The following is a 221,216-nucleotide window of genomic DNA, read 5'->3' as shown; positions in this document are numbered from 1 at the left end:
CGTGGCGCTCGTCGAGCCGCGCGAAGCCTTCGGCCATTTGTGTGACAATTTCAGCAAAGGGCGCGTTGAGCGCCCCCCGCCGGGCGACAAACACGTAGTCGCGGCCAGGCCGCGCGCCAAGGGCTCCGCTTACGCGCAGCGCCTCTTTCAGACGGCGTCGGATGCGATTGCGCCCCACGGCCCCCGCAACCTTCTTGGTGACGGTGAATCCGAAACGGGCGTCCGCCGCCTCTTCCGGCGCGCTTTGCCCGGCCATCTGGACGGTGAACAGGCGCGCGGAAAAGCGCGCGCCGGTTTTCGACGCACGCACAAAATCCTGCCGCCGACGCAGGCGCGCCGACTTTTTATTGGCTCTCGGCTGTTCGGCGGGGGCGTCCGTCGTCATGGGGGCGTCCGCCTTGTCCGTCGAATCGCGAGAAGCCGCCTTAGGCCGAAAGGCGCTTGCGGCCGCGGGCGCGGCGCGCCGCGATCACGTTGCGGCCGCCGACCGTGGCCATGCGGGCGCGGAAGCCGTGACGACGCTTGCGCACGATTTTCGAGGGCTGATAAGTTCTTTTCACCGTTCTTCTCCGCGCGACGTCGGCGCAAAGGCCGCGGCCGCTCTTCTTTTCAATTATTTGCCGCGGCTTGCGCCTTGGCGGGAAAGGGGACGGCGCTCCGGCGTCCGCCGAAGGGGCCGCCACAAAGCATTCGCCGCCCCAAAAGGAGCGGCGCCGGTCGCAGGCATATAGGAGAAAGCCGCGGCTCAAGTCAATGTTATGGGCCGGGGGTTTTCGGCCGAAGGGCTGGAAAAGGCCCTCGCCTGGCGACGCCCCATGGACGGGCGGGGAGCGCTCAGCTTGACCTTTGCCTTTTGACGCTTTCTTCACTCGAAACGCCTTCAATGGGCGAATGCGTATATTCTTTCCGACCCAGATTGCGGCCGCTGCTCTTTGTCTACTCCTTGAGGGAGAATCCCTGGCGGACCCTAAACCGCCACAGGCGCAGTTTCCGGCGCGACGAACCGACGCCTCCTTCAGCGAATTCCTTTTGCACAAGAAGGAATATTTTGCGCGATACCATGCGGGCGTCCCGATGGCGTTCAAGGACGGAGCCTACCAGCCGGTCGAAATCGACCCAACCCTCGCCGAGCACGACGCGGAGGGGCGTCCCTTCTGGTGGGACGGTAGCGCCCTCGATGCGCTCGAGGAACTCCCAAGCCTACTCTTCGTGACGGAGAAATTCGACGATCTCGACAGGCTTCTCGACGACTGGACGAAGCAGGAGGCGCGGGCCGCCGACGGTAGATGGCTGCTCACGACCTTTCCGAAAGCTCTCGACGCCCAATTCAAATGGCGCGACGGCTGGGCGCGCGAGCTCGACCGCATCAATCGCTGGAAAGCGAAGTCTCCCAAGTCCGTCGGCGCCGCGCTCGCCGAGGCGGAGTATTGGTTGGACTACAGCTTGAATGCCCGGGGCGCAGGCTACAGCGACAGCGTCGATAAGGACGGCTGGCGCCTTTTCCACGAGCGGGCGCAAAAAGCGCAGCAGGCCCTGCTCGCGTCAGAGTCCTACGCCTCCGACAATCCGTTATGGGGCCTCATTTACCTTCAGGCGTCGCCTGGACTCGGCTGGTCCCATGCGGAGCAGATGCGGCTCTATCGAAAGCTGATCGCGAAGCACAAGAATTTTTACGGCTATTACTTTGCTATGGCGCAATATTTTCTTCCGCGATGGGGAGGCGACTGGCGCCTCGTGGAGCTGATTGCCCGAGAAGCCGAAGAGAACAACAAAGACCGCGAGGGCGCCGGGATGTATGCGCGCGTCTATTGGCGCGCCAGCGTTTACGGAGGCCTTGACGTCAACGTCTTCCGGGACACGCCCGCAGATTGGACGCATATGCGGGAAGGCTTCGAGAAGATAATGTCGGACTTTCCCTACAGCGCCTGGAACTTGAACGCCTACGCCATGTTCGCCTGCAGAGCCGGGGACAGGCCGACATTCGCGCGTTTGCGCAAACGAATCGGCGACGCGACGGAACCGGACGCCTGGCCGACATCGCTGTCCCTCGATCTATGCGAACACAAGTTCCCGGTCGGCAAACAGGCCTCGCCGGTCGAGCCGACCGACGGCCCGATCGACGGAAGGGAACCCGCCCCGCAGAGGCGCGGTCCATGATCGCGCCGAGGATTATCTATCCCGCGCTGAGACGCCCCTGCCCCCTCACCGCGTCACCACCGCCTTCTGCTTCTTCTCATCCGGCCGCTGAGCCATGACCTCCACCGGCTGCGCGCCGCGCGAGCCCAGCACCACCACCCGGGCGCCGGGCTGGGCCTTATTATAAAGGTCGATCGCGTCCTGATTGATCATGCGGATGCAGCCGGAGGATTCGCTGTGGCCGATGGTCCAGGGCTCGTTGGTGCCGTGGATGCGGAACAGCGTGTCCTTGTCGCCCTGCCAGAGATACATGGCGCGGGCGCCGAGCGGGTTCGACGGGCCGCCATGCATGCCCTCGCCGCTTTGCAGCTTCACCATCTTGCCCTGAAGGTCCGGGCGGCGCGCGACCATCTCCTTGGGCGGATACCAGTCCGGCCATTCCTGCTTGTTCTTGATCGTGGCGTCGCCCGACCAGACGAAGCCTTCGCGCCCGACCCCGACGCCGTAGCGCGTCGCCCGGCCGCCGCCCTCGATGAAATAAAGAAAGTGGTTTGCCGGATCGACCACGACCGTGCCCGGCGGCTCCTTGGTGGCGTAGGCCACGTTCTTGCGCAGGAATTGCGGGCTGATCTGGCTGAGCTTCACCGCCGGGACGACATGCTCGCCGTCTCGCATCTCACCGTAAACGGAGCCGTATCGCGGCTCGACGGCATCCGAGCCGAGCGAGGCGCTCCGGGAAGGCGGCTCCAGCGGCGTCGTCTCGACGGGCGCGCGTCCGACGGGGTCGGGCTCCGGCTCGACCATCGGCGGCGCAATCGGCTGGCGCTCGGGCGGCGCGGCGAGCGCCACGACATTCTGAACGTTCTGCGTGGTGTTGCATCCGGCAAGGCCGGCGGCGAGGCAGGCCAGAACCAGCGGCCTGCTGAGAGTCCGAAAATCCATGGTCAACCCGTCTTCGCAAAGGAGCGGCTTCGCCCCTTTTTACGGGAAAAGCGCGCTGGGATACAGGCTCGCAAATGCAAGAACGCCCATCGTCAGATGACGAAGCACTGTGGCGGGAAGAAGTCTCCGCGAGCTTGGGCGGCCGGAGCGCTGCGTGCGCCGAACGAGACTTGCGGCGAATCAGAAAATTCGCGCGCTCAAAAGGACCGAAACAATCCTAATTGCATCATTTTTTTGCCAAATTTGCGAACCGGCCGCGACCAGCCGCTCGCGCGCCTTTTTTTTCATGCGGCGCGGCGGATCGCGGCTACGCGCGAACGCAACTCAAATTTGCGTTCGATTGCAAATTTTTGGCTTTGCGCCCTGGAGTCGCGAAATCGTATAGATTGGGAAAGGCGCGTGATTCGCGTGCACAAGTCTCTACGCCTTCTGATGTTGCGTCGCGCGTTCCCGCTCCAGCCCGAATTAAGATTTTGGGCCGCATTGCGGGCGCAAGTGAAGGTTTATTAACCAATTCCGCTTACCGTCGAAACTAGACGGGAAGAGTCGCGGGACCAGCGAGGGTTCGCGGCGGATGCGAGCCGATGCGGCGCGCGTCGTCCTACGGATGATTCGATGGAGCTCGGTGGGGAACCAACATGCGCGTTTTATTGATCGAAGACGACAGCGCGACGGCTCAGAGCATCGAGCTCATGCTCAAATCCGAGAATTTCAACGTCTATACGACGGATCTCGGCGAGGAAGGCATCGACCTCGGCAAGCTCTATGACTACGACATCATCCTTCTCGACCTAAACCTCCCCGACATGTCGGGCTATGAGGTGCTGCGCACGCTGCGCGTCGCGAAGGTCAAGACACCGATCCTCATTCTCTCGGGCCTCGCCGGCATCGAAGACAAGGTGAAGGGCCTCGGCTTCGGCGCCGACGATTATCTGACGAAGCCCTTCCACAAGGACGAGCTCGTCGCCCGCATCCACGCCATCGTCCGCCGCTCCAAGGGCCATGCGCAGTCGGTCATCACCACCGGCGATCTCGTCGTCAATCTCGACCAGAAGACGGTCGAAGTCGGCGGCGTTCGCGTGCATCTGACCGGCAAGGAATATCAGATGCTGGAGCTGCTCTCCCTGCGCAAGGGCACGACGCTCACCAAGGAGATGTTCCTCAACCATCTCTATGGCGGCATGGACGAGCCCGAACTCAAGATCATCGACGTCTTCATCTGCAAGCTGCGCAAGAAGCTCGCCAACGCCAGCGACGGCCGCAACTATATCGAGACGGTCTGGGGCCGCGGCTATGTGCTGCGCGAGCCCAACGAAGCCGACGAGCGCATCACGGCGTAAGGACGCTTCAAAGACCTACGAAAAAGGCCACGTCCGAGCGACGTGGCCTTTTCTTTTTGTCCGCTTCGGCGTTGCAAAAAACGAAGCGACGAAGCAATCCAGCGGCGATGCTGCAGCTTCGGATTGCTTCTCGTAATCGCATTTACGCGAGCCGCAACTGTGGCGCCGTGCGGCGGCGGGCGCGCCACACGCCATCCTGCGTCACCTGCGTAAAATGCGCGTTGGCCTCGTTGGTGGGCTCCGCGGCGCCGAGGAAGAGATAGCCGCTATCGTTCAGCGCCTGGCTCAGACGCGCCAGGACGGCGCGCTTCATCTCCGGCTCGAAATACATCAGCACGTTCCGGCAGAAAATGACGTCGAAGGTCCCGAGCTCGGTGTAGTCCGAGAGCAGATTGAAGTCGCGGAAATCGATGCGCGCGCGCAAGTGTTCGTTGACGCGCCAGCTTTCGTCCTCGCGGTGGAAATAGCGCAGAAGCTGGCTCGTCGAGAGACCGCGCTGCACTTCGAACTGGCTGTAGCTGCCGGAGCGGGCCGCCTCGACCGCCGCCGTCGACAGATCGGTGGCGAGCACTTCGAGCGTCCAGCCGCGAAGCGCGACGGCGTCCTGATCGAGCGTCATCGCGAGCGAATAAGCCTCCTGCCCCGTCGAGCAGGCGGCGCACCAGAAGCGCAGGCGGCGCTCATTGGCGCGCGAGGCGATCAAATCCGGCAGGATCTGCTTGCGGAAATTTTCGAAAGGCGTCCGATCACGGAAAAAGAGCGTCTCATTGGTCGTCATGGCGTCGATTGCGTCCCGCACCAGGGTTGAATTTTCCTGACGCTCGAAAGCGTCGACGAGTTCGGCAAGATCCGCGAGGCCGTGCGCGCGCATCACGGGCGCAAGCCGGCTCTCGGCGAGATAAAGTTTGTCGGCGTCGAGCGCGATGCCCGTCAGGGCCGCGAGCTGGCGACGAAAACGCGCGAATATGAAATTCATTCGCCCGTCCTCCCGGTGGAAGAACGCGGCGCCTGACGTGACGGACCGATCCGCCGCGACGCGAATGACTGACTCATGCACAAACGCCTTCTAAAACAGGGCGTCGACTCGAAACGCGCTCCCCGCGGGGAGACCGGCCTCAGACGAGGCCGATTTCCTCGAACTTGGAGCGAACGATGTTCTGGTCGAAGGGCTTCATGATGTATTCGTCCGCGCCGGCGTGCATGGCGCGAGCGATGTGGCCGACCTCGTTCTCGGTCGTGCAGAAAACGACCTTCGGCGCGGCGCCGCCCGGCATTCTGCGCAGCGCGCACAGGAATTCGAAACCATCCATCTCCGGCATGTTCCAGTCGAGCAGAATGGCGTCGGGCATGCCCTTCTCGCATTCGGCCAGCGCGGCCTTGCCGTCCGGCGCCTCGCTGGTGCGGAAGTGCAGGCCTTCCAGAATGCGGCGCGCAACCTTGCGGATCACGGCCGAGTCGTCGACGACGAGAACCTGTTTCATGAGCTTGCTCCTCTATTAGAATTGCTCGATCTTCCGTCGCGCAGCGACGCATCGCTCAGCCGCCCGACGCGCCTCAACATCGCGTCGACGTCGAGAATGGACAGAAATCCGTCATCGTATCGATAACAACCGGCCATGAGCTCGGAGAGATGCGGGTCGATATGGCCCGGACAGGGGACGCGGTCATGCTCGTTGCAGGCGACGACGTCCTGCGTCTCGTCGACGAGCAGCGCATATTCCTCGCCGCCATGCTCGATGCCGACCGCGAGCCCGTGCGCGCGGGACGCCGCCTCGTCGAGCCAAAGACACCTGTCGAGATAGAGGGCCGTCACGATGCGTCCCCGCAGATTGGTCAGGCCCGCGACCTCCCGCGGCGCCAGCGGCACGCGCGTCAGATTGTCGAGATGGAAGATCGTCTTCACGCAATCGACCGGAATGCCGATCGTCTGGCCGCGCACCTTGATGGTGAAATGGCGGCTCTGCTCGACGGCGGCCGGCGCGCGCTTGCGACTGTAGCTGTAATCGGCGATGTCAAAGGTCATGCGGCGATCTCCGACATGATGCGCCGCTCGATGTCGTCGCCCGACGGCGAGACGTCCTTGAGCAGATCCCCGACCGCTTCGACGAGAGCGCGCCGATCGAATTTGCCGACGACCGCGCGCACGCCGCAAAGAGCGGCCGCTTCCATGGCGCTCGCGGTCCGTTGCGGGGCGAGCGCGACGACCGGCAGACCTTCGAGCCCCGGCGCCTGTCTCAGTGCGCGCGCCAGCGCGTAACCGTCCATGTCCGGCATGTCGATGTCGGTCACGGCGAGATGAATGCGCAGGCCGCGCTCCAGGAGCGAGAGCGCCTCCCGGCCCGAGACGGCCGTCGTCACCTCATAGCCCGCCGCGAGAAGAACCGGGGCCAGCATGTCGCGGAAAAACTGCTTGTCGTCGACGAGCAGAATGCGCGGACGCTGGTTGACGCCGCGCGTCACCACGCTCGGGTCGACGCTTTCGATGAAATAGGCGATGTCGAGAATGTCGACGATCTGCTCGGCGATATTGACCGTGCCGAGAACGCTCGGGTCGTCGCTCTTCTTCTGGAAGACGAGCGCTTCCTCCGCGACGTCGACGATCTCCTCCGCGATCAGCGCGATCGCCTGGCCCGCGCCGGCGAGAATGAGGATGGGATAAGAGGCCCGCTCCAGACGCATGTCCCGCGCGGCGGGAATGATGGGCATCAGCCTGCCCTCATGCAGCATCAGGAAACTATCGCCCGATGGCGAGAAGGCCGCGGCCTCCGCTTCCTCGATCCGCATGATCAGCGACAGCGGCAGGGCCTTCAGCGGCCCCGGCCCCGCGCGCATCAGAACGACGCGCGTCTTCTCGCGCTCGGGCGTCGTCGCAGCCGCCTGCGCGACCGGCCGCTGCAGCTCGGCGAAATTGTCGATCCCGGCGCGCTCGGCGATCGCTGCGGGGTCGAGGATCAGCACCACGCCGCCGTCGCCGAGAATGGTCTGGCCCGAAAAGACGCCGATGCGCGTCAGCGGCGCCACGAGCGGCTCGATCACGACTTCCTGAACGTCGGCGATGGTTTCGACAAGCAGGCCGAAGCGCACGCCGCCGACGCGCAGAATGACGGCGTAGCCGTCGCGCAAGGGCGCATCGTCCGGCTTTTCGAGGTCGAGCGACTCGCAAAGATCGACGAGGGACAAAGCGTCGCCGCGAAGGCGGAGCACCGGGGCGTCGTGGATGAGCTGGATGTGATGGTCGAACCCCTCGCCCACGCCGACGACCTCAACCACCGCCATTTGTGGAATGGCGAAGCGCGCGCCGCCGCTCGACAGGATCAAGGCCGGGGCGATGGCGAGGGTGAGCGGAATGCGGAGCGTGACCGTCGTGCCCTTGCCGGGCTTGGAGTTGAGCGAGACGGTGCCGCCGATGGACTGAATATTTTCGCGCACGACGTCCATGCCGACTCCGCGGCCGGAAACTCTCGTGACGCTCGGCGCCGTGGAGAAGCCGGGCAGCATCACGAAGTGGAAGATTTCCACGTCGCTCATGCGCGCGAGCGCTTCTTCCGTCGCGAGGCCGCGCGCAACAGCCTTCGCCTTGATGCCGGCGAGATCGAGCCCCCGCCCGTCGTCCTTCACGTCGATCGTGATCTGGCCGGCGTCATAAGTGGCGCTGACTCGGATGATTCCGGCCTCCGGCTTTCCCAGCGCGAGACGTTCGGGAACCGTCTCGAGCCCATGGTCGGCGGCGTTGCGGATGATATGGGTGAGCGGCGCGCGGATGAGCTCGATCACCTGCCGGTCGAGCTCGGTCTCCGCGCCGAAGGTCACGAGCTCGATCTTCTTGCCGAGATCGATCGAGAGATCGCGCACCAGACGCGGCAGAGTCGCGAAGAGCCGATCGACGGGCTGCATGCGCACGCGCATCACGGCGTCCTGAAGATCGCTCGTGACGCTTGAGAGATTCTGGACAGACGCCTTAACCGTCTCGTCGCCCACGGCGCTGGAAATCTCGAGCAGCTGGTTGCGCGTGAGCACCAGCTCGGAGACGATCCCCATAAGTCGGTCGAGCACGCCGACCGAGACGCGCACGGTCTCGCCCATGCGCGCGCCCGGCGCGTGGACATGCTCGGGCAGCGTGGCGAGATGCGAATTATTGAGCGGCGGGGGCGCTTCGGCGGGGTCCACGGCAGGCGCCGGGCTGGGCTCGGGAGGCGCCGCGCGCAGGCTTGCGGCGCCGAGCTCCAACTCCCGCAGCAGGGCGGAGTCGTCGCCCTCCGGCTCGGCCTCGTTGCAGGCGATGTCGATGAGCAGCGCCGAGAGGCGGTCGACGGCGGCGAGAATCAGCGACACATGGGCCGGGGTCGCCCGCGCGCCGTCGCGCAAGCGGCCGATCAACGTCTCGGTCGCGTGGGTCAGGCGCGCGACGCGCGGGAGGCTGAGAAAGCCGCTCGACCCTTTGATGGTGTGAATGTGCCGGAAAAGGCTGGCGATCAGCGCGGGATCGGCCTGGTCCTTCTCGAAGCGCAACAGCTCCACCGACGTCGCGTCGATGTGCTCTGTCGCCTCCTGAAGAAATTCCTTGAGCAGATCGTCCATGCCGCGCCCCTCGCCACAAAAAGCGGCGAACGCGCGGATTATGGGCAAGACGGGTTAAAAGAAGCGAAATCCCATCTCGCCAGCTTTAAGCCTGATGCGTTATTGGGCGCTTCAGGCCACTGCGCTTTGCGGCTCGTCGACAGGCGCGGCGGCGGCGGCTTCCGCGGGCTTGGCTTCGATCGTCACGAGCTCCGGCTCCGCCGTCACGGTGACGTCGAGGCCGCAAGCCTTGGCGACGAGGCCGGCGTAATAAGGCTGGATGGCGCGGGCGTCCATCGAGGCGTCCTCGGCCTCGCCGGCGAGCAGCGCCGGGATGGTCGCGGCGATGCGGGCGTTGGTGCCCTTCGCCTCGATCTTGAAGGCGATCTTCTCGTCTTCGCCAGTCGAGGACACCGAGATCACGCCGCCGCGCGGGATGGTGGCGTCGGCGAGCAGGCAAAGATTGAGCAGCAGCTTCACCTTGTTCTTCGACATCAGCACGCGCGGCACGCTCCAATTGAGCTGCGTGCGTTCGTCGGCGAGAAGCTGGCGCGTGACGAGCTCCGCGTCGCCCGTGTCGATCGACGCGCCCTTCGAGCCGGCGGCACCGAAAGCCAGGCGGCAGAACTGCAGACGGGCCGACGCCTCATTGGCGCTGGATTTGATGAGCGCCAGCGCGTGGCCGCGCATCTCCGCGTCCTTCTCCTCCTCCAGCACCTCGAGGCCGTTGACGATCGCGCCGACCGGAGAGATGACGTCGTGACAAACTCGCGACGACAGCAGGGCCGCGAGATCGAGTGCGTCGAGCGAGAACTGGGTCATGATGCAATCCCGGTGGCGCGCGATGGCGCGATCTGGTTAGGAGGCGCGTCGGTTATTCGCTAGTCAAACGCAAACTCGCGGACGCGGCGCGCGAATCACTGCACTTAGTCAGTGCGAAAGGTAACCGCGACTGTGCGGATTGCAAATTAAGCGCCCATTAGTCGTAAACAAAACCTAAAGGACCGTTTCATGACCGCCACGCAAGCTGAGCCTCTACATGCGGGATCCGACCGACAGGAACTCGCGCGGCTTTTCGGCGATCTTGTTGTTCGCGCAGGCGCCCTGGCGATGGAGGTGCTGGCGCGGCCGCAGATCGAGACGCAGCTCAAAAATGATAAATCGCCCGTCACCGAAGCCGACGAGCGCGTGGAGGAATATCTGTTCGAGGCGCTCGCGCGCGAGCTTCCCGGCGTGCCGATCATCGCCGAGGAGGCGGCGTCGCGCGGCGTGACGGCGCCGCATGGCGCGGCGTTCCTGCTCATCGATCCCATCGACGGCACGCGCGAATTCCTTGCGCGCAGCCCGGAGTTCACTGTCAATCTCGCGCTTATCATCGGCGAGACGCCGGTCGCCGGCGCGATCTCGGCGCCCGCGATGGGCCGCGTCTGGTTCGGCGCGACCGAAAGCTTCATGGCCGACGCGGCCCCGGGCGGCCCCCTGCCCGCCCCGCAGGATTGCCGCCTCTTGCGCACGCGCAAGGCTCCGGCCCACGGCATGACGGCGCTCGTCTCCAAATCCCATCTCGACGAAGCGACCGCCGCCTTCGTCGCGCGTCTCAACATCGCGGAGCGCATCTCGGCCGGGTCGTCGCTGAAATTCTGCGCCATCGCGGAAGGACGCGCCGACGTCTATCCGCGCTTCGGACCCACCATGGAGTGGGACACGGCGGCGGGCGACGCCATTTTGCGCGCGGCGGGCGGCGTCGTGCTCGACCCGAAGGGCGCGCCGTTCCGCTACAACAAGGCCGCGCAGAACTATAAGAACGGCGCCTTCGTCGCCTGGGGCGACCCCTCATCGGCAACGGTTTCTTAACGACGTCGCGCGACTCTTACGCAATGTGACAACGCCGCCGCAACCATGACGCGGCGGCGCCGCGCGGCGGCCGCAATCGAGACCGAACCGTCGCATGTCGTCAGTTTGCGTTTTGGAGTTCGTGCGTCATGAGCGCTTCGCATCTTTCCTCTCGCCGCGATCTCTTTCGTCTCGCAGCCGGCGCGGCGGCGAGCGTCGCTTTGCCCGGCGCGGCCCACGCCGCCCGTCCCGAGGCCTATTCGAGCGGCGAGATCGTCGAGAACGGCCATCGCTTCTTCGGCTCCATTTCGCGCGGACTCGCGGAAGGGCTGGAGAAGGCCAACAAGCAGTGGGGGCGTCCCAACGCCTATATTCTCGGCCAGGAGGCGGGCGGCGCCTTTGTCGGCGGCGTGCGTTACGGCGAGGGCTCGATGTACACCCGCAACGCCGGCCAGAAGCGCATTTTCTGGCAGGGCCCGTCGATCGGTCTCGACGCGGGCGCCGACGGCGACCGCACCATGATGCTCGTCTACAACCTGCCCGACGTCGAGGCGATCTACCGTCGCTTCGCGGGCGTCAACGGCTCGGCCTATCTCGTGGGCGGCCTCGGCTTCACGGCCCTCAACAATGAGGAAGTCGTGGTGATGCCTGTGCGCTCGGGCCTCGGCGCCCGCCTCGGCCTCGCGCTCGGCTATCTGAAGTTCACGCCGGATTCGACCTGGAATCCTTTCTGACAAGCTCTCGCTCGCGGCCGCGTCATTTTTGATTTCGGTCGGCGAACGTGGCACTCTCTCGCCCATTCCGCCCGAAAAATCCCTTGGCGGCGCGAGGTTGGCGTCTTGATCGAACAGGCGATGTATTTCGCGCTCGGCGTTCTCGTCGCCGGGCTCGTTACGCTTCTGTTTTTGCCCGCTTTCTGGCGGCGCGCGCTGCGGCTCTCCATGCGGCGGCTGCAAATGCTCGCGCCCATGTCCATGGAGGAGGTCATCGCCGAGCGCGACCTGCTGCGCGCGGAATTCGCCGTGCGCGAGCGGCGGCTCGAGCAGGAGATGGAGGCGGTGAAGGCCTCCAAGGCCTATGATCTCGCCGCGATCGGGCGCCACGCCGCGCGCGTCGCGGAAGCGGAAACGCGGCTCAAGAAGGCCGAGGCCGACAATCGCGACATGGAGCTCGCGCTGCGCGAGAGCCAGAAGACCCTCGCGGAGCGCACCGATCTCTTGCGCTCCACCGAGCTCGCGCTTCACGAAATGACCGAGCGCGCCGACCGCGACGTCGAGCGCCTGCGCCTGCTCGAATCCGACAAGGAAGAGCTCGGGCGGGAGAAGGAGGCGCAATATAGCCGCGTCGTCGCGCATGAAGCCAAGATCGGCGCCCTGCACGAGCAGAACACGCAGCTCCAGCGAGAGCTGGAGGAGCTGAAGGAAAAATTCGCGCACGCCTCGACGGAGGCCGCCAAGGTGCCCGGGCTCATCAAGGACTATAACGAGACCTTCGAGAAGCTTCAGCGCGCGCTCGAGCATGAGCGGGAGGCGGCGAACGACCGGGACGAGACGCGCGCCGCTCTCTCGGCCGAACAGGAGCGCCGTCGCAACGAGGTCGATCATCTCGAAAATGCGCTGCGCAACGCCCGGGCGGAGGCGCGCGACAACGCCGACAAGCTGGAAGTCGCGCGCGCCGACAACTCGATGCTGCATGGCGCGGTGGAAGTCCTGCGCGCCGAACGCGCGAACCGGCGCCGCGAGGGCGCAGGGGCGGCCGCGGCCGATACGTCGCCGGCGGATGTCGACGCCTTACGCCAGACGCTGATCGATTTCGGCGAGCGCGTGACGCGGCTGGCGGAGCCCGCACGCGCTGAATGACGAGCGCTTGACCCTGCGCCCACGCTTTGGGAAAAGTGCGCATCTTCAATTCATTCCATGAGGGTGCAAGCGTGTTTTTCGTCGCTCTTTGTTTCGACAAACCTGGTCAGGTCGATCTGCGCATGGCCACCCGCGCCGACCATCTCGCCTTCCTCGAGGAGCATGCGTCGAAAGTAAAACTCGGCGGCCCGTTCCTCGACGGCGAGAAGCCCGTGGGCTCCATGCTCATCCTCGATTGCGCCGATTACGCCGAGGCGCGCGATCTTCTCGCGCAAGACCCCTACGCCAAGGCCGGCCTGTTCGAGCGGGTGGAGCTGCGCGCCTGGAAGCGCGTTGTCGGAGCGGACATCTGATGGCCCATTGGCTCCTGAAAAGCGAACCCTCGACATGGTCCTGGGACCAGCAGGTCGCCGCGGGGGCCAAGGGCACGTTCTGGAACGGCGTGCGCAACCATCTCGCCAAGAAGCATCTGATGGCGATGAAGAAAGGCGAGCGCGGCTTCTTCTACCACTCGAACGAAGAGCGCGCGATCGTCGGCGTCGTCGAGATCATCAAGGAATATTACCCCGACCACACGGACGAGACCGGCAAATTCGGCATGGTCGACGTGAAGGCGGTGAAGGCTTTGAAAAAGGCGGTGACGCTCGCCGACATCAAGGCCGAGCCGCGCCTGGCGGAGATGGTGCTCGTGAATAATTCGCGGCTGTCCGTGCAGCCGGTGTCGGACGAGGAATGGGCGGTTGTGATGGCGATGGCGGGGGAGAAATAAAAAAGCTCCCGCTCACATGCCCGCCATCTTGCGTCGCAGCGCCAACTGCCCTTCCGCCTGCGCGAGGTTCTTCGCGACAGTCTCGTGATCGTGCGGCGCCGCCTCGGGCGTAAACACCTCGAGCGCGCGCCGGAAGTCCGCAACGGCGTCGGCAAGGCGCGTAACAGCCTCGCGGTGGTCGATCGCCTTGTCGCCCATCTCCCGATAGACGAGGCCCATGCCATTCTGCACGGCGGCCCACATCATTGGCTCCCGCTCGTGAGAAAACTCTTTGAGCGCCTCGTTGAACGCCGCGAGGCTCTGCTGCAGTTTTGCCGGATCGACCGTCCGCTTGCCGAAGACGAAATACGCATCGCCGAGATTGAACTGCGTCTGCGCCCATTTGAGGGGCGCCGTTTCGCGGGTGCGATCGGCAAAGGCCAGCAACGAATTGGCTGCGTTGTTCGTGACGCGCCCGTATTCGACCGGATTTTTCTCGCGCGTGATTTCCTTCAGCGCCTCGACATAGGCCAGCACCGAGTCACGGAACGCCGCCACGCCGTCCTTGCGCTCGCCAAGCTTGCCGAAAGCGGCGCCGAGATCGGCCTGCACCTCGGCCCAACGCTCGGGATTGCGCTTGCGCGTCCAATATTCAAGAGCGGCTCGATAGGCGGAAACCGCCTCCTCCAGTTCGGCCGTTCCCGACTTCGACACGGAAAGCCGGACGAGCGCCGCTCCGAGCGCCTGCTCGAACATTGCCCAAAGCTGCGGGCTCTGCGCCCGCATCCCCTTGATCTCCTTGAGACCGACGCGAAGCGTCTGCGCGGCGAGCGAGAGATCGGTCTCCGGCGCATTGGGCGTCGCCATCGCAATGATGGCGGCGTCCTTCATGGTCATGCCCTTGGCCGGGTCTTCACGAGCGGGCGCCGGCTTGGGAGCGACCCGCGCATAAGCGGGGCCGCTGACGCAAATAAGGGAAGTCGCCGCAAGGGCGGCCGCCAACCATCTCGTCAATGCGGAGGACAGGCGCGGGTTCTGATGCGACGGCATGTTTCCCTCATTCTCAAACGCCAAGCGAAGCGCCCGACGAGGGAAATTTGGCGCCGCAAGAGTCGCGGCGCTGTGCTGCGGAACACGAAGGGCGCTGAGCGCGTGGCGGACGCGCCAATCGGCCCCTTCCGCGGTCAGCCCCCGGTCCGCGTCGTATCCCCCGCCACCGCCGGCTGGTCCTTCATGCCGTTCTTGATCTTGTCGAGGATCTTCGGCAGGTCTTCCGGGTCGGGGTTCAAGTCGCGCGCATGGTTCCACTGGAACTGCGCTTCGAGCTTGCGGCCGACGCGCCAATAGGCGTCTCCGAGATGGTCGTTGATGACGGGATCGGAAGGCTTCAGGTCGATCGCCTTCTCCAGCTCCCGCACGGCGTCATCATAACGGCCAAGGCGGTAATAGGCCCAGCCGAGACTGTCGACCACATAGCCGTCACGCTGGCGCAGATCGACCGCGCGGCGAAGCATCTTGAAAGCCTCGTCGAGATTGGTCCCCTGATCGACCCAGCTATAGCCGAGATAATTGAGTACGAGCGGCTGGTCGGGATTGAGCTCCAGCGCCTTTTTGAGGTCGGCCTCCGCGGCCTTCCAATCCTTGCGGCGCTCATTGGCGATGCCGCGATAGTAATAGAGCAGCCACTGGGCCTTTTCGGGCTTGGGCTGCAGCTCGATCACGCGCGAATAGGTCGCAGCCGCGTCGGAGAAGAGCTTGCGCGAGCGCTGGAGATTACCCAGCGCCGTGAGCGCTTCCTGATTTTTGGGATTGGCCGAAACCACCGCCGCGAGATGCTCGGTCGCTTCCTTCGACTTGCCGAGCGTCTCCAGCAGCAGCGCCGCCTGCACGTCGGCGTTGACGCGCAGCGGGCTGTCCTTCGGCACGCTGTCATAGAGGTCGATCGCCGTCGCCTCCTGCTTCATGCGCTCATAGACGTCGCCCAGCGTGATGATCGCGAGCGCGTTTTCCGGCGCGAGCGCGAGGGAGAGGCGCAGATAAATGAGCGATGCGAGTTCGTCGCCCTGCCGGCCGCCCACGGCGCCAAGGCCGTAGAGCACCTCGGCCGCGCCCTCGTCGGGCGTGCGCACGAAAGGCGGCAGCGGCTTGCCTTCGTCCAGCGCCGTAATGCCGGCGACGATGATCGGATGGCCGGGCGCCACCTCGTCGAAGCCCTGATAGAGCTTCTTAGCCTCGTCGCGCTGCCCCTTGCTCGCAAGGAAGCGGGCGTAGGCGTCGACGAGACGCAGCGTGTTCTTTTCGGCGGCGTAGGCGGATTTGAAGCGCTTCTCCGCTTCGGCCTTGTCGCCGCCCATATCCGCGATCAACGCCGCGTGATAGTCGCGGAAGACGACGAAGGCCTCGTCATTGAGCTGGTCGAGCGTCGCAAGCGCCTTGCGCGTGTCCTTCGCGCCCGCATAGGTCCAGGCGACGAGCAGCGTCGAGGTGATGTCGCGGCGCTTGTCGCCGCCGCCCTTGGCGAGTTCGGCGCGCGCGGCGGCCCAGCGACGGTTCTTGATGAAGTCGACGCCCTTGGTCAGATGGGCGAGGCCGTTGCCCTTGTCGTGCGCGATGACGCGCGGGGCGAGCGAGACGGCCTCGGGCATGTTGCCGTTGGCGAGCGCGGCGACGAAAGCGCGGTCGACGAGGTCCTGATTATTGGGATCGTCGCGCAGCGCCTCGCGGAAGAAGGTCGAGGCCGCGAGCGTGTCGCGCTCCGCGCCCGCAACGATCGCGGCGAGATAATTGCCCGAGAGGCTCGAGCCGACCTCGAAAGGCCGCGCAACCGAGAGATTGCCCTCGCGGGCCAGCGCATAGCTCGCGCTCGGAAAACCTCCGAGCGCGGCGAAAGCGAGACCGCCACGCAGCAAAAGGCGAAACACCGGGGCGAGCGGGCGGGCGAGATGGGGCACAGGCGCTTTCCTAGACGAGAGGCGGAGCACCTATGCGCGGTACGCAGCGGATCCGCCGGAACGAGTGGCCGGAATGTTCAGATTCGCGCGTAAAGATGGCCGTTTTGGGAGCGGGTTGCAAGGCGAAAGGGACCGCCTCGCCTTATCCCCCGCAGACGTCCTCGAGTTCGCTCGCGAGGTCGCGCCCGCAGAGGTCGGCGCCTTCGATAAAAGGCGTCGCGGGCGAGAGCGCGACGCCGCATGGCAACACCATCCAGCTCCGCGCCCGCCAGGCGCCGTCCTTCCCCTTCTTGAACTGCGAACAGGCGAGGCCGCTTGTCGATTCGAGCTCTTGCGCCTGCAAGAGGGCGGCGGTCGAGAGCAGGATCAAGGCGGCGATGGAGAGACGGCGCATGGAATGTCTCCTGAAGCCAAACGAATCTGCATGCTTCAGAAGCCTAGACCGAAAAGCTTGGCGGCAGGCAAAAGCGCGCCATGCAGTTTGAATAAAAAAGGCGGCGGATCGCTCCGCCGCCCGATTTTCCAGCAAACCGGCTCGATCAGCTGATCGCCTTGACGATCTTCTGCGCCGCGTCGTCGAGATCGTCGGCGGGGATGACGTTCAGGCCGGATTCGCTGAGGATCTTCTTGCCGAGATCGACATTCGTGCCTTCGAGACGCACGACCAGCGGCACCTTGAGGCCGACTTCCTTCACGGCCTGGATCACGCCTTCCGCGATGGTGTCGCAGCGCATGATGCCGCCGAAGATGTTGACCAGAATGCCCTTCACATTCGGGTCGGCGGTAATGATCTTGAAGGCCGCCGTGACCTTCTCGGCCGCGCCGCCGCCGACGTCGAGGAAGTTCGCCGGGAAGGCGCCGTAGAGCTTGATGATATCCATCGTCGCCATGGCGAGGCCGGCGCCGTTGACCATGCAGCCAATATTGCCGTCGAGCGAGATGTAGGCGAGGTCGTATTTCGACGCCTCGATCTCCTTCTCGTCCTCTTCAGAGAGGTCGCGCAGCTCCATGAGCTCCGGATGACGGTAGAGGGCGTTGTTCTCGAAGCTCACCTTGGCGTCGAGGCAGCGCAGCTGGCCGTCCTTGGTCGTGATCAGCGGGTTGATCTCGAGCATCTCCATGTCCTTCGCGACGAAGGCCAGGTAGAGCTTCTCGGCGAGAGCGCCCGCCTGCTTGGCGAGATCGCCCTTCAGCTTCAGCGCGTCGGCGACGCGGCGGCCGTGATGCGGCTGGAAGCCGGTGGCCGGATCGACCGAGAAGGTGACGATCTTCTCGGGGGTCGAATGGGCGACTTCCTCAATGTCCATGCCGCCTTCCGTCGAGACGACATAGGAGATGCGCGACGTGGCGCGGTCGATCAGCATCGACAGGTAGAATTCCTTGTCGATGGCGGCGCCGTCCTCGATGTAGAGGCGGTTGACCTGCTTGCCGGGCGCGCCCGTCTGGATCGTGACGAGCGTATTGCCGAGCATCTGCTTGGCGAAGGCCTGCGCCTCCTCGATCGACTTGGCGATGCGGACGCCGCCCTGCGGGCCGGCCGCCTCTTCCTTGAACTTGCCCTTGCCGCGGCCGCCGGCATGGATCTGCGCCTTCACCACATAGACCGGGCCCGGGAGCTTCTTGGCGGCCTCGGCGGCCTCCTCGGCCTTCAGGACCGGAAAGCCAAGGGCGACCGGCGCGCCGAATTCGCGCAGAATGGCTTTGGCCTGGTATTCATGGATGTTCATGCGGTGGGCTCTCCCTCGAAGCAAAAAGCGCGCTTTTAAGGCTTGGCGCTTATTGGCCATGCCGGGGCGGCGGCGTCAAGCGGACGGGAGGTCGCGGGGGAGCGGCAATGCAGGCTTCAAGACCAACGCGTCGGGTGATCGGCGACCGATTTCCCGCTCATGGCGCGACGCAGTCCCCGCACGACGCGGAAGGATTCCCAAAGGAATAGAAGGGGGAGCGTCGCAAGCATGATGACGACGACGCCGACCCCAAAGCCGATCGCCCCGATATTGGGGACCATCAGCAGCATGAGACACAGGGAGACGGAGACGGCGAAGCCCGCGACCATGATCCAGAATGTCCGGATCGCCGAGGTCGCGTGCGTTTCGAAGGGCGTGCCGGCGACGTCGCGGCATTTGCGATAAGCGAAGATCACGCCGGCGATCTGGGCGATGATGATGGTGAAGATCGGACCGAAGATCATCAGATCGGACGGCATGTCCGTCCACCAGCCCTGGCTGGCGGCAAGGAGCTCGACCCCGAAGGACAGAAGCCACAGAAAGTAGACGATGGGGCCGATGGACATGATCCGCCAGATGACGATCGCCGACCGCTGCGGGCTGGCTCCGCTTTCCTGAAATTCGTAGGTCATGAGGTTTCTCCACGGTGACTGATCGCGGTTTTGGCTCGCGAACGTCCCCACATTAGGCCGCGTCATCGCCGGTGTTTGTGCGCCGCCACGCACGCGTTGATCGGCCGCCGGCCTCGGCCCCAACCACCCTCCCCTGGAGGGGGAGAGTCGAAGCGCATTGCGCTTCTGGGTGGGGTGGCCCCGCGCCGACAGGCGCGAAACGAGAAAAGCGGCTTCCCCCGGCATTTGTTCGGGCTGCTCCACCCCACCCCGGCGCTTCGCGCCGACCCTCCCCCTCAAGGGGAGGGTGGGAGTCCGGGCCTTCATCGAGATTTATCCCCGCCTCCAACCCGCGCCGGTATCTGGCGACGGGGTCTCTGTGTCCTGCCTGCTGGCGCACGGCGGGATCGGCGCCCGTCAATCTGCTTATCTTGCCCCCAGCCACATGCTATGCAGTTGCGCCGCGACGGGATGCACTTCCAGGTTGCGTTTCGCGCGACGCTGTCTGGCCCAGGAACGCTTCATGACCCTCAAACTCATCCGGCCGCTCATCGCCCTCGCCGTCGTCTGGCTCGCCAGCCTCGCGCCCGCGAGCGCCGAAACGAAGCCCGGCGCAAAGCCCCACATCGTCTACATCGTCGCCGACGATCTCGGCTGGAAAGACGTCGGCTTTCACGGCTCCGACATCAAGACGCCGAATATCGACGCGCTCGCCGCCAAGGGGACGCGGTTCGAACAGTTCTACGCGCAGCCCATGTGCACGCCGACGCGCGCGGCGCTGATGACGGGGCGCTATCCCTTCCGTTACGGGTTGCAGACGGCGGTCATCGCCTCCAATCACACATACGGATTGCCGACCGACGAATGGCTGCTGCCGCAGGCGCTGAAAGAGGCCGGCTACAAGACGGCGATCGTCGGCAAATGGCATCTCGGCCACGCCGATCCGAAATATTGGCCCCGCCAGCGCGGCTTCGATTATCAATACGGCCCGCTGATCGGGGAGATCGATTATTTCACCCATCAGCAGCACCATGTCATCGACTGGTATCGCAACAACAAGCGTTTGAAGGAAAAGGGCTACTCGACGACGCTGATCGGCAATGAAGCCGTGAAGCAGATCGAAACCCACGATCCGGCGACGCCGCTTTATCTCTATCTGACCTTCAACGCGCCGCACACGCCCTATGAGGCGCCCAAGGCCTATCTCGACAAATACAAGGACATCGCAGACCCGTCGCGCCGCGCCTATGCGGGATCGATCACGGCGATGGACGACGAGATCGGCCGCGTCGTCGCCGCGCTCGAAAAGAAGGGCATGCGCGAGAACACGCTGATCGTATTCCAGAGCGACAATGGCGGCACGAACAATCCCATGTTCGCCGGCGAAGGCGACATGTCGAAGCTGAAGATTCCCTGCGACAACGGTCCCTATCGCGAGGGCAAGGGCACGCTCTATGAAGGCGGCGCGCGCGTCGTCGCGCTCGCCAACTGGCCGGGGCATGTCCGCGAAGGAAAGACGGTGGACGGCATGATGCATGTCGTCGACATATATCCGACGCTCGCCGGTCTCGCGGGCGCGCACGCAAAGCCCGAGAAGCCGCTCGACGGCATGGATGTGTGGGGAACGATCGCGGAAGGCAAGCCGTCGCCGCGCAACGAGGTCGTCTACAACATCGAGACCTTCCGCGCCGGCGTAAGGCAGGGCGACTGGAAGCTCATCTGGCGCACGCCCCTGCCCGATGCGCTCGAACTTTATAATATTCCCCAGGATCCGTCGGAGAAGCATAATCTCGCGGCCGAACATCCGGAAAAGGTGGCGGCGCTGCAGAAGCGCGCCAACGAACTGGCGGCGACGATGGCGAAACCTTTGTTTGTGGAGACCGAGTTCAAGGCGATGAGAGACCGCCTCAAGCTCCCGCCGTCCCTGCCGGCGGATACGCGCATCTTCAACGACGAGCAGTAATGAAAAACATGCGGCGGCGGGGCTTTACGAGCCCTCCGCCTCATGCCCCGCGCGACCGTCGATGAGCACGTCGATCTTGCCGGTCTCCACGCGGTAAAGCCAGCCGTGAATGCGCGGCAGCGGGCCGGCGGCGTGCATGTTGCGGATCAGCGCGAGGCTGCGCAAATGCTTGATCTGCAGTTTCACATTCTCCGCCGTCAGCACTTCGAGCTTTTCCTCCCGCGAGAGCTTTTTCTCCTTGGCGATCTTGTCCGCCTTTTCCTTCGCGCCGGACGCGATGCACAGCCAGTCGGCGATGTAATTTTCATGCACGCCGTCCTCGATCGCGGCGATGCCGCCGCAGCGCGTATGGCCGCAGACGATGATGTCCTCGATCTTGAGATGCACGACGCCATATTCGATGATCGAGGCGACGTTGACGTCGTTGAACGCGATGATGTTCGCGACGTTGCGATGCACGAACATGGTGCCGGGCCTGGAGCCGGTGATCACGTCCTCGCTCACGCGCGAATCGGAGCAACCGACCCACAGGACTTTGGGAGACTGTCGTTTGGCGATGGTCTGGTAGTATGCGGCATGGGATTGAAACTCCTCGGCCACGAATTGCGAATTGCCGCTTAGAAGGTGGTCGATCGTGTGCTTGGACATGTAGAATCAATCCTGATGTTCGCCGCTCATTCAAATTTTCAGCAAAGTCCGGACCAGATCAAGAATTTCGGCAACTTAAGAGCGAGACGCTTGGGCGACCTTCGTTGTCAGAAAATCGAGCGCCTCTTTCGATGCGCGCTCGACGGGCAGAGCGACGAAATGGTTGGTGGCGGTAATCAGAAGCCAGACCCGCTCGCCGGGCCACACTGCGGCGATCGACTTCCATGGCAGGAGCGGCGCGGCGCCGCCGGCGTCGATCACGACGCCCTCGTCAAAGAGCGTCGCGCTGGAAAGATGGCCCCGCGCCCGCTCGACCTTCTCGCGCATCATGCGCTGCTGCATGCGCCAGCCGCCGGCGACAAAAATGGCGAGCAGCGCGGTCGCGCCGATGAAAAGCATCATGGCGTCCTCGCCGTCGCCCGCAACAGCGAGCCCTGCGCAAGAGAGCGCGATGAGCGCAAGCGGCAGAAGCGCCCGCAATGGCTTGTCGCGAAACAGCGCGCGCCAGACGAACGCATTGACGGCCGCGCGCATGTCAGCGTCTTCATAGCGGATGGGAAAGGAAAAACGCTCGCGCATCTGCGGCTCCCTGAAGGACGGCCGCTCAGATATAAGCGCGCAAGCCCGGCCCGGAAGGGCTCAGGCGAAATCGGCGTTGAGCTTCTTCGCCGCGTCGATCAACGTCTTCACGCTGTTGACCGACTTGTCGAACATGGCCTGCTCGGCGGGGTCAAGCTTGATTTCCATAACCTTTTCGACGCCATTGGCCCCGATGATGGTCGGCACGCCGACATAGAGTCCCCTCACCCTATATTCGCCGTCGAGATAGGCGGCGCAGGGCAGAACGCGGCGCTTGTCCTTGAGATAGCTCTCCGCCATGGCGATGGCCGAGGCGGCCGGAGCGTAATAGGCCGAACCGGTCTTGAGCAGGCTGACGATCTCGCCGCCGCCCTTGCGGGTCCGCTCGACAATGGCGTCGATGCGCTCCTGCGTGGTCCAGCCCATGGCGATGAGGTCGGGCAGCGGCACGCCGCCGACCGTCGAGTAGCGCACGGACGGCACCATGTCGTCGCCATGGCCGCCCAGCACGAAGGCGGAGACGTCCTCGACCGAAACGTTGAACTCCTCAGAGAGGAAATAACGGAAGCGGGCCGAATCCAGCACGCCGGCCATGCCGACGACGCGGTTAGCGGGGAGGCCGCTCGCCTTCTGCAGCGCCCAGACCATGACGTCGAGCGGATTGGTGATGCAGATGACGAAGGCGTTCGGCGCATATTGCTTGATGCCCGCGCCAACCTTGGCGACCACGCCCAGATTGACAGTGAGCAGATCGTCGCGGCTCATGCCCGGCTGGCGCGGCACGCCCGCCGTGACGATAACGACGTCAGCGCCGGCGATGGCGGCGTAGTCGGACGCGCCCGAAATATCGGCGTCGAAGCCCGAGACGGGCGAGGACTGGGCGATGTCGAGCGCCTTGCCCTGGGGCACGCCGTCGACGATGTCGAAAAGCACGATGTCGCCAAGTTCCTTCAGGCCGGCAAGATGGGCAAGGGTTCCGCCGATATTGCCGGCGCCGACCAGAGCGATTTTATTTCGCGACATAATCAATCTCGTGCTGGGATCTTCCCTCAAACTGCTAGCGCGGTTTCGCGCGAGATGGAAGACGCGGCGACCGCTTTTTCGCGCTTCGAAAGCCCAGCAGGATCAAAGCGCGCCGCTTCGCGCCAAATCGCTCAAATCACTGGCGCCACGGGCGGGCGCCTCAATGCCGCGCATATCGCTTTGTTATCCGGGCCGGGCGGAATTGTCGCAGGGGTTGCAGGCGACGGCGGCGCTTCCCACCTGCCAAGCGAAGCGCCGCTTTGGCGTCTTGAAAGGGCAAGAAATGGGCAAATCGATTTCGCGCGCGCTCGCCTTTTTGGCCGTGGCGGCGACCGCTGGCCCCGCGCTCGCGGCGCAGGACGCCGACGAGGCCGCGCTGCTGCAAAACTTCAACAAAGTGGACGTCTGGCATTTCCCCGTCGACACGACTGTCCGCTACAACAACCAGGACGCCATCGTGACGCGCGAGCTGGTCTTCCAGCCCGAGCCGCCCAAGGGCGAGCTCTGTTACGTACGTTTCGACCTCGTAAAGGGCGAAGGCGACTACGGCTACGGCTTCAAGCCCGGGACCAAGCCGCAGGATGGGAGAGCCGTCTGGGGCACGAACGTGCTGAAGCGCGGCGATATCCTCAATCAGTGGTATTCGGCGCTCAAGCTCAACGTCGTCTATTTCTTCGTCGAGGGGCCCAAGTCGGCGACCGCGAAGGAGATCTGCGCGCAAAAGCAGTCCGCGCCCACGCCCGAAGCGGGTAATGCCTATAAGGGCCCATGGAGCGACCTCGTGACGAAGGCCAAGGCGATCCACGGCTGGCCGGCGCAAAAATAGGCCGGCTTTCCTCGCCGCGACAAAAATTTGGCGCCAAATGCAGATCGGCGCTGGACAGGGGGGCGGGCATTTGTTATTCGCTCCCCCGTTCCGAGGGCGCTGCGGCGTCCACCGGACGGGCGCATAGCTCAGTTGGTAGAGCAGCTGACTCTTAATCAGCGGGTCCAAGGTTCGAGCCCTTGTGCGCCCACCATCCCCTAAGAACAATGTGAAGGTCGCCGCCAAGCGCTTCGGCGCGCGGCCGGCGTTCATTCTCGGAGACGCTTCTCGCCGAGAACAACCGAGGCGCCCAGCCCAAATGGCCGAGCGCTTCGAGTCTCGGGCTTACAGCCGCGCCGCCCTCAATCGAGCGACAATTGCGTCAGCGTCCCGCCCACGACATTCCGCCCATTGTCCGAAATAGCGTTATTCTTGTTGGAATAGATCGCGCCGCTCGACATCGTCGCCCCCGTTCCATTGCCGAGAATCAGGGATTTGGACAGACGGATATTTCCGCGATTCGCGATCAGGCCCGTGCCGGCGCCGCTGACCCGGACGCTGTCGAGAGCGAGAGTGGGCGTGGCGGCGCCTGCGATTGAGGTCGAGAGGAAGCCGGTCGTGACGCCGGAGGCCATGCTGTCCGTAACCAGGCTATATATCGGCGAGCCTGCGGGCGCGGCGCGACCGGACAATTCAAAGGCGTTTTGCAAGTTGCTGAACCGCAGTTGCTGAAACGACCCGGCGAAACCGCCCGTGGGGTTGATGGTCACGCCATTGCCCCCAATGTCCGACACGGACACGTTGGTCATGACGAGCTTTCCCCACGCCGGGGGAGTCGCAAAGAGGCCGTTGCCCTTGAAGCGCCGCACGACGCAGTCGACCACCTGAAGCGAACCGGCCGACTGGAAATACACCCCGGTCGCCGCCGCCCATTCGCCATCGATTTCCAGGCCCCTCAAAACGACGACGTCTCCGGCGCCCGCCTTGATCCAAATGGCGCTGGCGCTCGCCTTAGGCTGCGTGACGCTCGCGACGCCCGATTTCTGGTTGGCGACGGTAACGGCCTTGGTGATGGTCAGCGGCCCATATTCGCCCGTGTTCACAATGTCGATTTCGCCGCCCGCGTTGATGATGTTGTCATGGGCGTATTGGAGCGTCCTGCAGGGGGCGGTCACCGCGCCGCAGGTCCCGGAATCGGCGCCGCCGGACGAGACGAAGGCGCGGTTGACGAGCGCCGATGCAGGCGTCGCGTTGACGAGGGCGCCGACGAGAGCGGCAAAAACGGAAAGACGCACAATCATGGCCACGGCGACGCTAACTCCAACTCGCCGCGCAGAAGGCGCGCAGCAAGACGGAAGCTAAACCATTGTTCTTGCGCAAAAGGTAAAGGCCGATAGGTTACAACGAGCAAGCGCCGGATCGGCTCGAAAAAAGGACCCGGGCGAGAGCCCGGGCCAAGTTGATGAAGGGAGGTTCCTGAAACCGACTATCTCCCGGATTTTGGCAAGCCGACAGTCCCGGCGCAGCCATTCGCCCCGCATTTCCCGCCACGCGTCACGAGGTTCATGAGACCGCCAAGATGACCTATTCGCTGATGATCCATGGCGGCGCGGGCGCGATCCGCGCGCCGGAGCGCTTCTCCGAGTCGCTGAGGCGCATCGTCGAGGCTGGCGCCGGGATGCTCGCCTGCGGCGCCGCGGCGCTCGATGTCGTCGCCCGCTGCGTCTCCATGCTCGAGGACGATCCGCTCTACAACGCCGGCCGCGGCGCCGTGCTGAACGCGGACGGCGCAGCCTTTTGCGACGCCTCGATCATGGACGGGCGGGATCTCTCCGCGGGAGCTGTCGCCGGCGTGCGCGGGCCCCGCAATCCCGTGCTGCTCGCGCGCCTGGTTATGGAGAAGACGCCTCATGTCCTTGTGATCGGCGAAGGCGCCGAGAGCCTCGGGCGCGCGCACGGCCTCGTCTTCGAGGACGAGGCGTATTTTGTCACGCCCGAGCGGCTGGCGCAGCTCGCCCGCGCCAAGGCGCGCCATGAGACCTCGCTCGATCACGCCCCGAACGCGCATGGCAAACTCGGGACCGTCGGCGCCGTCGCGCGGGATCAGTCGGGAAATCTCGCAGCGGCGACCTCGACGGGCGGGCTCGTCAACCAGATGAGCGGGCGCGTCGGCGACTCCCCGGTGATCGGCGCGGGCGTCTATGCCGACAACGCCTCCTGCGCGATCTCCTGCACGGGCGTCGGCGAGCAATTCCTGCGCACCTCGCTCGCCCGCACCGCCGCGTTCTTCGTCGAATCGCAGGGGTTGACCGCGGAAGCCGCGGCCCAGGAAGCGATCGCTTACCTCGTCCGCAAAGTGAACGGCTCGGGCGGCCTGATCGTCGTCGACCGGAACGGACGCTGCGGCGCCGCGCGCTCCACCCCGGGCCTGCTCATGGCGTCGGCGCAGGACGGGCGCATCATCGTCGGCACGGAGGGCGAGTCGATCTCCTGACGGTTGCCCCCGTCGGCTCAATGCGCGAAAAGGACTGGGATTTTTTCTTTTCGGAGGCTCCCGTGGATCAGTGGATTGCTCATATCGCGAACTCGGTTGGGACGGAGCCCGCGGTGGCGCGACTTGCAGTCGGGCATGTCTTCGGCTTCCTTCAGAAGCGCCATCCGGGACCCGCGGACGAGCTGATCGACAAGATTCCCGGCTCCCGGCAGGCGATCGCGGACGCTGCGGCGGCCCCTCGCAAGAAAAGCGTTCTCCGCGGCTTGTTGGGCGGCGTTGGCGGCATGATGGGCGGGGCCAAGGGCGACATGCTCGCGCTGACCTCGGAGCTGACGGCGCTGGGGCTGTCGGCGGATCAGCTGAAGCGCCTCGCGCACGAAATCTTCGGCGGCGCCGAACTCGTCATCGGCAAAGAGAAACTGCGCGTCATGACGGACCCGATTCCGGGCCTCTCCGGCTTCTTGTGGCCGCACGGCTGAGATGAAAAAGAGGCCGCGGAGTTTCCGCGGCCCACTCGTTTTCAGTAATTGTAATAGGCGACACAGACGCGCTGGCCGTAATAATCCCAGCCCCATTTCGCGCAACGTTGCGGCGGAGCCGTCGCGGCGCCCACGACAGCGCCCGTCGCCGCGCCGACCGCGGCGCCCGCCAGCGTGCCGCCCGCGCGCCCGCCCGAAGCCAGAGCGCCGATGCCCGCGCCGCCCAGGCCGCCAATGACGGCGCCGCCCGCCGCGCGTTCGCCGGGCGAGTTGCACCCCGCCAACGGCGCCGCAATGGCCGCCGCCGCCGTCAGCAGCAGAATCTTTTTCATGCCGTGTCTCCTCCTTCTTGGGGATGACGTTTCAATCGCGCGCTCACGCAAGGCCGGAACCCGTTGCGCGGCCGGCTGACGCGCGCGCGCGCCGGCGCGAGGATTTGCGCCGTATAGCGCCCCTGGCGTCGCCGCGAAGCTTAATGAAAGCGCCGCCCGCTCGCTGTCTCAAAAATACAACAACAGAAAGGTTTGCCCCGGTCGCTCGCCGCGAAACCGCCGAAATTCGCCGTGGCGGCGCAAGCTTTGCGTCACCGCCGCTCTCGCGGGGTCCAGGCCTTGGGCTTTGTGGCCAAATTTGCTAGCAGCGAAGCGTTCAATGCTCTTGGAGAAGGAATCGCTGATGGACGCCGCCGCCCGCGCCGAGGAGTTTCGCCGCCGCCTGGATGCGGCCGCCGACGCGACGGAGTCCGCGCTCGACGCCCTGCTCGCGCCGGCCGCCCTGCCCGGCGAAATCGTCCGCCCCGCCCGGCTGCTCGAAGCCATGCGCTATTCGACGCTGGGCGGCGGCAAGCGGCTGCGGCCCTTCCTCGTCATCGAAAGCGCGCGCCTCTTTGGCGTCGAGGGCGCGAGCGCCATCCGCACGGCCTGCGCGCTGGAGATGATCCATTGCTATTCGCTCGTCCATGACGATCTGCCGGCGATGGACGACGACGATCTGCGCCGCGGCCGCCCGACCGCGCACAAGGCCTTCGACGAGGCGACGGCCATTCTCTCCGGCGACGGCCTTCTGACCTACGCTTTCGACGTGATCGCCGATCCTGCGACGCATCCCGACGGCGGTCTGCGCGCGGCGCTCGTCCTCGCGCTCGCCCGCGCCGCGGGCCTTGGCGGCATGGTCGGCGGGCAGGCGCTCGATCTCGCGGCGGAGACCGCCGGGACGCCGCTGACCATCGACGAGACGCTTCAGATGCAGGCGATGAAGACCGGGGCGCTGCTGCGTTTCGCGGTCGACGCGGGCGGCATTCTCGGCGGCGCGACGCCTGCTCAGGCGGATGCGCTGCTGCGTTACGGCAAGGCGCTCGGCGCGGCCTTCCAGGTCGCGGACGACATTCTCGACGCAGAAGGCGACACGGCCGCTCTCGGCAAGCGCGCGGGCAAGGACGCCGAACGCGGCAAGGCGACGCTCGTCGGACTTCTGGGGCTGGCCGGCGCCAAGGCGCGCTGCGAGGCGCTCGTAGAGGAGGCCACGACCGCGCTGCTGGAGACGGGGCTGGGCGAAAAGACCGAGATCCTCGCGGAAGCGGCGCGTTTCGTCGCCGCGAGACGGAGCTAGTCGACCCGCATGTCGAGGGAGCGCCAACCCGACCAGACGCGGTCGCCGCTCCTCGCCCCTTTGCGGGTCCTGCGCGCTCATTACCGCCTGATCGTCTGCGGCGCCATCGGCGCGGTCATTGGCCTGGCCCTGCCCGCGGCGATGGAGCGGAACGCTCTCATCGCGGGGTGGCTGCACGGGGAATTGAGCGCGGTCACGCGCGGGCTCGTCGGCTGGAACGTCGCCGTGCTGCTCTATTTTTACGCGGCGACGCGGACCATCCTCGTATCGACGCACGAATCCATTCGCCGGCGTGCGCTGAAGAGCGACGAAGGCCGCACGACTGTCCTGTTTCTCACCGCGACGGCGACCTGCGTCGCGATCGGCGCCATCATCGCGGAGCTTGGCCAGTCGAAGGCGCTTTATGAGGACGAGCAAGCCGTCCACATCGCCCTCGCGATCATCACGGTCTTTACCTCATGGGCGTTCATGCACCTTATTTTCGCGTTCCATTACGCCCACGAATATTACAGCGAGGAAGCGCGCGCGCCGCATGACGCGACGACGGCGCGCGGCGGTCTGAGGTTCCCGAACACGCAGACGCCGCAATATATCGATTTTCTCTATTTCTCTTACGTGATCGGCGTCGCCTTCCAGACCGCCGACGTCGAAATCTGGTCGCGAGGCATGCGCAAGGTAGCCTTGGTGCACGGCGTCATCGCCTTCTTCTTCAACACGACGATATTGGCGCTGATGGTCAATATTTCGAGCGGGCTCGTTTGATGCGCGATAGCGCGGCGGCTCTCTTCGACGAGCGCGCCCGCATACGCGCGATACTTGTCGGCTCGATCGGCAATCTCGTCGAATGGTACGATTTCTACGTCTATTCGGCCTTCTCCCTTTATTTCGCCGACGCTTTCTTCCCCGGCGACGATCCGGTGGCGCAGATGCTGTCGGCGTCGGGCGTCTTCGCGCTCGGTTTCTTCATGCGGCCCATCGGCGCCTATGTCTTCGGCCGCCTCGGCGACGGGCGCGGGCGGCGCGCGGCGCTGATGCTCTCCGTACTGCTGATGTGCGCTGGCTCGCTCCTCATCGCCGTCGTTCCGACATATGCGACGATCGGCGCCGCCGCCCCTGCCCTGCTGCTCCTCGCGCGGTTGCTGCAGGGCGCGAGCCTCGGCGGCGAATATGGATCGAGCGCAACCTATCTCGCGGATCGCCTGGCTGAGCTTGCGCAGCGCCTTCGCCTCGATCTGGCGAATGCGCTCGCGCGTCACCGAGAACTGCTGGCCGACTTCTTCCAGCGTGTGGTCGGTGTTCATGCCGATGCCGAAGCGCATGCGCATTGCTGGCCGACTCCGCGTGTGGTCGGTGTTCGCGCGGCGCATGCGCAGCACGCGCTCCTCGCGCGGCGTGAGCGAGGCCAAAACGCGGGTCGTCGTCTCGCGCAGATTCGACTGGATCGCCGCCTCGATCGGCAGGACGGCGTTCTTGTCCTCGATGAAATCGCCGAGATGCGATCTTCCTCGTCGCCGATCGGCGTTTCGAGCGAGATCGGCTCCTTGGCGATCTTGAGCACCTTGCGCACCTTTTCGAGCGGCATGGCGAGCTTTTCGGCCAGCTCCTCCGGCGTCGGCTCGCGGCCGATCTCGTGCAGCATCTGGCGCGAGGTGCGGACGATCTTGTTGATCGTCTCGATCATGTGCACCGGGATGCGGATCGTTCTCGCCTGGTCCGCGATCGAGCGCGTGATCGCCTGCCGGATCCACCAGGTGGCGTAGGTCGAGAATTTGTAGCCGCGGCGATATTCGAACTTATCGACCGCCTTCATCAGGCCGATGTTGCCTTCCTGGATGAGGTCGAGGAACTGCAGGCCGCGGTTGGTGTATTTCTTGGCGATCGAGATGACGAGGCGCAGGTTGGCCTCGACCATTTCCTTCTTGGCCTGCCGGGCCTCGCGCTCGCCCTTCTGCACCATGTGCACGATCTTGCGGAACTCGGAAATTTCCAGCCCGTCTCGGTGGCGAGCGCATGGATCTCCGCGCGCAGATCCTTGATGCGGTCCTTCTCGTCGGCGACGAACTCCTTCCAGCCCTTCGACTTGAGCTGCGCGACGCGCATCACCCATTTCGGATCGAGCTCGGAGCCGTGGAACTTGTCAATGAAGTCCTCGCGCGCGACGCCGTAGCTGTCGGCAAGCCGCAAGAGCTTCGTCTCATAGCCGATCAGGCGCTTGTTGATGTCGTAGAGCTGCTCGACCAGCGCCTCGATGCGGTTCTGGTTCAGAGACAGCGACTTGACGTCGGTGACGATCTCTTTCTTGAGCGTGCTTGTATTTGCGCTCCTGCGCGGCGTCAGCGTCTCGTTCTTGAGCTTGTTCTCGACATTCTGGATCCTGCAGGCGCGCAGCTTCTTGTAGGCGTCGGCGACGCGCGCGAAGGTTTCGAGAACCTTCGGCTTCAGCTCGGCCTCCATCGCCGAGAGCGACAGCGAGTTCTCCATGTCGTCGTCGTCCTCGAAGCTCTTCCGCCCGGCGGGCGCGTCTCGGCGATGCCGGCCGGCGGGGTGCGCGGCGCGGTGGCGGGAGCCATCTCCGCCTCGCCCTCCTCGGCCGGCGCCTTGCCGGCGGCCTTGCCGTCGGGGCCCGGCGTAGGTGGCTTCGAGATCGATGATGTCGCGCAGCAGGACCTTTCCGGCCTCGAGCTCCTCGCGCCAGATGATGATGGCCTGGAAAGTCAGCGGGCTTTCGCAGAGACCGGCGATCATCGCCTCGCGGCCGGCCTCGATGCGCTTGGCGATGGCGATTTCGCCCTCGCGCGACAGAAGCTCGACCGAACCCATCTCGCGCAGATACATGCGCACGGGGTCGTCGGTGCGGTCGGCGGGCTCGGAGGTGCGCGTCGCGACGGCGCTCGACCGCGGACTCTCGACGAGTTCTCCGCCCTCGGCCTCCTCCTCCTCGGCGGCCTGCTCTTCCTCGACGTCGTCGGGATCGTCTCCCTCTGACACGGTGATGCCCATTTCGGAGAGCATCGCATAGACGTCCTCGATCTGGTCGGACGAAACTTCCTCCGACGGCAGAACGGCGTTCAATTCGGCATAGGTGACGAAGCCGCGCTTTTTGGCGAGCTTGATCATCCGCTTGACGGCGGCGTCGTTGAGATCGAGAAGCGGCCCGTCGGCGGCGTCTACCGTCGCGGCGCCTTCATTATCGACCTTGTCTTCGTCTTTCTTCGCCATACACAGCTCCACACGGTCCCCGGCGCGGCGCCTCACGGGGCTGCTGAACCGGACCTCGTATCTGTCGACAGTCTTCCGGAGACAGCCAACTCCGGCCCCTCCCCCAGTTCGGCGCGAACGTCAGTCCGGCGCCGATTCTCGTCCCCAACATTCTCCGCGGGGTCTTAACGCCCCGCTAACCACACTCAAATTGCGCGGTAAGGCCAGAAAGTCAAAGCGAACGCGTCGAACGCCCGGAAGAGGCCCCAAACCCTTCCAAGGCGGCTTCTGCGCCATCTAGCGCGGTCAGCTGCGTTTGAATATCCCTCAGTCGCGCCAAATCTTGCTCGCTGGAGCTTTCGGCCAGACGAGCTTCGATGGTGCGGAGTTCCCTATTTAACGCCCAAGAGCGACGATGCAAGACTAAAGCCTGACGAAGGCTTTCCGCCGCGTCGGACGGAGCCGCCTCCGGACGGACGCTCCAAAGGGCGGCATGGGCCACCATTCCCTCCAGGCGGGAGGCGACGCCGCCGAGCCCCGACGCCTCCAGCGTTTGCTGGAGATCGCCGCGCTCGCCTCCGCCAGCCTCCGTCCAGCGAACCAGGGCGTCGCGCAGCGCGGCGGCCTCGCTCGAGGCGAAGTCGAGTCCGGCCACCTCCTCCACCTGTTCCGCGAGCACCTCGGGGTGGTTCATGAGGATCAATAAAATCAAGGCGTCGCGCGGCGCGAAGGGCGGCTTGACGCCGCGAAAGAGCGGCGAATTGGCGAGCGCGGGGCTGATCCGCACCGGCCCGGCCTCGGGCGCGCCGCGGCGAAACGGCGCCCGGCGCCTCGGAACGAAGTCGCGGCCACGGCCGGGGGCCGACGGGGCGCGGCCGAAAAGTCCCGCGAGCCGGTCGCTCAACTCCTGCGCGTAGTAGCGCCGCAGCGTCTCGTCGGCGATTTGTGCGGCGATTTCGCGCAGACGGCGTTCGAGCCCCGCCCGACGCTCGGGCGTATCGAGAACGGCGTTCTGGGTCTCCCGCATCCAAAGCAGATCGACGAGCGGCAAGGTCTGCGCCAGCGCCTCAGTCACGGCGCCCGGGCCGCCGGCGCGGAGCAGTTCGTCCGGGTCCTGTCCGTCCGGCAGCAGAACAAAGCGCAAGGTCTTGCCCGCCCCGATGAGGGGCAGCGCCGTATCCACCGCCCGGAAGGCGGCCTTGAGGCCCGCCTTGTCGCCGTCGAAACAGAGGATCGGCTCCTCGGCCATGCGCCAGAGCAGGCCGCATTGGTCCGGCGTCAGGGCCGTGCCGAGCGGCGCGACCGCGTGTGGCAGCCCCGCCGCCGTGAGCGCGATCACGTCCATATAGCCTTCGACCGCGATGACGGTCCCGGCGTCATGGGCGGCCTTGCGGGCATTGTGAAGATTGTAGAGCGTCGCGCCCTTGTGGAAGAGCGGCGTCTCGGGCGAATTGAGATATTTCGCCTGCGCGTCCGCCTCCATGGCGCGCCCCCCAAAGGCGATGACCCGGCCAGCGCGGTCGCAGATCGGGAACATGACGCGGTTGCGGAAGCGGTCATAGGGGACGGGGATATCCTCGCCATGGATGAGGAGCCCCGCCTCGATCATGGTCTCGACCGTCGCGCCCTTGGCGGCGAGGTAATCGCGTAGCGCGTGGCGCTCGGGGGGCGCGTAACCGAGGCGGAATTTTTCACGGGAGGCGGCGGAAACCTGCCGGCGGTCGAGATAGGCTCGCGCCTCGCGGCCGGCGGGAGCGGCGAGCTGCTTTTGAAAGAACGCGGCCGCCCATTCCAGCGCGTCCCCAAGCGTCGCGCGGCGCTGGTCCTCCTCGCGCTGCTCCCGCGTCTCGACCGGCATCGACAAGCCGGCGAGCGCCGCCAGCCGTTCGACGGCCTCGGGGAAGCTCAGACCTTCCGTCTCCATGAGAAAGGCGAAGCCGTCGCCATGCTTCCCCGACGAGAAATCGTGGAAGAAGCCCTTCTGGTCGTTGACATAGAAGGAGGGGGTCTTCTCGGCGTTGAAGGGAGAGAGGCCGCGCCATTCGCGGCCCTCCTTCTTGAGCTTCACCTTCTGGCGCACGACCTCGGAGACCGGCACGCGGGCGCGGATTTCGTCGAGGAAGGAGGGGGAGAAGCGCATGGGGCGGTTCTAGCAACTGCCTTACCAGAGTCAAAAGTGGCGGCTCGCGGCCGCCGTTCCAACCGACTGTGGCGTAAAAGATACAGATATGCGGAAACGTATCAATAATCATACCGAGGGGTTGCCCGCCGTATGGAAAATCGATGACAAATCATGGGTCGGTATCAGGCTTGCCAGGCGGGTGTGCAATGTCTTCGAATTGGAACAGAACAGTTTCCGTCGCCGCGCTCATGGCGTCGGTCTTCGCCAGCGAAGCCTCTGCACAAACTACGCTGCCGACGATCAATGTTGGCCATACCCACCTCGTCACGCATTCGCATGGCGGCAAGAAGCATACCCACGAGGTTTACCACGTCCACGCCGTGCCCGCGCCCCGCAGCGCGAGCCCCATCGTCACGCCGGTCGTCGTCGCGGAGGCCAATGACGGCTTCGACTCGTCCGCGCAGCAGAACACGGCTCTGGGGCCGAAGATCGATTATCCGGCGCCGCCGAAGGACATGCCTTCCTCGAGCCAGCGCTTTTTCACGGGTGGGCAGGTCAACACGATCCCGGCCTTCCGGCCCGGCGAAGCGCTCGAAATCGTCCCCGGCCTCGCAGTCACCCAGCACAGCGGCGAAGGCAAGGCGAACCAGTATTACCTCCGCGGCTTCGATCTCGACCACGGCACCGACCTCGCGCTTTATCTCGACGGCATGCCGCTCAACATGCGCACGCATGGTCACGGGCAGGGTTACGCCGACGCGAATTTCGTCATCCCCGAAATGCTCGCCTATATCGACGCCCGAAAGGGCCCCTACAATGTCGAGGACGGCGACTTTTCCAACGCCGGCACGATCCGCATGCAGTATTTGCGGAAAGTTCCTCAGGGCGTGTTCTCCACGACCGGCGGCATCTTCAATTATGGCCGCGTCTTCGGCATGAAATCATGGGAATTCGCGGGCGGCGACATTTTCGGCGGCGGCGAAATCACGACCTATGACGGCCCCTGGCTGGTTCCAAACAACGCGCGCAAGATCAACGCAGTGCTGCGTTGGTCGCAGGGCGAAGAAAACAACGGCATGTCGATCACCGGCATGGCCTTCGCGAACCGCTGGAATTCGACGGATCAGATTCCCACGCGCATCATGGACACCGGCTTTTTCTCGCGCTGGGGATCTCTCAGCCCGACGGACGGCGGGAACTTTACGCGATTCAGCCTCTCGGGCCGCTGGGCGCAAGAGACCGCGGATTACTGGTCGAAGGTCGAAGCCTTCGCCATGCATTCGACTCTCAATCTCTACAACAACTTCACCTATTTCCTCTCTCACCCGGTCATTGGCGATCAATTCCGTCAATTCGATCGGCGCACCATGATCGGCGGCAACGCCTATCACGCGATCAAGTTCAACCTCCTCGGCGACAAGGAGAGCGAGTGGCGGTTCGGCTTCCAATCGCGCTACGACGACATCCGCGTGGGGCTGCAGGACACGGTACAGCGCACGCCCTACGCAACCACTCGCAACGACCACGTCAGCGAGGGCAGCATCGCTCTGCTGACCGACGTCAAGACGAAATGGTCGCCCTGGCTGCGGACGGTCGTGGGCGCGCGGTGGGATTATTACTGGGGAAGCAATCAGGGCTTGCAGGCCTATTGGGATTCGCCTTTGTCGCCGGGGCTCGACAGTCCCGGTTTCGATCCGACCAATCCGGTCCGCATCTGGACCGGGCCGCTCAACAGCGGAACCTATAACGCGCAGTTGATCAGCCCGAAGGCGTCGGTCATCATCAATCCGTGGGATGACAAGACGGACTTTTATCTGAACTTCGGCCGCGGCTTCCACTCGAACGATTTCCGCGCGACGACGCAACGCTTCGCGGCCACGGAGCTGGACGATAATGGCGGCTACGCCAGCGTGCCGCATAACGGCCTGCTCTCGCCCTCGACCGGCGCCGAGGTCGGCGTGAAGACGCGGGTGATCGACAAGCTCGAGAGCGCCGCGACCCTGTTCTTCATTCAGACCGCGCAGGAAAACATCTTCGAAGGCGACAGCGGCAACACCGTCATTGCGCGCGGGGCCAATCGCATCGGCGTCGAGCTCTCGAACCACTACCGGCCGCTTTCCTGGCTCGCCTTTGAGGGCGACGTTACGGCGACGCATGCGCGCTTCAGAGGTTTCAACTGGGAACAGGCGAACTTCTACAACGAGCTGCTGCAGCCCGACGCTTTCCCGTGGTTCTCCTGGCAAGGCAACGCCCCAGGTAACTATTTGGTGAACGCCACGCCAATCGTCGCGACAGGCGTTATCGAATTGGGCGAGGCCACGGGCTACTTCGCCAATTTCAAATATCGCTACATCGCCCCCCGCGCGCTGACGGAAGACGGCTTCTACAAGAGCCCGGCGATCGGCACGGTGAATGCGCGCGTCGGCTATCGCTGGAAGGAGGGCTGGAAGCTTCAGCTCGACGTCTTCAACATGTTCAACTCGCGGTCCCAGCAGATCGCCTACGGATATGGCTCCTTCCTCGCGACCGATCCGCTGTTCCAGGCCTGCGCCGGCGCCATCCCTGTCCCGACGACCGCCGCAGTTTGCGGGCTAGGCCAAATGGGCGTCGTCGGCCATCCGATCGAGCGGACGTCCTGGCGCGTGACCTTTGGCGGCCCGCTCGACTTCGATCCGCGCTCGACGACTAAAGCGCCGGACCTGACAGAGCCGTTCCAGTTCTTGAAGGCCTGGAATTAGGGACCGCTCATCAACGAGGCAGGCGCGCGGCCGGGCGTCGCGGAGATGATCCGCGCCGAGCCGCTCCGCTTGTTCGGGCGGCTACCGACGCGCAGACCCCGCCCTTGAAGGGAGCCGCTAATCGTGCGGATGCGCGTGGCGATGAGCGCCGCCGTGTCCATGGGCTTTTTCGGCCTCTTCTGGCTCCGCCGGAACGACGACGAGCTGCCCGTAGCGCACGCCGCGCTCGCCGATGAGGTGGCTGGCGAAATGCTCGACCTCCGTTTTGGGGCCTTTCAGAAGGGACACTTCCAGACAGCTTACTTCGTCAAGATGCACATGCAGCGTCGCAATCGACATATCCGCATGGGTGTGATGATCGTGCACGAGTTTTCTGGAAAGCTGCCGCGTTTCATGGTCGTAGACATAGACCAGCGCGGCGACGCAGTTGCGCGCCCCGTCATCGGCCTTCGGCTCCTTCAGCAGCCCCGCCCGCACGAGGTCGCGCACGGCTTCCGACCGGTTTTGATGGCCGCCCGCCTCCATGTATCGATCGAGCGCGGCCATCAGCTCATCGTCGATCGTCACCGTTACGCGCTGCATTTGATCCCGCCCGGCTTTCTGGCCGCATCCGCTCCGCCTTCTTAGCTGCGCCGTGCCCCCCTCGCAATGTTCCGGCGGCCCTCTTTGCGGGCTCCCCCCGAGATCTCCGCTTGGCCTTGTCCGCGGGCCATGCCTTTGGCATGGTGCGCGCCAACCAAAACAAAAGGAAACGCCGAAGATGACCGGGTTCTGGAGGAGACTGGCCGCCTTACTGTCCTTGAGCGTGGGGCTCGCCCTCGCCGCGCCCGCTCTGGCGCATACGCCCGACATATCGACCGGCAAGGTCGCCCCGCAGGCGAACCGCGTCTACCTCGTCGACGTCGGCTTCCTCGCGACCGACCTCGAGCGCATGTTCCAGGAGACGATGGACGAGCGTTCGAGCGTCGACCTCTCCCCGCCCGGCGTGCTGGAGGAGGAGATTGGCAAATTCGTCAGCCGGCGCGTCGCCATGCGCGACGAGAGCGGCCGCGCCTGCATGGCGAAGGTCGAGAAATCGGGCGAAGACCCGACGAACCAGGACAGCGCCCTCGTCGTCATGCGCTTCGATTGCTCGGGGACGAACGGCAAGGTTTTCTACGACGCGACGAAGCTCCTCGCCGCGCAGGGCTCGAAGGGCAAACATCTCGTCACCCTGCTCGGCGAGAACGCCGGCGAGACGATGCTCTATCCGCAGAATCCGCCGCTCGACCTCTCCCAGCCCATGGAGACGACCGCCCAGCTCATGAAGAAATTCTTCGAGGCGGGCATCGAGCACATCGTCACGGGCTACGACCATCTCTGCTTCCTCTTCGCGCTCATTCTCTGGGCGACGCGCGTCTGGCCGGTGGTGAAGATCGTCACCGCCTTCACGATCTCGCATTCGATCACGCTGTCGCTCGCGGCGTTGAACATCTTCGCCCTTCCGTCCGCGCTCACCGAGTTTCTGATCGCCGCCTCGATCGTCTTCGTCGCCGTGGAGAACTATTTCTCGCGCGACGTCGACAATCGCTGGCGCAACACCTTCCTCTTCGGCTTCATCCATGGCTTCGGCTTCGCCTCGGCGCTGACGGAGATGGGCGTGCCGCAGGGGGGCGTGGTCCCGGCGCTCGCCGCCTTCAACATCGGCGTCGAATTCGGACAGATCGCGATCGTGATGGCGGTGATGCCGATCCTGTTCTTCATCGACAGGCAGACGGGCGGAAAACGCAGCGAGAAGCTCGTTTACGCCGTCTCGGGGCTGATCGCCCTGGCCGGCGCCTGGTGGATGTTCGAGCGCCTGCCGAGCGTCATGCAGATGTTCAAGGGCGCCAAGTAACGCCCGGAAAAGGGGGAGGGATAACGGGGGTCCTTGTCGATGCCCCTCCCCTCCCCTAATTGCCGCCGCTTAAAGGAGCGACGGCCATGAACGCGCTGAAGACGGACGATTTCCGAGTGGAGCGACAAGACGGCGAGTGGGTCGTAACCTTCACGCCAACCGGCGCGCGTTTCTTTTTCGGCGCCGACGGCATGGAGACGCGGGCGAGCGAATCCGACGTGCCGCCGGAAGATCTGCCGATGGATTTTGATCCGCTTGAAGTCGAGCGCATGGCCGCGCGGCTGGCTTATCTCGCCCAAGGCCACGCGCAGTAGATCAACCCTTCACCCGCACATATTCGCCGGGCGCGTCGCAGATCGGCTTGAGCTTGCCGCCTGGCTCGCGCGCAGGAACCTTTCTCGGCGCCTGGGCCGTAACCCATTCCAGCCAATGCGGCCACCAGGAGCCCTTGTGCTCCTCGCCCTTCGCCACCCACTCCTCGAAGGTTCCCGTCAGCGGGCCGCCGGTCATATAGCCATATTTGCCCTTGGCAGGCGGATTGATGATGCCGGCGATATGGCCGGAGCCGCCGAGCACATAGGTCACGTCGCCGCCGAAAAACTTGTCGCCCCGGAAAACCGAGCGCGCCGGCGCGATGTGATCCTCTTTCGTCGCGATCGAGTAGATCGGAATCTTCACGAGACGCAGATTGATCGGCACGCCGCTCATCACCATCTCGCCGCGCGTGATGCGGTTCTCGATGTAGCAGCTGCGCATGTAGAAAGAGTGGTTCGCGCGCGGGATGCGCGTTGAGTCGGAATTCCAGTACAGCAGGTCGAAAGCCGCCGGCTCGACGCCCTTCATGTAATTGTTGACGACGTAGTTCCAGATCAGCTCATTCGGGCGCAGCATGTTGAAGGCGTTAGCCATCTTCACGCCTTCGAGATAGCCGGTCTTGGCCATGGCCTCGTCGAGCGCCGCCATTTTCTCCTCGTCGATGAGGATCTGCAGATCGCCCGCCTCGCTGAAATCGACCTGCGTGGCGAAGAAGGTGACGCTCTCGATCCGGTCGTCGCCCTTCGACGCCATGTAAGCGAGCGTGAGCGCAAGCAGCGTGCCGCCCACGCAATAGCCCGCCGCCGTGACCCTGCGCTCGCCCGTCGCCTTCTCGATCACGTCGAGGGCCGTGAGAATGCCCTCGTGCATATAGGCCTCGAAGCCCTTCTCAGCCTTGCTCTCGTCTGGATTGACCCAGGAGATGATGAAGACCGTGAAGCCCTGCTCCACGGCCCAGCGCACGAAGCTCTTCTCCCTGTTGAGGTCGAGCACGTAGAATTTATTGATCCAGGGCGGCGTCAGCAGCAGCGGCCGCGCATAGACCTCCTCGGTCGTCGGCGTATACTGGATCAGCTCCATAACGTCATTGCGCCAGACGACCTTGCCGGGCGTGTTGGCGAGGTCGATCCCTAGGCGAAACTTGCTGTCGTCCACCTGGCGAATCTTCAGCACCCCGCCGCCGGCGCTGAGATCCTCGGCGAACATCTTCATGCCGCGAATGAGGTTCTCGCCCTTGTTCTCGATCGTCGCGCGCAGCAGCTCGGGATTCGTCGCGATGAAGTTGGATGGGGATACGGCGCTCGAAATGAGGCGCGTGTAGAACAGCGCCTTGGCGCGCGTCTGCGGGTCGAGCCCTTCGGCCTTGTCGACCATGTCGCCGGCCCAACGCGCCGCATAGAGATAGGATTGGCGCAGCCAGTCGAAGAAGGGATTTTGCTCCCATTCGGGCGAGGAGAAGCGCTTGTCGCTCGGATCCTGCGCCACGATGGGCGGAACCTGCTCGCCGGTGTAGCGTCGCATCGTCTGGCGCCAGATTTCGCTCAGGCCGCCATAGAGCTCGGCTTGCGCCACGGCGGCCTTCTCCGGCTTGGCGAGCCAATATTCGGCGACCGTGCCGAGCGTCTTGGTGGCGTCGGCGACATTGGCGGCGAGTTCGCTGCGCGCGCCCCCGGCATCGACACTGCCAATGGCCGCAGCGAGCGCCTTACGGCCTTGATCGACGAGTTGAGCCATGTTCTCGGCGAAAGTCTCGACATCGACCGCCGGCAAGGGCGTCGGGCTCTGCGGCGCTTCCGCCCGCTTTTTCGGCCCGGCGACGGGCTCGGCCTCGGCGGTTTCGATCGCCAGGATTTTAACCGGCTCCTTAGCCTTGGCTTTCTTGCCGGCCTTCTTCTCGGGCTTGCTCTTTTTCCGGGACTTTTCCGCGCGCTCCGAAACCGCCTCGATCTCCTGCGTCGCCTTGCGCCGTTTGATCGAATGCTCTTCGTCGCGCCCCATTGTCATGCTCTATCCTGTTCCCGTCCCGGCCCGCCTAGCGGTTTCGGCAATTTGCGCAGTATGACCGTACAAAACCGGCGCGTCCCGGTTTATCGACCTTCGCGCCCAGAAAAGCGCGCCCACCGGGCGCGGTCAAAATCTAGCACCGATATATTACAGCCCGATAGGGATGGGAAAGCGCCGCCGCCCGGCCATTATGTCGCGGCGCCGGCGCCCCCGAAGGCTTCGCGCCAGCGTCTCCGCTCAATAAGAAACAGGCCGGCGCGGCGCCGGCGGAGCGGAGACAGGCATGTTGCGGCGCGAAACAGCTTCGTTTGCGATTCTCGTCATTTGCGGACTTTCCGCCTGCGCGAGGAGCCACGGCGAGATCGCGCCCGCCCCGGTGCCGCCGAACGCGTTCTCAGCGGCGGATTGCCGACAGCTCTCGCTGATGCGCGCAAAGGCCGAGCGGTCGCTCGTCCTTTCCGAGATTGCGCAGGATCACCGCCACGCTGAAGACCGTACGCGAACTTTCGGCGTTCCGACGCCTATGGCGACAATCTTCGACGGAGACCATGAAGCCGAGGTCGCCCGCCTGAAAGGCGAAGCCTATGCGCTCGCGGCCCAGCTCGAGCGCGCAGGCTGCGTCGCCCGGGAGGGCTGACCCCGGCATTGCGCGAGACTTGCGGCGAAGCGCGCAGCGCCGCGCGTGGAAATTCTTTGTTTAGGCGCGGCGCTCAGGCTTCGCGCGATAACTGCGTAACGGAGAGGGTTCATGAGCGTAGCGCATGGCGTGTCGATGACCGGAATGACGATCGAAGAATGCCAAAGCCTGGACACGCCGCTGCGTCAGGATCTTGAAGTCCTCGATTACGAAATTCGCAGCCTCGTGGCGCGCATCCGCAAGGAAGCGGGCGACGCCGGCGCCGACGATACAATTTTCATCAAGGCCTCCTCGACCGTGCTCCTGTCCATAGCGGCAAGCCTCATGGCGCGCGCGGCGCAAGACAAGAGCGCCGCATTTGACGCTCTCGATTTCGCCGCAAACGCAAGTAACGCCGCGAGATGGGCGCAGGAGCGACGGCTGAGATATTTCCTCGGCGGCGAGGCGTGACTTTAGATCGCATAATATCTGCTTTTCATGCGACGCGCGGCCTGCGCCTTTCCTGGCGATGCGCTTGGCGACAGACGGCAACCGATTTCGACCCCGCGCCGCCACACGATTTGGGCCGAGTAGATCTCGCCGCTGTCCTCGTCGAAGAGTTGGAAGAGCGACGGCAAAACCACATGGCGCGCAAGGCGCAGCCGAGCGCCGTCTTTCGCACGGTCCGCAATCACGCAGTCGCACAGAAAGCAATCCGCGCGATCGAGCGCCTTTCCCCATTTCAGCCGTGAAATGCGACGCTCCGCGCCACGTCGTTCGACATGCGCATCCGCGAGACGTCGATAGGTTGGCGCACTCCATCGGCTCGCCCGCCAGCGCGCGAGGAAGGATACGCTTCCTGCAAACGCATCGCGTCCAGGACTTCATCGTCGCCGCCGGCCATGCGCCTCGCTCCCCGCTTCCAAAACGTAAGGAATTGTTAAGCGAGGAGCCGACCGGCGCGCAACCGACCGCGACGTTCGGCCAGCTTCGGACAAGGCCGCGAGGCTTTACTCTCGTCGGATCATTCTATCCGGATCAGATCATGAGCAGCACGTTCGGTTTATTCAACACTTCCGTCATGGGCATGTCCGCGCAGGCCGACGCGCTCGCCAACATCTCCGAGAACATCGCCAATTCGAGCACCGTGGGCTACAAGCGCGCGACGACGCACTTCCTTACGGTGCTCAACGGATTTCAGGGCGCCGATCAGTTCGGCGGCGGCGTTTACACGCGAAGCCGCTACGATGTCACGAGCGAGGGCGCTGACGCATACCGGCAATTCCACGGACCTCGCGTGGGAATGGCTTCTTCGTCGTGTCCGACAGCTCCAGCGCCACCTTCCTCACCCGTGCGGGATCCTTCGTGCCCGATACGGGACGTCTCGTCAACGCCGCCGGCTATTACCTGATGGGCTTTCCCAGCGGCGCGCAGACGGAAGCGCTCACCAATATGGAGGTCGTGCGCATTCGCAACGACCGCCTCTACGCGACGCCGACGACGCAGCGCGTTTCCGCCAATCTCCCGTCAGGGCATCCGACGATCGCCGCGGCGGACCTTCCGTCAACCAACGCCGCCTCGGCGAAAATACAGCGCAAAGTCCTCGCTCACCGTTTACGACAATCTGGGTAAACCGGTCGTGCTCGATACCCTATTACGCGAAAACGGGCCCGAACGCCTGGAACTGACGCTCTGATTCCGCTGGCGCGACCAATGGCGGCTTCCCCTACGCCTCGGGCCGATCGCGACACAGGCAACGGCTCGATTCTGAGCGGCGCGGCGCTGAACTTCACGCCTCCCGGCGGCGCGGCGATTGCACTCGATATGAGCAATACGACGCAGCTTGGCGCGCCTTTCGTCGTCAAAAGCGTCACCGTCAACGGAAACGCAGCAGCAGCGATTCAGGCAGTCCAGATCTCCGCAAATGGCGATGTCAATTATCTTCTCGACAATGGACAACTCGCTTCGGCCTATCGCATCGGCGTAGCGGATGTCGCGGCGCCGACGGCGCTCTCCAACTACACGGGCAACGTCTATGCCGCGAACGGCGACTCCGGCCCGATTTTCGTCGGCGCCGCCGGCGCAGGCGGACGCGGGGAAATCGCGTCCGCGACGCTCGAAGCCTCTACGGTGGACCTTGCGACCGAACGTTCGACCATGATCGTCGCGCAGCGTTCCTACACGGCGAACACACAGTCTTTTCAGGTCGCCTCCGAAATCCTGCAAGTCCTCAACAATCTCAAATAAGCGAGCAGCCCAATGTCCCTCTCCTCGGCAGGAAGCCGTCGCGACCAAATCGCTCGGCGTGATCTCCAATGAGATCAGCGTCGCGTCCCGCAACATCAGCGCCGCCGGCGTGGCTGGCGCCAGCCTCAAACATGCGCGAGTCTCGACAGGCGACGATGGCGTCGAATTTCTGGGCGTAAGACGCGCCGCAAACGGCGCGCTGTTTCGCAACCTCGTTTCGTCCACCGCTGCGCAGGCGACGCAAACCACCATTTCGGACTTTCTCGCACGGATCGACCAGTCTCTCGACCTCGACGATCCGGCCAATAGCCGCGCGCCAGCGACAATGATCGCAAGACTGACCAGCGCGCTCCAGAGCTATAGCGCGTCGCCCGCAAATCAGACCGCCGCGCAAGTGGCGCTCAACGCGGCCCAGGACGTCGTCGGCTCCCTGAGGGACGCGACGGCCGCGATACAGGACGAAAGGCGGCAGGCGGATGTCAGCGTCGGCTCCGCGGTCAAGGAGATCAACGACTTCCTGGCGCAATTCGCGGATCTCAACGCCGAAGTGGTCGCCGGTTCGATCGCTGGCGCCGACGTCACCGACGCGATGGACCGCCGCGACGGCGTTCTCCTGCAACTTTCCAAATCGATCGGCCTGACGACGATCGCGCGGGCGAACAACGACATGGTCATTTACACGGACAGCGGCGTCACGCTGTTCGAAGCCACGCCGCGCCTCGTGACGTTCAAGGAGACGCCCAACCTCTCCCCAGGCGTCGCAGGCGCCGCGGTATATGTCGACGGCGTTCAAATTACTGGCGCAGGCGCAACTCTGCCGCTTCGCTCTGGAGCCATCCAGGCCTTCACCAAATTACGCGATGAAACAGCGTCGCAATTCCAGAGGCAACTGGACGAGATCGCACGCGGCCTCGTCGTCGCTTTCGCGGAGAAGGACCAAAGCGAGGCCGGCGGCCCGCCCTTGCCTGGCCTTTTCACCTATGCCGGCGCCACGCAAGCGCCCGGCGCCGCTCTGATCGACGGTCTCGCGGGCCAGATCGAGGTGAACGCGAATGTCGATCCTGGGCGCGGGGGAAACCTCATGCGCCTGCGAGACGGCGGGATCTCCGGCGAGGCCGCCTATGTCTACAACGCGTCAGGCGCCGCAGGATATGCGGGCCGACTTATAGAAGTCGTCAACGCCGCAGCGGCTCCTCAATCCTTCGACGCGCAAGCCGCTCTGACCGGGACGAACTCCCTGAATGCATTTGCGTCGGCGTCGATCGGCTGGCTCGGCTCGCAGCGCAAGCAGAGCGAAAGCGCCAAGATCTATATCGACGCCGTCGTCTCCCAAACCATGCAGGCGCTCTCCAACGCGACAGGCGTCAACCTCGACGACCAGATGTCCCGAATGCTGGCGCTGGAAAACTCCTATCAGGCCTCCGCGAAGCTTCTCGCAACCGTCAATTCTATGTTCGACGCCCTCTTCTCGGCCGTACGTGCGTGAGTTTCTCCATGTTCTACATCACCTCGACCTATACGATGACGGCGTCACTGCGCAGCGTCATCGCCAATCTGCAGACGGATCTCGCGCGCAGCCAGAAAGAAATGACGACCGGCGTTCACGCCGATCTTGGGGCGACGCTCGGCGTGCGCGCCAGCAGGAGCTTTTCGCTCGCTGGGACACAAGAGGCGATCGAAGCCTTGCGCAACACCAACAAGCTCGTCAATGCGCGGCTGGACGCATCCCAATCCGCGCTCGACAGCCTCCTCGCCGACGCGCGCAACATGCGGGCGACGCTCCTTGCGGCCCAGAATGACGGCGGCCAGAAAGAAGCCATCATCGCGCAGGCTCGTCAGGGGCTTGCGACTTTGATCGCAAAGCTGAACAACGGCGATGGAGAGGGCTTCCTCTTTGGCGGGATCGCGAGCGACCAGCCGCCTGTCGCGAATTATTTCGCAAGCCCTCCCGCTTCCAACAAGCTGGCGCTGGACGCGGCGTTCGCCTCGGCGTTCGGCTTCGGTCAGAGCGATCCCGCAGTTTCCGGCATTACGCAGGCGCAGCTCGACGGCTTTCTCTCCAGCGGCTTTCAAAACCTCTTCTCGGATGCGGGCTGGCGCGCGACCTGGTCCCGCGCCTCCGACCAGCCGCTCCAGAGCCAGATCGCGCTTTCACGCGTCATCGACAGCTCCATCACCGCGAATGAGCCCGCCCTGCAAAAGCTCGCCGCGGCATATGCGATGATCGGCGACCTTGGCGCGGAACACATGAATGGACAAGCCTACAAAGCTCTATTGAGGAGCGCCACGACGACCGTCGACGCCGCAATCGGCCTTTTGACGAAAGTGCAGGCGCGCGTCGGCGTCATGCAGGGCGACGTGCGGAACGCCAGCGAGACGATGAGCGTGCAGTCCAACACGATCCTGCTCCAGCTCCAGGATATTGAGGGCGTCGATCAGACCGAGGCGGCGGCGCGAGTGAGCGGTCTTATGACCCAGATCGAGGCCGCCTATACGCTGACTTCGCGCATCAGCCAGCTCAGCCTGACAAAGTATCTCTAAGAGCGGAAACGGAGCGCGATGTATCAGCAACGCTACGCCGAAGTCGCCAGCGACTCTTCCAGGAGCGCGCGAGAAAGAGAGAAGGCGGCGCTGCACACCGCCAACGCCAAGCTCGCCGTCGCCAAAGCACGCGGCGCGCTTACGCCCGAGGCGTTCGAGGCGACGGATTTCGTCAAGCGGCTCTGGACTGCTTTCATTGCGGATCTGAGCAATGAAGAGAACGGGCTGCCCCCGGATCTGCGCGCGTCGCTGATCTCGATCGGTCTTTGGATCCGCCGCGAAGCGGATCTCATCGATCAGGGCAAATCGAGCAATTTCGAGGGCATCATGGACATCAATCAACTCATCGCCGACGGACTGACCTGACATGAACATTTCCCTCCGCCGAGGCGAACGTATTTTCATCAACGGCGCGGTTCTACGGGTCGACCGCAAGGTCTGCATCGAACTGCTCAACGACGTGACTTTCCTCCTGGAAAATCACGTGATGCAGGCCGAGCAGGCCTCGACGCCGCTGAAGCGGCTGTATTTCGTCATCCAGACGATGATCATGACGCCTAATGACTGCGAGGCCGCGATCCAGCTCAGTCGCGAGATGCTCGTCTCCCTCAACAGCACCGCGCGGGACCAGCGTATTGTCGCCGGCCTTTCGGCGGCGGTTCGACATATCGAAGACAGGAGGCCGTTCGAGGCCCTCAAATCTGTCCGGGCGCTCTTTCCCATCGAGGCGGAACTTTCCGTCCCGGACAAAAAAAACCGACGCGATGTCGCATGAAAGGAAATGGAATGACGGTCTCAAACATCCCGAGCATTTTTCCGGCCTCGTCAAGGGCCGCCGCCAATGCCGACGCATCGAAAGCCGCGGGCGACTTTAACGCCTTCCTCCAGGTGCTCGTCACCCAAATCAAGAACCAGGATCCTACAAAACCGTTGGACCCAACGCAGACCGTGACGCAACTTGCAACGTTCTCATCGGTTGAGCAAGCTGTGAAGACCAACGCGCTCCTCGGACAGCTCGCAGACTCCTCGACGCTGTCCCAAGCCTCCAGCCTCATCGGACGAATAGCCTCCTCTGCCGACGGCTCCTTGAGCGGCGTCGTGACGTCCGTCACCATGGTGGATGGCGGCGTGGTCGCCAATCTCAAGGACGGTCGCAGCCTTCTTCTCGGACCCGGCGTATCGATCAGCTAATCATGAATGAAGCAGACGCGTTGGAAATCGTCCATCGAACGATCGTCACCATCCTTGTCGTATCCGGCCCGCTTGTAAGCGCGGCGATGGTCGTCGGCGTCCTGGTCGCGCTGCTGCAGGCATTGACCCAGGTCCAGGAAATGACGCTGACCTTCGTACTAAAATCATCGCGATGATCGCCGTTCTTGGTCTATCGGCGCCCTTCATTGGCTCGAAGATCAACACGCTTGCGCAATTCGTCTATGCGCGCATCGAAAAAGGCTATTGAACGGCGCCCGGCGCCAAAAGCAGGAGCGCGGTCATGAGCGACGTCGTCAATGTGAAGACGCCCGCGCAAGGTGAAGGCAGTTCGCGGGACATCGGCTTCGCCATGTCCATCGTCTTCATCCTCTGCGTCTTTTTTCTCCCAATCCCGCCATTCCTTCTCGACGCCGGCCTCGCCTTCTCGATCGGGCTGTCGGTGCTCATCCTGATGGTTGCGCTCTGGATCCAGAAGCCGCTCGACTTCTCGTCCTTCCCAACGGTCTTGCTGGTTGCGACGATTCTACGGCTGTCGCTCAATATTGCAACGACACGCCTAATTCTGTCCAACGGATCCGAGGGCTCTACCGCCGCGGGCTATATCATCAGCGGCTTTTCCCGCCTTGTGATGAGCGGCGACTTCGTCATCGGACTCACCGTCTTCGCGATCATCGTCACGGTCAATTTTCTGGTCATCACCAAGGGGGCCACACGCATCGCCGAGGTCGGGGCACGCTTCACGCTCGACGCCATTCCCGGAAAGCAGATGGCGATTGACGCAGACCTTTCGGCCGGGCTGATCGACGAGCGCGAGGCTCAGGTCCGCCGCCGCGAACTCGAAGAGGAAAGCGCGTTTTTCGGCTCGATGGACGGCGCCTCGAAATTCGTCCGCGGCGACGCGATCGCCGGCCTCATCATTCTGGCCGTGAATATTTTCGGCGGCGTCATCATCGGCGTCACCCGCCACGGCATGAGCCTCGCTTCGGCGGCGGATGTCTACACCAAGCTATCGGTCGGCGACGGCCTCGTCTCCCAGATTCCAGCCCTGATCGTTTCTCTCTCTGCAGGCCTTCTCGTCTCAAAGGGCGGAACGAGAGGCTCGGCCGAGCAAAACATCCTTCGGCAACTTGGCATGTATCCGCGCGCGCTTTTCGTCGCCGCGCTGCTGATGTTCGTGCTCGCGCTCATTCCCGGTCTGCCCCTCGCCCCTTTCGGCGCGCTCGGCGGCGTCATGGCCTTCGTCGCCTATCTCATCCCAAAACAGGCGGAAAGGACTCGCCTGCTCGAAGACGCGGCGCAGCGCGCGATCGAGATGCAATCCCAACAGGAAACGAAAGACTCGGCCCGCAACCTTCTTCGGGTCGCGCCGGTCGAGCTGCTGCTCGGCAAGCAACTATGGGCGGGCCTCCTGTCGTCTCAGGCCGAGCTCGGCCGGCGCGTTCTCAAGATGCGGCGCAACTTCGCCCGTGATTACGGCTTCATCTTCCCCGAGATCAAGCTCTCCGACGATATCGACATTCGCTCGAAGCAATATCACATCCGCATACAGGGCGCCCTCGCTTCGGCCGGCGAGTTACGACTGGGACATCATCTCGTCGTCATTGGCCACGGGCCTGCGCCCGATCTCCCAGGCGACGAGACGACTGATCCCGCTTTCGGCATCCGCGCAATGTGGATCGCCGACGCCATGGTTGAAGAAGCGAAGCGTCAGGGTTTTTCGCCAATCGACCCCGTTTCCGTGCTGCTGACGCATGTGTCCGAGACGCTTCGCAGCAATCTCGCGCAGCTTCTCACCTACAGGGACCTGCGCATCCTTATCGATCGTCTCGAGCCCGAATATAAGCGTCTTGTCGACGACATGACTCCGAGCCTCGTCACGCATTCGACACTTCAGGGCGTTCTCAAGCTGCTCCTCTCGGAACGCGTTTCGATCCGCAATCTCGAACTGATCCTTGAAGCCGTCGCCGAGGTCGCGCCATTCGTCAGACGCGCTGAACCGATCGTTGAACACGTCCGCGCTCGGCTCGCATCGCAAATCTGCAGCGATCTCTCGGTCGATGGCGCGCTCGGCGTCCTGAGGCTCGGACCGAGATGGGATCTTTTTTTCCATGAGCATTTGAAGCGCGACGCCAAGGGTGAAATCCTGGGCTTTGACGCCGACCCGTCGCTCGTCGAGAAATTTTCGCTCGAAGCCGGCGCGGCTATTCGAGACCGCATAGAAAGAGGCGAGACATTCATCGTTCTGACGGCGCCCGAGGCGCGGCCTTATGTTCGACTGCTGCTCAGTCGCCCTTTTCCATCGCAGGCCATTCTCTCTCATCTCGAAATCGCCGGCGGCGTTCAGATCAGGTCGCTTGGGACGATCTCGTGATCGCCAGCCCTGTTCTTCCGACCTTTATCCTGTTTTGCCGCGTGGGGGGATGCTTGATGACGGCTCCCGGATTTTCGAGCGACCGGATCCCTGTACGAACCCGCCTCTCTATTGCGCTCGCAATCTCATTCGCGTTGACGCCGGCTCTGATGGATCAGGCCGATCATATCGCTCTGGATCGCACCCCCGCGACGTTCGTCGCTATCCTCTTCTCGGAGCTCCTGATCGGCGTGACGCTCGGCTTGTTGTCTCGCTTCTATTTCCTCGCGCTCGAAATGCTCACAACGAGCGTTGCAATGACCTTCGGTCTGGGCAACATTTTCGGCGTCGCGATCACGGAGTCGGAAGCGGCCCCGGCCTTGACTTCTTTAGTCATGACAAGCGCCGTGACGCTGCTTTTCGCCACAGACCTGCATTTGGAGCTCATACGCGGCCTGTATCTTTCCTACGACGCAGCCCCGATCCAGGATGGCCCCTCCGTGTTCATTCTTCTCCGGGAGATCATGAGCGTGCTTTCCCAGTCCCATTCACTCGCGCTACGTATATGCAGCCCATTCCTGCTATTCGGGTTCATCGTCAATGTCGCGTTGGGGCTCGTCGCTCGCCTTGCGCCGCAGGTTCAGATTTACTTCCTCTCGGGTCCTCTCACGATCTTCATCGGGGTTTACGCCCTTTCCATCCTGGCGCCCGATTTCTTCTCGACATTCACGTCGGGATTCGCCGCGTGGCTTATATCTCCATGAAGCAACGCCGCGACCGGTTGGAAAGGACAGCGCATATTGCGCAAACGCTCTGGCGCCTCCAGAAAATGAGGCAGGCGCAGAAAGAGGCTGAACTTGGAGAGCTACGAAAGGCTACGGCCGCTGCTCTAGAAAGCCTGGAAGCATCGGAGCCAGCGCTTGCCACTCAACGCCTCGCCTTTCTGTCCCAGCGGCGCGCCGAGACAGAACAGGCTATCGCTTTGATGCGAGAACGCGCTCGGGATTACGGGGCGCGTGCCAAGCTCGCTGAAAAGGCTCATCGAAATGCAGACCAGGCATTGCGACGAGACGAAGCAGATGCGGAACGCCGGAGGCTAGCTGACGTCAGCGCGCCGAAAGGCGACTGAGCTAGTTATATCTTGGCAGCTTGAGGAGGAGCCGTGTCTATTTTTCCCGCTACGGACATCGTTTCCGACGTCGCGCGCGCTGCGGATCCGCGACGGGTTAGAACCGCCATGCAACGATTGGAGAGGGCGGCCGCACCCCTTGAAGCCCCACCGACAAAATTCGAAGCGCCGCGCTTTGCAACTCGACTTGGCGCGAAAGCTCTTCCTTCGTCGCGACTCATGAGAGCGCGCCACCAACGGAGCGACGACCCGAATCGCCTGGCCAAAAGTTCGAAGCCTTCCTTTTGGGGAGTTGGCTGGAGATGCTTTTGCCAAAGGAAGAAAGCGGAGTCTTCGGCATGGGGGCCGCTGGAGACGTTTGGCGCTCCCTCATGGCGGAGCAACTCGGGGCGCAGCTCTCGCGATCCGGAGGGATCGGCGTGCAGAAGCTCATCGATCAGAGCTACGCACCGTCTACCGACACGCGCGCTTGAGCACTCCATGACGCAGGAAGCTTCCCCATCCGTCGGGAGTGAAGGCGACGCCACCCCCGCCCTGGCTCTCGCACTTTGCATCGAAAGGCTCGAAGCCATTATTCTAGCGGAAACAAACTTGCTCAAGCAGGGCGGCAATCTTGATTTCGAAGCGCTAAACGCCCGCAAGACTCATGCTTTGATGGAGTTCATTCAGGCGTCGAAGGGCGCACGACTGCGCGATGCCGACGGCGTGATCGACGGCGCGGAACGCTTGCGAGAGCTTCTCGCCGTGAACGCGGAAATTCTGGACCGGCATCTGCAGGCCACGCAGGAGATCGCCATGCTCATGATCACCAGCATCCGTCGCGACGACTCAGATGGCACCTATTCCGCGCGCCGGCACGGAGCGCGGTGATGGGAAAGACCTTTCTCATCGGAGTCTGGGCATGCTGCGTGACCCTCGCCGCGACTTTTGGCGCCGCCTATTGGCGCGCAACGCCAGCGAAGGGCGCGCAGGGTCAGCATGAGGAGGCGACGCAGACGCGGCTGTTGAAGCCCGTCACTGTGCCGGTGATCATCGATGGCGCGCTGAAAGGTTACGTCTCCGCGGAATTCAATATTGTCATGGTCGGCCACGATGCTCACGGCGGCGGCGTCGATCCTGAAAGCTTCTTCATCGACGAGGCGTTCCGCCTGATCTATGCCGACGCGAAGACTGATTTCGCGCATCTCCAAAAGGCGGATCTTGCGGCGCTGACGAAACAGCTCACAGCCAACATCAACCAGCGCCTGGGCAAGGCTGTCGTGAAGGAAACACTTGTAAAAAGTGTGACGTTCGTTGCTCGGGAAGATATACCGCGTTAGATGCGCGCGGCCCAATGGCCGCGCGCATTAATTTTCAAGCGACGCGGTGCACCGGCAGATAGGCGGCGTTCTTTACAATGGTCGGACCCGCTTCGCCACGCAAATGGCTTTCGATCGCCTGGGCGATCTTCCTGTTCGAATCCTCGCCGTCGTCCGCCTCCCCTCCCTCCGCCGGAGTTTCGTAGATCGCCGAAAGCTCCGCGATGAATCGCTCCATGGATTTGAGCGCGCGATACTGCGGTATTTGCGTGAGCTCCTCCGCCATCTGCCGCCGGAGCTGTTCGAGTTGGGACATCGGATGCATCGAAGCCTCTTTTCTGCTTGCAATTGCTTCAGCCTAAAGTCCGTAGCTTTCTCGGAACTTGCCGAGTTTAACGAATTCTTACTGCGACCGTTAGGATCTTCAGTTTCAGGCCAACCGCCGCGCGTAGATTTGCGACCGTGAATTTGGAGGCCTTCATGCGTTCGAACCGGTATGAGAGATTGATTTCCTCCGACTTTATGCTTCGCGGCGCGGGCGTAGCGCTGGCCGCGGGAAGCCTCGCCTTCGCGGCCCAGCAACTTTCTCGACCCACGCAGCCACAGATCGCCGGACTCGAGCATCTCGCCATTTACGCCAGACCTGCGAGCCGCGTCGCACAACCTCTCCGACGCGAGCGCGCTATCGATTACACGCCGATCGGATCCACCCATAGCCACGTGTCCGGCGCCTTGATCGGCGCTTATGAAATTGTGGAGGCGTCAGGCGATTCCGCTCTCATGCGGCTGCCAGAAGGACGCATTCAGCGCGTCGCGCCTGGTAGTCGCATCGCCGGGCTCGGATCTGTCACCGGGATTCGTCGATCGGCGCAAGGATGGATTGTGATCACGCAAAGCGGCGTTATTCGACAGAACTAACGTCGCAGCGTTCAAGCGCCGCGTCGATTGCGTCATTGCATTGCGCGAGAGTGAGATCAGACGAGAAGCCGCTTTCGACGCGGCGGTCGGGATGCAACAGCCACGCCATCTCGCGCCGCAACGCGCGCAATGTCGCTCTGGATCCTCTGGCGCGAACGAGTTTTTCGTTGAATTCGGTCGCGGAGAGCGGCGCGCGGTCCCAACTGACAGGATGCGCAGCTCCATTTTGGAACTGCGCGTATGCGTTGAGCGCACATGCCTTCGAGCGGCGCCAAACGGTGAGCGCCTGCAATTCTAACGCGATTCCGCGACACTTGAGGTATGGAGCGCTCTCGGCGAGAGCGATCCTCTGGCTCTCCAGCGCGTTCAAAACTCGTGAAAACTCGGACACCCTTCGCCCCGCTGGTCGGCGAGGCGAAACCTATCTCGAAAACGCTAAGGCCCTCTTATCCGGCAGCGCGCAAACTGTTTCCCTGCGTCTGCAACGCAGGTTGCGTGACGAGCAGATAGCCGAGGAAGCGTTGCGAATCGATGGGATCATAGCCGAGGCGCGCGCGCAATTTCTTGCGCAGCTTGCTGATATGGCTTTCGATGACATTCTCTTCCACGTCGTCGTCGAATAGGCCATAAACGGCATTGAAGATTTGCGCCTTCGTTAGACGGCGCCCGCGATTGACGAGAAGATATTCGAGGATCCGACGCTCACGCCGCGGCAGCGAAAGAGTCTCACCGTTCACAATCGGATCGCCGCCGTTGAAAAACACCTGAATGCCCCCGACGATGGCGCAATCCGGCCGCGTTTCGGCGCGGCGACGGATCGCGTGCACGCGCGCCAGGATTTCGCGGACATGCACGGGCTTGCGGACCACATCGTCGACGCCGGCGCTGAAGAGGCCGAGCGTCTGCTCGAGCGAGGGCGCATCGTTCATCGCGATCACCGGCGCCTGCGACCTTCTGCGGATGATGCGCGGAATGTCTTCGCGCTCTGGGCAGTCGCCGATAAGAAAAGCCTCGACCGCCTGCATGTCGCCATCGCCGACGCTCGCCACCCAGTCTCTGAACTGGCCCGGGCGAAACCCCGTGGAAGCGATGCCCTCCTGACCAAATCGACAGGCGTATCCATTCGTTACAAGGTCACGCTCGTCGACGATGATGAACATGCTGGGGCTCCTCGTTCAAGAATTTCAGGGGCCGCTTCGAATCGGCCGATGAGCCCAGTTAAGTTCCGCCAAACCTTCCGGTCAACAGAATACTGATAGTAAACAACAAACCGGCATCCGCATCATTGCTTGATGCGAACAGTTGAATGTCAACTTTTAGTACTGTATTAACCAAACAAAACGTCGTCCATCTGCGTCAGCGGCAAGTCATGCGCTGCGGCCACTGGCTCCGAGACGACGCGGCCGCCAGTAATTTCGAGCCCGGCGCGAAGATGCGCATCCTCCATTAGCGCGCGAGGCCAACCCTTGTTCGCGAGCGCGAGCACGAAGGGCAAGGTCGCGTTGTTGAGCGCGAAGGTCGATGTGCGGGGCACGACGCCCGGCATGTTGGTGACGCAGTAATGGACAACGCCATCGACGACATAAATCGGGTCGGCGTGACTGGTGGGGCGCGACGTTTCGCAACATCCGCCCTGATCGATGGCGACGTCGACAATCACAGAGCCGCGTTTCATTGTTTTGAGCATGTTGCGGGTGACGAGGATGGGCGCTCTGGCGCCAGCCGTGAGTGCGGCGCAGATGACAAGATCGGCGCGCTTGATAGACTCCGCCACGGCCGCCCGCGTCGAATAGATGGTGCGCGCGGCGAAGCCCAATCTCGCTTCGGCGCGGCGCAGGGCGTCGACGCTGCGATCGGCGATCAGCACATTTGCGCCCATGCCGAGCGCAATGGTCGCGGCGTGAAGCCCAACGCTTCCTGCGCCGAGGATGAGCACATCCGCCGGCGGCACGCCGGGCGCCCCTCCGAGCAGAACGCCGCGTCCCCCCGTGAGCTTTTCGAGAAAGCGCGCGCCCATCTGCGGCGCAAGACGCCCGGCGATTTCCGACATGGGGGCGAGGAGAGGCAATCCGCCGCCGGGCGCGGTCACCGTTTCATAGGCGATGCAATGCGCGCCGCTCCGCATCAAGCCTTCTGTCAACGCGCGATCGGCCGCGAGATGGAGATAGGTGAAGAGAAGCTGACCCGGCGTAAGCAGCGCGATTTCCGAAGACAGCGGCTCCTTGACCTTAACGATGAGGTCGGCCCCCGCAAATATTTCCGCTCTATCGACGAGCGAGGCGCCCGCGGCGACATATTCCTCGTCGGCCAGGCCCGCTCCTTCTCCCGCGCCGCTCTCGATCAGCACCGCATGTCCGGCATGCGCGAGTTCGGCGACGGAAGAAGGCGTCAGTCCGACGCGATATTCGTTGTTCTTGATTTCTTTCGGCGCGCCGACACGCATGTGCAGCTCCAAACGGATGGGCAAAAGATGGTCGCACTGAATATATGAAAATAGCGGGGCTCAACGGCAAGGGCCGTGGTCAAGCCATCAAAGCCAAGGGGAAGCTTCATGCCGACCATCAACACCGACAAGGTCTGCTATGTCGTTGTCAAAGCTCGCGAGCTGGAGAGCGAAGATGAAGGCGTCGACGCCGACGCTTCGAACCCGACGGACGACAAATTCGTGAGCGTGCTCACGGAAGAGGCCTACGATTCCGTGCGCGACGAGGTCGCCGCTTATATCGACGCCATGGATGTGGACGAACAAACGGAGCTCGTCGCGCTGGCCTGGATTGGCCGTGGGGAATATGGCGCGGAAGACTGGGACGAAGCGGTTCGCCTGGCTCGAGAGCGACATGAGGGATCGACCTCCGCCTACCTTCTCGGCATGCCGCTGCTCGCCTCCCATCTGGAAAATGGACTCGGCGAATTCGGAGAAAGCTGCGCGCTCTTTGCGGCAGATCGACAGTGAGCCGATGCGACAGGCTCGGTCGAAGCCCATTGGAATCGGTCAACGGCGCACCATATCTGCGAGGCGGATATAATTTGAGGAGCCTACGATGAACCGCAGAGTTTTCGCTGTCGCGCTTTCCCTCGCCCTCGGTTTGGCGTTCGCGCCGCGAATAGCGCTTGCCGAGAGCCATCACCTCGCTGAAGCCGTCAAGCATACGAAAGAAGCGATCGATCATGGCAAGATGGGCCATGCAGACGTTCTCGTGACGCATGCGGAAGCCGCTCTCAAGCACGCCCAGCAGGCGGAAGCAGAAAAGGCGAACCCGCATACCAAGGAGGGCATTACCCACCTCGAAGCCGCCATCGACACCGGCAAGAAGAAAGACGCGCCGGGCGCCACGAAGCATGCCGAAGAAGCGCTGACGCACCTGGAAGCAGCGCAAAAGTAAGAGCGCCAAGGTTGAAAAGAGCGGCTCCCCAGCCGCTCTTTTGCCATACATGACAGCGGACACGCGATCGCTTATGTGAAGCCCAAGCAAGGGAGGGCCGGGCATGAGCTTTCGCGAATTCACGCGCGCCAAGTCCATCGAGCTTTTGCGCGCCGAGGGCGGCGACGGCAAAGGCTTCAACCGCGTGCTCGATATCTGGCAGCTCACCAGCATCGGTCTCGGCGGCATTATCGGCGTCGGCATCTTCATGCTGACGGGCGTGGTTGCGGCGACGCAGGCCGGACCGGGGGTCGCGCTTTCCTTTCTGATCGCTGGCATTGCGAGCGGCGCCGCGGCGTTGTCCTACGCGGAGTTCGCCGGGCTCATCCCCGTCGCCGGCAGCGCCTACACCTATGCTTACGCCGTGCTTGGCGAGCTCGTCGCCTGGATCATCGGCTGGGACCTTCTCCTCGAATATGCGCTCGTCGTCGCCGTCGTCTCCATAGGCTGGTCCGGCTATTTGCAGGCGCTTCTGGCGCAGCTCGGCCTGCCCCTTCCCGCCTGGGCCGCTGGCGCGGTCGGCACGGGGCCAGGCCATGTCGTCGATCTGATGGCCGCTGTCGGGGCGCTTGGCGTCGCCGGCCTTCTGACGCTGCGCATCGAGCTCGGCGCGCGGTTCAACGAGGCTATGGTGATCCTTAAGATCGCGGCCGTCATATTCGTCATCGCTGTCGGCCTGCCTTATGTGCGCGTCGAAAACTGGACGCCCTTCATGCCCTTCGGCTTCTCGGGGGTCGCGGAGGGCGCCGCCGTCGTGTTCTTCGCCGTCTTTGGCTACGACACGCTCACAACCGCAGCCGAGGAAGCGCGCGATCCTCAACGCGATCTGCCGCGCGCGGTGCTGCTGTCGCTCGCCGTGTCGCTCACCCTTTATGTTGCGATGGCGCTCGTGCTGACGGGTATTGCGCCCTACCGCACGCTCGACAATGCGGCCCCCGTCGTCACCGCCTTCGAAACGATCGGCCTGCCCTGGGTCGCCTTCATCGTCTCGGTCGCAGCGGTGGCGGGCATCACCAGCGTCATGCTCGCCTTCCTCCTCGGCTGCGCGCGAATCTGGTTCGCCATGAGCCGCGACGGGTTGCTGCCAGGCTGGTTTGCGGTTCTCCATCCGCGCTTTCGCACGCCGCATCGCCCCACGCTCATCGCAGGCGCGCTGACGGCGGCCGTCGCGGCGGTCTATCCCATCAAGGAAGTCGCGGAGCTCGTGAATATCGGCACGCTCTCGGCCTTCGTCGTCATCTGCGTCGCCATTATCGTGCTGCGCAAGACGCGACCCGACGCGCCGAGGACGTTTCGCACGCCCTTCGTGCCCTTCACGCCGCTCGTCGGCGTGGCCTTCTCAATATGGCTGCTGTCTCGGCTTCCGCTGATCGCCTGGGAGCGGTTTCTGATCTGGCTGGCGATCGGATTGGCGATTTATTTTCTGTATGGCCGGCGGCACAGCAAGCTAGCCTCTCCGCCGTCTCCCTGATCCCTCGTCATTGCGACGAGCGAAGCGACGAGGCAATCCAAAAGGGAATATGTCGCCCTGGATCGCTTCGCTTCGCTCGCGATGACGGCTGCGTTAGCTCGTTAAAGACGCGCCACCGACTCCTTGATACGCTTCACATAAGCAGCGTTGGCCGCCTGCTGCAGGGCGATCAGGTCGTTGAACTCCTTGCAGATGACGCCGCGACGATCCGCGATCTGCACGAGGCCGAAATCCGGCGTCTCATTGGCCTCGACGATCACCGGTCCGTCATCCGTCGCCGCCATGTCCCAGCCGATAATGCCGAAATGGCGCAGCACCTTCGCGCCCTCGACGGCCGTGGCCTTCATCTTCGCCCAGTCCGGCACGGCGAGGCCAATCAGCTCGGCGCCCGTATCCGGATGATGCGTCACGTCTTTCATCTCGAAGCCGACGCCGCTCGTGACGCGCTCGACTCGGCCCGTCTCGAAATCGAGCCCCGCGAGCATATTGCCCGAGCGCCAGAAATTGTCTGCGACATTGCCGGCGGCCGGAATCTTCCAGCCCGCCCGGAAAGCCTTGGGGCCATCCGGCGTCGCGATGGTGAGGATGCGCACCGTCGCGAGACGCTCTCCGATTTTTGGGATCAGGTCGCGATGCGGCTTGACCATCTTCTGGAAGAGATAGCCGGCGCCGTAATGCTTCTCGATGTCGTCGAGCGTCTCGTCGACCTTGAGGCGCTTGTCGCCGACGGCGATGAGCTCGCCGCTCGCCGGGTCGCAGCCAAGGAGCGCCAACGCGCCGAGGCTTTGGAAGCTTTCGACCGGCTTGCCAAAGATGGGGTAATGGCGCTCGTCGAGCAGGAAGGCGCGCAGCTCCGCGCGCGAGCGCAGGAGCTTGTCGGACGCGATCGTCATGCCGGAGGCATAGATTGCGAGCGGCGCGATCGTCGGCAGGCCGTAGGTCGCAAGATAGCTCATCGAGACGAGCTTGTTCGTCAAAAGGCCGTGCCAGTCATGGCGGTAATTGATCTCGATCACGAGGTCGCGGTTACGACGCGCGCCGATGAAATCCGCCTTCTCGGCGCCGTTCAGCCAGGCGTCGTCGAAAAGGCGGTATTTCACGTAATCTTCGAAGGAGACCTTGCCCGGGCCGAACGCGAGGCGCGAATATTCGCGCGTCAATTGCATGGGCGGCGCGCCCGTCTGCTGCGCCGCGCGCTGCATGCATTCGGCCATGGACATTTGCGGTCCGCCATGGGCCGTGTCGAAGCTCGCGGCCTCGGCCGGCGCTTCGGTCTTCTGCTTGCGGCTCAAAAAGGAAAAGGCCACGGACGTTCCCCCGGTCTGTTTGCTCGACGCTGGCGTCGCGCGAACCTCAGCTATTGGATGCGGCGAGCGTCAGCCCGCCATTCACGCCGATACGCTTGGCGAGCGCGCCCCATTTGCGGAACAAAAGCTCCATGTCGCGTCGCAGCGGCAGGAAGGCGGCGTCGACATCGAGCCCCGTCGCCATGCGCTCGGCGACGAAATTTGCGTGCGGCATGCTGAAGCACAGGCGCAGCGCCGCGCGGCCGGCGATGACGACGGGCTGCCCGACATGGCAGACGCGCGCATATTCCGGGCAATCGAAGACGCCGGTCGACGCGCGCAGCGAATCGTAGATCAGACGCGTCTGGCCGGATCGCCGCGATGGGTGAGGATCGGAAAGATCGTCGAGGGCTTTCCCCCCAGCCGCCAGCATTCTGCGTCGAGAAAGTCGAGGTCCGGATTGCCGGCGACGCAGCGCCGCGCCGACTCGGCGAACAGCATCGCGATTTCCTCGCGCAGGCGCGCAGGAATGTTGAAGTAAGCCTCGATCTCCGCAAGCGCCGCCGTCCAGCGCAGACCCATGCCGAGATTGGCGGGCGCGAAGTCGGCGGCTTCGAAGGCGCCTTCGAAGCTCTTCGGCCAATCGCATCGCGCCGTATAGGCGGCGAGCCCCGCCGGCAGGCGCATGCCGCGCAGCTTCTCGGCCTTGTCCGGCGGGATCAGCAGCGCGCCGCAGAACGGCGGACCGCCAGCGAATTTAGAGCCGGTGATCATGACCAGAAAGCCGTCGGCGAGGTCGGCTCTTATCTGCTCGGCCGAGCTGCGTAATTGGCAGGCGTCCACGAGGACCAGCGCGCGGCCGGCGGCGTTCGCCGAAATCTCGCGCGCGAAGGCGCGCCCGGGTCCGTTGCGCCCCGTCTTGGAGGAATCGAGAAGATGCAGCAGCGCGCCGCGGCCAGTGCGCAGCGCGTCGGCGACCGCGAGGCCAGCGCTGCGGTCGATTTCGGCGGGGGGACGCAGGCGGCCGCCGGCGTCGCGGATCTCGACGCGGCGCATGACCACGTCATCCTTCTCCCAACCGGCGAGGGGGGCGCCCTTCTCGACATTCGGCTCGAAGGCGGCCGTCGCCGCGAAATGCGCGCCGGTCGCCGCGAGCGCCACGCCGCTGCCGGTCTCGTCCGGCGCGACGACGATATTGGCGATGGGGCGGCCGAGCAGCGCCTTGGCGACGGCGAGCGCGGCAAGCTCGGCTTCCGTGCCCGACGCAGTGAGAACCGCTTCGACCCCGGGCGCGCCGAATTGCGCGACGATGCGTGCGCGGATGTCGTCGAACCAACCGGCGAGATCGCCGCTCTCCTCAGAGAGCGCGTCGAAAGCTTCGCACGCCGCCTGATAGCCACGCTCGGTGATGGCGCTCGCGGTGGAAGATGAAAACCAGACTTCGTCGGGCGCGGGCGGCGTCGGCGTCCCATAGCGGTTTCGGCGCGAGGTCGGATCCGGCCAGATGCGCTCGTCGCCGCCGGAGGCCAGCATCATCTCCAGACGCGACCGGGAGGACGAAACCTTCAGCCGCTCGACGGCGTGAGCAGCCGTGACGCTTGCGAAGGCCTGGTCGCTCAAAAGTCGCTTCGCTGCGTCGCTCATCACCGCTCGTCGAATCATGGGTCGCGCATATGTTCACGCGCGGCCCATGATGTCGTCGAAGCGTTAATAAAGGTTAAGGATGATGGCGGAAGCGGGCGCTTTCGCCATCAATGCGGCGAAGGATGCGGACGATCCGGCCGGTGATACCCGGGATGATAGGGGTTGAGATGCTTGCGCTCGTGATGCGGGCATGGATTGCGCCAATGACGAACGCCCTTGGTGTGATGCTGTGGCGACGTCGTGACGAAGCAGCCCGTGTGATGGGACGATCCATGATGGCCGTCGTGGAGGAAAGCCAAAGCGGGGGCCGGCGCGACGACGATCAAAGCGGCAAGCGCTACATGAACGAAACTCTTCATGGTCCTTTCCCTTGTGTGCGATCGATGAAATACGATCCTTCACCAAAGGTAGAGACTGTCGCGGTTCGCAGCATGAGGCCACAGACAGATTTTTCAATGGTGTCAGGCGCCCGCTAACCCCAATTTCAAGACGCCGCATCACCCGCTCGAGCAAGGTCAAAAAAAGAAGCGCCAGCGTTCCTTCCCTTCGCGACCGCCCGCCACAGCTTTGAATTGCGCGCGCCGCATCTAAGGGCTCGTCAATGGCTAACGGCGTTGAATCCGAACTCAAATTCGTCTTTTCTCCACACGCCCTGCCTGCCGTAAAGGCGGCGCTGGGTCGCGAAAACACCAGCTCGACCGAGCGCCACCATCTTGTCTCGCACTACTTCGATACGGCGGACAACTTTCTATGGCGTCGCGGCGCGACCCTGCGCGTGCGCGGCGAGGGCCCCGAAAGCAAGCAGACGATCAAGCGGGAACAGCCCTCGACGCTTGAAAGAGACGAATATGAAACCGAGGCGGATGGGGCTACGCCAAACGTCGGCGCATTCGACGCCACGCCTCTGGCGCATCTTGTCAGGAAGCCAAAGGTACGCAGGCGTCTCAAGCAGAATTTCGAGGTGGAGGTCGAGCGGGAGGCTACGACTCTGGATTTCAACGGAAGTGAGATCGAAGCGGCCGTCGATCTCGGCGAGGTCAGATGCAAAGGCGCGCTCGCGCCTTTCGTCGAGCTGGAACTCGAACTGAAGAGCGGGGAGAAGAAAGAGCTTTTCGAATTGGCCCGCCGCTTGTGCGCGGCTGCGCCGATCGCTCTCAATCTCATCAGCAAGGCGGAGCGAGGCCATCTCTTGGTCGATGGCGCTTGGGGACGCGCGTTCAAGGGACGCCCGCCTGAGTTCTCCAGGCGGATGAATTGCGCCGAGGCGTTCCAACTCGTCTGCCATAGCTGCCTGCATGATTTCATCGTGAATCTGCAGGCCCTCGAACGCCCGGATCGGGTTGAGGCGGTGCATCAGGGTCGCGTCGCCTTGCGGCGCTTGAGAGCCGCCCTTCAATTGTTCAAGCCGGTTGTTGGCGGCGAGGATTTCCAGCGCATCGACGACGAGCTGAAATGGATTTCCCATGTCTTTGGCGAGGCGCGGGATCTGGATGTCTTCCAGGACAACGCCTTTGAACCGGCGGCGAAAAGCGGCGACAATCCCGGCGCAGCGGCGCTCGCAAGGCGCACGGGAGCCAAAAGGAATCAGGGGCACGACGCGGTGAACGCCGCCGTGGCGTCCCTGCGCCTGCGGCGGCTGTTAATCGATATTTCCGCCTGGATCGAGGAAGGCGGCTGGCGGCGGGGCGAGAGCGCGCAGGAGCCTCTCGGTCCATTTGCGCGGCGCAGGCTCAAAGAGGAGCTTCGCAAATTCGTGAAGCGCGCCCGCGACCTGGCGGAACTCGATCCGGCCGAGCGCCACAAGGTTCGCATCAAGGCGAAAAAGCTACGATATATGGCGGGCTTTTTTAAAACCGCGCCCAACCTTGTCTCCGGGCGCAAGGCCCTGCGCCGGCTGCTTGATCGCCTGGAGCGCATGCAGGACTGCCTTGGAGAGTTACATGACGAGCAAACGAGGGCTGAATTTCTCGCTGAGGAGATACGCAGTCTGCCAGCCGGAGCCGATCCGCTGATCGGATTTGCGGCAGGCCGGCTCGCGCAGCCTGACGGCGACCCGGAAAGCAAGCTCTCGGCTGCCTTGGACGCCTACCGCGACGTCGCGCGATCGAGGCCCTTCTGAAACGCTTGGTGCGGGCGGCCGGAATCGAACCGGCACAGGCCTTTCGGCCCTACGGATTTTCTTACCCGCCACGGCTTTCGCCGCCCCGCTGCTGCGAGTTTGGGGTCTGGACTATCCCTTCGCCTTAGCGACAAAACGCCTTAGGCGCCGCCCGTCTAGTCTCTACACCTTCCCGCCAAAGAGGCGGGCTTGGCTCGGGATCGCCACTTTCGAGGGTTCCCCGACTTTGAGCGGTTCTACTCGCGCGGTTTCCCGGCATGAGCACTCAAATTGTTCAAGTCCGTTGCGTCTACCAGTTTCGCCACGCCCGCAATGCATGGATCACGCGACGACCTTATAGGGCGGGCTCATCGACGGCGCCAAGCTTTGTTTTAGCCCCGCCGGGTCGCGCGCTGCGTCTTGCGGATCGGCGCCTGGAAGGTGAGCGCCGTGTCCCAGGGGAAGTAAATCCAGGTGTCCTGCGAGACCTCGGTGACGAAAGTATCCACCATCGGCAGGCCCTGCGGCTTGGCGTAAACGGTGGCGAAATGGGCCTTGGGCAGCATTTCCCGCACGGCCTTCGCGGTCGCGCCCGTATCGACGAGGTCGTCGATGATGAGCACCTCCTCGCTTGGCCGCGCGAGGATCGTGTCCGTCAGGGGCTTCAAAACCTCGATCGTGTCGCGCTCGGTCTCCTCGTGGTAGCTCGCGACGCAGACCGTCTCGATCACGCGGATGCCAAGCTCGCGCGCGACGATGCCCGCCGGCACGAGGCCGCCGCGCGTGACCGCGACAATGGCCGAGAAGCCCCCGATGGTCGCGAGGCGCCACGCCAGCGCGCGGGCGTCGCGGTGGAACATGTCCCAGGAGACGGGAAAAGTCTTGTCCGGGCTGATAATCTGCATGTCGCCCTCGCCCATTCTTCTCATGACGCCTGCGCAGACAATTCCGCGAGGAGCGCCCGAACCGCCTGCCCCGCCACGGCGAGGCGCGCCGCGTCCCGGCTGCGCAGCACGATCTGGTTGCGAATGCCGGCCGCCGAAAAATGCGGGTATGAACCGATGCTCACGCCCTCATGCGCACGGGCGATCTCCTCGAGCTTCATCGCATAGCTGCCCTCCGGAATCGACCCCGCATCGACGGTTTCGACCTGAACGCGCGCGCCCGACCTGAGCTGTGGACCCACCGTGTCCATCATCGACTGCATGATGGTCGGCACGCCCGCCATGACGATGACATTGCCGATCCAGAAACCCGGCGCCTTGGAGGCGCCGTTGCGGACAAGCTCGGCGCCGTCGGGGATGCGCGCCATGCGCCGCCGGGCCGGGTTGAGTTCCTCCTCGGTGAAGCGTTCGCGCAGCATGGCGATGGCGCGGGGGTCCTCCCCGATCCCGACCCCGAAGGCCGCGGCCACCGCGTCTGCGGTGATGTCGTCATGCGTCGGGCCGATGCCGCCCGTCGTGAAAACATAAGTGTAGCGGGCGCGCAGGGCGTTCAGCGCCACGACGATTTCCTCGGCCTCGTCGGGCACGACGCGCGCCTCGCGCAGGTCGACGCCGATCTCGGCGAGATATCTGGCGATGTAGTGGGTGTTGGCGTCCTGCGTGCGCCCCGACAGGATCTCGTCGCCAATGACGAGAACCGCCGCTGTCGCCGGCCCCTCGCCCGTTCCGGGTTCTTTCATGTCCGCCCGCCTCCCTGGAGGCGTGATTATGGCGATCCAGGAGGGCGCCGCCAAGCCTCGCTAGGCTTCGCGGGCCGCGCTTCGCCGCGTCCCGACGACCGTTCTCGCGAAAGCCGGCCCGGCTCGGTCGAAAAGACCGGCGAGGCCGTATAGCAGCAGAAGCGCCGCGCCCACATAGATGACGTCGAAGACCGGCGAGGCCAAATCCGAGTCCGCAAGAATTTGTCCGAGGGCGCTGATCAGGCTTCCCGCACAAAAAATAGGCAAAGGATTCCGGCCCAGCTGCGCAAAGAACTCGAAGACAGCCGTTTCGCGGACGCTCCAATTCAGCCGGGAGAAATAGACCGTGTAGGCAAGCGCGACGAAATCGACGATCCTCGCGACGCCGAGTTGGCTCTTGTCCCAGTCGAGATAACGCCCCGCCTCGTCGACAAGGCCCGGCGCCAGTCCGAAAACATTCGAAACGACGAGCGCCGAGGCGACCGTAAACGCCTGCGAAACCCTTAGCGCGCCAAGATTGAAGGGCACCCCCTCCCCGCGCAGCGCCCCACCGCAGAAAATGCCGAGCGCGAACATGAATTGCCAGGCGAAGGGATTGAAATACCAGCCCCCCGCTTCCGGCCACGAAGGGAGATTGACCCCGGCTATTCGCGCTCCCGCATAAACGGCGGCCGACGCCGCGAGCATCTCGAAGCGGCCGCGCAAGGCGAGGGCGAGCAGCAGAGGCGCCGTCGCCAGGAGGACGATATAGAGCGGCAAGATGTTGAAATAGGCGACCTGATGGCTGAGCGCCAAAATGCCAAGAACGCCTCTCACCGGGTCGAGAAAAGGCGTCGCGCGCCCAAATTCCGCCCCGAGGAGGTCGTTTGGCGTGAAATGGTTGGCGCCCCAGAACAAGGCGAGGCCCACGGCCGTCAGCGCCAGATGGGCTCCATAGAGCTTTGCTGCGCGGCGCGCCATGGCGACGGCCGCGGCGGAGCCGCGCCTGAACCTCGCTTCGCCATAGGCCAGATAGACGGAAACGCCGGAGAGGAAGACAAACTGCTCCGCCGAGTCGGAAAAGCCGAAATTACGCGGCGTGATCGCCCCCAGGACGTTGCCGGGGATGTGATTGACCAGGATCGCAACCAGCGCGACCCCGCGCCAGAAGTCGATCGAATCGATACGTTTTTGTTGCAAGGCCGGCGTTCGCTCGATTTTCTTCATCGAAGCCCCGCGGATGGGCCTCGTTTGCTACCGCCGCTCGCAACATACAAATCCGGCGCCGAGACCACGAAGCGCCGAATGGTCCCCGGGGTCGTCGTCCTTGCTTTGGCCGCGCAAATCACTACCTTGTCGATAATCCCCAACCCTCAGGAACCAGACGAGCGCGTATGACCTTCATCGAGTCCCACCTCGCCCCCGCCGGCCGCAAGAGCGGGCAGATCAAGTTGCACGGGCCCGAGGATTTCGAAGGCATGCGAAAGGCCGGCCGCCTCACCGCCGAAGCGCTCGACATGCTGGTCCCGCACGTCAAGCCGGGCGTGACGACGCAGCAGCTCGACGACCTCGTCTTCGACTTCGCCATCGCCAACGGCGCCTATCCGGCCCCCCTCGACTATCGCGGCTATCGCAAGTCGATCTGCACCTCGATCAACCATGTCGTTTGCCACGGCGTGCCGGACAACAAGGCGCTGCGCGAGGGCGACATCGTCAATATCGACGTGACCTTCATCGTGGATGGATGGCATGGCGATGCGAGCCGCATGTTCGGCGTCGGGGAAATTCCCCGGAAGGCGCAGCGCCTGATCGACGTGACCTATGAGTCGCTTCTGCGCGGCATCGCCGCGGTGAAGCCGGGCGCCACGACGGGCGACATCGGCGCGGCGATCCAGCAATTCGCGGAAGGCGAACGCTGCTCGGTCGTGCGCGACTTCTGCGGCCATGGCCTCGGCCGCGTCTTCCACGACGAGCCGAACATCCTGCATTACGGCGTGAAGGGACAGGGCGTGGAGCTGCGCCCCGGCATGTTCTTCACCATCGAGCCCATGATCAATCTGGGCAAGTCGTCGGTCAAGATTCTCGGGGACGGATGGACGGCCGTGACCCGAGACCGCTCGCTCTCGGCGCAGTTCGAGCATTCGATCGGCGTCACGGAAACGGGCGTTGAAATATTCACGGCTTCGCCCAAGGGTCTCGACAATCCCTCCGGCTCGCCGTCAGGCTCGGCCAGCGCCGCCGCATGACGCCGCCCAAGGGCGACGCCGCGCCGGGCATGGAAGACGCCCCGGTTCCGCATTATCACGGCCATCGCCAGCGCTTGCGCGACCGCTTCATGGAGGCGGGCGAGAGCGCGCTGGCGGATTACGAGCTGATGGAGCTGCTGCTCTTTCGCGTCATTCCGCGACGCGACGTGAAGCCGCTGGCCAAGGCGCTGATCGACCGCTTCGGCTCCTTCGCCGAAGCCTTAGCTGCGCGCCCGGAGCGCCTCAAAGAAGTGCCGGGCCTACCGGAAGCCGCTATCGTCGAGTTCAAGGTGACGGAAGCGGCGGCCCGACGCCTTGCGCGCGGCGCGCTGGAAAAGCGCAAGGTGCTCTCCTCCTTCTCGGCCGTGACGGACTATTGCCGCACAGCCATGGCCTATGCGGAGCGCGAGGAGTTTCGAATCCTCTTCCTCGACAAGCGCAATGCGCTCATCGCCGATGAGGTGCAGGGCGTCGGCACGGTCGATCACACGCCCGTCTATCCGCGCGAGGTGGTGCGGCGCGCGCTGGAGCTCGGCGCGAGCGCGCTGATCCTCGCCCATAACCACCCGTCCGGCGACCCGACGCCTTCCACGGCGGACATCCGCATGACCAAGGACATCATCGCCATCGCGCAGCCCTTCGGCATCTCGGTTCACGACCATCTCATCGTCGGCCGCAACGGACAGTCGAGCTTCAGAGGGCTGAAGCTGATATGACGCGCGCGGCCGATGCAAATCCCGTCATTACCAGCGAAGCCAAGCAATCCAGCGTCCCGTCGCCGCCCTGGATCGCTTCGTCGCTTTGCTCCTCGCAATGACGGGAGCCGAGGCTTTTGCCCTCCTTTTTCATCACGCCGCTCATCGTCGCGACGGCGCTCTTCATGGAGAATCTAGACGGCACGGTGCTCGCCACCGCCCTGCCCGCCATGGCGGCCGATCTCCATGAAGACCCAGTTGCGCTGAAACTCGCCCTGACCGCCTATCTTCTCTCGCTTGCCGTCTTCATACCGCTCTCCGGCTGGGCCGCCGACAAATTCGGGGCGCGCCGGGTCTTTCGCGCGGCGATTGGCGTTTTCACCTTCGGCTCGATCCTCTGTGGCTTCTCCCACTCGCTCGCAACGATCGTCGCGTCGCGCGTTATCCAGGGGCTCGGCGGCGCCATGATGGTGCCCGTGGGGCGGCTCGTCCTGCTGCGCACGGCCCCGCGTCACGAGCTGGTGCGCGCCATGGCCTGGCTGACCATCCCGGCGCTCATCGGCCCGCTGATCGGCCCGCCGCTTGGCGGCTTTCTCGCGACTTATTTCAACTGGCGCTATATTTTCTGGATAAACGTGCCGATCGGCCTGCTCGGCGCTGCGCTGACCACGCGCTTCATTCCCAACCTTCGCGAGGAAAGCGTCCCGCCGCTCGACGTCAAGGGCGCGGCGCTTTCCGGCTTTGGCCTCTCCTTCATCGTGTTCGGCTTCACGATCCTGGGACGCGGCTTCGCGCCGGCGCCCCTCGTCGCCCTGATCATCGGCCTCGGGGCAGTGGCGCTCTTCGCCTATCTCTCCCATGCGCGGGAAACAAAATATCCGATCATCGACCTCGCTTTGCTGCGCATCCCGACCTTCCGCGCGGCGATCTATGGCGGCTTTCTCTTCCGCATCGGACTTGGCGCCGTGCCGTTTCTGCTCCCGCTGCTTCTCCAGGTCGGCTTCAATCTCAGCGCCTATGAATCCGGCCTTCTCACCTTCGTTACGGCGGCGGGCGCCATGGTGATGAAGACGACGGCGCAGCCGATCCTGAAGCGTTTCGGCTTCCGCCGCGTGCTCATCGCCAATGCGCTGATCTCTACGGCCTTCCTGCTCGCCAACGCCTTTTTCACGCAGGCGACGCCGCACGGGATCATCATGGTCGTGCTGCTCGTCGGCGGCTTCTTCCGCTCGCTCGAATTCACGGCGCTCAACGCCATCTGCTACGCCGACATCCCGCAGGAATCGATGAGCAACGCCACGAGCTTCGCGGCGGTCGGGCAGCAATTGTCGCTCTCGACCGGCGTAGCGATCGGGGCTGCGTCCCTGGAAACCATTCGCGGGCTGCATGGCGGCGGGGCGCTGCAAGCGGCTGATTTCGCGCCCGCCTTCTATGTCGTCGCCGCCATCTCGGCGCTCTCCGTGTCGAGTTTCCTCCGTCTTGCGCCGAATGCGGGCGACGAGCTGACGGGGCGACGCGCTTAGTTTTAGGGCCGGAATTGACGGCCGCGAAACGCCTTTCCGGCAAGCATGGCCGCGCCATCTAACTTCGTGGAAAGATGTGAAAGCGCCATGGACGAATTTATTGCCGGACTGCCGAAGGCGGAGCTTCACCTGCACATAGAGGGGACGCTGGAGCCGGAGATGGTTTTCGCGCTCGCCGAGCGCAACGGCGTGAAACTGCCCTACGCCTCTGTGGAAGCCCTGCGACGCGCCTATGATTTCCGCGATCTTCAGAACTTTCTCGATCTCTATTATCAGGCGACGCAGGTCCTCGTCACTGAACAGGATTTCTACGGCCTCGCGCGCGCCTATCTCGCGCGCGCCCGCGACGAAAACATCCGTCACGCCGAAATCTTCTTCGACCCGCAGGCTCATACGCGCCGCGGCGTCTCGTTAGGGGCCGTCGTCGAGGGATTGAGCGCGGCGATGAAGGACGCCGCTCGCGAAGGCGGACCGACCTCGCGGCTCATCATGTGTTTCCTGCGCGATCTTCCCGCCGAAGACGCGATGGCGACGCTCGACGCCGCAAGCCATTGGCTCGATCGCATGAGCGGCGTCGGGCTCGACTCCGCTGAAGCCGGCAATCCCCCCGGCAAATTCACGGAAGTCTTTGAACGCGCCCGGTCGCTTGGCCTGCGTGCCGTCGCGCATGCGGGAGAGGAAGGGCCCTCCGCTTATGTGGCCGAGGCGCTGGACCGCTTGCAGATCGAACGCGTCGATCACGGCGTCCACGCCATCGACGATCGAGCGCTTGTCGCGCGGCTGGCGGGGGAGCGTATTCCGCTGACGATCTGCCCGCTCTCCAACATTCGCCTGCGCGTCTATCCGGACATGCGCGCACATCCGCTGAAGCGATTGATGGATGCGGGCGTCGTCGTCACCGTCAATTCCGACGATCCGGCCTATTTCGGCGGCTATGTGAACGCCAATTACCGCGTGGTTCAGGAAGCGTTTGCGCTTGGCCGCGGCGAACTCGGCCAGCTTGCGAAAAATAGCTTCGCGGCCTCGTTCCTATCGGAGCAGGGCAAGCCGGACAGGATCGCAGAAATCGACGCCTACGTGAAAACGCAGCAAGCGGCTTAAGCTTCCACCTGCTCCTGCCGCTTCCCGCGAAACCCCGTCGCCAAAACGTAAAGCTCCGCCGAATCCGCCCGGCTCGCCGCCGGCTTCACATGGCGCACGGTTGCGAAATCGCGCTTCAGCCGCGCAAGCAATTGCCCCTCCGTGCCGCCCTGCAGGACCTTGGCGACGAAGAAGCCGCCCGGCGCCAGCACGTCCATCGCGAATTCGGCTGCAAGCTCGGCGAGCGCGACGATGCGAAGATGGTCTGTCTGTTTGTGGCCCGTGGCGTTCGCTGCCATGTCGGACATGACGCCATCGGCCTCGCCCCCTAACATGCCCTTGATGAAGTCCGGCGCGTCGTCGTCGTTGAAGTCCTTCACGGCGAAGGAGACGCCAGCGATGGGCTCCATGTCGAGCAGGTCGACGCCGACGACCTTGCCCTTGCCGTCCTTGGCCTTCACGCGGTCGGCGGCGATCTGCGACCAGCCGCCGGGCGCGGCGCCGAGATCGACGATGCGGCCTCCGGGCTTCAGGAGATGGTAGCGGTCATCCATCTCGATGAGCTTGTAGGCGGCGCGCGAGCGATAGCCCTCGCGCTTCGCGCGCGCGACGTAAGGGTCGTTGAGCTGGCGCTCGAGCCAGAGGGTGGAAGACAGCGAGCGCTTGCGCGCCGTCTTTACCCTTGTCTTGAGCGAGCGTCCGCCCTCGCGACCGGATCCGGTCTTGCCCTCGCTCACGCCATCACCCTGTCGCGGGGCACGAACAACCCGTCGGCGCCCGGCTCCATCACGATCTGGCGGTCGTGATAGTCGTGCAGCGTCGAGCGATGGCCGATCGAGACGATTGTCGTCTTGGGCAGGCGCTCACGCAGCATCGCATAAATCTCGCCCTCGAGCTTCTCGTCGAGCGCCGAGGTCGACTCGTCGAGGAAGAGCCAATCAGGCTTCGCGAGAAGCGCGCGGGCGATGGCCACGCGCTGCTGCTCGCCGCCCGAAAGCCGCTGGCCCCAATTATTATCTTCGTCGAGCCGCTCGACAAAAGGCGCGAGCCGGGCGGCGCGCAGCGCTTCCTCGATGTCGGCGCGGGAGTAATCGTCGGCGTTGCCGGGATAGACCACCGCCTGGGCGAGCGTTCCCATCGGAATGTATGGGCGCTGCGGCGCAAGCATGACGCTCGCGCCCTGAGGCAGGACGATCTCGCCCGAGACATGCGGCCAGATGCCGGCGATGGCGCGAAAGAGCGTCGACTTCCCCGAACCCGAAGGGCCGGTGAGCAGCGCCGACTGGCCTGGCTCCAAAGCAAGCGCGTCCACATTGACGATGCGCCGTCCATCGGGAAGCGCGAGCGTCAGATCGCGCAGCGCGAGATCGCGGGCGGCGCCGCGCGAGACGACCCGGCCCTGCTCCTGCTGCGTCCGCGCGGCGTCGATGGCGCGGTCGAAGGAACTCAGGCGGTCGAGCACGGCTTTGAAGCTCGCGAGGAAGGTATAGTAATTGATGAAGAAGGTGAGCGCGCCCTCGACGCGGCCGAAGGCGCTCGCCGTCTGCGTCATCACGCCGAGCTGGATCTTCCCCGCGAAATAGAAGGGCGCCGTGATCAGATAGGGAATGATCGGCGAAAGCTGCCCATAAGCGGCCGTGAAGCCCATCAGTTCCTTTCGCTTCCGCACGATAGCCAGATAGTTGCCGAAGACGCGCTGGAAGCGCCGCAGCAGCGAACCCTCCTCTTCGTGCTCGCCCGAGAGCAGCGCGATCTGCTCGCTATATTCGCGCAAGCGCGCGAGGGAGAAGCGGAAGTCGGCTTCGCGCTTCTGCTGCTCGAAGAAGAGCCGCGTGAGCGAGCGACCGATGAGATGCGTCACGATGGTGCCGAGCGAGGCGTAGATCAGCGCGACCCAGAACAGGAAGCCCGGGATGTAGATATTCGTGCCCGGCAGCGCATAATTGCCCGAGAGCTCCCACAGCACGAAGGAGAAGGAGACGAGCGAACTGAGCGTCGAGATCAGCAGGATCGAGTAGGAGTAGATGCCGTAGCCTTCCTCGCCGCCGTCGATAAAGCGGTTGACGTCCTCGGCGATGCGCTGGTCCGGGTTATCCGCGTCGCCGCCCGCGAGCGTCATGCCGTAATGCGTATGTGCGCCGAGCCAGCGGCGGACGTAATGCTCGGTCAACCAACGCCGCCAACGGATGGTGAGCATCGACTTCAGCACATATTCGACCACGGCCGTGGTGACGTAGATGAAGGCCCAGGGCGTGAAGACATAAAGAAGCTGGCGCCAGAACTCTTGGGCGTTCTTCTCCTGGATCGCGTTGAACCAGTCGCGGTTGAAGAAGGACAGGCGCACGGAAATGCCGACCTGCCCCTGATTGATGAGCACCAGCACGACGATCATCGCGATGGCGATCGCCCTCTCGCGCGCGGTGAAGCGCGGGAACGGCCAGACGCGCGCTTCGCCCCGGTCGGGGGCGTTGAAGTAGAGGTCGGCGATGCGCGTCATCTCCTGCACCACGGGGATGCGGGAAATCGCGTAGACCATGATGGAGAAGACCGCGACGGTGACCGACATGCTCTCCGGCGGCGCGTAACTGGCGAGGCTCTGAGGCCAGGCCCCTTCCGCTTGCAGCAGCCGGACGAAGCCGAAGACGATCGTCTCCGTCGAGAAGATCGTTGCAAAGATCTTCATGAAGCTCGACATCTCGGCGCCGCGCCAGGTGGTGTAGGCGCAAAGCCCGGCGGCGACAGCGATCACGAACAGATCTGTGTCCTTGCTATGCGCGCCGATCAGCGCGGCAAGAACGGCGAAGGCGGCGACGGCCGCGCTCAACTTTCGCATCTTTGGCCCTTTGAAGGATGGCGTCGCCCGCACTCCGCTGCGGACGCTCTGGCGCTCCCCTCACCTTTGCACGGCCGGCGCTTGTTTCTCAATCATCCTCTATCGGGATGATGGCGTCGCCATTGACATGCGCAACGAGCACGGGAGACGCCTTGAAGGTGAGGACGCGACGCGGCGTAATTGTGGCTTCGACCCCTGTCTTGGGATTGCGGCCGATGCGCTCGCGCTTGGAACGAACGTTGAAAGTGCCGAATGAACGCAGTTTGACGCACTCGCCCCGCAGCAAGGCCTCGCTGATCTCGTCGAAGGTCGAGTCAAGGATCTTGCGGGCTTCCGCGCGCGACAGCGTCGGACAGCAGCCATAGACCGCTTCCCGCAGAGCGGCGCGCGTCAAAGTGTTTCCTTGCTCGCTCTTTCTTACCATGCTGGATGGTCACAGACCGGCGCGTCTGCCGCGTTCGTGCTGATAAGCGTTGCCACGCTGTTCCCCAGACTATCGAGTAACGCGACGAAACTGATTATTGTTCGCAAGCAATAAGCTTACGAGCGACATAGTACGCATAAATCATAGAGATGCAAGCCGTGGCGCCGCTTCGCCACAGACATGACGATGCGGCGCCGCAACATGATAAGCTCAAGCTTGTTAGACCGCCAGCTTAACCCTGTGCTGCGACACCGGGATCATGGCGCGCACCTTCCGGATGCGGTCGATATCCACATAGGACGAGACGAGGCCGGGCCCGTCAGACGCCTTGGCCACGACATGTCCCCAAGGGTCCGCGATCAGAGAATTGCCGTAGGTGAAACGCGTCTCGTGACCTGCCTTGTGGGCGCCGGTCTGCGCGGGCGCGCAGAGATAGGCCTGCATCTCGATCGCGCGGGCGCGGCAGAGCACTTCCCAGTGATCCTTGCCGGTGACGAGGGTGAAGGCCGCCGGCAGCGCGACAATGTCCGCGCCCTTCTCGGCAAGGGCCTGGAAAAGATAGGAGAAACGCAGATCGTAGCAGATCGCGCAGCCGATCGTCACGCCCTCGCAGTCATAGGTCACGACCTCGTCGCCCGGCTTGAAGGCGGCGCTTTCGTGATACTTCGCGCCATCCGGCGCGGTGATGTCGAACATGTGAATCTTGCGGTAGCGCGCCACTTCCTTGCCGTCGCGGTTGAACGCGACGCTGGTGTTGTGGAGACGCTCCTCGCCCGGAATCTTTTCGAGAATCGAGCCGGCATGGATGAAAACCTTGTGCTCGCGGGCGAGCGCGCTGCACATTTCATAGGCCGGGCCGCCGGGCAGTTCCTCCGCCGCGGCCATCTTCTCGGCGCGCGAGCCGCCGATGAAGTCGAACACTTCCGGCAGGCAGATCCAATCCGGCTTTTCCTGGGAGACGGCCCGTTCGATCAGGGCTTTGGCGTTGGCGAGATTGACGGCCTTGTCGCCGATCGAATTCATCTGAACCAGTGTGACCTTCATAACCGCTCTGCTGTTTTCTGGCGCGCACAAGCGCGGCTCGTCCTTCCGGGCGGTCATTCTACACAGGCGCGGCGGGCGGCGTATAGCCCAATCCTGGCCTTGGGGGATTTGGCTAGCGCGAGACGCCCGCGCGAAGCGCCGCGAGGCAAAACTCGACCATCTGCTCGCTCGTGGGCTCCGGACGGTCGGCGCATTCCACCATCAGGCGGGGATGGCAGAAGCGGACGACCGCCATGTTCACGAGTTTTGCGGCCAGCCGGGCGTCGCCCTTGGCGAACTCGCCGCTCTCCATGCCCGCGGCGATGACGCCCTGCAGAATGGCGTCGATCCGGTCGATATGCTCGTCGATGATCGGCCAATGCTCATCGAGCGCCACTTCAACCATGTCGTGCATCTTGCGGTCGGCGAGGTAGCGATCGGCGTTCATCGTTTCGTTGCCGAGCACCAGGGCGCGCAGCCGCTCGCTCGCCGTCCCGCGGCCGGAAGCGATCCTCTCAGCGGCAGCCTCGACTTCGCCCATCAATTGCCGGGCGACGGCGACATGGATCTCCGACTTGGAGCCGAAAAAGCGATAGACATTCGCCGGCGACATCCGCAGCTCGCGCGCAATGTCCGCGACGGTCGTCTTCTGGAAGCCGATCTCGCGGAAGAGTCGCTCCGCCGTGGCGACAATGCGGGCGCGCTGCTCTGCCTCGCGGGTGCTGGGGGCGTCCGTTATCGCGCTCATTCCGCCGCCTCCCCTGCGAGTTCTGACGACAATGCGACGTCGCGGGGCGACGTCTCCGCTATGCCCTCGTTGAGGTGCCGACGGAACCATGTCGCGTAAAGCGCGGGCAGGAAAAGGACCGTCAGAAAGGTCGCCACGAACAGACCGCCCATGATGGTGAGCGCCATCGGGCCCCAGAAGGCCGAGCGCGACAGCGGAACCATCGCCAGAATGGCCGCGAGCGCCGTCAGCGCCACCGGTCGCACGCGGCGCACGGTCGCCCCGATGATCGCCTCGCGATAGCTGTCGCCTGCTTCTAGATCCTGCCGAACCTGGTCAACGAGGATGATGGAGTTACGCATGTCCATGCCCGAAAGCGCGATGAGGCCCAGCAGCGCGACGAAGCCGAAGGGCGCATGAGCGACATTGAGTGCAAACGAGGCGCCGATGAGGCCGAGCGGCGCGCTCATCATGACGAGCGCGACGCGCGTGAAATCCTGAAGCTGGAACATCACAATCGTCAGCATGACGAGGCCGACGATCGGAAAGACGGCGAAGATGGAATTATTGCCCTTGGCGGATTCCTCGACCGCGCCGCCCATCTCGATGCGATAGCCAGGCGGAAGCTGCTCGCGGATCTCGGCGAGCTTCGGCCAAAGCCGCGTCGAAACGTCGGGGGCCTGCACGCCGTCCTTGACGCCGGAGCGGACGGTGATCGTCATGTCGCGGTTGCGCCGCCAGAAGATCGGCTCCTCATGCTCGTAGGAAATCTTGGCGACCTGCGAGACCGTCACAGGCTTGCCGTCCCGAGAATAGACAACGATGTCTCCCAGCCGTCCCAAATCGCCACGCTCGCCGGGCACGGCGCGGGCGACGACGTCGATCTGGTCGATGCCGTCCCGAAGCGTTGTGACCGTGACGCCCGAAATCACCATGCGCAGGCGGTTTGAAACGTCCTGCGGCGTGACGCCGAGGAGGCGCGCGCGGTCCTGATCGATGACAAGACGCACGCTCGGGGTCAGCTCGTTCCATGAGAGATGCGGATCGTCGACGCCCTCGTCGGTCGCCATGACTTCCCGCACCCGATAGGCGATCGCGCGCACCTTCTGCGGATCGTCGCCAATCACGCGGAACTGCACGGCGAAACCGGTCGGAGGACCATAGCTGAAACGATCGACGCGGGCGCGGGCCTGCGGCACGGCGCCATTCGCGATGGCGTCGTCGAGCTTCCTCTTGAGCCTCTCGCGCGCCTCGATGTCCTTCGCGACGAGGACGATCTCGGAATAGGCCTCATTGGGCAGTTGCGGATTGAGCCCGAGCCAGAAGCGCGGCGGCCCCTGCCCCACATAGGTCGTGTAGTAGGCCGCGTCGGGATCGTCCTTGATCAGCGCCTCCGCCTGCTGCGCCGCTTTGAGCGAAGCGCCGATGGACGACCCCTCTGGCAGCCGCATCTGCAGGAAGAGCTCAAGCCGTTCCGCATAGGGGAAGAACTGCTTCTGCACGACGATCATGCCGAGTACGGCGAGCAGAAAGACGCCGACCGTCGAGCCGATGACGAGCAGCCGGTTGTCGACGGCCCATGTGATGACCTCCCGCAGCTTCCTGTATGAAGGCGTCTGGTAGATCTCGTCGGGATCGTGATGGGGATGCAGTTTGCCGAAATCCGGCAGGAGCTTCACCCCGAGAAAAGGCGTGAACATCACCGCCACGAACCAGGAGGCGATGAGCGCGATCAGCAGCACCCAGAACATCGAGCCTGTATATTCGCCGACCGCCGAATTGGCGAAGCCGACCGGCAGGAAGCCCGCCGCCGTGATCAGCGTGCCCGTGAGCATCGGGAAGGCGGTCGAATCCCAGGCGAAGGTCGCCGCTTTGATGCGGTCGTAGCCCTGCTCCATCTTCACCATCATCATCTCGACCGCGATGATCGCGTCGTCGACGAGGAGGCCGAGGGCGATGATCAGCGCGCCAAGCGAAATGCGCTGGAGGTCGATGCCCATCAGATTCATGAAAATGAAGACGAAGGCGAGGACGAGCGGCACGGAGAGCGCGACCACGACGCCGGTGCGGAAGCCCAGCGAGACGAAGCTCACGCCAAGCACGATCACCAGCGCTTCAATGAAGGAGCGGGTGAATTCGCCCACCGCCTCCTCGACGACCTTCGGCTGATCCGCGATCTGGTCGATGTCGATGCCGATGGGCGTCTTGGCGCGAATCTCGTCCACGGCCGCGCCGACCGATTTGCCGAAATTGAAGACGTTGCCGCCTTTCGCCATGACAGCGCCCACGACGATCGCGGGCTGGCCCTTGTAGCGGATGAGGAAGGATGGCGGGTCTTCGAACCCGGCATAGACATTGGCGATGTCTCCAAGGCGGATCACCTTGCCGTTCGCAGGCACCGGTATCGAGGCGATGGCGTCGGGGCCTTTCAGCTCCTCTGTGACCTGAACGCGTATGCGGTTCGACGACGTTTCGAAAGCGCCGGCGTCGTTGATCGCGTTCTGCTTGGCGAGCGAGTCGAAGATCGCGTGCGGTTCGACGCCGAGATTTGCCAGCTTGGCTTCGCTGAACTCGACATAAATGCGGCGCATCTGCTCGCCATAGACGTCGACCTTCATCACCTCCGGCGTTTCGATCAGCCGCTGCCGCAGCGCTTCCTGAACCTTGTCGAGGAGGTTATAATCCGCGCCGTCCCCCGTGATCGCATAAAGCACCGCATCGACGTCGCCATATTCATCGTTGACGGCGGGACCGCGCACGCCGGCCGGAACATCGCCCTTGATGTCGTTGAGCTTCTTTCGCAGCTGATAGAAAAGAAGCGGTATTTCCTTTGGCGGCGTATTGTCCTTGAAAGTGACCTGCATCGCCAGGAAGCCCGGCTTCGTATAGGTCTCGATCTTGTCGAGATAAGGCAGCGTCTGGAGCTTCTTCTCATAGAGATCGGCGACCTGGTCGCGCATCTCGCTCGCCGTCGCGCCCGGCCAAGTCGCGGTGATGTTCGCGACCTTGATCGTGAAGGATGGATCTTCCGCGCGCCCGAGCCGCAGATAGGAGAACAGACCCGCGACGCCGATGGCGATCATCAGGAAGAGCATCAGCGCCGGCCGCGACACCGACCATCTGGAGAGATTGAAGCCCATGGTCGGCGCTACCCTCTGGTCATCACACGCACCTTGCGGCCCGCTTCGAGCTTATGGACGCCCAGCACGACGATCTGGTCGCGCGCCGTCAGCGAACCGGAGACGAGCGCGGCGTCCGAATCATATCGAACGAGCTTCACCGGCGTGAGCTTCAGGCGCCCGTCCGCATCCACCTTCCAGACGGCGGGACCGTCGCCCTGATTGTAGAGCGCCGAGAGCGGCACGCTCATCACCTGCTCGGCCCCCGGCGCCGCGATGCTGAGCGTCGCGCTCATGCCAAGGGAAATGGAGGCGTCCGGATCGAGGATCGAATAGCGGGCGGCGAATGTACGCGTCGCGGCGTCGGCCGAGGGGCTGAGTTCGCGCAGCTTCGCGCGATAGGTTTTGCCCTTATTGGCCCAGAGCGTCAGGGTGGCGGCGCCCTTGTCGGCGCGCGTCGCGAAGTCCTCGGGGAGCGCCACCGCCGCCTCCAGTTCACCGGAATGGGCGAGCCGTATCGCCGTCTGGCCGGCCGCGACCACCTGCCCGGGCTCCACGAGCGTCTGAGTGATGACCCCGTCGCCATCGGCGCGAAGCGTCGCGTAGTCCAGTGAGTTGCGCGCCATTTCCAGGGCTCGCTCGGCGCGCTGCTGGCGCCCGCGCGCCTCCTGGGCGGCGGCTTTGATTCGGTCGAGCGTGGCGTCGGTCGTCCAGCCGTTCTTGCGCAAGGCGAGCGCCCGCTTCTCGTCGCCCTGCGTCTGCGCCATCGCCATTTTGGCCGCCGACAATTCGGCCTCGATGGCAAAAGATATTCGATCGGCCGGATCGTCGCCGCGAATTCGCGCCTCGGCTTGGACCGAGAACCGGCCGGTCGAGCGGCGCGTCGTGTCTGTCGCCGTCATGGACGGCGGTAAAGACGCAACTCAGCAGCAAGAGATTGAAAGCTTTGGTCATCGGGCCGTTTGGCGCCTCCGCGCCCGGGCGGGCGTGACGTGTGACGATTTTCAATATTTACCGTCATCCACCGTCCATCGTTCGTAAGTCTTATCGAGACCTGGAGCCGACGATGAACGCCTGCCCTCGTCGGTCTGCCGGCCAAGCGCCATGGGCCGCTGTCACGAACCCCAGACGAAAGGAACCATTTTCGGCATCGATCAAGCGCCTGATCGCGCGCGCCGCTCGTCGACGACGACGGCGAGCGCCTCGTCGGCCACGGAAGGACAAGACCTTCTTCGCCATCAAGCGCCTGATCTCGTCCCGTACAAGATCGTGAAGGCCAACAATGGCGACGCCTGGGTCGAAGCCGCCGGCAAGCAGTATTCGCCCTCGCAGATCTCGGCCTTCATCCTGCAGAAGATGAAGGAGACGGCGAAGCCAATCTCGGCGAGACCGTCACGCAGGCGGTCATCACCGTTCCCGCCTACTTCAACGACGCCCAGCGCCAGGCGACCAAGGACGCCGGCAAGATCGCGGGCCTCGAGGTTCTGCGCATCATCAACGAGCCGACGGCCGCGGCGCTCGCCTATGGCCTCGACAAGAAGCGGAGTCCGGCACGATCGCGGTCTACGACCTCGGCGGCGGCACCTTCGACGTTTCCATCCTCGAGATCGGCGACGGCGTCTTCGAGGTGAAGTCGACGAACGGCGACACCTTCCTGGGCGGCGAGGACTTCGACAACCGCGCTCGTCGAATATCTCGCCGACGAGTTCAAGAAGGAGCAGGGCATCGACCTGACGAAGGACAAGCTCGCCCTGCAGCGCCTGAAGGAAGCGGCTGAAAAGGCGAAGATCGAGCTGTCTTCGCGCGCCTTCGACCGAGATCAACCTGCCCTACATCACCGCCGACGCGACCGGCCCGAAGCATCTGACGATGAAGCTGACGCGCGCCAAGTTCGAAGCTCTGGTCGACGATCTGATCCAGCGCACGTCGAGCCCTGCCGCAAGGCGCTCTGAAGGACGCGGGCCTCACCGCGGCCGAGATCGACGAAGTCGTTCTCGTCGGCGGCATGACGCGCATGCCGAAGGTGCAGGAAGTCGTGAAGCAGTTCTTCGGCAAGGAGCCGCACAAGGGCGTCAACCCGGACGAGGTCGTCGCCATCGGCGCCGCGATCCAGGCGGGCGTTCTGCAGGGCGACGTGAAGGACGTGCTGCTGCTCGACGTGACCCCGCTGTCGCTCGGCATCGAGACGCTCGGCGGCGTGTTCACCGCGCCTCATCGACCGCAACACGACGATCCCGACCGAAGAAGAGCCAGGTGTTCTCGACCGCCGAAGACAACCAGAACGCCGTCACCATCCGCGTCTTCCAGGGCGAGCGCGAAATGGCGCAGGACAACAAGCTGCTCGGCCAGTTCGACCTGATGGGCATTCCGCCGGCCCCGCGCGGCATGCCGCAGATCGAAGTGACCTTCGACATCGACGCCAACGGCATCGTCAACGTCTCGGCGAAGGACAAGGCCACCGGCAAGGAGCAGCAGATCCGCATCCAGGCTTCCGGCGGTCTTTCCGACGCCGACATCGACAAGATGGTCAAGGACGCCGAGCTGCACGCCGCCGAAGACAAGGCGCGCCGCGAGCTGGTCGACGCCAAGAACCACGGCGAAGCCGCGATCCACACGGCCGAAAAGGCCGTCGCGGATTACGGCGACAAGGTCTCCGGCGCCGACAAGAGCGCGATCGAGGCGGCCATCGCGTCGCTGAAGACCGCGCTCGAGGGCGACAATGTCGAGACCATCAAGGCCAAGACCAACGAACTGGCCCAGGCTTCGATGAAGCTCGGCGAGGCGATGTACAAGGCCCAGCAGGCCGACGCCGGAGCCGCCGGCGCCAGCGAGGCCCCCAAGGACGACGTGATCGACGCCGAGTTCAAGGACGTCGGCGACGACAAGAAGTAAGCGCGGGCTGGCCTTGAGCGGCCGAATGCGGTAGCGAACGGAAGCCCGGCGTCAAAAGCGCCGGGTTTCGTTGCGTTCGGGCCGTCGGGAGACGATCGACAAGCCATGACGCGTCTTTGGCTCGGTGCTGCATGGCGAGGATACCGAGGACAGCGACATCGACATCCTGGTCGATGCGTTGCCGGGTCTGACACTATTCCAACTAGGCGGCTTACAAATCGAACTTGAAGAGCTGCTCGGCGTGAAAGTTGACCTTTTGACGCCCAAGGAGCTCCCGCAGCGCATTCGAGCGCGCGTTCTCGCGGAGGCGACTGCGATATGAAGGAGGAGCGTATCCACACGCTTCTCGATCAGGTCGAAAAGGCCTTGTGCTTGTGCGCGTCTTACCTCGATGGCCTGAGCAGGGACGATTTTCTGAAGGATAACCGGACGCAGCAAGCAGTCGCGATGAACTTGATCATCCTCGGAGAGGCGGTTTCCCGACTAGAGGCCCGTTTCCCAGAATTTCTGGCGCGGTTTCCGGGTATGCCATGGCAAAGCATGAGAGGCATGCGCAATCGCATCGCGCATGGCTATTTCGAACTCGATATGGAGATTGTCTTCGACACGGCGCGGATGGACCTGCCTGAGCTTCAGAAAAGCCTGTCAGCGCTACGCGCCGCTGTGGACGAGAACAACTAAAAACGGCCGACCATGTCCAAGCGCGATTACTACGAAGTCCTCGGCGTCTCTAAGACCGCCACCGAAGTCGAGATGAAAATCGCCTTCCGCAAGATGGCGATGCAGTGCCATCCCGACCGGCATCCCGGCGACGCGGAAGCGGAGGCGCGTTTCAAGGAGCTCAACGAGGCCTATCAGTGCCTCTGCGACCCGCAGAAGCGCTCGGCCTATGATCGCTTCGGCCATGCGGCCTTCGAGCAGGGCGGCGGCATGGGCGGCTTCTCCTCCTCGGAGGGCTTCGGCGCTTCCATGGCCGATATTTTCGAGGATCTCTTCGGCGACGTCATGGGCCGGCGCGGCCGCTCGGGCGGGCGCGAGCGCGGCTCGGACCTGCGCTACAATATGGAGATCACTCTGGAGGAGGCCTATCACGGCAAGACGGCCTCGCTTAAAATCCCGACCTCGGCGACCTGCGAAGCCTGCTCCGGCACCGGCGCCAAGAAGGGTTCGAAGCCGAAGACCTGCACCACCTGCGCCGGCCATGGCCGCGTGCGCGCACAGCAGGGCTTCTTCGCCATCGAGCGCACCTGCCCGTCCTGTCAGGGACGCGGCGAGATGATCGACAATCCCTGCCCGTCCTGCTCGGGCTCCGGCCGCAAGACGGTGGAGCGCTCGCTCTCGGTCAACGTGCCGCCGGGCGTCGAGGACGGCACCCGCATCCGTCTCGCCGGCGAGGGCGAAGCGGGCGTGCGCGGCGGACCGCCGGGCGATCTCTACATCTTCCTCTCGGTGAAGCCGCACCCCTTCTTCCAGCGCGACGGGGCGGACCTTTACTGCCGCGTGCCGATCTCCATGGTCCGCGCCGCGCTCGGCGGCGAAATCCAGGTTCACGCCCTCGACGGCTCGGAGATCAAGCTGAAGGTCCCCGAGGGGTCGCAATCCGGCAAGCAGCTCAAGGCCAAGGGCAAGGGCATGCCGGTGCTGCGCGGTCGCGACAACGGAGACCTGCACGTGCAGCTTTCCGTAGAGACGCCGCAAAAGCTCACCAAGCGGCAGAAAGAGCTCTTGGCGGAGTTCGAGAAGGAATCTTCTCATGAGACCCATCCCGAGGAGCACGGCTTCTTCGCGCGGATGAAGGATCTATTCGGGGGATAAAGGGCGGCTCGTGCGAAAGGACGACGCTCTGATAATCGCGTTGGACGCCGGGCCGTCTGCGCCTGAGACATGCCCCCTTTGCGCGCGCCCCTTGGGCAAAATCCGCGTTACCGAGCACCATCTCATTCCGCGCCGCTACAAGGGCAAGGAGACGCGGATGATGCACGCGATCTGCCATCGAAAGATCCACGCGACCTTCACCGACCAGGAGCTGCGCGACCATTATCACAGCTTCGAGCGGCTGCTGGCGCATGACGACATCCGCACCTTCGTCGATTGGGTGCGCAAGAAACCGCCGGAATTTTACGCCGGCACGAAGATGAGCGGCCGCCGCAAATAGCTCGCGCGTTGTCTTTGTCACACGGCTCCCCTATTCTCGCGCCCACGGCCCCGGCAGCGGGGCCGTTCGCACGACAATGGCCGATAGAAGCCGATTTAGGGAAGCCGCCTTGCAGAACGCCAAAAGCTCGCTCGCCGACAGCGCCCGCTTCATCAAGCAGTGGATCGAAAACCCGCGGCTCATCGGCGCGGTGCAGCCCTCCGGCCCGGCGCTCGCCAAATGCATGGCCGGCTTCGTTGACCTTTCGCGCGAAGGGCCGATCGTGGAGCTGGGACCCGGCACCGGCCCGGTCACCAAGGCGCTGCTCGCCCGCGGCATTCCCGCCGAACGTCTCGTCCTCGTCGAATATGAGGCTCGCTTCTGTCACATGCTCGCGGAGCGCTATCCCGGCGTTAACATCGTGCAGGGCGACGCCTATGGACTCAAGAAGACGCTGGCCGGCAAGATCGACGGCGGCGTGGCGACGGTCGTCTCCAGCCTGCCGCTCCTCGTGCGCCCCGAGCGCGACCGCGTCGAGCTGCTGCATCAAGCCTTCGAACTGATGGGCGACGACGGGCTCTTCATCCAGTTCACCTACGGGCTCACCAAGTCGCCCATGCCGCTCCATGCGCACGGCGTCTCCGGCTCCTATACGGGCAAGGGCTCGGCGCCCATCGTCATGAACATCCCGCCGGCGCGCGTCTGGCGCTACCGCAAGGCCGGCCACGGCGGCAAACCGTGACGGAAGCCCGCGGCCGCCTGATCGTCGCGCTCGACGTCGAAAGCGTCGAGGCGGCGCGCGCGCTCGTTTCGACGCTCGGCGACGCCGTCTCCTTCTACAAGATCGGGATGGAGCTCGCCTATGGCGGCGGGCTCGAATTGGCGCGCGAGCTGAAAGACCAGGGCAAGCGCGTCTTCATAGATCTCAAACTTCACGACATCGGCGCGACGGTCGAGCGCGCGACGCGGCAGATCGCGCGGATGGGCATGGATTTCCTCACCATCCACGCCTATCCCCAGACCATGGCGGCCGCCCGCGCCGGCGCGGGCGACCTCAGGCTCCTCGCCGTCACGGTGATGACCTCTTATGACGACGCGGACCTCAAGGAAGCGGGTTACGCCTGCTCCGTCGCGGACCTCGTCGCGCGCCGCGCTGGGCAAGCGAAGGCGGCGGGGATAGACGGCCTGATCCTCTCGCCGCTCGAGCTATCGGCCATCCGCCCCATCGTCGGCCCCGACATGCTGCTGGTGACGCCCGGCGTGCGACCCGCCGGCGCCGACGCAGGGGACCAGAAGCGGATCATGACTCCGGCCCAGGCCATCGCGGCGAGCGCCAACCACATCGTCGTCGGCCGGCCCGTCACCCGCGCGGCCGATCCGCGCGCGGCGGCCGAGGCGATCGTCGCCGAGATTGCGGGCGCTTAGGCGACCACGATCCAGAGCAAGAGCACGAATGTCTGGCTCGCCGCCGCGCCCAGAGTCACGAATTTCATAAGCGTCGCCCGCTTCAGCCCGAGGATTTCGGCGGGCGTCGCCCGGCCGGCCGCGATGAGCCGAAGAAGCAAGCGGTCCTCCATAAAATCTGACAAGCTGAACGCGAGCGGCGACAGAGCCAGAACCCATCTGCCTTCCGCCGGAAAATGGAGCAGCTCGGACGCCGCTAGCGATACGGCCGCGAGCGCCGCGCCGAGCGAAACGAGCAAGGCGAAATCATAGGGCGCGAGGACCCGGGCATAGCCCGAGAGCGAGGGCGCGCCGCTCGTCAACCAGCCGATCAACTCGTCGTCCCTGTAGAAAACCGAGGTCTCCCAGCGCCGCGCCGCGACCATATCACCGTGCTTCTCCGCCTCGTTTTTCGACGCCAGATGCGCGGCGAGAGCGAAAAGCGAAAGAAACATCGCAAGCCAAACCATTTGACGCATCTCCCTGTGCCGAGGGCGGAGCCGCGCGAGCAGGCGGAACTCCGATGGGGCCAATCTTGTTCTTTACGAGGATCAAAAACAATCCACCTGAGTGTCGATGCCCTACGAAACCAACGCCGATCTTCCCGAAAATCTGCAGCGGCTCCTCCCGCCTCACGCGCAGGACATCTACCGGGCGGCCTTCAACCACGCCTTTTTCGACCATGAGGGCGACCCCCGGCAGGAGGAGGCCGCGCATCGAATCGCCTGGGCGGCCGTGAAGCGCAGCTATGTCCGCACGCAAGAAGGCTGGCGGCGGCGGGAGTGACGCGCCGCTCTGGCCAGCCCGGCGAACTTGCTCTAAACGGGCGCGATGGTCTCGCTCCTCATCGCCCTCGCAGCCTTGGCCGCCTGGCTTTACCTGCTGATTTTCAACTCGGGCTTCTGGCGGCTGACCGAGCACGACCGGAGATTCGCGCCGCCGGGCGCTTCCGTTCCGCAAGGGACGCATGTCATCGCCATCGTCCCGGCGCGAGACGAGGCCGAGGTCATCGCGACGAGCGTCGCCTCACTGCTTTCCCAGGATTTCCCGGGCCGATTCGAGGTCGTGCTGGTCGATGACGAGAGCGCGGACGGCACCGGAGAAGTCGCCCGCGCCACAGCCGCCGAACTCGGCGCCGCCGAGCGGCTGACGGTCCTGCGCTCGGACGGCCCGGCTGACGGCTGGACTGGCAAGATCGCGGCCATGCATCGCGGCTTCAACCATGTGCTCGGGCTGGAGAAGCAGCCGGATTTCGTCCTGTTCTGCGACGCCGACATCGCCTTCGCGCCATCGGTGCTCGCCCGTCTCGTCGCCGGCGCGACGGCGCGCGGGACAGTCCTGTCGTCGCTGATGGTGAAACTGCGCTGCGAGAGCCGGGCCGAGAAATGGTTCATCCCTGCCTTCATCTTCTTCTTCCAGAAGCTTTACCCCTTCCGCGCCGTGAATAATCCCGAAAGCGATGTCGCGGGCGCGGCGGGCGGCGTCATGCTGGTGCGGCCCGAGTCGCTCGCGGAGGCCGGCGGGCTCCCGGCGATTCGCGGCGCGCTGATCGACGACTGCGCGCTCGGGGCGCTGATGAAAAAGCAGGGGCCGATCTGGCTCGGCCTCACCGACGACGTCTTCAGCCTGCGGCCCTATCCGCGTCTCGTCGATATCGAGCGCATGGTGACGCGCTCGGCCTACGCCCAGCTCGATTATTCGCCGGCAAAGCTGGCCTGGGCGGTGACCGGCATGGTCGTCGTCTACCTCGTGCCGCCTTTCCTCGCCGTAATCGGCGAATCGCCGGCCCGCGAGACCGCGCTCGTCACATGGCTGATCATGGCGCAGGCCTATATGCCGAGCTTGCGCTTCTACGGCATCTCCCCACTGCGCGCCTTGGCTTTGCCGGGGGTCGCGGCATGCTATACGTGGTTTACCGCCGTTTCGGCCTGGCGGCACATGCGCGGCCGCGGCGGCGAGTGGAAGGGCCGCTATCAGGCGCCCGCCTGAGACCGAGGCATTCATGATCGACATCGCCGAAACAAGTTCGGGCAAGGGGCATCGCGACGAGAACTTTCCCGTCGCGTCGATCCTCATCGCCCCGCAATATCGCGCGCCGATCATGGCCTTCTATGATTTCGTGCGCGCTGCGGACGACATTTCGGACCATGCGACGCTCAAAGCCCAGGAGAAGCTCGACCTTCTCGAGCGGCTCGACAACGCGCTGATGGAGCGCGGCCCCGACGAGCCCGTCGCGGCGCGGCTGCGGGAAGAATGCAAGGCGCGCAAGCTCGATCCGCAACATGCGCGCGACCTCATCACCGCCTTCATGCGCGACGTGACCTATCTGCGCTATCGCGATTGGGACGATCTCATCGATTACTGCCGCTATTCCGCGATGCCGGTCGGCCGTTTCGTCTGCGACGTGCATGGCGAGGACCCCGCCCGCGTATGGGAAGCCAATGACGCGCTCTGCGCCGCCTTGCAGGTGATCAACCATCTGCAGGATTGCGGGAAGGATTATCGCGATCTCGACCGCGTCTATGTCACCGCCGAGTCGCTCGCGGCGCATGGCGGCGCGGTGGAGATGCTCGGCGAGGCGCGCGCCCCGGCGCCGTTGCTCGCCGCGATCCGCGACCTCAACGAAAGGACCGCGGGTCTCCTCGATCAGTCCCGCGCCTTCGCGGATCTCATCGACGATACGCGGCTCGCGATGGAAGTCGGGGCCATTCAGGCGCTCGCCGAGAAGCTCGTCGCGCGCCTGAAAGTCGCCGACCCGCTCTGCGACAAGGTTCACGCCGGCAAGCTCGGCTTCGCCCTCGCGGGCGCGCAGGGCGCGATGGGCGCGCTGCTGCGCCGTTTCACCCGCCCCCGCCGCAAAATCGCGGACGCAACGCAATGACCATGGAAACCGTCACCGACTCCGCGCCGCTCAAGACGCAGACCGTCGCCGTCAAAAGCTCCTTCTATCTCGCCATGCGGATTCTGGAGCCTGCGCGCCGCGACGCGATGTACGCCATCTACGCCTTCTGCCGCGCCGTGGACGACATCGCCGACGACGAAGGCGACAGATCGCAGCGGCGCGAAGCGCTCGACCAGTGGCGCTACGATCTCGATGAACTCTATGCTGGCCGCATCCGGCCGCGTAGCGCCTTCCTCGCAGAGCCCGTGCGACGCTTCCGACTCGACCGCGCGGACTTCGAGGCGATCATCGACGGCATGGCGATGGACGTCGAGGAAGACATCTGCGCGCCCGATTGGGAGAAGCTCGAACTCTATTGCGACCGCGTCGCGAGCGCCGTCGGCCGCCTCTCGGTGCGCGCCTTCGGCCTTGCCGAGGATGGCGAGAGGGAGCTGCCCACGGCGCCGAAGCTTCTCGCCTATCATCTCGGCCGCGCGCTTCAGCTGACCAATATTCTGCGCGACCTCGACGAGGACGCCGCCCGCGGCCGTCTCTATCTCCCCCGCGAGGCGCTGGAGGAGGCCGGCGTTTTCAACCATGCGCCGCACGCGGTTCTGTCGAACCCGGCCCTCGACCAGGTCTGCGGGCCGGTCATGGGCCGCGCGCGCGAACATTTCGAACAGGCCGATCTCGTCATGTCGGGTCTGCCGAAAAACGCGGTGAAGGCGCCCTATCTCATGGCCGCGGGCTATCGCTCCATTCTCGACGGACTCACCACGCGCGGCTTCGCGCCGCCGCGCGCGCCGGTGCGCATGTCGCGCATGAAGCTCATCGGCGCCCTGCTGCGGCACGCCTTCCTGTGAGCGGAACGGTTCACATTGTCGGCGCGGGGCTCGCCGGCCTCTCCTGCGCCGTGAAGCTCGCGGACGAAGGCCAGCGCGTCGCGCTCTATGAGGCCGCCCGCATGGCGGGCGGGCGCTGCCGCTCCTATTTCGACGCGACGCTCGACCTGACCATCGACAATGGCAACCATCTGCTTCTCTCAGGCAACACCGCCGCGCGCGACTATGGCGCGCGCATCGGCGCGAGCGATGCGCTGGTGGGCCCGGACGAGTGCGAATTCGATTTTCTCGACTACGAGACCAGCCGCCGCTGGAAGCTCAGGCCCAACGCCTCGAAGCTCCCCTGGTGGGTCTTCTTCGCGGATCGGCGCGTTCCCGGCACGGGGCCGCTCGATTATCTCGACGCCGGCAAGCTGCTCTTCGCGAGGCAAGGCGCGACCATCGGCGAGACGATGCGTTGCGAGGGGTTGCTTTGGGACAAGCTCTGGCGCCCGGTGATGCTCTCGGCGCTCAATATCGAGCCCGCCATCGCCTCGGCGACGCTCGCCGGCGCTGTGCTGCGCGAAACGCTCGCCGCGGGCGGCGACGCCTGCCGACCGCTCGTCGCCAAGGGCGGACTCGGCCACGCCTTCATCGAGCCGGCTTTGCGCAAGCTGCAATCTCAGGGGATCGAACCGCGCTTCGGCGCGCGGCTGAAAGAAGTCGTCTTCGACGGCGCGCGCGTCTCCGGCCTGCGCTTCGGCGACGAGGAATTCGCCATCCGCCCGGAAGATCGAATTGTCCTCGCCGTACCCGCCTGGAGCGCGCAGGAGCTGATCCCCGGCCTCGTGACGCCCGACGATCACCGCGCCATTCTCAACGTGCATTTCAAGATCGCGCCGCCGCCCGGCCAGCCTCTGCTGCTCGGAATGGTTGGCTCGCTCTCAGAATGGCTCTTCGCCTTCGACGACCGTCTCTCCGTGACGATCTCCGGCGCGGATCGACTCATGGACGCGCCGCGCGAGGAACTGGCGGCGAAGATTTGGGCCGAGGTCGCGACCGCGACGGGCCTCGCTTGCGACATGCCGCCATGGCAGATCGTGAAGGAGAAACGCGCGACCTTCGCAGCGACGCCCGCTCAGGAAGCGCGGCGGCCAAGCGCGCAGACGCAGTGGCGCAATCTTTTCCTCGCGGGCGACTGGACCGCGACGGGACTGCCGGCGACGATCGAGGGGTCGATCCGCTCTGGCTATAAAGCAGCCAGTTTGGCGACGCGTCCCATTTGACCCGAAGGCGTCACCGTCGAGCTGGCGCAAGCGGTGTGACGTGAGAGAGCCGGCAGCGGCTTTGCAGCCTGCCGGCTCTTTGAGACTTACGCAGCCTTCTTGGTCAGATCGGCGATCAACGCCGTCGCCTTCTCGATGAGCGCCGCCGCCTGCTTCTGTGCGACCGGCAGATATTCCTGCGCCTTGCCGAGAGCGGCCTGAAGCTCGCGCAGCGCCTTTTCCGTCACCGGATGCGACGTGAACTTCTTCCATTCCGCTTGCAGATCGAGATTCGCAAGGCGCGCCTGAGCGGTCTGCGCCAATGGATAGGATTTCGCCTTCTCGAACTCGGCCTTGTAATCGATGGACGAGAGCCAGGCGAACGCCTTCTTGATCAGCGCGACCGCGTAGCGACTGGCAGCGACGAGAAAGTCGCGCAGCAGCAGCGCACAGCGTTTCCCTTCGCGCATCGCCGTCTCCGTCAGCGCATTCGCCTTCACCAGCGCATGCACCCGCGCATTCACTTTGCGCAATTCGCCTTCGAGACGCGCAATCGTATATTCCTGCTGGCGGAGCATGTTGGCGGCGCTTTCCTGCACGCTCGTCGCAGTCGCGAAGTCGCGTTCGAGCGTTGCGACATGGTTTTTGATCGTCTCGACCATGCGGAAGGAAAATTTGCCGGCCTCGAGATCGGCCAGCGCGAGTTCGATATCCGTTTTGACAGTCATGCTCACTTCTCCAAGATCGCTCGCAAAACCATCGCGGGCAGATGGTTAAAACTTCCTTTCAAAGCGGCGGAAGAAAGGCGTTTCTCCTTCTTTTACATAGGCTTGACAATAGGAAGGATGCTTTGCGCGGAGGCGAAAAGCGAAGCTGAGCAGCAACGCGACTCACTCGCGCGCGCTATGCTCTGCGCGAAAGCGAACGCAAGAATCCTGCCATGTCGTCGCTCAAATCCTGCTCGAGCGCAGGCGCCATCTTCAGCAGCACGTTCGCGACAAAAGCCTGATCGTTGCGCGTTTCCGCGAGACATTGCTTCAGTTCGGGCACGCTATCCTCGATATGCGCCAGAAAAGCGACGCCCTTCTCCAGTGTCTCGCTCCATTTCGCGCGCGTCCACACCGCGAGCGGAAAGATGATCTCCTGCGCGAAATTGGATTGCCGCGCTTTCTCGAAGAAGCGCAGTCCCGCATTCCAATTCTCCCGCGCGCGCATGGGCGGCGGCGCAATGTCGCCAGCGAGCATCTTATAGGCGGCGGCGCCGACGTGATCTTCAAGGCTGAGCGGCGAATCGTTCGCCGAGTGGAACGGCCAGAAGGCCACTGAGCCCGGAAAATCCGGCCCAAGTTTTTCCGTCAGCCCCTTCTCGACTTTCTCCACCGCCACCTTGTCGCCCTTCAGCGCCGCCGTCATGCAGAAGGCGAAGACGGCGTCGGCGCCATATTTGGCGGCGACGCCGCCCTTCATCTGCTGTGCGGCCAATTGCGGCGTCACGCCGTCGGCCGGGGCTTGGACGTCGCCTGAACGCACCGCCGTGATGAAGGTCGTGATTTCGAGCCAGCCGACATAGCTGGCGATAAAGGCGTCGGGATCGACGAAGACGATCGCCTCGTTGATGAGTTTCTTGCGCCGTTGCAGCTCGGCCATATCCGTCATGAAGGCCTCCTACTCGTCCGCAAGCATCACGCCGGTGACGCAGACGTCGCCGTCGTCGATGACGAGCTTGATCGGCGTGAGATGCGCGCCCTGGCAGGGGCCGATGAAACATTCGCCCGTATCGATGTCGAACTGCGCGCGATGCCGGCCGCATTCGAGGAAATTGCCCTCCTCGTCCATGAAGACGCCGGGATCCTTGTCGAGCCGCAGCCCCTCATGCGGGCAAGCGTTCTCGAAACCGAAGAAATTATTGCCCTTGCGCGTGATGATGATGGGCCAGGGCGTCGCTTCGCCGCTCTCCTCCGCCTTCATCAGGACGAAGCCGTGCGCCTGCGCGTCGTCGATCTCGACTGTCCGACAAATCACAAAAAGCTCGTCCATCCGGCTGCCCCTTTCGAACAATGTCGAGCGCCTCGGGTCGAAAGAGGCGGGTTGGAGTTCGGGTAGCAAGCGATGCGCCAGAGGCGGGCTTGACCATATGGTTAAATCACTATATCCGAAACGCCGTTCGGCCTCCGAGTCGGAAAAAACCCGAAAAGGCGATGAGCGCAGAGCTTTCATCCCCGCGAGCGCCAAGCGCCGAGGACTGCCTCCTCAAGGCGCAGCTCGTTCAGAAAATCGACGCGCTGTTGAAGGAGCGCGGCCTGAAGCAGGTCGAGGCCGCGCAACTTTTTGGCGTAAAGCAACCCGACGTCTCGAAGATGCTGCATGGCGACTTCAGGCAGTTTTCGGTGGAGCGGCTCCTGCGTTTCCTCGTCGCGCTCGGACAGGATGTGGAGATCGTCGTGAAACCGCATCGCCCGGACGAAGCCGCGACGCTCCGCATCGCTTGATTGGAAAACAAGGAATCTCTTATGACCGCAGTCGCGCGCATTGAGAATTTCGCCCCCATCGTCCCGGAAGCGCTGGAGGCCAGCATCCAGAGCGCCAAGCGCGCGCTGCTGGCGGACGGCAAGGCGGACGGCCATTGGTGCTTCGAGCTCGAAGCCGACACGACAATCCCGGCCGAATATGTGCTGATGCGCCATTTCCGCGCCGAGCCGGTCGACGCCGAACTCGAGCGCAAGATCGCCGTCTATCTGCGCCGGTCGCAAGGCGAGCATGGCGGCTGGCCGCTCTTCCAGGACGGCGCCTTCAACATCTCGGCGAGCGTGAAGGCTTACTTCGCGCTCAAGATGATCGGCGACGATATCGATGCGCCCCACATGAAGCGCGCGCGCGAGGCGATCCACGCCCATGGCGGCGCAGCGACCTCCAACGTTTTTACGCGCTCGCTGCTCGCGCTCTATGGCGAAATCCCGTGGCGCGGCGTGCCGGTCATGCCGGTCGAGATCATGCTGCTGCCGAGATGGTTCCCCTTCCATCTCGACAAGATCTCCTATTGGGGCCGCACGGTGCTCGTGCCGCTGCTTGTGCTGATGACCTACAAGCCGCAGGCCAAGAATCCCAAGGGCGTGCGCATTCAGGAACTCTTCACGACGCCGCCGGAAGAAGTGAAGGTGTGGCCGAAGGGCGAGCACCAGACCTGGCCCTGGGCGCATATCTTCGGCGAGATCGACAAGCTGCTGCGCCTGATCGAGCCGCATATGCCGAAGCGTTCGCGCGAATACAGCGTTCAGCTTGCGGAGCGCTGGACGACGGAGCGCCTCAACGGCGTCGATGGCCTCGGCGCCATCTTCCCGGCCATGGTCAACAGCCTGCTGATGTATGATGTGCTCGGCATCCCGGAGACCGACCAGCGCGTGAAGGACGCGCGCGAATCGATCGAGCGTCTTCTCGTCGTCAACGAGACCGAGGCCTATTGCCAGCCCTGCGTCTCGCCGGTTTGGGACACTTCGCTCGTCGCGCACGCTCTGCTGGAAACGGGCGACGAAGACGCGCGCGAGCGTGCCCGCGCCGCCTGCGACTGGCTGGCGCCCTTGCAGGTGCTCGACGTGAAGGGCGACTGGGCGGCGCAGCGGCCGGATGTGCGTCCGGGCGGCTGGGCCTTCCAATACGCCAACGCCTATTACCCGGACGTGGACGACACGGCGGTCGTCGCGACCGCCATGGATCGCCTCACCAGCGCCGAAGAGAAGAAGCCCTACGCCGAGCGCATCGCGCGGGCGAAGGAGTGGATCATCGGCATGCAGTCGAAGAATGGCGGCTGGGGCGCCTTCGACGCCGACAACACCTATCACTATCTCAACCACATCCCCTTCGCCGATCACGGCGCCCTGCTCGACCCGCCGACCGTGGACGTCTCCGCGCGCTGCGTATCGATGCTGGCGCAACTCGGCGACACGGTGGAGACGAGCGACTGCCTGAAGCGCGGCGTCGATTACATCATCAAGGATCAGGAGAAGGACGGCTCGTGGTTCGGCCGCTGGGGCGCGAATTATATTTACGGCGCCTGGTCGGCGCTTTGCGCGCTCAACGCCGCCGGCCTGCCCCACAGCCACGAATCCTATCGCCGCGCCGTGAACTGGCTCGTCTCGATCCAGAACCCGGATGGCGGCTGGGGCGAAGACCTCTCCAGCTACAAGATGGATTACAAGGGCTACGAGCCCGCGCCTTCGACCTCCTCGCAGACCGCCTGGGCGCTGCTCGGACTCATGGCGGCGGGCGAAGTCGATAATCCGGCTGTCGCGCGCGGCGTCGCCTATCTTCAGGCGACGCAGGCCGATCACGGCCTTTGGGACGAGCCGCGCTTCACCGCGACCGGCTTCCCGCGCGTCTTCTATCTGCGCTACCACGGTTATCGCCGCTTCTTCCCGCTCTGGGCGCTGGCGCGCTACCGCAACCTGATGCAGACCAACAGCAAGCTTGTGACGGTCGGCCTCTGACGGCCTGCCTCTCCCGCAAGGCGGCGAGGGGCGGCCCGCGCGCCCGGCGCAGCGGAACAAGCGCTCGCCTCCCTGTTCACCGTTGACTTCGCCCTCCGAAACATCGGAGTTATGGCGACGGTCACGAACAGGGAGGGCCCATGACGCTCGTTCAAACCCGCCGCCGGGATGCGGCGCGGATCACGGCCCCTGGCCCCGTCCTCGTCATCACCGGTATGAAGCGCGAGGCCGGCTGCGTCACGGGCGAGGGCGTCGTGCCGATTTGCAGCGGCGCCAGCGTCGCGCGGTTGCGCCAACAGCTCGACAGTTTTCAGGAGCGCCGCTTTTCGGCCGTGATCAGCTTCGGGCTGGCGGGCGCGCTGGATTACGCCCTGCGCCCCGGCGACATCGTCGTGGCCGACACGGTCGTGGCCGGCCATGCGCGCCATGAGACCCACGGCCGCCTCTCGGAGGCGATTTCCGAAGGGGTCGCAGCCAAGGGTTGCAAGGCGATTCCCGGCGCCATTGTGGGCGTGGACGCGCCGGCGATGAACCGTACGGCCAAGACCTTTCTGCGTGAATCGGCGCGGGCGCACGCCGTCGACATGGAATCGCACCTCGCCGCCGACTTCGCGCGCGAGCGCCGGATCCCCTTCGCCGTACTGCGCGCCATCAGCGACCCGGCCGCCCGCGCTTTGCCGCCGCTCGCCGCCAAGGCGCTGACGCCGGAGGGCGACGTCGATGGAAAAATTGTGGCGCGCGAACTGATTCGCGCGCCACATCAAATCGGCGGATTGATCCTCGCGGGTCTCGATTCCCGCGCGGCCTTCCAGTCCCTAGGCCGCTGTGGACCGCTGCTCGGCCCGCTGCTTCGCCTCGTGCTCGCGGATCTCTGACAGCTTGGCGATATTCTCGTCATAGACATATTCGGCCGGGCGCTGGTTCTCGAGCGAGATGTCGGGCGCCATCGGGCCTTCCGTGCGCACGCCGAAGAGGGCGACCCAGGCGGCCTTCCAGGGGCGCCTCACGGTGTCGGCGACAGCGGTCGGCTCGAAGCCGCAATGCACCATGCAGTCCGCGCACTTCTCGTAATTGCCGACGCCATAGGCGTCCCAATTGGTCTCTTCCATCAATTGCTTGAAGGTCGGCACATAGCCTTCGCCCAGCAGATAGCACGGACGCTGCCAGCCGAAGACGGTGCGCAGCGGATTGCCCCAGGGCGTGCAGTGATAGGTTTCGTTGCCCGCAAGGAAATTCATGAACAGGCCCGACTGCTGGAAGGCCCAGGCCCGCCCGCCGCGGCCGCGGCTCAAAATCGCGCGGAACAGCTCCTTGGTCTTCTGGCGGTTCAGGAAGTGGGTCTGATCCGGGGCGCGCTCATAGGCGTAGCCCGGCGACACCGTCATGCCGTCGACGCCAAGCGCGGTCGTGTCGTCGAGGAATCTGGCGACCCGCGCCGGATCGGCGTCCGAGAAGAAGGTGCTGTTCGTGGTGACGCGAAAGCCCTTGGACTTGGCGAGCTTGATCGCCTCGACCGCGCGCTCGTAGACGCCCTCCTGGCTCACCGCCTTGTCGTGCATCTCCTTGTCGCCGTCGAGATGGATCGACCAGGTGAAATAGGGATTGGGCTTGTACTGGTCGATCTTCTTGGCGAGCAGCAGCGCGTTGGTGCAGACGATCGCGAATTTGCCGCGCTTCGTGATGCCCTCCACGATTTGCGGCAGATCCTTGTGCAGCAAGGGCTCGCCGCCGGCGATGACGACGACCGGCGCGCCGCATTCGTCGACCGAGGCGAGGCATTCCTCGACGGACAGGCGCTTGTTCAGAATATGGTCGGGGTAGTCGATCTTTCCGCAGCCGGCACAGGCGAGATTACAGCGGAAGAGCGGCTCGAGCATCAGAACGAGGGGGTAGCGCTTGCGACCCAGAAGATGCTGCTTGACGAGATAAGTTCCGATCTTCGCGACGTAACGAAAAGGTATGGACACGGCGTGTTCCTGCTATGATGCGCGACCTTCAAGGGGCCGCGTGACAGAGGCGCCGGCGCGCGTCCTGCCGCGAGCGTCGCGCCGAAATGGCCGTCTAACACGAAACGGCGCGCGAGGAAAACCCAGCCAGCCAAGGGCTTCGAAGGGGCGGTGGAGCCAGTGGGGGGCCAGCTCCCGCAAGCTGCTTGCGAAATGGCGAAAATAGGTCTCATTTCGCTGGCATCAAGCGTCGAGCGGTCGGCGGGGGCCAGACAATAAGGAGCGATTTCCAGATGACTGTCGCGACGCCGCCTGCGCGCCCCTCGGAGCATCCGGCGCCCCACCGTCTCGTCTCCGCACGAGCGCTCTTCGCGCCGCTGAAACGCTTCTGGGCCGGGGAGATCGACCTCGGCCGCATCGGCATGGCGGTGACGCTGCCCGTCCTCGCCTGGGTCTTCTACACGACCTCCTCCGGCATGATCGACATCATGCAGAAGGAGCAGGGCGACCTCGTCGGCATCGCCGGCACGCTCGTGGCCACGACCGCTGTGCTCGTCATGCTGGCCTCGACCTCCTGGTCGCTGGGCGCCGACCTCGCAGCGCTCATCGCGCGGCGGCGCATGGCGCGTGAGCGCATGGTGATGAAGACCATCGTCACGGCCGTCGTCTTCCTGTTCGTGTTCTCGATCTCTGCCTTTTTCTCTTTCACCTATTACTACAACAACATCTTCAAGCTCTCGTCGCGCAAGATCGTCGCCGAGCTGCAGCCCATGGAGCTTGCGGCGGACGTCGTGCTGCCCGCGACGAAAGAGATCAATGCGGCCTATGAGGCGGCCTCCGCCAGGATCGTCGCCAACCCCTCCTTCAAGGCCTATCTCGAATCGCTGGACGGGCTGATCGACGCCGCCCGCACCGCCGGCCCCGCTTTGCGCGAGGCGATTCGCAAGAGCCAGGAGGCGCAGCAGGCGGTGCTCGCCAAGGCGGCGCAGCAGGCCGCAAGCGAATTGGAAAGCGCCCGCGCGGCGGGACGCCAATTTGAGGAAGCGCAGGCCGAAATCGCCGCAATCGACCGCAAGGTCGCGGATTTCGACGCCATCATCAAGGCCAAGCAGGACGAGATCGCCGCATTGACGGCCACGGCGCGAAGCGAGGAGCAACTCGCCGTCGACGCCGAACACGGGTTAGACAACAAGGGGGCCGCGTGCGGACCCAATTGCCGCGGCCATCGCATCAAGGCCGAGGAAGCGAATCGGCGCGCGGCGGCGATCCGCCAGACGCAGGCCGGCCCGATGAGCGAACGCGCCGGCGCGCTGAAAAGGCGCGACGCCCTCGCTGCCCAATCCATGGCGCTGAAGCAAAAAGCCGAGTTGGCGACGACCGCCGCCGGGAGGCCGCTGCCGAAAGCCGAGGCCGCGCTCGATCTCGACGCCACGCTGCGCGACCTCACGGCCCTGCGCGACCAGCTGCGCGTCGAACCCACATGGGCGAAAATCCGCGAGGCGAAGCCGCTCTGCGAACCCATTTTGACCGCCGCGCGCCAATCCAATGCCCTGCCCGGCTCCGTCGCCCGCGATTTCTCCTGCGAACCGCAGGGCGAGGCGCGTGATCTCCTTTCCGCGCGCGACGAGGTGCGCGCGGCGCGCGGCGCCTTCGACCAGAAATGCGGGCTGGAGACCGGCCTGCGGGACGAGTTGAACGCCATCGTCCTCAAGATCCGCAACGCGCCCGCCTCGGACAGGACAGCCGCCGCAAATGGCTTCAATGCGGCGAAGGGCCTCGTCGACGCCTGCGTCGTCGCGGGCAAGGCCGTGGGCCTCACCGAGGACAATGTCCGCGACTTGCTGAAGAGGAGCGACGCTTACATGCGGGCGCACTCCACCGAGCGCAACAAGTTCGAACTCGCGCGCGAAGCCTTCTGGAGCTTTACGCCCGACTCGACCATGGCGATCGGCGTCGCCATGGCGCAGGACGCTTTCCTCTTCATCATGAAGTTCCTGTCGGAGATCTTCAAACGGGGTCTCGAGGCGCGGGAGCGCCGACAGTTCATGACGCCGATGGATCTGACCGACGACGAGGACGAGCCCGTCGAAATTCGAGCCATGAAGGCGATGCTGCGCGTCGCGAAGCCCACGCATGGCGACATGAGCGAGATCGACCCGCAAGACCCCGCCCTGCAACTCCTGGCGCAGAATGTGCGCGACAATCTCGTCGCCATCCTGAACCGCCTCGTGCGCGACGAAATCGCCCATGTCGACCGCAAGGGCGCCTATGTGATCGACAACGTCACCATCTCGCAGGTCGAATCGCGCCTCTTTGCGGCCATGAAGCCGCGCGCCTTGCGCGCCGCGCGCTATGCGCTCGAAGGCTCGGCGGCGGGCGGCGGTCCCCGCGCCTATTACAGCGACACAGTGCTGGCGAGCACGCGTCGCCGGCGTCCCACGGCGTTGGAGCGTTATCTCTCGCAGGACGGGGCGGCGTCGGACGAAACCAGACAGACAAAACGCGCTCTGGCTGACTTCGCCTGAATCCTCACGCGGACTGCTTCTGAGCAGGCCAGATCAAGCCCGTCAATTCGCTCTCGGGAAGCGGAGGCGACAGGAGGTAGCCCTGCCCCTTGTGGCAGCCGAGCGCCCTCAGCGCCTCCAGCTGCTCCTTTGTTTCGATGCCCTCCGCCACGCATTGCATGCCGAGTCCGTCGCACATGCGGATGATGGCGCCCACAATGCTCGCGGCGCGCGGCTCCGCGACAATGCGATCCACGAAGCTCTTGTCGATCTTGACCTTGTCAATCGAGAGATCGCAGAGCTGGCCGAACGACGAGTAACCGGCGCCGAAATCGTCGAGGGAGATCCGGATGCCGGCCGCGGCGAGACTCCCGATGGTGCGTGTCGCCATTTGCAGATCGGCGAGCACCGCCGTTTCCGTCAGCTCGATCTCCAGCCGCGACGGCGGCAGACCGCATTCCGCAATCGTGGAGAGGATCGCGAGGGCGGTTCCCTGCTGATCCATCTGCGCAGCGGACAGGTTGAAGGACAAAATCATGTCGCTCGGCCATTTGCGCGCCGCATCCGCGGCGAGGCGCAAAAGCAGCATGGACAGCGGCGCGATCAGGCCGCTCTTTTCCGCGGCCGGGATGAACTGGTCCGGCGGCACGACTCCGAGTTCCGGATGACGCCACCGGGCGAGCGCTTCGAAGCCCGCGAGTTTGCCCGACGCGAGATCGACGATGGGCTGGAAGTGAACGCTGAACGCCTCGCTCTCGATCGCCCCGCGCAAATCCTGCGCGACGATCATGCGCCGCAGGGCGCTGCGCTCCAACGCTTCGGAAAAGACGACGACGCTCCCGCGCGCTTTCGCCTTCGCCTCGTAAAGCGCCATGTCGGCGCGCTCGAGCAGTCGATGCGCGTCCTCGCTGTGGTGGCGAAGCGCGACGCCGCAAGAGCAGGACATATGGGCGGTGACGCCCCCATGGGCGAAGGGCTCCGCGACCGATCCTACGAGCCTGCGAGCGGCCGCGACGACATCCGCCTCGGACTCGAAGGCTGGAACCAGAAGCGCGAATTCGTCCCCGCCCATGCGCGCAAGCAACCCTACCTGCCCGACGCTGGCGGCGAGCCGCTTCGCGGCCTCGACGAGGAAGAGATCTCCGACAATGTGGCCATGCAGGTCGTTGACGGGCTTGAATCCATCGAGGTCGATCATCGCCACGGCGAAGGGGGTGTCCAACGCCGACCATTCGACCAGACGGCGGTCGAAAAGACGGCGGTTCGGAAGGCCCGTCAGCGCATCGGTTGAGGCCAGCTCGACAGCTTCCTGCCGAAGCGCAGCGTTCTCGACATTGGAGCGCACCAGCGCCGAAAAGGCGTCATAGGTCCGCCCGAGCAAATGCAGGACGCCTCCGGCGAGCGCGAGAAGCGCGGGCAAGGACAATTCGAGCGCGCTCTCGCCGGAAACGAGAAAGACCGTGGCTGCGGCCAGCGTGGCGATCAACAGCACCAGCCGCGCCGATCGCGGCAGGACGGCGAGATGAAACGACGTGCCGACGGCGGCGCTCCAGATGAGCATCATCGCCATGGCCTGCTGTGGCGCGCTCGGCGCGCGCGCGACCACGACGGCGATCGCGCAGAGCCAGACGCAGGTGAGGACGCTGACCCGCGACGTGCCGTCGAGCTCGCGCCGCATGTCCTCCGTCGTCAGCCGCTTCCATCGCTTGCGCAAACTCAGCCAATGGCGCGCACGCACGCCCGACCCGACGATCAGCACGCCGGCCCAGGCCGCGAAGAACGCGGGCGACGCCAGATCCCTGAGGAAATAGACCAGGAAGCCGACGAAGAGCGCAACGATGAGATAAAGGCCGGGAATATTCCGGGCCATCGTTTTGAATTGCGCGGCAACGACAGCGTCGTCGCCGGCACGCATGACAATCGGCTTCATCACAACAGCCCAGGCCCAACTGGGCGAGGACCATAGGACCAAAAGCTAAATCAATTATTCGCCCAAGTTTTTACGACACGTCATGCAGGCGCAATACTTGTGTTGCAACTATGAATATCCGCAACAATGCTCAAGCCGCCGCTCGCGCATGCCGCCAGGACGGCACGTAGCGCAGGCAAAGTCCCGGCAGCGGATGCGCAAGGCCAGAGACGACGCTGATGTCCCGCCAGCGGGGGAAAGCCCTGGGAAGCATCTGCAGCGTGAGGCCGACGGCGGCGAGGAACTCCGCTTCGCTGGCGAAATCATGGGCGCCGAAGTCGCGCACCGCGTCCGCCCCCGTCTCGGCTCCCTCCAGCAGAAGCTCGAGCATGGGAATGGCCCAGTCGGAGCGCTCGACCACATGACGCACGCCCTCGGCGTCGAGACGCGCAATGCGCCAGCTCAGCGGCGGATCGTTGAGACGCGCCGCTTCGGATTCGACGGCCAGATCGGGCAGCGCCCGAAGTTCCTGCGCGGCGACCGAGAGGCTCGCGGCCGGATGGCGCTGGAAAAATTCCAAAGCGCCGACCCAGATCGCCGCCTGCTGATGAAGCCGCCCGAAGCCGCGTTCGCCATCCTCGGGCCGAAAGCGCGCCCGCATCAGGACGATGGAGTCGCCAACGCTGCGCGCGACCAGGCAACCCGTTGTTCGCGCGTCGATGTCGATCGCGTCTGGCTCGAAGCGGCGCAGCCCCATGAGCCGCAAGGGAGAAAGATAAGGGTCCCATTCCCGCCCGAGGCCCCGGGAACGCCGGGTGACGGCATAGCCCGCGGAAGGTGGGACGCGGCGCTCCTCGCCCTCGCCGAGCTTGCCGTAATGGAGGCGGTGAAAGGAGATGATGCACGACTCTTCGCCTGCCGGCGCGCCCATCGCCATAAGCGGGACCCTCACTGATAATACGCGTTTAACTAGAAATAAGAGGATTCCATTAAGCAAGAATTGAGGCTGGAGAAATTTCTTCAGCTCTGGCGTCGAGTTGCGCATGTGAAAAGGTGAAAGGGCTGTCGAGCCCGAGAGCCGCGTAAAGGATGGGTTCGGCGGTCAGGAACGGGCGCCAATATTCGCTATAGGCGCGCGCGCCTTCGAGCCCCGCGCGCCGGAAGCGCCGCTCGCCGGGCTGATGCGGGTCCATATTGGGATTCTGGAAGCGCTTCACAAAGCCGTAAGCCGAGGAAACCGTATAACGGACCGAGACGCCGCCAGGCTCCAATGCGCGCAGGCGGTCGAGCCATTGCGCCGCCCGCACCGACTTGCGCAGCACATGCAGCGCCACAGCCGGATCGCACGCATAGGTGAAGGCGCTAGGGCCGAGACGCGTGAAGAGCCGCTCATATTGCGAGAAGACGACGACGACGCGCTTCAGCTTCTTCTCCCGCGCCAAAGCAAGCCGGTCGATCAGGCGCGCCAGCGTGCCGGTCCAGGCGGAATCGTCGAGACGCACGAGCGGCAGCACCATGACGAGCGCCTCCGAATCGAGCACCTGCCTGGCAAGCTTGGCCTTGACGTCGTTCAGGATCGCCACCTCGGCGCCGTCCGGCGGCACGGCGATCTCGCCCGCCGAGTCGATGATCTCGAGCAGCCAGGGCCCGCGCGTGACGATCTCCGGCGGCGCCTCGCCATTCACGGACAGGCGGAAGTAATATTCGTAGGTGTTGAGCGTGTCGGTCGCGACGCCGCCATTGGCGAAATCCTGCTTCAACCGCTCGTAATCGCCCTGCTCGATCGTCAGCAGATCGGCGCGGCGCTGGTCGGGCTCGGCGTTGAATTCCGCGGGTGAGATCGGCTGGAGCGCCGGACGCAGGCGCGGTGAATAGCCGAACGCGCTCTGCGCCACGCAATCGGCGAGCGAGGCGAGCAGCGAGGACTTGCCCCCCTTCTTCGGTCCGATGAGACAGATGGCGACTTTCTCGGTCATTCCCGATTCCCTGCGATGGCGGGGACCATACAGGGCGTAAGCGGCGCGGGGAAGGCAGGCGCCAGTCGACCGACCGCGCCCGTCGTGCTAATCGCGGCCCATGCTCGAAGGCCTCCCCCCCAACGGCGCAAGCCATGCGCTGCGTCTCTCCACCGACGAACAGCGCGCCCGCGCCGTCGCCGACATCATCGTCGAGACATTCGACCCCACCGAGACCGCCGCCGCCGCCTTCGAGGTCGACGACGGCCCGGTCTGGACGGTCGAGGTCTATTTCGCGGACGCCCCCGACGAGGAGGAGATCCGCGCTTTGATCGAGGCGGTCAGCGACGCCGAGACGGCCGCCCGTGCGGAATTCGCCGAGATCGCCAAGGAAGACTGGGTCCAAAAATCGCTCGCCGGGCTCGAGCCCGTCCGCGCAGGCCGCGTCGTCGTCCATGGCTCGCATGACCGCGGGCGCCTGAAGCCCAACGACATCGGCGTCGAGATTGAAGCCGCGCTCGCCTTCGGCACCGGCCATCACGGCACGACGCTGGGCTGCCTCAAGGCGCTCGACCGCATCTCGAAGCGCCGCCGCCCGGCCCGCGTCCTGGACGTGGGCACCGGAACGGGCGTCCTCGCCATCGCCGCCGCCAAGCTCCTGCGCCAGTCCGTTGCTTGCGGCGATATCGACCCGGTCGCGGTCGAGACCGCCCGCGTCAACGCCGTCCAGAACGGCGCCGGTCCTTATGTCCGTCCCGTGGTCGCGGTCGGACTGCGCCATGATGCGATGGCCGGCAAATACGATCTGATCTTCGCGAATATTCTCGCCAAGCCCCTGAGGCTTCTGGCGCCCAGCATCGCCCGCGCCGCAGCGCCGCACGCCGAGCTGGTTCTGTCGGGCCTGCTGGCGAAGGACGTCGCCGGCGTCCTTTCCGCCTATGCCGCGCAGGGCTTTGCGCTCGCCGAGCGTGGAGACATCGACGGCTGGGCGACGCTGGTCCTGCGGCGCGGCGGGGCGCGTTGACGCTTCGCCGCCTGGGTCCGTCAGACGCCGAGGCGTTGCAGCGACTGAGGATCGAAGCTTTTCGCCTGGAGCCGCACGCTTTCCGCTATGCGCCCGAGGACGAGGCCGCGATCCGCCCGGCTGAATGGGCCGCCCGGCTGGAGCGGGATGTCGTGCTCGGCGTCTTTATTGGGCAGGAACTCGCGGGAGCCGCGGGATTGACCGTCTTCGAGGGCGCCAAAGTGCGACACAAGGCGCTGCTCTGGGGCATGTATCTGCGCGCGGCCCATCGCAGCTCCGGGGTCGCCGACGAGCTGATGGCGGCGCTGCTGGCGCAGGCGCGCGAGAAGGCCGAGATCGTCACGCTGACCGTCATCGACCAGAACGCCCGCGCCAAGCGGTTCTACCAACGTTGGGGCTTCGAGACCTACGGCGTCGAGCGACGCGCCGTGAAGCTCGAAGACGGCGCCTATCTCGACGAAGCCCTGATGGCGCGCCCGCTGACGTGACCGGCGCTTGCGAGAAGGCATTGCCCCTCGCCATCGCCGGGACTAGCTTTGCTTCATGTTCGAAGCAAAATTCCAATCCTTCGCCGACGCCTCATCGTCCCACAACAGCGCCGCGCGGGTCTCCGCGCTGCGCGACGAACTCGCGCGCCAGAACCTCGACGGCTTCCTAGTGCCGCGCGCGGACGCGCATCAGAACGAATATGTGCCCAAGAGCGCCGAACGTCTCGCCTGGCTGACGGGCTTTACCGGCTCTGCCGGCTTCGCCATCGTGCTCCTTGAAGAAGCGGCGATCTTCGTCGACGGGCGCTACGTCATTCAGGTGCGCCATGAGATCGACGGCAGGATCTTCAAGCCCATCGACATCTCCGAGACGGCGCCGTCCGCCTGGCTCGCTGAACATGCGAGAGAAGGCGCGCGGATCGGTTATGACCCATGGGTGCACACCAGCGGGCAGATCGAGCGCTTCGCCAAGGCCTGCGAGGCGCGCAAGATCGAGCTTGTCCCGCTCGAAACGAATCCGATCGACGCGCTCTGGGCCGAACGCCCGCCCGAGCCTGCCGGGCATGTCGTCATCCATCCGGCCAAATATGCGGGTGAGACGGCCGCCGCGAAGATCAAGAAGCTGCGCGAGGCGCTGAAAGGCGCCGACGCCGCGCTGATGTCCGACCCGCACGCCATCTGCTGGGCGTTCAACATTCGCGGCGCGGACGTCGCCCATACGCCGATCGCGCTTGCCTTCGCCTGGCTTCCGAAGGAAGGCGCGCCGGTTCTCTATATCGACGACGCCAAGCTCGACACGAAGACGCGCGCGGCGCTCGAAAAATTCTTGATGTTGCGGTCGCCCGCCGCGCTGATCGACGACCTGACGCACGCCGGCAAACGTGGCGAGACGGTGATGTTCGACGCGGCGACGGCGCCCGTAAAGCTCGTCGAGGCGCTGCGTAGCGCTGGCGGCAAGCCGCGCGTGACGGAAGACCCGGCGGCGCTGCCCAAGGCGATCAAGAACAAGGCGGAGCTGGCCGGCGCGCGCGAAGCGCATATTCGCGACGGCGCGGCGCTGACGCGTTTTCTCGCCTGGTTCGCGGAAGCCGCGCCGAAAGGCGCGCTGACGGAAATCATGGCGGCGGAGGCGCTGGAGACCTTCCGCCGCGAAAATGGCGATCTGCGCGATATTTCCTTTCCGACCATTTCCGCCTTCGGCGAACATGCGGCGATCCCGCATTATCGCGTGACGGAGAAGAGCAATCTGAGAATCGGCAAGGGCGTCTATCTCGTCGACAGCGGCGCGCAATATCTCGACGGCACGACGGACGTGACGCGCACGGTCGTGGTGGGGCGCGCGTCGAAGCAGTTGAAGGACCATTTCACGCGCGTGCTCAAGGGCCATATCGCCATCGCCCGGGCCGTGTTTCCAAAGGGCGCGTCCGGCACGCAGCTCGACGCCTTCGCGCGGCGTTATCTATGGGAGGCGGGGCTCGACTTCGATCATGGCGTCGGCCATGGCGTCGGCTCCTATCTTTCCGTGCATGAGGGGCCGCAGCGCATCTCCAAGCTCGGCGCCACGCCCCTCGTTCCCGGCATGATCCTCTCCAACGAACCCGGCTATTACCGCGCTGGCGAATATGGCATCCGCCTCGAAAATTTGGTGATCGTCGAAAAGCGCGAGATCGTCGGCGCCGAGCGGGAGATGTATGGCTTCGAGACGATCACGCTCGCGCCTTTCGATCTGAACTGCGTCGAGCCGAAGCTGATGAGCGCGGAAGAGATCGCCTGGCTGAACGCCTATCACGCGCAGGTGCGCAAGACGCTCTCGCCGCTGGTCGATGCGAAGACGCGCAAGTGGCTGAGAGAGGCGACGCAGGCGATCTGATCTTCTCGGCGGCGACGCGCGCATCCACCCTCCCCTCGGAGGGGGAGGGTCGAAGCGCAAAGCGCTTCGGGGTGGGGTGATGCGGCGCGCGAGCGCCGGAAAAGAAGAAATTCGTCGAATGACCAGCCGCGTCATTGCGGCTCCACCCCACCCCGGCGCCGCACCGACCCTCCCCCTCAAGGGGAGGGTGAAACAGCCGTCATTTCGAGCGAAGGGAAGTAATCCGTCGCCGCGTCGGGTAGGTGGATTGCTTCGACGCTACGCTCCTCGCAATGAAGGATGCGACGATTGTGTTCCCCACAAACAGCGATTGCGTCCACTGGCGAGTAGTGCAAACGGCGCGTCGACGACATCGTCACCTATTCCGCCGATAAAAAGGGCCAGGTCGAGAAGAGCAGCGCCAAGCAGATGCCCAAGAACTGCCTCTAGGCCGCCGTCATCGAAACGTCGTCTCTCCGTCATGCAAGCTCTATCCAACCGTCACGGAAACGCAGTCGCAGCGTCGCGAAAACGCAGCCAAACGGGCCTATCAATGCGACATGGCGTTTACGACGGACATCGCGGCCAAGCTGACGCGCGACGCGTCTTCCAATCCGCAAAACGGCCTCGCGGCCCTCTGGTTTCAGCGCTTTCTCGCCGCGGATCTCGCGGTGGTGCATTTCTTCTCCCGCTCCGCGCAGCCGACCGCCATCCGCTATCTCGCGATCGGCGTGAGCAGGCTCGGCAATGGCTGGATTTACCTTCTTCTGCTGCCGCTCGTCTTCTGGGGCCTGGGATGGAACGGCTGGCATGTCGTCCTGCTCGCGGGCCTCAACGCGGCGCTGCTGCATCTGCTCTACCCGATCATCAAGCGGCGCTTTCGGCGCAGGCGCCCCTACCATGTCGACGCCCGGTTGCCGTCACTCTTGAAGACGCTGGACGAGCATAGCTTCCCCAGCGGCCACGCCATGACGATCACCGGCGTGCTCGCGCCGATCGTGCTCGCCTGGCCGGCCATGACGGTCTCGGCGGTCCTCATCGTGTTGTCGATGGGATGGTCGCGCATCGCGACGGCGCATCATTATCCGACCGACGTCATCGCCGGCATTGCGCTCGCAACCGCCCTCGCCTTCCCGCTGTCGAGCTACGCGCTCTCATTTTTCTGAGCGCGGCGCTCGCGGCGCAAGTCGCCCCTGCAGCGCTCGGAACAGGTCTTCACCTCCTCCCAGCACGCGCGCCACTTCTTGCGCCAGGCGAAAGGGCGGCCACAGGCGAGGCAGATTTTTTCGGGCAGATTCGCTTTCCCGCGCGCTTGGCCGTGTCGAGACATCAGCCAAAGATGGCGCGCGGGTTCTTGCGCGCAAGAGATCAGGCGGCGCGCGGCAGCGTGACCGACGGGATCGGCGGCGCAGCGCTCACGCGCCCCTTGGCGCCTTCGAGCGCGCCTGCCGCGAGCTCCAGACCAAGAAAGCGCGCGCGCTCCACGGGCCCCGGCAGGATCAGCTTCTCCGTGAAGCGCTGCGCGAAGCCGAAGCGGCGATAATAGGGCTCATCGCCGACGAGCAGCACGGCGCGATGGCCGAGCGCCCGCGCGCGGGCGAGAGACGCGCGTATCATTTGCGCTCCGAGGCCGAGCGAACGCGCATGTTCGGCGACCGCCAGCGGGCCGAGGAGCAGCGCGGGACGGCGCCCGCCGGCGAAGATCGGCCAGAGGCGGATCGTCGCGATCAGTTCGCCTTCGTCATCCTTGGCGACCAGCGCCAGTCCAGACGCGGGCTTGCGCCCTTCGCGCAGCCGCTCGCAGGTCTTCAGGAAACGCCCTGGGCCGAAGGCTGCGTCGAGCAGCGCCTCGCGCGCCGGGAAGTCGGCCGGCGTCTCGTCGAGAATCGCAAGAGCCGGGCGCGTCGACGGCGCGGGAGCGACGGGCGCGAGGAAGGTGCGGTGAAGATCAAAGGTCATCTGTTCCTCCTTCGAGAGGACAAGCGACCCTCGCGCCTGGCGCAGGTCATGCGCCCGCCGTACGGGACTGGTTACACGGATTGGGTTCTCGTCCTCTCCCGCTTGCGGGAGAGGCTCTGGCGAGCGCGGCCTTTATCCGTCACGCCTACTCCCGTGAGTGGAGAAGGCGGCGGGTTCAGATGATGAAGGTCTCGAGCGGCGGGAAGCCGTTGAAGCCGACCGCCGAATAGGTGGTCGTGTAGGCGCCCGTGCCCTCGATCAGCACTTTCGTGCCGATTTCGAGGGAGACCGGCAGATCATACGGCTTCTTCTCGTAGAGAACGTCCACCGAATCGCAGCTGGGGCCGGCGATGACGCAGGGCGAGACCGGCGCGCCGTCCGCCTCCGTGCGGATCGGATAGCGGATCATCTCGTCGATCGTCTCGGCGAGGCCGTTGAACTTGCCGATGTCCAGATAGACCCAGCGCAGTTCGCCCTCCGCCGCCGACTTCTTCGAGATCAGCACGACTTCCGCCTCGATGACGCCGGCGTTGCCGACCATGCCGCGACCCGGCTCGATGATCGTCTCCGGGATGCGGTTGCCGAAATGCTTCGACAGCGCGCGGAAGATCGCGTCGCCATAGCGCTTCACGGCCGGCACGTTCTTCAGATATTTCGTCGGGAAACCGCCGCCCAGATTGACCATCTGAAGATGGATGCCGCGCTCGGCGAGTTCACGGAAGATGTCCGCCGCCGACTTCAGCGCGCCGTCCCACTTGCGCGGGTCGGTCTGCTGCGAGCCGACATGGAAGGACACGCCGTAAGCCTGCAGGCCAAGACGATGCGCATGCTCCAGAACGGTCGTCGCCATCTCCGGGACGCAGCCGAACTTGCGCGACAGCGGCCATTCGGCGCCGGAGCCGTCGCAGAGGATTCGGCAGAACACCTTGGAACCCGGCGCGACGCGCGCGATCTTCTCGACTTCCTCGACGCAGTCCACTGCGAAGAGGCGGATGCCGAGCTGATAAGCGCGCGCAATATCGCGCTCCTTCTTGATCGTGTTGCCGAAGGAGATGCGCTCGGGCGTCGCGCCGGCGGCGAGCGTCTGCTCGATCTCCGGCACGGAGGCCGTGTCAAAGCAGGAGCCGAGCGAAGCCAGCAGCGAGAGCACTTCCGGCGCAGGATTCGCCTTCACGGCGTAGAAAACGCGCGTGTCGGGCAGCGCCTTGGCGAAGCCGAGATAGTTCTCGCGCACGACGTCGAGATCGACGACGAGGCAGGGACCGTTGTCGCGGCCCGCGCGGCGGCGCTCGGCGAGGAATTCGTGGATACGGTCGGTCATTGCGGCATCCCCTTCGAAGGGCGCGGGTCGAGCCGCGCCAGGAACCTGTTTGCTTCGGCGGATGCACGACGCCGTTCCCTCGCGCGCGGTGGAAGACGCGACGAAGGTTGTATGCGCCAGCAATCCAGGATCGTTTCGCGCGTCATGCGCTGGCGATCCGGTGATGCGCCGTTAGCTGGCCAGACGACGAAAAACATGCGCAAGCGCATGCCGCTTCGGTTCCGAACAGCCATCGATTGGAAGGGGAGACCCCGTCCGCACGCCCGGCAAGAAAGACAAGCCTCTTCGGTGCGTCGGCCTTTGGAGGAGCCGACAGAGACCAAAAAAGCCCGGTCCGTCGTTGCTTTAAGTCGCGATCCTCCGCTGAGGGCGGAGTTCGCCGGTTCGCCTCCGGCTGCCGGTTTTTACTCCGACGGTTAACCGGCCTCTTGTCCGGATCCCCGCCGACCGACACACGACCACAGGCACGTGCGATTTGGGCAAAATCGTAGATACGCCGATTTTGACCGATGACAAGCTATTTTTGACCGACTTGGCATTTTTTTGAGGCATGACGCAAAGGCGCCGCAGCCTGTCGCCGCAGCGCAGCAAGGGTCAAGGTTGCGAAATTGTAGCGATCTCGCTAATTAACCGCCTTCGCGCCCAGCCCCTGAGGGGCGAAGACGGCGCTTTTTCCGGTACCTTGAGCATGAGCGAACTCACTCGGCGCCAGATGATTGGCGCCCTCGCCGCGACCGGCGTTCAGCTTGCTGTCCCTGCGCGCGCCCAGAATCAATCCCCGAAATTCGGGTTCGACGACGTCCTGACCCGTGCGCGCGCCCTGTTGGCTGCGCCATACGAAGACGTGGTTCCGCGTCTCCCCGACCCGTTCGACGCGCTGGATTTCGACACCTGGCGCGATGTCGTGTTCAAGCCCGAGCGCGCCATTTTCCACGAGATCCCAGGCACCTTCGAGATCCAGGCCTACCATCTCGGCTTCCTGTATCGCCGCGCCGTGACGGTGAATACGATCCGCGACGGCATCGCCGCGCCGATTCCCTACTCGACCGCGATGTTCAACTACGGGAAGCTCAAGATCGACAAGCCGCCGTCGATCAATACGGGCTTCGCCGGTTTCCACCTGAATTTCCCGGTCAACGGTCCGCATGTGCAGGACGAGGCGGTTTCCTTCGTCGGCGCGAGCTATTTCCGTTTCCTCGGCCGCGGCCAGCAATATGGGCTGTCCGCGCGCGGCCTCGCCGTCGAGGCGGGCACGAGCAAGGAGACGTTCCCCGTCTTCCGCGAGTTCTGGATCGAGACGCCGACGGCCGGCAGCAACCACATCACGATCTACGCGCTGCTCGACAGCGAGGCCGCGACGGGCGCCTATCGCTTCGATCTGACGGTCGGCCAGGAAAGCACGATGGACGTGCAGGGGACGATCTTCCCGCGCCGCAACGGCGTGAAGTTCGGCATCGCGCCGCTCACGTCCATGTATCTCACGGGCGAAAACGATCGCCGCGTGCGCGACGGCTTCCGCAGCGAACTGCATGATTCCGACGGGCTGATCATCCGCAACGGCGCGGATGAGTGGCTCTGGCGCCCGCTCGGCAATCCGGTTCGCGAGCGGATGACGGCGTTCTTCGACAAGAGCCCGCGCGGTTTTGGCCTCTTGCAGCGCGACCGCACTTTCGAGTCCTATCAGGATCTCGACCTCGCCTATCAGAACCGGCCCAGCTACTACGTCGAACCCATGGGAGACTGGGGCGAGGGTCATGTCGAGCTGATCGAACTGCCGACCCCCGACGAGACGAACGACAATATCGTGGCGAGCTGGACGCCGGCGACGCCGCCTGAAGCGGGCAAGCCTTTCTCCTTCGCCTATCGCATCACCTCCGGCCTCGACATGCCGCGCCTCGCGCCTAACGGCCGCGTCGTGCACACATTCGAGGCGCCGGCGCGCGCGCTCGGCTCCTCTGAGCCCGAAAACGCCGGCTCGCGGCGCTTCCTGATCGACTTTGCGGGGGGCGATCTGGGTTATCACGTTGCCGACGTGGGTCAGGTGGAAGCCATCGGCACCACGTCGAAGGGCAAGGTGATCAGAACCATCGTCACGCCCAACCAGCACATCAACGGGTTGCGGGTGCTGTTCGACGTTTCGCTCCCGCCGGGCGAGACGGCGGATCTGCGCCTCTTCCTGCGCGCTCATGGGCGCACGCTGACGGAAACCTGGACCATGCCCTGGTCGGCGCCGTCCGGGACTTAAAGTTCAGACCGGAAGGAAAAGGGCGAGCACGAGAAAAGCCATCGAGCCCAGGAGCAACGCCAGATAAGGCCATGCGATTCGGGGCTTCGAGAGGTAGCAGCGCATCATCGCGACGAGCGCCGGATGGGCCTGCGGTTCGGTTGTCATTAGACCTCGCTCGTCCTTGCGGACTTTTCAACTTCCGCCGCTTTAGCCGCACTTAGCGAAAATAAAAAGGGGGAGCAAAACGCTCCCCCTTTTTGCTTACTGAGCCAGCTTCACCGCCGGCGGCTTCCAGCTGCCGTCGATGATCGACGGCGCCTTTTCGGTCGGCCAATACATGCGCAGCGTCATGTTGAAGTCCTTGTCGCTGGCCGGCAGCCAATTGACTTCTTTGTCCTTGCCCGGCGAGTCGTGCTGGACATAGAGGTCGAGGGAGCCGTCCTTGTTCTTCTTGAGTGGCATCCAGCTGCTGATCGCATAGCGATTGAGGGGATTGGCGACGAAGAAGGATTCCGGATTGTACATAGTCACTGACCAGAAGGCGTTTACCGGCGGCGTCGCGCCCTTGTCGAAGTGAATGACATATTTGTTCGCGCCGTTGAGCGCCTTGCCGTCGCCGTCGACGAAGGCCGATGGATAAACAGCGTCCTGGGGCAGGTTGGCGCCGAGTCCGATGAGCGCGACCACCGCGCGCGCGCCGTAATCGGAACCGTAATTGCCGAGGATCATCGGCGGCACGCGCCACCCATTCACAGGGGCGCCGGTTTCCTTGGAGGCCGCCAGCAGCTTTTCGAACGCGACGGAGACGGACTGCTCCAGCCCCTTCGCGACCGCCGGTTCAAGCTTCGAGAGTTCGAACTTCTCGCCGGGAACGACGCCGATCGCCTTCAGCTTCTCCAGCAGCGGGGCCTCGGACGCAGGCGGCGGGTTGGATTTCAGAAGCGTCGCCATCCGGTTGAAGAAGACCTCCGCGCTCATCTTCTGCACCTGCTCGATCGGCGGCGTCTTCATGTCGAAGCTCGGATCGACCTTGCCTTCCGGCGGCGTATACGGCTTGCCGAAAGCTGAGAGCGGCGTGACCTTGAAGCCGTCCTGGATCTTGTGGACGGCCGGATAGTCCTGCGGGCCGTTGGTCTGCGTGCGGCCGATGATCCACGCCATGTTGGTCGGCGATTTGTATTCAGTCAGGCCCTTGGGCAACTTTCCGGTCCAGCCGGGGCCGGTGATAACGAAGTGCCCAGCCTTCGTGCCCGTAGTGCGCTTGCCCGGCGAAGCGAAGACATTCGTCCAGGCGTCGAGCATCGGCATCAGATAATAACGGCCATGCGTATCCGGCACGCTGAGCACGATCGGCTCGGCCGACAGGTCGAGAAAAGCCGATGAATAAAGCGTGTCGACATTGGCGCGCACGACGTCCTTGAAGGAAGCGTCGGGGAAAGCGCGGACATTGACGAACTGATTGACCGGCGCTGCGAAGCCTTCGGGTTTTGCGACATTGGTCGTCTTGTCCTTCGTGACGTCCATGATCACGAGAGGCAGGCCGTAAACAACCGCCTCGACGCCCGCCTTCAGCGCCTCCTGGACCTTGGCCTCGTCATTCGCCGTCTCCACTTTCGCGGAATCGCCGGTTGAGGCAGCCTGCTTGTCGTTGCAGCCGCCGAGCGCGCCCATAGTCGCGACCAGAAGAATTGACGCCCATCTTGCTTTCATAAAGTCCCCCTGGCGCAAATGCCGATCCCGGCGGCGCCGCTGAAAAACGCAGGAGCAACAACCCGGCCACAACTCAAGGATTATGGCGTTCCAGCCTTAAACCGGACGTCGCATGGCTAGCATATCGCCGCCGAGCTTTCCACGCAGATGGTCCTGCAGGCCCCAAGGACTTGGCGGACCAAGGATAATGGCGCGATGTCTCGGTGCGCCGACCCTTTCACTTAAGCCGAGTCGCACAGCCGATTCGCTGCCGAAAGCGCCGCCTTCGCGCCGCCCTCGCGAAATACGCTCTGCTCGAACGCTGCGAGCCCACGCCGATTGAGCGCGCCACTGAGCGGATCGATGCAGATGAGGCGTTCGAGCTCCTGCTTCATTTCGTTTTTGCGCCGCGCGGCCTCCGCGACGAACCAGGTCATGGGCGGCGCCAGGGTCAGCGGGATAAGGACGGCGCTCGTGAAGATCATCGTAAGGCCGGCGCCGAGCGCCAAGACAAAAGGATAGTCGACGACGATCGTCGCGGCGATCGCGACAATCGTGCAGAGCGCCACAAGCTTGATCGCCTCTCGCTTCGAGCGAGGCGTTAGAAAACGGATCAGAGACTCTCGCACCACCAAGCCCCGGTCACACCGTCGCGTGGGGACCATCTTGATGGGCTCGGGTAAATAGATGGCGGATCAAAAGACCGAGTCCGAAGAGGAAAGAGTGAACCTTTCCCTTTCCTTAGCGGAGTGCGGCGAGGAGCGTCGCCATAAGCGCCGGGCAAGCAGCGCGTTAATTCTTCAGGCTTCAGGCGATGGTCCGCCGCCCTCCTCCCGACGCGTCCTTTCCGCCAGCGCCGCGTCGATCAGCGCTCTTATGTCCGGGCGGATGGTTCTTGTCCCTTTCTCCAGAAGGCCCTGTACCGCGCCTTCCCGGATCTGGCGTGACCGGAATCGCCTTGTCGCTTTCGCGAGGCGGGTGGCTTCGTCCTCGTAAGGTTTCTTGCGCATCCACCCTACATAGGGCGCTGCGACGGCGCGACGTCCCCTTGACCTGCGTCAGCTCTTCAACCGCTCGAGATCGAATGCCTCGACATCGCGCAATAGCTCGATGAAGGCGGTCGCCCAGTAATCAGCCGTGGCTTCGCCCTTTTCCGCCGTCGCTTTTGAAGCGTCGCCCATCGCGCCTGCCGGCGAGATGTCCTGCGTCATCCAGCCGAAACCCGCGGGACGATCGGCGCGCAGCCACGCGAAGTCGCGCTCGAAATCGAGCGTCGCGGGCGGGAAATTCTTCGCGCGCCCCATGTCGACAAGCTCAGGCCGGAACGCCAGCATCAATGACGTTTCGATCTCGCCGCCGTGAATGCCGTGCCGCTGCTCGGCCGCCGAGAAAAGCCCGTCGGGATAGCCGAAGCGCGCCCATGAGCAGGTGACGGCGAGAACGCCGTGGCGCGCGCGCAGATCCAGCGCCGCGGTCGAGATCAGCGCCGAATTGCCGCCATGCGAATTCATGAGCAGGATTTTCTTTACGCCTGCCCGCACGACGCCTTCGGCGACGTCGCGCAGCACATGCGCCGCCGTCTCCTGCGTGAGCCACAGCGAGCCCGGAAAATCGCGATGCTCGATCGAGACGCCGACGCTCTGCATCGGCAGGAAGACCGCTTCGAGATCCTGCGGCAGGCGCGCGGCGACACGGTCGAGGCAGCCCTCCATGATCATCGCGTCGACGCCGAGCGGCAGATGCGGCCCATGCTGTTCAACAGCGGCGACCGGCAGCACGGCGATGACGTCCGACATGTCGTGGGCGCGGAAATCGCGCAGGGAGAGTTCAGACCAGAAGCGGGAGGGCAGCATGGGCGTGATTAAAGCGCGATTGTGTTTAAGAGGTCAAAACGGGGCGACGCCGCCGCCGAAAGCCGCCGCCCGCCCTCCCGATTCTGGGCCTCGTGAGAAATTTCGCTTCAAAATGAGGCGCCTAACCCGGTCCCAGACTTGCTGCCCACGGTCGAGCTCAAGGCTCAATCCTGGTTTGCAACATCTTCGGGAGCATCATGACAACATCAAACAGCAGGCGGCCCTTCAGGGTCGTTGCGGAAAGCGCGGTGACGCTGTTCCGTAAAAAGGCGGCCGCAGTTTTAGCCGTGGCGCTCAGCGGCGCCGTTTCGCCAGCCTTGGCGGCGGAAAGCGAGACCACTCTCTACAAGAGCTTCGCGCCGGCTCCTAGAGTCGAGACCGCGTGCCAACCCGGCGGCGTTCTTGTCGGCGTCAAAGGTTATCAGAGCCACTGGATCTACTCGATGCAGCCGGTCTGCGTTAATACGCAAGGCGGCCGCTGGACCTCCGCCACATATACGGGCGCTGCGCAAGGCATGAATTTCGGCGCCGCTTTTTCGAGCGTCTGTCCCGCCAATACGGTCGTAAAGTCCCTGTCCGGCCGCCTCCACTCCTCGCTGGGTCAAATCCAGCTGAGCTGCCAGGCTCTCAATGACGCCGGCGCCTATGTCGGTCCCATCACCAACCTGCCTGCGGTCGGCGGTTTCCCGTTCGGGATCGCTCAAACCGCGACCTGCGGCGACAAGGAGCCGCCCAAAGGCCTGATCGGAACCTACCTCAGGGCTTTTTCCGGGTTTGGCATGTCCTGCGGAACCCGCGCCGAAGGCCTCAAGGGCATTTCGATCCCGACGCCGTCCAATCTCTATAATTTCGTCGCGAACAAGAATGCGGCGGTCGCGCTGGGCAAAATGCTTTTCTGGGACCAGCAGGTCGGCAGCGACAGCGTTCAGGCCTGCGCCTCCTGTCACTTCCATGCGGGCGCCGACAACCGTAGCAAAAACCAGCTGAGCCCCGGCCTCGCGCGCGCATCCTCGCCGACGGTCGGCAAGCCGGACACCAAGTTCCAGCTCGGCGGACCGAACTATCAGCTGGCGGCGACGGATTATCCGTTTCACCAGCGCGCGAATCCGGACGACTATTATTCGCCGGTCGTCCGCAATCTGAACGATGTGACAGCGTCGCAGGGCGTTTTCAACTCCGTCTTCAATTCGGCCGGCGTCGGCCAGTATTACGACGACTTCTCGTTCAAGGCCGACCCGGTCTTCAATGTTGGCGGCAATCCCACTCGCCGGGTCGAGCCGCGCAATACGCCGACGACGATCAACGCCGTCTTCAACTTCCGCAATTTCTGGGACGGGCGCGCGCAGTACCTGTTCAATGGCGTCAACCCCTTCGGCGCGCGCGACGGCAATGCGCGCGTGTTCAGGAATGTCGGGGGAACGGTGCAGCCGGTGCAGGTGCGCATCGACAATGCGAGCCTCGCGTCGCAGGCGGTCGGCCCGCCCTCGAGCAATTTCGAGATGAGCGCGGATGGCCGCACGCTCATGGATATCGCCAAGCGCCTTCTCGATGCGCGCCCGCTCGCCCTTCAGCATATCGCTCCCGATGACAGCGTGCTCGGTTCGCTCGCTGGCGGCTCGACCGGCCTCAACACGCCGATGACCTATGCGGACATCATCCGAACCGCATTCAAGCCCGAATGGTGGAGCGGAACGCAGGCCGTGCAGGTCGACGCCTCGGGCGGCAAGGCCGTGATCGCAATGCCGGGGACGCTTGCGAAAAACCAGTACACGCAGATGCAGGCCAATTTCAGCCTCTTCTTCGGCCTTGCGATCCAGCTCTACGAGTCGACCCTCGTCTCCGACGACTCGCCATACGACCGCTATATGGCGGGCAACTTCGGCGCCATGAGCCCCGACCAGAAGACCGGCATGAGCCTGTTCTTCGGCAAGGGCAAATGCGTCAACTGCCATGGCGGCGCCGAGTTCACCAACGCCAGCGTGCGCAAGACGCTCAACGAGCCCTTGCAGCGCATGGTCATGGGCAATGGCGGCGTCGCGGTCTATGACGAAGGCTTCTACAACATCGCCGTCACGCCCACGCTGGAGGATATCCTCAATGGCGGCCGCGACGCTTTCGGCAAGCCCTTGTCGAATACCGCCATCGCGCAGCAATACGGCTCGGCTGGCTTCCAGCAGATGATCGGCATCTCGCCGAATATCACTGTGTCGCGCACCGAACGCATCGCCGTGATGGGGGCGGCCAAGACGGCCACGGTTCGCAACATCGAACTCATGAACCCGCATTTCCATAACGGCGGCGCGCTGAACCTGAAGCACGTGCTGGAGTTCTACAATCGCGGGGGCAACTTCAAACAGGCGAACATCAACGACGTCGATTCCGATATCACGCCGCTGGGTCTGAGCGCGACGGAGAAGAACCAGATCATCGCCTTCATGAAGTCCCTCACCGACGACCGCGTCAGGAGAGACGCGGCGCCCTTCGACCATCCGGAACTCCAGATTCCGAATGGTCATCCGGGGAACCAGGCAAGCGTTACGGTCGACGGCGCGCACGCCAAGGACCAGCTGGTCAGGATTCCCGCGATCGGCCGCGGCGGCGCGGCCGGCGCGGCGAGGCCGAACTTCCTCAGAGTCGTGGAATAATCGAATAGCTTGAGCCATAACGGCGGCGAAGCGACCCCCAAGTCGCTTCGCCGCTTTCGCATTTCCGGCAGGCGGCCAGGCCGCCAGACCCCTTTTCTTCAGATTGACAGAATTGTTCCGCCGCGCGGCCAAGATCGGCAATTTAAAGATCGGGAATGTCCCGCTATGTTTTGATCAGAGACCCGAGCAAGGACGGATCCGACCATGTCGCACAAATTCTCCCGCCGCGAGGCGGCGCTCTTTCTCGGCGCGGCCGCGGGCGCGCTCGTCGCGGGCGCCGCGCGCGCGGACAACGCCAAGAAGATGATCGTCCACAAAAGCCCGACCTGCGGCTGCTGCGGCGGCTGGGCGCAGCGCATGCGCGCCGAGGGCTATGTGGTCGAGGAGATCAAGGAAGCCGACATGAAGGCCGTGAAGGCCCGGCTCGGCGTGCCGGAGAACATGGCCTCCTGCCACACGGCCGAGCTCGACGGCTACATCATAGAGGGCCACGTGCCGCCGCAGGCGATCGCGCAATTGCTGAAGGAGCGGCCGAAAGTCACGGGCGTCGCGGCGCCCGGCATGCCGATGGGCTCGCCCGGCATGGAGATGGGCGAGCCGGAAGCCTACACGCTGTATTTGTTCGACGCCGCGGGCGCGCGCGAATTCGGCAAGTGGCTCGGCGACAAGCCCGCCTGATCGGCGCCGAGGAGCCCCAGATAGCGGGCGGCGCCCCTGCCCGCGGCGAGCCCCGTGGCGAAGGCCGCCTGCAGCAGATAGCCGCCCGTCGGCGCGTCGAAGTCGAGCATCTCTCCGGCAACGAAGACGCCCGGCATCTTCCTGATCATCAGGTCGGCGTCGACCTCCTCGAAGGAGACGCCGCCCGCCGTCGAGATAGCCCGTTCCAGCCCGGCGACGCCAATGACCTTGAGCGGCGCATTCTTGATGAGCCCCGCCAGCGCTTCGGCGTCGCGCGGGAGCCCCTCGGGGCGCGCCTCCCTAAGCAGGCCGATCTCGGCCTTGGAGAAGCCGGCGCGCTTGAGGAAAGTGGCATGCGACTGCTTGGGCGCGCGACGCGAGAGCTTGCGGGTCAGGCAGGCGAGGCTCGTATCCGGGCGCATGTCGACGAAGAGCGTCGTCGCGCCATCCTTCGCCGCCGCGTCGCGGAGCCGCGACGAGAGAGCATAGACCGGCCCGCCTTCGAGGCCGGAGCGGGTGACGACCATATCGCCGCGCGCCGAGGCGTCCCCATGGCGCAGCAGCACGGTCTTGATCGGCTGGCCCTCGTAATCGGCTCGGAAGATGGATGACCATGCGACCAGCGCGCCGCTATTGGCCGCCGAGAGCGGGGTGACGGCGACGCCGGCGGCGCTCAACGGGCCGGTCCAGCCGCCCTCGGAGCCGAGCTTGGGCCAGGAGGCGCCGCCGAGCGCGAGGATCACCGCGCTCGCAGGCCGCGTGAATTCCTCTCCCTCGGGGCCTTTCAAACGCAAGGCGCCGTCCTCGGCGAACCCCAGGAAGGAATGGCGGGAGGCGATGGTGACGCCGAGCTGCGCGAGACGCGAGAGCCAGCCGCGCAGCAGAGGCGAGGCCTTGAAGCTCGCGGGAAAAACGCGGCCGCTCGTGCCGACAAAGGTCGCTTCGCCGAGCTCCGCGCAGAAATCGCGCAGCGCCTGGGGCGGAAAGGCGCGGATGAAGGGGGCGACGCGCTTCGCCGCCGCGCCATAGCGCGAGATGAATCTTTCGAGATTCTCGCTATGGGTGATATTCAACCCGCCACGGCCGGCCATAAGAAATTTGCGCGCAGGGCTCGGCTTGTGTTCATAGACGACGACGCGCGCGCCGGCGCGCGCCAGCGCTTCGGCGGCGAAAAGCCCGGCGGGCCCCGCGCCGATCACGGCGCAAAAGGGAGCGACGGCGTCCTTGATGTGAGCAGCCTCCACGCGACGGGCGGGGGAAAATGCGAAAGGGGGATGGCTCTGTCCCATCTCTTGTCACGCTTCTTTCGGCGTTTTGTCGCGCCCCAGTTAGCACGAGCCCCCCATAAGCGGAAGAAAACTTTAAATGACCTCGAACGAAATGCAGCAAATGGACGCAGCCGGAGAGACCTTCCGCTTCGTGGTGGCGGAAGGCGCGGGCGGGCAGCGGCTCGACCGCTTTCTCGCCGAGCGCCCGGAGCTCGTGGAAGCGCATCTATCGCGCAGCCGGATCAAGGCGCTGATCGAGGAGGGCCGCGTCGCCCTGCGCGGCGCGCCGGCGCGCGATCCCGCGAAAAAAATAGCCGAGGGCGACACGGTGGCGCTGAAAGTCCCGCCGCCCGCCCCCGCCGAGCCGCAGGCCGAGGACATCGCTCTCGACGTCGTCTTTGAGGACGAACATCTCATCGTCATCGACAAGCCGGCGGGGCTGGTCGTGCATCCGGCGAGCGGCCATGAGAGCGGCACGCTGGTCAACGCCCTCATCGCCCATTGCGGCGAGAGCCTTTCCGGCGTGGGCGGCGTGAAGAAGCCCGGCATTGTGCACCGCATCGACAAGGACACGACCGGGTTGCTCGTGGTCGCCAAGACCGACGCGGCGCATCATGGCCTCTCGAAGCTCTTCGCCGACCACGGCCGCACCCTGTCGCTCACGCGCGAATATCTCGCCTTCGTCTGGGGCGTCCCCGATCGCGCCCACGGAACGATCGAAACCTGGCTCGGCCGCCACAACGTCCAGCGCGAGCGCATGGCGGTGGTACCCGAATCGCGGGGCCGGGAGGCGATCACCCATTGGGAGAAGGTCGCGGATTACGGCGTCGCTTCGCTCGTGCGCTGCCAGCTCGAAACCGGCCGCACCCACCAGATCCGCGTTCACATGGCCCATATCGGTCATCCGCTGATCGGCGACGCGACCTACGGCGCGGGGTTCAAGACGAAGATCGCGAAGCTCCCCGAGGCGGCCCGCGCGGCTGTCGAGGCCCTGGGCCGGCAGGCGCTGCACGCGGCGACGCTCGGCTTCGAACACCCGATCACCGGCGAGGAGATGATGTTCGAGAGCGAGATGCCGGAAGATCTTTCGGCGCTGATGGCCGCGCTGGAAGAGGGTCGCTGAGAGCCGAGCGCGCGCCCACGCGCCGCCGCAACCGCACGTGTCTCAAAAGGGCGGGACGGAGCGCCTCGGTCGCGGCGGCCAAGGATCGGATTTCAAGGGCGCGCATGCGCCCCCGACGAATTCATAGCCAGGCATCGCGATCGTGTATGTGTTTTTCTGGAAATCCCATGACGACATCGGAAAGCTCGATATGATCCCGCCGTTCTGGCCCGTGCAAGAGCCGTTCGGGCCCACGAAAGGCGTTTTTTCGACTCGGCACGCGCAGATCAGCGGCTTGTTGGGATTGGACGGATGCGAGTTTTCGAGACACGGCGCGCCATCGCAGACAGCCCAGTATAAATCCCCGGCATAGCCTGGCGCGCTTTGATCGCAGGGCGCCGGCTTGATCTTTATAAGGCTGCACCATCCGCGATAAGAATAGGTCGACACCCAGTCGTACCTGACGTTCTCAACCTTATAGCGCCCGTATTTGATCGCGTCGCAAACGGGCGCCTGATCGACCTCGCAAGGGTGTCTGTTCGTGCATTTTGCCTGTGTCAGGCGCTTTACGGCGATGTCCTGTATCGAAGCCGTTTCGACGATATGCGTTTCATCAACCCTCATGCAGTCGCATCTGGCCTTGTCGCCAATCCTTCTGCAATCGGGGGAGTCAGAACAAAGCGCGTGCCACCCGTTGCAGACCACAGCCTCCTGGGGCGCATCAGCGACATCAGGAGCGCCGCCATCCGCTTTTCCACCAGCCGCCGCGAAAACAGCGGCGCCAAGGCTCAATGCGGCCCAGGTCGCGAACATGACCGCCAAGGTTTTGATACGCATACTATTCCCCCGGAAATTTGCGCGGCGCGACCGCAAGAATTCTCGCGCCGCCTGGATCGCAGACGCCTGATCTTTTGCAATTCTCCTGCGATCTTCCGTGTCTGACAATCGCGCTGGCGAAACCTATACTGGAGCATGGGCGCAAATAGCCAAGCCTCCGAGATAGTTGCGTAAAGTCGCGGCAGCGCCCGCCACTCGGATTCAGAGCGGTACATTCACTTTACGGTCTGAAAGAAAATGTCCATCGCACTTCGATACTTTGTCCATGAGGCAAATTCGCGCATTGTCAAATAGACTTGATTGGAGGACCGTTTCCTGGCCGCCGTCTATTGGTTTTCGCGCGGAGAATTTACTTTCGGGCGGGGCAGGAGGACGCAATGAAAATCATGAGCAACGGGTTCTTCTCCGGCCTCATCGCCCTGACATGCTTGATCGATTCCGATATCGCGTTTGCCCAGTCTCCGCTTCCTCAGCTGTCGCAATGCGCCTGGCCTATCGAATTGGGCCCCGAGGGGTACGGCAATGTCGTCGCTCCGGATGAACAAGCGCGTTATTGGCTCACGCCCTTCGATCCAAGTTACGACACGATGAAGATCGAGGGCGCCTTCCTGAATGCGCGATATTTTTCCTTTGTCGTTTATGACGCCCCAAACTGGAGTCCGGTTTCCGTCAAGGGACACAAATACGACGCGATACTTGAATCGGATTCCCCCGGCAAAAGCACATACACTCTCTGCGTTACACGAAGCGGCGCGCAATGCTCGAACACGCTCGCCATCAACGACCACCCTGCATGGGTGGCGATGCGGATATACGTGCCCGGCGGCGATAAAAAGCTAAGCGGCCAAGCTCTGATGGGCGGGCAGCCATTGCCCAAAATAACGCTGTCGGGAAGCGGCGGCTCTCAAACGCTCGAATCGTGCCCGCTTACAAAGAAAGTGTCGGCGAACGATATGCCGCCGCCCGTTGGGCCGGTGCCATCCTCGCCTGTATATTACTACGATAAATCCGTGAACAAGCTGGACGCCATCCGCGCGTTCCTCGCGATATTGTTCCCGCCATCTCCCCCCTATTTCGACATCTACACGCCGGCGGATTGGTATAAAGCGTCAGGGGATCGACTGTGGTTCGCGGCGCCAAAGGAGCCGCCGATCGGGCTCCTGCCGAACCCCGACAACAAATACATCGCCATGCAGCCGGGGCCCTATCAGCCGGGTCGCATCATCGTGATTCACGGCAAGGCTCCGAGTTTTCCGGACACCTACCAGGGCTCCGCGAAACCGCCGCGGGAGTTCGGGAAACCGGATGTTCGGTACTGGTCCCTGTGCAACAACGACGCTGCTTTTCCCGTACCGGCCGTGCGATGCCTGGCGGACAATCAAATGACGGTTTCGCCGGACGGCTACTATACAGTCGTGGTCTCTGACGACTTGCTCCGCCCCGACTGGCTACACCCCAATGTCAACTGGCTGCCCTGGGGCGACGAGCAGTATCCCAAGCTCATATTCCTCCGCCATATGATTCCCGTGGAGAGAAACAACACCGACTACACGAAAGCCGAGGCGCCCTTCTCCCATGCGACTCAATGGGTCGTCGAAGGCTGCCCCAACAACTGCAAACATCCAACGGCCGTAATCAACTTCAACTTGCCCTATGTTCCGCAGCGGGCGGATTTCGCCGCCGCGGGACCCTACGCCCAGCAAATAATGGGCGACTATTATCCGGTCGCCGCATGGTGCCCCAAATCGGCCTTTGTTCACGGAGGACTGCAAGCCTGCATCGGGCGTCAGTGAGGCGCGCGAGAGCATCGCAACCAGCTTTGCGCCAATGTCGCGGCCAAGGTCAGTTTTTTCCTTCCTTCTGAGCCTTGGCCGTCCTGCCGCTGCGCTCCTTCGCCTTCGTCTTGCGCAGATTTTCGGCGTTCTTCTGCGGGCTCTCCTCTTTCGAGGCGCCCGCCTCGTGCAGCGCTATGGCGACGGCCTGCCTGGGGTTCTTCACCTTCTTGCCGGCCCCGCTCTCCAGCTCGCCATGCTTGTATTCGTGCATGACGCGGCTCACGGTTTTCTTCTGCTCGGGGGATTGCTTGGGCATTGAGCGCTCCTGTCATGTTGCAACGGGAACGCGCCAGACGCGCGGGCGATCCGTTTCCGAATGACTTATGCGCTCGAGCCCCTGTGGAGGGGCCACATCCACGCACCCAAAGCCTCGCGACCCAACGCGGGCGCGATTTGAGCGAACTCAACGCAAATCCGCGCAGCCTCAATTCCTTGTTTTACTTTGTTATATAGATTAATACTTATACTTGGCAGCAAACAACGGCACAGCCATCTTGCAAATCAATAAAATTGAAACGATTATTATTAGTGTTGTGGCGCCGCGTATTAGTGGAGTCGTATGATGAAAAGCGTATCGCGCGTTCTTTATCTCGTTATCTGCGGATCGGGAGCCCTGTTCGCTTCGGAGGGTTGGACCCAAGCAGTAAGTCCAAGGAGTTGCGCGGCGCCGTTGCCGCCAGACGGAGAAGACGGCGCCGGTGGACCCAAAAAGGAATTGGCCGCCGCTTGGAGCCTCTTCCAGACGCAAGCCTACCTTAGATGCTTACAGTCGCAGAGCGGGGCCGCGCCTGCGCGCGCGGCCGCTACGACAACCGGCGGATTTACGTCGATTCCAGACACCTTTCCGACGGCCATCAACGTCGGGGGTGTTATTACGGGCTTGGCTTGTGACAGTATAGGAATGTGCCGCATTGGATTCTTGCGCACACGAAATGGCGCTATGACCCAGTTTAGCGTGGAAGGGGCAAGGCATTTAACGCCCGAAGATATTAATAACAACGGTGAAGTCACCGGACATTGGAATGGCGGCGGTCTCCCATGGCGCGCGAACGGATTCCTGCGGTCGCAAGACGGCACGATCACTAGTTTCCCATGCAACGGGATGAGCATTAACAAATCGGGTGAGATTGTCGGAACTTGTGTCGGCCGACACGGAAGTAGCGGCGGCTTTGTCCGCTCACCTGCAGGCAGTATTTCGGGAATCGCCCTTCCTGGAGCGAGAAGCACGGGTTTAGTAGCGGTGAACGTTGCAGGGACGATTGCGGGCAATTTTGATGGTCACGGCCTTCTCATCGCGCCGGATGGAAGCTTGACAACGATCGACGTGCCAGGCGGCACAATCCTCACCGACCTCAATCGGGACGGCGACGTTGTCGGAATCTACTATGACGCGCAACAACGCGGATTTGTGCGAACTTCTGAAGGGACAATCACCAAGTTCGACTACCCCGGCGCGACAAGCACGACGCCCGTCGCTATCAATGTGGATGGCGTTATCGTCGGTTATTACTCCGACTCCGCAGGCAAAGCGCATGGCTTTTTGCGCCGCCGCAACGGGGACATGGCGCCAATCGACTTTCCCGGCGCCGATACGACAACCCCGACGGACATCAACGCGGGCGGTGAAATAATTGGCCAGTATTGTGGACCTGTGGGCTCCGCCTCGTACACTGCGGTGTGCAACGGCTTCGTGACCTCGCCGGGACTAGGTCAATAGGCTCAAACGAAAGCGGCCTTCCCCGGGTCGGCGAGGAGGGCCGTCATCACCACTCGACCAGCGCGCGCCAAATCCGCGCAGCCTCAATTTCTTGTTTTACTTTGATATATAGATGAATACTTATGCTTGGCAGCAAGCCAGACACATACATCTTGCAAATAATAAAATTGAAACGATTATTATTAGTGTTGTGACGCCGCGTATTAGTGGAGTGGTATGATGAAAAGCGTATCGCGCGTTCTTTATCTCGTAATCTGCGGATCGGGACTCCTTTTCGCTTCGGAGGGTTGGACCCAAGCGGTAAGTCCGCCAAGTTGCGAGGCCCCGTTGCCGACTGGAGGAGAAGACGGCGCCGGTGGACCCAAAAAGCAATTGGCCGCCGCGTGGAACCTCTTTCAGACGCAAGCCTACCTTAGATGCTTACAGTCGCAGAGCGGGGCGGCGCCTGCGCGCGCGGCCGCTACGACAGTCGGCGGATTTACGTCGATTCCAAACGCCTTTCCGACGGCCATCAACGTCGGGGGCGATATTACGGGCTCGATTTGTGACATTAAAGGAACGTGCGGCATTGGATTCGTGCGCACACGAAATGGCGCTATGACCCAGTTTAGCGTGGAAGGGGCAAGGCATCTAACGCCCGAAGATATTAATAACAACGGTGAAGTCACCGGACATTGGAGTCTCAACGACATTTTCTTCGCGACCGGATTCCTGCGGTCGCAAGACGGCACGATCACTAGCTTCAATTGTGCTGGGAAGAGGACACACGGGATGAGCATTAATAAACCGGGTGAGATTGTCGGAGCTTGTCTCTCCCGACCGGGACACGGAGGTAGCCAAGGCTTTGTCCGCTCACCTGCAGGCAGTATTTCGGAAATCGCCGTTCCCGGTGCGAAATACACAAGTTTTAACTCGGTGAACGTTGCAGGGACGATTGCGGGCGGATGGGCACCCTCCGGCGGACCGGGTCACGGCTTACTCGTCGCGCCGGATGGAAGCTTGACAACGATAGACGTGCCCGATGCGCAAGATACGGGAATCGCGGATATGAACCGGGACGGAGACGTTGTTGGAACCTACTGGGACGCGCAAAACGTCCAACACGGATTTATGCGAACTCAGCAAGGACAAATCACTCCTTTCGACTACCCCGGCGCGACAAGCACGACGCCTGTCGCCATCAATGTGGATGGCGTTATCGTGGGCTATTACTCCGACTCGACAGGCAAAACGCACGGCTTTTTGCGCAGTCCCAATGGCCACATGGCGCCAATCGACTTTCCCGGCGCGGATACGACAACCCCGACGGACATCAACGCAGGCGGTGAAATAATTGGCCAGTATTGTGGACCTGTGGGCTCCAGCTCGTACACTGCGGTGTGCAACGGCTTCGTGACGGCGCCGGGGCTGGGTCAATAGGCTCAAACGAAAGCGGCCTTCCCCGGGTCGGCGAGGAGGGCCGTCATCACCACTCGACCAGCGCGCGCCCTCCTTCTCCTTGCGATCCCAAAGAACGGCGTCGGATGCGCGGGGGCCACCGGAAATAAATGTGATGGCGCCTGCTGATTAGCCAGGAACTTCGGTTCAGCGCGCACGTTGCCCCAGCGATACGGACCATTGGAGCCGGAGGTCGAGATGTCGCCGAAGATGATGACGCCGCTTCGAGCGGTCGCGCTTGCGATGCTGATCGTCGCGCCGAGCGAGGCTCTCGCCAGAAGCGTCTGGCCGCCGCCTCCCGCCTACCGCATCCAGAGGCCCGAGCCCTCATATGCCGGCGACTGCGGCCCAAATCCGCCGCCCGGTTATCGCTGGGATTTGAAAGACTGGCGCTCCGGCTTCAACCGCGACTTCTATTGCTACATGCTCGACGAATATTGAGCGTTCAATTTTCCGGTTTGCCGCGCGACGTTGGGCGGTTGCGCCGGGTCCTTTGGACGAGAGACCGCGGGCGACAGCGCCGCCCGCGGATAACACAACAGAGAAGCGAACACACGCCGGGCAAGTCTGGTTGCCGGGCGCGAGTCATCACTCCACCAGCGCGCCGGCCTTCTTGCCGAACTTCTTGCGGTCGTTCGGGTCGAGATAGACCTTGCGCAGTCGGATCGACTTCGGCGTGACTTCCACGCGCTCGTCGTCCTCGATGTAAGCCAGCGCCTTTTCCAGCGTCATCTGGATCGGCGGCGTCAGGCGCACCGCCTCGTCCTTCGACTGCGTGCGGATATTGGTGAGCTGCTTGCCCTTCAGCACGTTGATCTCGAGATCGTTGTCGCGCGTATGCTCGCCGACGATCATGCCGCGATAGACCTTCCAGCCCGGCTCGATCATCATGGGCCCGCGATCTTCGAGCTTCCACATGGCGTAGGCGACCGCCTCGCCCTGATCGTTCGAGATCAGCACGCCGTTGCGGCGACCCTGGATCGCGCCGCGATGCGGCGCATATTCGTGGAACAGTCGATTCATGATCGCCGTACCGCGCGTGTCGGTCAGAAGCTCGCCCTGATAGCCGATGAGGCCGCGGGTCGGGGCGTAGAAGACGAGGCGCAGGCGGCCGCCGCCGGAGGGGCGCATCTCGACCATCTCGGCCTTGCGCTCGGCCATCTTCTGCACGACGACGCCAGAATGCTCCTCGTCGACGTCGATGACGACCTCCTCGATCGGCTCGAGAATGTCGCCGTTCTCGTCTTTCTTGAACACCACCTGCGGACGCGAGACGCCGAGCTCGAAGCCCTCGCGACGCATGTTCTCGATCAGGATGCCAAGCTGCAGTTCGCCGCGACCCGAGACGATATAGGCGTCGCCCTGAGGCGAGATCCTCGACGCGCAGCGCGACATTGCCCTCGGCTTCCTTGTAGAGCCGCGCGCGGATCATGCGGCTCGTGACCTTGTCGCCCTCCGTGCCCGCGAGCGGGCTGTCGTTGACGAGGAAGGTCATGGAGAGCGTCGGCGGGTCGATCGGCTGCGCCTGCAACGGCTCGTTCATGTCGAGCGCGCAGAGCGTGTCGGCGACGTTGAACTTTTCGAGGCCGGCGATGGCGACGATGTCGCCCGCTTCCGCCTCGTCGATCGGCTGACGCTCAATGCCGCGGAAAGCGAGGATCTTCGAGACGCGGCCCTGTTCCACGACCTTGCCTTCGCGGTCCAGCACCTTCACGGGCTGGTTGGGCTTCACGGAGCCGGAGAAGACGCGGCCGGTGATGATGCGGCCAAGATAGGGATTAGCCTCGAGCAACGTGCCGAGCATGCGGAAACCGCCCTCCTCCACCTTCGGCGCGGGCGTATGCTTCACGACGAGGTCGAGCAACGGCGACATGTCGTCCTTCGGACCCTCCGCCTCCTCGGCCATCCAGCCCTGCTTCGCCGAACCGTAGATGATCGGGAAGTCGAGCTGCTCGTCGGTGGCGTCGAGCGCGGCGAAGAGGTCGAAGACCTCGTTGACGACTTCGGAGATGCGCGCGTCGGGCTTGTCGACCTTGTTGATGCAGACGATCGGCTTCAGCCCGATCTTGAGCGCCTTGCCGACGACGAACTTCGTCTGCGGCATGGGGCCTTCCGCCGCGTCGACGAGGACGATGGCGCTGTCGACCATGGAGAGGATGCGCTCCACCTCGCCGCCGAAATCGGCGTGGCCGGGCGTGTCGACGATGTTCACGCGATAGCCCTTCCAGGCGATCGACGTCGCCTTGGCCATGATGGTGATACCGCGCTCTTTTTCGAGATCGTTGGAGTCCATGACGCGCTCGGCGACGCGCTGGTTCTCGCGGAATGCGCCCGACTGACGCAGGAGACAGTCGACGAGCGTGGTCTTGCCGTGGTCGACGTGGGCGATGATGGCGATATTGCGCAGCTGCATGGCGGCTTTCGAAGAAACAGCCGCGACCCGGTCTCGGGCGGGGAGGCCCGGACGACGCGGCGGCGACTTATGTTGCGATGCGGCGGGTTTTAGCCGAATGCGGGGAAGATTGGAATGGGGAACAAATTGGCTAACAAGCTCAAACTTCTCTGTTGAAGCGAAATCCTGCCCGTTCTAACTTCCGACCGTCTTGGGATTAGATTGCGCGACAAGCATGCAGACAACCAAAAACTCGTTTAAACAAAAGCTTAATTACGATCCCATCCGCAAACGACACGAGCGGAGGATAAAGCAAATCAATGACATTTTCATTGAAACACGCCTTTCAATAGGCGGCCTCAAAAGGCAGCTTTTAAAATACGAAGGGCATAAACAAGCGAGAATCCATATAGCGGTGCCGTCCAACGGCGGAAAAAACGCGAATATACAGCGGAAAAGATCGCAAATCATTGGCATGCTGAACCAGAAGATTGCCCACAAAGAATTCATGCAGTCACTAGTTTTTGCAATAACAGTAACAGAATCTTATGTACAAGACACCCTATGTCTAGCCCTTACTGCATACCCGCATAAACTGACAGTTTCTCCGAAAGGAAACAAAAGCGAATCTTTCTGTGTCGACGTTAAGGAGATTGCCAACACAGAGTCACTAGACAATCTTATTAGTGAACTTGCGAGACTAAGAATCCGAGATGTTATGTACGCAACACCGAAATCATATATGAATTATATGAACGAAGTACTTTCATTTACAATAAATGATGAATTACTTGACAAATATATTGAAATGAAAGCTACGCGAGACGCATATATTCATGGAGATGGGACGTGTAACGAAATATATATTAAAAAGTCTGGGAAGATGGCGCGCGTCAAAGTTGGAGAGAGGCTCCCTGTTGACGAGGATTATCTGAAAAACTGCCTCGCATGCATGAAAGAAATTTTCACTGAAATCTATCGCGGTATGATGAATCATCACGGGGACAGCAAGAAAATGCAAAGAGCGTTCGATTTGGATCCCTCTCTTTAATCCGATCATTCTTATTGTTCGCCTAAGCGCCCTCTCAGCTCACATAAACCTTGTCCGGCAGCTCATCCCCCTCCGCCCCCGGCGGCGCTGCGCGCGCCAGCAGCCGCGCGCATTCCTCTATCGCCGCGACGAACCCCTCTGCGCAGCGCCCCTGCCTTAAACACTTCAGCAAAGGCTCCAGCGCCGCCGCCCATTCCGCGTCCGAGATTTTCCCGTTCAGCCCCTCATCGGCGATGATGCGGGCGTAATGCTCCGCGAAGGAGACGAAGATCAACACGCCCGTGCGGCCCCTGGTGCCCGCGACGCCGCGCATGAAGAACTGCTCGATGGCGGCGCGTTCGGCGCGGCGTTTCTTGACAAGACGGGGCGTCAAAGCGAGGCGGATCGGCGGCCACCAGATGATGAGCGCCGTCGCCATGAAGACGCCGATCTGGATGGCGTAGATGTGGATGGCGGAGAGCGCAGTGAATTCCGCCAGCGGCCAGGGCGTCGCCAGCGCGAAGAAGGCCGCCCAGAGAGGCGGCACATAGGCGTAGTCCGAGGCGCGGCGGGAGAGCGCGCAGACGATCTCGCCGGAGGTTTTCGTTTCGGCTTCGCCGATAGCCGCGGCGATGCGGTCGAGGTCCTGATCCGAGAGTCGCATCACCAATCCCCCGAGGCGCCGCCGCCGCCCGACGAGCCGCCGCCGCCGGAAAAATCGTCAAAGCCCCCGCCCCCGCCGCTATCGCCCCAGGACGAGCTCGACGAGCCGCCCGACCAGCCGCTGTCGCGCCAGCCGCCATCCGAAGGCAGGATGATAATCGGCGGCCCGCCGCGACGGTAGCGGCGGTAATGGGTCGGCCGCCCGGCGCTGCGCGCCATCATAATGAAAATGAAGACAAACAGGGCGAAGATGAGAAGCGGCAGCATCTCCTCGAAGGCGGAGGGCTGCGGCGGCAGCTTCTTCGTCCATTCCGACTTGTCGCCGCTGAGCACCTCGACAATGCCGTCGACCCCGTTCTCGACCCCGGCGTTGTAATCGCCCGCCTTGAATTTCGGCGTCACCGCGCTGGCGATGATGACCTTGGACAGCGCGTCGGTGAGCACGCCTTCGAGGCCATAGCCGACCTCGATGCGCATCTTGCGTTCATTGGGCGCGATGAGGAAGAGAACGCCGTTGTTCTTCTTGGCTTCGCCGAGCTTCCAGTAACGGAAGAGCCCGTTGGCGTAGGTCTCGATGTCGTAGCCTTCCAGCGACTTGATCGCCGCGACAACGAGCTGGATGCTTGATTTGTCTTCGAGATCGCGCAGCTTCGATTGCAAGCCCGCCTTGGTCGAGGGCTGCAAGATTCCCGCCTGATCGACCACGCGGCCGGTGAGCTCCGGATAGGTGGGCGCGGCGAAAGCGAGGCCGGCGAAAAAGACGAAGATGAAAACGAAGAGCCCGCGCAGCGCGGCGATGCGGGGTTCGTAAGCGGCGGCGCGCATGGTCAGGCGCCGGCGCAGCGGGCGCAGCGGCCGGCGATCTCCACGACGCGCGTGCGCGCCTTGAAGCCGGCCTCGCCCGCAAGCGCGGAGAGCTCGCGCGCGAGTCCGGCCGAGGTCGCCTCCTTCACCTCGCCGCACTCCTCGCAGATCAGAAATAAGACGGGCTCCTCGGCGCCATGGCAATGGCCGCAGACGACGAAGGCGTTCTTGGACTCGAGCCGGTGCGCGAGGCCGTTGTCGAGAAGAAAGGCGAGCGCGCGATAGACCGAGACGGGCGCCGGCCGCTTGCCGTCGACGTCGGCCATGAGGTCGATCATCTCATAGGCCCCGACGGGCCGGTTGGCCTGGGTCAGAATATCGAGCGCGCGGCGGCGCGCCGGGGTAAGCCCAGCGATTTTGGCCGTGTCGTGCGGCGGATGGCTGCTCATGTGGTCATTCTAGCGGGCGATCGCATGAAAGACGAGGCCACGCCCGAAGCCGCCGCCGCACGTTAAGATTCTGTAACGAAGACAAAGTCACAGACGCGGATCAACCTGATCTGAAAAGATCAAGATAATCCCGCCGCGCTATTTCGCGCGCGGAAGTAGAAAACGGCTCCGCATCACCTTCTCGCCCGCAAACCTGCGCAATTCGTCGTGAATCCGGCGTTGCGCAAACGGGAAACTATTGGAGAGACGCTATGACCCCAGAATTTACCGCGCTTTACATGTCTATCACCTTCGCGCTCGGCGTCATCATGATCGTCCTCGGCGGTTTGGGCTTCATGCGCAGCAATCTCGTGCTGATGCAGACGCGCTCGCGCCTGGCTCAGGGCGTCGTCTTCGCTTCGGCCGGCTTCATGTTCGTGGCCGGCATCGGCGTGCATTTCACCGGCAGCAGCAACACGGCCTTTCTCAAGGGCCAGATGCAGCGCGCCTCGCAATGCGAACTCGAGGGCGAGGCCGCCCATCCCGACGCGCGCGGAGGCAAGAGCGGCGTCATCGGCCGGCACATCGTCGCCTGCATGGACGCCGCCGGCTTCCAATGGAGCAGTGAGGAGCCGCGCTGCCGGCAGGCGCCGGTCGCGACCAACGGCTATTGCTACGCGCCCGCCGCCTGGTTCGATCGCGCAATCGTCACGGCGCAGCTCGCCTTCGATTGATCGATAGACGGCCATCTTCCGGCGGCGCCGCCAGCGCCGCCGCCAATCCCCTTGGACGCCGCGCCTCGACGCTCCGGCAATCGCCAAATCCAAATTTTACCAAAGCGGCGCGCTTTTCCCCACCGCGCTCGTCGTATTCATCCGCAATAAAGCTTTTCCGGGCGGAATGAAGGTCAGTTTTCATCTGTTACCAGAGGTTCTCATGTCCATCGACAGTCACGACGCGCTTGCGATGCGTCGCGAGATCTATGCAGACGGAAAAGTCTCGAAGACGGACCTCGAACGGCTTATCGCAAAAGCCCGCGGCGAGAAGGGGGAGACGTCGCAAGCCTTCACGGAGCTGATCTCCGACGTCGCGCTCGATCTCATGCTCAACGACGTCGATCCGCCGAAATATATCCAACGCGCCCAGGCTGAATGGCTGATCGCGCTGCTGTCGAAAGACGGCGGCCTCGCGAACAAGGCCGAATACGACACGCTGATCCGCCTGATCCGCAACGCCGTTTCCATGCCGCCTGCGCTCGCCTCTTTCGCGGTGAGCGAGATCGAGCGAGCGATCATGACCCGTAGAAGCATCGCCGCGGAAGATCTCGAGGCGCTCCGAACAGTCGTCTTCGCTGCGGCGGAAGGCAGCGCGCTGCATGTCAACCGCGACTCCGCCGAGGCGCTGTTTCGCATCGCCGATGCGATGGCCGAGACGAGCGACGACGCTTTCGACGATTTCTTCGCCAAAGCCATCGGCAATTATCTCATGGGCGTCGCGTTCCGCTGGACGCCCTCCGCGGACGAAGCGCGCAAGGCCGATGACTGGCTGGACGAGCCGGCGCCCCGATTCGGCGCATTCATCGGCGCCATGTTCGACTTCGATCGCATTCGCGAGGCGGATGAGGACGTGATCAAACGGCGGAACGACGCCGTCGAGACGGCGCTCGGGCAGGCCGCGCCCATCGACGTCGCCGAAGCCGACTGGCTGCTGCTGCGGCTGCATCGCGACGGAAAGATTTCGCGCGCGGAGCAGCGCCTGCTGAGCTTCCTGAAGCAGGAAGCGACTGTCGTCGCTCCCGCGCTGGCGGCGCTGATGAACAAGGCTGCTTAAAGCAAATTCTCTCTCTCTCGGCCCCGGCAGCGGCGCCTCGCGGCGCCGCTTTACTTTTGCGGCCTCGTCAGGCGCCCGTGGCCGGCGCAAACAGGAACCGCTTGTCCTTCAAGGCCAGCATCGGCGTCTCGACGTAACGATAGCTCAGCCACGCCGCGAGGACGGTCAGCGCGAAGGCGACGAAGGGATAGAGCCGCACGGCGCCGGATCCCCCCAACCACCCCGAGCCAGACATGACCCGCGCCAAGAAAGACATCAAGAAAGTCGTCCTCGCCTATTCGGGGGCCTCGACACGTCCATCATCCTGAAATGGCTGCAGACGACCTATGGCGCGGAAGTCGTCACCTTCACCGCCGATCTCGGCCAGGGCGAGGAGCTGGAGCCGGCGCGCGAGAAGGCGCTGCTGCTCGGCGTCAAGCCGGAAAACATCTTCATCGAGGACCTGCGCGAGGAGTTCGTGCGCGATTACGTCTTCCCGATGTTTCGCGCCAACGCGTCTATGAGGGCATCTATCTGCTCGGCACCTCCATCGCCCGCCCGCTGATCGCCAAGAAGCAGATCGAGATCGCGCGCAAGGTCGGCGCCGACGCCGTCTGCCATGGCGCCACGGGCAAGGGCAACGATCAGGTGCGCTTCGAGCTCGGCTATTACGCGCTCGAGCCCGACATCACCGTGATCGCGCCGTGGCGCGAATGGGACTTCCAGTCCCGCACGGACCTGATCAAATTCGCCGAGAAAAACGCGCATCAGATCCCCATCGCCAAGGACAAGCGCGGCGACGCGCCCTTCTCCACCGACGCCAACCTTCTGCACACCTCCTCCGAAGGCAAGGTGCTCGAGGACCCGAACGAGGAGACGCCCGATTACGTCTATTCGCGCACCGGCCATCCCGAGGACGCGCCCGACAAAGTCCGAATATGTCAAGATCGGCTTCGAGAAGGGCGACGCGGTCTCGATCAATGGCGAGAAGCTGTCGCCGGCGGCGCTGCTCGCGCGGCTGAACGATCTGGGCCGCAAGCACGGCATCGGCCGTCTCGATCTCGTCGAGAACCGCTTCGTCGGCATGAAATCGCGCGGCGTCTACGAGACGCCCGGCGGTGCGATCCTGCTCGTCGCACATCGCGGCATCGAGAGCATCACGCTCGACCGCGGCGCCGCGCATCTCAAGGACGAGCTGATGCCGCGCTATTCGGAGCTCATCTATAACGGCTTCTGGTTCTCGCCCGAGCGCGAAATGCTGCAGGCGGCGATCGACAAGAGCCAGGAGCATGTCGAGGGAACGGTCCGCCTCAAGCTCTACAAGGGTTCGGCGACGCTGGTGGGCCGCGAGAGCCCGTGGTCGCTCTACGACCAGGACCTCGTGACCTTCGAAGAGGGCGGAACCTACGACCAGCGCGACGCGGAAGGCTTCATCAAGCTGAACGCGCTGCGACTGAGGACGCTGGCGAAGCGCGCGGCGCGCGGGGCGAAGAAGTAAGCGATTTGAGGGCCCCTCCCCAGCCCTCCCCCGCTTCGCGGGAGAGGGGGCAGGTTGGCGCCTTCATTGACAGTTTGAATCGCGAGCGTCCGCTCTTCCGTGAAGAGGGGGAGGGACAGGGAGGGGCCTTTAAATCAGGCCTTCTTCTCCCGCGCGACCTCCCGCCAGCCAATGTCGCGGCGGCAGAAGCCGCCCGGCCAGTCGATGGCGTCGACCGCCACATAGGCCCGCGCCTGCGCCTCGGCGACGGCCCCGCCAAGCGCCGTGACGTTCAGCACGCGCCCGCCCGCCGCCAGCAACCTGCCGCCTTCGGTGCGCGTGCCGGCGTGCGTCACGACGACATCCGCCATCGCCTCGACCTTTTCGACGCCCTTGATCTCCGAACCCGTCAGCGGCGTGCCGGGATAGCCCTTGGCGGCGAGCACCACCGTCAGCGCCGTACGATCGGAAAAACGCGGGCGCGCCTCGTTCAGCGCCCCGCGCGCGGCGGCGAACATGATCGCCAGAAGATCGTCTTCGAGGCGCGGCAAGATCACCTGCGCCTCCGGATCGCCGAAGCGGTTGTTGTATTCGATGAGCTTGGGGCCGTCCCTGGTCAGCATCAAGCCCGCATAAAGCACGCCCTTGAAGGGCGCGCCCTTCTCGGCCATGGCGCGCATGGTCGGCTCGATGATCTCGGCCATCACTTTGGCTTCGATCTCGGCCGTCACCACGGAAGCCGGCGAATAGGCGCCCATGCCGCCGGTGTTCGGACCGGTATCGCCATCGCCGACGCGCTTGTGGTCCTGCGCCGTGGCGAAGGGAACGGCGCGCGTTCCATCGCAAATCGCGAAGAAGGACGCCTCCTCGCCTTCGAGAAACTCCTCGATGACGACCTCCGCGCCCGACTGGCCGAAAAGGCCCGCGAACATCGCCTCGACCGCGCGCTCGGCCTCCTCCAGCGTCGTCGCCACGACGACGCCCTTGCCGGCGGCGAGACCGTCCGCCTTGACGACGATGGGCGCGCCCTTTTGCCGGAGATAGGCGAGCGCCCTGTCCTTATCGGAGAAGCGCTCATAGGCCGCGGTGGGGATGTTGTAATCGCGGCAGACATCCTTGGTGAAGCCCTTGGAGCCCTCGAGTTGCGCCGCCGCCTGCGTCGGCCCGAAGGCCAGAATTTCCGCGCGGGTCAACGCGTCGACCAGACCGCCGATCAGCGGCTGCTCCGGCCCGACGACGACGAGCGCGATTCCCATGTCCCGGCAAAAACGAATGACGCCGCCATGATCGCCCGCGTCGAGATCGACATTCTCGGCGACGCGCGCGGTCCCCGGATTGCCGGGCGCGACATAGAGCCGGGTTAGAAGCGGGCTTTTCGCCAGCGCATTGGCCATGGCGTGCTCGCGCCCGCCCGATCCGATGAGAAGAACGTTCATGTCCCGAAGGCCCCGCCGTTGGATTGTCCCCGCGCGCGGGGTGAGGGGAATTAGCGCGTATCGCCGCAAAAAGGAAAGCGGCTCATTCGCCAGACGGACTTTTTTCAGGATAGAGGATTTTATTCCTTGACAGCCGCGCGCTGGTCAGGTAGAGATAGCCCATGCTCCACAATTGCACTTGAGCGGCGGGGCACATTTCATCTCAAAGCATTGGGCGCGTCGCCTCTTCTTCCAGTGCGGAGAAGCCGGCGGAGCGGCGAGTCATGCGGCAAAAAACTTCTCCGCCCGCCAGCGAGAAAATCGCGCAGGCGAAACTCCTTTACGACGCGGGCGCGCCGATCGCGCAGATTACGACGCTCCTCGGCATGACCGCCAGGCAGTTCCTCTCCTTCCGCGAGAAGAACGACTGGCCGAAACGCGCGTCGGTCTGTCCTAGAAAAGCCGCGCAGCCCGAGGCGCGGGCGCCCGTCGATTCAGCCGGGATCATCGTGAAGCTCGAAGACGCCGTGGCGCGCGAATTCGCCCGTGTCGAAACGGCGCTGGAAAAGCAGAACCCGAAGACGATCGAGACGAGCGCGCGCGCCTTGGCGACGCTGGTGAAGACGCTCGCGGAACTGAAACGCATGCGGCGAGAAGCCGACGAGACGAAAGAGGACGCGACGCGCGCCGATGACGACAGAGCCGACGAGCCGCCCCGCGAATTGGCCGAACTCCGCGCGGAGCTTGCTCGACGGCTCGAGCGATTGCGCGGCGACGGGCCGGCTGGATGAACTTCTCGAAGGCTTCAGCGCGAGAGAGCTGGCGCGGCTTCTGAACGATTGGGAATTCGTCGCGCGCAGTGACCAATGGCCGCCGCCCTTCGCTGCGAACGGCCTGCCCTGGCGGCAATGGCTCATTCTCGGCGGACGCGGCGCCGGCAAGACGCGCGCGGGCGCGGAATGGGTGAAGGGGCTTGCGCTCGGGCGCACGCAATTTTGCGCTGGCGCCGTCCGTCGCATCGCGCTGATCGGCGAAACCGCCGCGGATGTGCGCGACGTGATGGTCGAGGGCGTCTCGGGACTGCTCGCCATCCATGACAGGCGCGACCGTCCGCGCTGGGAAAGTTCGCGCCGGCGCCTCATGTGGGAGAGCGGCGCCGTCGCGCAGGCCTTCTCGGCGGAAGATCCCGAGAGCCTGCGCGGCCCGCAATTTCAAGCCGCCTGGTGCGACGAACTCGCCAAATGGCGCTATGCCAGGGAGACATGGGACATGCTGCAATTCGGCCTGCGCCTCGGTGACTGGCCACGACAGCTCGTGACCACGACGCCGCGGCCGACGCCCCTCCTGAAGGAACTCATCGCGCATCCCGCGACGGCGCTCACCCGGGCGCTGACACGCGACAACGCCGCCAATCTCGCCCCCTCATTTCTCGAAAGCGTGGTCGCTCAATATGCGGGCACCCGACTCGGACGCCAGGAGCTCGACGGCGAAATGGTGGACGAACGCAAGGACGCGCTGTGGACACGCGACATGATAGAGGCGGCGCGCGTGACCCATGCGCCGACGCTCGCGCGCATCGTCGTCGCCGTCGATCCGCCGGCGACCTCGGGAAAGCGCGCCGACAAATGCGGCATCGTCGCCGCAGGCTCCGACGCGGCCGGGACGATCTTCGTGCTGGAGGATGCGACGCTCGAAGCCGCGCGTCCGGCGCAATGGGCGCGCGCGTCCATCGCGCTCTATCACAAGCTCTCGGCCGACACGCTCGTCGCGGAAGTCAATCAGGGCGGCGAGATGGTGCGCGCGGTGCTGAACGAAGCAGACCCCAGCGCGCCGGTGACGATGGTGCGCGCGACGCGCGGAAAATATCTACGCGCCGCGCCGGTGGCCCAGCTCTATGAGCAGGGCCGCGTGAAGCATGTCGGCGCCCTGCCCGCGCTCGAAGACGAAATGTGCGATTTCGGCGCCGATGGCCTGTCCTCCGGACGCTCGCCCGACCGCCTCGACGCGCTGGTGTGGGCGGCGTCGTCGCTCGCTTTGGCGCCCAAGACGCCGGAGCCGCGCATGCGGCGGATGTAGCAATTCTTTCCTCTCCCGCGCGCGGGAGAAGGGAAGGCGTTTCCTTTTGAGAGATTCCCATGCCCTCATTTTTCTCGCGCCTTCTCGGCGCACACGCCCCCGCGCGCGAAGAGAAGGCCTCGCGCGCGGCGAAGCTCCTCGCCATGCACTCGCTCCGGGGCGCGCATTGGACGTCGCGCAACAGCGCGGCCCTGACGCGCGAAGGCTATGAGCGCAACGCTGTTTGCCATCGTTGCGTGCGCATGGTGGCGGAAGCCGCCGCCTCCGTTCCCTGGCTCGCCTATGAGGGCCGGGACGAGGTAACCGACCATCCGCTGCTCGCCCTGATCGAGCGGCCCAATCCGCTCGACACCAGCGTCTCCTTCATCGAAGCGGTCTGCGCCAATCTGCTGCTCTACGGCAACGCCTATATCGAGCAGGTTTCTCTCGGCGGCGCGCCGCGCGAGCTCTACCCGCTGCGCCCCGACCGCATGAGCGTCGAGCCCGGCCGCAATGGCTGGCCGGCCGCCTTCGTCTATCGCGCCCTGGGCGAAGAGGCGCGCTACGAGATACGCGGCGAAGGGGTCGAGCCGGTCCTGCACATCAAGCTCTTCAACCCGCTCGACGAATATTACGGCTTCGCGCCGCTCGCCGCCGCGCAGGTTGCGCTCGACACGCACAACGCCGCAAGCTTCTGGAACAAGGCGCTGCTCGATAATTCGGCGCGGCCATCCGGCGCCCTCGTCTATGCGGGGCCAGAAGGGGCGCATTTGACCGATGCGCAATTCGAACGGCTGAAACAGGAGCTCGAGCAGAATTTCTCCGGCGCGGAGAACGCCGGACGCCCCTTGCTGCTCGAAGGCGGGCTCGACTGGAAGGCGCTTTCTCTTTCGCCCAAAGACATGGATTTCACGGAGTCGAAAGCCGGCGCCGCGCGCGAGATCGCCCTCGCTTTCGGCGTGCCGCCGCTGCTTCTGGGCTTGCCGGGGGACAACACCTTCGCCAATTACAGCGAAGCCAACCGCGCCTTCTGGCGCCAGACCGTGCTGCCGCTCGTCGTCCGCGTGCAGAAGAGCTTTCAAGCCTGGCTGCGGCCAGCCTTCGGCGACTTTACTTTCGACTACAACGCCGATCGTCTCGAAGCGCTTTCGGCCGAGCGCGCCACCGAATGGGAACGCGTCGGCAACGCGACCTTCCTCACGCTGGACGAAAGGCGCGAAGCCGTGGGTTATGGGCCGTCGCCCCTGGACGCGAACAAATGACCGACATTCTCAACGCCATCCTCGAGCGCGGCGATCTCGCCCATCTCGCGCTCTTTCTCTGGGCTTGCGTCGCGACGACGCAGGCGCATCTCGCCATGCGCGAGGTGAGCGAAGCGACGCGGCGCCTCGACGCCTTCGTTCGCGAACTCGCGCGTTTCAACCGCCGATGTGGGAGCGACCCATGACGCAGATAAAGTTTCGCCTGCCTTTCCAGAAGCGCGGCCGCCGACGCCCGTCGCGCAGGCCCGACGACCATGCGGATATCTTCAAGACTTTCGTGCATGTGCTCGCTCGGATGCACGCGCGCAGCGCAACTGTGACGGAGAAGGGCTGATGCCGCCACGCGAAACAAAGCGCGCCGAGCTGCCGCTGTCTCGCGCCAGTCCGGCGGGCGTCGTCGAGGGTTACGCTTCCCTATTCGGCGTCGGGGACAGCGGCGGCGACATTGTCATGGCCGGGGCCTTCGCCCGATCAATCGCGAAGCGCGGTCCGAAGGGCGTGAAGATGCTGTGGCAGCACGACGCCGCACAGCCGATCGGGGTCTGGACATCGCTTGTTGAAGACGCAAAAGGGCTGAAGGTCGCGGGCCGGCTGGACCTCTCGGTCGCCCGCGCCCGGGAAGCGCTCTCGCTCGTCAGCTCCGGCGCCGTCGATGGCCTCTCGATCGGCTTCCGCACGAAACGCGCAACGACGGACATGGCGAGCGGACTGCGGCGTCTGCAGGAAGTCGATTTGTGGGAAATCTCGATCGTCACCTTTCCCATGCTCCCGCAGGCCCGCATCGACGCGGTTAAACGCACGACGAGGCCGTTGCACGAAATCCAACTCTTGCGCCTGAAGGCCAAGGAGGCGGCATTGCGCTTTCAACGCAAACTCGATCAGTGCGGAGCGCATACGCCTTTCTGATCAATTCATCCCTGCCGCCGCCGTCCGGCGTGGGATTGCATCGCAGACGGCTCTCCCCCCGCGCTGAAGCATGCGCGCCGGCCCCCGGCGCGAACGCCGGAGCGCGCCCAGAAGAGGCATTGATGTCATCTCTCGAAACAAAATCCGCCGGGGACGAAATCGTCACCGATCTCAACCGCGCCTTCGCCGCGTTCAAGGACACGAATGACGAACGCCTCGCGCAGCTCGAAACCCGCATGGGCGCCGACGTCGTCACCGAGGAAAAGCTTGCGCGGATCGACCAGACGCTCGACGAGACCAAGAGCCGGCTCGACCGGCTGTCGCTCGATCTCTCGCGCCCGCGCATCGGCGGAAACGCGCCCATCGAGGACCATAGCGGCCGCGAACATAAATCCGCATTCGATCACTACATGCGCTCTGGCGAAGCAGGCGGGCTGAAGGCGCTGGAAGCCAAGGCGATGTCGCGGGGTTCAGGCCCGGACGGGGGCTATCTCGTGCCCGTCCCGGCGGAGCGCGAAATCCTGCGGCGCCTCGCGAAATTCTCGCCCATTCGAGCCATCGCCAGCGTGCGCGAGATCTCGACGCAATCGCTGCGCCGCGCCTATTCGACGACCGGCCCCGCCGCCGGCTGGGTCGCCGAGACCGATCCGCGACCGCAGACCGCCAATCAGCAGATCGCCGACATGACCTTCCCGGCCATGGAGCTCTACGCCATGCCGGCGGCGACGCAGGCGTTGCTCGACGATGCGGTCGTCGACATAGAGCAGTGGGTCGCCGACGAAGTTCAGGTCGCCTTCTCCGAGCAGGAGGGCACCGCCTTCGTCAGTGGCGACGGCGTCAACAAGCCCAAGGGCTTCCTCGCCTATCCAATCGTCGCCGACGCGAGCTGGACCTGGGGCAATGTCGGCTATGTCGCGACCGGCGTCTCCGGCGCGTTCGCCGCGACCAATCCTTCCGACGCCCTCTTCAACCTCGTCTACGCCCTGCGTGCGGGTTATCGCCAAAACGGCAAATTCGTGATGGGGCGCCGCGCGCAATCTCTGGTGCGGCAGTTCAAGACGACGACCGGCGATTATATCTGGGCGCCGCCTGCAACGGCCGACGGCTCGGCGTCGCTGATGAACTTCCCGGTCGTCGAAGTCGAGGACATGCCCGATCCTGCGGCGAATAGCCTCTCCATCGCCTTCGGCGATTTCGAGCGCGGCTATGTCGTCGTCGACCGCGTCGGCATCCGGGTTCTGCGCGATCCCTATTCCGCCAAGCCCTATGTGCTCTTCTACACGACGAAACGCGTCGGCGGCGGCGTGCAGAATTTCGAAGCGATCAAACTGTTGAAGTTCGGCGTTTCCTGATTGCGCTGTCCGCGGCGGCGACGCCGCGGACATCTTAACGACCTGAAACAGGAGCCGACATGCGGCCCATGCTCATCGGCGCGCCTGCGATCGAACCCGTGTCGCTCGCGGAAGCAAAAACATGGCTGCGAGAAGACGGCGCAGACGAGGACCAGCTCATACAGGCGCTCATTGTCTCCGCGCGCCTGACGCTCGAAGCCTATACGCGACGCTTCTTCGTGACGCAGAGCTGGCGCCTCGTCTTCGACGCGTGGCCCGAAAGCCTGCGCACGACTTCGGCGCTCTCCATTCCCTTCGCGCCATTTCAGTCAGTCAGCGTCATTCGTTTCTTCGATGCGAATCATGACCCGCAAATTGTCCCCGCTGCGAGCTATCGTGCGCCTGCGGCTAACGACGGCGGGCGCGTTATCTTCGCTTCGGCGCCTCCGCCCCCCGGGCGAAATGCGGACGGCGTGGAAATCGACTTCGTCGCCGGCTATGGCGCGCTGGCTAGCCAGACCCCCGAGCCGCTGCGGCGCGCGATACTAGCGCTCGTCGCGCACTGGCGCGAGAAGAGGGGCGACGAGACCGACGACGCGCTGCCCAAGGCCGTCGCGCAGCTCGCGGCGCCCTATCGTCCGGAACGGCTCATATGAGCGCGCATCCGACGATCGGCCAATTGCGCCAGCGCGTGACGTTGCAAGCGCCTGTCGACGCGCCTGACGATCTTGGCGGCGCCGAACGAAGCTTTTCGTCTTTCGACCGGGTCTGGGCGAGGATCGAAACGCGCGGCTCGCGCGAACAGTTTACGGAGCAACGTCTCGAGCAATCGAGACGCTTCGCCGTCACGATCCGCTGGCGCAATGACGTGACAAGCCAGATGCGCATCGTCCTTCGCGAGCGAATCCTGGTCATCCGCAGCATTGAAGACCAAGACGAAACCAGGCGTTTCCTCACATGCCTGTGTGAGGAAATTTCCTAAAGGAACGACCTATGAGCGCTTCACCCATCATCGCCCTGCGCAAGGCGATGCGCGCGCATCTCCTTGCCGACCCTGCCCTCGTCACGGCGCTCGGAGAGGGCAAGATTTTCGACGAAGCGCCGCGCAACGCCGACCCGCCTTACGTTCTTTTCGCAGAAGCGCAGATGCGGGACTGGTCGGCGCAAGCCTCACGCGGCGCCGAGCAGCTTCTGACCCTCGCCGTCGTGACGACACAGCGCGGCGTTGGCTCGGCGCTGGGTCTGGCGCAGCAGATGATCGATCGTTTCGATGAGGCGTCGCTCACCCTCGAAGGACATACGCTCATCGACCTTCGCTTTGTCTCGATGGAGGCGAAGCGCGATCCGAACGGCCGCTTCGCGCGCGTTTCCATTGTCTTCCGCGCCACAACCGAATTTCAATAAAGGGACTGTCGATGGCCGCCCAAAAAGGCAAGGATCTCCTTCTTAAAATCAGCGACAGCGCGAGCGCCTTCGTCACCATTGGCGGATTGCGCACGCGCCGTATCGCCCTCAACGCCGATACGGTCGACGTGACGGACGCGGAGTCCGCCGGGCGCTGGCGCGAACTTCTCGGCGGCGCGGGCCTGCGTCGCGCCAGCGTCTCGGGCACGGGCATATTCAAGGATCAGGCCTCGGACGTTCTTTTGCGTCAGGTCTTTTTCGACGGCCTGCTTCGCAATTGGCAAATCGTCATCCCCGGTCTCGGCGTGCTCCAGGGGCCTTTTCAGATCTCGAATCTCGATTATCGGGGCGAGCACGCCGCGGAAGTCACTTTCGATATTTCGCTCGATTCGGCGGGCGCGCTCACATTCACGGCGATCTGATATGGCGAATGCGAAACGTGGAGAAATCGAGGCGCAGCTCAGCGGAAAAACCTACACGCTCTGTCTCACGCTCGGCGCGCTTGCGGAGCTCGAAAGCGGCATGGGCGCCGCCGATCTCGTCGCGCTGGCCGAGCGCTTCGAAGCGAACCGACTCTCGGCCCGGGATATTTTGCGCATTATTGGCTGCGGCTTGCGCGGCGCCGGGCACGCAGTCACGGACGAAGAAGTTTCTCGAATGAAAGTATCGGAAGGCCTTGCAGGCTATGTGCGGATCGCGGCGAGCCTCCTCGCCGCGACCTTCGGCGACGCGCCGGAGACGCAGGCCGCAAACCCTCCGACGCCGCAGGACGCCTGAAAGCGAAAAGCGACAAAGCGGCGCGCCCGCCCTCCCCGCGCGCGCCCTTTCCCTTTTCGCGCGCCATGGCCTTTGGCCTAGGCGTCCTGCGGCTGGCTCCAGCAACTTTCTGGTCGTTGACGCCGCGTGAACTGCAAGCGGCCGCTGAAGGCGTCTATGGGCGCGCCTCTGGCCCGCCCTCCCGCGCAACGCTCGATGCGCTGATGCTCGATTTCCCGGATGGAGAGCGACATGGACAACAGCAATAATTTTCCAGACGTTTTCAACCAGCCGAGCGCATCGGCTCCGCTCGCCATGCACGACCTTACGTCGATGAAGCAGCTTCTCGACCAGATCAACGCATCCGGCGAGAAGGCGACGCGCACGCTGCTAACGGGCTTCGGCGCGGCGGCGTCGAGCGGCAAGAGCTTCAACGACACGCTCGCGTCTCTCTCGCAATCGCTCGCGCGGCTGGCCTTGCGCGACGCCGCGCGCAGCTTGTCTGAGGGGCTCGTCTCGGGCTTGAGCGGCCTTTTCGCCAACGCCTTTGGGGGCAATCAACCCGTTACGCCCTTCGCCGAAGGCGGAGTCATCGCAAGCCCGGCTTACTTCGCCAGTGGCGGCGCGACGGGACTTATGGGCGAGCGCGGCGCCGAGGCGATCATGCCGCTTGCGCGCGGTTCCGATGGACGACTCGGCGTCGTCGCGCAAGGCGCAGCATCGCGTCCCGTTTCCGTTACGGTCAACATCGCCGCGCAGGACGTTGACAGCTTCCGGCGCTCGGAGGCCCAGATCACGGGCGCGCTCGCGCGGGCCGTGGCGCGCGGCCAGCGCAATCTGTGAGCCTTGCATGAGCGACTTTCATGAAATCTGCTTCCCCCTCGACGTTTCGCTTAACGGACGCGGCGGGCCGGAGCGACGCACTGAAATCGTGACGCTCGGGTCCAACCGCGAGTCGCGCAACGCACGCTGGGCGCATTCGCGGCGGCGCTATGAAGCCGGGTATGGCGTCAAGACTTTGGCCCAACTCGCGCAAGTGATCGAGTTCTTTGAGGAGCGGCGGGGCCGTCTCTACGGATTTCGTTGGCGCGACCGGGCCGATTTCGCCTCCTGCGCGCCGGGCTCCACGCCGGCCCCGACCGACCAGACGATCGGAACCGGCGACGGCGTGCGCGTCGCCTTTCAGCTCGTCAAGACATATGGCGGCGCCTTCTCCGCTTATGTGCGGACCATCGCCAAGCCTGTCGCGCCCAGCGTGCGCGTGGCGGTGAACGGCGTCGAGAAGGCGGCGTCCCAGTTCAACGTGGAACCGACGACGGGCGTCGTGACTTTCGTGAGCGGCCATATGCCGCCGCCAGGCGCATCCGTCACCGCAGGCTATCAGTTCGATACGCCAGTGCGCTTCGATACCGATTTTCTCGAGATCGACATGCAGGCGTTCGAAGCCGGCGCGATTCCGAAAATACCCCTTATCGAAATCGTCCCTTAAAGGATTGCATATGCGGCAGCTCACCGCCTCGATGCAGGCGAAACTCGATGCGCGCGCGACGACATTTTGTCATTGCTGGCGGCTCGCCAGGCGCGACGGGGCCATCATGGGCTTCACCGACCACGACCGAGACCTCGTCTTCAATGGGGTGGCCTTTCGCGCGAACACCGGATTGTCCGCGTCGCAGATCGAGTCGACGCTGGGCCTCGGCGTCGGCGGCGCCGAGGCCGCAGGAGCGTTGAGCTATGACGGGCTCCGCGAGAGCGATCTGCTCAACGGCCTCTATGACGGCGCCTCGGTCGAGATCTGGCTCGTCGACTGGAGCCAGGTCGAAGATCGAGCGCTGCTCGACGTCGCGACAATCGGCGAGATCAGGCGCGGAGAGCACGTCTTCAGCGCGGAGCTGCGCTCGAGCGCGCATGTCTTCGATCAGCAGCAGGGACGCGCCTTCCAGCGCGGATGCGCGGCCGATCTCGGCGACGCGCGTTGCGGGGTCGATCTCGGCGCCGCCGCCTTTCATACAGCGGGCGCGGTCGTCTCCTTCGAAGGAGGCGTGTTGACGCTCGACCTCGCCGCCTCATTCGAGACCGGCTTTTTCGCTGGCGGCGCATTGACATTTACGAGCGGCGCCAATGCGGGCGCGAGATTGACGATCAAGACCCACGTTCAGGATGGCCTGCGCGCGACAATCGGACTGTGGCGCGCGCCGGGCGCCGCTGTATCGGCCGGCGACGCAGCGTCTCTGACCGCGGGTTGCGACAAGTCGCCATCAACCTGCCAGAGAAAGTTCGACAACATCGTCAATTTCCGCGGTTTCCCTCATATGCCCGGCAACGACCGCGTCATCGCCTATCCCAATTCTCTTGCGAAGGCGATGGACGGCGGGAGCTTCTTTCGATGACGCGCGCGGAAATCGTCGCGGCGGCGCGACGCTGGATCGGCACGCCATACCTGCATCAGGCGTCGCTCATCCATGTCGGCTGCGACTGCCTTGGCCTCGTGCGAGGCGTTTGGCGAGAGGTCGTCGGCGAGGAACCTGAGGCGCCGCCGCCCTATACGCCGGATTGGAGCGAAGCGCTCGGCCTGGAAACGCTTCTCGACGCCGCAAATCGGCATTTTACGCCCATTTCCATTTCGAGCCTCCGGGAGGGAGACGTCATCGCCTTCCGCTTTCGCGAGCACCTGCCCGCAAAGCATCTCGGCATAGCGACATCTCGCACGCATATGGCCCACGCGCATAGCGGCGCCTGCGTGGCCGAAGTTCCCATCGGCGCGCATTGGCGCAAGCGCATCGCGGCCGCCTTCGCCTTTCCGGGCCTCGAAGCCTGATCCTTTCCCTCAGTAGAGACTTCAAAAATGGCGACGCTGGTTCTTCAAACCATCGGCTCGGTCGTTGGCGGCGTGATCGGCGGGCCGATCGGCGGCGCCGTCGGCCGCCTGCTCGGGGGCCTTGGCGGCGGCTTGATCGACCAGGCGCTGCAACCGCACGCCTCGCCGCGTTACAGCGTGGGCCCACGCCTCAAATCGATGGACGGCATCGCCTCCACGGAAGGCGCCGGCGTCCCGCGCGTCTATGGGCGCGCGCGCATTGGCGGCCAGATGATCTGGGCGACGCGCTTTCTCGAGCGCGTCAATGTCGTCTTCGAGCAACAGCCGCGCAACGGCAAGGGCAATGGCGGCGGGGGCCAGCAGCGGATCAACTTCAACTACGTCTATTCCGCGAATTTCGCGATCGGTCTCTGCGAGGGTCCGATCGCCTTTGTAAGGCGGATATGGGCGGACGGCGCCGAGCTGGATATGACGACGCTGCCGATCCGCATCTACAAGGGAACGGATGATCAGGAGCCGGATCCGCTAATCGTCGCCAAGGAAGGCGCCGGCAATGTTCCCGCCTATCGCGGGCTCGCCTATATCGTCTTCGACGATATGGCGCTCGCGCCCTTTGGCAATCGCATTCCGCAATTTACGTTCGAGGTGGTGAAGCCGGTCGCAGGGTTGGGCGACATGATCCGCGCCGTCGACCTCATTCCGGGCGCGAGCGAAGCCGGCTATCTGCCACAGCTCAAACTCAACTTCTGGGCGCCGGGCGCGACGGACGCAGAAAATCGCCATCAGTTGACGGCGAAGACCGATTGGGAAGCCTCCGTCGACGCGCTGCAGGCGCTGTGCCCCAACCTCAAGAGCGTCGCGCTCGTCGTCGCCTGGTTCGGCGACGATATGCGCGCGCAACACTGCAGCATCGGCCCGCGCGTCGACGCGCGCTTCAAGACCATCGGCGAGTTCAACTACATTCTCGGCCCCTTCTGGCCGCCGGATTGGAGCGTCGCCGGACAAACGCGCGCGACGGCGACGCTCGTCTCCCAGCTCGACGGACGCTCGGCCTATGGCGGCACGCCGAGCGACGCTTCCGTGACGGGCGCCATCGCGGATTTGAAGGCGCGCGGCCTTTCGGTCGTCTTCTATCCATTTCTGATGATGGACATTCCGACAGGCAACGCGCTGCCGAATCCCTACACGGGCGTTGTCGAGCAGCCCGCCTTCCGCTGGCGCGGGCGCATCACCTGCGATCCCGCGCCGGGCCGTCTCGGCTCCCCGGACGCGACCCCGGCGGCCGCGACGCAGATCGACGCCTTTGTCGCGCGCTATCGCAGCTTCATCCTGCATTACGCGAACCTGTGCGCCGCTGCCGGCGGCGTCGATGCGTTTCTGGTCGGCTCGGAATTCATCGGGTTGACGCGCGTGCGCGCGGCTTCGGGGCAATATCCTTTCGTGAGCGCTCTCGCGACATTGGCGACGGATGTAAAAGCCATACTCGGCCCCTCGACCAAAATTTCCTATGCCGCCGACTGGACGGAGTATGGCGCGCATGTCCCGACGCCTGGCGAGTTGCGCTTTCCGCTTGACCCTTTCTGGGCGTCGCCTTCGGTGGATTTCATCGCCGTCGATGTTTACTGGCCGCTCTCCGATTGGCGCGATGGCGACGCGCATCTCGACGCGCAAATGGCCACAAGCGTCCATGATCTCGATTATCTGACATCACGCGTCGCCTCGGGCGAAGCCTATGACTGGTATTACGCCGACGCCGGCGCGCGGGCGGCGCAAAACCGCACGCCCATCACGGACGGCCTTGGCAAGCCTTGGGTCTATCGTCAGAAGGATTTTGTCTCGTTCTGGACGGAGCTGCATTATGAACGTGTCGGTGGCGTAGAGCTTGCGCAGCCGACCGCCTGGGTTCCGCAGTCCAAGCCGATCTGGATTACGGAGACAGGCTGTCCCGCCGTCGATCGCGGGGCGAATGCGCCGAATATCTTTCCCGACGCGCGCTCCAGCGAAGGGGGCCTGCCCTATTTTTCGCGCGACGGTCGCGACGATCTCATGCAAGCGCGCTTCATCGAAGCGATGGTCACGCATTTCGATCCCACGCGGCCAGGCGGCGTCTCCGCCAACCCGACGTCCGGCGTTTATGGCGGGCCGATGGTCGACATCGACCGGATCCATGTCTGGTGCTGGGACGCGCGGCCTTTCCCCGCCTTCCCGACGCAGAGCGGCGCCTGGAGCGACGGGCCGAATTGGGAAACCGGTCATTGGTTGAACGGGCGCCTCGAAGGCGTCCCGCTCGACCGCCTGACGATGACGCTCGCAGGCGCCGTCGAGACGCCGGGTCTCGTGATTGAACGCCCGAAGATCGCGGGCTTCGTCGACGGCTATGTCGTCGACAGGCCGATGTCGCCGCGCGACGCCATTGATCCGCTCGCCGCGCTTTACGGCTTCGACGCGGTCGTCGGCGCAGGCAGGATCGATTTTGCCGATCGACGCTTAAAACCCGTGCGGGTGATCTCCGACGAGGATCTCGTCGCGGGCAAGCAAATGTCCCTCGTCACCTTGACGCGCGCGCAGGAGAGCGAGCTGCCGCACGAGATCGCCCTCACTTACGCGGACTCCGAAAACGAGTTCCAGATGGCGCGCGTCCTCTCGCGCCGGCTCGAAGGAGGATCGGCGCGACAGAGCGAAGCGCAGGCGGCGGTTATGACGCATCGCGCCGACGCCCAGAAGCTCGCGGATATCTGGCTGCAGGAGTTGTGGGTCGGACGGGAGACCGCCGAATTCGCCTTGCGCCCCGGTCTCGCGGCGCTGGAGCCGGGCGACGTCGTGCGTCTCGGTCCTGCCGGCGGGCGCCGCTTCCAGATCCAGCGGATCACGGATGGCGCCGCGCGCGAGGTCAGCGCGCGCGCTGTCGACGCCAGCGTCTACGACACACCTGCGCGCAAGATCGTCAAGAACGCCGTCGCCTCGCCCCGGATCGCGGGGCCGCCACGCATCGTCGTGCTCGATCTCGCAATCACGCGCGCGACGCCTGCGCTTTCCTATGTCGCCGCCTTCGCCGATCCCTGGCCCGGTCCTCTCGGGATCGTGAAGGGGGTCAATTCCGGCGCTTCGGAGACGCTCGGCGTCATCGAGAAGCGCGCGATGATCGGCGACACGCTGGACGCGCTGCCGCCGGGACCGGTGGGTTGTTTCGATAACGGATCGAGCGTGACGGTGCGTTTCGCCGCCGGACAGCTTGCCTCAGTCGGCGACCTAGCGGCTTTGGCGGGCAAGACGGCGATGGCGATACGCGGCGCGGATGGCGCATGGGAGATATTCTCCTTCGCCCGCGCAGAACTTGTCGATCACAAGACTTATCGTCTCTCGCGTCTCGTTCGCGGCCTGGGCGGTGAGGAGCATCTTGCGAGCCGCTCGGCGCCCCCGGGCTCGACCGTCGTCCTTCTCGATGACTCGCTGGTTCCGCTTGCTCGAAGCGTTTCCGAGATCGGCGCGGCGACGACTTACGCCATCGGTCCGGCCGACCGCGACATGACCGACCCGCTCTATGTGCGCGCCACTGTAACGGCGACGTCGAAGGCGCTCGAACCCTTTGCGCCGACGCAAGTTCGCGCACAGCGCACAACAGAGGGAATCGTGATCGATTTCGTTCGCCGTTCGCGCATCGATTCCGACGCGTGGGAGCCGATCGACATTCCCCTCGGCGAAGCGAGGGAAGCCTATGAGGCGGATATCGTTCTGCCGACTGGAATTCGAACCCTCGCCGCGAACGCGCCGTCGATCCTCTATCCAGCCGCGCAGGAGCTTTTGGATTTTGGCGCGCCGCAGAGCGCGCTTTCTCTGTCGCTTTACCAGATGAGCGCCGTCGTCGGGCGCGGCTTTCCTTTCACCGGCGCGCTCTCCGTTCGATAGGACTTCCAGATGACCCAAACCCCTCATCTCGCCCTGCCGCTTCTCGATGCGGCGCAAGCGCAAAAGCACGTCACGCATAATGAAGCGCTCTCGATGATCGACGCCCTGGCGCATCTCGCCGTCTCGGGGCGCATGGCGGCGCCGCCGGCCGCGCCCAATGAAGGAGACCGCGTTCTCGTCGCGACGGGAGCAACGGGCGCCTTCGCGGGAAAGGACAGGCAGGTCGCGGCCTTTCTTGCGGGCGCATGGACTTTTCTCGAGCCGCAATCCGGCTGGCGCATCTATGTCGGCGCCGAATCCCTCATGCTGCTCTACAATGGCGCGGACTGGATCGATCTCGGCGCAGGCCTTCGCGAACTGCAAAATCTGACGCGGCTGGGCGTCGGAACCACGGCCGACACCGCCAATCCGCTTTCGGCGAAAATCAATTCGGGGCTTTTCGCCGCAAAGCCGCTCGCCGAAGGGGGGACCGGCGATCTGCGCCTCACCCTCAACAAAGAGGGCGGCGCGAACACGCTTTCGCTGGTCTACCAGTCGAATTTTTCCGGCCGCGCGGAGGCGGGCCTGACCGGCAACAACGATTACCGCGTGAAAGTTTCCGTCGACGGAGCGATCTGGAAGGATGCGATCGTCGTCGACCGCAATACGGGCGCGGTGAGCTTTCCAAGCGGCGGCCCCGCGAAGATCCAGAGTTTTGTAACAAGCGGCGTCTACACGCCCACGCCGGGCATGCGCTTCGTCGACGTCGTCCTCTTCGGCGCGGGCGGCGGCGGCGGCTCCGGCGCGCGTCAGGCGGCCGGCGCCAGCGCTTCCGGCGGCGGCGGAGGCGGAGGCGGAGGCATCGCCCGCGGAAGATTCACCAGCGCTCAGATCGGCGCGTCGCGCGCCGTGACCATCGGCGCCGCGGGAGCGGGCGGCGCGCCACAATCGGCAAATGGCGCGCCCGGCCTGAGCGGCACGGCGGGCGGCGATACATCGTTTGGAACGCTGCTGAAGGCTTTTGGCGGCGGGGCTGGCTCCGGCGGAGGTCTTTCGATCGGTTCAGGCGGCGGCGGCGGCTCGGGTTTCACGGCGAGAGGCAATGACGCTTCCGCGGCGGCCGGCGGCGGCGGCTCGCAAGGCCAGGGCAATGGCGGCAGCGCGGCGGCGGGCGGCGGCTGCTCTTTGGCGGGGCATGGCGCCGGAGGCGGCGGCGGCCCCAACGCAGCTGCTGGCGCCGCTGGCGGAAACTGCATCAACGGCCCCTCCGGCGGCGGCGCGGGCGGCGGCATAAGCGCGGCGAACGCCACGAGCAACGGCGGCCTGGGCGGGGCCATCTGGGTGAATGGCGGCCTACTCATGGCGTCGGCAGGCGTGGCGGGCGGCGTTGTCAATGGGGGCGCGGGCGCCGGCAATTTCGTCACGGGCTCCGGTCCGATCGAGCAGGCCGGAGCCGGCGGCGGGGGCGGCGCGTCCGGACTCGCGGCGCCGGGCGCCGGAGGCGCGGGCGGATTTCCCGGCGGCGGCGGCGGGGGCGGCGGCGCGGCGCAGAACGGCGCGCTCAGCGGCGCGGGCGGCTCCGGCGGAGCCGGCTTCGCAATGGTCATCGAATATTTCTAGGAGGGACAATGCGTCTCGCGCTTGTTTGCGACGGGGTCGTCGTCAATGTCATCGAAGCGTCCGGGGATTTTATCCCCGACGGGGACGTGAAGGCCGTCCCATCCACGGAAGCCGGACCGGGATGGCGTTACGACGGCCATAGCTTCCTGCAGCCCAATCAGTCGCCGCGCCCACCGGATGTCGTCTCGATGTTCCAGGCGCGAGAAGCGTTGCGACGATCTCCGTCTCCGAACGACCGCAATCTTCTCGATGCGGTCGACGCCTATGTCGCAACACGGCGTCTCGATCAGCCCACGCTGGCGCTCGCCTGGGAATATGCGACCGAAGTGGAACGCAGCGGCGCCTTCGTTCACGCGCTTGCGGAAGTCTTCGGTCTCGACGACGCCGCGCTCGACTCCCTCTTTCTCCTCGCAGCGACCATCAGCGCCTGAGGGGACTCATTCCCATTCCCGAGAAATCGCGCGCACGCGATCGCGTGCGAGCCTGAAAGGAACTCTTTCATGCAATGGCCGAATGAACGCAAACCCGCTGAACTGATCGAGTTCTATGGCGATCCCGTTCTACACAGCTCGATCAATCCGCAATGGGAGCGCCAAAACATCGTCGATCTCATCCCACCGTACGAGATGCGCTATTCGTGGGGCCCGCCCGTGAAGAAGCTGCGCTTCCATCGAAAGTGCCGGGACGCGTTCGGCGAGGCCCTGCTCGCAATCAAGACTCTCTACGGAACGCAGAAGGACATCGAGGCGCACCGTCTGCATCTGACCGGCGGCTCCCTGATGGTGCGACTGAAGCGCGGATCGAGCAGATCGTGGTCCACGCACAGTTTCGGCGCCGCGATCGACATCGATCCACAGCACAATCCGTTCCGCTCAAAATGGCGGCCCGGCTTCATTCCGCTCGAAGCCGCGAATTGCTTCCAGAACGCCGGCCTCATCTGGCGCGGCGCGAATGGCGATACGGATCCGATGCATTTCCAGGCGGTCGCGCGGTGAACGCCGGCTCGTCTCACAAAAGGAGAAACAGCATGTCAGCTCTCGACAATCTCACCGCAGCCTTCAACGACGTGCGCACGACCGTGTCCGCGGCCGTCGAACGCATCCAATATCTCGCCCACGACCTCGCTTATGCGCGTGCGGAAGCCGCGGACGCGGCGGCCGTCGAGCAGATCGCGGCCGAGCTTCACGCCACCGCAGATCAGCTCAGAGCGGCGCTCGCCGCGTCCGGCGAGACGCAGCCGCACGCCTGATTATTGTGAAGGAGACTTATATGACCGGGTACCGCACCTATCTCGCCGCCGCGCTTGTCGCAATTTTTGGCGTAATCGCCTCGACCGACTGGTTCGCCTTTCTCGATGATCCGAAAGCCGGGGCCGTGGCCATCGGGTCCGCGGTCCTCATGGCCCTCATGCGAGCCGTAACCACGACGCCCCCGGGCGGGATCGCCGCCCTTTTGCGCTATTCCCGCTAGATTTGCGAAAGCCTCCGAAGGCCGTCATGATCGGGCGTGGACACGGCCCTTGCGTTCATTTCGCGTTCAGGGCGTGAATTGGAGTGTTGCAGAGGAGAAAATATGCCGGCCGCCTGCTTTACGACTCGCTGCGCCCTGGCCGCCGCCGCGTTTGCGGCGGCGCTCGGCTGCGCGCGCGCGGAAGAGGCGGCCGAGCGGACGGCCGAGCATGCGCCGGGGCGACGCCAGTGCTTCTCCACCGATCAGACTCGCGAGAAGATCGAGGCGCACAAGCTCACCGATCCCTTCCTCTGCATGCGCGCCGCCGCGCGCGAGCATGGCGGCGAAGCGCTGGGGGCGCGGCTCTGCCGGCTCGACGATTTCTTCATCTACGAGATCAGCGTGCTGCGGCCGGACGGCAGGATCGCCAGGGTTTTGTTCGATGCGGCGACGGGCAAGCCGCATTCTGGCCGCAAGGATAATTAAGAGACGTGAGCTGCGTTTCACGTGGGAGGGGACGGTGCGGCTGCTCGTCGTGGAAGACGATAAGGATTTGAACCGGCAGATCACTGAGGCGCTGGAGCAATCCGGCTATGCGGTGGATCGCGCCTTCGATGGTGAGGAAGGCCAATTTCTTGGCGACACCGAGGCCTATGACGCCGTCGTGCTGGATATCGGCCTGCCGAAGAAAGACGGCATCACCGTGCTGGAGGAATGGCGCGCCAATAGCCGCGTCATGCCCGTCCTGATCCTCACCGCGCGGGACCGCTGGAGCGAGAAGGTGCAGGGCTTTGACGCGGGCGCCGACGATTACGTATCGAAACCCTTCCATATGGAGGAGGTGCTCGCGCGCATTCGCGCGCTGCTGCGCCGCGCGGCGGGGCATGCGACGAATGAAATCGTGTGCGGCCCGGTGCGGCTCGACACCAAGGCGGGCCGCGTCGTCGTCGACGGCGCGCCGGTGAAACTGACCTCGCATGAATATCGGCTGCTCGCCTATCTCATGCATCACAGCGGCCGCGTCGTCTCGCGCAGCGAGATCATCGAGCATATTTACGATCAGGATTTCGACCGCGACTCGAATACAATCGAAGTGTTTGTCGGCCGCCTACGCAAGAAACTCGGCGTCGAACTTATCCAGACCGTTCGCGGCCTGGGCTACATGGCTTCTCCACCCCTGGAGGAGAACGGCGGGAAGCCCTAGCGTCATGCGCCTGCCGAGCCTTTCGAAACGGTCCATCGCGACGCGCCTTTTTCTCACGGCCGCGGCGCTGAGCTCGGTGGTGCTTCTCCTCGCCAGCGTCTTTTTCACCGCCTATTACCGCCAGGAAGCGGAGGAGATATTCGAGCGGCGTCTCGACGTCTATCTTCGCGCCATCGTCGCTGACGTCTCCGAATCGGGTCAGGAAGGCCGCACCGGTCCCGGCCAGCTGGGCGACCCGCAATTCGAGCTTCCCGGCTCCGGCTGGTATTGGCAGATCACGCGGATGGACGACGCCGCGCATGAGATAAAGGCGTCTCGTTCGCTCTTCGCCGAACGTCTTCCCAAGCTTTCGGATCTCGGCGTGCCGGCTGAAGTCGGCGGTTCGCGGCGCGGCTACGCACTGGGGCCGGACGGGCGCCGGCTTCGCATCGTGGAGCGCGTGATCGACGCGGGCGACACGGGCATCTATCTCGTGCAGGTCGCGGCCAGCAGCGAAGAAATGGAAGAGCAAATCGCGCGCTTCCGCTTCGAGCTCATCGTCGCCTTCGCGGCGCTCGCCATCGCGCTCGCCATCGTCGCCGCCTTTCAGGTGCGCTTCGGCCTGCGTCCGCTCCGGCAGTTACAGAGAGAACTCGTCCTGATCCGGCGCGGCGAGCGCGAGCGCATCGCCGATTCATATCCAAGCGAAATCGCGCCTCTCGCCGACGAACTGAACCTGCTCATCGGCGCCAATCGCGATATTCTGGAACGTGCGCGCACGCAGGTCGGCAATCTCGCCCATGCGCTGAAGACCCCCTTGAGCGTCATGGTGAACGAAGCCGACGCTGCGCCTTCACAGCTCGCGGACAAGGTGAGCGAACAGGCGCGCATCATGCGCGACCAGATTGCCTTCTATCTCGATCGGGCGCGGGCGGCGGCGCGCGGCGGCGCGCTGGGCGCGGCGACGCCGGTCGCGCCTTGCGTCGAGGCGCTGCTGCGCGCCTTTACGAAAATCTATAGCGGCCGCGGCGTCGCTTTCGCGAGCGAGATCGGGCAGGACGCGCGCTTTCTCGGCGAGCGGCAGGACCTCGAGGAGATGATCGGCAATCTCCTCGACAATGCCGGCAAATGGGCGAATGCGCAGGTGTCGATCGCCGTGTGGGTCGAATCGGGGAGCGGCGGCGCGGGACGCAGCGCGCTGATCGTCGTCATCGACGACGACGGTCCCGGCCTCGCGTCGCATTTGCGCGCGCAGGCGACCGAACGCGGGCGCAGACTCGATGAAACCAAGCCCGGCTCAGGACTTGGACTTTCCATCGTCGTCGACCTGGCTGCGGCTTACGGCGGCGCGCTGGAGCTCGACGACAGTCCCGCCGGCGGCCTGCGCGCAACGCTTCGCCTGCCGGGATTTTGACAGCCGCGCTTCGATCCTGCATGAGGAGCAAAATCGGGACTTGCGGAAAATGGATTTGTCGACGATGCGCGCGAAGGCGACCTTGACGATGAGCCTCCTCTTCATGGCTTTCGGAGCCAGCGGCTGCAGTTCGACATCCGAGCCGCCGACCGTGGCTGCAACCCCGGTCGTCGCGGCGCCGGCTCCGCCCGCGCCCGGCGTCATCGGCGCCGCCATCGGCCAGTCCCTCACCGAAAAAGACCGCGCCGTCGCGATAGCCGCGCAGCAGGAGGCCGTCTCCTCAGGCGCACGCAAGAGCTGGCGCGGGGAGAAGGGCGCTTACGGTTTCGTGATCCCCGGCGCCGAGAACGGCGCATGCCGTGACTATACCCACAAGGTGTTCGTCAACGGCCGCCCACAGGAAGCAAAGGGCCAGGCCTGCCGCCAGAACGGCGAATGGCGCGTGACTGGCTGATCGCCGAGCGCATGTAGCGGGGTAGATTCTCGATGCGGTTGATCATCGCCTCCGCGCTGCTCGTGATTGTCCTCGCCATTGGCGCCTTCATGCTTTTCGTAGCGCGGGAGGAAGCGCCCGAGACTTTGATCCAGGCGGAACTCGCGGGCGTGAAATTCTCCTACGCCCGAGCCTATGCGCGCGACGATGCGACCGGCGCCGGCGGGCTCTCCGACCATCTCGCCTTCATCGTTTCTTTTCCGAAATTCGCGCCGCTCGCGGCCAAGGACCGCGCCGCCGCGCCTGCCGTCGCAATCACCTTGACGCCCAAGGAAGAAGGGCTCAATCCGAGCGAGCGGCCAGCCAAACTTTATGCGCGCTTTTTGACGCCCGAGACCCTGGAAGGCCCGGGCGGACTCGTCCTGCGACATTTCGAGCAGGGATCGCCTTACGACTCGGAAGAGCTGCTTATCGCGCCGCCCGATGGGCGGACCTTTTTCGCGCGCTGCCCGAAGCCCGACGCAGCCGCGCCGGGCGAGGCGTGCATTTCAGTTTTTCGAGAAGGCGCGCTGGACGTCGAACTGCGTTATCCGCCCGCGCTGCTTGAGCATTGGGACGCGCTCTCTGACGGTGCGCATGCTCTGCTCGCCAGGATGACGGCGCGCCGCAAAAAGCGCTGATCACTCTTCTTCGAGATCGAAATCCAGAATGGCGATCTGCAGCGTGAAGCTGGAGAGCTTTGCGTCATCGGCGGAAATGACGCCGAGAAATTCGCCGTCCGTGTTCAGCTCGACGGAATCGACCTTCTTGCCGCGCGCGACGATGGTGAGCTTGTCGTTCTCAAAAAGCTTGCGCAGGTAGGACTGCAGCACCTCGCGCCCGACCGGAATCTTCATCTCGAAAGCGAAGGAGCGGTCACCATCCTCGTCGTCGACCGAAATGGAGGCGATCTTGCGCTCGCCGAGTTGGACAGCGGCGTTCTCGGTATTTTTCGGATCGAGCGAGACGCGAATGTCCTCGTTGCCGAACGAGCGGCGCAGGAACGCCTGCAACTGTCGCAACTCGCCTTTTTCCACGCCCGCCTCCGACATATGCGTCACTTTGAAAGTCCTGTGACACGAAGCGGCGCCCCGGGCAAGATGGGTTCGGGACAAAAAGAAACGTCCGGCGAATCGTTTCGCCGGACGCTCGCAAACGATAGGCAGAGGAGCTTATTCGCCGGCTTCCTTGAGGCGCTTGTTGCAGGCGCTCCAGTACTTCGGCCAGGTCAGCTTCTTATCGGCCTTGACGAGCTCCGCCTTCTTCTCTTTCCACTCCGCGGCGCACTTCTTCTGGCGGCTCTGGGTGGCGGCCTTCGTGTCGGCGGCGGGCTTCGCGGCTTCGGCCGGCTTGGCGGCTTCGGCGGGCTTGGCGGCTTCGGCGGGCTTGGCGGCCTCGGCGGCGGGAGCCGGAGCCGGTTCGGCCGGCTTCGCGGCTTCGGCCGGCTTGGCCGGCTCTGCGGGCTTGGCGGCTTCAGCCGCCGGAGCGGCTTCGGCGGGCTTCGTCTCGGCGAGGCTCGCGCGGCAATCCTTCAAAAAATCCTGCCAGCTCTGGCCGGCGAGTTCATTGGCCGCCTTCTTGGCCTGATAACGAGATCCGCATTCCTTCAGCACATTGGCCTGGGCGAAGGCTTCGCCCGAAACGGCCACGCCGAGGCCCATGGCTAGGAGGCCTACCGCAGCGCGGGAAACAACGAGACGGATCACCATATAAATCTCCCTTATGGAAGCCGCTTGGAACTTCGGCAGCGGACTTTCGACGGCGCAATAAGCACAGTACGCGCCAATAATGGCTGCGACGACATATCTGCGGCGGCGCAACGATAGTCCCAACGTGGTTGTGAACGCAATCTGAACGCGCGATAAGGCGCGAGCTTCATCGCCGCACCCCCAACCAGGGAGAATCGCCGCTTGCCGCCCGCCCGCGAACAACCCAAAAGCTGGGGGGACTGCGTTGTCGAGCACGCGGACGGACTTGCCCGCTGCCCCTGGCCGGGAAGCGACCCACTTTATGTCGCCTATCACGACGAGGAATGGGGGCGGCCCGAGCGGGACTCGCGGGCGCTTTTCGAGAAGTTGGTTCTCGACGGGTTCCAGGCTGGCCTCTCCTGGATCACGATTTTGCGCAAGCGCGAGGCCTTCCGCGCCGCCTTCGCCGGGTTCGACCCGTCGGCGATCGCGCGTTTCGACGAGCGCCGCGTGCACGAATTGATGCAAAACGACGGCATCGTGCGCAATCGCGCCAAAATCGAAGGCGCCGTCCTTTCCGCGCGCGCCTGGCTCGACATCGAGGCGGCTGAGGGCTTCTCCGATTACCTCTGGGGCTTCGTCGACGGCGCTCCCATCGACAACCGGCCGAGGCGGATCGCCGAGATCCCGACGCAGACCGCCGTTTCCGAACGCCTCTCCAAGGACTTGAAAGCCAGAGGCTTCAAATTCTGCGGCCCGACCATCGTCTACGCCTTCATGCAGGCGGTCGGCATGGTGAACGATCATCTGGCTGACTGCCATGTGCGGGCGAAGGCTTAAGATGGCCGACGCCTTCGCCGACAAACCCGCCGCAAAGAAGCGCGGCGCGAGGGACGCGGCCCCGCGGGCCTGGCAGAGGATGCTCTCCGGCCGCCGCCTCGACCTTCTCGATCCCTCCCCGCTCGATATAGAGATAGAAGACATCGCCCACGGCCTCGCCCGGGTCGCGCGCTGGAACGGCCAGACCGTCGGGCCGCATATCTTCTCCGTCGCGCAGCATAGTCTGCTTGTGGAAAAGATCGCCGCGGAGATGGAGCCTTCGATCGGCCGGGCCGAGCGGCTGTTCATGCTGCTGCACGACGCGCCGGAATATGTCATCGGCGACATGATCTCGCCCTTCAAGGCGGTGATCGGGGACGCCTACAAATCGGTGGAAAACCGCATTCTCGGGGCGATCCTGCTGCGTTTCTCCCTGCCGGCGACGCCCGCGCCCGCCATGGTCAAGCTCGCCAAGCAGGCCGACCGGGCGTCCGCTTTTTTCGAGGCGGTGGCGCTTGCCGGCTTTACACGGAGCGAGGCGGAGCGCATCTTCGGCCGTCCTGCGATCTCGCCGCAGGCGCTGACGGACGCGCTCGCGCCCGCCCCGGTGGAGGAGACGCAGGCGCGGTTCCTGTCCCGCTTTCACGAGATCGACCGCTTGTAACGGAAGTCCAAGAGGGTTCAGATGTCGAACGGGCGACTTTACGTCTGTTCCATGACGAAGGTGGTCGATACGGTGCGGGCGAGCGGCGCGCGCTCGCTCGTCACGATTCTGACCGCCGGCGCCTCGCTGGTGCGTCCCTGCGAAATCGCCCGCGAACGCCATTTGCGCATTGCGGTCTCCGACATCGTCGCCCCGACGGATGGCCATATCCTCCCCGGCGAGGAGCACATCGACCGACTTCTCGCCTTCATCGAGGAATGGGATCAGGCGGATCCCCTGGTCATTCATTGCTACGCCGGGGTGAGCCGCTCTCCGGCCGCCGCCTATGTCGCCGCCTGCGCCCTCGCGCCGCATCGCTGCGAGTTTGAAGTGGCGCAGGAGCTGCGCCGCATCTCGCCGACCGCGACGCCGAACCGCCGCCTTGTCGCTCTCGCCGACAGGCGCATGGGACGCGAGGGCCGCATGGTCGCCGCCATCGCCGCCATCGGCCGTGGAGCCGACTGCTTCGAGGGGGCGCCTTTCGCGCTCGAACTGACCTGACCGCGACGCTCGCGGCGCCTGACAGCCCGACGCTTTCGCCCCCGGTCGAGATCGGTCTGACCGCGGCGATCGTCGCCGTCCGCGACGACGAGCCGCTGATCCTGACGACGCGCGCGGACGAGGCCGGCGCCGTCGCCGCCCTGCCCTCCGGCCCCTTCGATCCCATCCGCCATCGGACCTTCGAGATCGGCCTGCGCGCCTGGGTCTCGGAGCAAACGGGCGCCCCGCTCGGCTATGTCGAACAGCTTTATACATTCGGCGACCGGGGCCGCCACGCCCGCGCCGGCGACCGGGATCCGCATGTCGTCTCCGTCGGCTATCTGGCCTTGACCCGCATTGGCGACGACAGCCAGCGGCCGGCCATCGGCTCCTGGCGGAGCTGGCACGATTTCTTCCCCTGGGAGGACTGGCGCGACGGCCGGCCAGACGTCATTGAGACGACGATCGCGCCGGGGCTCTCCGCCTGGGTTGCGGAGGCGCCGAACGCCGTGTCCTCCGCGGGCCTGTCGCGGCGGCAGCGCGTCGACGTCCTTTTCGGCGCACGCGGCTTCAACGAGGAAAACGTCCTCGAGCGCTACGAGCTTCTCTATGAGGCGGGCCTTCTGGAGGAGGCGTTGCGCGACGGCCGCGAGGCGGCGGCGAAGCGCCCCCGGCTCGATCCGCTCGGTGTCCCGATGCGGCACGACCACCGCCGGATTCTCGCCACGGCGATGGGGCGGCTTCGGGCGAAAATGAAGTATCGCCCTGTCATCTTCGAGCTGATGCCCGCGGCTTTCACCCTCACCGAACTACAACGGACAGTTGAAGCGATTGCGGGACGCCATCTCCACAAGCAGAATTTCCGGCGATTGGTCGAAACTTCTGCAATTGTGGAGCCCACGGGTGAAATGTCGTTAAGGACAGGCGGACGTCCCGCCGCCCTTTTCCATTTTCGCCGCAATGTTCTGCAAGAACGACCTTCGCCGGGCCTGCGCGTGGGCATAAAGAGCTGATGGCTCTTTGCAATTTGTTCACTATGTCATGGTGAACATTTCCTCCACAGCGTCGCGTCCGTGAAGCGTAGAGGTGCGTTTTGGGCTATCTTTCGCCGCCGCCGGCTCCGGCGCCCGTCATCGTCTATAAGGACGTCGGCGGGCTCGTCACCGATTATGAAGCCGCGACCGAACAATATCGCCGCGAAAATCGCGAGGTTCGGCTCCACGAGTGCCGCTCGGCCTGCACGCTCGCCCTGAGCTTGCCCAATGTCTGCGTCTATCCCGACGCGCAGGTGAAATTCCACAAGGCCTACAACGCCATCACGAGGGAAGCGGACGAGGGCATCTCCTCCAAGCTTTTCGCCTCCTACCCTGCCGCCGTACAGGCGCGGCTCGGTTATCTGACGCGCGAATATCGGGTCTTGAGCGGGCGCGAGCTGATTGCGCTGGGCATGCGGAATTGCGAGGGCGACAATCCGGTCCTCATCGCGAACCGCAGGCAGCGGCAGGCGCCGACGGCGGTCGCGAGCGCGAACCCGCCGCCGAGCGCCGGCGGCTCGGGCTCGTGGACGGATATCGCCTCGAGAGTCCAGACCGCTGTCGCCAGCGCCTTCGCGACGCCCCAGGGGCCGGCGAGCGGCTCGGTCCGGGTCGCCGTCGCGGACCGCTCGCGCGTGACGTCCGACGCCGTCGCGCGCTCGGAGCCGATGACAGGCTTGCCCAAGCCGGCGCTGGCCGATATCCCGCTGCCGCCGCGCCGCCCGCCTTCCGAAGCCTTCACCGCCAAGGACACGACGGTCGGAATGGCCATGATTTCAGGCTCCCAGCCCATCCTCAGCGCCAAGTTCCTGCGCGTCGAAACGCGCTGAAGCGGGCAGGACCGCCCCGGGGCAAGTCCCCGGGCTATTTTTCGCCACGATGTTACCCTAACCGTCAAGGCGTGAGGGGAGAGTCCAGGCTGGCGGGCCAGCCTCTGGAGGTTTGTAGGCATTAACCTGTCGCAGACGGCTCGCTTCCTCCGCCGACACGTCGGCTGAAGCCGCAAGATTTCGAGCCTTCCGAACCAAGGGAGGCGTCCCGCAGCGGGTTCTCCGCCGGCGCGCGGGACCAGGGATGGAGCACAGCCTTGAGTTCGTCGTATAAGGCGGGCTCAACGCCAGACGGGGAAGCGACCCTCTTGACGACGCCTCGCGACAGCGACCAACGCAAATCGGCCTCGCCGCTCTCGCTCGCACTGGGCTTTTTCGTCGTCGGTTTCGCGTTTCTGACGCCAAGCATCACCGAAACCGCCGTGGCGAACGGCGACACGCGGACGATCTATCTCCATCACGCCCATACAGGCGAGGACATCGCCGCCACCTATCTCGTCAACGGGCAGTATGACAGCCGCGTGCTGCAGCAGCTGAACTGGTTCCTCCGCGACTGGCGCCGCGACGAGCCGACCAATATGGACCCGCGCCTCTTCGACGTCGTGTGGGAAGCCTACCGCTCGGCCGGCGCCGGCAATCAGGTCGTCAACGTCGTCTCCGCCTATCGTTCGCCCGAGACGAACGCCATGCTCCGCGCCCGTTCGCGCGCCGTCGCCAAATATTCCCAGCACATGCTCGGCAAGGCGATGGACACGACCATGCCCGGCATGCCGATGTCCAACATCCGCGAAATCGGGATGCGCATGCAGCGCGGCGGCGTCGGCTATTATCCGAACGCCAACACCCCCTTCGTGCATCTCGACGTCGGCAATGTGCGATCCTGGCCGCGCATGAGCTACGATCAGCTTGTCCGGCTCTTCCCCGACGGGAAAACCGTCCACCTCCCGACCAACGGCCAGCCGCTGCCCGGATATGAAGAGGCCCGCGCCGAGATCGAGGCGCGCGGCAACGGCGCCTATGTCACCGCGCCGCGTCGGACATTCGGCGGCTTCTTCGCGTCCCTCTTCGGCATGGGCGGCGGCGAGGACGAAGACGCAGAGATTGCCGCCCCGCCGCCGAGCACCCGCAAGCAGTGGGCGGCGCTCGCGCCGCGTAACGCCCGCAACGCCCAGGCCGATTACGAGGGCGGCGGCGAGGAAGGCGGCGCTGTCGAGCAGCAGACGAGCCGGCGCGGCCGCAACCAGATCGCCCGCGCCGAGGCGGATCTCCCCCGCGGCGAGACCGCCATGACAGCCACAGGCGCCGTCGCCGTTGCGCCGCCGTCGGCCCGCGGGCCCCAGACCGCCGCGCCGCCCGTGGACGAAGGCGCGGAGGCTCCGCAAGAAGAGACGAAGCGGCCGAAATACGCCCGCGTGCCCCTGCCCCCGCCAGGCCGCCCCGCCTCGATCGACAAGCCGACGCCGCTTGAGGAGATGCCGTCCGAGGTCGCCAGCGTCGAGCCCGCCGGCGCCCAGGATTTGCGCTCCTCCGCCGACGCCCAGGAGAACGTCGTCGAAGAGCCGACCGAACGCCGTCGCTTCGTCAACGCGCCGACCCCGCCCCGCCGTCCCTCGAGACTGATCGCCTCGGTCCCGGCGGAGCCAGACGCGCCGGCGCCAAGCGAACGCCCGGCCAACGCCTCCCACGCCATCGCCCATATTGTCGATGCGCCAGAAGAGCAGCGGAACAAGGACGAGGATGCTCTCGCCTACGCCCCGCGCGGCGTTCGGACCGCCGCCCCGAGGCCCGACGACGATGGGAAGATCGCGCAGAAGGCCGCTCTCGTCCCGGCGCGGCTCGACCGTTCGAATTTCAGCACCCTGACCGCCGCGACGCCAGCGGCGCGCGCCTCCGCACGCTCCGTTCTGGGCGCCCCGATCACCGCGGTCCGTTCCGCGGCCCGCGCTGGCGAGTCCAGCGTGCTGTTGCCGCCCGCACGCCCCGCGAGTCTCGCGGGCTTCGCAGCCCCGGCCGCCGCCCCGTCTGTGGATAAATTCGCGCCAGGCGGCCCGCGCGCCAAGGCGAAAAGCGACGAGAAGAAATAAGCGCGTTCGACAGCGGCAGCGAGCTTGCTTAAAAGGCAGCGGTCAACTTGGCAGGCGACTCGTTGTTTATAAATAAACAAACGACGATAGCAGCCGCCGACGAAACCCGTTGTTCGAGCGCCTGGAGAAGGCGGCTCTTAGACAAAGTCGAATGTTATGCCTCGTCCCCGATGCAAGCGCCGCGAGGCGGCGCTCGCCAAGCTCGCCGCCTTCAAGGACGCCCAACCGCATGACCCGGTTCCGGCCTCCCTCCTGACCTATGTCGACGATCTCGGCGTCCGCCGATACACGGTCTCGGGTCACGACACCCGGAAATCCAGCCAACGCGCCTCCGAGAGATATTCCGCCTTCATGACGCGGGCGCGCCGCAACGAAATTCGGCTTCAGCTCGCGCTGAACGCCGCGAAGCTGATTTGCTTCGAGTGGGATATCGTCGAAGACAGGGTGCAGCGCTTCGATGCGGAGAAGCTCGACCTTTCTCCTGCGCACGGACCGTTCAACAGTTTCGAGGCCGTTCTGGACGCGGTCCATCATGACGACCGGGAGAGATTTCGAATCGATATCGAGGAGGCGTTGGCGGATCCCGAAGGGCGCTTCGAGAGCGAGATCCGGGTGATCAACTCCGACGGATCGACCGCTTGGTACAGCGAGCGCGGGCAGGTGGAGCGCGATCCGGAAGGCAGGCCCATGCGCCTGATCGGCGTCGCGGTGGATGTGACGGCGCAAAAACGCGCCATGCCGGCGTCGCGGCAGCGAAAGAGCGAGCTGACCTGAAGCGCGCCCGCTCGTGCAGGGCTTTGGAACGGAATTTCGGCCCCTGACGTTGGGGCGCTCTGCCTAGAACGAAGTCGTCGGCGCGCTGGAATGGTGGGGGAAGTAGGACTCGAACCTACGAAGGCTTAGCCAGCGGATTTACAGTCCTACGCCGTCGCTTCATAGCTGATTGTATTTAAAAGATTTTTATCGGTGCAGAGGTATTCAGTGTTGCGTTTTTGTTGCATCCGACTTTGCTAACCAAGAAGCTTCCGCTCCGCATCTGCCAGCTCTGCCGCATCATCTCCCCGAGGGAACAGATGTCCATATCTGTCGGCGGTGATCGTGATTGAGCTATGCCCCATCAGGACCTGAACGGCTTTGAGCGGCATTTCACGCCCCCCGTCCCGTGTTCTATTAATGAGCCAGCTTGCAAAGAAATGTCTCAGCGAATGAAGCCCATACTTGGGAGCGCCATCACCATTAACTATGGCGGCCGTCATCAAAGCGGGATTCAGGATGTGGCGCACGATATTCGAATGATGTTGGACAAGGCCGGAGGGAGAAGGAAATACCAGCGTCCCCGCGCTTATCGGGCAAACCAGCTTCCAAGCTTTTAGACGCTTCAATACTCCTGGGGGTACCGGTATCTTTCGATTGCCGGCTTTTGATTTTGGCGGCCCAATTTTGCAATACCGGTCTGCACGTTGGCGGATATGAATCTCGCCAAACTTCAAGTCAATGTCGGACCAACGCAAACCGCGAAGCTCAGAGGCTCTCAGGCCGCAAAAGATCGCGACCAGCAGGATTGGCTCTTGATCGGACGGAATGAGTTCAAGCAAGCGTTTTATTTCGTCGCGGCTGGGGATATCGCGCCCTATCTCAAGCCTATCCCTTCCACGCTCTTCCCCTGCCCTTCTCGCACGCGCAAGCTCACGAACCGGGTTTGCGCCAAAAACTTTTCCGCTTTCCTTCGCGTGGGCGAGGAGCGAACCAAGGGAAGTCAAGATTTTGCGGATCAGAGCGGGAGATCTAGGGTGTCCCAGCGGGCCAAGCGTAGCATCGCCAGACCTCAGGACCTCTCGGAAATCAACGACCATCGGCGTCGTAAGCTTAGAGAGCTTCACGCAACCAATTACGGGATTGATATGAAGGTCCACATGTTGCCGATACTGCGCCAACGTCGCGCGTTCTAGACCATTTGCTTCGCGGTCACTCAACCAAAGGGCCGCTGCCTGGGCGACCGTCGGCGACTGGCTTTCTGAGGTATGGACTCCGGCACGCACCTCCACCTTCGCTTGCGCCAAAAATGCGTCAGCATCCTTCTTTCGAGCGAACAGCTTCTGATGGCGCTTGCCACCTTGATCCCGATAATCAGCGAGCCAGCCCTCACGCTCCTCGCCCTCTTTTGTTTTCCACCTACGCTTGCGAACCGACACCACTATCCTCCCTCGGCAGACGGCCGAGCCACAGCAACGTCCCTCAGGTGAGGATTTTAGTCATCTTTGAGCTCTTCCAAGGCGGCGTCGAGTTCTTTTTTGAGTTTCGTCAGGTTTATTAGCGAAACCCTGCGACCGAATTCCACTTCTATTTTTGTTGCGGATACTTGAGAAGCAGAGAAGCAGTCTGTTCTTATAGTCCCGAAGAGACCATCATCACTATAAAACCAGTTAGACATAATGTTTGGATAGAAAGCCCAGTATATATCTTCCGTAAGCCGCGACGCCTTTTCAAATTCTGCGATAATTGCATAGCCAGACGCCCTTACGAATCTCTCAATTATCGTCGGATCAATGCCAAACTGGGACAACTCTAGGCAAAACGTCCAGATAAGAACGTGCTCCATTTCGTAGGAAATCTTCCTCCCACGCCCTGGAGATGACGGAACAATGCCAAGCCTTTGAAAGTGCTTGATACGCCCACGAAAAGCGCCGAGTGCGCGACTATCGACCCCGTGCAGCTTGGCCAAGGCCGCTTCAACTTGACCGTATGTAAACAAGGTCCCGCCTCCTCGGCTTGTTCCTCCGAGATATAGGCCGGCGGAAATAAATCGCAAGTGTACGCTTGCCATGGTACTCTTTGGCCTTAATTGTAATTGTAACCTTACGATTACTAGGCAGCAGACATGTTCAAGCTACAAGCGGAACCGCCGCAGCCGGCTACCCTAAAGGACGATCTGCTCCGAGGGGCCAAGGAAATCGCCGACTTTCTGGGAGTGTCGGAGCGGCAGGGTTTTCACCTGTGCGCGACCGGCCAGCTGCCGGGCGTATTCAAGCTTGGCCGTATTTGGCACGCGCGTCGTTCGACGTTGATTGAGGAGCTGCGCCGCCGCGAGCAAGGAGGCGCGTAACCAGTGTTCTCCTACTGCCACGCTCCGCCCGAAACTTTCGCCGTCGGAACTGAGACGATGAAGGCGAGGAACGGCTATGATGGATAAATACAAATCCCACTGGGCGGCGGACCTGTTCCCACTGCTTGAAGGGGAAGCGTTCTCCGCGCTCGTCGAAGATATTCGCGACAAGGGCTTGCGCGAGCCGATAATCCGCACAGCGGATGGCGACAGGGGCTGGGTCATCCTTGATGGCCGCAATCGCCTTCGCGCCTGCGAGGCGGCGGGCGTGGACCCATACTTCGAGGAATATGAAGGCGACGATCCGCTTGGCTTCGTGCTCTCGGCGAACCTTCACCGCCGACACCTTAACGAGAGCCAGCGCGCCTTGGCTGCGGCGAAGCTGCAAAACTGCGCAAATTTGCGCAAAAAAATTTCACAAGAGGAAGCTGCGAAGATGTTCAACGTCTCGCGACGCCTCGTCACCGACGCCGCGAAGATTTTGAAACACGGCACATCCAAAATAACGGCTGAAATCGAGTCGGGCAGAATGGCTGTCTCCTGGGCAGTAACGCTGATAAAGGATCCTGCCCGGAGCGCCTGCAATTATGCAAAGAAAGCGTCGGAACCGGCTGCGCATGGGACGGCGCGTAGGGCCGCTGCGAAGCCCGCTGACGACGCCGAGCCCGCCGAAGGGCCGGAGCAAGGCGATGCGTCCGCCGACGCCGCTGACAAGCCCCTAGAGCCCGCCGACGAGCCGGTCGCCAAGCCCGCCACCAAGCAGAAAAAACTGAAAGCGCAGCCCAAGAAGGCCCAAGGCAAGCGTGACGAAGAAGCTTACGAGCGCCAACTAGACAACAGCGCCAATCATGGCGACGCCGACGCGCTTCGCGCCGAACTCACCCGCGCCAACGCTGAAGTTGCCCGCGTCAACCATCAGCTCGAATTGTATCGGGATGACGGGATTGTCCTCGATCCCAAAGCCGACGCCGCGACAATCGCCGAGACGATCCGCGCCGGGCTTGGCGACGCCAAGGCGCGCGCTGTCGCCGACGCGATAGCCAGCCCAGAAAGGGACGCGGCCTAATGCGCTCCCCCACCGATCCGCGCGACCTGCTCGTTGACGACGGTCCCGCGGGGAAAGTTCAATATACCCGCGATGGGTTTGGCGCGCCCCGCGATAGCCGCGAGCCCGCGTTCGGTTACGACGGCGACGCCAACGGCGCGAGTGAAACCCTCACGGCCATCGAACTTGTGCGCGTCACCAAGGACGCCGGCCCGTTAACGAAACGCATCAGCCTCGGCGCTGACGGCAAGCTGGTCAGCGACTCGAGCCAGTGTCAAATGGCGCGTGGCGATATGGAGCGCCTGCGGCTCCCCGATTGGAGAGAGTTCGCCAAGCTTTTGGACCAGACCCCGCGCAATGTCGCGTATAGCCTTGGCCGATTGCACGACGACATTGCCGACAGCGTTCGGATCGTTCTCCTCGGGGAGGAAACCGCCGAGCTGAGCAAAGGCGCGCCGCGCAGCGCGAAGACGATCTCCTACAGGCCGGGGTTGCCGGGCCTTGTGTTGCTGGACTTCGACACGAAGGGAATGCCCGCCGCCGTCAAGGATAGGCTCAACGCGCTCGGCGGCTTCCTTGGCGCTCTCGACCACATCTGCCCTGGCCTAACTGCCGCAGGCTACATCCGCCGCCTGTCAACAAGCAGCGGGATATACCGCACGGACACTGGCGAGCGGTTCGAGAAGGCCGGGGCGCACGTTTACGCGCTGGTCGCGGACGGCCGCGACGCCAAGCGCTTCCTGTACGCGCTGCACGACCGGGCTTGGATCGCTGGACTGGGTTGGCATATCGTCGCCAGGAATGGCGCACTGTTGGAACGGTCGATTGTTGACCGCTCCGTTTGCGCTGGCGAGCGACTCAATTTTGAAGCCACGCCCGATCTAGCGCCGCCGCTAGCGCAGCAACGGCCATTGCCGGACGTTCATGACGGCGCGCCTTTCGACACAAAGCTGTGTCTCGACCTGACGCCCGACGAAAAACGGGCGCGGCAAATGGCGGTTGACGCCTCTAAAGAGGCGCTTGCGCCGCAGACGGAAGAGACGCGCCGACAGTTTGAAGCCAACCGAGTTGAGGAACTGGTCAAACGCGGCGTCAGCCGGGAACAGGCGGAAGAGACGGCGCGGAACTGGGCGGAGGGCGTTCTAATGCCCGACGCCATCCTTGATTTTCGCAACCATGGGCTGGGCGAGCCGAGCGTGCGGGAAGTGCTCGGCGATCCCGCGCGCTATGAGGGCAAATGGTTCGCCGACCCTATCGAGGGCGCTTCCTACAGCCGGTCAAATGCGATCGTGCGGCGGGCAAGGAATGGCGTCTTCATTCTATCCTTCGCCCACGGTCTGGAGCGGCGCTATGAGCTTCGCGGCGACAAAGACCTTGACGACGCGACGATCCTCTTACGCATCGACGAACTGCATCAAAAAACTGAAAGTCTCGAGAAGCGGAGCCCTGAATACAAGGCGCTGCGGAACGAAGCCATCGCCTTGTTTGCAAGAACGTCGCACGACTACCAGGGCGACCCGAATGAGCGAAAGCATTTTTGCTATCGCTGGAGCCTGGACGCCGGAGCGTTAAGGGAATGTCTGAAAGAGGAAAGCGCCAAGCATCGCCGGCATGAAAAGACGCGGGACAGGGACGAGAGGAAGCGCGAGAGGGAAGAGGAAAAAAGCGCCGCAGACCGCCAGGTCGCCGAGCTGAACCGGTATCATTTCTTTGTTCTGGAAGGCGGTAAGGCGTTCGTCTTTCAGGAACGATTCGACCCGGTTCTCAAGCGGAAATTCTACGCGCACATAAGGCCGAGGGACTTTGAAACCGCCTATATGAACCAGCGCGTCTCAATCGAGACGGGCCGGGGGCAAACTGTAGTCGGCTTCGGACGCTATTGGCTCGAAAGCGCTGACCGTCGGCAATATCTCGGCGGGGTCACATTCGACCCAGGCAAGCGGCATAAGCCGGACCAGTTCAATCTTTGGGAAGGGTTTGGCGTCGAACCGAAGAAAGGGGGCTGGAAGCGGTTCAGGACGCATCTCTATAAGGTCGTCTGCCGTCGGAATAAGAAGTGCTTCAAGTACCTGATTCGCTGGCTGGCCAACGCCGTGCAGCACCCCGAAAGGCAGGGTGAGGTCGTTGTCGTCATGCGTGGCGACGAAGGTGTGGGAAAGGGCTTCCTGGGGCGCGCCATGGCGTTCCTCTTCGGACGACACGGGATGCAGATTAGCAGCGCCAAACATCTTGTCGGAAATTTCAACGCGCACCTGCAAGATTGCTGCATGCTGTTCGCCGATGAAGCGTTTTTCGCCGGGGACAAGCAACATATCGGCGTCCTCAACGCTATCGTCACTGAAAGGACTCTCACGATTGAGGGCAAAGGCAAAGACGCCGTGCAGAGCCCGAACTTTGTCCATCTGATCATGGCAAGTAACAATGATTGGGTCGTTCCGGCGTCGAAAGGCGCTCGCCGTTATTTCGTTCTCGACGTGTCGAGCGAGCATAAGGATGACACGACACATTTCGGCGCGATCCAGAAGGAATTGGACGGCGGCGGCTATGAGGCCATGCTGTATGACTTGCAACGCGTGAACCTTGCGACCTTCGACGTTCGCAAATTCCCGAGCACGGACGCCCTGCAAGATCAGAAGATACAGTCGCTGAAAACCGAGGAAATATGGCTTTATCGAGTCCTTTACCAAGGATACGTGCAAGCGTCGGCTTTTGGCTTGAGCGAAATGGAGCAGTGGCACGAGGCGGTCACGACCGATTTTCTGTTCGCGGCCTATGAGCGTTACGCCAAGGATCAGGGCGACCGGCACAGGCTCGCGCCGAACCGGTTCGGGGAGTTTCTTCGCGCCATGGGCTTCACGAGAGTGACGCAATCGCGCGCGGCCTTCGGCGGCGAACACGGCAAAGGGCTGGAGGCGCGCACTCGTTACAATCCCAATCGCAAGCACGCCTATCGGTTTGGGGCATTAGCCGACGCGCGGGAGACCTTCGCCAAGGCGACAGGGTTTGCGTTGGAATGGCCGGAAGACGCGACGTTTGACGGGATAGACGAAATTCCTCCCATGTGAGGCTTCCGGCAAGCTGTCGCCCGTGCGCTTAGCGGGAGGGTTAAAACGCAGGCTATGTAACTCCGACTTTTACATTATGCGGCCGATCTGCACAGGTAAACCCGTGTGGGCGAGACGTTTGCTAGTGTTACGCAACGCATAGAAAAACCAATGGTTTTGGATGGCTACACGGGTGTCACAGGCAGAGTCGAAATTCTTTCTATGCGCGCAAAAACGGGATCGGCTCGGTCTTTCACCTTCGTATACGCGCGACCCTCTTTTGCCTGTGTATCCTGTGTATCTCCCTACTCCCTTAGAAGAGTAAGGGATTGCGCGTCACAAGTAGCCCTTGGCCGGCCTGTGGCACCTGTGTCGGCAACTTATGTCGCGCTTCTTGATACGCCGCATGGCAGGCTGCTGGGGGAATGCCGCTCGCCAGAGATCGTGAAACTCAAGAGTTTCGAGACAGGCGTAAAAGGAAAAGGCCGCCCATGTAGACGGCCTTTTCGCATTCCACAATGGGCCTTATGCCGCTGCCGAGAGCACCGCGCCGGAACCTCGACACAGCGTCATCAAGCTTAGGGGAAAAAACGGGCTGGCTTCGCTGCGGATAGGGCGATAAATGCAGCGCCGAAAGTTAGTCGCCGCCCGAGCCATGGATCGACAGTGGCAAGTAGCCGCGCCGCCGGCCCGCATGGGGGATAATACGCGGCTCCGCGTGTCTCAAGCAGGTCGAGTCCCGCCTTGCTGGTCAGTCGGCGAATTTCGGCGGGTGCGCGAAATTTGGCCGCGCGCCATACGGGATGACCGAGCCAGCCACGCATGCGGCGGTAGGCGGCCCATAGGCTTCGGCTGCCGAGTTCTCCAATAATAAGCAGGCCGCCGGGCTTCAGCACGCGGGCCATTTCGGCCACGGCCCGCGCGGCGTCGGGAATGAAGCAGAGGGCCGCAACCGCAAGGACGCGGTCGAACGCCGCATCGGGAAACGGGAGCGTCTCGGCCTTCCCCTCGACTAGCCGCAACTGAACATTCGCGGTCTCGGCGCGCCGACGCGCGGCGGCAAGCATCGTCGAGTCGCGATCAAGGCCGGTCACGACCGCGTCTTGCTGGGCGAGTTGCACAATAAGAGCGCCGTCGCCGCACCCAACGTCGAGTAACGTCTTGCCGGCGACCGGCCCGAGCATTTCGAGGAGGAGCTGTTGCTCAAGCGCATCGGTGATCTGGCCGAGACTGTCCGATCGCCAGCGCGCATAGGACGCAATCAACTGCTTTTGTGCCCCAGTCTCCATATGTTTACTGTTCGATTACGCGACGACGTTCCTCGTATTCGTCCTTGTCGATTTCGCCGCGGGCGAAACGCTCTTTGAGAATATCGAGCGCGCGGCCCGGAGGCGGTTGATGGGGCGGTTGTGCGGCATACCACGGGCCTCCCAGCCCGCGAACAAGGAGAACGACGATCGCGATCACCGCGCCGAGCGCGAGGATCATGAACAACGGCCCAAAGATCATACCCCACCAGCCTCCGCCCCACATCATTTGCGACATGTGTCGGTCCCAATTGTCGGCTTCGGTCGCGGCTTGCGCCAAACTCCAAGTGGGTTGCAAGATAAGCGCTGCGTTTACCGCCGCCATGAGTGTCTTGTGGCCGTTCATGGGCTTCCTCCTTACGGTCGCTTGTCATTGGCCGGTTGAGAACCACGCATCAAGAACGCAACGATTAGGCCTGAGACAAAGGTGAGAACGGCGATCGCCCCGATTGCCCACGCCATGCCAAACATATCTGCGATCACGCCAGCGGAGAGCGCGCCGATCGCGTAGCCGAGGTCGCGCCAAAAGCGGTAGACGCTGAGCGAACGCGCGCGCCAGCTTGCATGCGATGCGTCTGACACCGCGGCGATAAGGCTGGGATAGACCATGGCGGTCCCCAAGCCGAGGAGCAGGCTGGCGATCAGCCAGAAATGGAATTCGCGCGTCAAAGCCACGAGGAGCAGAGCGGCGGCCTGCACCCACATGCCCGCGACGATCAGGCCTTTGCGTCCCCAGCGATCACTTAAGGGGCCGGTTGCGATTTGCAGAACGCCCCAGCTCGCCGGATAGACGGCTTTGAGAATGCCGATCCGCTCGACGCCGAGGCCGAAAGCGGCGAAGAACAGCGGGAAAATGCCCCAACTCATGCCGTCATTTAGATTGTTGACGAGTCCCGCCTGGGAGGCGGCGAAGAGATTGCGGTCGCGGAAGGAGGTTAGCGTGAACACTTCCCAAAAGCCCATGGCAGCGGCTTCGTGCGGCGTATCGCCGACTTCCGCGCGGACATGGGCGCGTGTGTCGCGAACCAGAAGGATGGAGAGCAGTGCGCCCGCAATTGCGTAACCGATCCCCAAATAAATGGGCGTTGGCCGCAGCCCGTATTCAGAGGCGAGATAGCCCGTGAGAAAAGCAGTGACGCCGACCGCGAGATAACCGGCGAATTCATTGAGGCCCACGGCCAGGCCGCGCGACTTGGGGCCGACGAGATCGACCTTCATGATGACGGTCATCGACCAGGCGAGGCCTTGATTGATGCCGAGCAGCGCATTGGCGGCGACAATCCATCCCCAGCTTGGAGCCCACATGATCATGAAGGGAACCGGCAGGCCAATCAGCCAGCCGAGCACCAGCACGCGTTTGCGGCCCCAGACGTCGGCGAGGTGCCCCGAGACCAGATTGGCGAAGGCTTTGACCACGCCGAAGCTGACAATGAACGAGACCACCAGCGTGGTCGAGGCGATGCCGAATTCCTCGGAACCAATCAACGGCACTACCGTGCGCTCGATGCCGACCATGCCGCCAACAAAAGCGTTGATCAGAACGAGCAGCGCGAACTGCCGCCAATTGGCGAGCAACCCGAGGGTTACGCCGGAGGGGGAGCGAGTGGGCGCGCTTGTGTCACACACGCTCATTCCGCCGCTTCCTTCAAGCCAGAATTGACGGCGCGGATTTCAGCCGCATGCGCGGGTGGTGGTGGAATGTCGGCCACCATGGCCCGGACGAAAGCCTCTTCATCCTCGACACGAAACGCCTTGTTGTGGCGCTTCTCAAAGCCGATCGTTGAGCTTGGCTTGCCGCTCAGACTACGCCCGCAAACCGAGCCGGAATAAGCCCCCGGTAGAATTTCGACATAATCGGGGAGCGCCTTCAGCCGCTGCACCGAGCGGAACAACACGCGCGCACCTTCCTCGGCATGGGCGACGAGTTCGGTGCGGCCAAGATCGCCCACCATAAGCGTGTGGCCGGTCAATACGAACCAAGGCTCATCCGCGCGCGTGCGATCGGTGACAAGCAGCGAAATATGCTCGGGCGTATGGCCCGGCGTGTGCAAAACGCTGATTGTGACGTTGCCCAGCTCCAAAACGTCGCCGTCGCCTACGCCATGGAAGGGGAAGGATACTTTTGCTTCGGCGAACAGCGCATACGGCGCGCCGGAAGCCTCAGCCAATGCGCGGCCTGCCGAAACGTGATCGGCATGCAGGTGCGTGTCGATGACGTAGCGAATGCGCATGCCGGTTTCTTCGGCTGTCTTCAGATACGAGGCGATATCGCCAACCGGATCGACGACCGCTCCGGCGGCGCGTCCGCCACAGCCGAAAAGGTAAGAAGCCGCAACCGGGCTGGCATGCAGGAACTGGCGCAAGATCATGGAGGCCTCCGCATCTTCTCGTTCTCCCCGCGCCTGCCGCAAGGCGTCTTGACAAAGCATGGGGAAAACATTCAATTATTCACTTGAATGATATAGGCAGGGCTTCTGATGTCAACCCAAAGTCCGAAACAGGCGTTGTTCGCGGAGTTCGCCGCTGTCGCAAAAGCTTTAGGCCACGCTCACCGGCTTGAATTGATGGAGCAGCTCGCTCAGGGCGAACGCAGCGTTGAAGGGCTTGCGCAGAAGACCGGGCTCTCGATCGCCAATGTGTCGCAGCACCTTCAGCATATGCGCCGCGCCGGGTTGGTCGGAGCAAGGCGCGAAGGGAAGTTTGTTTATTACCGACTGGCCGATGATGGCGTTCTCGATCTCTTGGCCGCGTTGCGTAAAATCGCCGAGCGCAACGTCGCTGAGGTTGAACGGATCGTGCGCAGCTATTTCGACGATCGTGATAGCCTGGAGCCGGTTTCTCGCGCAGAGTTAGCGGAGAGGCTCCGCGCCGGGACAGTCACGGTTCTCGACGTGCGGCCGGAAGACGAATTCGCGTTAGGGCATGTGCCTGGCGCGGTGAATATTCCGCTCCGCGCGCTCGAAGCACGGCTCTCCGAATTCGATCCCTCTAAAGAGATTGTCGCTTACTGCCGGGGCGCATTCTGCGTCCTCTCCTACGAAGCCGTTGCCGCTTTGCGCAAGTGTGGCTTCAAGGCGCGGCGGCTAGAGGATGGTTTTCCAGAATGGCGTGCGGCAACTTTGCCCGTTGCGATCGGCAGTGCATGACGTGCAAAATTCAAAACCTTCGCAACGACCCGCTAATACGTGCGAATTGCACAAGATACTTGCAAGAGGATCCTGGAGTCCCACCTTATCTTGCATGACAATGATTGGTTCTGCTCGCGTTTCAATAGAGACGGCCAGATCCTCGACGCCCAGCGGGCGGCGCTCAACCGGCTGGCGTGAGCAAAATCTTTTCCGAGGCGGCAAGGGGCGCGAAGGCCGACCGCCGCCAATTCATCCGCGCCTTCAAGGGGCGGTGCGGCCCGAGGACGTGTCGCCGTCACCTAAAGTAGACGAGATTAGAAATGCTGAGGCAAAAACCACCTGGAAGCGGCCGCAAGGTAGGAACACCGAACAAGCGCACTCGGTCTATTGAAGAAAAGCTCGAGGTTCTCGGTTGCGACCCCATCGAGGCGATGGCGAGGCTGGCGATGGATGAAAGTGAGCCGAGCGCGCTGCGTTTCGCTGCGTTAAAGGAACTCGCGCAATACGTCGCGCCCAAGCGGAAATCGATCGAAGTGCAATCCAACGAAAGCCCGCCGTTTGTCATCATCAGCCGCCAAGACGCCATGCTCTGAGGCCGAGAGGGTAACGAAGTCTTGCTGTGGATTAGCAGCCGCCCCCGGCGCGGGTCCGCTCCTGAGACCGAGACAGGCGATCGCTACATTTTCCGCTCCTACGGCGACGTGCCAGGGGGAGCTTTTATTTTCTGCGGAGCCCGAAATTTTGTCCTTTCCCGTAATCGACCAGCGGGCGGGCTTCTTTCTGAAATACGAACGAGGCCGCGTGCCGCGCCGTCCCATTGAATTTTTGGGCATAGAGCATGGACGAAAGCAGTATGAAACGCGATCCGTTTTCGCCTCCGTTTTTTCTTGAAAATTTGTTGATGCCCTCGCCGAGCCACGAATTGCCAGCCCTCCCTTGGGAATTGACAATCCGGTGGTATCAGAGCCACGCTGCTCCGCCCGTGAGCGTTGATACGGTCGTCTGGCTGCCGGTCCCTCGCCGCTTGAGTAACGCCGACGCCGATGATTGAAACAACGCGCAGCGGGGGGTGCGTCAAGGGATGCGATTTATGTCCATGAATGCTTATGACGTGGAGTTGGCTTTAGAAAAAGCGTTGGGACTCCGCAGAAAGTTATTGGACGCTATTAGCACAAGCGAAGATATTCATATTATAGATGACATAATAAAGTTATCTGCACTTCAAGATGGCATAAGAAATTTTAGACTAATCTTGCAAGAAGAAAGATACATGGATAAGCTTGGGGTTGCAGACGAGAAGAGAACGAGCGCTCTTGTGGAGCTTGGCGTTCAAAGCGATGCATCATAGCGACAGATTTCGTATTAAACTTGTCCGAATAACCTCGATTGGGCGCTACGAGGCGGTCGAGGTTTCGTTCAACCATAGCCCGATCATCCTGCATTTCGATCAGGCTGACGCACGGCTCTGAGAACATTGGATTAATGCTCTCTGTCCCATTTGGTGACCAGCGAGTTGGGGTTGTCGGTGATCGCCCGCGGGTCAGAACGTCTCGCTTTCCCAACAGCAGCGCCCCAAGCGCTCCCCGCGAGCCCGACCCAGTTCGGATAGCCTGTCTCACAAATTGCGTCAGTACGATAGTTGCCATAGCAACGAGCGCCCGCTCTTATACCTGCGGCGAATCAAGGGCATGCGGCCATTGCCCCATTAAAAATGCGGAGCGCAAAGTGGAGTTCGAGGTCGTGGGACCCGCGCGTGGGACGCCTAAGGGTTCAGCATCGGTAGTGCTTGTGCAAGACCGTTGGGACGACTTCGGCTTCAAAACTCAGTACCACCTCTACTACCTTGGGCCGGAGTTCAATGGTTTCGTCGGTAACGTGAAGATACTAAAGCTTGGTCAGCAGGAGACGAGCGGCAGCCTCCTGCCCCCCGGTCGAATAGGCCCGCTTCCGATCGACTTTTGTTCCCTGGGCCAATCGCTTGATTACTATGAGCGGCTCGCGGCGCTGCCGAAAATCGTTCGCGGCGAGATCCTTACCTTCTTGCGAGACGCACTCGTCTACCCTGAGCACGCCCAGCGCTTCGTGGCGGAGAGAGGCTGGAAGACCTCGGTGACCCGCGATCTCGACCTCGACAGCTACCTGCCGCTCGCGCGCATACTACTCGAGCGGGACTACGATGACCTGCCGTCGGTCGGTATTACCCTCACCTTCCACATGGCTGGATGGTCGCTGCCACTCCGCCTCAACTTCTCCGCGCCGAAGGATGGTCCGCGGTTCCCGCAGTTCTTCGTCGAAGGGCGGATGCGCTCCGGCCTACCGGAACGCATCGCGGTTATCACGGGCCGCAACGGCTCAGGCAAGAGCACCCTTCTCGCGAGGCTGGCCCGCGTCTTACACGCGTCGCAGGCGGATCGACGTCGCAAAGTGGTGTCGCGGCTCGGAACGATCGAGCCCCCGGGCATCGGCTTCACCCGGATAATCACCGTCTCCTATAGTGCATTCGACACATTCCAAGTCCCGGGGGTCGATGTCGAGGAGAAGAGGCAGATCATCACCGATTTGCGCGGGGGTACCGGCCGCTACGTTTTTGCCGGGTTACGCGACATCGCGCGTGAGCTCGAGGAAAGGCTCAATGATGCGGACCAGGCGACGGCTAGAGTGCCAGACGATCGCTTCGCGCTTGACCGCCAGGACCGCACCCATCTGAAGTCATCCGAACAGCTGGCGGACGAATATGAGCGCATGATCGCCTCAATTTCCGACGTGGACCGCGTACGCCTGTTTAATCGCGCGCTTACCCCCCTATTAGCGGATCCCTCTTTCTCCGACATCCCGGACCCTATGGGACTGCTTAATGGCGCGCCCCGCGCGATGTTCATGGGCTGGAGTACCGGCCAAAAGATCGTAATGCACACTGCCTTGACGCTAGTGGCATACACGAACCCGAAGTCGATCGTGCTGATCGACGAGCCAGAAAGTCATCTCCATCCGCCGCTCCTCGCAGCACTAATGCACGCCGTGCGCGTGGTTTTGGAGGAACAGGACGCGTTTGCGGTTGTCGGAACTCACTCGCCGGTGGTCGCGCAAGAGACGCTTGGGCGGCACGTTTCGGTAATCAGTCGCGTCAACGACATTGTCACCATCCTCGAGCCCAAGATAGAGACGTACGGCGAGAGCATCGGCGAGATCACTGAAGAGGTATTCGGACTCTACTCCGGCGCTACCGATTTCCACCAGACGCTGCGGGCGCTCGTGGAAGCTGGCTCTGACCTCGAAGCAATCGAGAAGCTTTTTGATCGCGGCATGAGCTTGCAAGCCCGCGCCTACGTTATGAGCCTGTTGGGCGGGCGCGGAGCCTGACGGATGTGGACGATAAGTCGACCTGACGTTGGCGACATCGACGCCCAACTAGACGCCGCGCTTGTCCATAAGGACGGAACGGTCGTTTATGCGCTCACCGCGAACGAGCGCGACTCTATTCATGCCCTCTACGCCGCGTACGACGTTTTAGAGGGCGAACCCGATCCAGCGTTGATGCCGCCGGGGCTAGACCATTGCAAAAACGCGCTGCACGCCGCCTATGGTCAGGTGCAGAAGGGTGGCCGACTAGCGGGGCTGCGGGGCGCTCTGTTGGCGGCAGTTGTCGAGTGCCCACTATGTGGGTTCGCGCCAGCGAGCACGCTCGATCATCACCTTCCTAAAGACGAATACCGCGCCCTGTCCATCTACCCTCGCAACCTCGTGCCAAGCTGTCAGCCGTGTAACCGCGCGAAGGGAACGCTTCAGCCCGTCGCGGGCGAGGGCATGATTCACGCCTACTTTCAGCAGTTGCCAGATGAGGCGTTCTTGCACGCCGATGTGGACTACAACGACGGCGTCCTCGTCGTATCCTTTCGGATCGAAAGCGCGGCCCTTGAAGCTCCGCTCCTCGAGCGCCTCCGTTTCCAATTCGATCGCCTCAGCCTCAACGCACGGTACTCCGACCCTATCAACGTCTTCTTGTTCAACCTGAAGCCCGCGTTCAAGATGTTCCGCGGCATGCCTAACTCCCAGGACCTAATGAGATCATTTCTCGTGCGCTCGGCAATGGACTACGAGACTGACTTCGGGCTCAATCACTGGCGGGTGGCACTTATGCGCGGACTTTCCGCGTGCGAAGCATTCCTCGCCGATCCTTGGTCCTACCTGGACCGAGGACTGCTTGAGGTGCGGGTGCCCTATCCAGCCGAGCCGCCGACCACGCCATGACGACGGGCCGATCCCAAGAAGAATAGCTCGCGGGTGATCAGCATGCGTCACGAGCCTCATCAACGCAATGCAGACCATCGCCTCCGAATGCCAAGTTAACATCGTTAAACCGATTGCTGCGCCCGCGTCCGGGCTTCTGGCAGATACGAGTAGATAGTCACGCGGGAGACGCCCAGCACCTTGGCGATCGCCGCTACGGATATCGAAGGGTCTCGCAACATGGCCCGCGCCTTGGCCAGGTCGTCGGTGTTCAGCGCCTTGGGCCTGCCGCCCTTCCGGCCACGTGCGAGGGCTGCTTTAAGTCCGGCCCGGGTACGCTGGCTGATGATCTCCCGCTCGAACTCGGCAAAGGCTCCGGTAATGGAATAGACCAACCGCCCCTCGGGGGTGGTGGTGTCGATAGCAGGGGCGAGACAGCGGAACCCTATCCCGCGTTTGCCGAGATCTTCAAGCACCAGCACGAGTTGCTTGAGCGACCGCGCCAGCCGATCAAGCTTCCAGACCACCAGCAAGTCGCCGTCGCGGGCATGATCCAGGAAGCGTGAGAGCTCCGGACGATCTTCCTTCGCGCCGGATGCCTTTTCTTGAAAGATGCGCTCGCATCCCGCTACCTTGAGCGCGTCGAGCTGCAAGGCAAAATCCTGATCGAGGGTGGAGACGCGGGCGTATCCGAGGAGCATTGTAAGGAAAACGTATCACGAACCTTTTTTCTGTACAATAGATTTTCGAACGGGTTTATTTACACATGCGCGCGCCTCGGCACGCCTGATTGCGTGTGGCAAGTGCGGGTGTAAGAAAAACGTTCGTTTGTTTAACATCAGCGCTTTCGCTGCCGCTGCCGTGCTGTAATTTCGTGCGCCAAGGCGACGACGCCGGTTTTTCCGGTCGTGCCGTTGGGTATTTTCAAAACCACTGCCCTCGGAAGTCGGGGGCGTTTGCTGTCGATTAACAAAATGCCGCGCGAGAGTGGGTTAATCACGGAGTCCGTCTCCCTTAGGTGTCCGACTTTTTTGGCCTGCTCCCAACCCAAACCTAGAGCTTTTCATTGCCTAACGAAAAAATCCGGAACTGGCGTATGACTCCCTGAAACCGTTCTTGCGGATCTGATTTTCCCTTCCAATATCCGTAGCTCCGCCTCTGAGGTTGGGGGACGCAAGTTGCGCACTCATAGGAATTTCTCCTCAAGACTGAGAACAACACTACTTCTTGTGGTCTCCGCGCCACTTGTCATCACCTGCCCTGCTCCATCCAAAGCCGAAAGCGTAGCGTGCACTAAGGAGCAACTGGCTCCGGAACGGGTCACTTCCTGCACTCAAATCATCCGCAGCACGAAAGATAAACGTCGGCTTGAAAGGGCCTATAACCGTCGCGGTCACGCGAATATGGAGTTGAAAAACTACCAGGATGCCATTCAGGACTTCTCTAATGTTATCAGGATAAATCCAAGAATAGCTGGATACTTTGATAATAGGCAGAATGCGTACAGGGCCGCAAAACTTTACAATCAGGCGTTGAACGACGCCAACACCGCCATTCAGCTGGCCCCTGGTTACGCGTTTGTTTATCGCGCGAGAGCTAATCTCCTGTCGGAGATAGGCGATTACGTTAAGTCGTTAAATGACTACAATACAGCAATCTCACTAGCTCCCCAAGATGCCGGGCTATACATTGAACGTGGGATTCTATATTATAAGTCTGCTCGATTGAATGAAGCTGTATCTGACTTTTCACGCGCGATAGATTTGGACAATTCCCTCTCAGCTGCATATAAGCATCGCGGGCTTGCCAACAAGCAGCTTGGAAACGCGGGCGGAGCCAAATCCGACCTCGAGAGATATTTGGCTTTGAATCCCTACGATGCCGAGACCGAGGAAGAACTGGCATTTCTAAAAGGCCAGCCCCCCCGCGTCAGCCAGGACCCTCTACCGGCTCCGAACCAACAAGTGGCCGCCGATAGCCGTAACGAAACATTAAAATTAGCTAGAGAGGTGTCGGAACTCAAGGACCAGCTAGAGCTGCTTAAGAAAGTTCTCGCGGAACAAAGGGCAATCAAAACGACTCCTAGCACCGCGGGCGACGCGGGAGAGGCGGACGAGACTATCGCTTCAGTAACCACTAACATAGATAACGTGCGCAAAAGTATCGCCGAAAAACAAGACCTAATAAGGAGATATTCTACACCAACAAAGCCAAACGACCAGGTTGTATATCCGACTGCACGAAAAGCGTCCGAGACCTTCCCAAAGATTCCATTCTATATCCCCGGAACCGAGGAGACAGGGGAATTTTGGGTCGAACCAGTGATTTCTGATAAGGGAGAACTTTACTTTGTATTTAAGTTCGTTGATTTGACATCAGACGTAGAAAAGGTTCGCGCCCAAATTATGATGACACAGCCAGAGCTGCTTGATGCGCAAGACGCACTACTCAAGATTAACGACTGGTCAAAAACTGCTCATAAAGAAAAAGTGAGGAAAAACTTTGAGAAGACCGTCATCTGTTTTCCAGCTTCCGACTGCCCGAAAGACGGGGAAAAAATAGAAGGCAAATCGTCTACCGAGATAAAGTTTATTATTTATGAGAACGGAGCTACGGCGGCTCGGATTCAGAGAAATAAAGGCAAGTTCGAGGAGGGCTACAATTTTTCGGTCGACAGCGCGATGTTGTTGCAAGGCTACATCAATCACGTGCTTAAAGAAGCTGGCTCGGAGTTTAAGGCCGGGAAGCAGACTAAAAAGGACTTGAACGAGTTGTTCAAGTAAGGTGCTTTTTTTAAAGCATAGAAACGCCCAACGGGGATCCAGCGGGCTCGCCGTGAAGATACGAGGCAGCACGTCGCCGAGGAGGTCGACCGAAGTGCAACCTACCGAAAGCCGGCCGTTTCTCATTATCAGTCGCGAAGACGCGTTGCTCTAGACCGAGAGAAAATTCGAAGGGGCTGTTTTTCACCCTCCAATGGCAACAGTGGAGGCCGGGTCTTCCACGTTCGGAACGGAGTCACGAAAAGCCTAAGGGACGCTATTCGGCGGTTAGCTTAGTAATCAGCCAGCGACCGTCTCTCCATCGAATCTCAGCGAATCCCGGCGTTGACCCGTTGGTCTTTACTAACGCTGTTGCACGCGGGCGATCTTCTATCTCAACCGGCTCTTTTGGGCCTATGGCTAAGCCACAATGCGGGTCTTTGTTTCCAATTTTGTCTGCCAACGATGTACTGCTGGCAACTAGGAAGCGGGACTGAGCGATTGAACTTAACCGAAACGCGGTCGCATGCATCCATCGGCCAATGTCGACACCGACGTCAAGAATCGGTACAAACACCCAGTCTGGCTGAAAGCATTCAATTAGAGTATTCGTTAGAGGTAGCTCAATATCTTGGCAAATCAAAATTACACACCGCCCGACCCCGTCCGCATCAACAATTTGTATGCTGTTGCCGGCGGCTGTATCTTCTTGGATAAGCCCGTCTTTTCCTGGATCCGACAAGCCCAGCTGAATTGCTCTGGCTTGCTGAATCCCAGCTGGCCAAATTTTTCTTTGACGCCAGAGTTCAGTGCCAATTGAATTAAACGCGCGAGCCTCGTTCCATCCTTGATCCCCAGCCCTAGCGCTTGTCTCTCCGGAGCCTGCAATCAGAAGGCGGGGGGCCTTCGGCAAGAACGTAATTCCTCTGCCAAGCTCCACCGCGCGACTTTCGGAGACCATGAACTCTGGTGCTAATACGATATCGAACTGCCCGCCTCTGTTTAAAACGTCAAGTATGCACTGAGCGGCGTTCGAAGAAGCTCTCAGGTTGAAATTGACGACCCTCTGACCTGCCACAACCCTTTCGGTTGCGACAATATCGTCGTCTTTCTCTCCGACAGGAATGAATGCAACTACCTCCGCGCCACTATTAGCGCCCGGCATTACCCCGCTACTAGCACTCGCTGAAATTGGCTTAAGTTCCAATGCGATTGGCCTGCCGTCGTGCATAAGTTCCTTGGGAACGACAGAAAGTGCGGCGAAGCGATCTGCTAGCTTTTCTGCGCTCGACGCCGAGGCCCCCCGGGGTCCACGAAGCAACGGACCCCTGGGTACCAATATGCAGTCGTCGAACGACGCGTAAGTTCCGTACAAGGTTCGTTCGTCGCGCAACGCTTTTAGCCAAAGAGGTTTGCGTGCACGTCGCCCAGCTGCTGGAGACACTAGAGGGGATCGAGGATGGATGAGATGAAACGCTTCGTCTATTGCTCGCATCGCAGATAAGACTCTTCTGCGTGTGGCTTGATGAATACCATCAAGTGAGCCGACAAGTTCCAGGAGCTTAAAATAGGCGATGTGAGCTTCGTCTTCGGCAAGGGCTGAAGCAAGCGCCTTTTCCAGGGCGGGATCGCTTGATCCCCCCAAAAAACGCTGTGCGGAGTCCCAAGTCTCTGCAATGCGCCAGAGCCTTAGAAATAGAACGGCAGGCGAAAGCCAGGTACGAGTTGTCATCGTGACGGCCGTTTGGGCCGAACTGGTTGCTGAGCGACCGCTTCGATTAGAGGTATCACCAGTTCGTCGCCTATGCCCGCAGCCCGAAATGCCTCAGACAGTCTTATAAGCTCATCATTTAGGCTTTCTCGAAACCGTCCGCCTCCGAGGATAGATGCCTTGTTTCGCGTTCTATCAAGTACCGCATTCACAGTCTTGGCCAGTGCGATGGCGGACGTTTTTGCTTTATCGGTTCCAACGCCAGCAACCACGTTGATCAAACGCGTTGCCACGTTGAAAAACCGTAATGTATTTGCCGCTGAGCGACTGAAATACGATATGAAAAACGATGTGCCTCTGCGGTCATGAGCTTCAAAAGCGTAATGACAAAACTCGACCGCAAATTCAGGGTTTTGTTCCGCATTTAGGGCGATGTTTGCAAGATCAACAAATTGGCTCGGTAGGTTCATTAGCCCTGCACTACGGCGAGCAGCTTCAACAGCATGCTGAGCGGCTATCGTCGGCGTCAAACCATCGCTTAGAGCTAAGCGACAATGGATTTCAAATCCGAGGCGCATAAGGTCGCTTTTTTCATTTGAAATTATAGCGCCAGCTTCCACAAGCTTCTTTAGTCCTTGAGAAAACTCTTTGATTGCCTTGGCGCTATCGAGCTTTTCGTACAGCCTTCCTCTTTGCACGTGCGCATCGACCTCAGCCGCCAATAGCTGCTCGATTTGATCCGACGCAAGCTTCGTGCTTGTGGACCGGAGTTCTTTAACCAGCTTATTTATCTCGTGCAGAGTTTGTGATGCCGCCTCTTCTTGCTCTGTTGCAAGAAAAAGCCGAGCCGCGCGTCTGCGATTACCTATCCGCTTGAGTCGCGAGGAGATTGAGGTCGAGTTTGCGAGCAGTGCGTCGAGTTCATCAATAAGGCTAATTTCCTCGTACGGCTCCAAGAAGAACGGAATTTCCTCAATATAACGCTCCAGTGTGGATGAAAGAAGAGCGCTCCACTTTTCCGGATTCTCCGCGGCCAGTGCACGCAAAAGGTCTAAGGCTCTATCGAGCATGCTGGCAGCTTGCATGGGAGACTCGGCGTGATCGGTCAACACGATCGCGGCATCCACAAGAGCTGTCACATAATCGTCGGCTAGCTCTCCGCCATCCAGTGCCGTTTCAAAGGCGCTCTCAAAGAATCCGGCGAGTTCTTCCGTAGCCCGAACGGGATCTGCAGCCTTTAATTTGACCACATATTCAGTCGTCGCATTTCTCGGTTGGAGGCGGCGCTTTATAGTTGTCACCCATTCAGGGGGGAGGTCCGGTATCTCCACCGGCGTTTCCAAAATCCGCGTCGCTAAACGCACATAGTTCAAGACAAGGGGATCAGTCGATATTTCTGTCGCAGTAATTGGAGAGACAGTCTCGTAATATGGAACATTGCTAGTTCCCCTCACCGACAACAAGCGGAAATCGTCTTGCACGGCTTCCAGTGAGAAGCCGCCAATTTTTGTAAGTTCGTGAATGCCGCGCGCGCGAGCGTCCGCTTCTTCGCCAGTATCTGATGCCGCAACCCGCATAGGGATTGCGTGGAGTGTAATTTCGTCCTGGCGGCGGTTTCTTATGGCAGCGGAAACCTTCGAAATTCCGTCAATATTCTGGCGGTTGAGGATGAAACATAGTGCAACGCTATCGGGAATCTGCATTGTGCAGATACCTGCCACGTCTGCGAGGCCAGTTCGGCTATCAAGTAGAATAAAATCATAATTCCGCTTAGCCCAAGACCTGAGAGTTTCGATTAGGCTACCTCCCGCTTGATCCTCAAAAAAACTTGGCCATGAAAAGTGAGCAAGCGCGTCCTCGTAAGGCCTAAGCTCGGGCGTGGGAATTAGTGGGCTTCCAGCGTTGACGAAATCGAGCTTTCCATCATGCCCAAACATGTTGTAGGGCAAAATATTGCGGACCGATTCCTCGAAAACTGACCCCTCAGCAAAGCGCTCAAATACTCTGTCAACTTCATTATCGGTTTGAGCCGCGTCTATCGAGGACGCCCAATCCCAAAACAAATTCAGAACTCCGGGAGCGTCTCTGAGAGCCTTGGCCTCAGGAGCCTCAAGGAGGCTACGAAAGTGATAATACAACCCAGGAGCTTCTAGATCCCAGTCCATAACTAGAACTTTGTAGCCATTCAGCGCAGCCAAAAAGGCTACGTTAGCGACGGCCATAGTACGGCCGACGCCACCCTTGTACGAATAAAAAGTGATGATGCGCCCTTCGCGCTCTTTCGCAGGCACAGTTAAAAACTGCATCTAAGTAGTGCAAAGTTTGTAAGGGTTTGTCTTTGCTGAAGGTGGGGCGCTAATGCACTTCGCCTCCTCTGGACTGCGCGCTCTTTCACCGCGCTTCGTATCTGCACTCGCCCGTAAGATGGAGGTAATTGCAACGCCGCGCGCGCTGCAGGAGTGAGGAAGTTCTGGAAACTAGTCCCTTCTCGGCGACAATCCACGACGCCAAGCTCCTTTAAACGCTTGAGCTTTCGGCTTACCGTCTCCGGGCGCTCACGCGCGACCTCGGACAGCTCCTGTCCGGTAAGATCGCGTTGGGCCAATGCCCTGACATAAGTAGAATAGGCACCTGTTTTTAGCACACGCATAAATTCGTCATCTGCACGCCGCTCCGCCACTTGTGACGCCAAATGCTGTGCAAAGTCGATCTGTCCCAGCTTAAATGCGGCCAACGCATCCGCAGGGGCGGCCAAGATTCCTCGCGCAGCATCAGCGGAACCAGGAGGTGCCTTTTTTAGCAGGGCAACAAAAAACTCGGCCAAATTCCGCTTGAGTGCATCCAGTTCGACTCGACTCGAAGCGGAAATGCCATCCTCCAGTCGATCAGCGATCACGGTCAGCACCTCTGGGCGAAGTTCCGCCGGAGATGAAAGATTGTCTGCAAGCTCGCTCAAGAGGGCCCAGCTTTGTTCGGTCATTGGTTCGGTTTCCTCCCAGATGAATCTTAGAGCGAATTGAGGGGCCGATCAATGAGTGATCAATGATCATTAGTTGATCACCATTAATGAACCGCTGACGGACAGCGCCGATTGGCTCAGGATAGCCTAGGCTTGACCATACTCGCCGCAGCGGAAAAATTCTCGCTGGGACCCTCAAAGGCCCTGCCGAACCCCCTCGCGCTCGCCCCCCGGGGTGGCCTCAGCGACAAACAATCCCTATTTTATATCCGCCATGCAGATGCGGTGCCGCTCTCAACAGGATGAGAGAAGCATGGCAGACCATTGTCGATCGGCCTGCTGTCTCTGTTTGGGATACGGTTGAGTGTCGATGTGGGGCCCGGTGTGGGGCTGCGATTTTTTGAGATCAAAAGATTTTGAAATTTCAGCGTATTATGGGTTTTACTACGGAGGGGGCGGGATTCGAACCCACGTGGCGTTGCCCCCACGGCGGTTTTCAAGGCCGCCCACTCTAACGCCTACCGAAATCTGGCTGGTCTGGTTTGGGGGGTCGAGTCCTTTTTTCCGCCGGTCACTCGACGGGAGAGTCTCTAGCGCTCTCGACGACCCGGCGGCGCGCGCCCTCTCAGTGGGGACGTTAACCGCGGGACCGCCGAGCGATTAACGCGGCTCGCTCCCGAGCTCTCGTTTTTGTGGTTCCGGCCTGTCCCTCTGCCCCACGAGGCAACAATCGAGCGGCCCGCTCTTGCCAGACGTACGAGGGCGCGAGAGCACCGAGCTGGAGCTATCCTTTAGCATTTTCGGTAGGAGTTGAACGGCTTTTGTTCTCTTCCGTGTTGCATCCATGTTGCACGGAGTCGCAGTGACCTTTTGGAAGTCATTGGTAATCATGGGAATTTGATGCGAGGGCACGCAACACGGCAACCGGCCATTTTGGGCCTACTCAGCGTCAGAAGGTTCAATGATTTCAGAATGGTGGGGGAAGTAGGACTCGAACCTACGAAGGCTTAGCCAGCGGATTTACAGTCCGCCCCCTTTGCCGCTCGGGACATTCCCCCATCCGTCTCGCGGCTTGCGCGAGAACTGGCGCGCCGTGGCGGCCAATCGGTAGCGGCATATGCGTTGCTCGCGGCTCCCCTGTCAACTCCAATTTCAGCCCTTCAGCTTCTGGCGCGGACGCGTTCGGCGAGCTTCGCTGTCAGACGCTGCAAGGCGGGCGATCTGTCCTCGCGCTCCAGCATCACCTGGATCAGCGTCCAGCCCGATTCGTTCGCCCGGGCGCGATCCAACGCCGCCGCCATCTCCCGCTCGGTCGAGACCCTGATACCCAACCCGCCGCCGATCACCCGCGCCAGCTCGGCATATTCCCAGCGCTTGATGTCGTTGAAGCCGCCGTCGAGCATGGGCCGCTCCGTGCCATAGCCGTCATTGTCGAAGAGGATGACGATGGGGTTCATGCCGAATCGCGCGGCTGTCGAAATCTCCATCCCGGTCATCTGAAAGGCCCCGTCCCCGACGAGGACGAGGGGCCGCAAATGCGGCGCGGCCGCCTTCGCGCCGATGGACGCTGGCACGGCGAAGCCGAGCGAGGTGTAATAGGCGGACGCCATGAAGTGAGCGCCGTCGCTGATGAAGAGATCGGAGGCGCCGAGCAGCGCATCGCCGGGATCGGCGATCACGATCATGTCGCGCTCCAGAAAGGCGTTGATCTGGCGGAACAGCGCCTCGACGGTCATCTGGCGGTCGCTCGCTTTAAATGGACCTGGATGCGCGGGATGGTGATACGGCGCGACGGCGCGCTTCTGCCAAAGGTGGGCGGCGAGCGCGGCGACGAAATCCTCCATGCGCACCTCGTCGAAGGCGTGAAGGCCGATCGAGACGCGGTCCTTCGCCGCGTAGATGGCGAAGCGTCGATTGATGTTGGCCGTGTAAATGCCGAGATTGATGTCGGTCATCATCGCGCCGAGCAGCACGAGGCAATCGCTGCGCTCGACATAGTCGCGCAGCGCCTCACGCCCCATCGCGCCTTCATAGACGCCCATGTAAGCGGGGTGCGATTCGGGAAAGACCGACTTGCCCATGATGGTCGCGGCGACCGGAATGCCGGTCCGCTCGACGAGAGTCGCCAGATGCGATTGGAGGCGGAAGCGGTGCAGCTCCTCGCCCGCGAGGATCACCGGCTGCTTGGCGCTGGCGATCTTCTCGACAGCCTCGGCGACAGCCTGATTGAGCGCTTCCGGATCGCTCGTCTCCGCAGGCAGCGGGCGAGGCGCGGCCGGCGCAATGGGCGCCAGCGTCATGTCGCGGGGCAACTCGATATAGACCGGCCGGCTGTGGCGGCGCGCCAGCGCAATCATGCGATCGATTTCGCTCGCGGCGGTCGCCGGATCGTCGAGCACGGTCGCGCCGACGGTAAGCTCCCTGAAGACCTTGAACTGCGTATCGAAGTCCCTGACGCGGTGGTGCAGCAGCGGATTGCGAAGCTGTTCGCGCGCGCCCGGCGCGCCGCTGATGAGGATCACGGGCGAGCGCTCGGCGTAAGCCTGAGCGATGGCGTTCGCCGCTTTCAATCCGCCGACGCAATAAGTGAGCGCGACGACGCCGAGGCCCTTGAGACGCGCATAGGCGTCAGCCGCAAAGCCGGCCCCCTGCTCATCGCAGGAATTGATAATCTTGATCGGACTTTTCTCGAGCAGAGAAAAGAAAGAGAGGCAGTAATCACCGGGCACGCCGAACACGTGCTCGACGCCCTCTTCCCCAATGCGCCTAATGAGATAGTCGCCGATACGCTCGCTCATGGATCGCCGTCTCCCCTTTCGCGGCCCTGCCGCAAAGCTGCGTCCGCGGTGGAACATCCGATTGCAAGACGACGTTTTTTGCAAGGTGACATTCTTGCAAGGGCTGGCGACAAATGACGGCGCAATCGAGGGTGACGGCGGACCGGCCGATTGACCTTTCCTCCCTCGACGATCTGCAACCCGCTTTTCACGACCTTGAAGCGCCCCGGCTTTACGAGGAGGCCCTCAGACGCAAGGAGGGTTTGATCGCCGACAGCGGAGCGCTCGTCGTCGAGACCGCGCCGCATACCGGCAGGTCGCCCCTGGACAAATTCGTTGTGCGGGACGCGCTCACCGACGGAACGGTCTGGTGGGACAATAATCAGTCAATGACTCCCGAACAATTTTCCCGACTTTACGCCGATATGACGTCGCATGCGCGCGGTCTCGACATACACGTCCAAAATCTGCAGGCCTGCGCCGATCCGATGCGGCGCCTCGACATTCGAGTCTACAGTGAATTCGCCTGGCATGCGCTTTTCATCCGCAATCTGCTGATCCGGCCCCTCGCGCCCAGCGCGGCTTCGCTGCCGCCGGACCTGACGATCATCGCCCTGCCCTCCTTCCGCGCCGATCCGTCGCGCCATGGCTGCCGCTCGGAAACGATCATCGCCCTCGACCTCACGCGCCGCATCGCGCTGATCGGCGGCACGCGCTATGCCGGCGAGATCAAGAAGTCGGTATTCACCTTCCTGAATTTCATGATGCCGATGCACGGCGTGCTTCCCATGCATTGCTCCGCGAACGACCATGCGAGCGGCGCGGCGATCTTCTTCGGTCTTTCAGGTACCGGGAAGACCACGCTTTCCGCAGACGCCGAACGCATGCTGGTCGGCGACGACGAGCATGGCTGGGACGAAAACGGCGTCTTCAATTTCGAAGGCGGCTGCTACGCCAAGGCGATTCGTCTCTCGGCCGAGCACGAGCCCGAGATCCACGCGGCCGCCAATCGGTTCGGCGTCGTGCTGGAAAATGTCGGCTTCGACACGACGTCGCGCCGGGTCGATTTCGACGACGACTCGAAGACCGAAAACACGCGCATCGCCTATCCGCTCGACTTCATCGCAAACGCGGCCGCGCAGGGCCGCGCCGGTCATCCGAGGAATGTGGTGATGCTGACCTGCGACGCTTTCGGCGTCTTGCCGCCGATCGCGCGACTCGATCCGGCGCAGGCCATGTATCATTTCCTCTCCGGCTATACGGCGCGCGTCGCCGGGACGGAGAACGGATTGCGCGCGCCGCAGGCTGTGTTTTCAACATGCTTCGGCGCTCCCTTCATGCCGCGGCGCCCGACCGAATATGGCAATATGCTACGGGAACGCATCGCCGCTCATGGCGCGAATTGCTGGTTGTTGAATACAGGGTGGAGCGGCGGCCCCTATGGCGAAGGGTCCCGCATGCCGATCCGTTTGACGCGCGCGCTGCTGCGCGCCGCTCTCGACGGATCGCTGGCCCGTGCAGAGTATCGCCGCGATCCATTCTTCGGCTTCGAGACGCCGGTAACGGCGCCGGGCGTAGATTTGAGCCTCCTCGATCCCGCCGCAACCTGGTCGTCCGCCGAGCGCTACGCCGAGACGGCCTCAAGTCTCGTCGGCATGTTCCACGGCAATTTCGAAGCCTTTTCCCCCTTCGTCGATCGGGACGTTCGCGAAGCGGGGCCGCGCCGTTGACGCGCGGCTGGCGGATCAGGCCGATTCCAGCTTCGCAGGCTCGAGCGCCGGAACCGCAAGATTAGCGGCGGCCGCGGCGATCAGCGCGTCGAAGAGCGCCGTGGCGGTCGGATCGGCGCCGGGCGCGTCGCGCAACAGGCGGAAGGTCGAGATGACGATATGACCTTCGCCGTAGTTGCGCTCCACTGCAAGACCAACCGGCTTGTGAATCCAGCCCACCGCCAAAGCGGCGTGCACGCGCGCATGGAAGTCGAGCAGATTGCAACCCGAAATCACGTGGGTCGGGATTACGCGGTCGAAACTGTGATCGATCATGGGTCCGCCCGGCAGCGCGCGGAAATGCCCGCGCCGCCGCAGCCAGGCGAAGGACGAAGCCCAGTCGCCGCGCCAAAGCGTGCCGTCGCGCGCGAGCACCTTCACATTCTGCCAATGCGGGAAGAAGGGCGTGAGCGTTCCCTCCTCGTCGGGCAAAAGCACCGCGCGCCCGCCACCGCGCACATAGTCCGCAAGATCGGGCGTATTGCGCAGCGCGACGACGATATCGGCGTCATGAATGCTCAGCGCCAAGCGGTAGCCGAGCGCCTGAAGACGCACGCGCATATCCGGCTCCGGGGACCAAAGGGCGTAGCCAGGCGTCTGTGCGCGTGGCGGATGAAGCGCGAATTCGATCTCGTTGCGCGCCACGATGCTTCCGTCCGGCGTGCGCAGATGGAACGAGATGCGCCGCATCGAAGGGCGGTCGACGTCCGGAAGCTGCAGCGACATGACGCCGAGGTCCGCGACCGAGCCCGCTTCGATGCGCGGCGTCGAAATAGTCTGCGGCCAGTCGGAGAGAATCTCCAGTGTCCCCGCCTCCAGAGCCTCGCCGCCGCCATGGGCGATCTTGAGCGGCAGCTCCAGCGTCTCGCCTGACCAATAGGACGCGCGTTCGAGGCGCGGAACAATCACGGTGTCGGCGTTGATCGTATGGAAGACATCGTGAAAGGCGCGCGTATTGGAGCGCATGTCGAGCAGGCCGTTGGATTCCCAATGGCAGTCGGTCAGCTCGGTGATGACATAGCCTGCGATCTCGCCGCGCCGGCGCATGGCTTCGATCTCGTATTTGAGCGCGCGGAACTGCTGCCACTGCGTCGCTTCGATGAAGGCCTCGAAACTGCCGAAGACGCGATCGAGGCTCCAGTCGTGGAAGCGATTCTGCACGCCATGCGGATACATGACGCCCTCGCCCCAATCGTGCCCCGTCTCGAACCACCAGGGCTCGCGACCATCCGCGTCGTTCAGCTTCTCGGGATCCGGAAGACCCCAATTGCCGAACTCCGAGCACAGCAGAGGCTCCTCGCCGGTCGTCACCGCGTCGCCTTCGGGGCTGAACAGCCAGTCGCCGCGGTCCGCGAGCGCATCGACGAAGCGGTCCCAGTCGTGCCGGCTGTCGGGAATAGCTGCGTAGAAGTGATAGTCCGCGAGATCGCTCTGCACATGGAAGCTCGGCGCCAGCGGCGAATTGTCGACGACGAGGCGCGTCGGGTCATAAGCCTTGAGCCACAGATAAAGCCGTCGCAACCAGGCGCGGTGCTTGGCGTCATGAACGAGATCGACGCCCCAGTTCTCGTTGATGAGCGTCCAGCAGAAGATCGACGGATGATTTCCGTCGCGGTCGATGATGCCCTTGAGCGTCGTCTCCTTGCGCTCGCGCGAACGCTCCGTCGAGTAACCGCCATTCGGCAGCTCCGCCCATATCAGAAGGCCCAGCCGGTCGGCGGCGTCGTAATAGCGAGGGTCGGGCGCCTTGATGTGACAGCGCAGCGCATTGAGGCCGAGCGCCTTCGCCTTGCGGAAGCGGTCTTCGATGAACTCCAGCGATGGCGGCGTGCAGATCGTGTCGGGATAATAATCCTGATCCAGCGCCGCGCGCAGATAGAAGGGCTTGCCGTTGAGATAGAGCTTGCCGCCGCGCGTCTCGATCTTGCGGAAGCCGAATTGCGTATCCCGCTCGTCAAGCGTCTTGCCGTCGCGCAGCATCGTCACGCGCAGCGTATAGAGATTGGGCGCATCCGGCGACCAGGACTGCGGCTCCGCAACATGCGCGCGCAATGTCGCGTGTTCCGCGCCGACCGCGAGCTCGGCGCGCGCCGAAGCGACGCAGGCGCCCTGAGGGTCTAGCACGTCGACGACCGCCTCGGTGCGGGCGCACAACGCGCGCTCGAACTTCAACTGCGCCGAAATGTCGCCGCTATCGAGATCGGCGCCGACGCGCAGGCATGTGAGCCGGTCGGGAACGTTGCATTCCAGATAGACCGACTGCCAAATGCCGGAAAGCGGCCCATACCAGCTCTGCTTGCCGAAGGGCATTTCCGCGAAGGGCGTGTGCGGGAATTCCGAAGGGTCGTCCGTCGGGCTCTCGACCCGCACCTCGATCTCAACGCGACCAGAGGCGACGCCCTCCGTCACGTCCAGATGAAACGGCAGAAAGCCGCCGACATGGCTGCCGATCAAGGCGCCATTCACGAAGACATGCGCTATATGGAAAACCGCGCCGAAATGGAGGAAGACGCGTTGCTCCAGCCAAGCGGCAGGCACATCTACCGTTCGGCGATAAACGGCGACGCCGCCGCGCATGCTCAGATCGGGAAATCGGGCCTGCCAGGGACTGGGGACAAGAATGCTCCTCTTCCCGGAAAGCGCCGCGGCGCCGCTGCCGAGATACTGGAAGTCCCACATGCCATCGAGGCTGATACGCGCTTTCTTCACCGTCGTCGTCCCCGGCCGGAAACCTGGCCCGTTAAGGGTCGAAAAGAAGATGATGTTCGATTGCGAATATTGCGATCAGCGCGATCCAAAAATCCCTACGCGAAACTACGTAAGAAGGCCAGTTAATTTCGTGGCCAGGCTTCAGCGTGACACGAGTTTTCTGTAGCAGGGAAGCTGCGCTTTCGTCAGCCGATCGGACGCCATGACCCCACTCAGCCCCAATGATCTGCTACATCTCTTCGAGCGCCGCTTCGGTCGGCAGCCGATCCTGTTTCGCGCGCCCGGGCGCGTCAATCTCATCGGCGAACATACCGACTATAATGACGGCTTCGTGCTGCCCGCCGCGCTCGATCTTGCGACCTATGTCGCGGTCGCGCCGCGTGAGGATCGCGTGATCCAGGTTCATTCGGTCAATCTGAATGCGGATTTTACTGCCGACCTCGGTCAGCCGCAAAGCCCTGTCCATGGCTGGAGCGACTACGTCGTCGGCGTCGCGCTAGAGCTCGAAAAATCAGGCCACCGCCTGAAGGGCTCTGACATGATGGTCATGAGCGTTCTGTCGATGGGCTCGGGGCTTTCGGCCTCTGCCGCGCTCGAAGCGTCGGTCGGCTATGCGCTGCTCAGCGTCGCAGGCGCGCCGATAAACCGCCTCGATCTCGCGAAGATCTGCCAGCGCGCAGAAAATGAGTTTGTTGGCATGCGCTGCGGGATCATGGACCAGTTCATCTCCTGCCACGGCGTCGAAGGCTGCGCCTTGCTGCTCGATTGTCGGAGTCTCGAGGCGCGGCCTGTGCCGATCGATCCGAAGGTGCGCATCCTCGTCTGCAACACGATGGTGCACCACCAGCTCGCGGGCAGCGAATATAATCTGCGCCGGAGGGACTGCGAGACGGCCGTCGCCTTGCTTTCGCAAACGATCGACGGCGTGCGGGCGCTACGCGACGTGAGCGTTCCTGAACTCGAAACGCATGGCGCTCGCCTGCCCCAGACCATTCTGAAGCGCGCCCGTCATGTCGTCACCGAGAACAAGCGCGTGCTCGAAGCGGTGGCGGCGCTGGAGGCGGGCGACTTCATCGAGACCGGCCGATTGATGAACGCCTCTCATGAAAGCCTCCGCGACGATTACAATGTGAGCTGCCCGGAGCTCGACCTGATGGTCGAGCTCTCGCGCACGGCCCCCGGCGTCTATGGCTCCCGCATGACGGGCGGCGGCTTTGGCGGCTGCACGGTGAGCCTTGTCGACGCCGCGGCGGCGGAGGGCTTCGCCGACATCGTCGGCCCCACCTATGAAAAAGAGACGGGTCTCAAACCCATGATCTTCTCCTGCTATCCCGGCCGGGGCGCCGGGCCTGTGGTTCTTTGACATGCTCGATTTGCAACACGCCTCCCATCGCCGCCTCAACGCCCTGACAGGCGAGTGGGTGCTTGTCTCTCCCCATCGCACCAGTCGCCCCTGGCAAGGGCAGACGGAGGCGAAGAGCGACGCCGTCGTGCCGTCCTACGATCCCGGCTGCTATCTCTGCCCGGGAAATGTCCGCGCCAATGGCGAACGCAATCCGGCTTATGAAAACGTTTTCGCCTTCGACAATGATTACGCCGCTCTGCTCCCCGACGCCCCGCAAACCGAGATCAACGAAGACGGATTGATCGTCGCGCGCGGAGAAGCCGGTCGCTGCCGCGTCGTCTGCTTCTCCCCGCGCCATGACCTGACTTTGTCGAGCATGCCTGTCGACGACATCGCGAAGGTCGCAGCCTTGTGGCGGGACGAGTTCATGCGCCTTGACGCCGACCCCCTCGTCGGCGCGGTGCAGATTTTCGAAAACCGCGGCGCGATGATGGGGGCCAGCAATCCCCATCCGCATTGCCAGATCTGGGCGACGGATAGCGAGCCGAACGAGCTTGTGAAGGAATCACACAGGCAACGCGATTATTTTGCGCATAGACAGTCCTGCCTGCTCTGCGACTATCTCGCGCTTGAACTCGGCAGAGGTGAGCGCATCGTCTGCGAAAATGATGGGTTCGTCGCGCTCGTTCCCTTCTGGGCGACATGGCCTTTCGAAACGATGCTGCTGCCGCGCCATCATCTCGGCGCGCTCGACGAATTCACGGAAAGCGATATGCGCGCCCTCGCGGATATTCTGAGCCAGATCACCCGCTGCTACGACAATCTGTTCGCGACGCCCTTCCCTTATTCCATGGGATTCCATCAGCGACCGAGCGACGGCGGCGCGCATCCGCATTGGCATTTTCATGGTCATTTCTACCCGCCGCTGCTGCGCTCGGCGACGATCCGGAAATTCATGGTGGGCTTCGAATTGCTCGGGTCGCCTCAGCGCGACATCACGCCGGAAAGCGCCGCTGAGCGATTGCGGGCGGCGCGCTGATCAGAGCGTCGCGAGTTCGGCCCGGATTTCCTGCGCGGCGCGAACGATCGCAGCCATTACCTTATCCGACATCGGCGCGCCGATATCGAAGCGCTCGCCCTCTATCGCGTAAACCACGCAGCGCTTTGGCAAGGTCCCCAGCGCTCGGGCGAGTTCGATCGCTTCGGATAGACCGAAGCCATGCGACGAAAGACCAAAGGCGCCGCTCGGCAGAGGCGCCGTAGCGACGTCGAAGCGGTGAAGCGTTCCGGGCTCAGCTCCCGACACGCAGGCGTCGATCAGGATGGCGGCGCTGGCGCCCTCCAGCCGCGCGAGCAAAGTCGTCGCCTCGCCATCGAGCTCCACGACCAGCGCCTCGGGAGGGGTCATCGCCCGCAGGCGGTGCGCGACCTTGCGCCCGGCGGCGTCGTCGCCGCGATCATGATTGCCGACGCCGATGACGATGGTCGCCAATCTCAGCCTCGGTCCATTTCCAGTTTGAGGAAATGCGTGGCGCAGGAAATGCAGGGATCGTAATTGCGGATCGTCTGCTCGGCGCGGTGCTGAAGCTCCTTGTCGGGCAGGTCGAGAAAACCGCCGATGAAATCGACGAGGTCCTCTTCGAGGCAGGCCTGATTCTGCGACGTCGGCGGAACGATCTGCGCGTCGGTGATCGTACCCTCACCGTCGATCCGATAGCGGTGGTAAAGCATCCCGCGCGGGGCCTCGGTGGCCGCGTAGCCGACGCCTTCACGCGGCTCTACTGGAACGAAGGGTCTGTCCGGCTCATCGTAATTATCGATGATTCGCAAAGCCTTGTCGCAGGCGTAAACGGCCTCGATCGCGCGGACCATGATGCTGCGATAGGGATTGCGGCAAGTCTCGCCCAGACCGATCTCGCGCGCCGTCTCCCGCGCGAGCGGCGAGAGCTGCGCGAAACACAGATTGAACCGCGCGAGCGGCCCCGTGAGATAGGCGCCGCCGCCATCTTTTAGTTGAGAATGCAGCGCCGTCGAATGCGCGACATGGCTCTCTTCGAAATGCGCGTCATATTCCGAGGCAGATATGTCGAGGCCGCGATTGGAAATGATGCGCCCCTCATTGAAGGGATATTCGGCGGCGTGCGCCAGCGTGACGAAAGTGTAATCGCGCTCGCGCTCGGGAAAATCGAAGGTCGCCACCCAGCGCGCGGTCTCGATCGCCGCTTCGCGCGCCCATTTCAGCTTCTCGGCCAGAGGCGCCAGCTCCCGCTTGCGCGGCGCGCGGTGAAAGCCGCCGACGCGGACATTGATGGGGTGAATCTCGCGCCCGCCAAGAAGCTGAAGAATTTCGTTCCCGACTTTCTTGAGCTGCAGGCCGCGCCTCACCGCCTCGCCATGGTCGCGCGCCATCTGCACGCCGCCGTCATAACCGAGAAAATCCGGCGCGTGCAGCATGTAGATATGCAGCACATGCGACTCGATCCATTCGCCGCAATAGAGCAGCCGCCGCAGCGCGCGCAGCTGCCCGTCCACCGTCGCGCCGAGCAGATTCTCCAGCGCGTGAACGGCGCTCATCTGATAGGCGACAGGACAGATGCCGCAAATGCGCGCCACAATGTCGGGCGTCTCGGCGAAATGGCGGCCGCGAAGAAAGGCCTCGAAAAAGCGCGGCGGCTCGAAGATGTTGAATTCAGCGCGCTGCACCTTGCCGTCGCGCACGACGACCTTCATCGCGCCCTCGCCCTCGACGCGCGCGAGAAGATCAACCTTGATTGTCTTGCTCGGCATGTCTCTCGCTTTCAGTGCGGAAAGGCTCGGCGTTGGCGTTGAAGGTGCGATAGACGCGCTCCAGCGGCTTGGCGTCCATCCCCAAGCCTTCGAGCCAGACGCTCAGCGACGGCGCGTTGGGCGTCTCCTTGGGGCCGAAGCAGCCATAGCAGCCGCGATCGTAGGACGGGCAAAGCGCGCCGCAACCTGCATGCGTCACCGGACCGAGGCAAGGCGTCGCCTTCGCGACCATGACGCAGACATTGCCCTTCAGCTTGCATTCGATGCAGACGCTATGCGCGGGCGTGTTGGGACGGCGCCCCGAAAGGAAGGCTGAAACGACGTCGACGAGCTGGCCCTTGTTGATCGGGCATCCGCGCAACTCAAAATCGACGGGCACATGCTCCGAGATGGCGGTCGAGGTTTCGAGCGTGTGGATATATTCGGGATGCGCGTAGACGATCGACGTATATTCGCGCACATCGGCGAAATTACGCAGCGCCTGTATGCCCCCGGAGGTGGCGCAGGCGCCGATGGTGACGAGCGTCTTCGATCGGCGACGCACTTCGTGGATGCGCTCCGCGTCATGCGCCGTCGTGACGGAGCCCTCGACCAGCGAAAGATCGTAATGGCCTTTCACCTCGCCGCGCGTCGCCTCGGGGAAATAGGCGATGTCGATCGCGCCCGCGATGGCGAGCAGTTCGTCCTCGCAGTCGAGAAGGCTCAGTTGGCAGCCGTCGCAGGAAGCGAATTTCCAGACGGCGAGGCGCGGTTTCCTCGGCGTCATGGCTAGAGTTCCTTGATCGTCATCAGCGGCTTCAGTCGCCGATAGGTGAAGACCGGGCCGTCCCGGCAGATGAAGGTGGGGCCGAGCTGGCAATGGCCGCAATGGCCGATGGCGCATTTCATGTTGCGCTCCATCGAGAGATAGATCGCGTCTTCGGACAGGCCCTTGTCGATGAGCGACATGGCGACGAAGCGCATCATCACTTCCGGCCCGCAGACCATGGCGATCGACTTTCCGGGGTCGATGTCCAGACGCGAAATCAGCGTCGTCACGACGCCGACATGGCCGCGCCACTCCGCGCCCGCGTGGTCGACCGTCACGTCGACGTCGATGTCGAACCGGCCGCGCCAGCTTTCGACCTCGTGACGAAACAAAATGTCCTCCGGCCGCCGCGCGCCGAAGAGAAGCGTGACCTTGCCGTAACGCGCGCGCTCGCCCAGCAGGCGATAAAGGGCGGGCCGCAACGGCGCGAGCCCAAGCCCGCCGGCGACGACGATAACGTCCTTCCCCTCGGCCTGCGTCATCGGCCAGCCGACCCCGAAGGGACCGCGCACGCCGATCGGGTCGCCAGGCCCGAGCTTTGTCAGGGCGCGCGACACGGGCCCGACGGCGCGGATGGTGTGAATGAGCGGACCCGTCGCCGGATCGCCGCTCACGCTGATCGCCGCTTCGCCGACGCCAAAGGCGGTGAGCATGTTGAACTGGCCGGGCGCGTAATGAAAGCGCTCGCCATGCGCCATCTCCAGCTCGAGCGTCCAGGCGTCGGGCGAGTCATGGCGCCGCCGGCGCACATGGGCGATCCGGGGTATCATGGCTTGCGTGCGCGCCGCCATCTCAGACATGGGAGCCGTAAAGGTCGAGAAACTGCAGCCGCGTCGTATGCAGGCGGTCGATGAGGATCGGCATGAGACGCTTCATGATGTCATAGCCGAGATCGTGATCCGCCTCGCATTTGCTGCGCAGGCAGGTGGCGTCCATGGCGATGGCGCGCGTGAGCTCCAGCGCCTTGGCGTCATAGACCCAGCGATAGGGCGGCACGAGCCAGTTGACGCCGAACACTTCGCCACGCCCCAGCGTCAGGAAGGTCGAGGCGCCGCGGCCCGGCGCAGAGACCTGCAAGGCCACGCTGCCCTCGCGGATCAAATAGAAATGATCCGCCGCCTCGCCTTCGTGAAAAACGAATTCCCCCGCCTGTATCCGGGCGTTTCTCGCGCAGCCGCAGGCCAGTTTGATGAAGGATTCGTCCAGCCCCGCGAAGAAAGGGTGTTCACCGAGGATGCGCTCAAGACTTTCCATTGCGGCCTCCCCCAGCCTTCTCGGTGTCGCTGATCGCCTGCGTCTCTTCCGTAATGTCGATGCCCACCGGACACCAGCTGATGCAGCGGCCGCAGCCGACGCAGCCCGACGTGCCGAACTGCTCATGCCAGGTCGCAAGCTTATGCGTCATCCACTGGCGATAGCGCGACGAAACGCTCGGGCGGACGGACCCGCCATGGATGTAGGAATAGTCCATGGTGAAGCACGAGTCCCACCGCCGTGTGCGCGACGATTCGACGCCCGCCAAGTCGTTGTAATCTTCTACCGATGTGCAGAAGCAGGTCGGGCAGACCATGGTGCAATTGGCGCAGGAGAGGCAACGTTGCGCGACCTCGTTCCAGCGCGGATGCTGAAGATTGCGCATCAGCAGCGCGGGAATGTCCACGTCCGGCATCTGACGCCCCATGGACGCAGCCGTATCCGCTACGACGCGCGCCGCCGCCGCGAGGTCATCCGACGACGCGGGGCGGCTCGGCAATTCGGCAAGGATGTCGGCGCCGGCGCGCGAGCCGATCTCGACCAGAAATTCATGCGCGGTGGGGGAGAGAAGCTCGGTCAAGGCGAGGTCGAAATCGCCCGCGACCTTCGGCCCGGCCTTCATCGAGACGCAAAAGCAGGTTCCCCCGGCCTCGCCGCAATTGTGCGCGACGATGAAGGCGCCGTCGCGCTGCGCCTTGTAATGCGGATCGACATAGTCGCCGCCCATCAGAACCCGGTCCTGAATGGCGATGGCGTTCAATTCGCAGGCGCGCACGCCGATGAAGGCGAAGTTCTGCGGGTCGGGCGCCTCGGCCTCAACCGTTATGTCATCCCCGCTCCGCTCCGCGCGCCAGAGCCGCAGCAGCGGCTTGTGCAGGAACTTCTTCCAGGATTGGGGGCCGACCGCATAACCGAAGAGCGCGTCGTCATCTCGCGATGCGAGCTTGTAGCGTCCGGGTTCCTGCTCGTCCGTCACGCCGCGCGGCAGATCGTCCAACCCATCGAGATCGTCATAGACGATGGCGCCGTCCGCGACCCTTGGCCCGATGACGCGACGCCCCCTGCGGCGCAGGGCCCCGATAAGGGCCGCAAGGCCCTCGACAGTGACCACGCGGCGGTCGGAAGCGGCGCTGCTCTTTGTTTCCGGCATGATTATTCGGTTGGGGCATCGGACGACATGCCGACACTGTACCCCGAATATGGAGGCTCCGCGACGATAAAACCGCGTCCCCTCAAGAAGCTTCGACGCGAAGGCGCAGGAGCCGGCTCCTCCGCTGTCGCAAATATTAAGCGCCGGCCGTTTGCAAACGACCGGCGTCGCTTTTTAGGACGATTTTACTTCGTCGCCGCGGCTTTCAGCTTGGAGAGCGCGCGAATTTTCACGCGAACCGAAGCAGGCTTCGCCGCCGCCTTCACCATTTCGCCGGTGGCGGGATTGCGCACGAGCGTGCCGGCCTTGCGCGCCGGAACCTTGCGCAACGTGACTTTCAGCAGGCCCGGCAGGGTGAACTCGCCGACGCCCCTGGGATGCACGGAGCCGAGAAAGACGCTTTCCAGCGTGGCGTAAACAGCGGCCGCCGTCTTGCGGGGGAGCTCGTTCTGCTCCGCGATGTGGTTGATCAGCGCCGACTTCGTCATGGTTTCCTTCACCGGACGAATGGCGGGCGCCTCGGCCTTGCTGACCTTGGCGGTCGCGGCCCGGGTGGTTTTTGCCTTGGCCATATGAATGCTCTCCTCGTCGCAATCGGCCGCAAAATCCTGCGTGCCGGCGCCTACAATGCAAATTGCTAACGATTTGCAGGGTGATTCGCAATCAGACCCTCGCAATCCCTGCGTCCCGCGGCGGAAATTCTTCTACGTTGAAAAATGCAAGCCGCGTTTCCGCATCGGCGACCGCGCCCTACATGTGCCCTCGATGCGCGCGGCCGGCTTGGCTTAACCCCTCCATTTCGGTAGGATTACCAAAAGCAAGACAGTCCGCGCGGCGGGAGTGGAAGCGCATGACGGTTTTAGTCGTCAACGGAAAGACAATCGACGCCGACGTTGAAGCGGACACGCCGCTGCTTTGGGCGATCCGTGAAAATCTCGGCCTGACGGGCACGAAATATGGATGCGGGATCGCGGCGTGCGGCGCATGCACCGTGCATCTCGACGGACAGGCCGTGCGCTCCTGCAGCGTGACCGTCGGCGACGCTGCCGGCAAGAAAATCACGACGATCGAGGGCCTCGCGGAGAACGGCGTGCTGCATCGCGTGCAGCAGGCCTGGATCGATCTCGACGTGCCGCAATGCGGCTATTGCCAGAGCGGCATGATCATGGCCGTCGCGGCGCTGCTGAAGGAGAAGCCGCAGCCGACCGACAAGGAGATCAACGCCGCCATCACGAATATCTGCCGCTGCGGCACCTTCCAGCAGGTGCGCGAAGCGATCCACGCCGCCGCCAAGGCGTAAGGGGCGACAGACATGACGCAAGCTTTCGAAATCGGCCGGCGAGGTTTCATCGTCGGCGGCGCGGCGCTGGGCGGATTCGCCCTGGGCTTCGACAGCGGAATGGGGCTCGCAGAGGCCGGGCAATCCCCGCCCGAGATCAACGCCTGGGTGGTGGTGAAGCCCGACGATACGGTCGTCATCCGCATCGCGCGCTCGGAAATGGGCCAGGGCACGCTCACCGGCCTCGCTCAGCTCGTCGCCGAGGAGCTCGACTGCGACTGGTCGAAGGTCACGACCGAATATCCGACCCCCGGCGAGAACGCGGCGCGCAATCGCGTCTGGGGCGATTTCTCGACAGGCGGCAGCCGCGGCATTCGCAATTCGCAGGATTATGTCCGCAAGGGCGGCGCCGTCGCGAGGCAGATGCTCATTCAGGCCGCCGCGAATGACTGGAACGTTCCCGCCGCGGAATGCCGCGCGGAAAAGAGCGTCATCACGCATCCTTCGTCCGGGCGTTCGACGAGCTATGGCAAAGTGGCGGAAGCGGCGGCGAAACTGACGCCCCCGGCCGACGTCGCGCTGAAAGATCCGCGCGACTGGAAGATCGCCGGCAAGGGCGTCAAGCGGCTGGACACGGCCGACAAGACGACCGGCAAGATGATCTATGGCGTCGACGTGACGCTGCCCGGCATGCTGAACGCCGCGATCAAGGCCAGCCCCGTCTTCGGCGGCAAGCTCAAGAGCTATGACGAAGGCAAGATCGCGAATTTAAAGGGCGTGAAGAAGATCGTGCGCGTCGGCGACAATGCCGTGGCCGTCGTCGCGGACACATGGTGGCGCGCGAAAAGCGCGCTGGATGCGCTGCCCATCGTCTGGGATGAAGGGCCCAACGGCAAGTCCAACAGCGCCGACGTCGCCAAATGGCTCGCAGAGGGCCTCGCAGACTCGCAGCCCGCCGTCACGGGCAATCAGAACGGCAATGCTCACGCCGCGATTGCGGGAGCGCCCAAGGTCGTCGAGGCGGTTTACAGCTATCCGCATCAGAACCACGCGGCGATGGAGCCGCTCAACGCGACGGCGCTCTATACAAGCGACAAATGCGAGGTCTGGACCGGCACGCAGAATGGCGAGGCGGCCTTCGACGCCGTCGTTCAGGCCTCGGGCCTGCCACGCGAAAAGTGCGAGGTTCACAAAGTGATGCTCGGCGGCGGTTTCGGCCGCCGCGGCTTCACCGACTATGTGACGCAGGCCGTGCTGATCGCGAAGCAGCTTCCCGGCACGCCGGTGAAGCTTTTGTGGTCGCGCGAGGAGGATATGACGCAGGGGAAGTATCACCCCGTCACGCAGTGCAAGCTCACCGGCGCCTTCGACGCCGACAACAGGCTGACCGCGCTGCATATGCGCATCTCCGGCCAGTCGATCTTCATCAGCGTGCGGCCGCAAATGGTGAAGAACGGCCTCGATCCCGCCGTCTTTCAGGGCCTCGTCACGACGGGCGACGCGTTGATCGGCTACGACGTGCCCAATCTCCTCATCGAACATTCCATGCGCAATCCGCCCGTGCCGCCGGGCTGGTGGCGCGGCGTGAACATCAACCAGAACGCCATCTATCTCGAATGTTTCATGGATGAACTCGCCCATGCGGCGGGAGAAGACCCCGTGGCGTTCCGCCGCAAGCTGATGGCGAACCACCCCAAGCACCTCGCCGTGCTGAACGCAGTGGCGGAGCGCATCGGATGGGACAAGCCCGCGCCGGAGGGCCTGCATCGCGGCATATCGGTCTTCATGGGCTATGGCAGCTATGTCGCGGCGGCGGCGGAGATCTCCGTGTCGGGCGACGACAAGATCAAGATCCATCGCATCGTCGCGGCGACCGATCCCGGCTATGCGGTGAACCCCGCGCAGATCGAGCGACAGGTTGCGGGCTCTTTTGTTTACGGCCTGTCGGCGCTCTTCCATGGCGGAATCACCATCAAGGACGGGCGCGTCGAGCAGGAGAATTTCGACAGCTACGAGTCGATGCGCCTGAAGGACATGCCCAAGGTCGAATGCATCGTCATGCCGAGCGGCGGCTTCTGGGGCGGCGTGGGCGAGCCGACGATCTGCGTCGCCGCGCCCGCCGTGCTCAACGCCTATTTCGCCGCGACCGGCAAGCGCATCCGCTCCATCCCGCTCAAGGACGCGAATATCGGCTTCGTCTGAAGCGCATAAGATCGGCGGGCGTGTCGACGTCCGCCAGCACTCCCTCGTCGTCGAGCGACAGCTCGACGACGCCTCGCGTTTCACGGAGCAGCTTGCGCGCGCCTTCGTCACCCTCCAGCATGGCGACCTGCGGGAAGAGAGCGCGCGAAAGCAACACGGGATTGCCGCGCCTTCCGTCGCTGGTCGGAATGACGGCGGCGCTCGTCGGCTCCTTCTCGAACGCCGCGATCAGCGCGTCGATGATACTGGGCGTGACGCCCGGCATGTCGCCGAGCAAGGCGAGCGCGCCGTCGGCGTCGGCGACGGCCGAAAGCCCTGTTCGGAGCGACGAAGCGAGGCCGCTCGCAAAGTCTGGATTGAACACGAAAGCAACGGGAAGCCCTGAAAGCGCGGCCTCGATTTCTTTTTTCGCATGACCGGTGACGACGACTGCGCGAGCCGCGCGCGACGCCAGCGCCGCCTGCGCGACGCGCCGAATGATCGGCACTCCGTCGATATCCGCGATAAGCTTGCTCTGCGCCGCGCCATAACGCGCGCCGCGCCCCGCGGCGAGAATGATCGCCGCGATATCGACGCTCATTCACGCGCGCCGCAAGTTACGAAGGTGGGAGACGCTTGAGGGAGAAGGCTGCGCAGCGGCTTTTGTCCGCGCGCGAGGATCAGCTCCGCGAGGATGGATACGGCGATCTCCGCCGGGCTGACGGCGGCGATGTCGAGACCGATCGGCGCGCGCAGGCGCTCCAGCGCGTAGGGCGCGACGCCGCTTGCTTTGAGCCGCTCCACGCGCCGCGCATGTGTCGCGCGCGAACCGAGCGCGCCGACATAGAAGCAATCGGATTCGAGCGCGAGACGCAGCGCCGGATCGTCGATCTTCGGATCATGGGTGAGGACCGCGACCGCGGTGAAAGGATCGAGGCCTATCGCCGGCAGCGCCTCGTCCGGCCAACGAAGATCGAGGCGCGCGTCAGGAAAACGCGCATCCGCCGCATAGGCGCCGCGCGGATCGACCACGATCACGTCGAACCCCGCGAGCCGCGCCATCGGCGCGAGGACCTGCGCTACATGCACCGCGCCGACGATAACGAGCCGGGGACCGGGCCGATAGCAATTGACGAAGAGCCGCTTTCCTTCATGCACGACAACGCCGCTGCTCATGCGCGTCGCCATTTCGTCCCGCAGGAGAAGCCGCGCCTCTCCGCCGTCGAGCGGCGTGACGATCGCGCAGGCGCGGCGCGCGGCGATCTCCGCATTCACGCCCAAGAACAGCGCTAAATCATCCTCATCGATGCGCGCCACATGAACCGCAATGCGGCCGCCGCAGGAAAGGCCAGCGCGCCAGGCGGCCTCATCGGCGACGCCGAATTCCAGAAAGCGGGGGGAGCCATCTGAAATCGCGTCGAGCCCAGCCGCTATCACGTCCCCTTCGACGCAGCCCGCCGAGACGGAACCGCAAAAGAGGCCGCCCTCCTCGACCACGAGATGCGATCCGACGGGGCGCGGGGCCGAGCCGAAGGTTTCCACCACGGTCGCGATCGCGACGCCACGCCCCGCGCGTCGCCACGCTTCGGCCCGCCGCAGAATTTCAGGTTCGTCGACGGGAGCGGCGTGGTTCGTCTCTGTCACCGGAGGCGCCTCGGCTCGATGCGCGGCCGCAGCGGCCGGGACCATTTAATTATAGCAAAAGCGTAGGATTTGAAGCCCTCAATCGCTCAGCGACAAGCCGACGATCATCCCGTCCTCGAACCAGCTCGCAAGGAATTGCGCCAGACGTTCCGGCGCAATCTCTCCGGCCTGCTGAAAGGCCGCCATCTGACAGATGTCGCCGAAAGCGCGGCCCGCTTTGGCCTCGTTGAGCGCGACATATTCGTCGTCGCCGAGCTCGCGAAAGGCGGATTCCTCATGACGCCGCCAGATCGCGGCGGCTTCCGTCGCGTTCGGAGACGGGGCTCCGAACGCTTCCGTATCGGCGTCGCCGCCTCCGCCTTCCTCGGCGTCTCCCTCCGCCTCGCCGTCATCTTCTTCGCCGGAGGCCTGATAATCCGCCATGGTTCCGGCGGCGAGCTCGAGCAGGATGAGGCTCGGGTGGAATGCAAAGACGAGCCGCGGCGAATCTTCCGGCGCAAAGCCCGCGAGGGACTGTATGGTCAGAGGCTCGGCGTCCGGCGCATCGAAGGCGTCGACCAGCGCACGTTCGAAAAACGCCATGGAAAGCGCCCGGCGATCGTCCCGCCATCGCGGATGCGCGGCCATGTAATCCGGCAGCCCGGTCGTGTACCAGCGCGCATTTCGGTTTGTGGGCGGGTTCCTCTCCACATAATCGCGTATGAGCGCCTCGAAGGCGTCGTCGCCCAGACGCGCGCGCAGTCCGGCATGATCCTCGTAGAAAAAACTTTCCAGACGGACCCGGTAGCCCGACTGATAGACGCGAAGCAACTCGTCCCGCCCGGCGCCGCGCGGCGATTCGCATAGCGCCTCGAGCAGCGGCGCGTCGGCCTTGCCCGACCCCGCCAGGATGCGCGCCTGGAACAGCGCCTGAAACTGCGCGAGGTTCATGCCGCGCTCAGCGACCGGTCGGCGGCGATGCGCGCGTCGATGTCGCGCATGCGCTGCAATTCATCGAGAAGCTCCGAGAAAGGCGGGAAATTGTCATCCCGCTCGATCATGGCCGACACATCCCCGAAGCGCCGGCGCGCATGTTCGTAGAGCGCCCAGACTTCCTCGCAGACCGGCTGGTCATGGGTGTCGACGCGATGAGTCTCGTTGTCGGTGTGGCCCGCCATGTGGAACTGCACCACCCGCTCGACCGGAATGGCGTCGATGAAGGCGACCGGATCGAAGCCGTGATTGAAGCCCGACACGAAGACATTGTTGACGTCGAGCAGCAGCAGACAATCGGCGCGCTCAGCCATTTCCTTTACGAAGTCCGGCTCGCTCATCTCCGAAGCGACAAAGGAGACGTAAGTCGACGCGTTCTCCACGACGAGTTGGCGCTTGAGATAGTCCTGCACGCGGCAGATGCGCTCGACAATGTGGTTGAGCGACTCGCGAGTGTAGGGAATCGGCAGCAGGTCGTGAAGCGTGAGCCCATGCACGCCCGTCCAGGCGACATGGTCAGAGACCCAGGCGGGCTCGACGCGCTCGATCAGCGCCTTTAGCTGCGCGAGGTAGTCGAAGTCCAGCGGATCGGTGGAGGCGAGCGACATGGAGACGCCGTGCATTACGACCGGATAGTCCGCGCGGACGGCGTCGAGCATGGACAGCGGCTTGCCGCCCGAAATCATGTAGTTTTCGGAAATGATCTCGAACCAGTCGACCGGCGGACGGGTCGACATGATCTCGTCGAAATAAACGGGCCGGAGGCCAAGGCCGTAGCCGAGCGGCGCGGGCTTCTGCATCAAACCTTCCCCTGCCGGAAAGTTCGCGCCCGCGGGACCGCGGGCGCATCGTCGTTACTTGGTGTGGCACTTCGCCTTCATGTTGCAGGCGCCCTTGCTGTGATGGCAGGAAGCCTTGTGGTGGCAGCCGTGACGGCAGGAAGCCTTGCTCTTGCCGACATGGTGCTTGCACACGCCGGTCTTGGTCATGCAAGCGGTCTTGCCGCCGCACTGGCCCTTGGCCATGGTGCAGGCGTGCGTCCCGTGCGCAGCCGCCGGGGTGACGACCGCGCCGCTGAGCGCCAGGCCGATTGCGGCCGCCGCAAGAGCCGAACCCGAAACGATCTTCGTCTTCATATGCTTCTCCTCTGCAAATCGCCCGCGGAGGGCGTAAGACGGCGCGCTACGGGAAGGGATCCGAGGCGCGCCGAATCGGTGTTTACTTGGCCTCCGCCGGCTTTTCGCCGGCCGGCGCGGGCGCGGCTGCGCCCGCCGGCGCGGCGGCCTTCTCCTCGCCCGCCTTGGCGGGGCAGCCATTCTTGCCGCCGCAATTATGCTTCTCGGCCGTGGCCTTGGCGGCGCGATGCGCCTTGTGCTTGGCCTGGGCCGGTGACGCCGCGAGGGCGAGAGACATTGCGGCGACGGCGAGCGCGGCTCCGGAGATCACGCGTGATTTCATGAGTTTATTGCTCCCCAAAGCGCGAGCTTTCACCCGGAGGTCGCGCTATAGGTTCCGAGATTATCACCGGGCGCCGCTTCCGCTAGCAGGATTTCAGTCATATGGCGAACGCTCTGCGCCGGGCGGGGAACGGAGGGGCGACGAAGCATTAGCATTGCTGCGATGCAATAGCGCAGTTTGGGCGCCGCAGCAACAAAGGCCGCTCCGCCGCGCTTGCCGCAGAGACGGACCGCTGTTACATAGCAGCCGCGCATCAAGCCTTTCGCTTAGGTTCGCGAATCCACTTGGTTTCCGTCCTTCGGGCCGCGCCGGCCAGTTCGGTTACGAACTTTTCGTCCCAAATCACGCGCGAGAGGCGCTGGGACGTTCCGATCGTCGGGAGCCTACCGTAACGCCAACCTAAAAGCCGGCGCCGCCCCGACAGGGGCCCTCAGGAGAAAAAATGTCCGCCACGACCGATCGCGCCCCCACGCGCGAAGATTTTGCCGCCCTGCTCGAGCAGAGCTACGGCGATAACGAGGCTTTCGAAGGTTCCGTCATCAAGGGGCGCGTGGTCGCCATCGAGAAGGACGTCGCCGTCATCGACATCGGGCTGAAGACCGAAGGCCGCGTCGCCCTCAAGGAATTTACCGGCTATGGCCGCGACCCCGCCCCCAAGGTCGGCGAAGAGGTCGAGGTCTATCTGGAGCGCGTCGAGAACGCGCTCGGCGAAGCCGTCATCTCGCGCGACAAGGCGCGCCGCGAGAGAGCTGGGTCAAGCTCGAGAAGGCGTTCGAGACCAACGAGAAGGTCGAAGGCGTCATCTTCAATCAGGTCAAGGGCGGCTTCACGGTCGACCTCGACGGCGCCGTGGCCTTCCTGCCGCGCTCGCAGGTCGACATCCGTCCGATCCGCGACGTCGGCCCGCTGATGAACGTGCCGCAGCCCTTCCACATCCTGAAGATGGATCGCCGCCGCGGCAACATCGTCGTCTCGCGCCGCACGGTTCTCGAGGAGAGCCGCGCCGAGCAGCGTCACGAGATCGTGGCGAACCTCGAAGAAGGTCAGGTGATCGACGGCGTCGTCAAGAACATCACGGATTACGGCGCGTTCGTGGATCTCGGCGGCATCGACGGCCTGCTGCATGTCACCGACATCGCCTGGCGCCGCGTCAACCATCCGTCCGAGGTGCTGACCATCGGTCAGACCGTCAAGGTGAAGATCATCAAGATCAATCACGAGACGCACCGCATCTCGCTCGGCATGAAGCAGCTGCTCGAGGATCCGTGGCAGGGCATCGAGGCCAAGTATCCGATCGGCGCGAAGTTCCATGGCCGCGTGACCAACATCACCGACTACGGCGCCTTCGTCGAGCTGGAGCCGGGCATCGAGGGTCTGGTCCACGTCTCCGAAATGAGCTGGACCAAGAAGAACGTCCACCCCGGCAAGATCGTCTCGACGAGCCAGGAAGTCGACGTTCAGGTTCTCGAGGTCGATCCGGTCAAGCGCCGCATCTCGCTGGGCCTCAAGCAGACCCTGCAGAATCCGTGGGAAGCCTTCGCCGAGAAGCACCCCGTGGGCTCGACCGTTTCCGGCGAGGTCAAGAACAAGACCGAGTTCGGCCTCTTCATCGGCCTCGATGGCGACGTCGACGGCATGGTCCATCTCTCCGATCTCGACTGGAACCGTCCGGGCGAGCAGGTGATCGAGGAGTACAAGAAGGGCGACGTGATCAACGCTCAGGTTCTCGACGTCGACGTCGAGAAGGAGCGCATCTCGCTCGGCGTGAAGCAGCTCGCCGGCGATCCCTTCGCCTCCGTGGGCGGCGGCGAGGAAGGCGGCGACGTCCGCAAGGGCGCCGTGGTCACCTGCGAGATCATCGAGGTCAAGGATTCCGGCATCGATGTGAAGATCGCCGGCACGGATCTGACGACCTTCATCAAGCGCAGCGAGCTGGCGCGCGACCGCGGCGATCAGCGCCCCGAGCGCTTCGCCGTCGGCGAGAAGGTCGACGCCCGCGTCACCCTCTTCGACCGCAAGGCGCGCAAGGTCGCCGTCTCGATCAAGGCGCTGGAAGTCGCCGAAGAGAAGGAGGCCATCGCCCAATACGGCTCCGCCGATTCGGGCGCGTCGCTCGGCGACATCCTCGGCGCGGCCCTGAAGGCCCGCGAAGGCGAGGCGAAGAAGGGCAAGAAGGGCGAGGAGTAATCCTTTCCCAGCCTCGTAAAAGCGCCCCTTATTCGGCGGCGCCCAAGCATCTGCAAGACCCCTGGCGCAAGTCAGGGGTCTTCGCTTTTTTCGACTCCAATCGGATTGTGAGGGGTCGCCGAGACAGGCTGGCCGACAACGAAGTTGCGCTGTAAAAAAATACCGCCTAGTCCAAGATATGCCCAGAGTGCGCGCACGGCTTGCTGGACCGCCGCGCGCTCAACCAATAGACTCGCGCAGAAGTCGGCGCTCTCAGAGATTATGCATGACAACTTTAGATAACAAAAAAACTGAACCGTTTCTAAAAGTTGCGGGCTATTGCCCGGTTTGCGAAAGCAAGGCAGAGTTTCTGGCGGAGTCTGAATGGCTGAGAGACACCTTGCTATGCGTCGGCTGTGGTTCGGTTCCGCGTGAGCGCGCGCTCCTCGCCACGCTCAAAATGTATTATCCGCACTGGCGCGACCTGACGATCCATGAGTGTTCGCCCGCGGAAAGAAAAGTCAGCTACAAGCTGCGCGATGAGGCCAAGTCATATATCGGCACACATTTCGATCGATCGACGCCCTTTGGCGAGATGAATGCCGAAGGCAAGTATCGAAGCGAGGACCTCGAGAACCAGACCTTCGCCACGGAATCGTTCGACCTCGTCATCACGCAGGACGTTTTTGAACATCTGTTCCGTCCGGACAAGGCGATTGCCGAGATCGCCAGAACCCTGAGGCCGGGCGGCGCCCATATTTGCTCGTTTCCGATCGGGAACAAGAGCTTGCCATCGAAGCGGAGAGCGACGCTGCAGGCCGACGGCGATGTCATCCATCACATGGAGCCAATCTATCACGGCAATCCAATCGATCCCTCAGGCTCTCTCGTCACCATGGACTACGGCTACGATATCGCCGAGTATTTCGACAGGTGGAGCGGGCTCAATACGACAATCGTTTACATGGAGGACATGACCAGAGGCATCTCAGGAGAGTATATCGAGATTCTGGTTTCCAGAAAGACGTCCGACGCGACATTTAGATACGGCCTGATTAAATGAAGTCCGGCGGAAAAGTTGTCGATCACCGAGCAAGAGCTTGATTTTACTCGCGACGAGTTGACCGCGTCCCACAGGCCAGTTAGAGGATGCTTGTGTCTGGCAGAACGAACGCGCGAATCGCACGCCTAGACCCGGAGACCCCAAATGTTTTCATGCCCCGTCGTGGTTAACAGCTTCAACCAGCCGACGTATCTCAAACAAATGATAGAACAGCTGCGCGCGCTGCAAGTCGAAAACATAATCGTATTGGATCAGGCGAGCACAAATCCCGAGCTGGTCGAATATCTCGAACTGATAAAAAAAGACGTCACAGTCATCAAATTGAGAGAAAACTTGGGACCCCATTGGTTCTTTATGGAACGCATGGCGTTCAACATGCCAGAATTTTTTGCTTACACGGATCCGGATCTTGCATTCAATCCCAATCTGCCGAAGTCATTTCTTGCGGAGATGATTGAAATCGCCAAGTCACTGGGCGCGACGAAAGTCGGGTTCGCACTGGACGTATTCAATACCGAGGATACAGTTTCATATCCAATCACGATAGGCGGCGCTCAGTACACAACTATCGAATGGGAAATGCAGTTTTGGAGGAAGCCGGTCGCCCATCGGTCTTACTCTTTATTCCAGGCGCCCGTCGACACCACATTCGCGGTCTATCAGCGAAGCGCTTTCGATCCCCATCTTCACTCTTACATCCGCGACAACGTCTATGATTGCATGGACACGCCCGGCTCATACCGAATCGCAGGCGATTTTTCCGCGGTCCACCTCCCCTGGTCCAGGTCAAATCCAATGCCCGCCGCGGAGCTCGACTTTTATGCGACGACTCGGGCTAAAATCCACAATTATTAACAGTTTGTCTGACGGATAAACTTGGCGACAACGCCCCTTTTACCGACTGTTCACCATAAAAGGACGACATAGAAAAACGTTAACCCTAATTCCATGCCGACCCGCGAGACTCTCCGCATCGTAGACGCTTGCTTACCGAGCCCGCCGGAGTTGCGTGATGAGTGCGACCTCTTTCGACCAAGATTATGACATCCCGTCCACCGGCCCGCTGCGCGCGCGTCCGACCGGCGTTCGCGCCGCGCTTGGGATGGGCGTCGGCGCCTCGGTCATTCTTGCGGCCGCCGCGCTCCTGATGCGCCATCCGGCGCAGGCGCCTGCCCTCGCCGACGCGAGCGCTCCCGCGGGCGTCGAGGCGCACGCCAAGATCGCCGCCAAGGCGAGCACGGAGCTGGAAACGGCGCTCGGCGCCAAGCCGACCGCCGCTGCGATCGATATCGACGCGCCGGAGTTCGAGCACGAGAAGAAGATCGTCGCCGTTGGCGAGACCAAGGACGGGGAGCCGCGAGTCGACAGCCTCACCGCCGGGCAGTTTGCGCTCGGCGCGCCCTTCCTTCGCGTCGACGTTCATCCCGACCTCGACCCCAAGACGACCAATCCCGACTTCTTCCTCGATTTGAAGAACCACGCGCAAGCGGCGGGCCTGAATGTCGCGAAGATCGGCCAGCGCGCGACGCTGACGACGCGATTCGGCGCGTTTGAAGCGGCGGACATCCGCCTCGCCCAGCCGGGCGGCGAAGGCCTCGATGCGAGCGAGCGCGGCTGCCTCGCTGCCCGGATGGTCGACTCGAAGGTGCCGCTGGAGATTACGGGCATCGCCTGCGGCGCGGCCACGAAGCCCATCGATCGCGTCGCTTTCGCGTGCCTCCTCGACAAGCTGAGCTATTCGGCGGGCGGCGACAACAAGCCGCTGAACGACTTCTTCCTCAACGCCGAGCTCGCGCGCGGCAAAGGCTGCGCCAATGTCTCGCGCGATGACCTCACGGCCGCGATCCCGCCGGCGCGGGTCGGGCGGGCCAAGCCCGTCGCTCACGCCAAAAAGGCGCGCAACGTCGCGCATTCAGTCCCGATTCACGCTGAGCCGGCTAAAAACTAATTGAATGAAGGGCCGTCGTCTCGCTTTTGCGAGACGATCCTATATGATGCGCCGAAGCGTCGAGCCTGAAAGGCAGCCTGTGAGGATTGAGATGCGCAAGGGTTTCAGAATGTCGGTGGGCGTCGCCTGCCTCGTTGCGATGGCCGCGGGCGGCGACGCGCTCGCCAAGTCGCGCAGCCGCCAGTCCGCCGGCTACTCGGTTTCTCACAGCAGGGACGAGTCCTTCAACCGCTCGGTCAGACTGGGCCCCGGCCTCCCGGGCGAGACGCGCAGTTGGCTCGATCCGGGCAACAAGGTCCCGGTCGGCAGCACGAACCGCTACATGCTGCAGCAGACCTACTATAATCAGGACCCGGTCCAGTCCAACCAGCGCAGCTGGTACATGCAGGAAACGCTGCCATCGCGGCCGCCCTACAACACGGACATGATCGTGCCTTATAATGACGGCCTGCCGCTCGACTGGCCGTAATCAGCTTCTTGACTTGGGGAGCGGCTTCCTTTAGCTCCCCTCCCAGTCCGGCGCGGCGATGTTGCGCCGGAAAGCACCCGTGGCGTTTTTCATAAACGCCTGTCGGCCGGTTTCCGGCAGAGGAGGGCGCGTTCTTAAAGCCCCGGCCACGCGCCGGGCGCGTGCGAGAGACGCGGATCTGGACGACGCCCCGAGCGAAGCGCTCCGGGCGGCTTTCGTCTTTTCGCCTCTCGCGCGTAAACGCGACCATGAGAGGACGAAAGTAAAGTGACGAAGCGCGCAGAAGCCAAATACAAGCTCGATCGCCGCCTGGGCCAGAACATCTGGGGCCGCCCGAAGAGCCCCGTGAATCGCCGCGAATACGGCCCCGGCCAGCATGGCCAGCGCCGCAAGGGCAAGCTCTCCGACTACGGCACGCAGCTCAAGGCGAAGCAGAAGCTCAAGGGCTATTACGGCAACATCTCCGAGAAGCAGTTCCGTAAATACTACGCCGAAGCCATCCGCATGAAGGGCGACTCGGGCGACAACCTGATCGGCCTGCTGGAGCGCCGTCTCGACGCGGTCGTCTATCGCGCCAAGTTCGTGCCGACCGTCTTCGCCGCGCGCCAGTTCGTCAATCACGGCCACATCCGCGTCAACGGCAAGCGCGTCAACATCCCGTCCTATCTCGTGAAGGTCGGCGACGTGATCGAGGTTAAGGAAGCCTCGAAGCAGGCCGTGACCGTTCTCGAGTCCGTGGCGCTCGCCGAGCGCGACGTGCCGGAATATTACGACGTCGATCACTCCAAGATGGTGGCCAAGCTTTCGCGGGTTCCGCACGCGACGGAAGTGCCCTATCCGGTTCAGATGGAGCCGAACCTCGTCATCGAGTTCTATTCGCGCTAATTCCGCGAGGAACGCGACATCTTCGAAAGGCGCCGGCGTTTCGTCGGCGCCTTTTGTTTTGGGAAGCGGATTGAAGCCTGGCTCAAGCGCGCTTTTGCAACCAGGCCGTCGATCCGTTACGGTTCCTGTTCGTCTGTCGCCGCTCCCAGCCGGGTTGCAGGATGATTTCGAAAGACAAGCCGATCCCGGACACGCCCGCCGAAGGGCGATACGTTGAATTCCAGCATCACGCCATCGAGTTTCTCGTGGCGCAGCTCATCGATTTCCGGAAGGTCTTCGAAGGGGATCTCGACGAGTCGCTCATCTTCCTGACGCTGGCGCGATACCATTTGCGCGAAGAGCGCATCGAGCCGGACGGCGATCTGGAATATTTGCCGGTTCACTCCCTCCCGCAGGCGCGCATCTCGGAGATCACCGAGATCCCGAGGGAGACCACGCGCCGCAAGCTCCTCGCTCTGGAAAGGCGCGGACTCATCCAGAAGGACGCGCAGGACAGATGGCGGATCGCCACGCGCGACGGCGTCCCGGTCATTCGCACCGATTACGCGGATTACTGGCGCAGAGAGATGCAGCGCCTCATCAAGCTCGTGAGGGCGCTCAAACCATACGTTTGAAGCCGCCCTTGCGCTCCTGCAACAGAGCCGCGGCTCTTTCGGCGACGCGCGACCAGGCCCGATAACCTTCTTCGTCGCCGACAGCCCTATAGGCGAGCGCCTCTTTTTGCGCCTCTCGCTGCGCTTCCTCATTCCGCCAGGCGCAAAGAGCCCGGGCGTAGATGTCGACGGCGTGATCGAGCGATATGTCCATGGCGACCTCGACGCTACGCGCTCCCGGGAAAAGCGGGCCGCCGTTTCCAGCGGCCCAAGTCTGGGAGGACGCCCCAAGAGGAGCAACCAAGCGGGGGGAACCGCTGGCCTAATGACGTTATTGGGCCAGACGCGGCGCTTCAACGCGGCCGCGCCCATTTTGGGGCGCGGCCAGGCTTCCAGACAATTTGTCGCAACCTCTCCCGGCGGTTAGCGCCGTCAGCAACCCGCCTCGAGGTCTTGCCTTCTCGCGGCTTCGGGAGGCGCGAGCGTTGATCTGGGGCGCGCGGGAAGCAAAGCATGGGCGGCGTAAGCAAGCCCCGCGAGGAGGCTCACCCCCGCGGCGATCGCCGCGACGGTGGCCCAGCCCGGGCGCAGGCCGCCCAGCGTGATGAGCATGGTGGTCGCCGCGGCGGGGGGATGTTTGGCGCCTGCGAGGGTTTGCAGCAGAAGCGTCGCCCCCACCGCGAGCGCCGTCGCGGCGGCGCGGCCCGCGCCTACGGCGCCTGCGTCGAAGGCCGAAAGGCTATCCTGCGCGCCGAACAAAAACAGCGCGCCAAAGCCGGCCGCAACGCCGATCGCATGGCCGGCGAAGACATTCCAGGGCCGCTCGGGCGGCGCCGCGGCCAGAAGGAAAAGCGTCGGCCCCAGGCTGGGAAACAGCCATGGCTGCTCAAGGATCGCGGCGAGCGCGCCGACAAGACTCATCACCAGCGTAGCGAACAGCGCCGGCCCCGCCGCCTCCAAGACCCGTCGGCTCATTGCGAAAGGCTCCTCCCGACCCCGAGCTTAAGGCCTCGGACCTGACAGGCTGAGCGCCAGCGACACGCCATAACGCGGCTTGCGGGCGGTCCAGAGAGCCCGCGCCTTTCGCGACGGCGCGCATGCGCGTTATGATCGCCAAAAAACAGATGGGGGAGAACAATGTCTTATTCTGCAAACAGAAATCCGAAGCCTCAGGAGCGCAGCCAGACGCCGCTGTGGTTGGCCATCGGCGGCCTGCTTGTGAGCGTTGCGAGCTTCAGCATGAAGGACCTTCAGATCGGCGACGTGGTCTGCTGGGCCGGCGGCGTCTTCGCGGCGATCTCGCTCATTTATTACTTCGCGCAACCCACCCACGGCCTCCCGACGAAGAAGAAATAAGCGCGCCGAGGGACCGAGAGCCTTTGCCGGCGTCGGCGGAGCGACTATGTTCGCTCCGCCTTTCATTGTCAGAAACGGGCCGCTCATGTCCTTCCCGATTTTCGCCTTCTCGCGCCGCCGCCTTATCTCTTTCGCCGCCGGCGCGCTCGTTCTCGCCGCCTGCCCGGGCTTCGCGGGCGACAAAGCCCCAGCCGGCAAGGTTCCCGTCGAAGAGCTGATGGCCCCCAACGCCCTGCCCGACATCGTCGAGGGCAACGCCAACGCGCCCGTGACGATCGTCGAATACGCCTCCATGACCTGCAGCCACTGCGCGGCCTTCCACAAGGACGTCTATCCGACGCTCAAGAAGGACTATGTCGACACAGGGAAGGTGAAGTTCATCCTTCGCGAATTCCCGCTCGATCCGCTCGCCACCGCCGCCTTCATGGTGGCGCGCGAACTCGGCGACAAGCGCGAAGCCGCCGTCGACCTTCTCTTCGCGCAGCAGAAGAACTGGGCCTTCGTCGACAATCCGCTCGACGGCCTCGCCAATGTGCTGAAACAGACGGGGATCGGTCAGGACAAGTTCGACGCCGTCCTGAAGGACAAGGCGCTCTATGAGAAGGTCAACGCGGTCCGCACGCGCGCCAATGAGAAATTCGGCGTGAACTCGACGCCGACCTTCTTCGTCAATGGCGACAAATATACGGGCGAGATCAGCGTCGCCGATCTCGGCAAGATCATCGCGGCGCATACGCCGGCGAATTAATAAAATCGCCCCTCTTCCGCGCGCGGCAGAGGGGCTCTCACGTCATCGAAGGTCGCTCCGAGCCTTAGCACCCGTCAGAGTTCTTGGACGGGAGACCTGAGGCAAAACAATAAAGGGAAGCATTCAGATCATCTATTGAGTTATTTATTTTATCCAGAGACTTCTCTTTTGAGACAGAGCACTCAATGACATCAGTCCTATGTCGAACAGCCTCCAAACAATAATGGATTTTTCCAAATTTTGACTGTACGTCCCTCTGGAACTCTAACGCCTTCGCATCTCCATAGTATTTTTTTATAGTCATAATGTAAACCATTAGTTCAGCATTCCAATCTTCAAGCGACTTGAGGTAGGCCGCCCACGTTTCAGATTTCTCCGCCTCAGGAAAATTTGCTTTTTCGGAAAGAACCAACCGCCGCATCCAAAAGAGGCGTCGCCACGCGGAGCGCGCTAGCTCTCTCGAAAATTGGCCGCGGGCATCGTCTTCCGCGAGTCGAAGGGCATTTGGACGAAGGCCGACTGACACCAAAACCTTATCAATTGAGTCACTGAACGAACCAACTCCGATTAGTATCAAGCCAATTGCTGTTACGGATAAACCTAAAGGCGACGTCCTCAGACGTTTGAACCACTCGGCCTCATCCTTATTGATTTCTTTCTCTAACTGAGCCATAATAACCTCGCCTTTCCAACCATCAAGCGAAAATTCACTTTGTGTGGACAGACAATAGCGCTCCTTTAGCACTTTCCGCTGAATTGGAAACAGGTTCGACGAGAGAAAGCGCGTCGAAACAATGAGCTGGAGCCCAGATCCGATGCAGTCGGATCCAAAAAGGCTCTAAAAAACCGTCCGACGCTCCAGCGCCGCAGCGAGCGTGCCTTCGTCGAGATAATCGAGCTCGCCGCCCACAGGCACGCCATGGGCGAGCCGCGTCACCTTCACGCCTGAAGGCGCCAGCAGATCGGCGACGTAATGCGCGGTGGTCTGGCCGTCGACGGTGGCGTTCACCGCGAGCACGATCTCGCTTATCTCCCCTCCCCGCACACGCTCGACGAGGCTTGCGATCGTCAAATCCTCCGGCCCCACGCCGTCGAGCGGCGACAGCACGCCGCCGAGAACGTGATAGCGTGCGTTGAGCAGCCCGGCGCGCTCCAGCGCCCAGAGGTCGGCGACCGTCTCCACGACGACGAGGATCGACGGATCGCGCCGCGCGTCGCGGCAGATCGTGCAGGGATCGCTCGTATCGATATTGCCGCAGACCGAACAGCAGACGATCTTTTCGCGCGCGACGCTCATGGCGTCCGAGAGCGGCGCGAGCAGCTCCTCGCGCTTGCGGATGAGATGCAGCACCGCGCGGCGCGCCGAACGCGGCCCGAGCCCCGGCAGCCGCGCGAGCAGCTGCACGAGACGTTCGATTTCAGGACCTGCGACGCGTTCGGCCATTCAGGAAGCTCCGCCATTGCGAGCGCAGGGAAGCAATCCAGAGCAGCTGGCTCGGCTCTGGATTGCTTCGTCGCTTCGCGCCTCGCAATGACGATTGGGCGCCATGCCTAGAACGGCAGCTTGAAGCCCGCCGGCAATTGCAGCCCGCCGGTCATCGCCTTCATTTTCTCGGCCATGACCTCGTCCGCCTTGGCCCGCGCCTGCATATGGGCGGTGAGGATGAGGTCTTCGAGAATTTCCTTCTCGTCCGGCTTCACGAGGCTCGGGTCGATCGAGATCGATTTCATCGCGCCCTTGGCGGAGAGCTTCACCTTCACGAGCCCGCCGCCGGCCTCGCCCTCGACCTCGGTGTTTTCGAGTTCGAGCTGCGCCTCGGCCATCTTGGCCTGCATCTCCTGCGCCTGCTTCATCAGGCCCATAAAATCCATCATCGACGCTTCTCCTCAGTCTTCTTCGGGCGGCGACATATCGTCGTACTGCACGTCCGTCGCTTCGTCGGCTTCGGGGCGCGCGGGCTCCTTGCTGCGCACGGCGACGATCTGCGCGCCGGGGAAATGCGCAAGAACGCTGGCCACGACCGGATCCGCCTCGAGCCCCGAGCGCTCCTCGCGCGCCTTCGCCTCGCGCTTTTCC

General features: G+C 63.4%; 222 protein-coding genes, 2 tRNA genes and 8 pseudogenes (2 of these 232 only partly in view). 134 read left to right on the top strand and 98 right to left on the bottom strand.

Annotated elements, in window-relative coordinates:
- On the bottom strand, positions 1-385 hold the 5' portion of the coding sequence (gene rnpA, locus ACPFMJ_RS19680; protein ID WP_424361581.1) for a ribonuclease P protein component. Its footprint begins 47 nt before the window's first position; only the first 385 of its 432 coding nucleotides appear in the window; it begins with the start codon at positions 383-385; the stop codon falls past the left edge of the window.
- Between the two features lie 40 nt (positions 386-425).
- Positions 426-560 carry a 50S ribosomal protein L34 gene (rpmH, locus tag ACPFMJ_RS19675; RefSeq protein ID WP_116638084.1) on the bottom strand — a complete coding sequence of 45 codons (135 nt, stop codon included), beginning with the start codon at positions 558-560 and terminating at the stop codon, positions 426-428.
- A 514-nt stretch (positions 561-1,074) separates the two neighbouring features.
- On the opposite strand from rpmH, the gene ACPFMJ_RS19670 reads away from it, so the two are divergent.
- Complete coding sequence (locus ACPFMJ_RS19670; protein WP_424361580.1) at positions 1,075-2,157, top strand: DUF4034 domain-containing protein; 1,083 nt, start codon at positions 1,075-1,077, stop codon at positions 2,155-2,157.
- Between the two features lie 45 nt (positions 2,158-2,202).
- Here ACPFMJ_RS19670 and ACPFMJ_RS19665 read toward each other — a convergent pair whose 3' ends face one another.
- A complete protein-coding gene (locus tag ACPFMJ_RS19665; RefSeq protein ID WP_424361579.1) occupies positions 2,203-3,078 on the bottom strand; it encodes a L,D-transpeptidase in 876 nt (291 codons plus the stop codon).
- A gap of 638 nt (positions 3,079-3,716) precedes the next feature.
- Here ACPFMJ_RS19665 and ctrA point away from each other — a divergent pair.
- On the top strand, positions 3,717-4,418 hold the full coding sequence (gene ctrA, locus ACPFMJ_RS19660) for a response regulator transcription factor CtrA (protein ID WP_016920268.1): 702 nt from the start codon (positions 3,717-3,719) through the stop codon (positions 4,416-4,418).
- Positions 4,419-4,560: 142 nt separating this feature from the next.
- On the opposite strand, the gene ACPFMJ_RS19655 is transcribed toward ctrA, so the two are convergent.
- From ACPFMJ_RS19655 to chpT, 5 genes are all read right to left on the bottom strand, one after another.
- Complete coding sequence (locus tag ACPFMJ_RS19655; RefSeq protein ID WP_424361578.1) at positions 4,561-5,394, bottom strand: CheR family methyltransferase; 834 nt, start codon at positions 5,392-5,394, stop codon at positions 4,561-4,563.
- Between the two features lie 139 nt (positions 5,395-5,533).
- Positions 5,534-5,899: a response regulator gene (locus ACPFMJ_RS19650; protein ID WP_424361577.1), complete on the bottom strand. Its 366-nt coding sequence runs from the start codon at positions 5,897-5,899 to the stop codon at positions 5,534-5,536.
- Positions 5,896-6,441 (bottom strand): chemotaxis protein CheW, encoded by a 546-nt coding sequence (locus ACPFMJ_RS19645; protein ID WP_424361576.1) that lies wholly within the window; start codon positions 6,439-6,441, stop codon positions 5,896-5,898. Before ACPFMJ_RS19645 ends, ACPFMJ_RS19650 begins: the two co-directional genes overlap by 4 nt.
- Positions 6,438-8,996: a hybrid sensor histidine kinase/response regulator gene (locus ACPFMJ_RS19640; protein WP_424361575.1), complete on the bottom strand. Its 2,559-nt coding sequence runs from the start codon at positions 8,994-8,996 to the stop codon at positions 6,438-6,440. Before ACPFMJ_RS19640 ends, ACPFMJ_RS19645 begins: the two co-directional genes overlap by 4 nt.
- 111 nt (positions 8,997-9,107) lie before the next feature.
- A complete protein-coding gene (chpT, locus tag ACPFMJ_RS19635; RefSeq protein WP_424361574.1) occupies positions 9,108-9,797 on the bottom strand; it encodes a histidine phosphotransferase ChpT in 690 nt (229 codons plus the stop codon).
- Positions 9,798-9,986: 189 nt separating this feature from the next.
- Between chpT and cysQ the strand changes: the two genes are divergently transcribed.
- From cysQ to ACPFMJ_RS19610, 5 genes are all read left to right on the top strand, one after another.
- Positions 9,987-10,829: a 3'(2'),5'-bisphosphate nucleotidase CysQ gene (gene cysQ, locus ACPFMJ_RS19630; RefSeq protein WP_424361573.1), complete on the top strand. Its 843-nt coding sequence runs from the start codon at positions 9,987-9,989 to the stop codon at positions 10,827-10,829.
- Between the two features lie 128 nt (positions 10,830-10,957).
- Positions 10,958-11,542: a DUF1134 domain-containing protein gene (locus ACPFMJ_RS19625; RefSeq protein WP_424361572.1), complete on the top strand. Its 585-nt coding sequence runs from the start codon at positions 10,958-10,960 to the stop codon at positions 11,540-11,542.
- 105 nt (positions 11,543-11,647) lie between these two features.
- Entirely contained in the window at positions 11,648-12,667 is a 1,020-nt protein-coding gene (locus tag ACPFMJ_RS19620; RefSeq protein ID WP_424361571.1) for a hypothetical protein, read from the top strand.
- A gap of 71 nt (positions 12,668-12,738) precedes the next feature.
- On the top strand, positions 12,739-13,020 hold the full coding sequence (locus ACPFMJ_RS19615; RefSeq protein WP_424361570.1) for a YciI family protein: 282 nt from the start codon (positions 12,739-12,741) through the stop codon (positions 13,018-13,020).
- A complete protein-coding gene (locus ACPFMJ_RS19610) occupies positions 13,020-13,436 on the top strand; it encodes an EVE domain-containing protein (RefSeq protein WP_424361569.1) in 417 nt (138 codons plus the stop codon). The genes ACPFMJ_RS19615 and ACPFMJ_RS19610 overlap by 1 nt, the downstream gene beginning before the upstream one ends.
- 12 nt (positions 13,437-13,448) lie before the next feature.
- Here ACPFMJ_RS19610 and ACPFMJ_RS19605 read toward each other — a convergent pair whose 3' ends face one another.
- The 5 genes from ACPFMJ_RS19605 to ACPFMJ_RS19585 all read right to left on the bottom strand — a co-directional run bounded on the left by ACPFMJ_RS19605 (position 13,449) and on the right by ACPFMJ_RS19585 (position 18,725).
- Positions 13,449-14,465 carry a hypothetical protein gene (locus ACPFMJ_RS19605; RefSeq protein ID WP_424361568.1) on the bottom strand — a complete coding sequence of 339 codons (1,017 nt, stop codon included), beginning with the start codon at positions 14,463-14,465 and terminating at the stop codon, positions 13,449-13,451.
- A 134-nt stretch (positions 14,466-14,599) separates the two neighbouring features.
- A complete protein-coding gene (locus ACPFMJ_RS19600) occupies positions 14,600-16,366 on the bottom strand; it encodes a tetratricopeptide repeat protein (protein ID WP_424361567.1) in 1,767 nt (588 codons plus the stop codon).
- A 142-nt stretch (positions 16,367-16,508) separates the two neighbouring features.
- Positions 16,509-16,760: a hypothetical protein gene (locus tag ACPFMJ_RS19595; protein WP_424361566.1), complete on the bottom strand. Its 252-nt coding sequence runs from the start codon at positions 16,758-16,760 to the stop codon at positions 16,509-16,511.
- A 145-nt stretch (positions 16,761-16,905) separates the two neighbouring features.
- Positions 16,906-18,093 carry an ADP-forming succinate--CoA ligase subunit beta gene (gene sucC, locus ACPFMJ_RS19590; RefSeq protein WP_424361565.1) on the bottom strand — a complete coding sequence of 396 codons (1,188 nt, stop codon included), beginning with the start codon at positions 18,091-18,093 and terminating at the stop codon, positions 16,906-16,908.
- A 116-nt stretch (positions 18,094-18,209) separates the two neighbouring features.
- Positions 18,210-18,725 (bottom strand): hypothetical protein, encoded by a 516-nt coding sequence (locus ACPFMJ_RS19585; protein WP_424361564.1) that lies wholly within the window; start codon positions 18,723-18,725, stop codon positions 18,210-18,212.
- Between the two features lie 502 nt (positions 18,726-19,227).
- Between ACPFMJ_RS19585 and ACPFMJ_RS19580 the strand changes: the two genes are divergently transcribed.
- The gene (locus tag ACPFMJ_RS19580; protein WP_424361563.1) at positions 19,228-20,667 is read left to right on the top strand and encodes an arylsulfatase B; all 1,440 of its coding nucleotides are present in this window, start codon (positions 19,228-19,230) and stop codon (positions 20,665-20,667) included.
- Positions 20,668-20,691: 24 nt separating this feature from the next.
- Here the strand turns inward: ACPFMJ_RS19580 and ACPFMJ_RS19575 are convergent, their stop codons facing one another.
- The 3 genes from ACPFMJ_RS19575 to mdh all read right to left on the bottom strand — a co-directional run bounded on the left by ACPFMJ_RS19575 (position 20,692) and on the right by mdh (position 22,917).
- Positions 20,692-21,315, bottom strand: coding sequence for a carbonic anhydrase (locus tag ACPFMJ_RS19575; RefSeq protein WP_424361562.1), 624 nt, complete (start codon positions 21,313-21,315; stop codon positions 20,692-20,694).
- A 75-nt stretch (positions 21,316-21,390) separates the two neighbouring features.
- Positions 21,391-21,894: a YcxB family protein gene (locus ACPFMJ_RS19570; RefSeq protein WP_424361561.1), complete on the bottom strand. Its 504-nt coding sequence runs from the start codon at positions 21,892-21,894 to the stop codon at positions 21,391-21,393.
- 60 nt (positions 21,895-21,954) lie between these two features.
- Entirely contained in the window at positions 21,955-22,917 is a 963-nt protein-coding gene (gene mdh / locus ACPFMJ_RS19565; protein ID WP_424361560.1) for a malate dehydrogenase, read from the bottom strand.
- 163 nt (positions 22,918-23,080) lie between these two features.
- Here mdh and ACPFMJ_RS19560 point away from each other — a divergent pair, with 163 nt between their 5' ends.
- Positions 23,081-23,743 carry a hypothetical protein gene (locus ACPFMJ_RS19560; protein WP_424361559.1) on the top strand — a complete coding sequence of 221 codons (663 nt, stop codon included), beginning with the start codon at positions 23,081-23,083 and terminating at the stop codon, positions 23,741-23,743.
- 117 nt (positions 23,744-23,860) lie between these two features.
- A tRNA-Lys gene (locus ACPFMJ_RS19555) sits at positions 23,861-23,936 on the top strand.
- A 148-nt stretch (positions 23,937-24,084) separates the two neighbouring features.
- Here the strand turns inward: ACPFMJ_RS19555 and ACPFMJ_RS19550 are convergent.
- Positions 24,085-25,029 carry a hypothetical protein gene (locus tag ACPFMJ_RS19550; protein ID WP_424361558.1) on the bottom strand — a complete coding sequence of 315 codons (945 nt, stop codon included), beginning with the start codon at positions 25,027-25,029 and terminating at the stop codon, positions 24,085-24,087.
- A gap of 272 nt (positions 25,030-25,301) precedes the next feature.
- On the opposite strand from ACPFMJ_RS19550, the gene ACPFMJ_RS19545 reads away from it, so the two are divergent.
- Complete coding sequence (locus ACPFMJ_RS19545) at positions 25,302-26,216, top strand: isoaspartyl peptidase/L-asparaginase family protein (protein WP_424361557.1); 915 nt, start codon at positions 25,302-25,304, stop codon at positions 26,214-26,216.
- 113 nt (positions 26,217-26,329) lie between these two features.
- Complete coding sequence (locus tag ACPFMJ_RS19540; protein WP_424361556.1) at positions 26,330-26,695, top strand: DUF2267 domain-containing protein; 366 nt, start codon at positions 26,330-26,332, stop codon at positions 26,693-26,695.
- Positions 26,696-26,736: 41 nt separating this feature from the next.
- On the opposite strand, the gene ACPFMJ_RS19535 is transcribed toward ACPFMJ_RS19540, so the two are convergent.
- A complete protein-coding gene (locus tag ACPFMJ_RS19535; RefSeq protein ID WP_424361555.1) occupies positions 26,737-27,027 on the bottom strand; it encodes a hypothetical protein in 291 nt (96 codons plus the stop codon).
- Positions 27,028-27,346: 319 nt separating this feature from the next.
- On the opposite strand from ACPFMJ_RS19535, the gene ACPFMJ_RS19530 reads away from it, so the two are divergent.
- The 3 genes and pseudogenes from ACPFMJ_RS19530 to ACPFMJ_RS19520 form a co-directional block, all read left to right on the top strand.
- Complete coding sequence (locus tag ACPFMJ_RS19530; protein ID WP_424361554.1) at positions 27,347-28,303, top strand: polyprenyl synthetase family protein; 957 nt, start codon at positions 27,347-27,349, stop codon at positions 28,301-28,303.
- 9 nt (positions 28,304-28,312) lie between these two features.
- Complete coding sequence (locus ACPFMJ_RS19525) at positions 28,313-29,065, top strand: DUF1345 domain-containing protein (protein WP_424361553.1); 753 nt, start codon at positions 28,313-28,315, stop codon at positions 29,063-29,065.
- Positions 29,065-29,436: pseudogene (locus ACPFMJ_RS19520) on the top strand (MFS transporter); the annotation flags it as partial. The gene ACPFMJ_RS19525 and the pseudogene ACPFMJ_RS19520, both read left to right, overlap by 1 nt.
- A 57-nt stretch (positions 29,437-29,493) precedes the next feature.
- On the opposite strand, the pseudogene rpoD reads toward ACPFMJ_RS19520, so the two are convergent.
- Both rpoD and dnaG read right to left on the bottom strand, forming a co-directional pair.
- Positions 29,494-31,522, bottom strand: a pseudogene (rpoD, locus tag ACPFMJ_RS19515) (RNA polymerase sigma factor RpoD); the annotation flags it as partial.
- Positions 31,523-31,733: 211 nt separating this feature from the next.
- On the bottom strand, positions 31,734-33,641 hold the full coding sequence (dnaG, locus tag ACPFMJ_RS19510; RefSeq protein ID WP_424361552.1) for a DNA primase: 1,908 nt from the start codon (positions 33,639-33,641) through the stop codon (positions 31,734-31,736).
- A gap of 188 nt (positions 33,642-33,829) precedes the next feature.
- Here dnaG and ACPFMJ_RS19505 point away from each other — a divergent pair, with 188 nt between their 5' ends.
- On the top strand, positions 33,830-36,361 hold the full coding sequence (locus ACPFMJ_RS19505; protein ID WP_424361551.1) for a TonB-dependent receptor: 2,532 nt from the start codon (positions 33,830-33,832) through the stop codon (positions 36,359-36,361).
- A gap of 117 nt (positions 36,362-36,478) precedes the next feature.
- Here the strand turns inward: ACPFMJ_RS19505 and nikR are convergent, their stop codons facing one another.
- Positions 36,479-36,943 carry a nickel-responsive transcriptional regulator NikR gene (gene nikR / locus ACPFMJ_RS19500; protein ID WP_424361550.1) on the bottom strand — a complete coding sequence of 155 codons (465 nt, stop codon included), beginning with the start codon at positions 36,941-36,943 and terminating at the stop codon, positions 36,479-36,481.
- Between the two features lie 178 nt (positions 36,944-37,121).
- On the opposite strand from nikR, the gene ACPFMJ_RS19495 reads away from it, so the two are divergent.
- Together ACPFMJ_RS19495 and ACPFMJ_RS19490 are read left to right on the top strand one after the other, a co-directional pair.
- Complete coding sequence (locus ACPFMJ_RS19495) at positions 37,122-38,237, top strand: HupE/UreJ family protein (RefSeq protein WP_424361549.1); 1,116 nt, start codon at positions 37,122-37,124, stop codon at positions 38,235-38,237.
- Between the two features lie 86 nt (positions 38,238-38,323).
- A complete protein-coding gene (locus ACPFMJ_RS19490) occupies positions 38,324-38,551 on the top strand; it encodes a hypothetical protein (protein ID WP_424361548.1) in 228 nt (75 codons plus the stop codon).
- 1 nt (position 38,552) lies between these two features.
- On the opposite strand, the gene phaC is transcribed toward ACPFMJ_RS19490, so the two are convergent.
- The gene (phaC, locus tag ACPFMJ_RS19485) at positions 38,553-40,556 is read right to left on the bottom strand and encodes a class I poly(R)-hydroxyalkanoic acid synthase (RefSeq protein ID WP_424361547.1); all 2,004 of its coding nucleotides are present in this window, start codon (positions 40,554-40,556) and stop codon (positions 38,553-38,555) included.
- 283 nt (positions 40,557-40,839) lie between these two features.
- On the opposite strand from phaC, the gene ACPFMJ_RS19480 reads away from it, so the two are divergent.
- The 17 genes and pseudogenes from ACPFMJ_RS19480 (at position 40,840) to ACPFMJ_RS19400 (ending at position 51,970) form a co-directional block, all read left to right on the top strand.
- A complete protein-coding gene (locus ACPFMJ_RS19480; RefSeq protein ID WP_424361546.1) occupies positions 40,840-41,193 on the top strand; it encodes a hypothetical protein in 354 nt (117 codons plus the stop codon).
- A gap of 111 nt (positions 41,194-41,304) precedes the next feature.
- Entirely contained in the window at positions 41,305-41,643 is a 339-nt protein-coding gene (locus ACPFMJ_RS19475) for a hypothetical protein (RefSeq protein WP_424361545.1), read from the top strand.
- A 337-nt stretch (positions 41,644-41,980) separates the two neighbouring features.
- On the top strand, positions 41,981-42,583 hold the full coding sequence (locus tag ACPFMJ_RS19470; protein WP_424361544.1) for a flagellar basal body protein: 603 nt from the start codon (positions 41,981-41,983) through the stop codon (positions 42,581-42,583).
- A complete protein-coding gene (locus ACPFMJ_RS19465; protein WP_424361543.1) occupies positions 42,490-42,804 on the top strand; it encodes a hypothetical protein in 315 nt (104 codons plus the stop codon). Before ACPFMJ_RS19470 ends, ACPFMJ_RS19465 begins: the two co-directional genes overlap by 94 nt.
- A gap of 81 nt (positions 42,805-42,885) precedes the next feature.
- On the top strand, positions 42,886-43,419 hold the full coding sequence (locus ACPFMJ_RS19460; RefSeq protein ID WP_424361542.1) for a flagellar hook-basal body complex protein: 534 nt from the start codon (positions 42,886-42,888) through the stop codon (positions 43,417-43,419).
- A 58-nt stretch (positions 43,420-43,477) separates the two neighbouring features.
- On the top strand, positions 43,478-44,905 hold the full coding sequence (gene flgK, locus ACPFMJ_RS19455) for a flagellar hook-associated protein FlgK (RefSeq protein WP_424361541.1): 1,428 nt from the start codon (positions 43,478-43,480) through the stop codon (positions 44,903-44,905).
- A gap of 8 nt (positions 44,906-44,913) precedes the next feature.
- Entirely contained in the window at positions 44,914-45,960 is a 1,047-nt protein-coding gene (locus ACPFMJ_RS19450; RefSeq protein ID WP_424361540.1) for a flagellar hook-associated family protein, read from the top strand.
- Between the two features lie 18 nt (positions 45,961-45,978).
- A complete protein-coding gene (gene flaF, locus ACPFMJ_RS19445) occupies positions 45,979-46,326 on the top strand; it encodes a flagellar biosynthesis regulator FlaF (RefSeq protein WP_424361539.1) in 348 nt (115 codons plus the stop codon).
- A 1-nt stretch (position 46,327) separates the two neighbouring features.
- Complete coding sequence (gene flbT / locus ACPFMJ_RS19440; RefSeq protein WP_424361538.1) at positions 46,328-46,735, top strand: flagellar biosynthesis repressor FlbT; 408 nt, start codon at positions 46,328-46,330, stop codon at positions 46,733-46,735.
- An 11-nt stretch (positions 46,736-46,746) separates the two neighbouring features.
- Entirely contained in the window at positions 46,747-47,151 is a 405-nt protein-coding gene (gene flgD / locus ACPFMJ_RS19435) for a flagellar hook assembly protein FlgD (RefSeq protein WP_424361537.1), read from the top strand.
- 2 nt (positions 47,152-47,153) lie between these two features.
- Positions 47,154-47,419 (top strand): annotated as a pseudogene (locus tag ACPFMJ_RS19430) (flagellar biosynthetic protein FliQ).
- 33 nt (positions 47,420-47,452) lie between these two features.
- The gene (gene flhA / locus ACPFMJ_RS19425; protein ID WP_424361536.1) at positions 47,453-49,543 is read left to right on the top strand and encodes a flagellar biosynthesis protein FlhA; all 2,091 of its coding nucleotides are present in this window, start codon (positions 47,453-47,455) and stop codon (positions 49,541-49,543) included.
- 56 nt (positions 49,544-49,599) lie between these two features.
- Positions 49,600-50,286, top strand: a complete 687-nt coding sequence (locus tag ACPFMJ_RS19420) for a flagellar biosynthetic protein FliR (RefSeq protein ID WP_424361535.1) — start codon at positions 49,600-49,602, stop codon at positions 50,284-50,286.
- Complete coding sequence (locus tag ACPFMJ_RS19415) at positions 50,268-50,651, top strand: hypothetical protein (protein ID WP_424361534.1); 384 nt, start codon at positions 50,268-50,270, stop codon at positions 50,649-50,651. The genes ACPFMJ_RS19420 and ACPFMJ_RS19415 overlap by 19 nt, the downstream gene beginning before the upstream one ends.
- A 302-nt stretch (positions 50,652-50,953) precedes the next feature.
- On the top strand, positions 50,954-51,124 hold the full coding sequence (locus ACPFMJ_RS19410; RefSeq protein ID WP_424361533.1) for a rod-binding protein: 171 nt from the start codon (positions 50,954-50,956) through the stop codon (positions 51,122-51,124).
- A 7-nt stretch (positions 51,125-51,131) separates the two neighbouring features.
- Positions 51,132-51,521 carry a hypothetical protein gene (locus tag ACPFMJ_RS19405; protein WP_424361532.1) on the top strand — a complete coding sequence of 130 codons (390 nt, stop codon included), beginning with the start codon at positions 51,132-51,134 and terminating at the stop codon, positions 51,519-51,521.
- Positions 51,521-51,970: a flagellar basal body-associated protein FliL gene (locus ACPFMJ_RS19400; RefSeq protein WP_424361531.1), complete on the top strand. Its 450-nt coding sequence runs from the start codon at positions 51,521-51,523 to the stop codon at positions 51,968-51,970. The genes ACPFMJ_RS19405 and ACPFMJ_RS19400 overlap by 1 nt, the downstream gene beginning before the upstream one ends.
- A gap of 34 nt (positions 51,971-52,004) precedes the next feature.
- Here the strand turns inward: ACPFMJ_RS19400 and ACPFMJ_RS19395 are convergent, their stop codons facing one another.
- Positions 52,005-52,274 carry a hypothetical protein gene (locus ACPFMJ_RS19395; protein WP_424361530.1) on the bottom strand — a complete coding sequence of 90 codons (270 nt, stop codon included), beginning with the start codon at positions 52,272-52,274 and terminating at the stop codon, positions 52,005-52,007.
- 155 nt (positions 52,275-52,429) lie between these two features.
- Here ACPFMJ_RS19395 and ACPFMJ_RS19390 point away from each other — a divergent pair, with 155 nt between their 5' ends.
- The gene (locus ACPFMJ_RS19390; protein ID WP_424361529.1) at positions 52,430-52,867 is read left to right on the top strand and encodes a hypothetical protein; all 438 of its coding nucleotides are present in this window, start codon (positions 52,430-52,432) and stop codon (positions 52,865-52,867) included.
- Between the two features lie 446 nt (positions 52,868-53,313).
- On the opposite strand, the gene ACPFMJ_RS19385 is transcribed toward ACPFMJ_RS19390, so the two are convergent.
- Together ACPFMJ_RS19385 and ald are read right to left on the bottom strand one after the other, a co-directional pair.
- Positions 53,314-54,027 carry a response regulator transcription factor gene (locus ACPFMJ_RS19385; protein ID WP_424361528.1) on the bottom strand — a complete coding sequence of 238 codons (714 nt, stop codon included), beginning with the start codon at positions 54,025-54,027 and terminating at the stop codon, positions 53,314-53,316.
- A gap of 167 nt (positions 54,028-54,194) precedes the next feature.
- The gene (ald, locus tag ACPFMJ_RS19380; RefSeq protein WP_424361527.1) at positions 54,195-55,310 is read right to left on the bottom strand and encodes an alanine dehydrogenase; all 1,116 of its coding nucleotides are present in this window, start codon (positions 55,308-55,310) and stop codon (positions 54,195-54,197) included.
- Between the two features lie 108 nt (positions 55,311-55,418).
- Here ald and ACPFMJ_RS19375 point away from each other — a divergent pair, with 108 nt between their 5' ends.
- The 3 genes from ACPFMJ_RS19375 (at position 55,419) to ACPFMJ_RS19365 (ending at position 57,760) form a co-directional block, all read left to right on the top strand.
- Positions 55,419-55,820, top strand: a complete 402-nt coding sequence (locus tag ACPFMJ_RS19375; protein ID WP_424361526.1) for a DUF3775 domain-containing protein — start codon at positions 55,419-55,421, stop codon at positions 55,818-55,820.
- 88 nt (positions 55,821-55,908) lie between these two features.
- Complete coding sequence (smbP, locus tag ACPFMJ_RS19370) at positions 55,909-56,250, top strand: small metal-binding protein SmbP (protein WP_424361525.1); 342 nt, start codon at positions 55,909-55,911, stop codon at positions 56,248-56,250.
- A 103-nt stretch (positions 56,251-56,353) separates the two neighbouring features.
- The gene (locus ACPFMJ_RS19365) at positions 56,354-57,760 is read left to right on the top strand and encodes an amino acid permease (RefSeq protein ID WP_424361524.1); all 1,407 of its coding nucleotides are present in this window, start codon (positions 56,354-56,356) and stop codon (positions 57,758-57,760) included.
- A gap of 101 nt (positions 57,761-57,861) precedes the next feature.
- Here the strand turns inward: ACPFMJ_RS19365 and ACPFMJ_RS19360 are convergent, their stop codons facing one another.
- The 4 genes from ACPFMJ_RS19360 to ACPFMJ_RS19345 all read right to left on the bottom strand — a co-directional run bounded on the left by ACPFMJ_RS19360 (position 57,862) and on the right by ACPFMJ_RS19345 (position 61,049).
- Positions 57,862-59,067: a sugar-transfer associated ATP-grasp domain-containing protein gene (locus ACPFMJ_RS19360; protein WP_424361523.1), complete on the bottom strand. Its 1,206-nt coding sequence runs from the start codon at positions 59,065-59,067 to the stop codon at positions 57,862-57,864.
- A gap of 46 nt (positions 59,068-59,113) precedes the next feature.
- Complete coding sequence (locus ACPFMJ_RS19355; RefSeq protein WP_424361522.1) at positions 59,114-59,479, bottom strand: hypothetical protein; 366 nt, start codon at positions 59,477-59,479, stop codon at positions 59,114-59,116.
- On the bottom strand, positions 59,401-60,690 hold the full coding sequence (locus tag ACPFMJ_RS19350; protein ID WP_424361521.1) for a hypothetical protein: 1,290 nt from the start codon (positions 60,688-60,690) through the stop codon (positions 59,401-59,403). The genes ACPFMJ_RS19355 and ACPFMJ_RS19350 overlap by 79 nt, the downstream gene beginning before the upstream one ends.
- Positions 60,691-60,797: 107 nt before the next feature.
- On the bottom strand, positions 60,798-61,049 hold the full coding sequence (locus tag ACPFMJ_RS19345) for a hypothetical protein (RefSeq protein WP_424361520.1): 252 nt from the start codon (positions 61,047-61,049) through the stop codon (positions 60,798-60,800).
- Positions 61,050-61,291: 242 nt separating this feature from the next.
- On the opposite strand from ACPFMJ_RS19345, the gene ACPFMJ_RS19340 reads away from it, so the two are divergent.
- Positions 61,292-62,809 (top strand): CHAD domain-containing protein, encoded by a 1,518-nt coding sequence (locus ACPFMJ_RS19340; RefSeq protein ID WP_424361519.1) that lies wholly within the window; start codon positions 61,292-61,294, stop codon positions 62,807-62,809.
- 371 nt (positions 62,810-63,180) lie between these two features.
- Here the strand turns inward: ACPFMJ_RS19340 and gpt are convergent, their stop codons facing one another.
- Genes gpt through ACPFMJ_RS19325 form a run of 3 tightly spaced genes read right to left on the bottom strand, consistent with a single transcriptional unit; the run spans position 63,181 to position 65,678 of the window.
- On the bottom strand, positions 63,181-63,687 hold the full coding sequence (gene gpt, locus ACPFMJ_RS19335) for a xanthine phosphoribosyltransferase (RefSeq protein ID WP_424363917.1): 507 nt from the start codon (positions 63,685-63,687) through the stop codon (positions 63,181-63,183).
- Between the two features lie 26 nt (positions 63,688-63,713).
- Positions 63,714-64,472, bottom strand: coding sequence for a competence/damage-inducible protein A (locus ACPFMJ_RS19330; protein WP_424361518.1), 759 nt, complete (start codon positions 64,470-64,472; stop codon positions 63,714-63,716).
- Between the two features lie 60 nt (positions 64,473-64,532).
- Entirely contained in the window at positions 64,533-65,678 is a 1,146-nt protein-coding gene (locus ACPFMJ_RS19325) for an OpgC family protein (RefSeq protein ID WP_424361517.1), read from the bottom strand.
- 167 nt (positions 65,679-65,845) lie between these two features.
- Between ACPFMJ_RS19325 and map the strand changes: the two genes are divergently transcribed.
- The gene (gene map, locus ACPFMJ_RS19320) at positions 65,846-66,697 is read left to right on the top strand and encodes a type I methionyl aminopeptidase (protein ID WP_424361516.1); all 852 of its coding nucleotides are present in this window, start codon (positions 65,846-65,848) and stop codon (positions 66,695-66,697) included.
- A complete protein-coding gene (radC, locus tag ACPFMJ_RS19315) occupies positions 66,694-67,413 on the top strand; it encodes a RadC family protein (protein ID WP_424361515.1) in 720 nt (239 codons plus the stop codon). The genes map and radC overlap by 4 nt, the downstream gene beginning before the upstream one ends.
- On the opposite strand, the gene ACPFMJ_RS19310 is transcribed toward radC, so the two are convergent.
- Positions 67,391-67,579, bottom strand: a complete 189-nt coding sequence (locus ACPFMJ_RS19310) for a hypothetical protein (RefSeq protein WP_424361514.1) — start codon at positions 67,577-67,579, stop codon at positions 67,391-67,393. The two genes, radC and ACPFMJ_RS19310, sit on opposite strands and share 23 nt — an antisense overlap.
- Here ACPFMJ_RS19310 and ACPFMJ_RS19305 point away from each other — a divergent pair.
- The gene (locus ACPFMJ_RS19305; protein WP_424361513.1) at positions 67,578-68,915 is read left to right on the top strand and encodes an MFS transporter; all 1,338 of its coding nucleotides are present in this window, start codon (positions 67,578-67,580) and stop codon (positions 68,913-68,915) included. The two genes, ACPFMJ_RS19310 and ACPFMJ_RS19305, sit on opposite strands and share 2 nt — an antisense overlap.
- 87 nt (positions 68,916-69,002) lie before the next feature.
- Entirely contained in the window at positions 69,003-70,016 is a 1,014-nt protein-coding gene (locus ACPFMJ_RS19300; RefSeq protein WP_424361512.1) for an adenosine deaminase, read from the top strand.
- On the opposite strand, the gene ACPFMJ_RS19295 is transcribed toward ACPFMJ_RS19300, so the two are convergent.
- The 7 genes from ACPFMJ_RS19295 to ACPFMJ_RS19265 all read right to left on the bottom strand — a co-directional run bounded on the left by ACPFMJ_RS19295 (position 70,013) and on the right by ACPFMJ_RS19265 (position 78,909).
- On the bottom strand, positions 70,013-70,732 hold the full coding sequence (locus tag ACPFMJ_RS19295; protein ID WP_424361511.1) for an RlmE family RNA methyltransferase: 720 nt from the start codon (positions 70,730-70,732) through the stop codon (positions 70,013-70,015). The genes ACPFMJ_RS19300 and ACPFMJ_RS19295 overlap by 4 nt on opposite strands.
- Positions 70,729-72,828 carry an ABC transporter ATP-binding protein/permease gene (locus ACPFMJ_RS19290; RefSeq protein WP_424361510.1) on the bottom strand — a complete coding sequence of 700 codons (2,100 nt, stop codon included), beginning with the start codon at positions 72,826-72,828 and terminating at the stop codon, positions 70,729-70,731. The genes ACPFMJ_RS19295 and ACPFMJ_RS19290 overlap by 4 nt, the downstream gene beginning before the upstream one ends.
- Before the next feature lie 88 nt (positions 72,829-72,916).
- Positions 72,917-73,252 (bottom strand): integration host factor subunit alpha, encoded by a 336-nt coding sequence (locus tag ACPFMJ_RS19285; RefSeq protein ID WP_424361509.1) that lies wholly within the window; start codon positions 73,250-73,252, stop codon positions 72,917-72,919.
- Positions 73,253-73,471: 219 nt separating this feature from the next.
- The gene (locus ACPFMJ_RS19280) at positions 73,472-74,296 is read right to left on the bottom strand and encodes a carbon-nitrogen hydrolase family protein (RefSeq protein ID WP_424361508.1); all 825 of its coding nucleotides are present in this window, start codon (positions 74,294-74,296) and stop codon (positions 73,472-73,474) included.
- Between the two features lie 112 nt (positions 74,297-74,408).
- Entirely contained in the window at positions 74,409-75,023 is a 615-nt protein-coding gene (locus tag ACPFMJ_RS19275; RefSeq protein WP_424361507.1) for a TetR/AcrR family transcriptional regulator, read from the bottom strand.
- Complete coding sequence (locus ACPFMJ_RS19270) at positions 75,020-78,142, bottom strand: efflux RND transporter permease subunit (RefSeq protein WP_424361506.1); 3,123 nt, start codon at positions 78,140-78,142, stop codon at positions 75,020-75,022. Before ACPFMJ_RS19270 ends, ACPFMJ_RS19275 begins: the two co-directional genes overlap by 4 nt.
- A gap of 8 nt (positions 78,143-78,150) precedes the next feature.
- On the bottom strand, positions 78,151-78,909 hold the full coding sequence (locus ACPFMJ_RS19265) for an efflux RND transporter periplasmic adaptor subunit (protein ID WP_424361505.1): 759 nt from the start codon (positions 78,907-78,909) through the stop codon (positions 78,151-78,153).
- 278 nt (positions 78,910-79,187) lie between these two features.
- Between ACPFMJ_RS19265 and dnaK the strand changes: the two are divergent.
- The 7 genes and pseudogenes from dnaK (at position 79,188) to pyrF (ending at position 84,572) form a co-directional block, all read left to right on the top strand.
- Positions 79,188-81,013: pseudogene (gene dnaK, locus ACPFMJ_RS19260) on the top strand (molecular chaperone DnaK).
- A 109-nt stretch (positions 81,014-81,122) separates the two neighbouring features.
- Positions 81,123-81,335 (top strand): annotated as a pseudogene (locus ACPFMJ_RS19255) (nucleotidyltransferase family protein); the annotation flags it as partial.
- Positions 81,332-81,694, top strand: a complete 363-nt coding sequence (locus ACPFMJ_RS19250; RefSeq protein ID WP_424361504.1) for a DUF86 domain-containing protein — start codon at positions 81,332-81,334, stop codon at positions 81,692-81,694. The pseudogene ACPFMJ_RS19255 and the gene ACPFMJ_RS19250, both read left to right, overlap by 4 nt.
- Positions 81,695-81,706: 12 nt before the next feature.
- Positions 81,707-82,828: a molecular chaperone DnaJ gene (gene dnaJ, locus ACPFMJ_RS19245; RefSeq protein ID WP_424361503.1), complete on the top strand. Its 1,122-nt coding sequence runs from the start codon at positions 81,707-81,709 to the stop codon at positions 82,826-82,828.
- A gap of 91 nt (positions 82,829-82,919) precedes the next feature.
- The gene (locus ACPFMJ_RS19240; protein ID WP_424361502.1) at positions 82,920-83,168 is read left to right on the top strand and encodes an HNH endonuclease; all 249 of its coding nucleotides are present in this window, start codon (positions 82,920-82,922) and stop codon (positions 83,166-83,168) included.
- Positions 83,169-83,277: 109 nt separating this feature from the next.
- Entirely contained in the window at positions 83,278-83,889 is a 612-nt protein-coding gene (locus ACPFMJ_RS19235) for a class I SAM-dependent methyltransferase (RefSeq protein ID WP_424361501.1), read from the top strand.
- Positions 83,886-84,572 (top strand): orotidine-5'-phosphate decarboxylase, encoded by a 687-nt coding sequence (gene pyrF / locus ACPFMJ_RS19230; protein WP_424361500.1) that lies wholly within the window; start codon positions 83,886-83,888, stop codon positions 84,570-84,572. Before ACPFMJ_RS19235 ends, pyrF begins: the two co-directional genes overlap by 4 nt.
- On the opposite strand, the gene ACPFMJ_RS19225 is transcribed toward pyrF, so the two are convergent.
- Positions 84,569-85,060 (bottom strand): hypothetical protein, encoded by a 492-nt coding sequence (locus tag ACPFMJ_RS19225; protein ID WP_424361499.1) that lies wholly within the window; start codon positions 85,058-85,060, stop codon positions 84,569-84,571. The two genes, pyrF and ACPFMJ_RS19225, sit on opposite strands and share 4 nt — an antisense overlap.
- 106 nt (positions 85,061-85,166) lie before the next feature.
- Between ACPFMJ_RS19225 and ACPFMJ_RS19220 the strand changes: the two genes are divergently transcribed.
- From ACPFMJ_RS19220 to hpnE, 5 genes are read left to right on the top strand one after another with little or no spacing between them, the layout of a single operon-like run.
- Positions 85,167-85,376, top strand: a complete 210-nt coding sequence (locus ACPFMJ_RS19220) for a ChaB family protein (protein ID WP_424361498.1) — start codon at positions 85,167-85,169, stop codon at positions 85,374-85,376.
- Between the two features lie 45 nt (positions 85,377-85,421).
- Positions 85,422-86,579: a glycosyltransferase gene (locus ACPFMJ_RS19215; RefSeq protein WP_424361497.1), complete on the top strand. Its 1,158-nt coding sequence runs from the start codon at positions 85,422-85,424 to the stop codon at positions 86,577-86,579.
- 13 nt (positions 86,580-86,592) lie between these two features.
- Complete coding sequence (hpnC, locus tag ACPFMJ_RS19210) at positions 86,593-87,471, top strand: squalene synthase HpnC (RefSeq protein WP_424361496.1); 879 nt, start codon at positions 86,593-86,595, stop codon at positions 87,469-87,471.
- Entirely contained in the window at positions 87,468-88,334 is an 867-nt protein-coding gene (gene hpnD, locus ACPFMJ_RS19205; protein WP_424361495.1) for a presqualene diphosphate synthase HpnD, read from the top strand. Before hpnC ends, hpnD begins: the two co-directional genes overlap by 4 nt.
- A complete protein-coding gene (gene hpnE, locus ACPFMJ_RS19200) occupies positions 88,331-89,578 on the top strand; it encodes a hydroxysqualene dehydroxylase HpnE (RefSeq protein ID WP_424361494.1) in 1,248 nt (415 codons plus the stop codon). Before hpnD ends, hpnE begins: the two co-directional genes overlap by 4 nt.
- 86 nt (positions 89,579-89,664) lie before the next feature.
- Here the strand turns inward: hpnE and ACPFMJ_RS19195 are convergent, their stop codons facing one another.
- From ACPFMJ_RS19195 to ACPFMJ_RS19185, 3 genes are all read right to left on the bottom strand, one after another.
- On the bottom strand, positions 89,665-90,285 hold the full coding sequence (locus tag ACPFMJ_RS19195; protein WP_424361493.1) for a hypothetical protein: 621 nt from the start codon (positions 90,283-90,285) through the stop codon (positions 89,665-89,667).
- A gap of 175 nt (positions 90,286-90,460) precedes the next feature.
- Positions 90,461-91,213 (bottom strand): hypothetical protein, encoded by a 753-nt coding sequence (locus ACPFMJ_RS19190; protein ID WP_424361492.1) that lies wholly within the window; start codon positions 91,211-91,213, stop codon positions 90,461-90,463.
- A 9-nt stretch (positions 91,214-91,222) separates the two neighbouring features.
- Positions 91,223-91,594, bottom strand: a complete 372-nt coding sequence (locus ACPFMJ_RS19185; RefSeq protein WP_424361491.1) for a Rieske (2Fe-2S) protein — start codon at positions 91,592-91,594, stop codon at positions 91,223-91,225.
- Positions 91,595-91,755: 161 nt separating this feature from the next.
- Between ACPFMJ_RS19185 and ACPFMJ_RS19180 the strand changes: the two genes are divergently transcribed.
- From ACPFMJ_RS19180 to ACPFMJ_RS19170, 3 genes are all read left to right on the top strand, one after another.
- Positions 91,756-92,046 carry a helix-turn-helix domain-containing protein gene (locus ACPFMJ_RS19180; protein WP_424361490.1) on the top strand — a complete coding sequence of 97 codons (291 nt, stop codon included), beginning with the start codon at positions 91,756-91,758 and terminating at the stop codon, positions 92,044-92,046.
- A gap of 21 nt (positions 92,047-92,067) precedes the next feature.
- Complete coding sequence (shc, locus tag ACPFMJ_RS19175; protein WP_424361489.1) at positions 92,068-94,038, top strand: squalene--hopene cyclase; 1,971 nt, start codon at positions 92,068-92,070, stop codon at positions 94,036-94,038.
- A 140-nt stretch (positions 94,039-94,178) separates the two neighbouring features.
- Positions 94,179-94,913 carry a phosphorylase gene (locus ACPFMJ_RS19170; RefSeq protein WP_424361488.1) on the top strand — a complete coding sequence of 245 codons (735 nt, stop codon included), beginning with the start codon at positions 94,179-94,181 and terminating at the stop codon, positions 94,911-94,913.
- Here ACPFMJ_RS19170 and hpnH read toward each other — a convergent pair.
- On the bottom strand, positions 94,854-96,005 hold the full coding sequence (gene hpnH, locus ACPFMJ_RS19165; RefSeq protein ID WP_424361487.1) for an adenosyl-hopene transferase HpnH: 1,152 nt from the start codon (positions 96,003-96,005) through the stop codon (positions 94,854-94,856). The genes ACPFMJ_RS19170 and hpnH overlap by 60 nt on opposite strands.
- 272 nt (positions 96,006-96,277) lie before the next feature.
- Here hpnH and ACPFMJ_RS19160 point away from each other — a divergent pair, with 272 nt between their 5' ends.
- A complete protein-coding gene (locus tag ACPFMJ_RS19160; protein WP_424361486.1) occupies positions 96,278-98,509 on the top strand; it encodes a hypothetical protein in 2,232 nt (743 codons plus the stop codon).
- Positions 98,510-98,513: 4 nt separating this feature from the next.
- Here ACPFMJ_RS19160 and ACPFMJ_RS19155 read toward each other — a convergent pair whose 3' ends face one another.
- From ACPFMJ_RS19155 to ACPFMJ_RS19145, 3 genes are all read right to left on the bottom strand, one after another.
- Positions 98,514-100,403 carry a putative bifunctional diguanylate cyclase/phosphodiesterase gene (locus tag ACPFMJ_RS19155; RefSeq protein ID WP_424361485.1) on the bottom strand — a complete coding sequence of 630 codons (1,890 nt, stop codon included), beginning with the start codon at positions 100,401-100,403 and terminating at the stop codon, positions 98,514-98,516.
- A 145-nt stretch (positions 100,404-100,548) separates the two neighbouring features.
- Positions 100,549-101,349 carry a hypothetical protein gene (locus ACPFMJ_RS19150; RefSeq protein WP_424361484.1) on the bottom strand — a complete coding sequence of 267 codons (801 nt, stop codon included), beginning with the start codon at positions 101,347-101,349 and terminating at the stop codon, positions 100,549-100,551.
- A gap of 37 nt (positions 101,350-101,386) precedes the next feature.
- Complete coding sequence (locus ACPFMJ_RS19145) at positions 101,387-102,373, bottom strand: hypothetical protein (protein ID WP_424361483.1); 987 nt, start codon at positions 102,371-102,373, stop codon at positions 101,387-101,389.
- 100 nt (positions 102,374-102,473) lie between these two features.
- On the opposite strand from ACPFMJ_RS19145, the gene ACPFMJ_RS19140 reads away from it, so the two are divergent.
- The 4 genes from ACPFMJ_RS19140 to ACPFMJ_RS19125 all read left to right on the top strand — a co-directional run bounded on the left by ACPFMJ_RS19140 (position 102,474) and on the right by ACPFMJ_RS19125 (position 106,879).
- The gene (locus ACPFMJ_RS19140; RefSeq protein ID WP_424361482.1) at positions 102,474-103,376 is read left to right on the top strand and encodes a 50S ribosomal protein L11 methyltransferase; all 903 of its coding nucleotides are present in this window, start codon (positions 102,474-102,476) and stop codon (positions 103,374-103,376) included.
- Positions 103,373-103,864 carry an N-acetyltransferase family protein gene (locus tag ACPFMJ_RS19135; RefSeq protein WP_424361481.1) on the top strand — a complete coding sequence of 164 codons (492 nt, stop codon included), beginning with the start codon at positions 103,373-103,375 and terminating at the stop codon, positions 103,862-103,864. Before ACPFMJ_RS19140 ends, ACPFMJ_RS19135 begins: the two co-directional genes overlap by 4 nt.
- A gap of 55 nt (positions 103,865-103,919) precedes the next feature.
- Positions 103,920-105,734: an aminopeptidase P family protein gene (locus ACPFMJ_RS19130; protein ID WP_424361480.1), complete on the top strand. Its 1,815-nt coding sequence runs from the start codon at positions 103,920-103,922 to the stop codon at positions 105,732-105,734.
- A 539-nt stretch (positions 105,735-106,273) separates the two neighbouring features.
- Complete coding sequence (locus ACPFMJ_RS19125) at positions 106,274-106,879, top strand: phosphatase PAP2 family protein (protein WP_424361479.1); 606 nt, start codon at positions 106,274-106,276, stop codon at positions 106,877-106,879.
- On the opposite strand, the gene ACPFMJ_RS19120 is transcribed toward ACPFMJ_RS19125, so the two are convergent.
- The 3 genes from ACPFMJ_RS19120 to ACPFMJ_RS19110 form a co-directional block, all read right to left on the bottom strand.
- Positions 106,858-107,043 (bottom strand): DUF2256 domain-containing protein, encoded by a 186-nt coding sequence (locus ACPFMJ_RS19120; RefSeq protein ID WP_424361478.1) that lies wholly within the window; start codon positions 107,041-107,043, stop codon positions 106,858-106,860. The genes ACPFMJ_RS19125 and ACPFMJ_RS19120 overlap by 22 nt on opposite strands.
- A gap of 38 nt (positions 107,044-107,081) precedes the next feature.
- Complete coding sequence (locus ACPFMJ_RS19115; RefSeq protein ID WP_424361477.1) at positions 107,082-107,672, bottom strand: GNAT family N-acetyltransferase; 591 nt, start codon at positions 107,670-107,672, stop codon at positions 107,082-107,084.
- A 175-nt stretch (positions 107,673-107,847) separates the two neighbouring features.
- Positions 107,848-108,993: a type III PLP-dependent enzyme gene (locus tag ACPFMJ_RS19110; protein ID WP_424361476.1), complete on the bottom strand. Its 1,146-nt coding sequence runs from the start codon at positions 108,991-108,993 to the stop codon at positions 107,848-107,850.
- A gap of 688 nt (positions 108,994-109,681) precedes the next feature.
- Here ACPFMJ_RS19110 and ACPFMJ_RS19105 point away from each other — a divergent pair.
- Entirely contained in the window at positions 109,682-111,238 is a 1,557-nt protein-coding gene (locus ACPFMJ_RS19105; RefSeq protein WP_424361475.1) for a glucan biosynthesis protein, read from the top strand.
- 3 nt (positions 111,239-111,241) lie between these two features.
- Here ACPFMJ_RS19105 and ACPFMJ_RS19100 read toward each other — a convergent pair whose 3' ends face one another.
- The 4 genes from ACPFMJ_RS19100 to ACPFMJ_RS19085 form a co-directional block, all read right to left on the bottom strand.
- Complete coding sequence (locus tag ACPFMJ_RS19100; protein ID WP_424361474.1) at positions 111,242-111,385, bottom strand: hypothetical protein; 144 nt, start codon at positions 111,383-111,385, stop codon at positions 111,242-111,244.
- Positions 111,386-111,481: 96 nt separating this feature from the next.
- Complete coding sequence (locus ACPFMJ_RS19095; RefSeq protein WP_424361473.1) at positions 111,482-112,930, bottom strand: DUF1254 domain-containing protein; 1,449 nt, start codon at positions 112,928-112,930, stop codon at positions 111,482-111,484.
- Between the two features lie 221 nt (positions 112,931-113,151).
- Positions 113,152-113,538 carry a hypothetical protein gene (locus ACPFMJ_RS19090; RefSeq protein WP_424361472.1) on the bottom strand — a complete coding sequence of 129 codons (387 nt, stop codon included), beginning with the start codon at positions 113,536-113,538 and terminating at the stop codon, positions 113,152-113,154.
- 429 nt (positions 113,539-113,967) lie between these two features.
- The gene (locus ACPFMJ_RS19085) at positions 113,968-114,762 is read right to left on the bottom strand and encodes a creatininase family protein (RefSeq protein ID WP_424361471.1); all 795 of its coding nucleotides are present in this window, start codon (positions 114,760-114,762) and stop codon (positions 113,968-113,970) included.
- 197 nt (positions 114,763-114,959) lie between these two features.
- On the opposite strand from ACPFMJ_RS19085, the gene ACPFMJ_RS19080 reads away from it, so the two are divergent.
- The gene (locus ACPFMJ_RS19080; protein ID WP_424361470.1) at positions 114,960-117,407 is read left to right on the top strand and encodes a cytochrome-c peroxidase; all 2,448 of its coding nucleotides are present in this window, start codon (positions 114,960-114,962) and stop codon (positions 117,405-117,407) included.
- Between the two features lie 204 nt (positions 117,408-117,611).
- A complete protein-coding gene (locus tag ACPFMJ_RS19075; RefSeq protein WP_424361469.1) occupies positions 117,612-118,085 on the top strand; it encodes a DUF411 domain-containing protein in 474 nt (157 codons plus the stop codon).
- Here ACPFMJ_RS19075 and ACPFMJ_RS19070 read toward each other — a convergent pair.
- A complete protein-coding gene (locus ACPFMJ_RS19070) occupies positions 118,013-119,374 on the bottom strand; it encodes an NAD(P)/FAD-dependent oxidoreductase (RefSeq protein ID WP_424361468.1) in 1,362 nt (453 codons plus the stop codon). The two genes, ACPFMJ_RS19075 and ACPFMJ_RS19070, sit on opposite strands and share 73 nt — an antisense overlap.
- Before the next feature lie 76 nt (positions 119,375-119,450).
- On the opposite strand from ACPFMJ_RS19070, the gene ACPFMJ_RS19065 reads away from it, so the two are divergent.
- Positions 119,451-120,476 carry an RluA family pseudouridine synthase gene (locus ACPFMJ_RS19065; RefSeq protein ID WP_424361467.1) on the top strand — a complete coding sequence of 342 codons (1,026 nt, stop codon included), beginning with the start codon at positions 119,451-119,453 and terminating at the stop codon, positions 120,474-120,476.
- Positions 120,477-120,518: 42 nt separating this feature from the next.
- On the opposite strand, the gene ACPFMJ_RS19060 is transcribed toward ACPFMJ_RS19065, so the two are convergent.
- The gene (locus ACPFMJ_RS19060) at positions 120,519-121,292 is read right to left on the bottom strand and encodes a hypothetical protein (RefSeq protein WP_424361466.1); all 774 of its coding nucleotides are present in this window, start codon (positions 121,290-121,292) and stop codon (positions 120,519-120,521) included.
- A 377-nt stretch (positions 121,293-121,669) separates the two neighbouring features.
- Here ACPFMJ_RS19060 and ACPFMJ_RS19055 point away from each other — a divergent pair, with 377 nt between their 5' ends.
- Entirely contained in the window at positions 121,670-123,085 is a 1,416-nt protein-coding gene (locus ACPFMJ_RS19055) for a hypothetical protein (protein WP_424361465.1), read from the top strand.
- A gap of 49 nt (positions 123,086-123,134) precedes the next feature.
- Here ACPFMJ_RS19055 and ACPFMJ_RS19050 read toward each other — a convergent pair whose 3' ends face one another.
- The gene (locus ACPFMJ_RS19050; RefSeq protein ID WP_424361464.1) at positions 123,135-123,383 is read right to left on the bottom strand and encodes a DUF6496 domain-containing protein; all 249 of its coding nucleotides are present in this window, start codon (positions 123,381-123,383) and stop codon (positions 123,135-123,137) included.
- Between the two features lie 684 nt (positions 123,384-124,067).
- Here ACPFMJ_RS19050 and ACPFMJ_RS19045 point away from each other — a divergent pair.
- From ACPFMJ_RS19045 to ACPFMJ_RS19035, 3 genes are all read left to right on the top strand, one after another.
- A complete protein-coding gene (locus ACPFMJ_RS19045) occupies positions 124,068-124,844 on the top strand; it encodes a hypothetical protein (protein ID WP_424361463.1) in 777 nt (258 codons plus the stop codon).
- Positions 124,845-125,441: 597 nt separating this feature from the next.
- Positions 125,442-126,263 (top strand): hypothetical protein, encoded by an 822-nt coding sequence (locus ACPFMJ_RS19040; protein WP_424361462.1) that lies wholly within the window; start codon positions 125,442-125,444, stop codon positions 126,261-126,263.
- A 216-nt stretch (positions 126,264-126,479) separates the two neighbouring features.
- Positions 126,480-126,722, top strand: coding sequence for a hypothetical protein (locus ACPFMJ_RS19035; RefSeq protein ID WP_424361461.1), 243 nt, complete (start codon positions 126,480-126,482; stop codon positions 126,720-126,722).
- Positions 126,723-126,869: 147 nt separating this feature from the next.
- Here the strand turns inward: ACPFMJ_RS19035 and typA are convergent.
- Positions 126,870-128,694 (bottom strand): annotated as a pseudogene (gene typA, locus ACPFMJ_RS19030) (translational GTPase TypA).
- Between the two features lie 214 nt (positions 128,695-128,908).
- On the opposite strand from typA, the gene ACPFMJ_RS19025 reads away from it, so the two are divergent.
- Positions 128,909-129,724 carry a hypothetical protein gene (locus ACPFMJ_RS19025; protein WP_424361460.1) on the top strand — a complete coding sequence of 272 codons (816 nt, stop codon included), beginning with the start codon at positions 128,909-128,911 and terminating at the stop codon, positions 129,722-129,724.
- A 34-nt stretch (positions 129,725-129,758) separates the two neighbouring features.
- On the opposite strand, the gene ACPFMJ_RS19020 is transcribed toward ACPFMJ_RS19025, so the two are convergent.
- Genes ACPFMJ_RS19020 through ACPFMJ_RS19010 form a run of 3 tightly spaced genes read right to left on the bottom strand, consistent with a single transcriptional unit; the run spans position 129,759 to position 131,619 of the window.
- Positions 129,759-130,367 (bottom strand): TPM domain-containing protein, encoded by a 609-nt coding sequence (locus ACPFMJ_RS19020; protein WP_424361459.1) that lies wholly within the window; start codon positions 130,365-130,367, stop codon positions 129,759-129,761.
- On the bottom strand, positions 130,367-131,191 hold the full coding sequence (locus ACPFMJ_RS19015) for a TPM domain-containing protein (RefSeq protein WP_424361458.1): 825 nt from the start codon (positions 131,189-131,191) through the stop codon (positions 130,367-130,369). The genes ACPFMJ_RS19020 and ACPFMJ_RS19015 overlap by 1 nt, the downstream gene beginning before the upstream one ends.
- A gap of 2 nt (positions 131,192-131,193) precedes the next feature.
- Positions 131,194-131,619, bottom strand: a complete 426-nt coding sequence (locus ACPFMJ_RS19010) for a transcriptional repressor (RefSeq protein ID WP_424361457.1) — start codon at positions 131,617-131,619, stop codon at positions 131,194-131,196.
- Positions 131,620-131,870: 251 nt separating this feature from the next.
- Between ACPFMJ_RS19010 and ACPFMJ_RS19005 the strand changes: the two genes are divergently transcribed.
- Together ACPFMJ_RS19005 and ACPFMJ_RS19000 are read left to right on the top strand one after the other, a co-directional pair.
- Positions 131,871-132,332 (top strand): hypothetical protein, encoded by a 462-nt coding sequence (locus ACPFMJ_RS19005; protein WP_424361456.1) that lies wholly within the window; start codon positions 131,871-131,873, stop codon positions 132,330-132,332.
- 202 nt (positions 132,333-132,534) lie between these two features.
- A complete protein-coding gene (locus ACPFMJ_RS19000) occupies positions 132,535-133,428 on the top strand; it encodes a hypothetical protein (protein ID WP_424361455.1) in 894 nt (297 codons plus the stop codon).
- A gap of 67 nt (positions 133,429-133,495) precedes the next feature.
- On the opposite strand, the gene ACPFMJ_RS18995 is transcribed toward ACPFMJ_RS19000, so the two are convergent.
- Complete coding sequence (locus tag ACPFMJ_RS18995; RefSeq protein ID WP_424361454.1) at positions 133,496-133,627, bottom strand: hypothetical protein; 132 nt, start codon at positions 133,625-133,627, stop codon at positions 133,496-133,498.
- 34 nt (positions 133,628-133,661) lie between these two features.
- Between ACPFMJ_RS18995 and ACPFMJ_RS18990 the strand changes: the two are divergent.
- Positions 133,662-134,905: pseudogene (locus ACPFMJ_RS18990) on the top strand (argininosuccinate synthase).
- A 134-nt stretch (positions 134,906-135,039) separates the two neighbouring features.
- Here the strand turns inward: ACPFMJ_RS18990 and purD are convergent.
- Entirely contained in the window at positions 135,040-136,320 is a 1,281-nt protein-coding gene (gene purD, locus ACPFMJ_RS18985) for a phosphoribosylamine--glycine ligase (protein ID WP_424361453.1), read from the bottom strand.
- 263 nt (positions 136,321-136,583) lie between these two features.
- On the opposite strand from purD, the gene ACPFMJ_RS18980 reads away from it, so the two are divergent.
- The 28 genes from ACPFMJ_RS18980 (at position 136,584) to ACPFMJ_RS18845 (ending at position 157,495) form a co-directional block, all read left to right on the top strand.
- Positions 136,584-137,090, top strand: a complete 507-nt coding sequence (locus ACPFMJ_RS18980) for a hypothetical protein (RefSeq protein WP_424361452.1) — start codon at positions 136,584-136,586, stop codon at positions 137,088-137,090.
- Positions 137,044-138,375 carry a DNA-packaging protein gene (locus tag ACPFMJ_RS18975; RefSeq protein WP_424361451.1) on the top strand — a complete coding sequence of 444 codons (1,332 nt, stop codon included), beginning with the start codon at positions 137,044-137,046 and terminating at the stop codon, positions 138,373-138,375. The genes ACPFMJ_RS18980 and ACPFMJ_RS18975 overlap by 47 nt, the downstream gene beginning before the upstream one ends.
- A gap of 59 nt (positions 138,376-138,434) precedes the next feature.
- On the top strand, positions 138,435-139,616 hold the full coding sequence (locus ACPFMJ_RS18970) for a phage portal protein (protein WP_424361450.1): 1,182 nt from the start codon (positions 138,435-138,437) through the stop codon (positions 139,614-139,616).
- Positions 139,613-139,801: a hypothetical protein gene (locus ACPFMJ_RS18965; protein WP_424361449.1), complete on the top strand. Its 189-nt coding sequence runs from the start codon at positions 139,613-139,615 to the stop codon at positions 139,799-139,801. The genes ACPFMJ_RS18970 and ACPFMJ_RS18965 overlap by 4 nt, the downstream gene beginning before the upstream one ends.
- A complete protein-coding gene (locus ACPFMJ_RS18960; RefSeq protein ID WP_424361448.1) occupies positions 139,798-139,950 on the top strand; it encodes a histidine kinase in 153 nt (50 codons plus the stop codon). The genes ACPFMJ_RS18965 and ACPFMJ_RS18960 overlap by 4 nt, the downstream gene beginning before the upstream one ends.
- Positions 139,950-140,522 carry an HK97 family phage prohead protease gene (locus ACPFMJ_RS18955; protein WP_424361447.1) on the top strand — a complete coding sequence of 191 codons (573 nt, stop codon included), beginning with the start codon at positions 139,950-139,952 and terminating at the stop codon, positions 140,520-140,522. Before ACPFMJ_RS18960 ends, ACPFMJ_RS18955 begins: the two co-directional genes overlap by 1 nt.
- 122 nt (positions 140,523-140,644) lie before the next feature.
- The gene (locus ACPFMJ_RS18950) at positions 140,645-141,874 is read left to right on the top strand and encodes a phage major capsid protein (protein WP_424361446.1); all 1,230 of its coding nucleotides are present in this window, start codon (positions 140,645-140,647) and stop codon (positions 141,872-141,874) included.
- A 59-nt stretch (positions 141,875-141,933) separates the two neighbouring features.
- Positions 141,934-142,509 carry a head-tail connector protein gene (locus ACPFMJ_RS18945; protein ID WP_424361445.1) on the top strand — a complete coding sequence of 192 codons (576 nt, stop codon included), beginning with the start codon at positions 141,934-141,936 and terminating at the stop codon, positions 142,507-142,509.
- A complete protein-coding gene (locus tag ACPFMJ_RS18940) occupies positions 142,506-142,835 on the top strand; it encodes a phage head closure protein (protein ID WP_424361444.1) in 330 nt (109 codons plus the stop codon). The genes ACPFMJ_RS18945 and ACPFMJ_RS18940 overlap by 4 nt, the downstream gene beginning before the upstream one ends.
- Positions 142,836-142,846: 11 nt before the next feature.
- A complete protein-coding gene (locus ACPFMJ_RS18935; RefSeq protein WP_424361443.1) occupies positions 142,847-143,257 on the top strand; it encodes a DUF3168 domain-containing protein in 411 nt (136 codons plus the stop codon).
- Between the two features lie 11 nt (positions 143,258-143,268).
- Positions 143,269-143,679, top strand: coding sequence for a phage major tail protein, TP901-1 family (locus ACPFMJ_RS18930; protein WP_424361442.1), 411 nt, complete (start codon positions 143,269-143,271; stop codon positions 143,677-143,679).
- A gap of 1 nt (position 143,680) precedes the next feature.
- Positions 143,681-144,034 (top strand): gene transfer agent family protein, encoded by a 354-nt coding sequence (locus ACPFMJ_RS18925; protein ID WP_424361441.1) that lies wholly within the window; start codon positions 143,681-143,683, stop codon positions 144,032-144,034.
- Positions 144,035-144,099: 65 nt separating this feature from the next.
- Positions 144,100-144,282: a rcc01693 family protein gene (locus ACPFMJ_RS18920; protein WP_424361440.1), complete on the top strand. Its 183-nt coding sequence runs from the start codon at positions 144,100-144,102 to the stop codon at positions 144,280-144,282.
- Entirely contained in the window at positions 144,266-144,856 is a 591-nt protein-coding gene (locus tag ACPFMJ_RS18915; protein WP_424361439.1) for a phage tail tape measure protein, read from the top strand. Before ACPFMJ_RS18920 ends, ACPFMJ_RS18915 begins: the two co-directional genes overlap by 17 nt.
- Before the next feature lie 7 nt (positions 144,857-144,863).
- The gene (locus ACPFMJ_RS18910; protein ID WP_424361438.1) at positions 144,864-145,502 is read left to right on the top strand and encodes a phage distal tail protein, Rcc01695 family; all 639 of its coding nucleotides are present in this window, start codon (positions 144,864-144,866) and stop codon (positions 145,500-145,502) included.
- A gap of 10 nt (positions 145,503-145,512) precedes the next feature.
- A complete protein-coding gene (locus tag ACPFMJ_RS18905; protein ID WP_424361437.1) occupies positions 145,513-146,403 on the top strand; it encodes a DUF2163 domain-containing protein in 891 nt (296 codons plus the stop codon).
- Positions 146,400-146,831: an NlpC/P60 family protein gene (locus ACPFMJ_RS18900; protein ID WP_424361436.1), complete on the top strand. Its 432-nt coding sequence runs from the start codon at positions 146,400-146,402 to the stop codon at positions 146,829-146,831. Before ACPFMJ_RS18905 ends, ACPFMJ_RS18900 begins: the two co-directional genes overlap by 4 nt.
- 27 nt (positions 146,832-146,858) lie before the next feature.
- Positions 146,859-150,737, top strand: coding sequence for a baseplate multidomain protein megatron (locus ACPFMJ_RS18895; protein ID WP_424361435.1), 3,879 nt, complete (start codon positions 146,859-146,861; stop codon positions 150,735-150,737).
- Between the two features lie 9 nt (positions 150,738-150,746).
- Positions 150,747-152,336 (top strand): DUF2793 domain-containing protein, encoded by a 1,590-nt coding sequence (locus ACPFMJ_RS18890; protein WP_424361434.1) that lies wholly within the window; start codon positions 150,747-150,749, stop codon positions 152,334-152,336.
- An 8-nt stretch (positions 152,337-152,344) separates the two neighbouring features.
- The gene (locus ACPFMJ_RS18885; RefSeq protein WP_424361433.1) at positions 152,345-152,767 is read left to right on the top strand and encodes a hypothetical protein; all 423 of its coding nucleotides are present in this window, start codon (positions 152,345-152,347) and stop codon (positions 152,765-152,767) included.
- Positions 152,768-152,836: 69 nt separating this feature from the next.
- On the top strand, positions 152,837-153,331 hold the full coding sequence (locus tag ACPFMJ_RS18880) for a M15 family metallopeptidase (RefSeq protein WP_424361432.1): 495 nt from the start codon (positions 152,837-152,839) through the stop codon (positions 153,329-153,331).
- A gap of 32 nt (positions 153,332-153,363) precedes the next feature.
- Positions 153,364-153,585: a hypothetical protein gene (locus tag ACPFMJ_RS18875; RefSeq protein ID WP_424361431.1), complete on the top strand. Its 222-nt coding sequence runs from the start codon at positions 153,364-153,366 to the stop codon at positions 153,583-153,585.
- Positions 153,586-153,605: 20 nt separating this feature from the next.
- Positions 153,606-153,806: a hypothetical protein gene (locus ACPFMJ_RS18870; protein ID WP_424361430.1), complete on the top strand. Its 201-nt coding sequence runs from the start codon at positions 153,606-153,608 to the stop codon at positions 153,804-153,806.
- 102 nt (positions 153,807-153,908) lie between these two features.
- Positions 153,909-154,271, top strand: a complete 363-nt coding sequence (locus ACPFMJ_RS18865) for a PepSY domain-containing protein (protein ID WP_424361429.1) — start codon at positions 153,909-153,911, stop codon at positions 154,269-154,271.
- A gap of 34 nt (positions 154,272-154,305) precedes the next feature.
- Positions 154,306-154,989 (top strand): response regulator transcription factor, encoded by a 684-nt coding sequence (locus ACPFMJ_RS18860; protein WP_424361428.1) that lies wholly within the window; start codon positions 154,306-154,308, stop codon positions 154,987-154,989.
- A 4-nt stretch (positions 154,990-154,993) separates the two neighbouring features.
- Positions 154,994-156,382 carry an ATP-binding protein gene (locus tag ACPFMJ_RS18855; protein ID WP_424361427.1) on the top strand — a complete coding sequence of 463 codons (1,389 nt, stop codon included), beginning with the start codon at positions 154,994-154,996 and terminating at the stop codon, positions 156,380-156,382.
- Between the two features lie 49 nt (positions 156,383-156,431).
- Positions 156,432-156,836: a hypothetical protein gene (locus ACPFMJ_RS18850; RefSeq protein ID WP_424361426.1), complete on the top strand. Its 405-nt coding sequence runs from the start codon at positions 156,432-156,434 to the stop codon at positions 156,834-156,836.
- A gap of 32 nt (positions 156,837-156,868) precedes the next feature.
- Positions 156,869-157,495, top strand: coding sequence for a hypothetical protein (locus ACPFMJ_RS18845; protein ID WP_424361425.1), 627 nt, complete (start codon positions 156,869-156,871; stop codon positions 157,493-157,495).
- Here ACPFMJ_RS18845 and ACPFMJ_RS18840 read toward each other — a convergent pair whose 3' ends face one another.
- Together ACPFMJ_RS18840 and ACPFMJ_RS18835 are read right to left on the bottom strand one after the other, a co-directional pair.
- Positions 157,496-157,891: a DUF3126 family protein gene (locus ACPFMJ_RS18840; RefSeq protein WP_424363916.1), complete on the bottom strand. Its 396-nt coding sequence runs from the start codon at positions 157,889-157,891 to the stop codon at positions 157,496-157,498. It abuts the gene before it with no gap.
- 135 nt (positions 157,892-158,026) lie between these two features.
- Entirely contained in the window at positions 158,027-158,563 is a 537-nt protein-coding gene (locus ACPFMJ_RS18835) for a hypothetical protein (RefSeq protein WP_424361424.1), read from the bottom strand.
- A gap of 201 nt (positions 158,564-158,764) precedes the next feature.
- On the opposite strand from ACPFMJ_RS18835, the gene ACPFMJ_RS18830 reads away from it, so the two are divergent.
- The 7 genes from ACPFMJ_RS18830 to ACPFMJ_RS18800 all read left to right on the top strand — a co-directional run bounded on the left by ACPFMJ_RS18830 (position 158,765) and on the right by ACPFMJ_RS18800 (position 165,266).
- Complete coding sequence (locus tag ACPFMJ_RS18830) at positions 158,765-159,382, top strand: DNA-3-methyladenine glycosylase I (RefSeq protein ID WP_424361423.1); 618 nt, start codon at positions 158,765-158,767, stop codon at positions 159,380-159,382.
- A 1-nt stretch (position 159,383) separates the two neighbouring features.
- Positions 159,384-160,025 (top strand): hydrolase, encoded by a 642-nt coding sequence (locus ACPFMJ_RS18825; RefSeq protein ID WP_424361422.1) that lies wholly within the window; start codon positions 159,384-159,386, stop codon positions 160,023-160,025.
- A gap of 21 nt (positions 160,026-160,046) precedes the next feature.
- Positions 160,047-160,565: a tyrosine phosphatase family protein gene (locus tag ACPFMJ_RS18820; protein ID WP_424361421.1), complete on the top strand. Its 519-nt coding sequence runs from the start codon at positions 160,047-160,049 to the stop codon at positions 160,563-160,565.
- Complete coding sequence (locus tag ACPFMJ_RS18815) at positions 160,562-161,557, top strand: NUDIX hydrolase (RefSeq protein WP_424363915.1); 996 nt, start codon at positions 160,562-160,564, stop codon at positions 161,555-161,557. Before ACPFMJ_RS18820 ends, ACPFMJ_RS18815 begins: the two co-directional genes overlap by 4 nt.
- 80 nt (positions 161,558-161,637) lie before the next feature.
- Positions 161,638-162,408 (top strand): hypothetical protein, encoded by a 771-nt coding sequence (locus tag ACPFMJ_RS18810; RefSeq protein WP_424361420.1) that lies wholly within the window; start codon positions 161,638-161,640, stop codon positions 162,406-162,408.
- 308 nt (positions 162,409-162,716) lie between these two features.
- Positions 162,717-164,492: a DUF882 domain-containing protein gene (locus ACPFMJ_RS18805; protein ID WP_424361419.1), complete on the top strand. Its 1,776-nt coding sequence runs from the start codon at positions 162,717-162,719 to the stop codon at positions 164,490-164,492.
- 156 nt (positions 164,493-164,648) lie between these two features.
- The gene (locus ACPFMJ_RS18800) at positions 164,649-165,266 is read left to right on the top strand and encodes a PAS domain-containing protein (protein WP_424361418.1); all 618 of its coding nucleotides are present in this window, start codon (positions 164,649-164,651) and stop codon (positions 165,264-165,266) included.
- Between the two features lie 236 nt (positions 165,267-165,502).
- On the opposite strand, the gene ACPFMJ_RS18795 is transcribed toward ACPFMJ_RS18800, so the two are convergent.
- Entirely contained in the window at positions 165,503-166,684 is a 1,182-nt protein-coding gene (locus tag ACPFMJ_RS18795) for a tyrosine-type recombinase/integrase (protein ID WP_424361417.1), read from the bottom strand.
- Between the two features lie 56 nt (positions 166,685-166,740).
- Complete coding sequence (locus ACPFMJ_RS18790) at positions 166,741-167,244, bottom strand: hypothetical protein (protein ID WP_424361416.1); 504 nt, start codon at positions 167,242-167,244, stop codon at positions 166,741-166,743.
- A 126-nt stretch (positions 167,245-167,370) separates the two neighbouring features.
- Between ACPFMJ_RS18790 and ACPFMJ_RS18785 the strand changes: the two genes are divergently transcribed.
- The 3 genes from ACPFMJ_RS18785 to ACPFMJ_RS18775 all read left to right on the top strand — a co-directional run bounded on the left by ACPFMJ_RS18785 (position 167,371) and on the right by ACPFMJ_RS18775 (position 171,705).
- On the top strand, positions 167,371-167,595 hold the full coding sequence (locus tag ACPFMJ_RS18785) for a hypothetical protein (RefSeq protein ID WP_424361415.1): 225 nt from the start codon (positions 167,371-167,373) through the stop codon (positions 167,593-167,595).
- Positions 167,596-167,671: 76 nt separating this feature from the next.
- Entirely contained in the window at positions 167,672-168,661 is a 990-nt protein-coding gene (locus ACPFMJ_RS18780) for a ParB/RepB/Spo0J family partition protein (protein WP_424361414.1), read from the top strand.
- Positions 168,661-171,705, top strand: coding sequence for a primase-helicase family protein (locus tag ACPFMJ_RS18775; RefSeq protein ID WP_424361413.1), 3,045 nt, complete (start codon positions 168,661-168,663; stop codon positions 171,703-171,705). Before ACPFMJ_RS18780 ends, ACPFMJ_RS18775 begins: the two co-directional genes overlap by 1 nt.
- Before the next feature lie 557 nt (positions 171,706-172,262).
- On the opposite strand, the gene ACPFMJ_RS18770 is transcribed toward ACPFMJ_RS18775, so the two are convergent.
- The 4 genes from ACPFMJ_RS18770 to ACPFMJ_RS18755 all read right to left on the bottom strand — a co-directional run bounded on the left by ACPFMJ_RS18770 (position 172,263) and on the right by ACPFMJ_RS18755 (position 175,360).
- The gene (locus tag ACPFMJ_RS18770; RefSeq protein ID WP_424361412.1) at positions 172,263-172,868 is read right to left on the bottom strand and encodes a class I SAM-dependent methyltransferase; all 606 of its coding nucleotides are present in this window, start codon (positions 172,866-172,868) and stop codon (positions 172,263-172,265) included.
- A 109-nt stretch (positions 172,869-172,977) separates the two neighbouring features.
- Positions 172,978-173,337 carry an SHOCT domain-containing protein gene (locus tag ACPFMJ_RS18765; protein WP_424361411.1) on the bottom strand — a complete coding sequence of 120 codons (360 nt, stop codon included), beginning with the start codon at positions 173,335-173,337 and terminating at the stop codon, positions 172,978-172,980.
- A gap of 11 nt (positions 173,338-173,348) precedes the next feature.
- Positions 173,349-174,623, bottom strand: coding sequence for an MFS transporter (locus tag ACPFMJ_RS18760; RefSeq protein ID WP_424361410.1), 1,275 nt, complete (start codon positions 174,621-174,623; stop codon positions 173,349-173,351).
- The gene (locus ACPFMJ_RS18755; RefSeq protein WP_424361409.1) at positions 174,620-175,360 is read right to left on the bottom strand and encodes an MBL fold metallo-hydrolase; all 741 of its coding nucleotides are present in this window, start codon (positions 175,358-175,360) and stop codon (positions 174,620-174,622) included. Before ACPFMJ_RS18755 ends, ACPFMJ_RS18760 begins: the two co-directional genes overlap by 4 nt.
- A 108-nt stretch (positions 175,361-175,468) precedes the next feature.
- Here ACPFMJ_RS18755 and ACPFMJ_RS18750 point away from each other — a divergent pair, with 108 nt between their 5' ends.
- The 5 genes from ACPFMJ_RS18750 (at position 175,469) to ACPFMJ_RS18730 (ending at position 180,367) form a co-directional block, all read left to right on the top strand.
- Positions 175,469-176,137: an ArsR/SmtB family transcription factor gene (locus tag ACPFMJ_RS18750; RefSeq protein ID WP_424361408.1), complete on the top strand. Its 669-nt coding sequence runs from the start codon at positions 175,469-175,471 to the stop codon at positions 176,135-176,137.
- Between the two features lie 302 nt (positions 176,138-176,439).
- A complete protein-coding gene (locus tag ACPFMJ_RS18745; RefSeq protein WP_424361407.1) occupies positions 176,440-176,712 on the top strand; it encodes a hypothetical protein in 273 nt (90 codons plus the stop codon).
- A 497-nt stretch (positions 176,713-177,209) separates the two neighbouring features.
- A complete protein-coding gene (locus tag ACPFMJ_RS18740) occupies positions 177,210-177,467 on the top strand; it encodes a hypothetical protein (RefSeq protein WP_424361406.1) in 258 nt (85 codons plus the stop codon).
- 377 nt (positions 177,468-177,844) lie between these two features.
- Complete coding sequence (locus ACPFMJ_RS18735; RefSeq protein WP_424361405.1) at positions 177,845-179,479, top strand: AAA family ATPase; 1,635 nt, start codon at positions 177,845-177,847, stop codon at positions 179,477-179,479.
- A gap of 3 nt (positions 179,480-179,482) precedes the next feature.
- Positions 179,483-180,367 (top strand): HNH endonuclease, encoded by an 885-nt coding sequence (locus ACPFMJ_RS18730; protein WP_424361404.1) that lies wholly within the window; start codon positions 179,483-179,485, stop codon positions 180,365-180,367.
- 104 nt (positions 180,368-180,471) lie between these two features.
- Here the strand turns inward: ACPFMJ_RS18730 and ACPFMJ_RS18725 are convergent, their stop codons facing one another.
- Complete coding sequence (locus ACPFMJ_RS18725) at positions 180,472-181,047, bottom strand: recombinase family protein (RefSeq protein WP_424361403.1); 576 nt, start codon at positions 181,045-181,047, stop codon at positions 180,472-180,474.
- Between the two features lie 708 nt (positions 181,048-181,755).
- Here ACPFMJ_RS18725 and ACPFMJ_RS18720 point away from each other — a divergent pair.
- A complete protein-coding gene (locus tag ACPFMJ_RS18720; protein ID WP_424361402.1) occupies positions 181,756-183,129 on the top strand; it encodes a tetratricopeptide repeat protein in 1,374 nt (457 codons plus the stop codon).
- Between the two features lie 256 nt (positions 183,130-183,385).
- Here ACPFMJ_RS18720 and ACPFMJ_RS18715 read toward each other — a convergent pair whose 3' ends face one another.
- The 5 genes from ACPFMJ_RS18715 to ACPFMJ_RS18695 all read right to left on the bottom strand — a co-directional run bounded on the left by ACPFMJ_RS18715 (position 183,386) and on the right by ACPFMJ_RS18695 (position 190,576).
- Positions 183,386-184,840 carry a hypothetical protein gene (locus ACPFMJ_RS18715; RefSeq protein WP_424361401.1) on the bottom strand — a complete coding sequence of 485 codons (1,455 nt, stop codon included), beginning with the start codon at positions 184,838-184,840 and terminating at the stop codon, positions 183,386-183,388.
- Positions 184,837-187,125: a KGGVGR-motif variant AAA ATPase gene (locus ACPFMJ_RS18710; RefSeq protein WP_424361400.1), complete on the bottom strand. Its 2,289-nt coding sequence runs from the start codon at positions 187,123-187,125 to the stop codon at positions 184,837-184,839. The genes ACPFMJ_RS18715 and ACPFMJ_RS18710 overlap by 4 nt, the downstream gene beginning before the upstream one ends.
- Positions 187,113-187,799 carry a hypothetical protein gene (locus ACPFMJ_RS18705; protein ID WP_424361399.1) on the bottom strand — a complete coding sequence of 229 codons (687 nt, stop codon included), beginning with the start codon at positions 187,797-187,799 and terminating at the stop codon, positions 187,113-187,115. Before ACPFMJ_RS18705 ends, ACPFMJ_RS18710 begins: the two co-directional genes overlap by 13 nt.
- 952 nt (positions 187,800-188,751) lie before the next feature.
- Positions 188,752-188,836: transfer RNA gene (locus ACPFMJ_RS18700), tRNA-Tyr, on the bottom strand.
- A 102-nt stretch (positions 188,837-188,938) separates the two neighbouring features.
- On the bottom strand, positions 188,939-190,576 hold the full coding sequence (locus tag ACPFMJ_RS18695) for an alpha-keto acid decarboxylase family protein (protein ID WP_424361398.1): 1,638 nt from the start codon (positions 190,574-190,576) through the stop codon (positions 188,939-188,941).
- A 113-nt stretch (positions 190,577-190,689) separates the two neighbouring features.
- Here ACPFMJ_RS18695 and ACPFMJ_RS18690 point away from each other — a divergent pair, with 113 nt between their 5' ends.
- Entirely contained in the window at positions 190,690-192,285 is a 1,596-nt protein-coding gene (locus ACPFMJ_RS18690) for a phosphoenolpyruvate carboxykinase (RefSeq protein ID WP_424361397.1), read from the top strand.
- Between the two features lie 15 nt (positions 192,286-192,300).
- Here ACPFMJ_RS18690 and ACPFMJ_RS18685 read toward each other — a convergent pair whose 3' ends face one another.
- Positions 192,301-195,033 carry a glycoside hydrolase family 2 protein gene (locus ACPFMJ_RS18685; protein ID WP_424361396.1) on the bottom strand — a complete coding sequence of 911 codons (2,733 nt, stop codon included), beginning with the start codon at positions 195,031-195,033 and terminating at the stop codon, positions 192,301-192,303.
- 202 nt (positions 195,034-195,235) lie between these two features.
- On the opposite strand from ACPFMJ_RS18685, the gene galK reads away from it, so the two are divergent.
- Both galK and ACPFMJ_RS18675 read left to right on the top strand, forming a co-directional pair.
- Positions 195,236-196,396 (top strand): galactokinase, encoded by a 1,161-nt coding sequence (gene galK, locus ACPFMJ_RS18680; RefSeq protein WP_424361395.1) that lies wholly within the window; start codon positions 195,236-195,238, stop codon positions 196,394-196,396.
- Between the two features lies 1 nt (position 196,397).
- Complete coding sequence (locus ACPFMJ_RS18675; protein WP_424361394.1) at positions 196,398-197,417, top strand: UDP-glucose--hexose-1-phosphate uridylyltransferase; 1,020 nt, start codon at positions 196,398-196,400, stop codon at positions 197,415-197,417.
- Here ACPFMJ_RS18675 and ACPFMJ_RS18670 read toward each other — a convergent pair whose 3' ends face one another.
- The 7 genes from ACPFMJ_RS18670 to ACPFMJ_RS18640 form a co-directional block, all read right to left on the bottom strand.
- Positions 197,418-197,870 carry a hydrogenase maturation protease gene (locus ACPFMJ_RS18670; RefSeq protein WP_424361393.1) on the bottom strand — a complete coding sequence of 151 codons (453 nt, stop codon included), beginning with the start codon at positions 197,868-197,870 and terminating at the stop codon, positions 197,418-197,420.
- Between the two features lie 2 nt (positions 197,871-197,872).
- The gene (locus ACPFMJ_RS18665; RefSeq protein WP_424361392.1) at positions 197,873-199,165 is read right to left on the bottom strand and encodes a Ni/Fe hydrogenase subunit alpha; all 1,293 of its coding nucleotides are present in this window, start codon (positions 199,163-199,165) and stop codon (positions 197,873-197,875) included.
- Positions 199,140-199,931 (bottom strand): oxidoreductase, encoded by a 792-nt coding sequence (locus tag ACPFMJ_RS18660; protein ID WP_424361391.1) that lies wholly within the window; start codon positions 199,929-199,931, stop codon positions 199,140-199,142. Before ACPFMJ_RS18660 ends, ACPFMJ_RS18665 begins: the two co-directional genes overlap by 26 nt.
- 2 nt (positions 199,932-199,933) lie before the next feature.
- A complete protein-coding gene (locus tag ACPFMJ_RS18655) occupies positions 199,934-200,773 on the bottom strand; it encodes an FAD/NAD(P)-binding protein (protein ID WP_424361390.1) in 840 nt (279 codons plus the stop codon).
- Positions 200,766-201,227 (bottom strand): cyclic nucleotide-binding domain-containing protein, encoded by a 462-nt coding sequence (locus tag ACPFMJ_RS18650; protein ID WP_424361389.1) that lies wholly within the window; start codon positions 201,225-201,227, stop codon positions 200,766-200,768. The genes ACPFMJ_RS18655 and ACPFMJ_RS18650 overlap by 8 nt, the downstream gene beginning before the upstream one ends.
- On the bottom strand, positions 201,214-202,377 hold the full coding sequence (locus tag ACPFMJ_RS18645) for a 4Fe-4S dicluster domain-containing protein (RefSeq protein ID WP_424361388.1): 1,164 nt from the start codon (positions 202,375-202,377) through the stop codon (positions 201,214-201,216). Before ACPFMJ_RS18645 ends, ACPFMJ_RS18650 begins: the two co-directional genes overlap by 14 nt.
- A gap of 185 nt (positions 202,378-202,562) precedes the next feature.
- Positions 202,563-202,949: an HU family DNA-binding protein gene (locus ACPFMJ_RS18640; RefSeq protein ID WP_424361387.1), complete on the bottom strand. Its 387-nt coding sequence runs from the start codon at positions 202,947-202,949 to the stop codon at positions 202,563-202,565.
- 278 nt (positions 202,950-203,227) lie between these two features.
- On the opposite strand from ACPFMJ_RS18640, the gene ACPFMJ_RS18635 reads away from it, so the two are divergent.
- Positions 203,228-203,677: a (2Fe-2S)-binding protein gene (locus tag ACPFMJ_RS18635; protein WP_424361386.1), complete on the top strand. Its 450-nt coding sequence runs from the start codon at positions 203,228-203,230 to the stop codon at positions 203,675-203,677.
- 12 nt (positions 203,678-203,689) lie between these two features.
- Positions 203,690-205,858 (top strand): molybdopterin cofactor-binding domain-containing protein, encoded by a 2,169-nt coding sequence (locus ACPFMJ_RS18630; RefSeq protein ID WP_424361385.1) that lies wholly within the window; start codon positions 203,690-203,692, stop codon positions 205,856-205,858.
- Here the strand turns inward: ACPFMJ_RS18630 and ACPFMJ_RS18625 are convergent.
- The 6 genes from ACPFMJ_RS18625 to ACPFMJ_RS18600 all read right to left on the bottom strand — a co-directional run bounded on the left by ACPFMJ_RS18625 (position 205,830) and on the right by ACPFMJ_RS18600 (position 209,911).
- The gene (locus ACPFMJ_RS18625; protein WP_424361384.1) at positions 205,830-206,438 is read right to left on the bottom strand and encodes a nucleotidyltransferase family protein; all 609 of its coding nucleotides are present in this window, start codon (positions 206,436-206,438) and stop codon (positions 205,830-205,832) included. The two genes, ACPFMJ_RS18630 and ACPFMJ_RS18625, sit on opposite strands and share 29 nt — an antisense overlap.
- Complete coding sequence (locus ACPFMJ_RS18620) at positions 206,435-207,481, bottom strand: XdhC family protein (protein WP_424361383.1); 1,047 nt, start codon at positions 207,479-207,481, stop codon at positions 206,435-206,437. Before ACPFMJ_RS18620 ends, ACPFMJ_RS18625 begins: the two co-directional genes overlap by 4 nt.
- A 78-nt stretch (positions 207,482-207,559) precedes the next feature.
- Positions 207,560-208,411 carry a putative DNA-binding domain-containing protein gene (locus ACPFMJ_RS18615; RefSeq protein WP_424361382.1) on the bottom strand — a complete coding sequence of 284 codons (852 nt, stop codon included), beginning with the start codon at positions 208,409-208,411 and terminating at the stop codon, positions 207,560-207,562.
- Positions 208,408-209,253: a DUF692 domain-containing protein gene (locus ACPFMJ_RS18610; protein ID WP_424361381.1), complete on the bottom strand. Its 846-nt coding sequence runs from the start codon at positions 209,251-209,253 to the stop codon at positions 208,408-208,410. The genes ACPFMJ_RS18615 and ACPFMJ_RS18610 overlap by 4 nt, the downstream gene beginning before the upstream one ends.
- A gap of 54 nt (positions 209,254-209,307) precedes the next feature.
- Positions 209,308-209,589, bottom strand: a complete 282-nt coding sequence (locus ACPFMJ_RS18605; RefSeq protein ID WP_424361380.1) for a hypothetical protein — start codon at positions 209,587-209,589, stop codon at positions 209,308-209,310.
- Between the two features lie 82 nt (positions 209,590-209,671).
- Positions 209,672-209,911, bottom strand: a complete 240-nt coding sequence (locus ACPFMJ_RS18600; protein ID WP_424361379.1) for a hypothetical protein — start codon at positions 209,909-209,911, stop codon at positions 209,672-209,674.
- A 442-nt stretch (positions 209,912-210,353) separates the two neighbouring features.
- On the opposite strand from ACPFMJ_RS18600, the pseudogene rpsA reads away from it, so the two are divergent.
- The 7 genes and pseudogenes from rpsA to ACPFMJ_RS18565 all read left to right on the top strand — a co-directional run bounded on the left by rpsA (position 210,354) and on the right by ACPFMJ_RS18565 (position 217,056).
- Positions 210,354-212,098 (top strand): annotated as a pseudogene (gene rpsA, locus ACPFMJ_RS18595) (30S ribosomal protein S1).
- A gap of 265 nt (positions 212,099-212,363) precedes the next feature.
- Positions 212,364-213,140, top strand: a complete 777-nt coding sequence (locus tag ACPFMJ_RS18590) for a methyltransferase domain-containing protein (RefSeq protein ID WP_424361378.1) — start codon at positions 212,364-212,366, stop codon at positions 213,138-213,140.
- A 144-nt stretch (positions 213,141-213,284) separates the two neighbouring features.
- Entirely contained in the window at positions 213,285-213,995 is a 711-nt protein-coding gene (locus ACPFMJ_RS18585) for a glycosyltransferase (protein WP_424361377.1), read from the top strand.
- A gap of 157 nt (positions 213,996-214,152) precedes the next feature.
- On the top strand, positions 214,153-215,088 hold the full coding sequence (locus tag ACPFMJ_RS18580; RefSeq protein WP_424361376.1) for a hypothetical protein: 936 nt from the start codon (positions 214,153-214,155) through the stop codon (positions 215,086-215,088).
- Between the two features lie 91 nt (positions 215,089-215,179).
- Positions 215,180-215,557: a hypothetical protein gene (locus ACPFMJ_RS18575; protein ID WP_424361375.1), complete on the top strand. Its 378-nt coding sequence runs from the start codon at positions 215,180-215,182 to the stop codon at positions 215,555-215,557.
- 267 nt (positions 215,558-215,824) lie between these two features.
- Positions 215,825-216,442 carry a 30S ribosomal protein S4 gene (gene rpsD, locus ACPFMJ_RS18570; protein ID WP_424361374.1) on the top strand — a complete coding sequence of 206 codons (618 nt, stop codon included), beginning with the start codon at positions 215,825-215,827 and terminating at the stop codon, positions 216,440-216,442.
- A gap of 161 nt (positions 216,443-216,603) precedes the next feature.
- The gene (locus tag ACPFMJ_RS18565) at positions 216,604-217,056 is read left to right on the top strand and encodes a hypothetical protein (protein WP_424361373.1); all 453 of its coding nucleotides are present in this window, start codon (positions 216,604-216,606) and stop codon (positions 217,054-217,056) included.
- On the opposite strand, the gene ACPFMJ_RS18560 is transcribed toward ACPFMJ_RS18565, so the two are convergent.
- Entirely contained in the window at positions 217,040-217,249 is a 210-nt protein-coding gene (locus ACPFMJ_RS18560) for a hypothetical protein (RefSeq protein ID WP_424361372.1), read from the bottom strand. The genes ACPFMJ_RS18565 and ACPFMJ_RS18560 overlap by 17 nt on opposite strands.
- A 218-nt stretch (positions 217,250-217,467) precedes the next feature.
- Positions 217,468-218,010: an HPP family protein gene (locus ACPFMJ_RS18555; RefSeq protein ID WP_424361371.1), complete on the bottom strand. Its 543-nt coding sequence runs from the start codon at positions 218,008-218,010 to the stop codon at positions 217,468-217,470.
- A gap of 162 nt (positions 218,011-218,172) precedes the next feature.
- Between ACPFMJ_RS18555 and ACPFMJ_RS18550 the strand changes: the two genes are divergently transcribed.
- Both ACPFMJ_RS18550 and ACPFMJ_RS18545 read left to right on the top strand, forming a co-directional pair.
- A complete protein-coding gene (locus ACPFMJ_RS18550) occupies positions 218,173-218,391 on the top strand; it encodes a hypothetical protein (RefSeq protein WP_424361370.1) in 219 nt (72 codons plus the stop codon).
- An 85-nt stretch (positions 218,392-218,476) separates the two neighbouring features.
- On the top strand, positions 218,477-219,139 hold the full coding sequence (locus ACPFMJ_RS18545; protein WP_424361369.1) for a thioredoxin domain-containing protein: 663 nt from the start codon (positions 218,477-218,479) through the stop codon (positions 219,137-219,139).
- A gap of 64 nt (positions 219,140-219,203) precedes the next feature.
- Here the strand turns inward: ACPFMJ_RS18545 and ACPFMJ_RS18540 are convergent, their stop codons facing one another.
- The 4 genes from ACPFMJ_RS18540 to ACPFMJ_RS18525 form a co-directional block, all read right to left on the bottom strand.
- Entirely contained in the window at positions 219,204-219,812 is a 609-nt protein-coding gene (locus ACPFMJ_RS18540) for a hypothetical protein (protein ID WP_424361368.1), read from the bottom strand.
- Between the two features lie 165 nt (positions 219,813-219,977).
- A complete protein-coding gene (gene recR, locus ACPFMJ_RS18535; protein ID WP_424361367.1) occupies positions 219,978-220,583 on the bottom strand; it encodes a recombination mediator RecR in 606 nt (201 codons plus the stop codon).
- 107 nt (positions 220,584-220,690) lie between these two features.
- Positions 220,691-221,014 carry a YbaB/EbfC family nucleoid-associated protein gene (locus ACPFMJ_RS18530; RefSeq protein ID WP_424361366.1) on the bottom strand — a complete coding sequence of 108 codons (324 nt, stop codon included), beginning with the start codon at positions 221,012-221,014 and terminating at the stop codon, positions 220,691-220,693.
- Between the two features lie 12 nt (positions 221,015-221,026).
- Positions 221,027-221,216: the 3' portion of a DNA polymerase III subunit gamma/tau gene (locus ACPFMJ_RS18525; RefSeq protein WP_424361365.1), read on the bottom strand. 1,586 nt of this gene lie beyond the right edge of the window; only the last 190 of its 1,776 coding nucleotides appear in the window; its start codon lies off the right edge, out of view — the gene reads right to left on this strand; the stop codon is at positions 221,027-221,029.

The sequence above is a fragment of the Methylocystis parvus genome (assembly GCF_049675845.1).
Taxonomy (GTDB): domain Bacteria; phylum Pseudomonadota; class Alphaproteobacteria; order Rhizobiales; family Beijerinckiaceae; genus Methylocystis; species Methylocystis parvus_A.
This window is presented reverse-complemented; position numbering and strand designations above follow the sequence as displayed.

Excerpts from the sequence above, each read along its gene's own strand:
- ACPFMJ_RS19670 (WP_424361580.1), top strand. The coding sequence starts at position 1,075 with ATGGCGTTCAAGGACGGAGCCTACCAGCCGGTCGAAATCGACCCAACC.
- ACPFMJ_RS19665 (WP_424361579.1), bottom strand. The coding sequence starts at position 3,078 with ATGGATTTTCGGACTCTCAGCAGGCCGCTGGTTCTGGCCTGCCTCGCC.
- ctrA (WP_016920268.1), top strand. The coding sequence starts at position 3,717 with ATGCGCGTTTTATTGATCGAAGACGACAGCGCGACGGCTCAGAGCATC.
- ACPFMJ_RS19655 (WP_424361578.1), bottom strand. The coding sequence starts at position 5,394 with ATGAATTTCATATTCGCGCGTTTTCGTCGCCAGCTCGCGGCCCTGACG.
- ACPFMJ_RS19650 (WP_424361577.1), bottom strand. The coding sequence starts at position 5,899 with ATGAAACAGGTTCTCGTCGTCGACGACTCGGCCGTGATCCGCAAGGTT.
- ACPFMJ_RS19645 (WP_424361576.1), bottom strand. The coding sequence starts at position 6,441 with ATGACCTTTGACATCGCCGATTACAGCTACAGTCGCAAGCGCGCGCCG.
- ACPFMJ_RS19640 (WP_424361575.1), bottom strand. The coding sequence starts at position 8,996 with ATGGACGATCTGCTCAAGGAATTTCTTCAGGAGGCGACAGAGCACATC.
- chpT (WP_424361574.1), bottom strand. The coding sequence starts at position 9,797 with ATGACCCAGTTCTCGCTCGACGCACTCGATCTCGCGGCCCTGCTGTCG.
- cysQ (WP_424361573.1), top strand. The coding sequence starts at position 9,987 with ATGACCGCCACGCAAGCTGAGCCTCTACATGCGGGATCCGACCGACAG.
- ACPFMJ_RS19625 (WP_424361572.1), top strand. The coding sequence starts at position 10,958 with ATGAGCGCTTCGCATCTTTCCTCTCGCCGCGATCTCTTTCGTCTCGCA.
- ACPFMJ_RS19610 (WP_424361569.1), top strand. The coding sequence starts at position 13,020 with ATGGCCCATTGGCTCCTGAAAAGCGAACCCTCGACATGGTCCTGGGAC.
- ACPFMJ_RS19605 (WP_424361568.1), bottom strand. The coding sequence starts at position 14,465 with ATGCCGTCGCATCAGAACCCGCGCCTGTCCTCCGCATTGACGAGATGG.
- ACPFMJ_RS19595 (WP_424361566.1), bottom strand. The coding sequence starts at position 16,760 with ATGCGCCGTCTCTCCATCGCCGCCTTGATCCTGCTCTCGACCGCCGCC.
- sucC (WP_424361565.1), bottom strand. The coding sequence starts at position 18,093 with ATGAACATCCATGAATACCAGGCCAAAGCCATTCTGCGCGAATTCGGC.
- ACPFMJ_RS19585 (WP_424361564.1), bottom strand. The coding sequence starts at position 18,725 with ATGACCTACGAATTTCAGGAAAGCGGAGCCAGCCCGCAGCGGTCGGCG.
- ACPFMJ_RS19580 (WP_424361563.1), top strand. The coding sequence starts at position 19,228 with ATGACCCTCAAACTCATCCGGCCGCTCATCGCCCTCGCCGTCGTCTGG.
- ACPFMJ_RS19575 (WP_424361562.1), bottom strand. The coding sequence starts at position 21,315 with ATGTCCAAGCACACGATCGACCACCTTCTAAGCGGCAATTCGCAATTC.
- ACPFMJ_RS19570 (WP_424361561.1), bottom strand. The coding sequence starts at position 21,894 with ATGCGCGAGCGTTTTTCCTTTCCCATCCGCTATGAAGACGCTGACATG.
- mdh (WP_424361560.1), bottom strand. The coding sequence starts at position 22,917 with ATGTCGCGAAATAAAATCGCTCTGGTCGGCGCCGGCAATATCGGCGGA.
- ACPFMJ_RS19560 (WP_424361559.1), top strand. The coding sequence starts at position 23,081 with ATGCCGCGCATATCGCTTTGTTATCCGGGCCGGGCGGAATTGTCGCAG.
- ACPFMJ_RS19545 (WP_424361557.1), top strand. The coding sequence starts at position 25,302 with ATGACCTATTCGCTGATGATCCATGGCGGCGCGGGCGCGATCCGCGCG.
- ACPFMJ_RS19535 (WP_424361555.1), bottom strand. The coding sequence starts at position 27,027 with ATGAAAAAGATTCTGCTGCTGACGGCGGCGGCGGCCATTGCGGCGCCG.
- ACPFMJ_RS19530 (WP_424361554.1), top strand. The coding sequence starts at position 27,347 with ATGCTCTTGGAGAAGGAATCGCTGATGGACGCCGCCGCCCGCGCCGAG.
- ACPFMJ_RS19525 (WP_424361553.1), top strand. The coding sequence starts at position 28,313 with ATGTCGAGGGAGCGCCAACCCGACCAGACGCGGTCGCCGCTCCTCGCC.
- dnaG (WP_424361552.1), bottom strand. The coding sequence starts at position 33,641 with ATGCGCTTCTCCCCCTCCTTCCTCGACGAAATCCGCGCCCGCGTGCCG.
- ACPFMJ_RS19505 (WP_424361551.1), top strand. The coding sequence starts at position 33,830 with ATGTCTTCGAATTGGAACAGAACAGTTTCCGTCGCCGCGCTCATGGCG.
- nikR (WP_424361550.1), bottom strand. The coding sequence starts at position 36,943 with ATGCAGCGCGTAACGGTGACGATCGACGATGAGCTGATGGCCGCGCTC.
- ACPFMJ_RS19495 (WP_424361549.1), top strand. The coding sequence starts at position 37,122 with ATGACCGGGTTCTGGAGGAGACTGGCCGCCTTACTGTCCTTGAGCGTG.
- ACPFMJ_RS19490 (WP_424361548.1), top strand. The coding sequence starts at position 38,324 with ATGAACGCGCTGAAGACGGACGATTTCCGAGTGGAGCGACAAGACGGC.
- phaC (WP_424361547.1), bottom strand. The coding sequence starts at position 40,556 with ATGACAATGGGGCGCGACGAAGAGCATTCGATCAAACGGCGCAAGGCG.
- ACPFMJ_RS19480 (WP_424361546.1), top strand. The coding sequence starts at position 40,840 with ATGTTGCGGCGCGAAACAGCTTCGTTTGCGATTCTCGTCATTTGCGGA.
- ACPFMJ_RS19475 (WP_424361545.1), top strand. The coding sequence starts at position 41,305 with ATGAGCGTAGCGCATGGCGTGTCGATGACCGGAATGACGATCGAAGAA.
- ACPFMJ_RS19460 (WP_424361542.1), top strand. The coding sequence starts at position 42,886 with ATGGCGGCTTCCCCTACGCCTCGGGCCGATCGCGACACAGGCAACGGC.
- ACPFMJ_RS19450 (WP_424361540.1), top strand. The coding sequence starts at position 44,914 with ATGTTCTACATCACCTCGACCTATACGATGACGGCGTCACTGCGCAGC.
- flaF (WP_424361539.1), top strand. The coding sequence starts at position 45,979 with ATGTATCAGCAACGCTACGCCGAAGTCGCCAGCGACTCTTCCAGGAGC.
- flbT (WP_424361538.1), top strand. The coding sequence starts at position 46,328 with ATGAACATTTCCCTCCGCCGAGGCGAACGTATTTTCATCAACGGCGCG.
- flgD (WP_424361537.1), top strand. The coding sequence starts at position 46,747 with ATGACGGTCTCAAACATCCCGAGCATTTTTCCGGCCTCGTCAAGGGCC.
- flhA (WP_424361536.1), top strand. The coding sequence starts at position 47,453 with ATGAGCGACGTCGTCAATGTGAAGACGCCCGCGCAAGGTGAAGGCAGT.
- ACPFMJ_RS19420 (WP_424361535.1), top strand. The coding sequence starts at position 49,600 with ATGACGGCTCCCGGATTTTCGAGCGACCGGATCCCTGTACGAACCCGC.
- ACPFMJ_RS19410 (WP_424361533.1), top strand. The coding sequence starts at position 50,954 with ATGCTTTTGCCAAAGGAAGAAAGCGGAGTCTTCGGCATGGGGGCCGCT.
- ACPFMJ_RS19405 (WP_424361532.1), top strand. The coding sequence starts at position 51,132 with ATGACGCAGGAAGCTTCCCCATCCGTCGGGAGTGAAGGCGACGCCACC.
- ACPFMJ_RS19400 (WP_424361531.1), top strand. The coding sequence starts at position 51,521 with ATGGGAAAGACCTTTCTCATCGGAGTCTGGGCATGCTGCGTGACCCTC.
- ACPFMJ_RS19395 (WP_424361530.1), bottom strand. The coding sequence starts at position 52,274 with ATGCATCCGATGTCCCAACTCGAACAGCTCCGGCGGCAGATGGCGGAG.
- ACPFMJ_RS19390 (WP_424361529.1), top strand. The coding sequence starts at position 52,430 with ATGCGTTCGAACCGGTATGAGAGATTGATTTCCTCCGACTTTATGCTT.
- ACPFMJ_RS19385 (WP_424361528.1), bottom strand. The coding sequence starts at position 54,027 with ATGTTCATCATCGTCGACGAGCGTGACCTTGTAACGAATGGATACGCC.
- ald (WP_424361527.1), bottom strand. The coding sequence starts at position 55,310 with ATGCGTGTCGGCGCGCCGAAAGAAATCAAGAACAACGAATATCGCGTC.
- ACPFMJ_RS19375 (WP_424361526.1), top strand. The coding sequence starts at position 55,419 with ATGCCGACCATCAACACCGACAAGGTCTGCTATGTCGTTGTCAAAGCT.
- smbP (WP_424361525.1), top strand. The coding sequence starts at position 55,909 with ATGAACCGCAGAGTTTTCGCTGTCGCGCTTTCCCTCGCCCTCGGTTTG.
- ACPFMJ_RS19365 (WP_424361524.1), top strand. The coding sequence starts at position 56,354 with ATGAGCTTTCGCGAATTCACGCGCGCCAAGTCCATCGAGCTTTTGCGC.
- ACPFMJ_RS19355 (WP_424361522.1), bottom strand. The coding sequence starts at position 59,479 with ATGCTGGCGGCTGGGGGGAAAGCCCTCGACGATCTTTCCGATCCTCAC.
- ACPFMJ_RS19350 (WP_424361521.1), bottom strand. The coding sequence starts at position 60,690 with ATGAGCGACGCAGCGAAGCGACTTTTGAGCGACCAGGCCTTCGCAAGC.
- ACPFMJ_RS19345 (WP_424361520.1), bottom strand. The coding sequence starts at position 61,049 with ATGAAGAGTTTCGTTCATGTAGCGCTTGCCGCTTTGATCGTCGTCGCG.
- ACPFMJ_RS19340 (WP_424361519.1), top strand. The coding sequence starts at position 61,292 with ATGGCTAACGGCGTTGAATCCGAACTCAAATTCGTCTTTTCTCCACAC.
- ACPFMJ_RS19330 (WP_424361518.1), bottom strand. The coding sequence starts at position 64,472 with ATGAAAGAACCCGGAACGGGCGAGGGGCCGGCGACAGCGGCGGTTCTC.
- ACPFMJ_RS19325 (WP_424361517.1), bottom strand. The coding sequence starts at position 65,678 with ATGAAGAAAATCGAGCGAACGCCGGCCTTGCAACAAAAACGTATCGAT.
- map (WP_424361516.1), top strand. The coding sequence starts at position 65,846 with ATGACCTTCATCGAGTCCCACCTCGCCCCCGCCGGCCGCAAGAGCGGG.
- radC (WP_424361515.1), top strand. The coding sequence starts at position 66,694 with ATGACGCCGCCCAAGGGCGACGCCGCGCCGGGCATGGAAGACGCCCCG.
- ACPFMJ_RS19305 (WP_424361513.1), top strand. The coding sequence starts at position 67,578 with ATGGAGAATCTAGACGGCACGGTGCTCGCCACCGCCCTGCCCGCCATG.
- ACPFMJ_RS19310 (WP_424361514.1), bottom strand. The coding sequence starts at position 67,579 with ATGAAGAGCGCCGTCGCGACGATGAGCGGCGTGATGAAAAAGGAGGGC.
- ACPFMJ_RS19300 (WP_424361512.1), top strand. The coding sequence starts at position 69,003 with ATGGACGAATTTATTGCCGGACTGCCGAAGGCGGAGCTTCACCTGCAC.
- ACPFMJ_RS19290 (WP_424361510.1), bottom strand. The coding sequence starts at position 72,828 with ATGCGAAAGTTGAGCGCGGCCGTCGCCGCCTTCGCCGTTCTTGCCGCG.
- ACPFMJ_RS19285 (WP_424361509.1), bottom strand. The coding sequence starts at position 73,252 with ATGGTAAGAAAGAGCGAGCAAGGAAACACTTTGACGCGCGCCGCTCTG.
- ACPFMJ_RS19280 (WP_424361508.1), bottom strand. The coding sequence starts at position 74,296 with ATGAAGGTCACACTGGTTCAGATGAATTCGATCGGCGACAAGGCCGTC.
- ACPFMJ_RS19275 (WP_424361507.1), bottom strand. The coding sequence starts at position 75,023 with ATGAGCGCGATAACGGACGCCCCCAGCACCCGCGAGGCAGAGCAGCGC.
- ACPFMJ_RS19270 (WP_424361506.1), bottom strand. The coding sequence starts at position 78,142 with ATGGGCTTCAATCTCTCCAGATGGTCGGTGTCGCGGCCGGCGCTGATG.
- ACPFMJ_RS19250 (WP_424361504.1), top strand. The coding sequence starts at position 81,332 with ATGAAGGAGGAGCGTATCCACACGCTTCTCGATCAGGTCGAAAAGGCC.
- dnaJ (WP_424361503.1), top strand. The coding sequence starts at position 81,707 with ATGTCCAAGCGCGATTACTACGAAGTCCTCGGCGTCTCTAAGACCGCC.
- ACPFMJ_RS19225 (WP_424361499.1), bottom strand. The coding sequence starts at position 85,060 with ATGGTTTGGCTTGCGATGTTTCTTTCGCTTTTCGCTCTCGCCGCGCAT.
- ACPFMJ_RS19220 (WP_424361498.1), top strand. The coding sequence starts at position 85,167 with ATGCCCTACGAAACCAACGCCGATCTTCCCGAAAATCTGCAGCGGCTC.
- ACPFMJ_RS19215 (WP_424361497.1), top strand. The coding sequence starts at position 85,422 with ATGGTCTCGCTCCTCATCGCCCTCGCAGCCTTGGCCGCCTGGCTTTAC.
- hpnC (WP_424361496.1), top strand. The coding sequence starts at position 86,593 with ATGATCGACATCGCCGAAACAAGTTCGGGCAAGGGGCATCGCGACGAG.
- hpnD (WP_424361495.1), top strand. The coding sequence starts at position 87,468 with ATGACCATGGAAACCGTCACCGACTCCGCGCCGCTCAAGACGCAGACC.
- ACPFMJ_RS19195 (WP_424361493.1), bottom strand. The coding sequence starts at position 90,285 with ATGACTGTCAAAACGGATATCGAACTCGCGCTGGCCGATCTCGAGGCC.
- ACPFMJ_RS19190 (WP_424361492.1), bottom strand. The coding sequence starts at position 91,213 with ATGACGGATATGGCCGAGCTGCAACGGCGCAAGAAACTCATCAACGAG.
- ACPFMJ_RS19185 (WP_424361491.1), bottom strand. The coding sequence starts at position 91,594 with ATGGACGAGCTTTTTGTGATTTGTCGGACAGTCGAGATCGACGACGCG.
- ACPFMJ_RS19180 (WP_424361490.1), top strand. The coding sequence starts at position 91,756 with ATGAGCGCAGAGCTTTCATCCCCGCGAGCGCCAAGCGCCGAGGACTGC.
- shc (WP_424361489.1), top strand. The coding sequence starts at position 92,068 with ATGACCGCAGTCGCGCGCATTGAGAATTTCGCCCCCATCGTCCCGGAA.
- ACPFMJ_RS19170 (WP_424361488.1), top strand. The coding sequence starts at position 94,179 with ATGACGCTCGTTCAAACCCGCCGCCGGGATGCGGCGCGGATCACGGCC.
- ACPFMJ_RS19160 (WP_424361486.1), top strand. The coding sequence starts at position 96,278 with ATGACTGTCGCGACGCCGCCTGCGCGCCCCTCGGAGCATCCGGCGCCC.
- ACPFMJ_RS19155 (WP_424361485.1), bottom strand. The coding sequence starts at position 100,403 with ATGCGTGCCGGCGACGACGCTGTCGTTGCCGCGCAATTCAAAACGATG.
- ACPFMJ_RS19145 (WP_424361483.1), bottom strand. The coding sequence starts at position 102,373 with ATGACCGAGAAAGTCGCCATCTGTCTCATCGGACCGAAGAAGGGGGGC.
- ACPFMJ_RS19140 (WP_424361482.1), top strand. The coding sequence starts at position 102,474 with ATGCTCGAAGGCCTCCCCCCCAACGGCGCAAGCCATGCGCTGCGTCTC.
- ACPFMJ_RS19130 (WP_424361480.1), top strand. The coding sequence starts at position 103,920 with ATGTTCGAAGCAAAATTCCAATCCTTCGCCGACGCCTCATCGTCCCAC.
- ACPFMJ_RS19125 (WP_424361479.1), top strand. The coding sequence starts at position 106,274 with ATGGCGTTTACGACGGACATCGCGGCCAAGCTGACGCGCGACGCGTCT.
- ACPFMJ_RS19120 (WP_424361478.1), bottom strand. The coding sequence starts at position 107,043 with ATGTCTCGACACGGCCAAGCGCGCGGGAAAGCGAATCTGCCCGAAAAA.
- ACPFMJ_RS19115 (WP_424361477.1), bottom strand. The coding sequence starts at position 107,672 with ATGACCTTTGATCTTCACCGCACCTTCCTCGCGCCCGTCGCTCCCGCG.
- ACPFMJ_RS19110 (WP_424361476.1), bottom strand. The coding sequence starts at position 108,993 with ATGACCGACCGTATCCACGAATTCCTCGCCGAGCGCCGCCGCGCGGGC.
- ACPFMJ_RS19105 (WP_424361475.1), top strand. The coding sequence starts at position 109,682 with ATGAGCGAACTCACTCGGCGCCAGATGATTGGCGCCCTCGCCGCGACC.
- ACPFMJ_RS19100 (WP_424361474.1), bottom strand. The coding sequence starts at position 111,385 with ATGACAACCGAACCGCAGGCCCATCCGGCGCTCGTCGCGATGATGCGC.
- ACPFMJ_RS19095 (WP_424361473.1), bottom strand. The coding sequence starts at position 112,930 with ATGAAAGCAAGATGGGCGTCAATTCTTCTGGTCGCGACTATGGGCGCG.
- ACPFMJ_RS19085 (WP_424361471.1), bottom strand. The coding sequence starts at position 114,762 with ATGCTGCCCTCCCGCTTCTGGTCTGAACTCTCCCTGCGCGATTTCCGC.
- ACPFMJ_RS19080 (WP_424361470.1), top strand. The coding sequence starts at position 114,960 with ATGACAACATCAAACAGCAGGCGGCCCTTCAGGGTCGTTGCGGAAAGC.
- ACPFMJ_RS19075 (WP_424361469.1), top strand. The coding sequence starts at position 117,612 with ATGTCGCACAAATTCTCCCGCCGCGAGGCGGCGCTCTTTCTCGGCGCG.
- ACPFMJ_RS19070 (WP_424361468.1), bottom strand. The coding sequence starts at position 119,374 with ATGGGACAGAGCCATCCCCCTTTCGCATTTTCCCCCGCCCGTCGCGTG.
- ACPFMJ_RS19065 (WP_424361467.1), top strand. The coding sequence starts at position 119,451 with ATGACCTCGAACGAAATGCAGCAAATGGACGCAGCCGGAGAGACCTTC.
- ACPFMJ_RS19060 (WP_424361466.1), bottom strand. The coding sequence starts at position 121,292 with ATGCGTATCAAAACCTTGGCGGTCATGTTCGCGACCTGGGCCGCATTG.
- ACPFMJ_RS19055 (WP_424361465.1), top strand. The coding sequence starts at position 121,670 with ATGAAAATCATGAGCAACGGGTTCTTCTCCGGCCTCATCGCCCTGACA.
- ACPFMJ_RS19050 (WP_424361464.1), bottom strand. The coding sequence starts at position 123,383 with ATGCCCAAGCAATCCCCCGAGCAGAAGAAAACCGTGAGCCGCGTCATG.
- ACPFMJ_RS19045 (WP_424361463.1), top strand. The coding sequence starts at position 124,068 with ATGACCCAGTTTAGCGTGGAAGGGGCAAGGCATTTAACGCCCGAAGAT.
- ACPFMJ_RS19040 (WP_424361462.1), top strand. The coding sequence starts at position 125,442 with ATGACCCAGTTTAGCGTGGAAGGGGCAAGGCATCTAACGCCCGAAGAT.
- ACPFMJ_RS19035 (WP_424361461.1), top strand. The coding sequence starts at position 126,480 with ATGTCGCCGAAGATGATGACGCCGCTTCGAGCGGTCGCGCTTGCGATG.
- ACPFMJ_RS19025 (WP_424361460.1), top strand. The coding sequence starts at position 128,909 with ATGCAGACAACCAAAAACTCGTTTAAACAAAAGCTTAATTACGATCCC.
- ACPFMJ_RS19020 (WP_424361459.1), bottom strand. The coding sequence starts at position 130,367 with ATGCGACTCTCGGATCAGGACCTCGACCGCATCGCCGCGGCTATCGGC.
- ACPFMJ_RS19015 (WP_424361458.1), bottom strand. The coding sequence starts at position 131,191 with ATGCGCGCCGCCGCTTACGAACCCCGCATCGCCGCGCTGCGCGGGCTC.
- ACPFMJ_RS19010 (WP_424361457.1), bottom strand. The coding sequence starts at position 131,619 with ATGAGCAGCCATCCGCCGCACGACACGGCCAAAATCGCTGGGCTTACC.
- ACPFMJ_RS19005 (WP_424361456.1), top strand. The coding sequence starts at position 131,871 with ATGACCCCAGAATTTACCGCGCTTTACATGTCTATCACCTTCGCGCTC.
- ACPFMJ_RS19000 (WP_424361455.1), top strand. The coding sequence starts at position 132,535 with ATGTCCATCGACAGTCACGACGCGCTTGCGATGCGTCGCGAGATCTAT.
- purD (WP_424361453.1), bottom strand. The coding sequence starts at position 136,320 with ATGAACGTTCTTCTCATCGGATCGGGCGGGCGCGAGCACGCCATGGCC.
- ACPFMJ_RS18980 (WP_424361452.1), top strand. The coding sequence starts at position 136,584 with ATGCGGCAAAAAACTTCTCCGCCCGCCAGCGAGAAAATCGCGCAGGCG.
- ACPFMJ_RS18970 (WP_424361450.1), top strand. The coding sequence starts at position 138,435 with ATGCCCTCATTTTTCTCGCGCCTTCTCGGCGCACACGCCCCCGCGCGC.
- ACPFMJ_RS18965 (WP_424361449.1), top strand. The coding sequence starts at position 139,613 with ATGACCGACATTCTCAACGCCATCCTCGAGCGCGGCGATCTCGCCCAT.
- ACPFMJ_RS18960 (WP_424361448.1), top strand. The coding sequence starts at position 139,798 with ATGACGCAGATAAAGTTTCGCCTGCCTTTCCAGAAGCGCGGCCGCCGA.
- ACPFMJ_RS18955 (WP_424361447.1), top strand. The coding sequence starts at position 139,950 with ATGCCGCCACGCGAAACAAAGCGCGCCGAGCTGCCGCTGTCTCGCGCC.
- ACPFMJ_RS18950 (WP_424361446.1), top strand. The coding sequence starts at position 140,645 with ATGTCATCTCTCGAAACAAAATCCGCCGGGGACGAAATCGTCACCGAT.
- ACPFMJ_RS18945 (WP_424361445.1), top strand. The coding sequence starts at position 141,934 with ATGCGGCCCATGCTCATCGGCGCGCCTGCGATCGAACCCGTGTCGCTC.
- ACPFMJ_RS18940 (WP_424361444.1), top strand. The coding sequence starts at position 142,506 with ATGAGCGCGCATCCGACGATCGGCCAATTGCGCCAGCGCGTGACGTTG.
- ACPFMJ_RS18935 (WP_424361443.1), top strand. The coding sequence starts at position 142,847 with ATGAGCGCTTCACCCATCATCGCCCTGCGCAAGGCGATGCGCGCGCAT.
- ACPFMJ_RS18930 (WP_424361442.1), top strand. The coding sequence starts at position 143,269 with ATGGCCGCCCAAAAAGGCAAGGATCTCCTTCTTAAAATCAGCGACAGC.
- ACPFMJ_RS18925 (WP_424361441.1), top strand. The coding sequence starts at position 143,681 with ATGGCGAATGCGAAACGTGGAGAAATCGAGGCGCAGCTCAGCGGAAAA.
- ACPFMJ_RS18920 (WP_424361440.1), top strand. The coding sequence starts at position 144,100 with ATGGCCTTTGGCCTAGGCGTCCTGCGGCTGGCTCCAGCAACTTTCTGG.
- ACPFMJ_RS18915 (WP_424361439.1), top strand. The coding sequence starts at position 144,266 with ATGGACAACAGCAATAATTTTCCAGACGTTTTCAACCAGCCGAGCGCA.
- ACPFMJ_RS18910 (WP_424361438.1), top strand. The coding sequence starts at position 144,864 with ATGAGCGACTTTCATGAAATCTGCTTCCCCCTCGACGTTTCGCTTAAC.
- ACPFMJ_RS18905 (WP_424361437.1), top strand. The coding sequence starts at position 145,513 with ATGCGGCAGCTCACCGCCTCGATGCAGGCGAAACTCGATGCGCGCGCG.
- ACPFMJ_RS18900 (WP_424361436.1), top strand. The coding sequence starts at position 146,400 with ATGACGCGCGCGGAAATCGTCGCGGCGGCGCGACGCTGGATCGGCACG.
- ACPFMJ_RS18895 (WP_424361435.1), top strand. The coding sequence starts at position 146,859 with ATGGCGACGCTGGTTCTTCAAACCATCGGCTCGGTCGTTGGCGGCGTG.
- ACPFMJ_RS18890 (WP_424361434.1), top strand. The coding sequence starts at position 150,747 with ATGACCCAAACCCCTCATCTCGCCCTGCCGCTTCTCGATGCGGCGCAA.
- ACPFMJ_RS18885 (WP_424361433.1), top strand. The coding sequence starts at position 152,345 with ATGCGTCTCGCGCTTGTTTGCGACGGGGTCGTCGTCAATGTCATCGAA.
- ACPFMJ_RS18880 (WP_424361432.1), top strand. The coding sequence starts at position 152,837 with ATGCAATGGCCGAATGAACGCAAACCCGCTGAACTGATCGAGTTCTAT.
- ACPFMJ_RS18875 (WP_424361431.1), top strand. The coding sequence starts at position 153,364 with ATGTCAGCTCTCGACAATCTCACCGCAGCCTTCAACGACGTGCGCACG.
- ACPFMJ_RS18870 (WP_424361430.1), top strand. The coding sequence starts at position 153,606 with ATGACCGGGTACCGCACCTATCTCGCCGCCGCGCTTGTCGCAATTTTT.
- ACPFMJ_RS18865 (WP_424361429.1), top strand. The coding sequence starts at position 153,909 with ATGCCGGCCGCCTGCTTTACGACTCGCTGCGCCCTGGCCGCCGCCGCG.
- ACPFMJ_RS18855 (WP_424361427.1), top strand. The coding sequence starts at position 154,994 with ATGCGCCTGCCGAGCCTTTCGAAACGGTCCATCGCGACGCGCCTTTTT.
- ACPFMJ_RS18850 (WP_424361426.1), top strand. The coding sequence starts at position 156,432 with ATGGATTTGTCGACGATGCGCGCGAAGGCGACCTTGACGATGAGCCTC.
- ACPFMJ_RS18845 (WP_424361425.1), top strand. The coding sequence starts at position 156,869 with ATGCGGTTGATCATCGCCTCCGCGCTGCTCGTGATTGTCCTCGCCATT.
- ACPFMJ_RS18835 (WP_424361424.1), bottom strand. The coding sequence starts at position 158,563 with ATGGTGATCCGTCTCGTTGTTTCCCGCGCTGCGGTAGGCCTCCTAGCC.
- ACPFMJ_RS18825 (WP_424361422.1), top strand. The coding sequence starts at position 159,384 with ATGGCCGACGCCTTCGCCGACAAACCCGCCGCAAAGAAGCGCGGCGCG.
- ACPFMJ_RS18820 (WP_424361421.1), top strand. The coding sequence starts at position 160,047 with ATGTCGAACGGGCGACTTTACGTCTGTTCCATGACGAAGGTGGTCGAT.
- ACPFMJ_RS18800 (WP_424361418.1), top strand. The coding sequence starts at position 164,649 with ATGCCTCGTCCCCGATGCAAGCGCCGCGAGGCGGCGCTCGCCAAGCTC.
- ACPFMJ_RS18785 (WP_424361415.1), top strand. The coding sequence starts at position 167,371 with ATGTTCAAGCTACAAGCGGAACCGCCGCAGCCGGCTACCCTAAAGGAC.
- ACPFMJ_RS18780 (WP_424361414.1), top strand. The coding sequence starts at position 167,672 with ATGATGGATAAATACAAATCCCACTGGGCGGCGGACCTGTTCCCACTG.
- ACPFMJ_RS18775 (WP_424361413.1), top strand. The coding sequence starts at position 168,661 with ATGCGCTCCCCCACCGATCCGCGCGACCTGCTCGTTGACGACGGTCCC.
- ACPFMJ_RS18770 (WP_424361412.1), bottom strand. The coding sequence starts at position 172,868 with ATGCTCGGGCCGGTCGCCGGCAAGACGTTACTCGACGTTGGGTGCGGC.
- ACPFMJ_RS18765 (WP_424361411.1), bottom strand. The coding sequence starts at position 173,337 with ATGAACGGCCACAAGACACTCATGGCGGCGGTAAACGCAGCGCTTATC.
- ACPFMJ_RS18760 (WP_424361410.1), bottom strand. The coding sequence starts at position 174,623 with ATGAGCGTGTGTGACACAAGCGCGCCCACTCGCTCCCCCTCCGGCGTA.
- ACPFMJ_RS18755 (WP_424361409.1), bottom strand. The coding sequence starts at position 175,360 with ATGATCTTGCGCCAGTTCCTGCATGCCAGCCCGGTTGCGGCTTCTTAC.
- ACPFMJ_RS18750 (WP_424361408.1), top strand. The coding sequence starts at position 175,469 with ATGTCAACCCAAAGTCCGAAACAGGCGTTGTTCGCGGAGTTCGCCGCT.
- ACPFMJ_RS18745 (WP_424361407.1), top strand. The coding sequence starts at position 176,440 with ATGCTGAGGCAAAAACCACCTGGAAGCGGCCGCAAGGTAGGAACACCG.
- ACPFMJ_RS18740 (WP_424361406.1), top strand. The coding sequence starts at position 177,210 with ATGTCCATGAATGCTTATGACGTGGAGTTGGCTTTAGAAAAAGCGTTG.
- ACPFMJ_RS18730 (WP_424361404.1), top strand. The coding sequence starts at position 179,483 with ATGTGGACGATAAGTCGACCTGACGTTGGCGACATCGACGCCCAACTA.
- ACPFMJ_RS18725 (WP_424361403.1), bottom strand. The coding sequence starts at position 181,047 with ATGCTCCTCGGATACGCCCGCGTCTCCACCCTCGATCAGGATTTTGCC.
- ACPFMJ_RS18715 (WP_424361401.1), bottom strand. The coding sequence starts at position 184,840 with ATGACAACTCGTACCTGGCTTTCGCCTGCCGTTCTATTTCTAAGGCTC.
- ACPFMJ_RS18710 (WP_424361400.1), bottom strand. The coding sequence starts at position 187,125 with ATGCAGTTTTTAACTGTGCCTGCGAAAGAGCGCGAAGGGCGCATCATC.
- ACPFMJ_RS18705 (WP_424361399.1), bottom strand. The coding sequence starts at position 187,799 with ATGACCGAACAAAGCTGGGCCCTCTTGAGCGAGCTTGCAGACAATCTT.
- ACPFMJ_RS18695 (WP_424361398.1), bottom strand. The coding sequence starts at position 190,576 with ATGAGCGAGCGTATCGGCGACTATCTCATTAGGCGCATTGGGGAAGAG.
- ACPFMJ_RS18690 (WP_424361397.1), top strand. The coding sequence starts at position 190,690 with ATGACGGCGCAATCGAGGGTGACGGCGGACCGGCCGATTGACCTTTCC.
- galK (WP_424361395.1), top strand. The coding sequence starts at position 195,236 with ATGACCCCACTCAGCCCCAATGATCTGCTACATCTCTTCGAGCGCCGC.
- ACPFMJ_RS18675 (WP_424361394.1), top strand. The coding sequence starts at position 196,398 with ATGCTCGATTTGCAACACGCCTCCCATCGCCGCCTCAACGCCCTGACA.
- ACPFMJ_RS18665 (WP_424361392.1), bottom strand. The coding sequence starts at position 199,165 with ATGCCGAGCAAGACAATCAAGGTTGATCTTCTCGCGCGCGTCGAGGGC.
- ACPFMJ_RS18660 (WP_424361391.1), bottom strand. The coding sequence starts at position 199,931 with ATGACGCCGAGGAAACCGCGCCTCGCCGTCTGGAAATTCGCTTCCTGC.
- ACPFMJ_RS18655 (WP_424361390.1), bottom strand. The coding sequence starts at position 200,773 with ATGTCTGAGATGGCGGCGCGCACGCAAGCCATGATACCCCGGATCGCC.
- ACPFMJ_RS18650 (WP_424361389.1), bottom strand. The coding sequence starts at position 201,227 with ATGGAAAGTCTTGAGCGCATCCTCGGTGAACACCCTTTCTTCGCGGGG.
- ACPFMJ_RS18645 (WP_424361388.1), bottom strand. The coding sequence starts at position 202,377 with ATGCCGGAAACAAAGAGCAGCGCCGCTTCCGACCGCCGCGTGGTCACT.
- ACPFMJ_RS18640 (WP_424361387.1), bottom strand. The coding sequence starts at position 202,949 with ATGGCCAAGGCAAAAACCACCCGGGCCGCGACCGCCAAGGTCAGCAAG.
- ACPFMJ_RS18635 (WP_424361386.1), top strand. The coding sequence starts at position 203,228 with ATGACGGTTTTAGTCGTCAACGGAAAGACAATCGACGCCGACGTTGAA.
- ACPFMJ_RS18630 (WP_424361385.1), top strand. The coding sequence starts at position 203,690 with ATGACGCAAGCTTTCGAAATCGGCCGGCGAGGTTTCATCGTCGGCGGC.
- ACPFMJ_RS18625 (WP_424361384.1), bottom strand. The coding sequence starts at position 206,438 with ATGAGCGTCGATATCGCGGCGATCATTCTCGCCGCGGGGCGCGGCGCG.
- ACPFMJ_RS18615 (WP_424361382.1), bottom strand. The coding sequence starts at position 208,411 with ATGAACCTCGCGCAGTTTCAGGCGCTGTTCCAGGCGCGCATCCTGGCG.
- ACPFMJ_RS18610 (WP_424361381.1), bottom strand. The coding sequence starts at position 209,253 with ATGCAGAAGCCCGCGCCGCTCGGCTACGGCCTTGGCCTCCGGCCCGTT.
- ACPFMJ_RS18605 (WP_424361380.1), bottom strand. The coding sequence starts at position 209,589 with ATGAAGACGAAGATCGTTTCGGGTTCGGCTCTTGCGGCGGCCGCAATC.
- ACPFMJ_RS18600 (WP_424361379.1), bottom strand. The coding sequence starts at position 209,911 with ATGAAATCACGCGTGATCTCCGGAGCCGCGCTCGCCGTCGCCGCAATG.
- ACPFMJ_RS18590 (WP_424361378.1), top strand. The coding sequence starts at position 212,364 with ATGACAACTTTAGATAACAAAAAAACTGAACCGTTTCTAAAAGTTGCG.
- ACPFMJ_RS18585 (WP_424361377.1), top strand. The coding sequence starts at position 213,285 with ATGTTTTCATGCCCCGTCGTGGTTAACAGCTTCAACCAGCCGACGTAT.
- ACPFMJ_RS18580 (WP_424361376.1), top strand. The coding sequence starts at position 214,153 with ATGAGTGCGACCTCTTTCGACCAAGATTATGACATCCCGTCCACCGGC.
- ACPFMJ_RS18575 (WP_424361375.1), top strand. The coding sequence starts at position 215,180 with ATGCGCAAGGGTTTCAGAATGTCGGTGGGCGTCGCCTGCCTCGTTGCG.
- ACPFMJ_RS18565 (WP_424361373.1), top strand. The coding sequence starts at position 216,604 with ATGATTTCGAAAGACAAGCCGATCCCGGACACGCCCGCCGAAGGGCGA.
- ACPFMJ_RS18560 (WP_424361372.1), bottom strand. The coding sequence starts at position 217,249 with ATGGACATATCGCTCGATCACGCCGTCGACATCTACGCCCGGGCTCTT.
- ACPFMJ_RS18555 (WP_424361371.1), bottom strand. The coding sequence starts at position 218,010 with ATGAGCCGACGGGTCTTGGAGGCGGCGGGGCCGGCGCTGTTCGCTACG.
- ACPFMJ_RS18550 (WP_424361370.1), top strand. The coding sequence starts at position 218,173 with ATGTCTTATTCTGCAAACAGAAATCCGAAGCCTCAGGAGCGCAGCCAG.
- ACPFMJ_RS18545 (WP_424361369.1), top strand. The coding sequence starts at position 218,477 with ATGTCCTTCCCGATTTTCGCCTTCTCGCGCCGCCGCCTTATCTCTTTC.
- ACPFMJ_RS18540 (WP_424361368.1), bottom strand. The coding sequence starts at position 219,812 with ATGGCTCAGTTAGAGAAAGAAATCAATAAGGATGAGGCCGAGTGGTTC.
- recR (WP_424361367.1), bottom strand. The coding sequence starts at position 220,583 with ATGGCCGAACGCGTCGCAGGTCCTGAAATCGAACGTCTCGTGCAGCTG.
- ACPFMJ_RS18530 (WP_424361366.1), bottom strand. The coding sequence starts at position 221,014 with ATGATGGATTTTATGGGCCTGATGAAGCAGGCGCAGGAGATGCAGGCC.